This is a genomic window from Roseibium sp. Sym1 (assembly GCF_027359675.1).
In the GTDB taxonomy this organism is placed as follows: Bacteria; Pseudomonadota; Alphaproteobacteria; order Rhizobiales; family Stappiaceae; genus Roseibium.
In genome coordinates this window covers 229,111-457,725 of record NZ_CP114786.1, presented here as the reverse complement: position 1 = coordinate 457,725, position 228,615 = coordinate 229,111, and the positions used below count along the sequence as shown (strand labels likewise).

Genomic DNA, 228,615 nt, shown 5'->3' with positions numbered 1-228,615 from the left:
AGGCCCGCTCCGTAAATGGTCAGATCGACCATGGCTTCGATGCTGTTTACGGTGAGGTTTCCAGCTTGCTCGATCTGGATTTTCGTTCCGTTTGGTGCGTAAAGTGTTCGCTGGTTTTCCATGCTGGCAAATCTGATCCACGTAACACCACGCAGATCCTCAGGTCCTTCAAACGGGCCGTGTCTTTGAACAAATTCGGGGCTCGCAACCAGAATCCGCGGCATGTCCCATATTAGCTTGCATAGCAGACTGGAATCGCGAAGCTTTCCAATTCGGATAGCGATATCAATTCCTTCAGCAACAAGATCAGTTTCCCGATTATCAAAATGCAGATGCAGATCGACATTGGGGTGATCCAAAACAAATCCTGTGATCCGCCTGGAGATAAAGGAATGAGATAGCGCCGTAGTTAGGGTGACTTTCAAATGACCTGATAATCCTGCCCGCGAAGGCTGCGCGCTGGAAAATCCCGCTTGAGCGGCGTTCAACATGAGCTCGGCGGACTTAAAGAGCTTTTCTCCGCTCGCGGTCAGCGTGAACCGCCGAGTAGACCGGTATAACAGAGGCGTTCCGACAGCTTCTTCCAGTGTACGGATATGGTAGCTGACGGCGGAGGGGGTTATCTTCAAGCGATCAGCCGCTACACGGAACTGACCCGAATGCACGACTTCGGCAAACACCGCAATGGATTTCAAGTGCTCTATCATTATGCAATCCAGTTTAACTATTAGATTAAATACTTCAACTTGTTTGATGTCACCCGTTTGGTTATCTCCCTTTGAATAGGAGAAAGCCAAATGGAACAAACTGCTGCCATGACGCTATTTGCGCTGACGATGTCAATTTCGCCTGGCCCTGTTAACCTCATCACATTGTCGACCGGGTTGAACCACGGTGCGCGCAGCGCCCTTGGCTTCGTATTGGGCGCGACCATCGGATTTACCCTGTTGCTATTACTGATCGGGCTTGGGCTATCGGCAATAGCCACGCGTTTTGGATATGTTATTGATGCGTTAACTATTTTCGGCGCCGGTCTGATAGTATATTTTGGATACAGATTGCTGACCTCCAACGGCAATCTGGACTCGGCAGTACAGTCAAAGCCAAACTTCTGGCAAGGTGCTGCGCTACAATGGCTTAATCCCAAAGCTTGGGGCGCATGCGTTGCAGCTGTTGGCCTGTTCGAGCTCGACCAAAGCCGCCTTGCACTCTACTTTTTCGTTTGCCTCTATTGCATCATATGTTTCTTCGGTATCGGTAGTTGGGCGGTGTTTGGCAGCCAAGTGGAAGGGTTTTTTGGAACCCCCAAGCGCCGAGCATTGCTGAACAAAACACTTGGAGCAATCCTTGTGATCTTGGCATTCTTTCTGTTGTATCAGCAGTTCTTTAAAGCGGTCGGCCTTTAATCTGAGGCAAGGAGAAAGGCGAACCACTGCCGCGATCTATGGATGTTTCGCTGCGTTTCACGAAAAGCTGTGTTTGCTAGGTTTTTCGCGAAACGCGTCAGGTGATCGTCAAACGGCAGTAAAGTCCGCATTGCCGGCATCTGGCGGACAATCGTCTTCGCAGATGCAACGAATGACGGCTTTGGCGGGCTGCACCGCGGCGGTATATCAGAAGATGAATGACCGGTTTGGGCCGGAATCGACAGCGTGTCCAAGGCTGGCGAATGTCAGCTAAGCCCAGTCGCGAAGCGCAGAAGCCGGCTGTTTCCTCCCGGCTCCCTTTCCAGACCAAATTCAAACCGCAAAAAGCTTGGCTATCTGCGCGCACCGCACAACAAAACCTGAAGATCGGCGCATCTCCCGGCGCGGACATTCACAAGGAGCAACAGCCAACATGCCTGCACGCCCGCCCACACCGGTGAGCACGTCGCACCATCGCGGCAACGTCTCTTTTTCGGAAAACGGCGATTACCCGCGGCGTTTTTCGATCATGGCGCGCAGGTAGTCGATATTGGCCTTGGCCTGCTGCGGGTCGAGTTCCGCCTGGGCCACCTGGATGGCTTCGTCGTATTTGCCCTGGATGCCGAGCACAAGCGCCAGGTTCTGGCGCACGCGGCTGTCCGCGCCCGGCAGGCTGGCCGCCTTGCGCAGGGTGTATTCGGCGTCGGGCAACTCGTTGGAGAGCAGATAGGACAGGCCCAGGTTGTTCAGCAGGCTCGGATCGTTGGGGGCAATCTTGAGCGCCTGCTTGTAGAGGCTGCGCGCCCTCGCATGATTGCCGTTCTGGTCGTAGATGGCGGCTTCCGCGGACATCAGCTTCCAGTCCGGCGTGTCGGGCCGCTGTGCGCGCTGCAGCACGTTGAGCGCCTCGTCGAAGCGGCCGTTCATGGCCAGGACCTTGCCATAGGCCGAGGCGATTTCCCGGTCCTGCGGATGGGCGATCACACCGGCACGCAGAACGGCCATGGCCTGCGGCATCTGGCCGTTCTGGGTCAGGGCATTGCCGTAGGACAGGATCGCGGTGCGGTCCTTGCGGTTCTGCTCATAGGCCTTGGACCACCTGGAGACCTGCGCGATGGCCTGGGACGATCCGGGCGTGGTGTAGCCGGTAGACGGTGAGTGGGTTCCGGTGTTCGACCTGTTCGAGGCGCAGCCTGCGACAAGGACAAGCGCCGTCATGGCCATCAGCGTCGAGGCAAGTCTGGCGCGACGGAAAGCGGTTCGGGCTCTGGGCGCTTGCATTTTCAACATCCTTGTTGTCCGCAGCCTGTCAGGGCGAGGGCGTTCTGCCGTCGGGACTCGCTCTGGTTTCCCCTAGAGAAATAGATAATTAACCCTAATGCTTGGTTAAGCCGGCTTGCGATTTGCGAGAACCGGTCCGCTTATGCAGCGCGCTGTTGCGCTGCCGCCCGTGTCGGCTTACCTGTTTGAAACCGATCCCTTTCCAACGGAGTTCCCCCGTGCGCGACTGCCTCGTCCGAACAAGCGATGTTTCCAACCCGACACCCGTGATTGCCGTCACCGAAACGACCCTGCCCGGTGTTCTGGACGGGCTCGGCGGGGCCGCACGGGACTGGAGCACCCTCAACGACTTCACCGGCAAGGCGACGACGTTTCTTGTCGTGCCGGCGGCAAAGGGCAGCGGCGCGGCGGTGCTCTTCGGCGTCGAGGAGACAGGCCTGCCGCATCCGCTGGCCCTGGGAGGCCTCGTCGCCGCGCTGCCGGCGGGCGACTATCACCTTGCCGACGGCTTCCCCGACCCGGAACAGGCCGCGCTCGGCTTCGCGCTGTCGTCCTACGTGTTCGACCGCTACCGCAAGAACGGCGGCAAGACCCGGCGGCTGGCGCTGGCGGATGATGTCGATCTGGACCGGCTGGCGATCATCCTCGACGGTGTGAAACTGGCCCGGGACCTCATCAACACCCCGGCCAACGACCTTGGTCCGGGAGAACTCTCCCAGGCGGCTTCGACCCTGTTCAAGCACCATGGCGGCACCGGCCGGATCGTCATCGGCGAGGATCTGCTGGAACAGAATTTCCCGATGGTCCACGCAGTCGGCCGCGCCAGCTCGCGCGCGCCGCGCCTGGCCGATTTCTGCTGGGGGGCGGAAGACGCACCGAAGATCACGCTGGTCGGCAAGGGTGTCATCTTTGACACCGGCGGCCTCAACCTGAAGCCGGGCTCGTCCATGACCCTGATGAAAAAGGACATGGGCGGGGCAGCCAACGTTCTCGGCCTGGCCTCAATGATCATGGCGGCAAAGCTGCCGGTGCGCCTGCGCGTGATCATTCCATGTGTTGAAAACGCGGTCTCCGGCGATGCCTTCCGCCCCGGCGACATTCTTGCGAGCCGCAAGGGGCTCAGCGTCGAGATCGGCAACACCGATGCCGAGGGCCGGCTGGTCCTTGCCGACGCGCTGGCGCTGGCCGACGAGGAAAGCCCCGAGCTGCTGATCGACATGGCGACGCTCACCGGGGCGGCAAGGGTGGCGCTCGGTCCCGATCTGCCGCCCTATTACACCGATGACGAGGGGCTGGCCGAGGATATTGCGGTCATGGCCGAAGCGGCGGCGGACCCGCTTTGGCGCCTGCCGCTCTGGCAGCCCTACATGAAATATCTCGACAGCAAGGTCGCCGACATCAACCATATCAACACGGCAGGCGCCGGATTTGCCGGGTCGGTCACCGCGGCCCTGTTCCTGTCCCGCTTTGTCGACAAGGCGGAGAGCTGGGTGCATTTCGACATTTTCGGCTGGACGCCGATGGAAAAGCCCGGAAAGCCGATGGGCGGCGAGGCCCAGGGCATCCGCTGCCTGTTCGACCTGATCTCGGACCGCTACGCGGGCGCACAATAACGGCTCCGAAACGTTTTTGTGGTTCGATGACCATGGTACTGGATGGGAAACCGCTGATTCATGGCTGTCGAACTGCGCGCCTCGCAGGCGCTGAAACTGATGCATGAGGTCAATCTGGCGCTGGTTCGCGACAGCGAACAGGACCTGTCCGCGCGCCAGTTGAGCATCCTCATGACGGTCTACCTGGAACCGCCGCCCCATACGGTGCGCGGACTTGCGGCCAAGCTGAACGTCACCAAGCCCGCGATCACGCGGGCACTGGACACGCTCGGCGGCATGCGCCTGCTGTCGCGCAAGCGTGACGAGGCCGACAAGCGCAACGTGATCATCACGCGCACGGTTGAAGGTGCGCTTTACCTGGAGCAGCTTGGGGATCTCGTGGTCGAAAAGGCCATGGAGTTGCCTCGCTGACCAATCTCGGTTCCGGATCTGTTTTTGAATGACCCAGACATTTGACCGCCGCCGCCATCCTGTGCGTGCCGACCTGGCTGCAAGCGACTACGAGGGCCACGCGGACGCCGCCCGTTTCGTCGAGGGCGAAGTCTTCCAGGTGACTGCCGACCGGCTGGCAATCCGCCCCGAACCGCGCCCGGACCGGTCGATCGACACGGAAGCGCTCTGCGGTGAATGGGTGACCGTCTATGAACAGACGCCGGAAGGCTGGGCCTGGGGGCAGCTCGACACCGACGGCTATGTCGGCTGGCTGTCCTCCGACGGTCTCGGGTCCATCAAGGCCGCCACGCATCGGGTGCGGGCGCTTCGGACCTACCGCTACCCGGGTCCGGATCTGAAATTCCCGCCGCTCGGCCTGCTCTCCATGGGGGCCCAGGTAACGGTGACCGGAGAAGCCGAAACGCGCGGCCTGACCTACGCCCTCTTGAGCGATGGCTCGGCCGTGGTGGCAAAGCATCTGGTGCCGGTCGAGCATCGTGTCGAGGACTGGGTGGCTGTGGCCGAGGAGTTCCTGGGCACGCCCTATCTGTGGGGCGGACGCACCAGTCTTGGCCTTGATTGCTCGGCGCTCATTCAGCTTGCCGCCCAGGCCGGCGGCATCGATATTCCGCGCGACAGCGACATGCAGGAAGCCGAAGCTGGCGAGGAGATCCCTCACGATGATCCAGCGTCCTTTGCGCGCGGCGACCTCGTCTTTTGGAAAGGTCACGTCGGCATTGTCACCGGCCCGAACATGCTGTTGCATGCCAACGGTCACACCATGACGGTTGCCTATGAGCCGCTGGACCAGGCGATCGACCGGATCGCGGCGACGGAGTGGGGCGCGGTCACGAAGGCCCGGCGGTTGACATAAAGCACCCAGCTTTATCGGGATTGCCACACTTGAAGCGTCATCCCGAGACGGTCCTTGCGGACCTCCTCAGGATGACGCTGTATTGAATAGCAAACACGGCAGATAGAGCGATCAGCCCTTTGGCGTCAGCGCCAGCTGCGGTTCGCCGCCGCCGTCCTCGACCGATCCCTGCACGTCGCCGAGTTCCAGATCCTCGATCTTGCGGCTGCGCCTGGAGATCTTGTCGGTCGAGATCAGGATCTGGTCGATGTCCTTGTTGGCCTGGGTGAAATGCGACTGCAGCTTGCCGACCCGGTCGTTCAGGCGGCTGACATCGCTGATCAGGTGACCGACCTCGGCCTGGATCAGGTGGGCCTGCTCGCGCATCTTGGCATCCCGCAGCACCGACTGGATCACCTGGATCGACAGCATCAGCAGCGACGGTGACACGATCACCACGCGGGCGCGGTGGGACTTCTGCACCAGGTCCTCGAAATTCTCGTTCAGCTCCGCGAAGATGCTTTCCGACGGCACGAACAGGAAGGCGGTGTCCTGGGTCTCGCCGGGCAGGAGATATTTCTCGCCGATATCCTGGATGTGCTTGGTGAAGTCGCGGCGGAACTGGGCCTGGGCGTATTTCAGCTGGTCGTCGCTCTCCGCGTTGCGCAGGAGATTGTAGGCTTCCAGCGGGAACTTGGCATCGATCGCCAGCGACGGCGCGCCGTTGGGCATGTGGATCAGGCAGTCCGGGCGGCTGTTGTTGGACAGCGTCGCCTGGAAGGAATAGGTGCTCGGCGCCATCTGGTCCTGGATGATCGCTTCCATGCGCCCCTGGCCGAAGGCGCCGCGGGTCTGCTTGTTGGAGAGGATCGCCTGTAACTGGCCGACCTGGCCGGAGAGATCGGTGATCGTGCGCTGCGCCCGGTCGATGACGGCGAGACGCTCATGCAGGTGCCGGAGCCCGTCCTGGGTGCGTTTGCTGGTATCCGCCATGGAGGAGTTCAGCTTGTGGCCCATGCCGTCGAGGCGCTCGTTGACGGCGCGCATCATGTCCGACTGGCGCGAGCCGAACACCTCGGCCATGGTCTGCATGCGCCCGGTCATCTCGCCCTGGCTCTTCAGAAGCTGCGACAGGTGGCTTTCCAGTTCGTGGATGCGTTCCGCCGACGCAGTGTCGGCTTCGCTGCGCAGGCGAATCTCGCGCATGGTCTTCAGGACCAGCCAGACAATCAGCGCCAGCAGGAACAGGCCGCCGGCAATGGCCGTTTCCAGAACCGTCACGGGGCGGCCGCCAAACTCAAACAGGATCTCGTTCATGAAACAAACATAGAACGATTCGGTGCGCACGCCCATGCGGCCACAGTCAGAAGCACGTTGAAAAGCCGCCTGGAACGGGAGAATTCCGCGTTGACCGCCGCCGCGCGATTGCCTATGTGAGACGCATGACAAAACGTTCGATCATCACCATTCCCGACCCGGTCCTGCGCGAGACCTGCGCGCCGATCGAGGCCGTCAACGACGACATCCGCGCCCTGGCCGACGACATGCTGGAAACCATGTATGACGCGCCCGGCATCGGATTGGCCGCCAGCCAGATCGGCATCCTGAAGCGCATCTTCGTGCTGGATGTCGCCAAGGAGGATGCGCCCAAGGAACCGATGGTGTTCATCAACCCGGAAATCGTCTGGTCGAGCGAGGACGTGTCCGTCTACCAGGAGGGCTGCCTGTCGATCCCCGATTATTTCGAGGATGTCGAGCGCCCGGCGGAAGTGGCGGTGAAATTCCTGAACCGGGAAGGTGCCGAGCAGGAGATCAAGGCCGAGGGTCTTCTGGCGACCTGTGTCCAGCACGAGCTTGACCATCTCAACGGCAAGCTGTTCATTGATTACCTGTCGAAGCTGAAGCGCGACCGGGTGGTCAAGAAATTCACCAAGCAGGCCAAGCTGGCCGGAAAACTCTGACCCGGCGCCTGATCGGTTCAAAAAGGGGGCGGACACCATGGATCAGGCCTTGTTCCTGAAAATCTTCGCCGCGCTCTTTGCGATCATGAGCCCGATCGCCAACCTGCCCGTGTTCCTGTCGCTGACGGCGGACAAGGGCCCCGGTTTCGAGCGCAAGGTCGCCTTCACGCTGCTGATCAGCCTCAGCATCGGCGCTGTCTTCATCGGCCTGACCGGTGATGTCGTCCTGAAGATCTTCGGGATCTCCCTGGACGCGTTCCGCCTGGCGGGCGGGTTCCTGATCCTTCTGATCGCGCTGGACCTGATCCGCGGCCAGAAGACCGAAGCCCATCATGGCCATGCCTCCGAACAGGACAACATGCAATCGCAGGACAATCCGGCGATCTACCCGCTGACCGTGCCGATCCTGCTCGGTCCCGGGTCGATTTCCACGATGATCATCTTCCGGGGCCAGGTCACCGGCGTGGAACAGGAAATCGCCTATGTCGCCGGTGTTGCGGCGGCGATCGCGGTCCTGATCGGCACCTTCTTCGCCGCGCCGTTCCTGTCCCGCTTTATCGGAGAGACCGCCAACAGCGTCATGAGCCGCCTGATGGGCATGATCCTGGCGGCGATCGCCATGGAAATGATGACCGGCAGCCTCAAGGTGCTGATGCCAGGACTGGCCTGACGCGCTATTTCACCCGACACCGTCATCCTGAGGGAGCGCGTCAGCGCTGTCTCGAAGGATGGGCCACTTGTTCTGGTGCAGGCAGCTCCTCCTTCGAGACGGACCTGACGGTCCTCCTCAGGATGACGTTTGAGTTTGTTGACGCGACTTTGGCCAAACAACCGCATTCGTCCCCTTGCAAGCCGCCGCCCGAGACGCAATAAGGGGCCAACTTCCTTGAACCCTTAAGGAGCCTCATGTCTCTTCGTGTCGTCTTCATGGGCACCCCGGATTTTTCGGTGCCGACCCTGATGGAAATCGTCGGCCAGGGCCACGACGTGGTTGCCTGCTATTGCCAGCCGCCGCGGCCGGCTGGGCGCGGCATGGACGTGAAGAAATCACCGGTGCACGAGGCGGCCGAATCCTTCGGCATTCCCGTGTTCACGCCCAAAAGCCTGAAGGGCGAGGACGAGCAGGCCGCCTTCGCGGCGCTCGAAGCGGACGTGGCCGTCGTCGTCGCCTACGGTCTGTTGCTGCCGAAAGCGATCCTGGAGGCGCCGGAATATGGCTGCCTCAACCTGCATGCCTCGATGCTGCCGCGCTGGCGCGGTGCGGCGCCGATCAACCGGGCGATCATGGCCGGCGACACGGAAACCGCCGTCCAGGTGATGCGGATGGAAGAGGGACTCGACACCGGCCCGGTCTGCATGTCCGAAACGCTCGCCATCGGCGTGAACATGACCGCCGGCGAATTGCACGACCAGTTGGCCCCGCTGGGGGCCGACCTGATGGTGCGCGCCCTGGCAGCCCTGTCGCGCGGCGCGCTCGGCGAGCAGGCCCAGGGCGAAGACGGCGTCACCTATGCGGCGAAACTCTCCAAACAGGAAACCCGCATCGATTGGTCGAAACCGGCTGCCGAAGTTCACAATCACATTCGCGGCCTGTCGCCGTTTCCGGGCGCCTGGTGCGAGATGCCGCTTGGCGGCAAGGCGGAACGGGTCAAGATCCTGCGCAGCGCGCTGGCCGAAGGAACGGGCACGCCCGGCACGGTCATTGCCACGGGCGAAGCGCCGGTCGTTGCCTGCGGCGAAGGTGCCGTGCGCCTCGTGGAAGTGCAGCGGGCCGGCAAGAAGCCGATGAGCGGCGCGGACTTCCTGCGCGGCGCGTCGCTTTCTGACGGCACGGTTCTGAATTAGTCTGGAGCGACTGGAGAATTTCATGTCCGTAACCGCCATACCGAACCTGACCGTCCGTGACTTTGCGCCTGCCGACGAAACCACCGTCAGGGATCTTGTGACCGCCGCCTTCTCCTCCGACCGGGAAGCAAAGCTGGTTCACACATTGCGCCATTGCGGCGCACTGGTTCTGGAACAGGTCGCGGTGGACGAGAACGGCCGGATCGTCGGCCATGTCGCCTACAGCCGTGTCACGCCGGCGGCGATCGGCCCCGGACAGGCCATGCAGATCGCCTGCCTGGCCCCCGTCTCCGTCTGGCCGGAGATGCAGCACAAGGGCATTGGCACGACGCTGATCCGCAACTCGCTGGAAAAACTGCAGGAACATGGCGAGGATCTTGTGCTGGTGCTCGGGCCGCCGGCCTATTACCCGCGCTTCGGTTTTGACGCCGAGCTGGCGAAAAAGGTGCAGGGACCTTATGCGGGCGCGGCCTTCATGGCGCTCGCGCTGAACGACGCCTGCGTCCGCGACCTGCCGATCGAGGTCGCTTTTGCCACCCCATTTGAAGACTTCGAATAATGCCGCGCTACAAGCTGACGGTGGAATATGACGGCCGGCCCTTCTGCGGCTGGCAGCGGCAGGCCAACGGCCCGTCGGTCCAGGCCGTGATCGAACGCGCGGTCAAGGCTTTTTCCGGCGAGGAAATCACCATCGGCGGCGCGGGACGGACCGACACGGGCGTGCATGCCACGGGCCAGGTCTGCCACATCGATCTTTCAAAATCCTGGCCTGCGAACACCGTCATGGGCGCGATGAATTTCCACTGCCAGCCGGACCCGGTGGTGATCCTCGACGCGGAAGAAATGCACGAGGGCTTCGACGCCCGCTTTTCCGCGATCCGCCGCTCCTATCGTTACCGCATCCAGAACCGCCTGCCGCCGCTGACCCATCAACGCGGCCTCGCCTGGCATGTGAAGACGGATCTCGACGCCGATGCCATGCACGCGGCTGCCCAGGAATTTGTCGGCCATCACGACTTCACCACCTTCCGCCACACCCGCTGCCAGGCCAAAAGCCCGGAGAAGACCCTCGAGGAATTCCGGGTCTACCGGGACGGCGAATTCGTCATCGCCGAATGTTCCTCGCGCTCCTTCCTGCACAACCAGGTCCGCTCCATGGTCGGTACACTCAGGCTGGTCGGCGAGGGCAAGTGGGGCGAGGGCGACATCACGAAAGCTCTGGCCGCGCGCGACCGCAAGGCCTGCGGCCCGGTCGCGCCCGCCGACGGGCTTTACCTCACCCGCGTCGATTACCGGTCGGCGGAACTGGACATCGAGCTCAAGAAGGACTGGCAGGCGCGCAAGGCGGCGATGGCGGTAGAGGATGACGGCGAAATGTAGCGCGGGCAAGCCCTGCGGTCTGACTCAATTGCGCTTGTTCTCAAACAGCGCGATCAACCGCCCCTTGCGCACCTCGATGAGTTCGAAACCGTTGCCGATCAACAGATTGCAGACCTTCGGCAGGGTGCTTTCCTTGTCGAAACCCCGTTCGTAACCGCAATCGACGGTCACGAAATGCGTTTGCGCGAGCGTGTTTACCGCTCCTTCAAGCGCTTCCGGTTCCGCGCCCTCGGCTTCGATCTTCAGATACTTGATCCGGTCGATGCCGTTGGCTGCGCAATATTCGTCGACAGTTGTCGTCGCAACCCTTGTGACGGAGTTGTAGTCGCCGAATTCGATCAGAGAGGAATCCGCGCTGTCGGACTTTTCGAAGAATTGCAGAACGGTGGTTTCGTTCCAGAGCGCCTTTTTTTCGCAGGCTTTATCCGGATTGTTGACCGCACAGGCCGCGTGTTCTTCTTCGCCCGGCTCGAAAGCCAGGTAGCAAACGTTTTTGCCGGCCAGGCGCAAACCTACGCCGATCTCTCCGACATTGGCACCGCAATCCAGGACGACATCGTTTTCCTGAAGTTCATCAGGATCGATCATGTAATCGTTGAGCAGACCGAACACCCGAGGAGCGATACCGGTCTTGTAAAAGGGCAGCCTGTTCTTGTGAATGATGTCCAGCCGGTTCCCCTGTTGGTCCATGACTTGGAAGAAACGATCATTGTCCGAAACAGCGATTTTCCAGCTTTTGTTCACCTTGGTGTAAAGCGTTATAAGCTTGAGAAAAAGCGCTCTGTTTTTGATGTTGAACAGGAACTCCTGGGCAAACCTCTTCCGTTTTTTGCCACTTTCTTTTTGTCTCGAACGAAGCATGGCTTTGCCGGAACTTTAAACCTCGCAACGCTGGGGAAACACAACCGCAGACGTTGTTGCAATATTGCGCATTTTTGAAACTAAACACGAATTGGTTCCGAAGTCATTCAGACGATAGTTGAGGGGGCATGCGCGTTGGCAAACAGGTTGCAGCTGACTGATGCCAGTCAGCTTGAGCCTTCCTCCGGGATCACCACGCATTTCTTGTAGAGATGCCACGTCGTGTGGCCGAGGATCGGCAGGGTGACGATCAGGCCGAGGAAGGCAGGTGCCATCGAGACGATCAGGATGGCGGTGACGACAATCGCCCAGCCGATCATCGGCACCGGCGAGGTGACGACCGCGCGCACGCTGGTGATCATGGCGGTGATGAAGTCCCGGTCTTCTTCCAGCAGCAGCGGGAAGGAGATCACGGTCAGCGAGAACAGGATCAGCGACAGGATCGCGCCGACCACGTGGCCGACGGCCAGGAACATCAGCCCTTCCGGTGTCGACACCACCTCGGTCAGGAATTCGTCGAACGAGGCGAACGAACGGAAGCCGAGGAACAGGGCGAGCAGCAGGCGGACCTGATACATCCACATGATCTGGATGAACAGGACCACGAAGGCCATCCAGGAAAGCTCGCGGCCTTTCTGGGCCCACATGGTGCCGAGGATGGTCGACCAGGAAAGCTCCTCGCCGCTGGCAAGACGCCGGCTGACCTCGTAGAGGCCGACGGCGGCAAACGGCCCGAGCAGGACGAACCCGGCTGCGGCCGGGTAGGACAGGTAGCTCATCTTGAGCGCCGCTGCGCTCAGGATCACGAACAACCCGCCCGCGGCAAAGACCGCTCCGATGACGAGGCCGTAAATCGGTGCCCTCCGGAAATCGGCGAGACCTGCGGCCAGCGCATCGATGATGTCGTTGGCGGTGATCTTGTTGACCTTGGGCATGGGCTTCAGCCCGCCATTGGCCGGAGCCCCGGTGCCCTGAGGGGGCGATGTGTTGTCACTCATTCCGCAGCTTCCTCCCAAAAGCCCGTCTGCCTCCCGCAGACAGGCAATCTTAGGCATGGAAGGCAGCCGGGCTCAATCGGGAGAAGGGCTTATGTGGCAGGGCAGTCTTTCCCTGGATGCCATCCCCGCGAAAGCGCGGATGGTTTTCACTCCGCGGCGGGCTAGGTCCCCGAGGCGGTGGCGGCAGCGGCGGCTGCCGTGACGGCTTCCTTCTGCTTGTCGTCCAGATTGGCGCTCTCGGGAATGTTGACGCGGACTTCCTTGCGGGCGAACTGGATGCCGTTCTCGTCGAAGGCCTGCTGGACGCGCTTGTAGATTTCCTTGCGCACGCCGAACTGCTTGCCTGGCTTGGTGGTGAACTTGCCGCGCACCAGGATGCCGACATCGTCGACGCCGGTGACGCCCTGGCCCTTGAACGGCGCCAGGATGTCGTCCTTGAACTCGTCCATCTCCATGATTTCCTGGCCGATCTTCTTGAACAGCTTGCGGACCTTTTCGACATCCGTGTCGAAAGGCACCGTGAACTGGAGCTTCATGATCACCCAGTCGCGGCTGAGGTTGGTGAGTTTCGGGATCTCGCCATAGGGAACGATATGCACGGCACCGCGCGTGCCGCGCAGCTGCAGCGAGCGGATCGAGATTTTCTCGATGGTGCCCATCGTGCCGCCAGCATCGATGAATTCACCGAGCCGGAAGGCATCGTCCATCAGGAAGAAGACCCCGGAAACGACGTCACGCACCAGCGTTTGCGCCCCGAAGCCGACCGCCAGGCCGACGACACCGGCACCGGCGAGGAGCGGCGTGATGTTGACGCCGAGCTGACTGAGGGCGAGGAGCGCGGTCAGTACAAGGATGGTGATCTGCGCCACCACCCGGATCAGCGGCAGGATCGTCGCCAGGCGCGACTTGCCGGCGCCGCCCATCTCCGCGTCATCATCCTGCGATGCCGTCGGCGGGGAATCCTTGGCCAGTTGATGGGCCACCCACAGGTTGACGATCTCCCAGGCAAGATAGCCGGCGGCCAGGATCAGGAGGAAGACGACCGTGTGCCTCGCAACAGACGAGCCGTCATCGCCGCCGATGGCAAGGAGGTTCAGGCCGTAGATCCGTCCGACAGCCAGGATCAGGAAGGCGAGCAGGGTGACACGGGCAATGCGGACATAGCTGTGCCGTGTCTGCATGTGTGCGGCTTCGGCAACCGGCCCTTCGCCCTGCATCGGAGGCACGATATGCGAGACGATGCCGCGCACCATGGTGTCGAGAAACGGCGCGAACACCACCAGCGCGATCACGCCCAGCGACCGGCCCGCCGTCAGTGCCTCGATGCCCATGCTTGTGGTGACCTGCACCAGCAGCCAGTTGAACACGATGAAGGCCATGGAAAAATAGGGCCAGAACCTGGCCATGCGTTCGAGGCCGGAGGTCGGTTCCTCGTCGTCACCCAGGATGATGCTGGTCAGTCCGTGGCGCGCCTTCCAGATCACGGCAACGATCCAGGCATTGACGGCAAAGCCGATGAAAAAGCGGTAGGTTTCCGCGATGGCACTCTCGCCGGCCTCGATCATGATGTTGCGCAGGAAAAACACCACGCCGACAAAGGCGAACAGCGAGGTGAAGCTGTGATAGAGCGACCTGGCCGTTGTGTCGTCCGCCGTGACGAGGCGCAGCTCGCGCCGATGCGGAGCAAGTGCGAACCGGAGCAGCGCGGCGACGAGCCGCGGCAGGAACACGATCCAGTAGACTGCCTGGAAGGCGAAGGTCCGTGTCCCCGGATCGAAAATGGCGATACGGCCAACGGCGAAGGCGACGATGGCGAACACCACCAGGCCACCAAGGTCCATGGCCGCACGGTTGGACACCAGCTTGACCGTTTCAAACAGGCTGTCCGGCTTGCGTGCCTGGATGGACTCGCGCCTTTTGGCGAACAGCCGGTTCACCGCGAATTCCGCCGCGAAACCGGCCGCGAGGATCAGGGCCACGGCGCCGGCCAGAACATGGATGGGGCCTGCCACACTTCCGGAAAAGAGAGCGCCAAGGCTGGCAAAAAGACCCGTGAAAAGGGTTGGGAGTGCCAGAAAGTTCCCGCCGATCATGTCGCCGAATCGGCTCAGACCCGCCTGCGCCCGCTCCAGCAGCCCGGGTTCCTCCGCCGCCGGCACGCCGGAACCGTCTTTTGCGGCGGCGCCCTGCTGCAGCAGCGTCATCAGGTCGGTGAGGGCTTTGACCTGTCCCGGGTCGAGATCTGAGACCAGCTTTTCCATGGCGTCGGGCTGCAATTCCGGCGGAAGTTTCGACGCGGTTTCCTGGGCGAGGGCGGTCAGGGGAAACGACAGCGCATGGACGAGAAAAAGGGTGAGCGCACAGGCAGCTAGTCTTGTTTTCCAGGCACCGGTCATCGGCGAGCCCCCTCGTCTTCGTTGAACCTTCGAAACCAAGTTAGACACGCTGACCGTGCAATTTCCACTAAAATTACCCGGTCCCGCCGCGTCGCGGGGCCATTGCGGAAACTGCTGCATCCGGGCTCATCGTCAAACCTGTCCATGACTAGTGCATGTCAGAGCTTGATCCATTCCGCTTATGCGTCTACCTCCATGCAGGATCCATCAAACCGAGCGGGATTTATGAGCACCTCTCCTCCAAGCGCGAATATTTCCCCGGGCCCCCTGTGGGCCCTGTTAAGCCCGATCGGCCGCATCAGCCGCGAACCCTATTGGCTGTGCTTCATACTGATCTGGATCGTCTTTGGCATCGCGATCCGGATCTGGTGGTTGTCCTCCGTCGAGACACCGACTCCCGAATCCCTGATGGCCGGCGAATATCTCGGGACCAATCCGCTGTTCCCGGTTCTGTTCTTCGTGCTGCAATGGTTCGAACTGGCCCTGGTGATCAAGCGCTTGCAGGACATCGGCCAAAGCGGTTTTCTGGCGCTGCTGATTTTCGTGCCTGTCTTCAATCTGATCATGCTCATCTTCCTGGGTATCGTTCCGAGCAAGGCCGAAGCCAACCGGCACGGGCCGGTGCCGAACAGTTACTGGCGCAAGCGCTGAGCAAGCCCTGCCGCCGAGAATCCAATCAAGACAAGAGACTTCTCCATGCCCGCTTCCGCCGTATCCATCGCACAGGACCTGATCCGCTGTCCGTCGGTCACTCCGGCCGAGGGCGGCGCGCTCCAGGCTCTGGAAACCTTGCTGGACGGCGCCGGTTTCAAGGTCAGCCGTGTCACGTTCCGGGACACGGACACACCCGACGTCGAGAACCTCTTTGCCAGTATCGGCAGCGGTGCGCCTCATTTCGTCTTTGCCGGGCACACGGATGTCGTGCCCGCCGGCGCGGAGGGCGACTGGAGCCACGGCCCTTTTGACGGTGTGATTGCCGACGGCATGCTCTATGGACGCGGCGCCGTCGACATGAAGGGCGGGATTGCCGCCTTTGCGGCCGCGGCACTCGATTTCGTTCAGGAAAACGGACCGGATTTCGGTGGAACGATCTCCTTCCTGATCACCGGTGACGAGGAAGGTCCCGCCGTCAACGGCACGGTCAAGCTGCTCGACTGGGCCAGGGAGCAAGGCCAGGTATTCGACGCCTGCATTGTCGGCGAACCAACCAATCCGGAAATGCTTGGGGACGCCATCAAGGTGGGCCGGCGCGGCTCGCTGTCCGGCATCGTCAGCGTCCGGGGAGTGCAGGGACACGTTGCCTATCCGCATCTGGCCGACAATCCAGTACCCGGTCTCCTCCGGCTCCTGGCGGCGCTTGACGCCCTGAAGCTGGACGACGGCAACGACCGTTTTCAGCCGTCCAATCTGGAGATCGTTACCGTCGATACCGGCAACCCGGCGTTCAACGTCATCCCCGCGCGGACCGAGGCGCGTTTCAACATCCGCTACAACGACGAGTGGACGCTTGACAGCCTGAAGGCCAGGATCAGGCAGACGCTGGAAAGTGTCGATATCGGAAATCTTGAATTGGGTCTGGACTTCAAGCGCGATGCAAGTGAATCCTTCCTGACGAAGGACGAGGCTCTCATCAGCGCGCTCTCCGATGCGGTTGCAGCCGTAACCGGCCGCACCCCGGAGCTGTCCACCGGTGGCGGCACGTCCGATGCACGTTTTATTAAGAACTATTGTCCGGTAGTGGAATTCGGCCTTGTCGGGCAGACCATGCACAAGGTCGACGAATGTGTTGCAACCGCCGATCTCGATCGGCTCGCGGCGGTCTACAAAAGCTTCCTGGGCAGCTATTTTTCGGGAGCAGGTCGAATTTGATCAACATGGGCGAAATCCGCGCGGCACTGGACGGCTCCTGGCTGCTTTTGCGCAACCGGCCGGAGGGCATGGCGTTTTTCGATCAGTCGATCCAGGGGTTCTGGCGGTCTTTCCAGGTCATCTTTTTGCTGGTGCCCGCGTTCCTGGTCAGCGGTCTTGCCGAGAAAAGATTCTATTTCTCCGAGAACCTGTACCACCCGGATGCCTTTCCCAACGACGCCTTCTGGTTTGCCCAGACGGTCGGACTGGGAATCGACTGGCTGGCGCTGCCATTGCTGCTCGCGGTCGTGGCGGTACCCATCGGCATCTCGAACCGCTATGTCCCGTTCATTGTCGTGCGCAACTGGACCAGCCTGCTGGCATCGGTGCCGTATCTCATTACCTATCTTCTGTTCCTGCTCGGTGTCATCAGTGCGGGCATTGCGGTGCTGTTGTCGCTCACATGCCTGCTGGTCGTGATCTGGTACCGTTTTCTCGTCGCCCGGATCGCGCTGCAGGCCCCCATCGGTCTGTCGATCGGCGTTGTCGTCCTCGACGTGCTTCTGACCCTCGTGATTTCCCAGCTTGTCGGCCTGATGTGGGGGACATGAAAAACCCGCCCTCGTAAGGGCGGGTCCAAAAAGCTTTCGTCAGGTGCGGGCTGAAAACTCAGTCACGCAGCAATTCGTTGATGCCGGTCTTGGACCGGGTCTTTTCGTCGACGGTCTTCACGATCACCGCGCAATAGAGGTTCGGGGCCGGTTCGCCGTTGCCCATCTTGCTCGAAGTCGGCATGGATCCGGCGACGACCACGGAATAGGGCGGCACTTCGCCGTAGCTGATCTCGCCGGTCATGCGATTGACGATCCGGGTCGACTGGCCGATGAAGACGCCCATGCCGAGCACGGAGCCCTCGCGCACGATACAGCCCTCGACCACCTCGGAACGGGCGCCGATGAAACAATTGTCCTCGATGATCACGGGCCCCGCCTGCAGAGGCTCCAGGACGCCGCCGATGCCCACGCCGCCGGACAGGTGCACATTCTTGCCGATCTGCGCGCAGGAGCCGACGGTCGCCCATGTGTCGACCATCGTGCCTTCATCGACATAGGCGCCCAGGTTGACGAAGGACGGCATCAGCACGACACCCTTGCCGATGAAGGCGGAGCGGCGAACGGTGCAATTGGGAACGGCGCGGAAGCCCGCCCGTTCGAAATCCATGCCGCGCCAGCCTTCGAACTTCGAGGGAACCTTGTCCCACCAGGTGGCATCTCCCGGGCCGCCCTTGATGACGTCCATCGGGTTGAGACGGAAGGACAGCAGCACGGCTTTCTTGGCCCACTGGTTGACCGTCCAGTCGCCGCCGGTCTTTTCGGCAACGCGCAGCTCGCCCCGGTCCAGAAGGTTCAGGGTTTCCTCGACCGCATCCCGGACTTCACCGGTGGTGCTGGTGTCGATGGCGGCACGGTCTTCGAAAGCCGCATCGATGATCTTGGACAGGGAAGCGAGATCTTGGGTCATCTGGCAGGTGGTCTCCGAGCGTTGACTTTTCTGGCGCGGACCTAAGCCCCCCGATGCTGCGCTGTCAAGCGTGTCAGGCCCGGGGGGTGTCGCATAGCCGTCACCGCCTTGCCCTCCACGCGGGGGCATCGCGGCGGCTGCTCGTTTAAAAAGATGAGAAAAAATAAATAGTCGGATGTGATTTTGGCAGTTTTAAGTTGATCGTTGATCTGGAATCATGAGGCCAAATCAACAAAATGGAAAGAAGTGCAGTGGAGCTCTGGATCCCGATCACCATAGGCGCGGCGTTCTGCCAGAACTTGCGCACGGCCATGCAGAAACACCTGAAGGGCCAGCTGGGCACCACGGGGGCGACCTTTGTCCGCTTCGGTTACGGTGTTCCTTTCGCCATTGCCTATCTGGCGGTGCTGCATCTGGTCTTCGGCTATGCCTTGCCGAGACCGACACTGACATTGCTGGTGGCGGGTGCGCTGGGCGGTCTGGCGCAGATCCTGGCGACCTTCCTGCTGATTCACCTGTTTTCCTACCGCAACTTTGCGGTCGGAACCGCCTATTCCAAGACAGAACCGATCCAGGCAGCCCTGTTCGGCTTTCTGGTTCTGGGCGAGCAGATCACCCTGACCGCCGGCGTGTGCATCCTGATCGGCATTACCGGCGTGATCGTGATTTCACTGGCGCGGGTGCCTCTCACAGCCGCCGCCATCCGCAGCAGCCTGGTCGGCCGTCCCGCCCTGATCGGGCTGGCGTCGGCCGCCTTCTTCGGTGCTTCCGCCGTTGCCTACCGGACCGCGTCCCTGTCTCTGGAAGGGACGGGCGTACCGATGCAGGCGGCCTACGCCCTGGTTTTTGCGACCCTGTTTCAGACCATTGTCATGGCCGTTTGGATGGCGGCGCGCGAACCGGACCAGCTGCGTGCCAGCCTGACGGCCTGGCGGGCTGCCGTCTGGGTCGGCGCGTCCGGCGTGGCCGGCTCCATCGGCTGGTTCACGGCGATGACCCTGCAAAACGTGGCTTACGTGCGTGCGCTCGCCCAGGTCGAACTGGTGTTCACCTTCCTGGCCTCCTGGCTCGTGTTCAAGGAGGTGATCGTCAGGTCGGAAATCTTCGGCTGCATCCTGATCGTGGCAGCGGTGGTGGGGGTCGTGTTGCTCAGGTGAGGGGGCACGTGGCCGGCATGACGCCCAGGAAGGCAAAGTGACCTTTAGGCATTTGTTTCGTTTTTAATGATATTCTGAAACAAGATCCAAGACTCGGTCGTCATAATCGAGCGAAGTTGGAGAGTGCTCAACTTACGAAGGTGCGATGCCGAAGTCTTTTTTTTCACGATTGGACGCCAGCCTCATTCTGTCGCGGCCAAGCCTGATAGGTCTTGCCGCGGTCGCAATCGCATTCTCCGTGACGATTGTTGCCGGAATTTTCGCGGAAGTGCAGAACCGGTCGGTCCACATGCAGCGCGCCCGCGCGGATGTGGGCGAACAGCTTGGCCTGGTCCGGGCGAGGCTTGAAGGCAACATCAACAGCAACCTGCAGCTTGTCCGGGGACTGGTGGCCCTGATCGCCACCCAGCCGGACATCAGCCAGGACCAGTTTGGCCGCATTTCCCGTTCCCTGATCGGAAAGCACTCCCAGCTCCGAAATGTTGCCGGAGCGCCGGATCTTGTTGTCAGCCTGATGTATCCGATGGAAGGCAACGAAAAAGCCATCGGGCTCGATTACCGGAAAAACGAGCAGCAACGCGCAGCGGCGATGCGGGCGGTGGAGTCCGGCGAGATGATCCTGGCCGGACCCGTCAACCTGTTGCAGGGCGGTATCGGCTTCATCGGGCGATTTCCAGTCTTTACCGAGAATGACGACGGCACCCGGAGCCTGTGGGGCCTGGTGGCCGCCGTTGTCGATGCCGAGCGCCTTTACGCCGACAGCGGCCTGACCGATCCGGACCTGCCGATCGAAATAGCGATTTCGGGACGCGACGCAGACGTGTCGGACAAGAGCGTCTTTTTCGGTGACGGGCAGGTCCTGGACGAAAGTCCCGTCCTTTCGGAAATCGTCTTGCCGTCCGGGCGCTGGCAGATCGCGGCGATCCCGAAAGGCGGCTGGTCCGACATGCCCGAAAACACCTGGCAGGTCCGCTCGCTCATCGTGATCGGCGGTCTTCTGGTCATTCTGCCGATTTTCGTCGCGGGCCAGCTTTACGACCAGCGCCGCGGCCACATGCGCGAACTCAAGCGCCGCCAGAACCAGATGGAAGGTCTTTCGAAACGCCTGAAGCTTGCACTCGACACGTCGAAGATCGGCATCTGGGAACTCAATCTGGAAACCGGCGAATTGACCTGGGACGGGCGCATGCGCGAGCTCTACGACATCGAGGACGGCCGCGATACGTCGGACTACACCATCTGGTCCGAGTGCCTGCATCCGGATGATCGCGAGGCCGCGGAAAAGGAATACTGGGACGCGATCTCTGCCGGTGGCATGTATCATTCCGACTTCCGTGTGATCCTGAGGGACGGATCGACGCGCTGGATCAGGGCCATTGGTGCGGTTCATACCAACAATCGTGACCAGCGCTACATACTCGGCGTCAACTGGGATGTCTCCCGCGACATCCAGCTCAAGACGCGGCTGTTGAAGGCAAAGCAGAACGCCGAGGACAGGAACCGTGACCTGGAAGACGCGCGTGCGCTCATGGAGCATCATTCGCTGCACGACAGTCTCACCGGATTGCCGAACCGGCGTTTTCTGGATCAGCATCTCCTTGACGAACAATCGGTACGCAAGCCCACCGCATTGCTGCACATCGACCTGGACCGGTTCAAGCACATCAACGACACGCTCGGTCACGCGGCCGGCGACAGCATGCTGACGCACGCGGCGTCGGTCCTCAAGAAAAAGGCCCGCAGCACCGACTTCGTCGCCCGCATCGGCGGGGACGAATTCGTCATCGCCATTACCGAACCCACGAACGAGGAGGCGCTTGCGGCCCTGGCAGGCAGGATCATCAAGCAGATGCGTCAGCCGGTTCCCTTCGAGAACCATCAATGCCGGATCGGCGTGAGTATCGGCATTGCCATGGCCGACACCACGGTCAGCGATTACGGACGGCATCTGCTGATCGACGCCGACATCGCGCTTTACCGGGCCAAGAGCAACGGCCGCAACCGGTTCGAATTCTTCTCCGACACGCTGAAATCGGAAATCGTCCGCAACAAGAAGGTTGCCGACGACATTCTCTGTGGCCTGGAACGCCAGGAATTCCTGCCGTACTTCCAGCCCCAGTTCGATGCCCGAACCCTGCAGATCACCGGGGTGGAAGCGCTTGCCAGGTGGAATCATCCCGTCGAGGGCATCCTGACCCCGGACGTTTTCCTGAGGACCGCGGACGATCTCAACGTCGTGCCGCTGATCGACCGTGTCATCCTGGAGCAGACCCTGTGGCAATCCACGCGCTGGAAGGCCGCCGGGATCGAGATCCCCAAGATGTCGGTCAACGTGTCGGCCGGCCGGCTCAACGACGCGAACCTGATGGAGAGCCTCGATGGCCTGTCCTTTGAGCCGGGCACGCTGTCGTTCGAACTCCTGGAATCCATCTTCCTCGACGAAAAGAACGACCTCATCACCGCCAATTTCGAACGTCTGCGGGAGGTCGGAATTGACATCGAGATTGATGATTTCGGAACCGGCTACGCATCGATCGTCAGCCTCATTCACCTGCGCCCCTCGCGGTTGAAGATCGATCGGCAACTGATCCTGCCGATCACCCATTCGGAAGGCCAGCGCAGGCTGGTCGCCTCGATCATCGAAATCGGCCAGTCCCTCGGCATCAAGGTTGTCGCCGAAGGTGTCGAGACGATGGAGCATGCAAGGATCCTGGGCGATCTGGGCTGCGACGCGCTCCAGGGCTACGCCTTCGCTGCCCCGATGTCATCCGACAGGTTGATTGAATTCGTGCGCGCGGAAACGTGGCGCAAGGCGTCCTGAAACGCCTTGCGGCGGTGCGGGCGCGTCAGCCGGATCAGGCCGGCAGGCGGATGACGAAGAGTTTCCTGGTCGTTTCCAGGACTTCCCAGACCCCGGCAAAGCCCGGTTGCAGGACGAAACTGTCCCCCGGTCCGACCTCACGTGTTGCACCGTCCTTGCCGGTCAGGCGGGATCTGCCGGACAGGATCGAGCAGAACTCCCATTCGTCATAGGAAATGCGCCAGGAACCGGGCGTCGCCTCCCACACGCCGGTGAACAGCGTGTCGCTGTCCCGGGCTTCGACAAGCCAGGTCGTGAATTGAGGGTCTCCCGAAATGACCTTTTCCGGCGCTGGTGTTTCGCGTTCGGGAACAATGTCATCGAGGTCGAACGGAAGATAGGCGTGCATGTGGGGTCTCCGGCGTTGAACGGCAGTTCGACAGCGTAGAGCGGCTTGCGCGCTTTCCCAAGACAGGTAATACCAACCGCAATTAGGCTGTGAACCCATAAAAATTATGGGGCGATATGGCTTTAGCGAGGTGCCTGTTCGCTGAGTTCTCCGCCGGAATGTACCTGGAGAAACAGAGCGGCTTTCTTCGCGAGATCGGCCGATTCTGAACGGATTGCGAGCACAAGCGGCTCGTTGCCGTCGATAGGATCGACATCGACGCGCTCTTCACATTCCGGGCGGAGTGCAACGGTCAGTTCCGTCCAGCCACCGACGGGGGCTTCATCATCATTTCCATCTGAATCGAAGTCGCAGTCGTTACCCCAGAGGTGGTGTGCGACAGAGACGGATTGTGGCCGCTCACCTGGCGAGATCAGATAGTAATTGAACATGCCGCTCATTCTGTAGCGGAAGGCGCCGGACTGCAACTCCCCACCGCAAGTGGCCCCTTTCGTATCGCTCCGATTTCTGATTCAAGCTCACAATGAGCCGATATGACCTGACCGACTTCGAATGGCGCGTGATTGAGCCACTCCTGCCCAACAAGCCCCGAGGCGTGCCGCGCGTCGATGATCGACGCGTTCTAAACGGCATCTTCTGGGTACTGCGTTCCGGAACGCCATGGCGCGACTTGCCGGAGCGTTACGGTCCGCGCACCACCTGCTACAACCGCTTCGTTCGATGGCGAAAGGTTGGCGTCTGGGACCGGATGATGGATGCCATCACAGCCGCGCATGAAGGCGACATCCAGATGATCGATAGCACCTCCGTTCGCGCCCACCAGCAGGCCGCGACGGCAAAAAAGGGGGATCGAGATCATTGTCTCGGTCGTTCCCGAGGCGGCCTCACGACCAAAATCCACGCGGTTGTCGACGCGCAAGGCCTCCCAATCCGGCTGAGCCTTAACGCTGGACAAAGCCATGATGGGCAAGCCGCTTACGATCTACTTGACCATGTTGGTAGCGGAACAATCGTGCTCGCGGACAAGGCATACGATGCCGACCGTATCCGGGCGGCTCTCCGCGAAAAGGGCGCGTTCGCCAACATCCCTCCCAAGGCCAACCGGAGGTCGAAACCCTACTTCAGCACATGGCTCTACCGCGAGCGGAACCTGATCGAGCGCTTCTTCTCTAAGTTGAAGCACTTCCGCCGGGTCGCTACCCGCTACGATAAGCTGGCCGAGAACTTCCTCGCCATGGTCCAACTCGCCTCAATGCGGCTGTGGCTGCGCGTTTATGAGTCTACGACCTAATAGGAACCGATCTGATGTCGTTGTTCCGGTTTGCCGGCAAGGCGCGTTGCGCAGGACGACCTGGTTGGCCGTTCAAGCGGCGCAACGCCGTCCGGCGGGCCGGAACAGGCCTCCAAACGCGGTCAGATGGGTTCCTATTAAGTGCGGTTGGTATAACGACGTTGCCGGCAAATTCACCCTGTTCTTCCCGATGCCCCCGGGAGAACCCGATCCGATCGGCTGCATGGTGGATCGCGGCCTGTTGCAGCTGCTTGACTCCTGTTCGGATATGTTCGATATTTCTGTCATGACAGAAATTACCGACAAGAACGATCCTTCCGCGAAGGAGCAGTTCATCCTCTATTGGGGGGACATGGGCGGCCAGTGGGGCGTCAACCGTTCTGTGGCGCAGATCCATGCGCTGCTCTACCTCAGCCCAGATCCCCTCAACGCGGAGCAGATTTCGGAAGAGTTGGGAATTGCCCGCTCGAACGTCTCCAATTCCCTGAAGGAACTGGTTGGCTGGCGCCTCATCCAGAGAGTGCCGGTGGCGGGCGACAGGCGGGAACATTTTGTTGCGGAAACCGACGTCTGGGAAATGGCGTTGCTGATCGCAAAGGGCCGCAAGGAACGCGAGATCGATCCGGCAATCCGGGCGATTGACATGTGCGTCGGCCAGGCGGAAGCGGAGAAGAGCCTGCATCCGGTCACGCTCGCGCGGATGCGGGAGATGCAGGACTTCCTGGCAACGGCGGACCGTTGGTGGAACCAGATGTTCAGCGTACCGAAATCGAAACTCGCCACCCTGGTCAAGATGGGCGACAAGGTCATCGCGCTCCTCAAGATCGGCGGCAAGAAAACGGACTGACACCCGCTGCCATTCCGGTGTCGGGCCTGTCCGTGTTTTTTTGAACGGTCATTTCTCTTTATACAGAAATAACCGATAGAACAGGAAAGGGTGCAAGAATGCTGAGCGACTGCATTGCCCCGCCCAAGGCGGCTTCGGGGGACCGCCGTTTTCGCGACCTCCTGGGAGAGGCGGCCTGGTCTTCGTTGCCCGGGGCGGTGAAGCGCCGGTTCGGCAAACGCCTGAAGGGCGGCGCGAGCGTGGTTTACCAGGGCCGTGTCACCGACATGCGCTTGAACCCGGCCGGCTGGCTGCTTGCCCAGCTTGCGCGGACAATCGGCGCGCCCTTGCCCTATGACAGGACCTGCCTGCACCAGCCGGCCGTTGTCTCGGTGACCGAGGACATCGCCGGTGACGGCCAGTTCTGGCTGCGCCAATACGGCCGCGCGGCCGGGTTTCCCCAGGTCATCCATAGCTCCAAGAGATTTTCCGGTCCGACCGGCATCGAGGAATATATCGGCGCGGGTGTCGGCATTGCCTTGAGGGTCAACGCCGGGCGCGATGGTCTCACCTTCACGAGCGACCATTATTTTCTTCAGCTTTTGAATTGGCGGCTGCGGCTGCCGCGCTGGCTGCGGCCCGGCGCGCTGACCATCACCCATCGCGACCTCGGCAGCGCGCGCTTTCTGTTTTCCCTTTCCCTCAAGAGCCGCGTCCTGGGCGAACTGGTTCACCAGGACGCGATCTTTCACGACAGCGAGGACACGTATAATGGATAATCCTCTTCTCTGGAGCCTGATCTCCCTGCAGATCGTCATGGGCGCCTTCGATATGCTGGTACATCACGAAGGCAGCGAGCGCCTGGCCTGGCGCGCCTCCCAGAAAACGGAACTGCGCTTGCACGGCGTGCGCAACTTCTTCTACGCCCTGATCTTCCTCTGCTTCGGCTGGCTGGAGACCCATGGCGTCTTCGCGGTCGTTCTGGCCGTGATCCTGGCAGCCGAGGTGCTGATCACCCTGTGGGATTTCGTCGAGGAGGATCTGACACGCAAACTGCCCTGGACCGAGCGTATCAACCACACTCTGCTGGCGCTCAATTATGGTGCCATCCTGGCCCTGTTCGCCCCGACGCTCTGGGCGTGGGCCCTTCTGCCAAGCGCCTTGGTGCCTGTCAGTTACGGCTGGTTGAGCGTCCTGGCAACGGTCTCTTCGCTTGGTGTCGGTGTGTTCAGCGCCCGCGACCTGCTGGCCGCGGCGCGCAGCGACCGGCTCTCCCGGGGCGATCCCGCCGCATTGGTCGCGGACCTGCCGCCACGCCAGCATATCCTGGTCACCGGCGGCACCGGTTTCGTCGGCCGGAGGCTGGTCGAGGCGCTTGTCACGGCCGGCCATCAGGTGACGGTTCTGACCCGTGACGCGCGCAGGGCCGATGACCTGACACACCCGGTCCGGGTGATCACGAGACTGGATCAGGTCCACGGGCAGGACCGGGTCGATGCGATCGTGAACCTGGCGGGAGACCCGGTGGCGAACGGCCTGTGGACGCCGAAAAAGCGGGCGCGCATCCTCGCCAGCCGCGTCGACATGACCAACGCTGTACACGCCCTGGTGACGCGGCTGGAGCGCAAACCCCGCTGCCTGATCAACGGCTCGGCCGTTGGCTGGTACGGACTGCGCGGCGACGAGAAGCTGACGGAAGAGGCAGCCCCGAGCCCGGCTTTTGTCCACGATGTCTGTGACCGGTGGGAGCGGGCAGCCGGCAGTGTCGCAAAGGAGAAGCTGCGCGTGGTCTGCCTGCGCATCGGCCTGGTGCTCGGCGTCGAGGGCGGCATGCTGGCGAGGCTCCTGACACCGTTCGAATTCGGCGTTGGCGGCGTGATGGGGTCCGGCCGGCAATGGATGTCCTGGATCGAACGCGACGATCTGATCCGCGTCATCGTGCGGACCATGACCGACGCCAGCCTGGAAGGTCCGGTCAACGCGACTGCGCCGAACCCGGTGCGCAATGCGGACTTTACCCGGGCGCTCGCCGGAGCGCTGCACCGTCCGGCGGTCTTGCGGTTCCCGGAAGGGGTGCTGTCGAGGGTGCTTGGCGACATGGGCCGGGAAACGATGCTCGGTGGCCAGCGCGTCATGCCCCAAAAGCTGCTGTCGGCCGGCTTCGTGTTTCAGCATCCCGAGATCGGACCGATGCTGAAGGTGATCACCGGTGCAAAGTCGGGTGAACCCGAGCGGGTTCGCCGGGACAGGACCGCGACGGCCTGAAGCGGTGTCCGGCTGATGGCGGAAGCCCGCCGTCAGCCTGGTAATGCACCGGTCCGGTCAGGGATTGAGCACGATCACCTTGGTCTGGCCGCCATTGCAGGTGTAGCAGCAGCTTGAGCACCGGTTGCGGTTTTCGTAGCCGACGCCCCAATAGAGATTTGAACGATTGCGGACCCATGCGCCGTAGCAGATCTTTTCACCGCGCCGGCAGGAAATGTTGATGGTCTTCACCGAATAGTCGTCAAGCACATAGACCTCGCTGCTGTTCGGCCAGACATGCCCGCGGCGCGAGTCCGAATAGAGTTTCACACTGACGACATTTGGATGTTTGCTCTCGAAGCGCCAGAGCAAGGTGTCCGCCGAAGCGCTGCCTGTGGCCGCAAGACAATAAATCAACGAAAACATCAGAAAAACGGCGCCGAAAAGCCCCTTGCGCATATTACTTTCCCCCGAAAGCCCACCGATAACCTGCTGCGTGCCGCACAATACAGCGCTTGGCCGGCAACGTCACAACTATTGCCGATTGCTGAGGAAAAACAAGGCAAACAAAAGGGGAAGGCGAATACCAACCTCAAAAGATAGAAACCCATCTGATGGTTCTGATCCGGTTTGGCCGGCAAGGCGCGTTGCGCAGGACGGCCTGGTTGGCCGTTCAAGCAGCGCAACGCTGTCCGGCAAGCCGGAGCAGGCCACCGTAGGCCGTGTTTTGGGACTGTTCAGCTGCGTCGCAGGTTTTGAACGACAAACCATATCGCCCTGCAACCTGCTCCTTGCCGAACAGCCCCAAAACACGGTCCGATCGGTTCCTGTCTATTGAGGTTGGTATCAAGCCGCGGTCTGGAGCCAGTCGCGGAAGGCGGCAACAGGGCGCGTGAGCGTTCGCACCGGCGAGCGCACAAACCAGTACCCGGTGTCGAGTTCGACCACTTTCCAGTCCGGCATGATCAGATGCCCTGCCTCCAGCTCCTGGGAAACGAAGCGTCGGTCGATGACGATCGCACCCATGCCGGCAATGGCCGCCTGGATCGCCAGGTCCCGGCTCTGCAGCACGGTTCCGGACTTGGTGTCGGGGTGATCCAGACCGGCATCTTCGAGCCAGCGGACCCAGTCCCCGCGCCGCGAGGCGCTGTGCAGCAGGCGCAGGCCCCTCAGGGTTCCCGGTGCATTCGGATCCTTGTCCTTGAGCAGGGCGGGTGCGACAGCCACCGCGAGATGCTCTTTCCAGAGCAGGTGACTTTCCACGCTTGGCCAGTTGCCGGTGCCGAGGCGAATGGCGCAGTCGTAGTTCTCGCGGTCAAGGTCCACCATGCGGGTGGACGCCGACAGCAGCAGTTCGACATCCTGCTGGCTGGCCTGGAAATCCGGCAGGCGCGGGATCAGCCAGCGGGTGGCGAAGGTCGACACCGTGCTGATCCTGAGCTCCGTGCGCCCGCGCCGCCTGAAACTGTCGACGGCTTCCTCGATCCGGTCGAAGGCATCACCGAGACTGAGGGCCAGGCGCTGGCCTTCCTCGGTCAGTGTCAGGCCGCGCCCGTCGCGGTTGACCAGGGTTGCACCCAGCTCGCTTTCCAGCTTGCGCATGAGATGCGACAGCGCGGAGGGCGAGACGCCGAGCTTCTCGGCGGCCAGCGCTGCCCGGCCGTGGCGGGCAAGCAGGGAAAAAGCGTGAAGCGCGCGCAGGGACGCCATGGATCAGAAGTCCGCTTGTTGAGTTTTGCTCAATCTAGCGGAGTTCCAGCGCCGGGCCAACCTGTCTCGAACGAGGAGCCGTGCGGCCGGATCGGTGCTTCTGTTGCCGCAGTTCGGGCCTGATCCTTCGAGACAGCGCTGCGCGCTTCCTCAGGATGACGCCGAACGATTGGCTGGCTTTTGCCACGACAGCCTGGAACCTCGACCTGAGGCGGACTGAAGGTCCGTCTCAAAGGCCGGTCACGTGGTCCCGTTGTTAGCTGATCGCCCCGAGCACGGCTTTCAGAAACCCGGTCAGATCCTCGGTCACGAAGTCGACATGCGGATAGGGCTCGCCCTCCAGATCCCAGCTTTCCTCGAAGACGTGGCGGGACCCGGCCGGAATGATCAATGTGGTGCACATGCCGAGCGCATGGGGGACGCGCAGGTTCTTGGCAAGGTCCTCGAACATGGCGGCGCGGGCCGGGCTGATGCCGGTCCGGCCGACAAACTTGTCATAGGTTTCCCGGTTCGGCTTGGGCACGAGATCCGCCGACACGATGTCGAAGATATCCTCGAAATGGTCGGAGATTCCGAGCGCGGTCGCCGTGCGTTCCGCGTGCGGCCGGTCGCCATTGGTGAAGATAAACTTCTTGCCAGGCAGCGCGGCAATGGCCCTTCCCAGTTCCGGATTGGGATCGAGCACCGAATAGTCGATGTCATGCACGAATTGCAGATAGTCGTCCGGATCGATCTTGTGGCGGGTCATCAGGCCGCGCAGCGTCGTGCCGTATTCGTGATAGAGTTCCTTCTGATGGCTCATCGCCTCGTCATGGCCGAGGTCGAGAAGCTTCTGCACGTAGCGCGCGATCTGTTCGTTGATCTGGGAGAACAGGTCGGCTTCATGCGGGTAAAGCGTGTTGTCGAGGTCGAACACCCAGGCTTCAACGCCCTTGAACAGGCGCAGGTCACGCTTGTGGGCATGGGCCCCTTCGCGGGGCAGGGAAGGGTTTCCGGTCACGGGCGTATCAAGGTCCCCGCGCCACCATCGGTGAACAGCTCAAGCAGAACCGCGTGCGACACCTTGCCATTGAGAATGACGACGCCTTCGACGCCGCGGTCCAGCGCCTCGATGCAGGTCTCCACCTTCGGGATCATGCCACCGGAAATCGTGCCGTCCGCAATCAGTTCACGCGCCTTGGCGACGGTGAGCTGCTTGATCAGCTTGCCGTCCTTGTCGAGTACGCCGGGCACATCGGTGAGGAACAGCAGGCGCGTCGCATTGAGCGCGCCCGCGATGGCACCGGCCGCGGTGTCCGCGTTGATGTTGTAGGTCTCGCCGTCGTCGCCGGGTGCGACCGGAGCGATCACCGGGATGATGTCTTCCTTCAGAACCAGGCTGAGCACCGTCGGGTTGACCTTTGCCGGCTCGCCGACGAAACCCAGATCGACAACGCTCTCGATATTGCTGTCCGGGTCGACCACGGTGCGTTGCAGCTTGCGGGCCGTCACAAGGTTGCCGTCCTTGCCGCATAGTCCGACCGCGCGGCCGCCCTCTGCGTTGATCAGCTGGACGATTTCCTTGTTGATCGAGCCGGCCAGAACCATCTCGACAACCTCGACGGTTGCCCTGTCGGTGACCCTGAGGCCGCCCTTGAACTCGCTGACAATGTTGAGTCGCTCCAGCATCTTGCCGATCTGGGGGCCGCCACCGTGAACGACCACCGGGTTGACACCGGACTGGCGCAGCAACGTGATGTCGCGCGCAAAGGCCTGGCCCAGTTCCGGATCGCCCATGGCATGGCCGCCATATTTTACGACGACGGTCTTGTTGTCATAGCGCTGCATGTAGGGCAGGGCATGAGCGATGATTTCGGCGCGGCTGGACGTTTCGGGTGTGGTCATGGACTGGTCAAAACTCGAACTGATTGCATTCGTTACGCGAAAGGACCCCTGCTATAGCCGGTTTGCCGGGCCTTCACAATCGGCAGTGGGGTCCGGTCACTGGCTGGCCAGGAGGCAGAGCTCCGCCTTGAGTTCGTCCACGCCCCGGTTCTTTTCCGAGGAGGTGGCCAGAACGATCGGATGCGCCGCCACGCGCTTGGCCAACAGGGCCTGCGTGTCCGCGATCAGCCGCGTGAGAGCGGGCGGCTTGATCTTGTCGGCCTTGGTCAGCACCACCTGGTAGACGACGGCCGCCTTGTCGAGCAGCTCCATCGCTTCCAGGTCGTTTTTCTTGATGCCGTGCCGGCTGTCGATCAGGAGGATCACCCGGCGCAGGTTGGGCCGTCCGCGCAGGTAGGAAAACACCAGCTTCGTCCATGCCTCGACCAGTTCCTTCGGCGCTTGCGCATAGCCGTAGCCGGGCATGTCGACGATGGTCAGAGGCGTCTCCGGTGCCACGAAGAAATTCAGCATCTGCGTGCGGCCGGGTGTGGACGAGGTTCGCGCCAGTCCCTTGCGCCCGGTCAGCGCGTTGATCAGGCTGGACTTGCCGACATTGGACCGGCCGGCAAAGGCGATCTCGGTACCGGCCGCCTCCGGCAGGTTGGCCATGTCGGTGACGCTGGTCAGGAAGTCCCACGGCCGGGCGAACAACAGCCGCCCGGCTTCGAGGTCTTCCTGGGTATAGGTTTGATCTTCACTCATGCGCGCCTTCTACCCCGCCTTGCCCGCGGCGTCGAGCGGGATGTCTTGCGCGGCCGCCGCTTCCAGCGCGGCGAGGTCCGCGCCCCGGATGGCATCGAGGTGTCGGGCGATCCGCTCCACCGGCCAGTCCCACCAGGCAATCTCCAGGAGGCGTTCGATGATCCGCTCCGGAAAACGCAGTTTGACCACGCGTCCCGGATTGCCGACCACCACCGCGTAGGGCGGCACATCCGAGGCGACGACCGCATGCGCGCCGATAATGGCCCCCGAACAGATGGTCACGCCCGGCATGACAGTGGCGTTGGTGCCGAACCAGACATCGTTTTCCACCAGCGTGTCGCCCTTCAGGTGATCGAAGATCGTCGCCGGGTCGAAGCCCTGTTCCCAGCCGTCCTGAAAGATGTTGAACGGATAGGTGGAGAACCCGGTCATGGCGTGGTTGGCGCCGCTCATGATGAAGGTGGTGCCTTGCGCCAGGGCACAGAACCGGCCGATTGTCAGCCGGTCGCCGACAAAGTCGAAGTGATAGCGCACATTGCGGTTCTCGAAATCCGCGGCGTGGGCTTCGTCGTTGTAATAGGTGTAGTCGCCGATCTCGATGGTCGGACGGGTGACGACGTTTTTCAGGAAAACCGTGTGCGGTTCGCCGTTGAAGGGATGAAGTGCGTCGGGTGAGGGGCCGTGCATGGGACCTCCTTAAAGCCGGAAAACAAGGGAAGACGGAAAACGCGTTGGCACGCGGTTGACCTGCCGGTGAGCGGCTTCGCCTTGCGGAACAGGTCTCGGCTTATCGGATCATTGGTCCAGGCACTCCTTCAAAGTGGGTATCGGCCCCCATCAGGGGGGGGCAGCGGAGCCGGAATGAAGCACGGCCGGCGGCGCCGCGTCAAGGGGCCCGAAAAGACCTGTCCCGGTCTTTCGCTGTGCCTGCCGTCACAGGTGTGAAGGCGCAGGTGTCCCTACGTTAGGTGCGTGGGACAGGTCTTCTGTCGATATTCAAGGTGGAGTGACGGCAATGCTTGAATGGCGTGAATTCAAGAGGGAAATAGACGCACTGTTGACGATCTACCGCCAGGACAATGCCTGGGTCGGACAATGGAAGGGCACTTCCTGGAAACAAGAATACTACATGCACCATTATATCCGCGCGGCTTATCTCCTTTACCGGGCGACGGCCCGGAACGAGCTGAGATATGTTCTGCTCGGGGGGACGGGCATACGCAAGTCCCGCGAGTATATCCTGCATTTCGGCGTGACCGCGGCCAACGGCATACAGGACGCCGAGACAGTGGAGGGGGTCGGTCATGCCGACCGGTTCCGCGCGGCGGAAGCCGGGCTGCCGCGTGCGCAGGCCGCCGTCAATCCGGACGACCGGGTCATCCCGGCGCAGGGTTTCGGCAGCATTCTCAGCGAACAGCGCTGGACACCGATCCTCAACGACGCGCTGATCATCGGTTCCGCAACCGCCCGGCATGAATTCATGCTCGCCTTCGAACCCCATGAACTCGGGATCCTCAGGGAATGCCAGTTTTCCATTCAGGACCAGTTGCGCAAACGGACTCCGAATCCGACTCAAGATGACGCCTACTGGCCGATGGTCTGGAACAGGTTCTTCAGGTTCAACAAGAACATGTTCTGGGATGCCAGGTGGAACATTCCGCGTGTTCTGGCCCGTGAACTGATCGGCCTGGCGCGGTTCGGCTACCAGGTCAGACTGACACCCCTGGGCGTTGGCTTCAGACCGCCTGTCAACGAGATGCCGGATCCGACTTTTGCAGCCTATGTCCGGGGCTTGCGAAACATCCGCTTTCACGAGCCGGGAGGGCGTGCACGGATCATGGAGGAGCTGTCGACATTCCTCCTGGGTGATTCCCATGCCCTGTGTTTTCGCGAAGACGAGCACCTGCTGGCCGGGCGGCCGAATGTGGGGCATCCCACGCAGTTCATGTGACAAACAAAAGGCCCCGCCATCCGGCGGGGCCTTTGTCATTGAGCGCGGTTGCCGCGTCAGCTCTTGTCTTCGGGCGCCGGTTTCTTGCGCTTGAACAGGGCTCCCAGGTTGTCCCAGAGCTCCACCTTGGCACCCTGGCGGCGCATGATGACATATTGCTGGGTCACCGAAAGGGTGTTGTTCCAGGCCCAGTAGATCACCAGACCGGCCGGGAAGGAGGCCAGCATGAAGGTGAACACGACGGGCATCCAGGTGAAGATCATCTGCTGGGTCGGGTCGGGCGGAGCGGGGTTCATCTTCATCTGGATGAACATGGTGATCCCCATGATCAGGGGCCACACGCCCAGCATCAGCATCTGCGGCGGGTCCCAGGGGATCAGGCCGAACAGGTTGAACAGGGTCGTCGGATCCGGAGCAGACAGGTCCTGGATCCAGCCGAAGAACGGCGCGTGGCGCATTTCGATGGTGACGTACAGCACCTTGTAGAGCGAGAAGAACACCGGGATCTGGATCAGGATCGGCAGACAGCCGGCCAGCGGGTTGATCTTCTCCTTCTTGTAGAGTTCCATCAGCGCCTGTTGCTGCTTCTGCTTGTCGTCGCCGTATTTCTCGCGGATCTCCGTCATCTGGGGCTGCACGAGCTTCATCTTGCTCATGGAGACGTAGGACTTGTTGGCGAGCGGGAAGAAGATCAGCTTGACGATCACCGTCACGACCAGGATCGCGACGCCGAAATTGCCAATGAGGTGGAAGAAATAGTCGATCGTGAAGAACATCGGCTTGGTCAGGAAATAGAACCAGCCCCAGTCGATCAGCAGCTCGAAACGCTGGATACCGAGCGCTTCCTCGTAGCCATCCAGCAGCTTGGTTTCCTTGGCGCCGGCAAACAGATACGAACTTGTCTCGCCGGTCGACCCGGCGGCAACATTGACCGCATTGCCGAGATAATCCGCCTGGAAGTTTCCGGAAGTGGTGGAATGGCTGAAACTCGGCTGGAATTCCTCGCCCGGTGTCGGGATCAGGGTCGCGGCCCAGTACTTGTCGGTGATACCGAGCCAACCCTGGTCGACCTGGGCCGGACGGATGGTGCCTTCCTCTTCCAGATCCGAATAGTCGATTTCCTGCAGGCCTTCCTCGCCAAACACGCCGAGCAGACCTTCATGGAGAATGTAGATGCTGCTGGTTTCCGGCGTGCCGTTGCGGGCGATCAGGCCATAGGGATATAGCGTGACGTCATCGGAGCCCGTGTTCTCGACCGATTGCGCCACGGTGAACATGTAGTTCTCGTCCACCGAGTAGGTGCGCTTGAAGGTCAGGCCCGCGCCGTTGTCCCAGGTCAGGGTCAGCGGTGTGTCCTGTGTCAGTGTTGCTTCGCCTTCGATGGACCAGACGGTGTCCGGTGCCGGAAGCGCGATGTCGGAACCCGGATCGGCGACCCAGCCGTAATCGGTGTAGTACGGCTTCGGGCTGCCCGAGGGCGAAAACAGCACGATGGTCGGGCTGCTCTTGTCGACGGTCTCGTGATAATTCTTCAGGCGCAGGTCGTCGAGCCGACCGCCTTTCAGATTGACCGAGCCTTCGAGGCTGGGCGTATCGATGGTGACACGGGCGCTTGCGGCGAGTGCCTGCTCGCGGGTGGCAAAGGACCCCTGCTGCCCGGCAACGGGCGCTGCGGCATCGCTTCCCTGCGCGGTGCTCGGCTTTGGCGCGTCCGGGTTGGCACTGTCGCCGGCGGCCTTTTGCGCGGCCTCCTGCTGGGCAAGAAGTTCGGCCTGCTGGCGTTCCAGCTGGGGACTGGCAACAAAATACTGCCAGCCGAGCAGAACAATCAGGGACAGAACGATTGCGAGAATCGTGTTGCGGTTTTCAGAAATCAACTGGAGTTACCCCTGTTTCCTGCGCTGTGTCGTTTCAGCCTGCCGGGCCGGCCGGCGCGGTTTCCCCCGCCCGCGCGGCGTACGCGGATCCAGCACCTGGTGTAGGCCAGACTTAAGGTCTTCAACAAGCTTTTGAAAGGGAAGAGTGAGTGCACTGTCGCGTGCGACCAGGACAAAATCGGCCTGAGCCGGGATATCGTCCGGTGGAAGCGCGGCCACAGCCGATCGCAGCCGCCGCTTGATGCGGCTGCGCATGACCGAATTGCCGGTCTTCTTGGTAACCGTGTAGCCAACCCGCGACGCGTCGCCGCTGTCGCGTTTCAGTCCCTGAACGACAAAAGCGCGCCGGCCCAGCCGGCCGCCTTTGGCGACCGCCAGGAATTCGGAGCGCTTTTTCAAAGTGTCCATGGCGGCGGATTGGTGTTGGCAGACGCCGCCAACCCGGCGCACTGCGGGCTGGTCGCCGATCAGGCGCTGAGGCTCTTGCGGCCCTTTGCACGGCGGCGAGCAAGCACCTGACGGCCATTCTTGGTGGCCATACGTGCGCGGAAGCCGTGGCGGCGCTTGCGGACAAGACGGCTCGGTTGATACGTACGCTTCATTGTTCTTCCCCGCGCGGCTTAAACGCGGCCCTTGTTCATTTTTCAAATTCTTTGGAGGAAGCACTCGAAGCGCTTCAAAGAGCGCGGCTCCTTCAGCCTTGGGTCCGAATGCGTGTCCCGATCGGCGCGCTTATAAGCGCCATGCTGCGCCAAGTCAACTTTATGGGACCAAGATTCTGCGTTTTCCTTCCGATCACGCGCAGGTGAACCGCAAACCCTCAAGCGTCACTTATCAGTGAAGCACGGTTCTTTTTACAAGGTTTAAGGTACATCTGGCTATCACAAGGAGATGCGGGCGCAGAACCGACGCACTTTGGGAGCTGATGGAAACGCCGATGCTGGGTGAAGAGGCCAAGACGATGATGCCGGAAGACAGGGACGCCGCTGACGGCAAGGTGCAGCCGCGCTCCAGGTACGCGGCCATTCGCAAATGGCTTCCGCTGGCTGTTCTGGCGGCACTGATGGTGCTGGCGTTTTCGCAGGGACTGCACAGGGAACTGACCCTGTCCAACCTGATCATGCAGCGCCAGGATCTGGCCGGATTTGTCGAACAGAACCTGTTGCTGTCGATCGGCGTCTATTTCCTGGTCTACGCGGTCGCGGTCGCACTGTCCTTTCCGGGGGCATCGCTGCTGACCATCGCGGGCGGCTTCCTGTTTGGCTGGGTGATCGGCGGCTTCGCCACGATCTTCGGTGCGACCCTCGGCGCCTGTGCCGTTTTCCTGGTGGCCCGCTCCTCCTTCGGGGAGCTCCTGACCCACCGTGCGGGCCCGTTTCTCTCAAGGCTTGCGGCAGGGTTTCGCGAGGACGCCTTTCACTATCTTCTGTTCTTGCGCCTGACCCCGGTCTTTCCGTTCTGGCTGGTGAACATCGCGCCGGCCATTTTCAAGATGCCGCTGCCGTCCTACGCACTGGCCACCTTTGTCGGCATCGTTCCGGGCACGTTCGCCTTCACCTTCATCGGATCCGGGCTCGACAGCGTCATCGCCGCCCAGGAGGCCGCCAGCCCCGGTTGCGCGGCTGCCGGGAGCTGCCATGTCGATGTCTCGGCGCTGGTCACGCCCCAGCTGCTGGTGGCGTTTTTCGCGCTCGGCATTGTCAGCCTCATTCCCGTCGTGCTGAAAAAACTGCGTGCCCGCAAGTCCTGATTCCCTACCGATTTCTGACTGGAGCTCCTCATGGCCAAGCTGCTGACCCCGGATATTTGCGTGATCGGCGCCGGTTCGGCGGGCCTGTCCGTCGCCGCGGCGGCCGCCGCCTTCGGGGTTGACGTTGTGCTGATCGAAAAGGGCCTGATGGGCGGAGACTGCCTGAACTACGGCTGCGTTCCCTCCAAGGCATTGCTCGCCGCCGCCAAGGCCGCGGCCAGCATCCGCAAGGCCACCGACTACGGTGTCCGCGCAGGGCAGCCCAAAGTCGATTTTGCCGGTGCCAACGACCATGTCCGCCGGGTGATCGCGGCCATCGAGCCGCACGATTCGCAGGAGCGCTTCGAAGGGCTCGGCGTGACCGTCCTGCGCAGCCCGGCCCGGTTCACGGGTCCGGACAGCGTGATGGCGGGCGACACCGAAATCCGCGCGAGGCGGTTTGTCATCGCCACGGGCTCCTCGGCGCTGGTGCCGCCGATCCCCGGCCTCGACCAGGTCTCTTACCTTACCAACGAATCCCTTTTCGACCTGCGCGCCCTGCCGGAGCATCTGGCGATCATCGGCGGCGGCCCGATCGGGTTGGAAATGGCCCAGGCCCATCGCCGTCTCGGGGCGAAGGTCACCGTGTTCGAGGCCCGGAAGGCGCTCGCAAAGGACGATCCGGAGCTGTCCGCCATGGTCCTTGAAAAGCTCAGGGCCGAAGGCGTCGAGATCCTGGAGGAGACCGCCGTCGAAAAGGTTGAGCGCACCGGTGAGGGCGTGACCGTCACCGCCCGTACCGGTGACGGCACCACGGTCAGGACCGAGGCAACCCATTTGCTGGTTGCGGCGGGCCGCGCGCCGAATGTTGCCGATTTGGGTCTCGAGGCCGCCGGCGTTGCTCACGACCGCAAAGGAATCACGGTCGACAACGGCCTTCGGACGTCGAATCGGAAGATCTACGCCATTGGCGATGTGGCGGGCGGTTTGCAATTCACCCATGTCGCCGGCTACCAGGCCGGCCTGGTGATCCGCTCGATCCTGTTCCGCCTGCCCATTGGAATGAACGACAGCATCGTGCCCTGGGTGACCTATACCGCGCCCGAACTCGGTCATGTCGGGCTCACGGAGGCGGAGGCGCGCGCACGCCACGGCGGCAAGGTCAAGGTGCTGACCACCGACTATGCCGGCAACGACCGGGCCCGGGCGGAAGGCCTGACCACGGGCAGGCTCAAGCTGATCGCCGGGCGGGGCGGCAGGCTGCTCGGTGCGGATATCGTCGGAGAGCAGGCCGGGGAGGTGCTCAACCTGCTTTCCCTGGCACTTTCCAGGAACATGACCATGAAAGACCTTGCAGGTTTCATTGCGCCCTATCCCACATTGGGGGAGCTGGTGCGCCGCGCGGCAATTTCTTACTATGCGGAAGCGCCCAAAAATGTTTGGGTGCGCCGTGTAATCGCCATCTTGCGCAAGTTTGGATAATCGATTGCCGCACAGGCCCGCCGCTTTCTTCGAAAGTGCGCAAGGATTTTGGGAAGACATGACATGAAACATGAGGGCGCGCCGCAAGGATCGGCAGTCCCGCAGGAAGCCGCAAACGAACCGCCCGGACCCGGCGGCAGATTCGGTCACTACAGATTCGGCGGCTTGTCCGGCAAGCTGCTTCTGCTGACGGTCCTGTTTGTGATGCTCGCCGAAGTTTTCATCTATGTGCCGTCGATTGCCAATTTCCGCAACACCTGGCTGATGGACAGGCTGACGACCGCGGGCGTCGCGGCGTCCGTGCTGGCCGAGACCAACACCATTGCCCCGCGCCTTCAGGAAGAGCTGCTCAGCACCACCGGCGCGCTGGCGATCGCGCTGGACCAGGGCTCGCAGCGCAGCCTGATCGCCATGAGCGACGTGCCTGCGGAGGTCGATTTCGTGATCGACATGGCCAAGGTTTCGCCGTGGTCGTCAATCCTGGGAAGTTTCGAGATCCTGACCTATCGCGGCGGCGGTGCGATGCGCGTGATCGGCGCGGGCCAGATGGGGCATACCGAACGGGTCGACGTGGTTCTGCCGGTCGCCCTTCTGCAGCAGGACATGCTGGCCTTTTCCGGACGCATTCTGGCGCTGTCCCTGGTGATCTCGATCATCACGGCGAGCCTGGTCTACATCACCCTGCGGGCGCTGTTCATCCGTCCCTTGCGCCGCCTGACACGGTCGATGGAGCGGTTCGCGGAAAGCCCGGAGGATGCCTCGCGGATCATGCTGGTCTCCGGCCGGCGCGACGAGCTCGGCGACGCGGAGATCCGCCTCGCCACCATGGAGGAAGCCCTGTCCCGGGCGTTGCACCAGAAGCAGCGCCTGGCCGATCTCGGGCTGGCCGTTTCCAAGATCAATCACGACCTGCGCAACCTGCTGGCCTCCGCCCAGCTGTTCCTTGAGCGGCTGGAACATGTGCCGGACCCGACCGTCAGCCGGCTGGCACCGAAGATCCTGGCAACGCTCGACCGGGCGGTCGGCTACACCCAGGCGGTCATGTCCTACGGCAAGGCGCAGGAACGGGCCCCCCAGCGCCGTCTGCTGGCCCTTCACCGCGTCGGTGACGACGTTGCCGACGTCCTGGGCCTCGCCGACCATGACAGCGTCCGGTTCGAAAACAGGGTGCCGGAAGACATCGAGATCGACGCCGATCCGGAACAGATCTTCCGGGTTCTGCTCAATCTGGTGCGCAATGCGCTGCAGGCGCTGGAAGCGGAGAAGGACGAGACGCTGGTGCGCCGGATCACGCTGGACGCGGAGCGGGACGGTCCTTGCGTCCGCGTGCGCGTCGCCGACACCGGACCTGGCATTCCCGAAAACATCAGGAAGGCTCTCTTCAAGGCCTTTCACTCGGGCTCCAAGCACGGCGGCATCGGGCTTGGCCTCGCCATCGTTGCCGAATTGCTGAAGGCCCACGGCGGAACCATCCGCCTGGAAGAGGGCACGCAGGGAACCTGCTTCTGTTTCGAGGTGCCCGACAGGACGTCCTGACACGCAGGCCCTCCGCCTCCCGCGCGCTTCTTCACCGCAAAGTTTCCGGGAATTCGGCATGTTTCGGGACCGCGTGGCGGATCGTTCGAAAAAAGTTCAAAAAGGTCCTTGCATTCCCTGCCGGACCGCAGTAGGTAAGCGCCCTGTCCGGGGCACACGAGACGCCCCGAACCGAGCAAGACTGTCATCCTCCAGGCCTTGGCCCGATGACCAGATCTTCGCCCTGAATGCACCGGTAGCTCAGCTGGATAGAGCACCAGACTACGAATCTGGGGGTCGGGGGTTCGAATCCTCCCCGGTGCGCCATTTCTCCAAAGGTCCATTCTTGTCACATGGTTTACATTTGATACCGGAGAGAGAGTTTACACTTTCTCCGGAGTGAATGGGTTTTTTGCCGGTTCGACGCGGTTCTCATTGTTGTCGAAATATCCCAGATCATAATCGAGGAACGAGACGAGCCATATATCTTGGTCGACTTCTCGTAGTCCCAGGATTTGGCCGGCGAAGACCTGGCTGAGATTGATCTTGCGTTTTCCGATACAGATACGTCCGCATCGTGTCACGCGCACAGTGCGGTCATGGAAAGGGTATTCCGGTTCAGGCGGCGGTTCGTAGACGCGGGACGAAGGTGTATAGAGTTCACCGGGATAGGCTCCTGCGAGGCCCTGATGGGGCCGTTCATTGTTGTAAACAGCCATGAAGCGGTCGAACTTTTCCTGCTGCTGGAGGAAGTTGAAGGCAGCAGGCTTTGCCGTTTCGCTTTTCAGCGTCAGATGCATGCGCTCGTGGCGGCCGTTCTGCTGGGGATGGCCTGGCTTGATGCGCTCGATGCCGATGCCAAGACGCAGCCACCACACCGACAGCTTGCTCAATCCGAACAGCGCATTCGGGCTGGCGAAGGGGAGGCCGTTGTCGGTGCGAATGGCGGCAGGAAGGCCGAACTCCTTGAAGACGCGTTCAAAAACAGAGAAGGCAAAGTCGGATTTGGTGCAGGTCAAGCCTTCGCAGGCCAGCAAATAGCGCGATCTGTAGTCAGTGATCGTCAGCGGATAGCAGTACTGCCGGTTGCCCAGCTTGAACTCTCCCTTGTAGTCGGCGCACCAGAGCCCGTTCACGTCCTGTGCGTCATGAATCTCGGTTCCACGGGCCTTGTAGCGACGGCGTTTGCGGTGCTGGACCAGACCGTGACGGTCCAGCACCGCATGGACCGTGCTGATCGCCGGAGCCTTGACCATCGGGTATTGCCGGACCAGCTTGTCGCGGATCTTCGGCGCGCCCCAGGTTGGATGCTCTCGCTTGAGACACAGGATGCAGCGTTCGATCTGGAAGGGAAGCTTGTTGGCCTGACGATAGGGACGCCGGCTTCGGTCATTGAGGCCTTCAACGGCCGATTCAGGGCGGAGTGCCTGAATGCACACTGGTTCCTGAGCCTTGCGGATGCGACCGAAAAGTTGGAGGATTGGCGCAAGGACTACAATGAACACAGACCTCACGGTGCCATCGGCAACAAAGTGCCGGTGGATCTCATGAAATCAGAACACGCAGCCAGCCCGTGTTCCTGATTTGGTCCGGAAAACTCTAGCCCTTCCTGGGGGCACGTTGGGTAGCACTCCAGGGGGAAACCAAAATCTTGACCACGGCGTAACTGCCGTTCCATACACATAAGGCGGGTCAATTCTCGGTGGAAATACCGCGTCAGTTCTCGGTGAAAATCAACAGTGACAGGTCCATAGGCGTGAATTTTCTAATTTGATGGGGACCATTTGCCTGTTGCCGTAGCCTACGTCTTGATCCCGATCATGGTGCGTAGCCAAGAAATTCTTCATGTTCATGTTCATGTTCATGTTCATGGCGCTCGGCGGTCCAGCGTGTGGGGCTCTTCGGGCGTTCACGGTACCGGCACGTGGTCAGCAAGAGCCGTTGTTTTACACGGGAGATCCCGACAAAATAAGCTGCGCGTTCCGCTGATGGCTCTCCCCAGAACGTCTCGTTCCACTAGGGGCTGACTACACTGCAGAGATGAGCGCCTGACATCCGGTTAATGAAACACCCTGCAGACCAACCAGCATAAGTTGGCAATGCCGACCACACTGCTTTGAGTATTAGACCATTTTCAGGATTGGCATTGCGTTTCTGAGTGCCATCAAGTCAGGTTTTGGCACCGCGAAAGTGTCGTCTCCGGCAAAGACGGCTTCGATTTCGGCGGCAACGGCCAGAACGCCGAGATCGTCGTTGCGTTTGCCGATGATCTGCAGGCCGAAGGGCATCCCGAGGTCGTCGCGGCCCATCGGGATGGTGATGGAGGGATGCCCGGCTATGGTCGATGCGTAGGCGAGCGCCAGCCACTGGTAATAGCTTTCCGTGGCCTTCCCGTCGATTTCCGCCGGGTAGAGCTCGTGCCAGTCGCGCGGACTGATCGTTACCGCTGGTGAGAGAACATAGTCGGTGTCCTCGAAAAAGCCCTGCCAGTTCCTGTAATAGGCTCCTTGCCTGGTCATCGCGTCGGCAACGTCCAGCGCGGAATAGGAAAGGCCTTCTTCGACATTCGCCATGATGTTCGGCCCGTAGCGGCCGGGGTATTTCAGGGTGTTGGCGTGGTGGTTCCCCAGCATCATCACGGCCCGAAGCACGGCGAAGATCCGGTCGGCGTCTGTGCAGTCAGGGCAGGTTTCCTCTGCGCTTGCAAAAAGTGGGCTGAGGGCTTCCATGCGCTTCCGGAAGGCGCGGCGGACAATCTGCTCCGTCAGCGCAAAGCCGAAGTCTTCCGTGAAGCCGATCTTCAGCGACGCAAGGTTCTTGCGCGGCAGGGTCTTGAAATCCTCCGGGTTCCAGAACGTCTTTCCGTTCATGACGGCCGTGAAGGGATCGAGACGGTCGGGCCGTGCCATGACCGAGAGCATCAGCGCGGTATCGGCGACCGTGCGCGCCATCGGACCGGAGGTCGACAGGTGCATCAGGGCCATGCCGCGCGTGTCGCCGGGAACGACACCCGGAGAGGGGCGAAAGCCGACGACGCCGCAAAAGGCTGCCGGGTTGCGCAGGCTCCCGCCGGTATCCGACCCGGTGCAGAGCGGCGCCATGCCCACCGCGAGCGCCGCCGCCGAACCTCCGGAAGAACCTGCTGCGCTTTTCGCCGGGTCATGTGGATTGCCCGTCGGACCATAGACTGTATTGACCGTGTTGGCTCCGGCGGAAAATTCCGGGCAATTGGTCTTGCCGAGTATGATCGCGCCCGCCTTCCGCATTACGGCAACAATAGCATCGTCCTTGACCGCGATGTTGTCCCTGAAGAGTTCCGATCCGAAGGTGGTTGGCAGGCCTTCCACGCCTATCATGTCCTTGACGCCGAATGGAAGACCGTGCAGCGGACCCAGCGGTTCATCCTTCGAGAGCGCTGTTTCCGCCTCACGCGCTTGCACGCGCATTGCGTCAAAGTCGCTTGCCACGACTGCGTTGATCGCCGGGTTGATGGCCTCTGTCCGTGCAATGCAGGCCTCGGTCAGTTCCACGGGCGAGAGCTTGCGGGCAGCGATAAGCCTTCCGGCTTCGATAGCTGTGAGATCGGCGGGGTCTGACGTCATGAAAGCAAAGTCCTGTTGGAAGGCGAGAGTTCAGGCACCGGTGCCCGGCCCGTTGTCATTTCCTCGGCAAGAAGGGCGGCGGTCGTGGGACCAAGTGTGAAGCCCTGGTGGCCGTGTCCGAAATGAAACCACAGTCCTTCGTGTCTCGGGGCCTTGCCTGCCAGAGGCAGCATGTCGGGCATGCAGGGCCTGTTGCCGACCCAGGGCTCGGCTTCGACCGGTTTGCCGAGATCGATGATCTGTGATGCTGCTCTTGTTCCACGTGACAGCTGGCACGGAGTGGGGGGAGCATCGAACCGCGACAGTTCGGCGCCGCTCAGCACACGCAGCCCGGTCAGCATCGGGGAGAGGACAGTTGCGCTTGCCGCGTCGAGCATGGGGGCGTTCAGCGTGCCGCCGCCGGTGAAATGGCGGTGATACCCGCGCTTGCGCAAGAGGGGAATATCGTAGCCGAAGCGTTTCAGGAGAAGCGGCGACCAGGGACCGAGGGCGACGACCGCCTCCCTTGCCGAGATCGGACCTTCGGGTCCTTCGACCGTCCAGCCGCCGTTCTGGGCATAAAGGCTCGCGGCATCGGCTGTGACCATGCAGCCGCCGCGCGACAGGAAGAGGTCGGCATAGGCCTTGGTCAGGCCTCCCGGATCCGCGCAGCTCCAGGACTGGGGCCAGTGGATAGCCCCCGCAAGGCCCGGTCGCAGGTGCGGTTCGGAGGCCGCGAGTTCAGCTGAGGATTCGACCGAGACCTCGATGCCGTATTCACGCGCGATACGCTCAGAGTCCCGCACCGAGGCCTCTAAAGGAGCCTCGGACCTGTAGACGAAGCGGAGGCCCGTCTTGCGGATGATGTTGTCCGCGCCGGCTTCAGTTATCAGGGGCGCGTGATCCGCCGTCGCCCGCTTGATCAGCCCGGCATAGGTTTTTGAAATCTGCTTGTGCCGCGCGGGCAGCGAAGACTGAAAATAAAGCCAGATCGGGCGCAACAGCGAGGGCAGGGCACTCAGGTGGTAGTTGACGTCGTTGCCGCGTTTTGCCGCGATACTAAGGAGCGTTTTCAGAGACAGGGGCAGGGGATAAGGTTCGACAGCTTCCGCCTGGATGACGCCCGCGTTGCCGTAGCTCGTTTCCTCGCCGGCCCCCCGCCTGTCGATCAGAACGACATCCCGTCCGGCTTCCTGCAGCGCCAGCGCGGTGGAGACACCGACCATGCCGGCGCCGAGAACCAGAACATCGGTCATCGTGGATCTCCTGTTCGAATGGCGGACTGTCTCAAGCGGCTTTCTGTGCGCCGATATCCCAGAACAGTCCCGTCATCATGCGTAAGGCTTCGCGGCTGGAAGACAGGAGCAGGTGTTCGTCCGGCGCATGTTGTGAACAGCCCGGGTAGGAGTGCGGCAGCCAGACCGTGGGTAGGCCGAGCGTTTCGGAAAAACTCTCGTTCGGAATGGATCCCGCGAGATTGGGCAGCAGAACGGGCTTCTTGCCGGTCGTCTCGGCGACGGATGCCGCAACGCGGCTCACCCAGGGATGGGTGGGGTCGAGACGGGTGGCATGAAATGTGCCACGTTCCGCCGGTATGATCTGAACGTCCTCGAAGCCTTCGCGGTCGAGATGTCGGCGAAGCGCGGGAAGAATGTCGTCCGGGTCCGTGCCGACGACATAGCGCAACTGGCAATGGGCACCGGCCCATCCAGAAATGGCGTTGACCGGCGCTTCCGGAACGCCGCTCTTCTGGGCAAGGATGGCAAAGGAGTTCCAGCCGAAAACCCGTTCGGAAGGCGTGAGGCTTTCCTCGCCCCAGTCGGTATCGATCGCCGGGCCTTCGAAGCCGCCGACAGGGCACTCTTCAAGCGCTTTGCGGATCTCCGGCGTCAGGCTGTCCGGGCGCCATTCCGGCACCTTGATCTGACCGCGCCGGTCGGCGATGGTGGCAATCGCATGGGCAAGAACGATGGCCGGGTCCTTCAGGAGCCCGCCCCAGTTGCCCGAGTGATGTGCGCCCTCGCGGTATTCGACCCGAAGATCGAAATTCACCGCTCCGCGCGAGCCCATGAAGAGGGTTGGCTTTTCAGGGTGAAGACGCGGGCCGTCGGACGCGATGAGGACGTCGGATTTCAGCAGATCTTTGTGAGCGGAAAAAAGCGCATCGAGCCCGGGTGAGCCGCATTCCTCGGCCATCTCCAGAATGATCTTGGCGTTGAAACCGAGCGACCCGCGTGCCGCGATCACGGCTCTGAGCGCAGCAAGGTTGATGAGGTGCTGGCCCTTGTTGTCCGCCGTGCCCCGACCATAGGCCTTGTCGCCTTCGACCACCACTTTGAAGGGCGCCAGGCCCTGCCGCCACTGATCCGCCTGGGCGCGGATCACATCGCCGTGGCCATAGATGAGGACGGTCTCGAAGCCGGGATTCTCTATCCGCTCGGCAAAAAGAAACGGATAGTCGGCGTCGGCAGGGTTTTCCAGCACCCGGCAGCTGAACCCCATTTGCGAGAGCATGGGAATTGCTGCCTCGTCGAGATACCGCTCCAGTTCCGGCCGGTTGCCGGGTTCCTGGCTTTCGGTGGGAAAGGCAACCAATCCGGCAAGCTCTTCAAGGAAGCCTCCCTGATCCGCATAGGCCTCGATGTCGTTCAGTGCAGAAGAGCGGGACGTCATTTCAATTCTTCATTTCCTTTTCGGCCACGGCATCGCCCCAGGGGGACATGATTTCCGTGCAGCCGGTGTTCATTCCGTTTTCCCGCATAACGCCCGCCGGGCAGGCGAAGGCATAGGGGTAGACCGTGCGCTTGGCCGTCACCACGGGCTGGATGTCCCGGAGCGAGGCAAGGATTTCAGGTTCGAGGTCCTCGTCGGCGACAGTCGTGTCTCCACCCGAGTTGTCGACCCGCGGCTGATGAAAGGCTCCTTGCAGATCCATTCCGAAATCCATCATGAATGAGGAGAGGTTGAGCACCGCCGGCAGGATCTTCCGTCCTCCGGAAGCCCCGATGGCAAACCGCCTGCCGTCCTTCTCGCCCAGTGTCGGACAGACGTTCATCAGGCAGCCCTTGTCGGGTGCCAGCGAGTTGGGCTTGCCCGGTTCCGGGTCGAACCACATGATGCCGTTGTTCATCAGGAGCCCCGTCGAGGGCGAGATCACCCGCGAACCGAAGATCGAAAGCAGCGTCTGTGTGACGGCAACCATGTTGCCGTCCCGGTCGACGACGGAAAAATGAGTGGTGCAGGACGGCGCATGCGGGGCATCCTGATCGCCCATGGTCTTCAGGCGGTTCCGGTAAGTGATGCCGAGTGCCTCGACCATCGAGCTGTAGCTTTTACCGTCCGGAGTTGCCCCCGGTTCAAAACCTTCTTCCATCATGGCCAGGCATTCGGCGAGGTTCGGTCCGGCAGTCAGGCCTTTCGATGCATGAACATGCCCGCCCCGGTAGGGGACCGTGATGGCGTCCCGCAGCTCGGCCCTGTAGGCCGCAAGATCCTCCAGGCCGAGCGAGCCGCCCTTGGCCTGAACGTCAGACACCATGGCGCGGGCGATCGCGCCCTCATAGAAATCCCGGGCACCTTCGTCCGCCAGCTGTTGCAGTGTTTCGGCAAGGCGGCTCTGATCGAGCCGGTTTTCCACCAGCGCCGTCCATCCGGCAATCGTCGGCCATTGCCCGTCTTCCAGAAACATCCGCGCCGCATCGGGATCCTGCGCCAGCGCGCGGGTGCTGGAGGCAATGATGAGCGAGGCGTACCAGTCGACCAGCAGGCCTTCCTTCGCCAACGCTACGGCAGGCGCCAGGAGATCCTTCCAGCTTTTGCGCCCGAAAAGCTGATGCGCCAGTTCCATGCCTGCAACGGTTCCGGGGACCGCGATCGATGTTGCGCCCTGGACGTTGCGGTCGTCCTTGACGGAGAGCCAGGGAAAGAGATCCGAGGACCGGCCGGAACCGTCGAGCGGATAGTCCGCCGGATCAAGGGCCTTCGGCGAGCGCATGCCGAAGAACAGCGTATGGGCCTTCTGTTCCGCCTCGCGCCAGATCATCATGCATCCGCCGCCGGCCGGGCCGCTCATCCACGGCTCGACCACGCCGACTGCAAAAGACGTGGCAACGGCCGCATCTATCGCGTCGCCGCCCGCTTCCAGGACGGCAGCTCCTGCCTCCGCCGCTTTCCTGTGCTGAGAGGCAACGATGCCGCCGCGGGTCGGCACGACCGTCTTGCGTACGGTCTGGGTCGTTGAAAAATTGCTCATGGCTCCACCAGTTCTTTTGGCTGGAGCCTAAGCCCGTCCGTGCTGTCGCGGAAGAGGTGGCAATCCACGTGGGACGCGCCGGAAGTCAGATGCGGCGGTGCTTCGCGCGAGCAAATATCCTTTGCGACCGCGCAGCGGGGGTGGAAGTGGCAGCCTGATGGAGGGGAAATCGGATTGGGATATTGCGCGCCCAGATGAATGTCGGGAACGGAGAGGGAGGGATCGGGTGTCAGCACCGAGTCCAGGAGCGCCTGCGAATAGGGATGCTTCGGGCCGGCGAAAAGATCGCTTGCCGGAGATTCCTCGACGATCCGTCCCAAATACATGACCGCGACCCGCGTCGCCAGGTGTTCCACCACCGCCAGATTGTGGCTGATGAAGAGATAGGTGAGCCCGAGTTCCTCGCGCAGGTCTGCAAGCAGGTTCAGGATCTGCGACTGGATCGACACGTCGAGCGCAGACGTCGGCTCGTCGCAGATGACGATTTCAGGATTGATCACCAGAGCACGTGCGATGGCGACACGCTGGCGCTGACCACCCGAGAGCTGTCCGGGATAGCCGCGCCGGGATCGTTCCGGCAGACCGACGAGATCGAGCATCTTCGTCACCGCCTTCTGGCGCGAGGCGCTGTCGCCGATCTTGTGAACGACGAGCGGCAGCGACACGATCTCCTCGATAGACTTTCTCGGGTTGAGCGAGGAGTAGGGATCCTGGAAAATCGGCTGGATGCGGCGGGCAAGAAGCTGGCGGTCGGCCGGGCCGATCTGTTTGCCGTCGACAAGGACTTCGCCGGTCGTCGGGTTTTCAAGCCCGAGGAGGATCTTCGCCAGGGTCGATTTCCCGCAGCCGGATTCTCCGACCAGCCCCAGGACGTCCTTCTTGTGGAGGCGCAGGGAAACACCACCGAGCGCCTTGAGCGGCTTCGGTTTGGAAAACATGCCCTGCTTGACCTGATAGGTCTTGGTGATGCCAGTAAGTTCCAGCACCGGTTCGTGTCCGTTCGTGCCTGACATCATGCCACCTCGCTGACCAGCGGCTCTTCAACACAGCGGTACCTGTGTCCGCCGCCGGCGCTGCGCTCCGGAACCGCTCCAGCGCAGGCTTCGCCTGCCAGGCTGCAGCGGCTGCGGAAGGCACAGCCGGAAACGTCGCCGATCAGAGACGGAACGATGCCTGGAATGGAGCCGAGCGGTTCGCCCGGCTTGGTCTTGCCGGGCACCGGAATGCAGTCAAGCAGCCCGCGCGTATAGGGATGGGAAGGCGCATCGAAGATTTCCTGCGCCGTACCGCTTTCCACGATCTCGCCCGCGTACATGACCGCGACCTTGTCGGCGATGCGGGCGACGACGCCCAGATCATGTGTGACGAGGATCAGAGCCAGGTTCATCTCCCGTTTCAGATCCGCGAGCAGGCGCAGGATCTGGGCCTGGATCGTCACGTCGAGCGCTGTCGTCGGCTCGTCGGCGATGATCAGATCCGGTTCGCACATCAGTGCCATCGCAATCATCACCCGCTGGCGAAGGCCGCCGGAAAGCTGATGCGGATATTGTCTCAGTCGGCTTTCGGCGGCGGTGATCCCGACCTTGCCGAGGAGCTCGACCGCCCGGGCCATAGCCTCCGCCTTCGACACCTTGCGGTGAAGGCGCAGAGCTTCGCCGAGCTGGTCGCCGATGGTGTAGGCGGGATTGAGCGAGGTCATGGGCTCCTGGAAGATCATGGCCATGCGGTCGCCGCGGAGCGTCTGCATCTGCTTGGGCGTCATTGACCTGAGGTCCCTGCCCTCGAACTCAAGTTTCGAGGCGCCGACCTTCAGTTTCTCGCCGAGAAGGCCCATGACGGCGAGCGAGGTCAGTGACTTGCCGGACCCGGACTCGCCGACGATGCAGAGCGTTTCGCCGCGTTTCAGGTCAAAATCGATGCCGCGCACGGCGTGCAGCGTTCCGGAGCTCAGCGAAATGTCGACTGTCAGGTCCTTGACGTTGAGGATTGTCTCGCTCATCCCTTGGCCTCCGGTGCGGTGACATCGCGCAATCCGTCGCCTAGGAGATTGATCGCAAGCACGAGCAGGAACAGGGCAATGCCCGGAATCGTGATCAGCCACGGCTGGAACAGCATCATTTCCTTGCCTTCTGAAATCATCAGGCCCCAGGACGGGGTGGGCGGCTGAACGCCGAGGCCGAGGAACGACAGGGCCGCTTCCAGCAGAATGGCGTGGGCCATTTCCAGGGTCATGACTACAATCAGGTTGTTGGCGACGTTCGGCATGATTTCGGACAACAGGATCCGGGTCGTCGAACAGCCGATCGCCTTGGCCGCGTTGACATATTCAAGCCCGCGGATCTGCATGACCGAGGAGCGCATCACCACCGCGAAGCGGTCCCACAGCAGCAGGCCGAGCACCAGGATGACGATCTGAAGCGAGCCACCGAAGAGTGCGACGATCGCCAGGGCGACGAGTACCACGGGCATGGCAAGGCGCACGTTGATGAGGAACGTCACCACGAGGTCGACCTTGCCGCCGAAATAGCCTGCCGCGACTCCAAGTGCCGTGCCGATGAGGCCGGAAATCAAGGCGGCGACGATCCCGATCAGCAATGAGATGCGGGCGCCGTAGAGAAGCCTGGCGAGGTAATCGCGACCAAGCTGGTCCGTTCCCAGCAAATGGGCGGGATCGCTGCCGGCCATCCAGAAGGGAGGCTTCATCCGGGCGAAGAGATCCTGTGCATAGGGGCTCTGGTCGGTCAGGAACGGGGCGAAGAGGGCCACCGCCACGACAAGCGCCAGGATCGTCATGCCGAACAACAGGCCGTAGTGGCCGAAGACGCGGCGGCGCAGCTGGCTGCCCGGCGTGACGGGGACGATGTTTTCTGTGGTCTGCGAGGGTGCACTTGCCATGTCAGCCTACCCTGATGCGCGGGTCGAGCCAGGCGTTCGCAAGGTCCGACAGGAGGGTGAAAAGGATGTAGAAGCAGGAGAAGATCAGGATCAGCGCCTGAACGGTCGGTAGGTCGTGCCGGCTGATTGACTCCCAGGCAAGGTAACCGGCCCCGTGCAGGGCGAAAATCGCTTCCACGACAATGGACCCGCCGAGCATGAAGCCCATCTGCACGGCGGAAAGCGACACAACCGGCACGATGGCGTTACGAAGCGCATGCTTGAAGAGGATCCGTCCGGCACCGGCGCCCTTGGCTCTTGCCGTGCGGATGTAGTCGGCATTCAGCACTTCCAGCATTCCGGCGCGCGTCAGTCTCATGATGGCCGGCATTGCGTAGTATCCGAGCACGACCGTCGGCATGATGAAATGCCGCCATGTTTCCGATCCGGACGGCGGCAACAGGCGGAACTTGATCGAGAAGAGGACGATCAGGATCAGGCCGAACCAGAAGCTGGGCATGGCCTGCCCGGCGACGGACAGGAAAAGTGCGGTGCGGTCGATCAGGGAATTCGGGCGCACTGCGGCCGCGACACCAAGGGGGACGGCCGTCAGAAGCGCGAAGGAGATGGCGCACAGGCCAAGCGTCATGGTGACGGAAAGCCTGTCGGCGATCAGGTCCGCGACGGGCAGCCTGAAATAATAGCTTTGACCGAAGTCGCCATGCACGGCTTTCCACAACCAGTCGGAATATTGTTCAACGAGCGGGCGGTCGAAACCGTAGAGCTCCGTGATCGCGGCAATGTCGGCTTCACTTGCTCCTTCTCCGGCGATGGCCGTTGCTGGATCGCCTGAAAGGTGAAGAAGCGAAAAGCTGATGACCGAAACGGTGAGTGTCACCAGAATAGCCAGGCCGAACCGCTTGAGAGCGAAGGCAAGCATGGATTGAATAACTCCGGAAAAGGGGAGGAGGATCCCGCTGATATCAGCGGGACCGGGACGGCGTAACCCGTCTTATTTCCAGGACATCGTGAAGAAACGAACGATTTCATCCGGCGTCGGCGTAAACTCGACGTCCTTCGAGAAGACGTAGTTGGAGTTATAAGAGAAGAGCGGAATCCAGTAGGCTTCATCCGCGATCTTCTTGAGCGCCTTTGAGTAGTTTTCCTTGCGAACCTCGTCGTCCACCGACTTATCGCCCGTGTCGAGCCAGGTCTTGACTTCCTCGTCGCGTGCAAAATCCTGGCCACCGAACTTGAAGAACTGGCTGGTGATGGCCGAGACGTCGTTGATAGAGTTCGATCCCCAGGTCAGGAAGCCGAAGCCTGCGCCGCCTTTTTTCTGCAGATCGCGCAGGGCGGAGTACTTCAGGTAGTTCAGGTTTGCCTTGATGCCGACTTCTGCCAGATACGCCATCATGGCCTCTGCGTAGGGCCGGTTGCGGTAGGCGTAGAATTCCACTTCGAAACCATCCGGATAACCTGCGGCGGCAAGCAGCTCCTTGGCCTTCGCGGGGTCGTAGTCGTAGACCGTTACATCCTGTTCGCAGCCGAACTGGCTCGGGTAGCATGCGGAGTTGACGACCTTGGAACTTCCCTTGAGCAGGTTGTCGACGATCGCCTGCCGGTCGATGGCATGGCCGACGGCCTGGCGGACTTCCTTTTTCTGGAACGGGCTTTCGCCGCCGCGGGCCGCTGCATCCATGGTGACGTAGCCGATGCGCATGGTGCTTTCGTTCGCGACCGTGAACTGGTTCATCGCGGCGATCTGTTCGGCCTGGTCGGCCGGAACGTTCCAGATGAGGTCGATCCCGCCGGAGAAGAGCTCGGCCAGCTGGGTGTTCACGTCCGGAATGGTGCGGATGTCGATTGTGCCGATGGACGCCTTGCCCTTGGGGCTGTCGTGGTAGCCGTCGAATTTCTTCAGGACGAAATGCGTGCCGGGCTCAACGCTTTCCACCATGTAGGGACCTGTTCCGACCGGCTTGAGCGCCATGCCGGACGGACCGACCTCGGCATAGTATTCGTTCGGATAAATGGCCACGAGACCGGAGAGATATTCGAGTGCCGCCGGGAAAGGGCCGTCCGTGAGGATGCGGACCGTGTACTTGTCGATTTTCTCGGCACTTTTCATCCAGTTGACATTGCCGGGCACGACGACGTGACTGTCGGGATTGACGACGTAGTTGATCGTATAAACCACGTCATCGGCGTCGAATTCCTCTCCATTGTGGAAGGTGATGCCCTCGCGCAGCCTGAACTCCAGGGTGGTGTCGTCGATCCACTCCCAGGAGGAGGCGAGGTTGCCGACATATTCACCCGTTTGCTGGTCGCGGTAGACAAGGCCGTCCCAGACCTGGCGGGAGAACATGACGCCTTCACGTGCCGAGTTGAAGTAGAAGTCGACCGATTCCAGTTCCTTCGAAAAGGCCGTGTGAAGCGTGTCGTCCGATTTGCCCGCAAACGCCTGGCCGCTGCAGAGCGCGGCGGTGAGCGCGATAACACCTGTCGCTATGATTGGTTTCATCTGTTCAAAACCGGCCTGTAGCCGACCCTCTGGTTGATTTTTCTTGTATTATTATATGATACTTCTTATTTTATACTCATGTACTTTATTTTGTGCGCTGGTATTGTCAAGCGCGTGTAGGTTACTGATTGGGCATGGCTAAAGAAGTGGCGGAAAAAACTAGGAAAAAGCAGGACACGCTGTTCGTCAGTTCGTTTGAAAAGGGGCTGAGGATCATGGGCGCCTTCAATGCGCACCGGACCGAACTGGGCCTGACCGAGCTGTCGGAAATTGTGGGACTGGACAAAAGCGCCGCGCAGCGCTTCACCAACACGCTTCACAAGACCGGCTATCTGGAAAAGGATCCGGAAAGCCGGCGCTTCCGGCCGTCACTTAAGTTCCTGGAGCTCGCGGCCGCCTATCTGTGGTCCGATCCCTTTGTCCAACTCGCGATGCCCAAGCTGATCGATTTCAGCCGTGATATCGGCGAGCGTGTCAACGCGGCAAGGCCGGACGGCACCGACATCATCTATGTCATCCGAATCCCGACCCAACTCACCAGTTTCTCGGCCATGCTGATCGGCAACAAGGTTCAGGCGCTGAGTTCTTCTTCAGGCCGCATCATGCTGGCTCATTTGAGTGAAGAAGAGCGTCGGACGGCGCTTGAAACCTGGCCCATTGATCAGATCACGCCGCGCACGATCACGGACCGGACCGTGCTCGCCCGGGAAGTGGAGGAGGCCAGGCAGCTGGGATACGGGATTACGATAAGCCAGAACATCATCAATGAAATCGGCATCGCCGCACCGGTATTCAACCGCGTCGGCAAAGTGGCCGGAACGGTGCAGTGTTCTGTTTCGTCCCTGAAATGGTCGCTTGAACGCGTTCACACTGAAATTGCTCCGAGGCTCATGGAAGTCGCTAATTCAATCAATTTGCCGCGCTAATCCGCAGGTGCACGGAAGGCATCGCCAACATGTTGATCGGGTTTTGGCTTGGTAGATCACCGTGATGTTTCAGAGCTCGGATTTCCTCGCCTCAAGGGCTTTCGCTTTCCCAAGTCGATCATCTCTTATGCGGTTTGGGCCTATCTCCCCTTTGCGCTGCATACGACAGACGTTGAAGATCTCCTTGTGGAGCGGGGTATTGGTGTCAGCCGGGAAACGATCCGCCAATGGGCGAACCGGTTTGGCCGGCATTTTGTGCGTTGCATTCGCCGGGACCGGCCAAAACCCAACTGAAGTGGCCCCAGTTTGCAGGACAGGTCAGCGGCTGATTTAAGGTATGTCCGGGTTTGTTTTCATGCCGCCAAATTCAGGTCTCTTTCAGCCCAGTGTGCCTCCCTCGGGGAAACACCGCACGCCTTCTGTTCAATTGCATTCATGCAGCACAATCGGCTTCCGCTCCTCAGGTCATCATGAGGAGCCTTTGCGAGGCTTGCCGGCTGACGTGGTATCCATCGGACCCGAGCGTCCAGCAATCTTAAATCGGCGCAAAACAAGCGGAGCGGCAACAACGAGGACGGTGACAGCATAAAGGACGATGCTGTCAGCAGAGGAGAACAGGATCCACCAGTCACCCGCGGAAATTGACAACGCACGACGCAGATTGTCCTCGAACAACCCACCCAGCACGAATCCCAGGATGACAGGGGCGAGCGAGAATCCCAGCTTCCTCAAAAACCAGCCGAATATTCCGAGAATGATGACCATGTAGAGGTCGTGCGGATTGGAGACGACGGAATAGACTCCGATGAACGCCAGCACCGCGATCATCGGCGTCATATATTGCTGCGGGATCGTCAGCATGCGCGCGAAGAGCCCGACCAGCGGCAGGTTGATCACCAACAATGCAATATTGCCGATATACATGGAGGCGATTAGCCCCCAGGCGATTTCCGGCTGCTGGGTAAACATCATCGGTCCAGGAGTGACGTTGAAGAGCAGCAGCGCTCCGAGCAGGATTGCCGTCGTGCCTGATCCCGGAATGCCGAGGGTCAGCATTGGCACCATGGCGCCGCCGGCAGCCGCGTTGTTTGCCGCTTCTGGTGCCGCGAGGCCGCGAGTGTCCCCGGTGCCAAATGCTTCGCTGTCTTTTGCCACACGCTTTTCGGTGCCATAGGCGACTGCCGAAGCGACGGAAGCACCAGTGCCAGGAAGAATGCCGATGAAAAAGCCGATGATTGCGCCACGCAGGATGGTCCAGCGCACCTTCATCAAGTCCTTCAGAGTGACGAAGCTCCGGTCGATCTTGAGAGCCTTCAGCGTACCGGCGGACTGCTGTTCGACAAGATGGATGAGTTCCGCCATGCCAAACAGACCGATCACCACGACCAGAAAGTCGATGCCTCCAAGGACGTCCGGAATACCGAACGTGAAGCGTGGAACGCCGGTATTTGCATCAATGCCAACAGAGGCGAGCATCAGCCCGATCAGCGCGCCGAGGAGGGTCTTGACCGGGTTCTTGCCCACCAGAGAAGCCAGTGTGACGAAAGCAAAGACCATCAGCGCCACGTAGTCGGAAGGCGAAAATGTCACGGCATAGGCTGCCAGCATCGGCCCGAACAGGCTCATCAGCACCACAGCAAAGGTTCCCCCGAAAAAGGAGGAGACCGCGGAAAGGGACAGGGCGCGTCCCGCTTCCCCCTTGCGCGCCATCGGATTGCCGTCCAGCGTTGTCATTACCGCGCCAGCATCGCCGGGGACATTCAAAAGGATAGACGAGATGCGGCCGCCGTACTCGGCACCGTAATAAACACCTGCAAGAACTATGAGGGCGGATTCCGGCGGAAAGCCGAGCCCGTAGGCAATCGGCAGCAGGATGGCGACCCCATTGATGGGGCCGATGCCCGGAAGAGCGCCGATCAGCGTACCCGCGAAACAGCCCGTCAGAACTAGGAATATATTGAAAGGCTGCAGCGCAACACCGAAGCCCTGGGTCAGACCGTTGATGACCGTATCCATGAGAGTCTCACAAGATTGCAGACAGGATGCCCGCCGGAAGATTGAGTTCCAGGAGATCCGTGCAGAGAAAGTAACCCGCGACACCTGCGATCGCGCCGAAGACAACCGCTGCGATGAGCCGGCCGCCAAGCTGAAGACAGAGGGCTGCGCAGAACAGCCAGGTCGAGGGAATGAAGCCGAAAGGCCGGTAGAGCGCGGCGTAAGCCGACAGAAGAATGATCAGGCTTGCAATGCGCAAAGCTGTTTTCTTCGAGATGCCCAGACTGGTGACGTCCGGCCGGACCAGGATATAGGCGCTGCAGGTTACGGCAAGCACACCGATGAGGCGCGGCCATGTTTCCGGTCCAAGTGGATCATACTGAAAAGGCGCTCTGATCACCGTAAAGGCGATAGCGGTATAACCGATGGCGGCGAGCAGGAGCAGGCCCGCGAATATCCGGTCGGCCATGAATACCTCCCAAGGAAAACCAGCCCGGCAGATGCCGGGCCAGAATGTTGAACAAAGGCTGCGGTGAGGTGGCGCTACTCGATAAGGCCCGCGTCGATCGCAATGGCCCGCATCTTCTCGACCCTGGCCTTCACGTCGGCATCAAGCTCTTCGCCGGCAATGTTCAGCGGCAACAAGCCCTTTTCCTTCTGGATGGTCGCGAATTCCTCGGTCTTATAGGCGGCGTTGAATGCATTGACCCAGGTATTGTACGCTTCGTCGGAAACGTTCTTGCCCATGTAATATCCGCGCATGATCGTCCATTCGGCGTCGTAGCCGAGCTCGATCGCGGTCGGAAACTGCGCGAAGGGTTCCGGCAGGCGCTCTGGCGACAGCACGGCGAGGATACGCATGTCACCGCTGTCGAGATGGGAGACCATCTCGCCGACATCACCGAGATAGACTTCGATAAAGCCGCCCAGCAGCCCGGCGATGGCCTCGCCGCCGCCGTCCATCGCAACGTAGCGCATCTGTTTCGGATCGAGGTCGCGGGACTTGAGCAGCAGTGCTGCCTTCATCCAGTCCTGCGATCCGACCGAACCACCCGCGCCGAAGATGATCGAACCAGGTTCGGCCTGAGCCTTGGCCATGATGTCGTCAAGGCTCTGGAAGGGGCTGTCCGACTTGACGATGACCGCACCGAAATCGGCGCCGGCCGTCGCCAGAAAGCGGACATCGTTGGCGCCCCATTCACCGTATTTGCCGGTTGCCATGTTCAGGAGAGAGCCGGAGGAAAAGGCAACGATCGCGCCGGGATCGTCGGTACGGATCGTGTTGAAGACGTTAATGGCGACCGCGCCGATGCCACCCGGCATGAAGCTCACCTGCATGGGTTCGGCAATCTGGTCCTTCAAACCCGACTGTGCGACCCGGCAGGTCAGATCAAAGCCGCCACCCGGTTTTGCCGGCGCGACACATTCGGGTTTCTCGATACCGGCCGCGGTTGCCGGTCCGGCAATCGAGCAAAAAACAGACGCAGCCGCAACAGCGGCTTTCAGATAGTTGTACATTTCGTCCTCCCAAGAATGCTTCCGGTCTTGTCGGGCAAGGCATTTCCTCCGTGTCCGTTGCCGGCTGCAGGAAGGACCTTATTGCGGGCGGCTGACCTCCATCTGACCCGAAACTGACCGGATCCTGACCCGAAGCTGACACCAGACTGACATTAGGGTCGATCTGCATGTTTTCTGGGCAGAATTCATTTCCAAAGACCGTTTATTGATCTAATTCTCGAGGATGAGAATTCTTCTGGTCGAGGACAACATCGAGCTGGCGGACTTGCTTGTCGAACGGTTCCGGCAAGAAGGACACGCGATTGATTGCGAGCATGACGGCAGGCTGGCGGACGGCCTGCTGGCCCACGCCCGGTTCGATATCGTCATCCTCGATATCAACCTTCCGAACAGAGACGGTTTCGATGTGCTTCGCGCCATGCGACGGCGCGACGACAAGACACCGGTCCTCGTACTCACCGCCAGATCGGAAATCGACGAGAGAATCACGGGTCTCGACAGCGGTGCTGACGACTACATGGTCAAGCCCTGCGACTTCCGTGAGCTGTCGGCACGGTGCCGGGCGCTGCTCCGGCGCCGTTCGGGTGAAGCGCATAATCTTTTCCAGTGCGGCAGTTTTAGCTTTGATCGCGGAGCCAAGCGCGCCTCGATTGACGGTCGGGATCTGGAACTCCGGCACCGCGAGGTACAGCTTCTGGAGGCGTTCATCGGCAATCTCGGCCGCGTCCTGCCCAAGGAACAGGTCGCCGACAAGATTTATTCTTTCGAAGAAGCGCCAAGTTTGAATGCCATAGAACAGGCAGTCACACGGCTTCGGCGGAAGCTGGAAGGCTCGCCATTGGTCATCCGCACTATTCGCGGCCTCGGGTACATTGCGAATGCTAAGGAAGACTGAGGATCGTGGGCCCTATTCGCTGCGCCGCAGGCTTTCCGCGGCGATGCTGGTCGGCTTTTTCTTTATTCTCTGTGTGATCGCGATCGGCATGTGGAACTATGCGCGCGACACAGCCAATCGCACCTATGACCTGCTGCTGGACGGTTCCGTCATCGCGATCCTCGAGCGGATCAAGGCTACCGAAAAAGGGATAATTGTCGATTTCCCGCCGAGTGCGCTGGAAATCCTCGCCCTTGCGGCCGATGACCGGGTTTTCTACCGGATCTTCGATGTAGCAGGCAACACGATCACCGGCGAGGACGGTCTGCCGCTTCCCGAAAACTTTGAACCCAAGGAGTTTCATCAGTTCTTTGACGAGGAGTTTTCAGGCGCAGCCTTCCGCTTCGTCGTCCAAGCGAAGGAGCTCGTCGGGCCCGCCGGTCCGGTTCAGGTTAACGTTCAGGTTGGGCACACCAAACAGGCACGCAATTTCATTCACAACGACCTCTTCAGCAAAGGCATGATCGGGCTCGGCGTTCTGGCGGTGGCCGGGATGATCTTCGTGCGCCTAGGCATCAATCTTGCCATGCGGCCGCTGGCCGGTATAGAGGAAGATATTTCGCGACGTGCGCCGACTGATCTGGAGCCCCTGTCTTCGGAACCGCCGCGGGAAATTGCAGGATTGATCTCCGCGATCAACGGTTTTATGCGTCGCCTCGACACCAGTCGCGATAATGCGCAGACATTTATCGCCGATGTGGCGCACCAGGTCCGTACGTCTCTGACCGCTGTCAGTGGACAGTTGGAACGCACACTGAACCGTAGCGACCCCCACGCTGTTCGCCAGGGTCTTGAGAAGGCTTCCAGCCAGACTGCCCGGACTATCCATTTAACCAACCAGCTCCTCTCGCATGCAATGATCGTCCACCGCGCGGACGTGCGTCCAAACGAGACGATCGATCTGGTTTCGCTTGCTACGTCCATCCTTGAGGAAGTGGTCCGGCCGGACAAGAACGAAGGTATCGACTTCGAGTTCGAGTTCTCCGGATGCCGCATTGGACGCAAAATCACAGGAGACCGGATTTCCTTGCGCGAGGCACTGCGCAACTTGGTCGACAACGCAGTGACCTATTCCCGTCCGAATGCACATATATGCTTGGAACTGCGAGATGCGTCATTTCAGGGAAAACCGGTGGTTGCACTTTGCGTCAACGACGACGGCCCCGGCATACCGGAGGAAAGCAGAGGCAAGGTCGTCGAGCGGTTCTACACGCTTGGAAACCATCACGGATCCGGCCTCGGGCTTGCCATCGCAGACGCGGTGGCGAAGGTCCATGGCGGCGTGCTAGAACTTAGCGAAAGCCCCTTCGGAGGTCTGCGGGCTGCGCTCATCCTTCCGATCGATCAGGGAGCCAACCATGACAATGGGGAGTGACATCACGGCGTCGCAGCGTTGGTTCGGCAACGCCTGGATTGTCAGGCGATGCTTGTTTGTGATGAGCACACTTGTCTTTGCTCTCAGCGCGGGACCTTCTCAGGCGGGCGACATAACGGTCTACAGCGCAACGGATATCAGCGCTTTCCAGCCACTCATCGACAGCTTCGAGCGGATTCATCCCGGGCAGAAAATCCTTTACCGGGAGTTTGACACCAGGGACCTCTTTGAGATCGTGGCGGCCGATGAGGCCGGAGACGCCGATGTCGTGATCAGTTCGGCGACCGACCTGCAAGTGGCCTTGGTCAATCAGGGACGAGCTCTCCCTTTCCGCCTTGACGGAGAAGACGCACTGCCCGCATGGGCCCGATGGCGCAACGAACTTTATGGCTTCACCTTCGAACCTGTTGCAGTCATCTACAACAAAGCCGCCTTTGACGGACGGGCATTACCGAGAAACCGTTCAGATCTTGCAAGTTCCATTCGCGACAATCCGGATTTTTTCGCGGGCCGGATCGGATCCTATGACATCGGGCAATCTGGCGTCGGCTATATGTTTGCGACGCAGGACCTTCAGCGCGGGTACGAATTCTGGCGGCTGGTGGAGACATTCGGCCGCGCGGGCCTGAGGACCTTTTGCTGCACATCCAGGATATTTGATGCGGTCGCTTCAGGCGATCTCGTTTATGCCTATAACGTGATCGGACCATATGCGCTTGCCAGCGCGCGCAAGACCAGCACCGTCGGGGTCTATACGCTCGACGACTATACCTTCGTTTCGACACGAACCGCCTTTGTCCGAAAGGAGGCGCCCAACAAGGCAGGCGGTATCGATTTCGTCAGCTACCTATTATCGCCGGAGGGCCAGTCGGAACTGGCTGCCTCGTCGCCTTTCCTGCCGGTATCGGTCGATATAGGCAAGCCATTGGACAAAGTCATCGCCTTCGGCAATCCGGAGGCGATGGCCCCCATAAAGGTTGGGCCCGGCCTGATCGCCTACCTGGATAGGATGAAGCGCGAAAAACTGCTGGCCGATTGGCTGACGGCTATTGATCCGTCTGCCAAGATTCTTCAATAAGTCGCTTCGAAGACGAACTTCACCAAGTTTCACAGCATTGGTTGGAGTGTGGAAACGCCGTCGTATGTCTATAACCGGCCATTCCCGTGTCGCCTCATACCAGCATGCAAGGGCAGATGCCTTCGGCCGGTATTGCCAACTTGTTTTGTTTAGTCAGCAAGGTGTCTGTTATTGGACGGATTTCAGGTGTTCATCTCGCCGGTGTAGTCCTGCCATAGGCTGAACGCATCTGCCCTTGCATGCCGGTATGAGGCAACGGACAGTTTGTATCGGCGCGGCCGGAAGATCGTGTTTATCTGATCGTGGGCGGACAGAAACCGTTGAGCATGCCGGGCCGATTTGAACCGGCCAAAGATCTTCTCCCGCTTGCGTGTCGGACGATGGGAAATCTCAATCCTGTTGTTCAGTCCCTTGTGAGCGCGATGATCGGCATCTGGTGCAAGGGCCTGGACGGGCTTGGTGTAGCTGCGCAGCTTGTCAGTCACCACGACCCTGGGCTCCCCGAATTGCGTCACCAGCGCGCCAAAGAAACGCCTGGCTGCCTTGGCATTCCGGCGGGATTGAACCAGGATGTCGAGTACGTCTCCATCGCCGTCAATCGCCCACCAGAGCCAGTATTTCATACCGCCAATGATGATTACGGCCTCATCCAGATGCCATTTGCTGTTTGGCTTTGGCCGGTCCCGGCGAATGCAGCGCGCGAAGTGCCGGCAAACCGCTTCACCCATTTGCGGATCGTTTCCCGGCTGACAACAACACCGCGTTCAGCCAGAAGGTCCTCAACGTCTGCCGAGCTCAGAGCAAACCGGTGATACGCCCAAACCGCATAGGATATGATCGACAGGGGAAAACGGAAGCACTTAAGGCGCGGGAAATCAAGACGTTCAAACATCAAAACGATCTACCAAGCCCAAGCGTGAGCAACAAGTTGGCAATACCGGTCAACCTTTGTGAGGCGCAGCGCTAACCTTCAAACCGTGCATGCTGAAGAGAGTTTGCTTGCACCTCGTCCGAAGTCGAGCCGATGAAGGAGTTGTGCTGCATGCAGATCATTGGCTGCAACACCGCACCATCGGTTGCAGTATGGATCGTCTTGCAGATCTTTCCCGGGCGCGCTGTTAAAGAGAATGTCGCCAGGTTGTACGCAGTCAATCTTGATGCCTTTCACCCCCTCCAATCACGAACCGTATCTATTTTCCATCGCGGTCGCTCAAGATATGAGAGATTTGGTTTTCGAACCCGGCTTTACCGAGCAGTTCTTAAGCCGAAACGCCCAGCTCCCTGCCACCTCCTGCGTCGGCTTGTCCCCCTACCGGTGCGACGAGTTCTTCACACACGAGCTCCTTTAACGGTATCGTCTCCCTCCCGGTTAACGACTGAACACACGCCCGATTTGTTTTTCGACGTCAGTGTCCGGTGTGAAGCATTTTCGACATTGGTGATTGATTTTCAATTCCAGGACTGTAAGTCTCTTTCGACAGATGGGCCATGTATGATCGCCTTTCGACCGTCGTGAAAGGAAACCGACATGAAGCTGGACATCGGGAAACTCGCCTATTTTCAGAACGAGCCTATTCCGGAGGACACACGGCTCGCGGGTTGGGCCGCTCTCGTCCATACGCTCGATGTGAAGGCGCCGGTGAGGAATCGCGCCTGCATTTCCGAACGGCACGTGCGCGGCAATCGACGGCAGGAGGGTATCTGGGACGTCTATGACAAACGGTATCGGCCGGAGGATACCCTGGATGGGCATCTCGGTTTTGCCCTGCGCAATGAGCCGATCGATCTTCTGGTGCTCAAACGCATCCTTGATGCGCTGCCGGAACAGGATCTCATAGACTTCATCCAGCGGACACCGACCGGCGCGGTGACACGCCGGGTATGGTTCTTTTACGAAACTCTTACCGGCAAGCGGCTCGATATCGACGATGCCCCTACGGTTACGGCCGTCGAGGCACTCGATCCCGTAGCTTATTTCACTGGTCCTGCGTCTCTGTCCCTGCGCCATCGGGTGCGCAACAATCTGCTTGGCACGGGCGCGTTCTGTCCGATCATAAGGCGCACAGAAAAGCTGGAAGCATTTCTGGCCCTCGACCTATCGCACAAGGCGCAGGAGACGATAGGGCGAACGGGCGCCCAGATTGTTTCCCGGGCTGCAAGCTTTCTGCTGCTTGCAGACAGCCGCGCGAGCTTCGAGATCGAAGGGGAACGCGCGCCTGCCAATCGGCTCGAGCGCTGGGGACGCGCTGTTCTGGAGGCCGGCAAGCGTCCACTCAACAGAGAAGAGATCTATCGCTTGCATCGCATCCTGATCGGCGACGACCGGTTCACCGAGATCGGATACCGCAGCGAGGGTGTGTTTCTGGGGGAGCGGGATCACAACCATGACCCACTGCCCGAGTTCATCGGAGCCCTTCCCCAGGATATTCCTGACATCATGACTGGTCTCAATGAATGCAACAACAGGCTGCGGACCTCAGACCTCGATCCAGTTCTGCAGGCCGCTGCGATCGCATTCGGCTTTGTCTATGTGCACCCGCTGGCTGACGGCAACGGACGTTTGCACCGCTGTCTCATCCACCACGTGCTCGCGGAGCGAAAATACACCCCGCCCGGCATGGTGTTTCCCGTCTCGGCCGTCATGCTGGACCGCATCGACGACTATGCCACGACCCTGAAGCGGCACTCCGGCGCCTTGATGGATTGCATCGACTGGCGCGTGCTGCCCAATCGCAATGTCGAAGTCACAAACGACACGGCGGACCTCTATCGCTATTTCGACTGCACCGAAGAGGCGGAGTTCCTCTTTAGCTGCGTGCATCGAACTGTCGAAACCGATCTGCCGCGCGAGATCGACTACCTCAAATGCCGCGATCAGGCTTTGAATGCCATCATGAACCTGGTCGAAATGCCCGACCGCATGGCGCAGGATCTCGTCATGCACATCCGTCAGAACGGTGGCTCACTCAGCAAACGCCGCCGCACCGGCGAGTTTGAAAAACTCCGAGACGATGAGGTTCCTCAGATCGAGACGATTGTGGCTGAATCCTTTGAAGATTTCGACGACAAATATGGGACGGAATCTTGAGTTTCAGTCAGTGTGTTGTTCGTGACTGAACTTCGGTGCGAGCAGATAGAATTCGGCTGCGACATGGTATGGCGGACGGGAGCTTCGGCAAAAAACAGGCACATTTGTGTTGTCAGCAAGATTCACGAGCAGGACCGGCACTGGCGTCGGGTACCGACTTTTCCGCTGATTGGAAGTGAACGGCCCGCCAATTGGAACTATGCGGATCGCGATCCGCATCCCAGGAGGGGAAAGTCTTCCCCCGCGGCCGCGCCTGTAGTCTCGGCCGGCCCCTTCCAGCGGGGAGACCCCGCAACGCCCCCTTAGAGTGAGAGTTTGGAGGGGTTTTCCGAGACGGGTTGGAAGTTGGGGGAGAGGCCTCTAGCGCCCGTCATGGAGTTTGATCCCACGACCATGCAGGTTCTCGATGACCACCGCGCTGCTCGACCGGCTCACGCACCACTGCCATATCCTTGAAACCGGAAACGAAAGCTTCCGCTTCAAAAACAGCACCGCAAATCAGGCCGACAACGTAGGGGGAAACCAAAATCTTGACCACGGCGTAACTGCCGTTCCATACACATAAGGCGGGTCAATTCTCGGTGGAAATACCGGGTCAGTTCTCGGTGAAAATCAACATCCCGAGTTTCTGACCGGCCAGAACGGTCGAGACGTTGATCTTCTTGCGATGCAGGCAGATCCGTCCGCATGCGGTGACCAGGGCGTCCCTGTCATGGAAAGGGTAGTCCAGGTCCGGCAGGCCCTGATATTGCCTTGATGAGGCTGTGTAGACTTCCGCCGGTGTCTTCATTCTGAGCGCTTCATGAGGTCGTTCCTCGTTGAATTCCTTCATGAAGGCATCGAACTTGGCCTGCTGCTGAAGGCTGTTCATGCCTGGCGGTCGGGTGGCCTCCTTCTTCAAGGTCAGATGCATGCGTTCGTGCCGGCCGTTTTGCTGCGGGTGGCCTGGCTTGATACGCTCGATGCCGATCCCCAGACGCAGCCACCACACCGACAGCTTTGACAAGTTGTAGAGCCCGTTTGGCGATGCGAACGGCAAGCCGTTGTCCGTGCGAATGGCGGCAGGAAGGCCGAACTCCTTGAAGACGCGTTCAAAAACAGAGAAGGCAAAGTCGGATTTGGTGCAGGTCAAGCCTTCGCAGGCCAGCAAATAGCGCGATCTGTAGTCAGTGATCGTCAGCGGATAGCAGTACTGCCGGTTGCCGAGCTTGAACTCGCCCTTGTAGTCGGCGCACCAGAGCCCGTTCACGTCCTGTGCGTCATGAAGCTCGGTTCCGCGGGCCTTGTAGCGACGGCGTTTGCGGTGCTGGACCAGACCGTGACGGTCCAGCACCGCATGGACCGTGCTGATCGCCGGAGCCTTGACCATCGGGTATTGCCGGACCAGCTTGTCGCGGATCTTCGGCGCGCCCCAGGTTGGATGCTCTCGCTTGAGACACAGGATGCAGCGTTCGATCTGGAAGGGAAGCTTGTTGGCCTGACGATAGGGACGCCGGCTTCGGTCATTGAGGCCGTCCAGGCCACATTCCTTGTACCGTTCAAAAATCTTGTAGCCCGTAACCCGTGATATACCGAACTCCCGGCACAGCGGCGCCATCTTCTCGCCTTCAAGCAGCCGCGCAACAAAACGAAGTCGTTCATCCATAGGCCTACACTCTTTCCAAGGCATTCAGGGATCCCCCAAATGCGAAATGTGTAAACCATCTGATCGGAATGAACTGTCAGCTATCTCTCGATAAGCTCAAATGTCCGATCCGCGCATCAAGTCTGCAGCATGCACTGCGGTCATGTGCAAGGTTACCTGGATTGCGGTTTCACCAAGGCCGTTATCAGGTACGCCGCCGTCACAACATGGCCGCCGAGACCACGTTGTAGCGGATGTGGCCGCGTGGCAAGGAACGGAAACATATTGCCCTCTTCCCGCCCTTTGCCATTTCCAGGTTCCAGACATGGAAGCCGGTTTGTACGTGGCGCGGTGTAGGCAGTTCGCCAGATGGGCAAAATCGCGGTACATGACGGATTTTCCGACCGCACATCGCTTGCGGTCTTGTCCGGCCGCGACTTTGGCCCGGTTCGGAACACATGCGCGCCTAAATAATTCCTTGAAATGATTTTCGTTTATTTGTGAAACAAAAAACAGTTCAATGAAAAATATTCACGTTTTCAATTGAAATTATTTGAATTGCGGAGTATGTTTTAGTTCTATTCTTTCTTTGCTGCGCAGAAATATTTTGGGAGGAGCCATGTGGGCAGTCTCCCGTTTCCTAGTGTGCGTTGTCAGGGAAAACAACGGTTTTCGAAACAAAGAGCTGTCAAGGCACCGCGTCAACCGATCAATCACTGCATCCGCATTTTCGGCGAATCGATCCGAGAAAGCGCCTTCCCTGGACGGGGCCTCTCCGAAAGCAGCGATGCAGAAAAATTCAAGCAAACCCAACTCATCTGAAAATGAAAGGACTCCCGTTATCATGAACAGCAAAAGTGGCTACGGCCGCGGACAGGGTCATTCCGGTACGACACCGGCACATCACTTCGAAATCGGCCAGGCGGTTTATTTGCGTGACGGCTTCGGCAGAAACAACCTGTCGAGCGACACGTTTCATATCACCGGTCGGTTGCCTTCGAAGGACGGATTGCCTCAGTACCGCATTCGCGGTGACAAGGAAGCGCACGAGCGTATGGTCACCCAGGATCGGCTGGAAGCCGTCGGTGGCCCGTCAACCGACGCGAACAAGTCGCTTATCGAGAAAACCTTCGGATTGAACGGCTGAGGCACCTGCTGCCGTTTCTCCGGGGCACGAACCCGGTCTGACGCAACGCGGCGGTCGGAGCCCGGTTGGCCCCGTCAGGACCGGAAGCAGTTTCTTGGGCGCCGGTGGCAATCCGGCGACGCGCCTGCCGTCTCCGTTACCGCGTAGCCCGTTCTTCCCGGAAGGAAATGAGACGGCGTGTGTGTTCGTCCCAGAGAACCAGCTTGACGCATTTCAGGCTTTCCAGGAGCGTGATCCGGCTCATGTTTTTCAGCTCGGGATAATCCTTCAGCACTTCCGGCAGGCGGTAGAACGGGATCTTGGCGGCCAGGTGATGCACGTGGTGAATGCCGATATTGCCGGTGAGCCAGCGGAGCGGGCGGGGCAGGTCGTAATGCGAACTGCCGTGAAGGGCGGCATGCTGGAAATTCCACTCGTCGTCGCCGGACCAGTGGGTTTCCTCGAACTGGTGCTGGACATAGAAAAGCCAGACACCGGCCGACGCCGCCATCAGCGTGATCGGGATCTGCACGATCAGGAACGGGCCGAGGCCGACCAGCCAGATCATGACGGCGATCGGCAGAATGATGCCGACATTGGTGGCAAGCGTCGAGGCCCAGGGCTGGACGCCCGCGCGCATCAGGCCCAGCGGGAGGCGGTACTGGCAGACAAAGAGCCAGACGGGACCAAGTCCGAACATCACCAGGGGATGCCGGTACAGGCGGTAGCGCAGGCGCTGCCAGCGGGACTGGTCCCGGTATTCACGCACGGTGAGCGTGTCGATGTCACCTATGCCCCGCCGGTCCAGGTTGCCCGCCGACGCGTGATGAACGGCGTGCGTCCGGCGCCAGTAGTCATAGGGTGTCAGCGTGAAGACACCGATCAAACGGCCGATCCAGTTGTTGAGACGGCTGTTGGCGAACAGTGTCCCGTGGCCGCAATCGTGCTGGAGAATGAAAAGGCGGACCAGGAAACCGGCCGCGGGGATCGTCAGGACGATCCCCCACCAGAGGTCCTGCTGAATGGCGAGCACGGCGGATGCCCACAGAAGAACGAACGGAACGACCGTTGCCACGATTTCAAGGACGCTGCGGAGAGGCCGCGGTTGCCTGTAGCGCGCCAGGGCCTTGGTCCAGGACTGACCTTCCGTCTTGGCTGCGGCATCTACAGGCGCAAGGGTCATTGTTTCAGTGACATTGTCTGGTGTATTGGGGCGCATCTTGCTTCCGTCTTCCGCGTCAGGCCTTGGATCTTTTTGCGGCCACCGGCTTTCGCGCTCGGCCCTTTGATGGTGACGAAACCGGTTGTTTCTTTTGCATCGCGAGGCGCGCGGCCCTCAGCCTCTCCGTCTTTGCAATGCGGACCTGGTCCTCGGTCTGCTGGATTTCCTGCGAAATGCGTTTGGTTATTTCAGCCTTGGATTCCGAACGCGTCCGCTTCGGCTGGCTGCCGGCGTCGCCTGTCTTGTCAGGTGTCATCGTTCAGGTCCCTATTAAAAAGCTGAAATACAAAAAAGGCCGGGCAATACCCGACCTTTCGTTTCATCCATGAGGTCCGTGCCAGTACATCCGTGGTCAGGGACCTGGACGAAGCTTTAAGCAGCCTGCAGGTTGTCTGCGCTGGACTTGCCGGTGCGGCGGTCCTGGACAACTTCAAAGCTGACCTTCTGGCCTTCAACCAGCGGCGGCATGCCTGCGCGCTCGACAGCGGTGATGTGAACGAAGACGTCTGCAGCGCCATCTTCCGGCTGAATGAAGCCGAAGCCTTTGGTGCTGTTGAAAAACTTGACGGTTCCGATGGTCATAACGATTTCCTTTCAATCGATCATGAGAGTAGTGCCGCCACGCGGCATGCGCGACGGTGCAAAAAGTCGAGATTGATAGGGAAGATCGTTCAGGCCGCGGCACGCCGCGCAGTCACAAAGTTCATCAAGCAATATCGATGAACGTCATGTAGGTGAAAACGGTGTCAGAAACAAGGCTGACTCGAAAAGAATATTATTTTTACATTTAAAAATTTGGAGTGCTCTTAATAGAACGTGCCGATTTGGAAGTGAAAACTCAACAAATCCCACGGTTCGTGACAGGTGATGGACAGTTTGGGGCCATGTCTGTGAGGCCTGCCGGTTGGTGCCATCGCGGCACAAGGGGCGGGTCGGGCGCGTCCTGAGTTACCATGCGGGAGAAAGGACTAGGTGCTGAAAAGTGATTTAATCGGTAACTCAGGACGCGAGATAACCTTAGGGAATGTGCGTCAAGGCTTCGGAAAGGCAGCGTTAAAGTTTCGTAAGAAATGACAATTGGCAGCTGTTTTTTCGCGCTGATCGGGATTTCGATCGAATTTGGCGGATCGCTGGGTCACAAGACAAAAAAGAAAGCGGCCGGGGGCCGCTTTCAATGGGCTTTTGTGCACGTGTTATCAGAGTATGGTTCCGATGGCCGCTTTTGCGTCGACAAGGCCACCGCCAAAGAACGTCGAGAACGGGGCCACGTCTTCCTGGTCCGCGTTCATCGCGTCCGTGTTCAGTTGCTTGTGCTGGTTGTCGATGAGGATGTCCTTGCGGGCCGTCTTGATCAGCAGGGCTTTCACATCGCGGCCGTCGCGCACCTTGGAAGACTTGTTGGCGATCCGTTCGGCGCGGCGGATCAAGGCGATGACACCGCCAACAAGGGCGCAGGCGCCGGACGTGCCGCCAAACTGGGTGTAATAACCGCTCTGTGCCGAGCCGGTGCCGAGTTCTTCCGTCTCGGCATCTCCCGTATCGTAACCGAACCGACCGGGGATATCCGTGCTCAACAGCCATCTGGGGCTGAACGGGTATTCCTTTGCCCCCTTGGGCAGCAGATAACCCAGTTCTTCCGAGCTTTTCTCCGTGCTTCGCAGCTGATGCCGGTTGAAGACGACCATGTCGTCCGAGGGAGCGACAACGGTCAGACCCTCGCCATAGTTGGAATACCCGGAGCGATAGCCCTGTCCGGACACCGCGCCGACAGCGATGATGCCGTTTTCACGGTCCGCCAGGTTCGCGGGAAACAGCAACTGGCTCTCGCCCTCATTGCCTGCCGCACAGACGATCGGTACATGGTTGCTGATCGCCTTGAACAGCGAGGTGACGACGCGCCAGAGCCTGCGTCCCGATATTGGCAACTGGGGCCTTTTTGTATCGATCGTGTCAGCGCCGGCCTCAAGGGTCTGCAGCCGCTCGATCAGGTCCGCAGCATCCCGGTTCTCCCATTTTTCGAGGTCCGCCTTGAAGTCTTCCTTGAAGGCAGGGGCCTGGTCGGGATCCGGGAAACCGCGCGGCATGACGATGACATCCGGGTTCTGGTGCCAGGCATAGAGCAGCGCGGCGACGAACTGCAGGGGATCGTTGTCGAAACCGGTGCGGATCGATATCAGCCGGGAAAACGGGTCGACCCCGAAATAGGGAATGACGCCTTCGGTCGGCTTGATGCCTTGCGGGCAATTTTCCGGACCGCCGACGATCAGGCCGCTGACGGCGGTGCCGTGAGACGCGAACGGGGCTTCGACGTCTCCGAATGCACGCACGTGCCCGCTTGAGCCTTCCAGCTGCTGGACGATATCCGTAAAGATCTCGGCCTCGACCTGTGACAGATCCTGCAGCTTGAGGAGACTTGTATCCAGTCCGGCGAAATTGTGTTGGCACGTGTTGCCGGCATGTTTCTTCGACCTGGTGCCATACGGCGAGGTGGTGAAATCGATCGACCGTTCCGGGTCGACCCGGCCCTGGAGGTTGGGGTGGTCGAAATGGCAGCCCACGTCGATCATGGCAACGCGCGCGGGCTGAACATCCCCTTCGTCACTCAGCTTGTCCCACAGGGTTGTCTCTATGCCGTCTCCCGTCCCGTCGGGAACGATCACGCCGAGGGCCATGAGATGCCAGAGATAATGGTATTCGCTGGTCGGCTGCGCTTTTTGGGTCACTGTCTGGTCCATGTTCTCTGCCCCTCTCCTAGAGCCATTCCTGTTGAACGGCCTGATAGCGATCGGCGAAAGCTTCGGCGAAGCGCGGCGCGAATTTCTTGGCCAGTTCCCGGCCGGCGGCAGTGTCGCTCGGATAGTGCAGGCCGGCCCATTCCCGGTTCTGAGCGACATTCAGGGCCACTTCGGACAAGGCCTGGGTTGCCGGATGCTCGGGCAGGATCGCGTTGAAGGCAAAGGCAATGGTGTGGCACTGAAAGGAATGATTGCTCGGATAGGCCTCATGCGCCGGATTGGCGAGCAACGGACGCAGGCGGGGCTCGACCTGGTTTGGCCGCAACCGTGAAAACACTTGCTTGTAATAGAGGCCGACATATTCGGTGACCGTCAGCAGCTCGAGGAAGAGGGTTTCGGTTGCTTCGAAGCCCGCGAGGCCGTCAATTCCAAGCGGTCGGGTAAACGCGCTCAGATCCAGCGTCGCTTCCTGCTGGATATCGGGCAGTCGAAGCTGGCGCTCCCTGACGTTTTTCTGCATTCCCAGCAGGAGCTGGGTCTCCAGCCTGCTGAAATCCGGGCCGGGAGGCGGCGTCAAGGTGATGTCGGTCCATTCCGCCGGCATGCGCATGTCCGGATTGCCTGTCCCGGCACGGTGAAGGCGCAGCAGGGCCTCGGTCGGCATCAAGGCGCCTGTTGACCCTTGCGTGCTGGCGACCTTCAGCTTGTTTTTGTTCTTGTTCTTGTTCTTGTTTTTATTCTTATTTTTGTTCTTGTTCTTATTGAGGACGGACTTGTTCAGTACTGACTTGTTCAGAACCATGCGAACAGCGCTGACGCCACCGGCCCCCTGTGCGCCGAGAGGAGCCTTGACGGAGATCTCGCTCGGCGTGTCGGATATTGCATCGAACTGGAGGCCTTCCGGCCCGACTGTAATCCGGCTTTGGTTGAGAAATTCGGCGATGGAGCCACAGTGGTGCAAATTTGTATCGACTTTATTCATGGTTTCCCCCGTTCAAACGGACTTGCTGAAATTCCACGTCAATCAAGCCCGGCCTTGCGCAGGCCCTGCAGGAAATGCAGCCCGCCTTCGGTTCCAAGACCCGGGTAACCGCTTCCTCGAAGAATCTCGGTGCTGAAGTCGGGTTCAACGTCATTCAGGCGCTGGCGCAGGCTTTCAAGCATCTGCACATTGCCCAGATGGGCATGGCTGGAAATCAGGTAGCGCAGGATGGAGTTGAACTTGGGGCGCTGCACAAGCGCCCTTTCGCCTGCGGCAATCGCGCTCCTGTGATCGCCCGCGAGCGTCGCCGCGATGCATTTTGTTGTGTCGAAATAATAACTGATGGGCGTGTTCGCACCGAGCTGCTGTGCCCAGGACGCCATGGCAAGCGCCTTGCTGTTGCGGCCGGAATAGGCGTTCAGCGTGGCATAAAGGTCCCAGCCAAGGGTCTGCTCGGGATCGAGCTTGAGCGCGCGCTCGTAAAGGGACGCCGCGAGGTCGAATTCACTGAACAGGTAGGAATGGATATGCGCAGCGAGGGACAGGACAAGCGGGTCGTATTCGTCTTCCTCCAATGCCCTGGTCGCGAAATACTGGGCCTCCGAAATCTGTGCGGCCGCATCGGCTGAAAACCGTTGCCCGACCTGGAAGGACTTGGAAAAGGCCATCCAGGCATAGGTCTGCGCATTCGGCTGGTGCTTCAGCAGCATCTCCAGCTTCTTGTCGGCACTGTAAAGGTGGTCCTCGGACAGACCGAAGATCTGGTAGATGCATTCGATCAGGACACCTGCCCTGGCGATGTCCGGGTTGATCGCCGTCGTTTGCAGAAGGCGTCCGATCTGAATGACCGTCTGGGACACAATAGCGTTGAGGTTCGACTGGGACGGCTCGAGGAAGCTGGATTGCGTGAAGGTCTGGCTCGAGGTCCAAAGCGTGATGCCGTTTTCCGTCGACACCAGCTCGACGGTCAGCCTGACGTTCTCGCCGAGAGATGTTTCCGTCACCCGAACGGCAAGCGGCAGCGTGACCTGCCGCAGACCCTTGGACAGCATCGGCTCATTTGTCCGCAGAACGGGAATGCGGCCCATTTCATGGAGGTTGCGCATCAGTTTCTGCTGGAGCGCGTTCGCGCATGGCTGGGTCGGCGGCACGTCCTGAAGTCCGATGGCCCAGGTGCCATCTGCCGAAGGGGTGGCCCTGGATGCCTCGTTCGGGCCCGGTGCGGGCGTGTTCAGGGCAGGCTTGTACTCCGCAGGGTCTTCGCTCAGATGCTCAACGTCCGGAACGCTGCCGTATCCGTCTCCGCCTGCCGCGGTGTGCGTTTTTTCAAATCGTTGATCCCAGATCTGCCGTTCGAGCGTCAGCCAGCTTTCGAATTCCGGATCGCAGATGTCAAAGCCTTCCAGGAAATGCTCCGAAAAATCATGCTGCTCGTCGGACAGGTGCAGCAGGCCTTTGTCCGCTTGTTCGCTGATTTGCTTGGCATCCACCTGGACCCGGGACAGATCGAGGGTCACCGAATACTTGTCGGCGATCAGGATGTCCTTGTAGTCCGCGCCGAAGCTTTTCCGAATATCCAACAGGGCCTGCCGGAGGCTGGCGGAGGCCTGATCCTCGCTGCGGTCGCTCCAGAGCTTGTCACGCAGCCAGACGCGCGAGCGGGATCCGCGGGGCGCAAGCGCCAGCATGGCCACGACGGCCTTGGATTTCTGGTTTTTCGGTGTCAGCTGATTGCCGCTTCGGTCCATGACCGTGGGCGGGCCCAGCAGGAAGATTTCCAGGTCATGATCACTACGCGGGCTGAAATTCATGTTTGCCCCCAGCGGATTGGCATCATTGCCACCGACAAAAAGTGCAGGAATGATACGCAAATTCGCGCAGCTCTGCAAAAGATGCGTGTGGGGCATTCTGAAATCCCAGATAGCATTCGGATCTCTTGCAGGGTAAACCGCGTGACGTAATCGCTGCGTCAATGTTGCGTAAATTCGCTGTCATTTGTGCGGATGACACGATAAATCCAACGGCGTAGCTGTTCGGCGATGGACAAGGGCGCTCGCCACCCGGCCGGAACGCTCTGCATCGGGCACTGTCCAGGCGGGCAGGACCGTGACCGGAACCGGAACGCTCGCTCGTCCGGATTTTACGGAAATTCTTGAACCACCGATTGCCCGCGCCTCATTGCGGGATTAGCGTGTGCGCCATGCTCCGTGGAGTCGTTCTTCCGCGAGACCCTTCCAGAACCTTTCTAGACGAGGCCCTCGATGGCACAGCTGCCCAATTCGCTCGAAGCCCGCGACAGCGCGGTCCAGCTCCACTCCTATGCCGATGCCCGCCGCCAGGAGGAGACCGGCGCGCTCGTGATCGACAAGGGCGAGGGCATCTATGTCGAGGACATCAACGGCAAGCGCTATATCGAGGGCATGGCCGGTTTGTGGAGCGTCGCCGTCGGCTTCGGCGAAAAGCGCCTCGTGGAGGCCGCCACAAGGCAGATAGAGAAGCTGCCCTATTATCACACCTTCACCTACAAGACCCACGGTCCGTCGATCGAGCTCGCCGAGAAGCTGATCGAGATGGCACCGGTGCCGATGTCTAAGGTCTATTTCACCAATTCAGGCTCGGAAGCCAATGACACGGCGGTCAAGCTGATCTGGTACCGCTCCAACGCGCTGGGCCAGCCGGAGCGCAAGAAGATCATTTCACGGGTGCGCGGCTACCACGGCGTCACCGTCGCCTCCGCCAGCCTGACCGGCCTGCCCAACAATCACAGGTCCTTCGACCTGCCGATCCCGCAGGTGCTGCACACCACCTGTCCGCACTACCGCACCATGAAACGGGACGGCGAGAGCGAGGCGGACTTCGCGAAACGCTGCGCGCGGGATCTGGAGGATCTGATCCTCGCCGAAGGCCCGGAGACCATTGCCGCCTTTTTCGCCGAACCGGTGATGGGCGCCGGAGGCGTGGTCGTGCCGCCGGACGGCTATTGGGAAGCGGTGCAGCCGATCCTGAAAAAATACGGCATCCTGTTTGTCGCCGACGAGGTCATCTGCGGCTTCGGCCGCACCGGCAACATGTTCGGGACCGAGACTTATTCTCTCCAGCCGGACATCATGACGCTGTCAAAGGCGCTGTCGTCGTCCTATCAGCCGATCTCCGCGCTGCTGATCAATGATGACGTCTATCAGCCGATTGCCGACGAGAGCCACAAGATCGGCGTGCTCGGCCATGGTTACACGGGCAGCGGCCATCCGGTCGCCGCCGCCGTCGCGCTGGAAAACCTGAAGATCATCGAGGAGCGGGACCTGGTCGGCCACGTCAAGGCGATCGCGCCGACGTTCCAGAAGCGACTTGCCGCGCTGGCTGACAACCCGCTGGTGATCGAGACACGCGGCATCGGCCTGATCGGCGCGGCGGAACTGCATCACGAAGCGCTTGCCGAAACACCGGGGGCGCTTGGCGCCAGGACCAACGCGGTCTTTCACGAAAACGGCCTGATCTCGCGCAACATGCTCGACGCCATGGCCTTCTGTCCGCCGCTGATCATCACCGAGGCGCAGGTCCACGAGATGTTCGACATCGCCGAGGCCAGCCTCAAGTCGATCCGGGAAAGCCTGTGACAAACTGGTCGATCATAGGCACCATCAGCGGCACCTCGGCCGATGGCATCGACCTGGCCGAGATCACGACGGACGGCGAGCGGGTGACCCGTTTCGGTCCGGCGGAAACGGCAGACTATCGGCCGGAGACGAAGCGCCGTGTTCTCGAAGCGGCTGCCCGGAAGGGAACGGGCCGCGATGCCTGGCCGGAGATTGCCGCCGCCGTCACGCGGGATCATGCCGAAGCCATAGGCGCGTTCCTGGAAACCCATGGTCTTCTGCCCGATGCCGTCGTCTTTCACGGCCAGACGGTCTGGCACGACCCCGGCGCGGGCGAGACGGTGCAGCTCGGGGATCCGCAGACGCTTGCGGACGCACTTGGCCTGCCGGTGATCGGCGATGTCCGCCTGGCTGACATGGCAGCGGGCGGTGAGGGCGCCCCTCTGGTGCCGGTCTACCACCGCGCTCTTGCCAAGACGCTTGTCGGCGAGCAGCGGGAGCCGCTCTGTTTCCTGAATATCGGCGGGGTTTCCAACCTGACCTTTATCGACGGCGACCGGTTGCTGGCTTTCGACATCGGTCCCGGCAACGCGCTGCTGGACGACTGGATCCGCCGGCATGGAGGCGGTGACTATGACGCGGGCGGCGCACTGTCCGCCAGGGGGCAGGTGGACGAAGCTCGGTTGACCCAGGCGCTGTCCCATCCATTTCTTTCAGAACCCGGTCCGAAATCCCTCGACCGCTACAGTTTTTCCGGCGCGTTCGTCGAAGGCCTGGACCTGGAAGATGGTGCGGCCACCTTGCTGGCCTTCACCGCGGAAGCCATCGCCAAGGCCGAGCTGCTGGTGCCACAGCGCCCGAAGCTCTGGCTTGTCTGCGGCGGCGGCCGGCACAACCCGGTGCTGATGAAGGCGCTCGACGATCGGCTCGGCGGCGAGGTGGTGTCCGCCGACAGTTTCGGGATCGACGGCGATGCGCTGGAGGCCCAGGCGATGGCGTTTCTGGGCGCACGTTTGAAGGCGGGCCTGCCGACGACCTACCCGGAAACCACCGGCGTCGCTGAACCGGTCACCGGTGGCAAGCTCTATCAACCCGCAGGCTGATCCAACGGCCTCGCGGTTGGCGACAGGCAGGGAAGGTGGACGGGCCGGATTGGCCGGTTTCCGCGCTGGCCGGTCAGTTCGTCCCCTGAACGAGATCGAATTGCACCCAGCCGTCACGGACCAGTGGCGGGTAATCCACAAAGGGATATTTGCCGCAGCCACCGTCCTTGAACCAGACATTGATGCCACGATACCGGCCGTCAAACAGACCGTCCTCCAGGGTCGCTTCCAGTTCCGGCCACTGCGAAGGATCGTTCAGCAGGCTTGTGCGCAGGCCGGCGCAGCCTTCGCGGCCGGGCGGCTGCCGGCGGGGGGAGGCAATGCCCAGAATGGTTTTGCCCCTCACGGAGGTGCCGGCGCGTGTTCCGGAGAAGACAACATCGCCGATTTCAAGAACGGTCCATTGTCGGACATAGGCCTCCAGTGAGGCCGGAACCTTTTCAAGTGTACCCGTCAGCGCGCCGTTCTGGTCTCTCAGGCGCAGGGTTGCGCCCTTGAGACTGCCGAAATCGACGGTCCACCAACTTTCGGAAGGGCTGACACTGCCTGTGTTTTTCAAGGCGGGTTCACTGCTTTCGGGACGCGTGTCGGTGGGAACCAGGGATGGTTCTACCGGCGCGGGCGGCACAGGTGGGCGTGTTGCGTTTGCGGCTGCCGCGCCCTGCCTGTCGGCGGTCTGCGGCGGTTCCGAGGCTACGCAAAAGACCGTGCCGTTGAGTTCGCTGTAGAACGGAGCGCCGGTCATGCGTCCGCAGGCCTGTGCAAGATCGACCGGCTGGAGCGAAAAGCCGCCTGTCGCCCCAGGCTGGCGGCAGTAATGCGGATTGTCCGGCTGTTCCGCGACAAATTGATAGGAACCGTTGGCGAAGCTGTCACGGCAGTAGCTGACGAAGTCGTCGGGATTCAAAGGTTGGCCGGCTGCCTGTCGAGGCCCAGGGCCTGCCGCGCAAATGATCCGGTCGCCCAGCTGGCGGTAGCCGGCGGAACCGGTTGTCAGCTCGCAGGCGCGATCAAGGTCGATCCCCTGCAAGACCCCGGCCTGGCTGCAGTAGTGCCCCGCTCCCCAGCTTTGGGTCCGTTTTACATAGGCACTGCCGGGAAATGCCTCCCGGCAAAAGGCGCCGAAGTCGGCATCCTGTTCGGGCAGGCCGGTCTGCGCTTTTGCAGGTGCGGCGGCTGCCAGCACGGTAACCAGGGCGCAAAGAAAAGGAGCCGGGCGTTGCATGCGGTATTCTCCGGTTGGATCCGCCACGCGAGACATGCATGACGGATCTCGTGTATCCCGCAAGCAGGGTGAGGGCAAAACGCACCGTCTGATGTGCCCGATATCACGACAGAGGCGGTTGCACGTCACAATCCGGTCGATCGTTACAAGCCGTCGGCACGCCGGGAAAGCCAGTTCGGAAAGGTCCGTTTCAACTCGGCTGTCCTTTCGGCAGTCTCCGGAAAACAGTCCGCGCCGCCGTCATAGGGCGCGAAGATCGCCCCGGTCTTTTCCGATATCCAGGTCACCCCGAAAACCTCGTCCTGCGCTATGGCGCCGAGAAGGTCGTCCGCGCTCCCGCTGTTCCAGCGGGTCTCTCCGGCATAGACAGACCAGCACTCGTCCGGCCCGAACAGGTCTGGATCTTCGAAGGCGGTCACAAAGGAAAGGGTCCTGTCTCCGGTCTGTATTTTGCGTTCGAGCGGAGATTCCCTGGCGGCAAATTTGCAATGCACCAGCCAGACCGGTTCGGTGTCTTCCAGCAGCCAGGACGCAAGCGCATTCATACGCTCAAGAACCGTCTCCGTTTCATCCGGCTTTTCCGGATAGCGTTTGGCTTGCGGCAAGGAATGAAATCGGACCCAGCGGTCCTTGAACGCATTGCGCAGAAGAAACCCCAGGGGAAGCGTCCCGTGAAGGACCTGCGACAGAACACGTTCGAAACGGTGCATGCGAAGCCTCGGGTTCCGGTTTTTCGCAAGGATACCGTCAATCCGGCAATTCTCAATCCACGCTCTTCAGGCACCGCGCCACCTTGCGCCGAACCCCGCTTGCGGCTAACCAGATTGCATGAACGGATCTGAAATCTATCAACGGCTGATCGGGCTGATCGAGGAACGGGTGCTGAAACCGGGAGACCGGCTGCGGGAAGCCGATCTCGCCGAGGAGTTCGGCGTATCCCGAACCCCGATCCGCGAAGGGCTGAAAAGGCTGGAGGCCCAGGGACTGGCGGTGCACGAGCCCAACAGGGGCATGGTGGTGCCGACCCTCGACCATGGCCAGATCAACGAGGTCTATTTCATGCGCGAGGTGCTGGAAGGCACGGCGGCGGGCCTTGCCGCAAAACATGCCTCCAAACCCGAGATCGAGATCCTGCAGGACCTGGTCGTTGCCGACCGCAAGCGCATCGCCGACAAGGACAGCCTGGTGCGCTCCAACCGCGAGTTTCACCGGCGCCTGTGCCTGGCGTCCCACAACCGCTATCTCGTCGACCAGATCGACCATCTGCGCCTGTCGCTGATCCTGATGGCCGGCACCACGCTGGACACGCCCGAGCGGCGCGAGACAGCGGTCGAGGAACACGCGGCCATCGTCGACGCCATCGCCAGGGGAGATTCGAAGGCGGCCGAATCCGCCGCCCGCCTTCATATTTCCCATGCGCACAAGACGCGGTTGCAACAGGTCTAGGGAATCTGCTCAGCCCGCCTTGCCGGAATATTGCTCAAAATATTCCGTGATCACCTGACGCGCGAACGCACCGATGCTGGCATAATCGGCTTCCGTCAGGTTGGCCAGCGAGACCCGGGCCGAAGCGTCGACCACTTCGAAGCCCTTGCCGGGCAGGAGCACGACACCGGTTTCCTCCGCGAGGCGGAACAGGAAGTCGTAGCCCTTCTTGTTGGCGACGAACCAGTCGGCGAAGGCGTCGCCGTAAAGCCGGCCGCTCAGGTGCTGCAGATTGATCAGCGTGTAGTAGTTGACGTCATTGGGTTCGCGATGCGGCTTGACGCCCATGTTGAGTTCCAGGGTGCAGAAGCGCTTTCGGATCAGGCTCTTCGCCGCGTTCTTGTAGCGGTTGTCCCGGTCGAGCAGGCCTGAAAACGCAAACAGCATCATCTGGATCTGCTGCGGCGTGGAAGCGCCGGCGGTATGGTTGAGCGCCACCGCGCGGCTGTCGGCGACCAGCCGGTCGATCATCCTGATGTCGCGCGGCGTGGTGGTGAGCGAAGAATAACGCCTGTCGAGAACGGCCTTGGTGTCTTCGGGCAGCGCGGCCAGGGCCTCGTCGAAGACATTGTCCTCATGCAGCGCGATGACGCCGAGCCGCCAGCCGGTGGCACCGAAATATTTCGAAAAGGAATAGACGCACAGGGTGTTGCGCGGAGCCTTGGCGAACAGCGAGACGAACTCGTCTGCGAAGGTGCCGTAGACATCGTCGGTCACCACGAAAAGGTCCGGGCGCTTGTCGTTGATGACCGCGGCCACCCGGTCGAGATCTTCCGGCGACAACTTGACGGAGGGCGGATTGCTCGGATTGACGATACAGAACACCTTGATCGCCGGATCTTCCAGCTTGGCAAGCTCCGCGTCGGAGAACTGCCAGTCGGCGCCTTCCTCCATGCGGATGTCGACCACCGGCATGTCGTAGTCCGGCAGGGGCGGGATTTCGAGATAAGGCGAGAAGATCGGCGTTCCGAGCGCGATCTTGTCGCCTTTCCGGACGAGGCCGTTGGCTTTCAGCGTCTGGAAGATATAGGTCATCGCCGCCGTGCCGCCTTCCGTTGCGAAGACGGAAAAGGGGCCCTGCCGCGGCTCGCCGTTGAACATTTCCTGGGCCAGGTAGGCGCCGACAATCTTCTCTGCGTGGGTCAGCATGCGCGGCGGGACCGGGTAATTGCATCCCAGAAATCCGGCGACCATTTCATGGATCAGCTCGTGCCGGTGAATGCCGAGCTGGTCCTTGGCATAGGCGAGAGCCGCCTTGAGAAAGGTCGTGCCGTCCAGGTCTTCATGACGGTGCAGAAAGTTTTCGAAGCGCTGCAGCAGGCCCTGTTTCTCCGGCAGCCCGCCGAAGCCGCTGTCGAGGTAGGAATAGGAGCGTTCGGCTTCCTCGACAGCGAAATCTCCGAGCCGAAGGAAAGCGCGTCGTGGATGGGTCGCGAGGAAATTCGGATTGCCGCGGCCGGCATTCAGCATCATCCGGTCCGCCGAGGACGACGCGATCTCGATGAGCTTGTCCTTCAGTTCGAACGGGCTGAGATTTTCGAATTCGGAATAGTCGCGATCACTCATGAAACTCTCCAGATCTCTCACGGAGCGGGATTGGTGGAAACGAGACCGACAATCAGCGGCCCCCACAGGGTGAGCAGCACGTTGGCAACCGCATAGGTCACGGTGAAGGTGACGACCGGCGTGGCGTTTTCGGCCTTGCCCAGGAGGGCCGCGAAACCCGGATTGGCGCTGCGTCCGCCCGCGACGCAGGCGAGCGCCTCGATCGGGTTTTGAATGCGCAGCACGTAGTAGGAAAAGAAGAAGCCGATCAGTTGCGGTATGAGCGTCACGCCGATGCCGAACAGGAACAGGCTCATCCCCTGCTCCTGCAAGGTGGTCAGGACCTGGGGGCCGGCGCTGATGCCGACGACACCGACAAAGACCGCCAGGCCGAAATCACGCAGGAAATTGACGGCCCCGGTCGGCAGGGCGGCATAGCGCGGGTGGGTGCCGCGCAGCCAGCCGAACAAAAGGCCCGACAACAGGCAGCCGCCGCCGCTGCCGATGGAGACCGGAACGCCGCCCAGCCGGAACTCGATCAGCCCCAGCAGCAGGCCAAGCGTCATGCCGATCCCGAAAAAGATGAAATCGGTCACGGCCGCCGCGCTGATCGGGTAACCGATGGCTTTCTGGACCGCGTTCAGGTCGCGCGGGTTGCCGGTCACCTGTAATTCGTCACCCTTGTGGAGCTCGAGGTCGGGCAGAAGCGGCAGGTCCCGCCCCATGCGTTTGACACCGGTGAGGAATACGTCGCGCATCGCCCGGGACTGCGTGAGGTCGTGAATGTCCTGCAGGGTGTGGTCCGCAAAGTCCGGGCTGGTCAGAACGATATGACGGTTTTCCAGAACCAGCCGGTAGCTGGCGGGTGCGGGGACTTCCCTGGCAAAGTCTTGCGGCGTCGTCTCCAGGGCGTCCACCATTCCGGTGAGCGCCAGAACATCGCCTTCCTGAAGGCTGGTCACCGTGTCGATATCAATCTCCTGTCCGGCGCGCAGCACCGCTTCCACTGCGAAGTCCTTGTAGAAGACGTCCATTTCCTGTGCCGGGTGGCCAATCCAGTCCGTGCCAGGTTGGAGTTGATAGAACCTTGTGTCGATCCGCTGCGCGGCGTCGAATTGTCCGGGCTCCAGGGTTGCCGCGCCGCCGGACATCTTCTCGGCCAGCTTGATCGCCTCGGTGCGGATGTCCCAGCGCATGATCGTCGGGAAAAACCAGGTGATCATGAGGATCGGCCCGATCGAACCGAAGATGTAGCAGACGGCATAGCCGACCGCGATGTTGGTCTCCATCACCGACTTGAGGTCGGCGGAAACAGTCAGCTTCTGGATGGTTTCTCCGGCCGTGCCGATGATCGCCGACTGGGTCAGCCCCCCGGCCGCCAGCCCCGCGGCCGTGCCGCGATCCAGTCCGAAACCCCAGGCGAAGGCGAGAACCGTGAGAAGGCCGAGCACGCACATCACGCCCGCCGACAGCAGCTGGGTCAGGGACTTGAGCGACAGCGCCCGGAAGAATTGCGGTCCGCCCTGGTAGCCGACCGCGTAGATGAACAGGGCAAAGAAGATGTCCTTGATGGCCGTGTCGATGGTTACGCCGGCCTGACCGAGGATGACGCCGACAACCAGCGTCCCGGCGATGCCTCCGAGCACGAAATTGCCGATCTTGAGCTTGCCCGCGAAATAGCCGAGGGCGACGGCTGCGAACAGGAACACCAGTGGAGCATGCGCCGCCAGCCAGTTCAGAACCTCCATCCGTGGCCTCCCGATCCCTCGTGAAGTTGCCGTGCAACCGACACTCGAACGCAAAAACTATTGCGTCTTATCGTTTGTCAGACAAGCGGGGTCGGGTTTCTACGGATGGTGGGCATGTGTCGGCGCAAGCGGCCGATCCTTCGAGACGGCGCGAGCGCGCCTCCTCAGGATGACGCTGTTGGGGGGGCAAGGCCGTGGGACAGCCCTGAAATGCACCGGCGTTGGATGTATTCCGTTGGCCGGCCTGTCTCACCAAAGGGCGAAATTCAACACTCAGCTTCCCAAAATATCCGCACCGAACAGCGTCATCCTGAGGAGCCGCGAAGCGGCGTCTCGAAGGATCGGCCGCATGCTCATGAACAGCTTACCGGTTGCGAGGAAGCACCATCTCTTTACGCGAACACCCCGCTCAGCACTCGACGACGTTGACCGCGAGACCGCCCTTCGAGGTCTCCTTGTACTGTTCCATCATGTCCATGCCTGTCTGGCGCATGGTTTCGATGCAGCCGTCGAGGGGGACGAAGTGGGAACCGTCGCCGCGTAGCGCCAGCGAGGCCGCGGTCACCGCCTTGACCGCTCCAAGGGCGTTGCGTTCGATGCAGGGCACCTGGACGAGACCGGCGATCGGATCGCAGGTCATGCCGAGGTGATGTTCCAGCGCGATCTCGGCCGCATTCTCGATCTGCTCGTTGGTGCCGCCAAGCGCGGCGCACAGGCCGGCGGCCGCCATGGCCGAGGCCGAGCCGACCTCGCCCTGGCAACCGACCTCGGCGCCGGAGATCGAGGCATTGGCCTTGATGATGCCGCCGACCGCCGCCGCGGTCAGAAGGAAGGTGCGGATACCTGTCTGGTCAGCGCCCGGGCAATGATCGAGATAATAGCGGGTCACCGCCGGAATGACGCCGGCCGCACCGTTGGTCGGGGCCGTGACCACGCGCCCGCCGGCCGCGTTTTCCTCGTTGACCGCCATCGCGTAGACGCCGAGCCAGTCGACCACATTGTGTTCGAAGGGCGGATTGGTGCGGCCCTCGCGGATCAGTTTCTGGTAGATGTCGGCGGCACGCCGTTTCACCTTGAGTCCGCCGGGAAGTATGCCGGTCTGGCTGATGCCGCGGTTGATGCAACTGTCCATGGCCGACCAAAGCCGGTCGATGCCCGCCTCGACTTCTTCCCTCGTCTGCTCGGCACATTCGTTTTGCAGCTTCATTTCGGCAATCGAAAGCTCCGCCTCCCGGCCCATTTCCAGCATCTGCCTGGCGCTCGCGAATGGAAACGGCACATCCTGCTTGGCAAGCTCGTTGACGGGTTCGTTGGAGGTCTTGCGCAACTCGGATTCGCTGACGACGAAGCCGCCGCCGATCGAATAGTAGACGAAGGTGTCGATCAGCGATCCCGACGCGTCCAAAAGATGGAAGGTCATGCCATTGGCGTGGAGCGGCAGCGGCGGGCCGTAATCGAAAATGACGTCCTTGTCCGGGGTGAATGTCAGCTCGGGCAGGCCGTCGATCTTCAGTTTCTGCGACTGATTCAGGGCGTCCAGCATCGGCTCGACCTGGTCCGGATCGAGCGTGTCGGGCCGGGCACCCAGAAGGCCGAGACAGACAGCCTTGTCGGTCGCATGTCCCTTGCCGGTGAAGGCGAGCGAGCCGTGCAGGGTGACGGTGAGGCGTGCGGCGCGCTGTTCCGCGCCGGCCAGGCCACGCAGCCGGTCGAGATAACGGTGCACGGCCACCATGGGGCCGACCGTATGCGAGCTGGACGGGCCGATGCCGATCTTGAATATGTCGAAGACGCTGATGAACATCTCTACTGGACCATATGTCATTGCCGCGCTGACGCTGTCAGCGATTTGCTGCCAAGCTAACAGATAGCGCTGCCCATACTTCCGTTCAAACGCGCAATAATATGCCATTTGCGACATGGCCGCGATTTGCCTTTCCACCGGCGGTTCGAGGAGAGGGCGGGGCGTCGCTGGAAACAGTTGTTCGGGGCAGGCCGCTTTGATAGCGTGCGCCTTCCTTTCAAATGCAACTATCTTCAAATCGAGCCAAGAATGTCTTCCCAGCACCCGTCCGACCTGACCGACGTCCTCAAGTCCAAAAAGGATGCGTTCCAGATACCGGATGGCGTCATTTACCTGGATGGCAATTCGCTTGGCGTTCTGCCGAAAAACGTGCCCGACCGGATCGCCGAGGTGGTTCGCGAGGAATGGGGCACCAGCCTCATCCGGGCCTGGAACACCCACTCCTGGATCGATTTGCCCGGTCGCACAGGTGACCGGATCGCCCGCCTGATCGGGGCCGGCAAAGGCACCGTGGTCGCCTGCGACAGCACCTCGGTGAATGTCTTCAAGGTCCTGTCCGCGGCCCTGTCATTGCGGCCGGAACGCAAGGTGATCCTGTCGGACAACGGCAACTTTCCGACCGATCTCTATGTCGCCTCCGGCCTGAAACAGCTGCTCGACAAGGGGCATGAACTGAGGATCGTCGATCCGGAGGGCGTGCGTGCGGCCATCACCGACGACGTCGCAGCGGTCATGCTGACCCAGGTCGACTACCGCACCGGCCGCGTTCACGACATGGCGGATCTGACGCGTGTGGCTCACTCGGCGGGCGCCCTGGCGATCTGGGATCTGGCGCATTCCGCCGGGGCCATTCCGGTCGATCTTGCGGGCGCGAAGGCGGATTTCGCGGTCGGCTGCGGCTATAAATATCTCAATGGAGGCCCCGGGGCGCCGGCCTTTCTCTATGTGGCGCCGGAGCATCAGGACAAGGTAACCTCGCCGCTGACCGGCTGGATGGGGCACGAGGCGCCGTTTGCGTTCGATCTCGACTACCGTCCTGTCACGGGCATCAATCGCATGACCGTCGGTACGCCGGCGATCCTGGCCCTTTCGAGCCTGCACGCGGCTCTGGAGGTTTTCGAGGATGTCGACATGACCGATATCCGCCGCAAATCGATTTCCCTCAGCGAGCTGTTCATTGCCGAGGTCGAGGCCAGGTGTCCGCAGCTGGAACTGGCCAGCCCGCGCAACCCCGAAGCGCGCGGCAGCCAGGTGTCGTTCCGGTTCGCGGAGGGCTACGCGGTCATGCAGGCATTGATAGCGCGCGGGGTCATTGGCGATTTCCGGGCGCCCGACGTGATGCGCTTCGGCTTCACACCGCTCTACCTGTCTCACCAGGACATTGTCGACGCGGTCGGGATCCTGCAGGAGATCCTGGACACGCAAAGCTGGAACCGGCCGGAATTCAAGACCCGCGCCAAGGTCACATAGCCGCGATGCGCACCTGGCTTGAAAGCATGGCGACGAACCGCTCTTCCGGAACGGGTCTGGAATAGAGAAAGCCCTGGAACCGGTTGCAGCCGTTCTCCGACAGCCAGGTCCGCTGCTCGAGCGTTTCGACACCTTCGGCGACGATATCTGCATCCAGCGCCGATGCCAGTGACAGGATCAGTTTGACGATGGCACCGCCTGAGGCGATGTCGTTCATGAACATCCGGTCGATCTTGATGCCGTCAATCGGGTAATTGTGCAGATAGGCCAGGTTCGAATACCCGGTGCCGAAGTCGTCAATGACGATCCGGTAGCCGGCCTGCTTGAGCACCGACAAGGTTTCGAAGGCGTTTGGAATATCACCCAGAAGCACACTTTCCGTGATCTCCAGGGAGATCCTGCCGGGCTGACAGCCGGTTTGGCTTGCAAGAGAGGTCATGCGCGAGATGAAAAGCGGATCTGACATCTGCCGGGGCGAGACATTCATGGAAAGAGGCACGTCCAGGTTCTGATCTGAAAGGGCAGCCTGCATCCTGCCGACCTGGCGGCTGACCCACATGCCGATTTCGTTGATCAAGCCGGTCTCTTCCGCGATGGGCACGAATTCGTCCGGAGCCACCAGGCCCTTGTCCGGGTGCTGCCACCGGATCAAGGCTTCGCCGCCAACCACGCGCTCGGTCCGCGTACAGGCGATCGGCTGGTAGTACAGGACGAACTGGTCATCGCGGATGGCGCGTTCCAGGTCCTTCTTGATGGTCTGGTGTTCGTCGCGCAGGAGACGCATGCGTTCGCGAAAGCGTACGCATTTTTGCTTCACATCCGTTTTGGCCTGATAGAGCGCCAGATCCGCATGGCGCATCAACTGGTCGATGCCGGTGCCATCCTCCGGAAAATGCACGTAGCCGATGCTGAGGCCAACCTGGCGCGGTTTGCCCTCGATGAGCTGCGGGCTTGCAAAGGCGTTGAGCAGGGCCTGGCCGAACCAGTCCGGACTGTCGTGTTTGGCCCCTTCGAGATGGCAGATCAGGAATTCGTCGCCGCCCAGCCGCGCGACGATGTCATCCGGCCCTGCCAGCTCTCTCAGCTTCTGCGCGACCAGTTGCAGCAGCCCGTCGCCGGCGGCATGTCCAAGCGAATCGTTGACCATCTTGAAATCGTCGAGATCAACCAGATAGAGCGTGGCCAGTTGGGTATTGTCCCGAGCCGTCTGCAGGACCTGTGTCAGCCGCTCCTTCAGGTAGGTGCGGTTGGACAGTCCTGTCAGGGTGTCGTGGCTGGCAAGATATTGGGCCCGCTCCTTGGTTTCATGCAGTTCCGTCACGTCGATTTCGCTGACCAGATAGGCCGGTTGCCCCGTGACGGCGTCGTGACAGGCGCGGATCGTCAATTCGTGCCAGCGTTTGCCGGCGCTTGTCTGCATGTTGGCAACCAGACGGGAGGTGCGTTCGCGGGCGACAAGGTCGATCAGCCGTCGAGCGTCCGCGGGATCGACGAACTGGTCTTCGAACGATGTTTCCAGGCCGTTGCAGGCTGCCCGGGAAGCCGTGTTGCGATAGAGCGGTCTGCCATCTTCGGAATACAGCGAGATCATCACGGTTGTATGCATCAGCGCTTCGGCGCTTCGGAGCGTTTCCGGCTGCTGTTCGTGATGTGGCCGGCCCTCGCACAAGAGCGCCATGCGGCCGTCGGTCAGGCGGATCCCGCTCATCACCACCTGGAGAACCTGCGCCTTGCCCTGTGGATAGAGCGTCCAGATTTCGGAAAAGCTTACATCATGCTTGCAGAAGTCCTGCTGGTACTGTCGCAGCCGCTGCTCGACGGAATGGGACATGTCCGCAGCCATGTCGCGGGCCTGCAGTTCTTCAAGCGTTGCCGACCCCGTGATTTCCAATGCCTTTTGATTGGCCCAGAGAATGTGCTTGTGGTCGAAATCGAAGATCCAGACACCGGTGTCGAGGCGGTCGAAAATTGAAAAGATCAGGTCCTGATCGATTTTGCCGCCGGCAAATTGGAGCGGTTGGGCCGAGGTCTTTTCGTTGGGGGCGCTTAGGGTGTCCGGATTGTCTGGCATGTTGTCAGGTGCGTTCTCCACGATGAGCGCAATCGGCCCTTAAACGAAATACCAGTTCCAAATCGCTGATATTACGGCACTCTCGAAATGTAGACACAGCAAGTGTAATGAGAGGATATTTATCAATCAATTTAAAAGGGGGAAAAACTCCGGGAAACTTAATAAAGGAAACCGATTTGATTGATTTCGAGACAGTGAAAAATTGGTATTGATAAAATTTACATGGAATTCTACGATTTTGACGATCGTCTCGTGCGGCTGTCAAAGAAGTTGCAAACCCTGCAGATTTCCGACTGTCCCGGAGCGCACGAACCGGTGACCTTCTGGAGACGACATCCCGTCCGTCACGCGGGAAACCTCCGTAAATCTGCCGAAATTTGAGATCACGCGTTCCCGGGAATTGCAAATTCTGGAAAATCTTGCCCTTTCTGCGGTGGAACCCGGAGATTATGAGTTGATTGCGCTGTCAATGAAGTTAGAAGGACTGGACGCCGCGCCGTTGCGGGCCGTTAAGCGCCCGCTCGAACAATCCTGAACAATGGGAAGGGCGCGGCCAAAGGCAAGAAGAACGACCGTGGGGCGGCGAGGAGCGTGAATGCTGGAGCTTGATGAGCTCGTAATGGACTTTGGCGGGTTCAGGGCGGTGAATGGCTGCTCGTTCCGCGTCGAGGAAGGCAGTATTACGGGGTTGATTGGCCCCAACGGAGCCGGGAAGACAACCCTTTTCAACCTGATTGCAGGGGCGTTGCAACCGACCAGCGGCAGGATCCGGTTTCTCGGCGAGGACGTCACGCCGCTGGCCAGCCACCAGCTGTTCCACAAGGGGCTGGTGCGGACGTTTCAGATCCCGCATGAGTTTCATAAGCTGACCACCCTGGAAAACCTGATGATGGTGCCGCCGGCCCAGCCCGGTGAGCGCCTGTTTTCCAACTGGTTCACCTGGAGCAAGGTGAAAACGGCGGAAGCGGACGTCGAACGCAAGGCCTACGAGACGCTCGAGTTCCTCGAATTGACCCATGTTGCGCATGAACGGGCAGGAAACCTGTCCGGCGGCCAGAAGAAACTTCTGGAACTCGGCCGCACCATGATGACCAAGGCGAAGCTGGTGCTGCTCGACGAGCCTGCCGCGGGCGTCAACCGCACGCTGTTGCGCAAGCTCGAGGCCAAGATCGAGATCCTCAACAAGGAGCGCGGCTACACCTTCATCCTGATCGAGCACGACATGGAAATGATCGAGAAGCTGTGCGATCCGGTCGTCTGCATGGCCGAGGGCCGTGTGCTGATCGAGGGAGATTTCCAGACGGTTCGCTCCAACCCGCAGGTTCTGGAAGCCTATCTGGGCGAAACCACGGGAGATGCCGCATGAGCGCACTCCTGTCGATGGAAAACATCACCGGCGGCTACGGCGACGCGGACATCCTGCAGGATGTCTCCATGCATGTGGCCCCGGACGAGATCGTCGCCATTGTCGGTCCCAACGGCGCCGGCAAGTCCACGGCGATGAAATCCGTCTTCGGCATGCTGACCATCCGCGGCGGCAAAATGCTTTTCGATGGCGACGACATCACCAAATGGACACCGAACCGGATCGTCCAGCGCGGCATCTGCTACGTGCCGCAGGTCGACAACATCTTCCGGGAAATGTCGATCCACGAGAATCTCGAGATGGGCGGCTTCCTGAAAAAGGGCGATCTGACCGCCGCCTGTGACCGGGTCTACGATCTGTTTCCGGATCTCAAGGAGCGGCACAAGACACTGGCGGGCAGCCTGTCGGGCGGTCAGCGCCAGATGGTCGCCATGGGCCGGGCGCTGATGCTCGACCCGAAACTCCTGCTGCTCGACGAGCCGACCGCCGGGCTGTCGCCGAAATACATGGAACAGATCTTCCAGATCTGCCGGGATGTGCGGGACACTGGCGTGGCCATTCTGCTGGTGGAGCAGCATGCCAAGCAGGCCCTGGCCTTTGCCGACCGGGGCTATGTGCTGGCCGCCGGCAAGAACCGGCACGAGGGCACCGGCGCCGAACTGCTTGCCGACCGTGAAGTCGCCGAAATGTTCCTGGGGGGCTGACCGGTATGGAACTCTTTGACCTTCTGAATTTCTATGTCATTCCGGGCATCGTGCTCGGCTCCATCTATGCGCTCGGCGCCGTCGGCATCACGCTGATCTTTGCCATCCTGCGTTACGCGCACCTGGCCCACGGCGATCTTGCGACACTTGGTGCCTTCATCGCGCTCGCGGTTGTCACCGGCCTTGGCGTGTCGCCGCTCGTCGCCCTGCCGATCGCGATCCTCGGCACGGCGGCTGTCGCCGTCGGCATCGACAAGCTTTTCTACGAGCATCTGCGCGAGCGGCCCAAGATCGTCACCGTGATGGCCTCGCTCGGCATTGCCCTGATGGTGCGCTCGGTGATCCAGGTCGTCTGGGGTGTCGACACGGAAACCTACACGCGCGGAATCGTCCGGCCGGAAAACTATTTCGGCCTGCGCATCCGCGACCGCGAGATCTACACCGTCCTGGCGCTGATCGTGCTGGTCGGCGGCCTGCAGCTGTTCCTGACCCGCTCGAAATGGGGCAAGGCCATGCGGGCGATGTCCGACAACCCGAACCTGGCGCTGCTCTCGGGCATCGACAACAAGAAGGTCGTCATGCTGACCTGGATGATCGCGGGCGGGCTCTGCGCGGCCTCCGGTTTCTTCCTGGGGCTGAACACCGAGCTGAAATCGATGATGGGCTGGCACATGCTGCTGCCCATGTTCGCCGCCGCCATTCTGGGCGGTGTCGGCCGGGTCGAGGGGGCTGTCCTCGGCGGGCTGATCGTCGGCATTGCCGAGGAATTGTCGGTGCTCGTGATCCCGAGTGAATACAAGGCCGCCATGGCCTTCGCCATTTTGCTGTTCATGCTGCTTGTGCGCCCGACCGGGTTGCTCAAGGGCAAGGTACTCTAAGGGGGAGGACGGACATGGAACTTCTCGGTCTCGTCAACTACGCCCTCTTCATGGCGATCTTCATCTGCATCTACGCGCTGCTGGCGCTGGGGCTGAACATCCAGTGGGGCTTTGCCGGCCTCTTCAATGCGGGCATCGCCGGTTTCTTCGCCGTCGGCGCCTATACGTCCGCGATCCTGACGACAGCCATGGAAGCGGACCGCATTGGCGGGTTCGACCTGCATTTTGTCATCGGCTGGATCGGGGCGATGCTGGCGGCGGCCCTGGTCGCCTGGCCGATCGGCAAGATCTGTCTGCGCTTCCGTTCCGACTACCTGGCGATTGCCTCCATCGGCATCGCCGAGATCATCCGTCTGGTGATCAAGTCGGAACCGGCACTGACCAACGGCGCGCGCGGCATTTCCAGCATCCCGCGGCCCATGGGCGATATCGGCTACATGGAATCGCAAGTCGCCTATCTGGTGATCGTGCTTGCGGTCCTGATCGCCGCCTATGTGCTGGTCGAACGCCAGTTCAATGCCCCCTGGGGCCGCATGATGCGCGCGATCCGCGACAACGAGGGTGCCGCCAAGGCGATGGGCAAGGACGTCGAGTTCCGCCGCCTGGAAGCCTTCATCTTCGGCGCGGCCCTGATGGGGCTCGGCGGGGCGCTGTTCGCCCATTTCAACCGCTCGATCACGCCGGAAGCCATCGATCCCATGGTGGCGACCTTCCTTGTCTGGATCATGCTGATCCTTGGCGGGTCCGGCAACAACCGGGGCGCGATCCTCGGCGCGGCCGTGGTTTGGATCATTTGGTCCGTATCAGAGATTGCAACGGATCGCCTTCCGCATGAATATGCGGTTCAGGCAAAATACATCCGCCTGTTCCTGATTGGCCTGATGCTGCAGCTCGTGCTGCGGTTTCGGCCGGAAGGGCTCCTGCCGGAGCCCCTCAGAGGAGACCTGCGGAGTACAAAATCCGGGACGGACCACTAGGCCCGTTCCTTCTGGGCGGTACTCGCCATATGAGTGTGTTGCCCTGAAAATTCAAAGACCCGGCAAAGACCGGATAATTGAGGAGGTACTTATTATGAAAACCAAGATTCTCGCGCTCGCGGCAGGCCTGATGACGGCAACCGCGCTGGCATCCGTCCCGGCACATGCCGATGTCAAGATCGGCCTGCTCGGCGGCGTTTCCGGCCCGATCGCCGCCATGGCTCCGGCCATGATCGACGCGGCCCAGCTGGCGGTCCAGCAGGTCAACGAGCAGGGCGGTATCGGTGACGGTGAAAAGCTGGTAGGCGTGGTCGGCGACAGTGCCTGCAACCCGCAGAACGGCACGGACGCCGCCACCAAGGCGGTCAATATCGAAGGCGTTGTCGGCGTCGTCGGTCCGCATTGCTCGGGCGCCGTTCTGGCTGCTGCCGGCTCCGTCACCATTCCGGCCGGCATCACCATGATCACGCCGTCCGGCACGTCTCCGGAAATCACCAACCTGGAAGACAAGGGCACCGTGTTCCGCACCGTGCCGTCCGATGACTACCAGGGCCGTGCGCTCGCCCGTACCCTGAAGGACCAGGGCTACGGCAAGGTCGCGGTTGCCTATCTCAACAACGACTACGGCACCGGTCTCGCCAACGCGTTCAAGGCGGAATATGTCGACGAGCTTGGCGGTGAAATCACCGCGTTTGCGGCCCATGAAGAAGGCAAGGCGTCCTACCGTTCCAACCTGGCCGAGCTGGCCAAGGGCGGCGCCGACACGCTGGTCATCTTCGACTACGGCGACGGCACCGGCCTGACCATCCTGCGCCAGGCCCTGGAAAACGGCTTCTTCGAGAAGTTCGTCGGCGGCGACGGCATGAAGTCCGACGCGGTGATCAACGAACTGGGTGCGGAAAACCTCTCCACCTTCGTGTCGTCTTCCCCGGTCGGTGAAAAGTCCGAGTCGCTCGACCTTTTCAACGAAGCCTTCAAGGGTGTCGGCGGCGATCCGGATGCGATCTTCGCCAACACGTCCTACGACGCCGCCTTCCTGCTGGCGCTGGCCATTGAAAAGGCCGGTGGCGACAAGGCCGGCGTTGCGGCGGCCATGGTCGAGGTTTCCAACGGCGAAGGTGAAACCATCCGGCCGGGCGAGTGGCAGAAGGCGAAAGAGCTGATCGCAGCCGGTACCGCCATCGACTACAAGGGTGCCGCAGGCGACCACAACTTCGACGCCAAGGGCGACGTTCCGGGCACCTATGCCCTGTGGGAAGTCGGCTCCGACGGCTTCGAGGTCGTCACTGAAATGAAGTAAGTTTCTTCATCTGAAGAGATTTTGCGGGACCGGCGGCTCGAAAGGGCCGCCGGTTTTGTTTTGGGGAAGGGAACGCCTTCCTCTCCATCGTCAATCCGGATCGGCGCGCAGCCGCGCTGCACTTGTCCGGATTGACGGCCGTGAATGCTTTCCTCCCTTACCCCGTCCCCAAATACCCGCTATACACGCCGCCATGCGTGATCTGGATGTTCTTGTGCTCGGCGGCGGTGCTGCCGGTCTGATGTGTGCGATTGAGGCGGCAAAACGCGGGCGCAAGGTGCTGGTGATCGACCATGCCAGAAAGCCCGCCGAAAAGATCCGCATATCGGGTGGCGGGCGCTGCAACTTCACCAATATTCACTGCGCGCCGGCGAATTTCCTGTCTGAAAACCCGCGTTTCTGCGTCTCGGCGCTGAAGCGCTATACCCAGCACGATTTCCTGTCCCTGGTCGAGAAGCACCGTATCCCCTGGCACGAGAAAACCCTCGGCCAGCTCTTTTGCGACGACAGCGCCAAGGACATCATCCGCATGTTGCTGGACGAGCTGGACGCCGCCGGCGGCGCGCTGCAGCTTGAAACGGAGATCAAGGCGGTCGAGAAGCCTGACGACCGCTTTTCCGTGTCGACGTCCAAGGGACCTCTGCGCGCCAGGTCGCTGGTGGTCGCCACCGGCGGGCCGTCGATCCCCAAAATGGGCGCGACCGGGTTTGGTTATGACCTCGCGAAGCAATTCGGTCTTGATGTCATCCGGCCGCGCGCGGCGCTGGTGCCGTTGACCTTTTCCGATGCCAACAGGGAACTGTGCGGCCGCCTTTCGGGTGTCTCGGTGGACGCGAAAGTGTCGTTCGGCAAGACCACCTTTCGCGAAGGCCTGCTCTTCACCCACCGGGGGCTGTCCGGGCCGTCGATCCTGCAGATCTCGTCCTATTGGAAGGAGGGCCAGCCGATCTCGGTCAACCTGGTTCCCGAGGCGGATGTTTTCGAGACCCTGCGCCGGGCACGCCAGGAAACACCGAAACAGGATCTGAAGACCGCGCTTGGCCTGCTGCTGCCAAACCGGCTGGCGGAGGAGCTTTCCGGCACCTTCTCTTTGAAGGGGCGTCTCGCCGACCAGTCCGACAAGGTCTTGCGCCGGGCAGCGGACCAGCTCGGGCGCTGGCAGCTGACCCCGGTCGGCACGGAAGGCTACCGCACGGCGGAGGTCACGCTCGGCGGCGTCGACACGAAGGAACTCTCTTCCAAGACGATGGAAAGCACGAAGGTGCCAGGACTCTATTTCATTGGCGAGGTGGTCGATGTCACCGGCCATCTCGGAGGCTTCAATTTCCAGTGGGCCTGGTCGTCCGGGCACGCGGCAGGGCAGTTCGTCTGAATTCGGAATCCCTCAGACCTCGTCACGGTTTAGACCATGAACATTTTCTGATGACCGTTCCTCATTCGCCGTTATACTGTCGCCAAACGGGGGAATGAATGAAGCGTGTAACGATCCATGATGTGGCCGCGGCGGCAGGGGTCAGCCTGGCGACGGTCGACCGTGTGCTGAATGGCCGGCCGGGCGTGCGCAAGGTTACCATCGAGAAGGTCAACCAGGCGGTCGACACGCTGAACTACAAGCCGGATGTCTTTGCCGCGGGCCTTGCGAAGAAGCGGCTCTACCGGTTCCACTTCCTCATCCCCAACGGCCCCAACGCGTTCATGGAGGACCTGACCCGCGAGGCCCTGTCCCACGCGGAAACGCTGAGCGGCGACCGTATGCATGTTCATGTCGAACCGATCGACGCCTTTGACGGCCATCGTGTCGCCGGAACGCTTGCGGTGCTCGACCGCTCCCAATGCGATGGCGTTGCCGTCGTCGCGCCTGCCTTTCCGGAAGTGCGCGCGGCGATCGACCGGCTGCAGGATCGCGGCGTGCCGGTGGTGACCCTGGTCTCCGATCACCCGTCTTCCACCCGGCAGCATTTTGTCGGTATCGACAACCTGGCGGCGGGCCGGACCGCGGGGCGCCTGCTCGGCCGCTTCCTGCCGCGGGCCCCGGGAAAGATCGCCCTGATCGCCGGATCTCTTGGCCTGCGTGACCACGCGGACCGCTATGCCGGTTGCCGGGAAGTGATCGAGGCCGACTTTCCGCATCTGAAGCTTCTGAAAGTGCGCGAGGGCCGGGACGACAATCTCCGCAACGAGGATCTTGTCGGCAAACTCCTCACCGAACATCCGGATCTTGCCGGGCTCTACAACATAGGTGCGGGCAACAGGGGGACCATTGCCGCGCTGTCGGCCTCGGGACGGGCCGCGGATCTCGTCTTTGTCGGCCACGAACTGACACCCTACACATTTGACGCGCTTCGGAACGACGTGCTCGATGCGGTCATTGCCCAGGACCCGGGCCACGAGATCCGCAGCGCCATCCGTGTCCTGAAGGCACTGTGCGACAAGGCTCCAATCATCGAGGGCCAGGAGCGGATCGGGATCGACGTTTTCCTGAAAGACAACCTGCCGGAGACTTTTGTGCCGGCTGACACACAGCCAGACAACTAGAAGAAACGGGATCGGTGAGGAACCCCTTGGGAGGCCTGGAATGAGTAACGCACCTCAAAAAATTGAGAACCCCATTCTTCCGGGGTTCAATCCGGATCCGTCGATCTGCCGCGTCGGCGACGACTATTACATCGCAACCTCCACCTTCGAATGGTTTCCCGGGGTTCAGATCCACCATTCGAAGGATCTGAAACACTGGAGGCTGGTGACGCGGCCGCTGACCCGTCCGGAGCAGCTGGACATGCGCGGCAACCCGGATTCCTGCGGCATCTGGGCACCGTGCCTGACCTACGCGGACGGCCTGTTCTGGCTGGTCTACACGGACGTCAAACGCAAGGACGGTTCGTTCAAGGACGCGCACAACTACATCGTCACGGCGCCAAACATCGAGGGGCCCTGGTCGGATCCGGTCTATACCAACTCCTCCGGGTTCGATCCTTCGCTGTTTCATGACGACGACGGCCGCAAGTGGCATCTCAACATGATCTGGGATCATCGGGTCGGGACCAACTCCTTCGCCGGCATCGCCCTGCAGGAATTCGATCCGGCGGCGGGAAAACTCACCGGACCGATCCGGAATATCTTCAAGGGAACCCCGCTCGGTCTTGTCGAGGGCCCGCATCTCTACAAGCGCGACGGCTGGTATTACCTGCTGACCGCCGAAGGCGGCACGGGCTACGACCACGCGGTGACACTGGCCCGGTCGCGGCACATCGAGGGGCCGTACGAGGTTCATCCGGATACCCATGTGGTCACGTCCCGCCTTGACCCGGACAATCCCATCCAGCGGTCGGGGCACGGCGATATTGTCGAGACCCAGTCCGGCGAGACCTATCTGGTGCATTTGATGGGCCGCCCCAGGCTCGGTCAGAACCGTTGCCAGATGGGACGGGAAACATCGATCCAGAAATGTGTCTGGGGCGAGGACGGCTGGCTGCGGCTGGAAGCCGGCGGTGTTGCGCCCGAACGGCAGGTGAAGGCGCCGGACCTGCCCGCCCATCCCTTTCCGGAAGAGCCGGACCGGCACGACTTCGACGCTCCGGACCTGCCGATGGTGTTCCAGTGGTTGCGCACGCCCTGTCCGGACCGGATCTTTTCCCTGAATGCGCGGCCCGGCCACCTGCGACTCTTCGGGCGCGAATCCGTCGGCAGCTGGTTCGAGCAGGCGCTGGTTGCCCGCCGGCAGACCGGCTACGACTACGAGGCTGAGACGCTGGTCGATTTCCAGCCGGAAAATGCCCAGCAGACGGCCGGCCTGATCGCCTATTACGGTCGCAGCCAGTTCTTCTGCCTGGCCATCACCGAGGACCATGATCTCGGCCGCGTCCTGACGCTGCTGACCTGCCCGGGAGACGCAGCGGACGGGACCCTCCGGACACCGCTGGACACTCCCGTGCTGCTGCCCGAGAACGGCTCTGTCGGCATGAAAGTGACGGTTGAAGGCATGGCGCTCCGGTTCTGGTACAGGACCGGCGAAGCGGACTGGCAGCGCGTCGGTCCGGCCTTCGACGCGACCCTCCTGGCGGACGAAGCCGCCGGTCGTGGCGCGCATGGCAACTTCACGGGGGCCTTTGTCGGCATGCACGCCATGGATACGTCCGGTCAGGGCAAGGCCGCGGATTTCGACTATTTCAGCTACCGGAACCTGGAATAGCGGGCGAATTTCAGCAGAATTCAGGCCGGTATTTGCGAAAACTGGCCTGAAATACTCAAATTTTGAATTGACGTTTCGGGTCACGCACCGCATATCTAGTGCATGCGTTTGACACAACAGACAAACTACGCCGTGCGCGCGCTCATGTACTGCGCCGTCAATCCGGACAAGCCAAGCAAGGTCGCCGACATCGCGGCCAGCTTCGACATGTCCGAAACCCACCTGTTCAAGATCATGAAGGTCCTGGTCGACGCCAACCTGATCAAGACCATCCGTGGCCGCAACGGCGGCGTCATGCTGGCCCGGCCGGCGGAGCAGATCACTGTGGGTGAAGTTGTGCGTGCGGCGGAAGAGAGCTTCCTTCTGGCCGAGTGTTTCGACAGTGGCCGCAAGGACTGTCCGCTGATCATGTCCTGCGGCTTCAACGGCCTGCTGCACGAGGCGCTCGAAGCCTTCATGGAAGTGCTCGACACCAAGTCCATCGCGGATCTTTCCGAAGACCGTTTCGGCATGCGCGATCTCCTGAAGATCGACGTCGCGGAGGCGCCGATCGCGGCCAACGCGTAAACCACGCTCCCGAACCGATATCCGGGAGGCGCCACCGTCAGGCCGGCGCCTTTTTTGCGCAATTTTTCCCCATCCTCAGTCGCGATTCCTGACGGCATAAACCTCGGTCGTCATTGCCGGACTGGATCCGGCAATCCATGCCGTGACCGTGCCGCAAAGCGTGGCCCGCCGTGTGGCAAGGCCACGGCATGGATGCCATGGTCGAGCCATGGCATGGCGAAGTCGGGGGAAAGCTCTTATCGCAGGATAGCCGACGTTTCCACCGGGAAGGGCCATCGCGTAATCGCCCGTTTGAAATGAATGTGAAGAGGCGTCACAACTCGGTCGGCGCCCTTTTTGCGTTTGGGTCTGCTGTCCTGAGTCCCCAAAATCCGAACCTCTCCATTCGTCCTTGCCGGACTTGATCCGGCAATCCATGCCGTGACCGTGCCGCAAGGCGTGGCCCGTCGTGTGGCTGGGCAAAGGCATGGATGCCATGGCATGACGAGGTCGGGGGAAGCTTCTGAGGGGGATCGCTCGCGTCCGTCACCGGAAAAGGCCGGGCTGGCTGGCCGCTGAGGGAGAGGAGAGGGCGGTTGGCTGGCCTGGCATTTTTCACCTCCGGTTGCCCGGAAGGTCCTGTCTTTCCAGAACCAGAGGACGCGATTTCCGGTTCCGTTTCGATCAGGCATTGCCTTGATAGGAAAACTTGAGTATGAGTGTCAAGTATAAACTTGAGTTTGAAACTCATCTTTATATTCCAGTGTTCACGCGTTCTCTCGCCGGCTCGAATTTAAGCCGTTTCGGGAGCCGAATAACAAAGGCCAAGGACCGATTGCGCGCCATGACTTTGACTGCCAACAGCCAGAAGCACCGCCTGTCCCTGGGAGCTGACAGCGGCACCCGCCGGGCATTTACAGGCAAGCCCGTGCATGACCTCAAATCGGACTACAACACCCGCGACCTGTTTCGCGGCCAGCGGCAGATCGAGATCCATCACAACGACGAGACCTACCGTCTGTCGATCACCAAGCAGGGCAAACTGATCTTGACGAAGTGAGGGCGGGCGGTGCCGCCCTGTTCCCGCCCTTCAAGAGGCGGACACGAACAGGAGTGAACGGGCGGCAGCCCGTCATTCCTGCTCCCCATCCTCCATCCCACTGGGGGATGGGGACCTGGATCCGGCGGTGTCGCAAGGCTTGCGTCGTGGACCGAGGCAATCAGGCCGCAAAGATCGCGACCGGCTTGCCGACACCGCGCAGGGCGTGTTCACCCATCGCCGTGAGGTCGGTTCGCAATTCGGCCGACAGGGCGTCACGCACAGGTTCTGTCAGCAGAAGCTCGCGGCCAAGCGGCTTGCACAGGGATTCCACACGGCTGGTCTCGTTGACCGCGCGGCCGATGACGGTGAAGTCGAGTCGTTCCTCGCCACCGACATTGCCGAAGAAGACCTCGCCGCGGTGCAGTCCGATACCGATCTTGAGCGGATGCCACAGGGCCGGATCCGGCAGGTCTGCCGGCGGCGACCGGTTGAGATCCGCGATTGCAGAAAGGGCGGCCCTGGCCGCCTTGAACGCCGAATCGGCGGCCGCATTTTCCCCAAGAGCTTTCTGGTCGAAAACGGCCAGGATGCCATCGCCCATGAATTTCAGAATGTCGCCGCCATGGCTGAGAACGGCCTCCGAGACCCGGTCGAAATAGACGTTGAGGATGGCCGTGACGTCCGGTCCGCTCAACTGGTCGGCCAGACGGGTGAAGTCCCGCATGTCCGCCATGAAGACGACGGCGTCGATGGCTTCGCCGTCGCCGCGCTTGATTTCCCCGTCGAGCACCCGCTGTCCCGCAATCGGACCGAGATAGGTGTCGGCGACATTGCGGGCAATGCGCTGCAGGACGTGCCGTTCGACATGCAGCGCAAGCAGGTCGATCAGGCCGCGGATGTGTTTCTTTTCCTTGTCTGGAAAGCCGCCCGGCCGTTTGGTCGCAAATGTCATGGCGTTGTAGGTCTCGCCGGATGCGCTGAGCGGCAGCAGGACATAAGACGTGTACCCTGCATCGGCCAGTTCGCGCGTCAGGGGCGAGGAATTGGCGCCTTCTTCCGTCTTCAGGTCGATCCTGATCGTCTCGCCATGCATGATGACCCTGGAAAGCGGGTTGAGCGTGAACGCCGTCTCATGAAACACGCGCTCGTCTGCGGCGATCTCGTCGCAAATCTGGTCCTCGGCGCTCCACACCCACGAGAAGCCGATTACCCGCGGATGCAATGTGCCGATGCGCAGCATGCACCGGTCGATGGAAAGACCGGCCGCCTGGCAGCGCCACATGAATTCCTCGAACATCAGCATGACGCTGCCGTTCCGCGTCGCCTCGTGCAGCAGCCAATCCTTGATATCGGCGATCGTCTGCTTTTCCGGCGCACAGCCAGGACCGCGGCGTGAGCGCTGAAGCAGTTGTACATGCTGGGCGTAGCTGCGCGGCGAGGGATCAAGCGCGGTTCTGGTCATGCGGGCTCCGGCGGACTGTCTTGCGGCATTATCTCGGCGTATTGCTCCGAAGTTCAATCTGAAAAGGAAGAATGCGGGAAGAAAGGCGCCTAGCTGTTTGCCGGGCCAAGCGGCCCGTCCTTCGAGAGGCCGCTGAAACGGCTCCTCGGGAAGAGGTCAGTGGGGAGTTGCCACAATCCTACCTCATGCTGAGGCGCGTGCACGCACGCGTCTCAGCGGATCCGCAAAACAAAAGGAAGCAGCCAAACAGCCTAGAATGCCGCCTCGACGCCGCCCATCTCCACGTAGACGCTTTTCGTCTGGCTGTAATACTCGATCGCGGCATGGCCGTTTTCCCGGCCGATACCGGATTTCTTGTAGCCGCCGAAAGGCATTTCGATCGGCGTGAGATTGTAGGTGTTGATCCAGCAGGTGCCGGCCTGCAGACCGTCGATCACCCGGTGTGCGCGCTGGATATCCTTCGTGAAAACACCCGCGGCGAGGCCGAATTCCGTATCGTTGGCCCGCGCAATCACCTCGTCTTCGCCGGTAAAGTCGAGCACGCTCAGCACCGGCCCGAAGATCTCCTCGCGGGCGATGGTCATGTCGTCCGTGACATCGGCAAAGACGGTCGGTTGCACGAAATAGCCGTCCGGGAAGCTGTCGACACTTGCCGAGCCGCCACCGCACACCAGCCGGGCGCCTTCGCGCGCGCCGACCTGCATGTAGTGCATCACCTTGTCGAATTGCTGCCGGGAGATCAGGGGCCCGATATTGGTGGCCTCGTCCAGCGGGTCGCCGAGCACGGCGTTGGCGGTGCGCTCGGCCAGGCGCGCCAGGAAGGCTTCCTTGATACCCGTGTGAACGAAGACCCGCGTGCCGTTGGAACAGATCTGCCCGGTGGAATAGAAGTTGGCGTTGATGGCTGCGGAAACCGCGTTGTCGATATCCGCGTCGTCAAAGACGATCAGCGGCGACTTGCCGCCGAGTTCAAGCGTGGTCTTCTTGAGGTGCTCTCCGGCCAGCGCCGCGACCTTGGCGCCGGTCGGCACGGAGCCGGTCAGGGACACCTTGGCGACAGCCGGATGGGCGACCATCTTCGCGCCGACATCGCCGAAACCCTGGATGACGTTGAAGACACCCTCGGGCAGGCCGGCTTCGGTGAGCGCCTCGGCCAGTTTCAGCGCGCTCAGCGGCGTGACTTCCGACGGCTTGAAGATCATGGCATTGCCGCACACGAGGGCGGGTGCCGCCTTCCAGCAGGCGATCTGGATCGGGTAATTCCACGCGCCGATGCCGAAGCAGATGCCGAGCGGTTCACGCTTGGTATAGGCAAAGGAGCCGCCCAAATCGATGTGTTCGCCCGTGAGCGTGGCGGCCAGGCCGCCGAAATATTCCAGGCAGTCTGCACCGGAAGCGGCATCGGCAACCAGCGTTTCCTGCAGCGGCTTGCCGGTGTCGAGCGTTTCCAGGACCGACAGCTCGTGGTTCTTTGCGCGCAGGATTTCCGCCGCGCGGCGCAGCACCCGGCCACGCTCGACGGGCGGCGTGGCCGCCCAGATCTTCTGACCGGCTATAGCGGTCTGGATGGCGGCCTCGACGACGGCGTCGTCCGCGGCCTTGATCTGTGCGATCACCTCGCCGGTGGCGGGGTAGAGGCTGTCGAAAGGGGTGCCGTTCTGGCTTTCCAGATAGGACCCGCCGACATAGTGTGACGCTTGCGGTTGGGCGCGCATGGAAGAGCTCCTTGACGTTTGCTACGACCGGTACTTTGCCGGCTAAATTTAGCGCTGACTGGTGTCCCAGTCCGGATGGATCCACGGCTCCTGGTTGGACGCCGGCAGCGGTTCCTTGCCGAGAATATGGTCCGAGGCCTTTTCACCAACCATAATCGATGGTGCGTTGAGATTGCCATTGGTGATTTGCGGGAAAATCGAGCTGTCGGCAACGCGCAGGCCGTCGACGCCGATCACCCGGCACTGCGGATCGACCACGGCCATCGGGTCGTCCTTGGCGCCCATCCGGCAGGTGCCGCAGGGATGATAGGCGCTCTCGACATGCTCGCGGATGAAATCGTTGAGATCCTCGTCGCTTTGCACCTGGTCACCCGGCTGGATCTCCTTGCCGCGATAGTCGGCAAAGGCGTCCTGACTGAAGATTTCCCGCGTGAGACGGATGCAGGTGCGGAAGTCTTCCCAGTCTTCCTCGTGGGACATGTAGTTGAACAGGATCGACGGCTTGTCCTTCGGGTCGCTGGATGTCAGCCTGATCCGGCCGCGGGACTTCGAGCGCATGGGTCCGACATGGGCCTGGAAACCATGACCTTCCGCCGCCGCCTGACCGTCATAGCGCACGGCGAAGGGCAGGAAGTGATACTGGATATCAGGGTATTTGACGCCGGCCTTCGAGCGGATGAAGGCAGCGCTCTCGAACTGGTTGGACGCGCCGAGCCCCTGCTTGAAGAACAGCCACTGGGCGCCGATCAGGGCCTTGGAAATGAGGTTCCAGTGCTTGTAGAGCGTGATCGGCTGGGTGCAGGCCTGCTGCAGGTAGAGTTCCAGATGGTCCTGCAGGTTGGCGCCGACGCCGGGCCGGTCGGCGACGACATCGATGCCGAGAGCACCGAGATCGGCTGCCGGGCCGATGCCGGACTGCATCAGGATCTTCGGCGAGTTGATCGAGGAGGCGGCCAGAACGACTTCGCGCGCAGCGCGCACCTGGCGGATCTCGCCGCCGGTCTCGTATTCGACGCCGGTGGCGCGCTTGTCCTCGATCAGGATCCGGCGTGCCAAAGCGCCCTTGATCAGGGTCAGGTTGCCGCGCTTGAGGGCCGGTTTCAGATAGGCATTTGCGGCGGACCAGCGGCGGCCCCGGTGGACCGTCATTTCCATGTCGCCGAAGCCTTCCTGGCGCTCGCCATTGTAGTCTTCGGTCACGCCGTAACCCGCCTGGGCACCGGCATCGCGGAAAGCGTGGAACAGCGGGTTCCACTTGGTGCCGCGCTGGACATGCAGCGGTCCGTTGGTGCCGCGCCAGCCGGTCTGGCCACCATGGCTGTGTTCCAGGCGTTTGTAATAGGGCAGCACGTGACGGTAGCCCCAGCCCGAAGCCCCCATGTCTTCCCAGGTGTCGAAGTCGCAGGCATGACCGCGCACATAGACCATGCCGTTGATGGACGAGGAGCCGCCGATCACCTTGCCGCGCGGGGTGGCGAGGCGGCGGCCGCCGAGATGCGGTTCCGGTTCGCTCTGGAAGCCCCAGTCATAGAGCGGCATGTTCATCGGGTAGGAGAGGGCGGCCGGCATCTGGATCAGCGGGCCGATATCGGTGCCGCCGAATTCCAGCAGCAGCACCTTGTTGGCGGGATCTTCGGAAAGCCGGTAGGCGAGGGCGCAACCGGCGGAACCTGCGCCCACGATGATGAAGTCGAACTGGTCGCTCATTGGGGGTCTCCGCGCCGGTCAGCGTTTCGCTTCACGCGCGAGATGCGCGGCAATCTGGGTTTCGACATAGTCCTCGACCATGGCGATGGCGGCGTCCCGGTCGGTCTTGGCATCCGAGAGCGCCTGGCGGATCCACACGCCGTCGATCATCGACGCGGTGCCTTCGGCCACGCGCCGGGCTTCAGGCTGCGGCATGAATGCCCTGAGGTTGTGGGTCAGGTTGGAGGCCAGTCTGGCAGAGTAGATCCCGAGCAGACGCTTGTTGCTTTCAGTGGTGCGCGACTGAACGTAAAAGGCCAGCCAGGCGGCGATGACGGCAGGCTTGAACTGGTCGACGGCAAAGTTGCCGGAGATGATCGCGGTGATGCGCTCGCGCGGGGTTTCAGCCCTGGAAAGGCTGTCGCGGATCGCCCGTCCGAGTTCGGTCAGGAGGTGCCGCATGGTCGCCGCCAGCAATTGGTCCTTTGACCCGAAATAGTGATGCACCAGGCCGCCGGACACGCCGGCGCGCTTGGCAATCTGCGCCATGGTCACGTCGCTGTAGCCGCGCTCATGGATCGCATCGACCGTCGCATCAATCAGGCTGCGCCGCCGCTCCGCTTCCATTCCGACCTTGGGCATGTCGACCTCCAAATCATGAAGTGAGATGGTCTTTCTGGTCTTGATCTCACCCTTTGGTCTTATTTTTAATTGATCAATCAATCAATGAAAACTTGCAAATTTTTCCCGTGGATGTTTGGATCGGGATTAGGCAAGTTGTTGGTGGAACGGGCCGGGGGCAGAATTATCTGGCGGACATCCACCCCCTGCATCTTAACAAGAATGAACATTCCTGAAGGAGGTATCTACATGAATATCACAGCGAAACTCGCTGGAGGTCTGGCGCTTGGTCTGATGCTCACGGGAACGGCACTGGCCAACGACCCTGAATCCTGCAAGGCCGTGCGTTTCTCCGACGTCGGCTGGACCGATATTACCGCTACCACCGCTGCAACTTCGGTTGTGCTGGAAGCACTCGGCTATGAGCCGGACGTCAAGATCCTGTCCGTGCCGGTGACCTACGCGTCCCTGAAGAACAAGGACATCGACATCTTCCTCGGCAACTGGATGCCGACCATGGAAGGCGACATCAAGGCCTACCGGGAAGACGGTTCCGTGGAAACGGTCCGGGCGAACCTGGAAGGGGCCAAATACACCCTGGCCGTACCGAAATACACCTATGACAAGGGCCTCAAGAGCTTCCAGGACATCGCCAAGTTCAAGGACGATCTCGACGGCAAGATCTACGGCATCGAGCCGGGCAATGACGGCAACCGCCTCATCATCGGCATGATCGACGAGAACCTCTTCGGCCTCGAAGGCTTCGAGGTGGTCGAGTCCTCCGAGCAGGGCATGCTGGCCCAGGTGGCCCGCGCCAACCGCCGCGAGAACGACATCGTCTTCCTCGGCTGGGAACCGCATCCGATGAACGCCAATTTCGAGATGGCCTATCTCGACGGCGGCGACGACATTTTCGGCCCGAATTACGGCGGTGCCACGGTCTATACCAACGTGCGCGCGGGCTACGCCAAGGAGTGCCCCAATGTCGGCAAGCTCTTGGAGAACCTGGAATTCTCGCTGGCCATGGAAAACGAGATCATGGGTGCGATCCTGATCGACGGCGAGGACCCGAACAAGGCGGCTGCCGCCTGGCTGAAGGAGCACCCGGCAACCTTCGAAAACTGGCTGGTCGGCGTGAAGACCTTTGATGGCGGCGACAGCTTCGCGGCCGTCAAGGGAGCCCTCGGCCTCTGATTGCTGAAAAATCCGGCGCCGGTGCGGGTCTCCCGCCCGGCGCAAACTTTTTGCAACGACAATTAGAATCCGGAGCGGCAGATTGGATTGGCTGACAGACAACAAGCTGCCGATCGGCCCGTGGGCACGGTCCCTGGTCGATTGGCTCACCGACAATGCCCTTTGGGTATTTGACGGCATTTCATATTTCCTGGAAACGCTGATCGACAGCATCCTGTGGCTGCTCCAGACGCCGCATCCGCTGGTCATCGTGGCGATTGCGGTGGGCCTCGGCTATGCGGTGCATCGCACGATCGCATTCGCTGTGTTTGTGGCGCTTTCGCTGCTGCTCATCATCAACCAGGGATACTGGGAAGAAACCACCGAAACCCTGGCCCTGGTGATCGCGGCCTCCGTGGTCTGCATGGCCGTCGGCGTGCCGGTTGGCGTGTTGGGCGCGCATCATCCGCGCTTTTACGCGGCCATTCGTCCGGTGCTCGACCTGATGCAGACGATCCCGACCTTCGTTTATCTGATCCCGGCGCTGATCCTGTTCGGCCTCGGCATGGTGCCCGGTCTGATCGCAACGGTGATCTTCGCCATTCCAGCGCCGATCCGCCTGACCCAGCTCGGCGTGTCCTCGACGCCAACGGCGCTGATCGAGGCGGGCCAGGCCTTCGGCGCCACCAGGCGCCAGCTCTTGTGGAAGATCGAGTTGCCCTATGCCCTGCCGCAGATCATGGCGGGCCTGACCCAGACCATCATGCTGTCGCTTTCCATGGTCGTTATCGCGGCGCTGGTCGGTGCCGACGGCCTTGGCGTGCCGACCCTTCGGGCGTTGAACACGGTCAACATCGCGCAGGGCTTTGAAGTCGGCGTCTGCATCGTCCTGATCGCCATCGTTCTCGACCGGTTCTTCCGGGCGCAGGAAGGAGGCAAGCGATGAGTGCTTCCAATGCCATGCCCGTGGTTACCTTCAAGGATGTCGACATCGTCTTCGGCGAAAAGCCGGAAACCGCGTTGCCCCTGATCGATGCGGGCAGGACCCGTCAGGAGATCCAGGCGGAAACCGGCCAGATCCTCGGCGTTGCCGGCGCCACATTCGATATCCACGAAGGCGAGGTGATCGTGCTGATGGGCCTGTCGGGCTCGGGCAAGTCGACGCTCCTGCGCGCGGTCAACGGCCTCAACCCGGTCATCCGGGGCGAGGTCCAGGTTCATGACGGCAGCAATTACGTGAACCCGGAAACCTGTTCGGAAAACGATCTCAGGGAATTGCGCCGCCATCGCATCGGCATGGTATTCCAGCAATTCGGGCTTTTGCCGTGGCGCACGGTGGCGGAAAATGTCGGCTTCGGCCTGGAACTGGCGGGCATGCCTCAAAAGGAGCGGGCCTCGAAGGTGGAGGCGCAGCTCAAGCTGGTCGGCCTGACCGGCTGGGGCGAGAAATACGTCCACGAGCTCTCCGGCGGCATGCAGCAGCGTGTCGGCCTGGCCCGGGCCTTTGCCACGGATGCACCGCTGCTCCTGATGGACGAGCCGTTCTCCGCGCTGGATCCGCTGATCCGCGACAAGCTGCAGGACGAGTTGCTCGACCTGCAGAAGGAGCTCAACCGGACCATCATCTTCGTCAGCCATGATCTCGACGAGGCCGCCAAGATCGGTTCGCGCATCGCGATCATGGAAGGCGGCCGGGTGATCCAGCTCGGCACGCCGCAGGAGATCGTCAAGGCGCCGGCGACCGAGTATGTCGCCGATTTCGTCAGCCACATGAACCCGCTCAACGTGCTGCGCGCCCGTGACATCATGGTGCCGCCCGGCAGTCTCTCGGGATCGCTGGCAAACGGCCTCAATTGCGATGCCAACACGCCGATCCGCGAGGTCGCCAGGCTGAAGAAATCCAGTTCGGAGCCGGTGGTCGTGCAAAAGGACGGCGCCATTGTCGGAATGATCGGCGAAAAGGAACTGCTGGACTGCATGCTTTGAGCGGATTTGCGCTCTTTAAGGAAAAACAGACCTGATCCTGAGGAACCGCGTGAGCGGCGTCTCGAAGGATTTGCCGCTTGTCCTGGAACAAGTTGCCGGTCTTTCGAGACGGACCTTCGGTCCTCCTCAGGATGAGGCTATTGTTCCCGGCAGACAAAAAAACGGGGCCGCGAGGCCCCGTTTTCCGTTTTCTTGTCCGCGCCGGCCGTCAGGCGGCGGCGGTCCGAAACTTAGACCAGCTCGAGCTGAGCAGCCTGCTTGCCGCGGCCGCGACGGTCGTCTTCGGCGACGAAGGAGATTTTCGCGCCTTCGACCGGCGTTCCGATCCCGGCCTGCTCGAAAGCAGTCACGTGAACAAAGACATCCTTGCCGCCATTGTCCGGGGTGATGAAGCCGAAGCCACGGTCGTGGTTGAAGAATTTGATGGTGCCGTTCTCACGCATGGAGAAACCTTTCCGCTGGTAGAATGCGCCGTCCCGTTTCCGGCAAGGCGCGGATAAACGAGAAGTCAATAAGAAACGGAAAGCTTGGAATTTCAGAGCAACGCTTGATGGAGCAGCCGCCGAAGTCAGTCTTACCGGGTCTTTCTTCAGTCCCGTACGGCACAACGCGTACCGATGGCCGATAATGTAGGTGCCTCAGCGTCTTCCGGCAAGTGAAACTTGTATTATGGGTGAATTCGCCCGGATTTCCGCGCTTTGGAACCGGCAAAATGTCACTCTTTGGCCCGCCTTTCTTCATCCTTCGGCCAAGACATTGCGCACAATGGCTGTCAGGCGGAGGAGACGTGATGATCAAGAGACTGGCATTGGGAGTGGTTCTGGCCGGTGTTATGACCCCGGCGATGGCGGGCATTCCGGTCGAGGCGGAAAGGACCTGTCCGGTTGGCGGCGAAACCTTCACCATCGTGGAGACGCTGTCCTGCACGACCTTCGGCCGCACAATGTCGTTCAGGAGCCTGTCCTCCTGTGATTTCGTGACGCGCCTGCCGGTCTGTCCCGGCAACGGGCTGCCGCTCTACAAAGAATTCTCTCCGGATGAAGTGACGCGGCTTGAAACACTCCTGGCGACTAGCGCCTTTGCGGATCTCGGCGACCTGGAGCCCTGGCAGAGAGCTTACCGGATAGCGGGCGAGCTTGGCGACACGGGCTCCAAGCAAGGGTTTCTTCTGCTTCTGCAGGCGCTTTGGTATGAAAGCGACAGCTTTCTCAAGAACGCCACGGCTCTTGAGGCCTTCGTGAGAGAAGCCGAGGGCGAGCTGGAGCGTGTCGAAAAACGGGAAAAACCCTTTGTAGCGGCGATCGTGTCCTACACGCTTGCCGCGGCTGGCCAGCCGGACAGGGCGGAAGACTGGTTCGGCAGGGCAACGGCGCTGACGGAGGCCCTTGCCAGTGAGAACGGGGATGTCACCTACTTGCGCGCCTACCTGGAAAAAGTGTCGGCCTGCAGGGCGGACATGTCCGCGGAGAGCTGCTCGCCGAATGCACCCTTCCGGCCGGAATGACGGCTTTCCGGCAAACCGCATGCTTGTGACCCCGGTCACAGCAGCACCACGAGCAGCTTCCTATGTTGGTCTCATGAACAGAGGCGGGCAGGACGCGCCTCTTGAAACCGAAGGGAAACCGTGATGTTCAAGAAAGTCGCTACCACCTCCATCGCGCTGGCTCTTGTTGCCGGTGCAGCCCTGACCACCCAGACCCAATCCGCCAAAGCCGCCGAAGGCTGGCAGGTCGGCGTGGGCATTGCCGGCGGTCTTGCCGCAGGCGCGATCCTGGGCTCCGCCCTGTCACAGCCGCGCTACGTCGGTCCCCCGCCGGCCTATTATCCGGCACCGGCGCCGGTGGTTGTCTACCGCCCGGCACCGTGGTCCCCGGCCTGGTACGATTACTGCAGCCGCAAGTACCGGTCCTTCAACCCGAACACCGGCTACTTCCTGGCCTATTCCGGCCAGTACAAGTTCTGCCGCTAACAGGCATTCCGCTTGAGAGCCGGGGCGCAATCCCCTGACAAAGGGTATCCGGCCACACTCCCTGCAAGGTGCTCCTCCCCGCCTTGCGGGGAGTTTTTTGTTTGCAGTCAGCTGGTGCCTGACAGTCTCTTGGCCGCCCGCATGATGGTCTCGAGCTGGTTGAGAAAACGGGACCGGTCCTGTTTGGTGAAGGATGGACCGCCTTCCTTGATCTCTCCGATCTCGCGCAGATGGGTTTTCAGATCGCGCATGGCGAGGCGCATGCCGATGGCTTCCTCGCTGAACGGCTTGCCGGTAGGACCGAGCACCAGGGCGCCGGCCTTGACGCAGCGCGAGGCCAGCGGCACGTCCGCGGTGATCACGACATCACCGGTCTGCGCCCGTTCCGCGATCCAGTTGTCCGCCTCGTCCGGGCCTTCGGGCACGATCACCCGTTCGATCAGATCGCCTTCGGGCAGGCGCATCCAGCTGTTGGAAACGAATTTGATCGCCACCTTGTGCCGTTCCCCGACCCGGATGGCTTCGTCTTTCACCGGACAGGCGTCGGCGTCCACGTAAAGCACGGTCACGTCAGTTTTCTCCCGTCGTTTTCAGATAGGCCTCAATGCCGTCGGCGGCCCGGGCGCCCATGGCAAAACAGGCTTGCAGCAGATAGCCACCGGTCGGGGCTTCCCAGTCGAGCATCTCGCCGGCGGCGAAAACGCCGGGGCATTTTTTCAGCATCAGTGCCTCATCCAGCTCCTCGAGCGCGACGCCGCCGGCCGAGGAAATCGCCCGGTCGATGGGGTAAGCGGCCTGGCAGGTAACGGAAACGGCCTTGATCCGCTGCGCCAGATCGGTCGGCGCGGACGGCAGGTCGCCGGCTTCACGCACCAGGGCCAGTTCCTCCGGTTTCAGCCTCAGGGCCTTTTTCAGGAAGGTTGCAGCGGATTGCTTGCCGCGCGGTTTCGACAGCTTGCGGGCGAGATCCTCGGCGCTCATCCCGGGACGCAGGTCGATCTCCAGCGTGGCGCTTCCCTCCTGGTTGAGGGTCTCGCGCAGCTCCGCCGAAAGCGCGTAGACGGCACCGCCTTCAAGGCCCTTGCCGGACAGCACGGCTTCGCCGGCCTTGCAGGTGCCTTTGTGGCTCAGCGCAATGCGCTTGAGCGGGCTGCCGGCAAACCGGTTCTTCAGGTGGTCGCTCCAGGCGATCCGGAACCCGCAATTGGACGGCTGGAACCGGTTTATACGGATGCCGCGTGCCTCGAGCAGCGGCACCCAGGCGGCACTGGAGCCGAGTTTCGGCCAGCTGGCGCCGCCCAGGGCAAGCAGGCAGGCACGCGCCGGGAACGGCAGTATCTCGCCGGCCTCGTTTTCAAGCTCCACCGTGCCGTCCCTGCCAAATCCGGTCCAGGCATGCCGGGTCAGGAGCCGGACACCGTTCCGGTCCAGCCGGTGCAGCCAGGCGCGCAGCAGGGGCGAGGCTTTCATGGCTTTCGGGAACACCCGGCCGCTGCTGCCGACAAACGTCTCCTGTCCAAGGCCGTGGCACCAGTCCCGGAGCGCTTGTGGCGGGAAAGCCCGGATGAGCGGAGCCACAAACGGTGCGGCCTCGCGGTACCGCGTTACAAAGCGGTCCGGGTCTTCGCTGTGGGTCAGGTTGAGGCCGCCGCGGCCCGCCATCAGGAATTTGCGCGCAGGCGACGGCATCCGGTCCGCTATCGTGACCGAAACCCCGTTGGCGGACAGACGGTCCGCTGCGAACAAGCCGGTCGGGCCGGCACCGATAATCAGGACATCGCGCATGCGGCCTTATAGTTCAGCCAGGCTGTAAAAGACCACCCTGATGAGACGACCATAATCTCGACGGTTTCTTCAAGTATTTGTTATATCTCTCGTGAGACGATCAAACTGAAGTTGAGTGTCCGGGTATGTTCACGGCGCCTATTCTTCAGAAAGGAGCCGTGAATGGAGAAAACCACGGACCTGATTGTTGTCGCAGATCCGGACAAGGACGTTCAGGCTGGATTTCAGCGCCTGTTTGGCGTGCATATGAAGGTGGCCTGTTTCTCCGAATCCGAAGCGGCTCTTGTTTTTCTGAAGCAGAACCATGGCACGGCGGTGGTCTGTTCCAGCTTCAATCTGCCGGGACGGGGCGGCACGGCCTTTCTTCGTGCGGCGGAATCCATCGTGCCGCAGGCCGCGCGGGTGATGCTGACGCGGGAACAATCCGCCGATTCCGTCAAGAAGGCTCTCAACGAAGGCCACGCCTTCATGTATCTGGAAAAGCCCTGCAAGCCGGCCGATCTGACATCGGCCATGGAACTGGCGCTTGCCCATCACGGACAGCTGTCCAAGGACCGGGCCTTGCTGGAGCGCACCCTTGCGGGATCAATCAAGCTCCTGATCGACATGCTGGCGCTGTTTCACCCGGAGGCCTTCCGGCGCACCGCGACCGTGCGCAAGCAGGCGCTGAAACTGGCCAAAACACTGGGCATGAAGAAGACCTGGGAGCTGGAAATGGCGGTGATGCTGTCGCCGCTCGGCGAGGCACTCCTGCCCAAGGATATCCTGGCCCGCTATCGTGCGGCCCGCAGCCTGACGGAACAGGAGCGGGACGTTCTTGACCGGGCACCGGCACAGTCCCGGGATCTCCTGAAGAACATTCCCCAGCTTGAAAAGGTCTCCGATTACCTGTTCCTGTCGGCACGCGGCTATGACGGTTCTGGGTTTCCCAAGGACGGTCCGGTCGGCGAGGACATTCCGCTTGTCTCCCGCATCCTGAAGCTCTTGACGGACCTGTGGTATGCCAGCCCGGAGAGCGGGCCGGATGCGGCCGCGCTCGAGGCGCTGACCATTAACCAGCGCAAATACGATCCGAAACTGCTCGAACTTGCCAAGACCCTCCTCCTGGACGAGCTGCCCGAGGAGACGCAAAAACATGTTGCGCAGTGCTATATCCGTTCGCTGCGCCCGGGCGACATCCTGATCGACGACGCCCGCACCGAGAGCAGCCACGAGCTGGTGCTGTCGCGCGGCCACATGCTGACCCCCACCACGATCCGGCGGCTCGAGCATTTCCATCAGACCGCCGGCGTGCGCCAGCCGATCCGTGTCGAACGGCACGAAGTGCCCGAAGGCGCCATGAGCGATACGGCTTGAGGGTTTGTTCATGACGGCTGCGCCGTCGCGCCCCCCGCCCTGACCCATCCCACCAGGGGGAGAGAAATTGCATTTTCAATTCCTCGCCTGAGTCGAGGTCAAGGACGTCACCTTCGGTGTCATCAACTCTGTTGTGTGGATCGTCCCTGATGCTTGCCCAGAAGATGACGTTGGAGAGTAGAAACCCCTCCGATTGTCATTCCGGCCAAGCGCAGCGCGAGCCGGGACCCACACGCAGTTCCGCTTGTAAAAGCGTAGGGTGTTGTGTCTTCAAAGAGTGCCTTCACTCATGCTCTCTGCAAACGAGTGGGCCCCGGGTCTCACTTTGTTCGCCCGGGGTGACACCAATATAGGCGGCGTGTTTTCCTTAAATGCGATTGCCCTGCCTTGTGAGCAAGGTGCAAGATGGCAGGTCCCAGCCGGCTCAGCGCTTGTCCGTTTTCTCCAGGAGCTCCGCCTCGTAGACCTTGGCGACGCGCAGGAAGCGGGCATGGGCGTAGTTCATGGACAGGATGACCCCCCACCAGCCGTATTTGCGGTATTTGCGCACGAAATAGGCCTTGAGAAAGCTGACCGGAAACTCGCTCAGGAGGCGGCTTTTCGGCAGCTTGCGGCCTCGGGAGCGCATGTCTTCGACCTGCATGTCCGAATAGCGGTTGTACTTGCCGACCTGGAATTCAAGCGAGCGGATCGAACGGTGCGCCATGATCCCGGCAAGGTCGGCGATCTTCGCGCCGGGCTCCGGCCGGACCGTGTCATGAACGATGGAAGCGGAGAACCGGCCCTTGCGCCGGTCGTAAAGCCGGATCTGGTGATAGCCGTAGGCCCAGGGCGCCGGCGCCGTTTCATGGGCATACATGTCGCGGATCATGATGCGCCAGCCATCGGCCTGCCGGTAGCTGTCATCTGCAAAACGCGCCCGGATTTCCTCGGCAAGTTCCGGCGTGACCTCTTCATCGGCATCGAGATTGAGCAGCCAGTCGTTGCGGCACTGGTCCTCACCGAAGCGTTTCTGCGGACCGTAGCCGGGCCAGTCATTGCCGACCACGCGCGCGCCGAGGCTCTCGGCAACGGCGATCGTGTCATCGCTCGATCCGCTGTCGATGACGATGACCTCGTCCACCCAGCCGATGACGCTTTCGATCGGCCGGGCAATACGGTCGGCCTCGTCCTTGGCGATGATGAAGGCGGAAAGCGGAAGGCGGTCGGTCATTCGATGTCCGGTCTGAAGGTCTTGCCGGAACGGGCCCGGCGCGGCTGATACCAGTTGGTATTAGAGCGTTTCCCGGTTGGATTGAAGCATTCTGTTTGTCGACCGGCGAGACGAATGCGCGGAGTGTCGTGAAACCCATAGCGGGTTATGGGTGAGCGGCACGACAAAGCAGTCGTCCGCCGGACGCGAACCCGGAGGGCCGGGCCGGTTTGGTCCAATGCCGTCGGTCTTCGTCTCGACCGTGCAGCCAGCACGGCCTTCGACAAAGTCCTCGACCTTGAACCAAACCGACCTCGGCAGAATGCTTCAATCCAACCGGGAAACGCTCTAACCGCGCCGGGCCGTGATTTGAAGAAAAGAAATCAGGATTTCACGCGCGCGAAGACCGCGTCGAGGCCCGGGAGCAGGATCGTTGAGCCCTCGACCGTTCCCTTGAAGCCGGGGGCGTTCAAGACTTCCAGCGGCAGGTCGGGCACGGTCACGGTTGCCGGGTCGCTCGCGAGATTGAACGCGCACAGGACGGTTTCACCCTTGTGGCTTCGGGTGAAGACCAGAGTTTCGCCGTCGCTGTCGAGGAAGGTCATGTCGCCCTTTTTCAGCGGCTCGTGTTGCTGCCGCCAGGTGTAGAAGGCCCGGTTGCGGTTGAGGATCGAGCCCTTGTCGGTCTCCTGTTCGGCGGCCGCCATGGCAAGGTGCTCTTCGGCCACCGGGAGCCACGGTTCGGCCGCCGAAAACCCGCCGTGCGGCGCATCACCGGTCCAGGGCATCGGCGTGCGGCAGCCGTCACGGCCCTTGTATTCCGGCCAGAAGCGGATGCCGTAGGGGTCCTGAATCTTTTCGAAAGGCACGTCGGCCTGGGTCAGGCCGAGTTCCTCGCCCTGGTAGAGGCAGGGGGTGCCGCGCAGGGAGGCGCACAGCGCGGTCTCGAGCGGCGCAAATTTCCGAATGTCCTTGCCCTCGCCCCAGCGGCTGCCGACCCGCTTGACGTCGTGGTTGGACAGGGCCCAGCTGGCCCAGCCCGAGCCGATGCCGGCGTTCATTTCCTCGACGATGCGGCGGATGTGGGCGGCAGAATGCTGGGGAGTCAACAGGTCGAAACTGTAGGCCATGTGGATGCGCCTGCCTGCTTCCGTATAGGAATTTGTCAGCTCCACAGCGAGGCCGTCATGGCCGATTTCTCCGACAGAGGTCGTGCCGGGATACCGGTCGAGCAGGCCGCGCAGCTTTTCCAGGAAGACAAGGTTTTCCGGCTGGGTCTTGTCATGGATGTGATCCTGGTAGCCATAGGGGTTGGTCGGATCGACCGTCGACGGCATCTCGTCGGCGCTGAGCGGCGGGTTGTCCCGGAGCTGCTTGTCGTGAACATAGAAATTCACGGTGTCGAGGCGGAAGCCGTCGACGCCCCGGTCGAGCCAGAACCTGGCGGCGCCCAGGACGGCGTCCTGAACCTCTTCGTTGTGGAAGTTGAGATCCGGCTGGCTGGCCAGGAAATTGTGCATGTAATACTGGCAGCGGCGGCTGTCCCACTCCCAGGCCGCGCCGCCGAAGATCGACAGCCAGTTGTTCGGCACGGTGCCGTCCGGCCTGGCATCGGCCCAGACGAACCAGTCGGCTTTCGCGTTGTCTTTGGAGGACCTGCTCTCGGCGAACCAGGGATGCTGGTCGGACGTGTGCGAGATCACGAGGTCGATGATCACCTTCAGTCCGCGGCCATGGGCTGCGGCCAGCATGCGGTCGAAATCGGCGAGCGAGCCGAACATCGGGTCGACATCCTCGTAGTCGGAGACGTCATAACCGAAATCGTCCATGGGCGAGGTGAAGAAGGGCGACAGCCAGATCGCGTCGACGCCGAGCGCGGCGATATAGTCCATGCGTTCGGTGACGCCGTTCAGGTCACCGATGCCGTCATCGTTGCTGTCGTTGAAGGAGCGCGGATAGATCTGGTAGATCACCGCTCCCTTCCACCAGTCCGGGTCTTTGATCGGGTTTGCTGGCACATCAGCCTCCAGGCCCGTTTCGGCTTCTTCGAACATTGCCGGTCTCCGTCCGCTTCTGTGGCGGTGTGATGGGTTTCAAAGCGCTTTGAATGGCTATATCCCGCGCCCCTTCAGGTCAAGAGAGTTGTCTTGAAAAAGTCGTGTGAAGCGTGGATTGCGTCAACGAAACCTGAACTTCGGCCAGGTGGGCCGGCAAACAAAAACCGGCCCCGCATGAGCTGGGCCGGTGGAGCAACTGAAAAGTTTCGAAACAGTATTTTGTCCGGAACAGGTGCTATAATACTCGGCGGGCGTGACAAATATGTGAACGAAACATTAACGAGCGTGAAAAGCGGCCAAGGGGTGCGCCTGAAGGCAGCCGGAACGGCGAACCCGGTGCGATTATGTCATGAGATAAATAAAGTTAAATAATTGAATTTTTTGACAAAAAAATAAAGTTATGACGTAAAGGTCAATTTCTTCTTGCAAAGCAGCATGGAAGCTGGAACTGTCTCGTCACGCAGAAATGTCGGCAAGATGAGATCCCGGTGAATATCACGGGCTGGAAAAGCTGCACGTGGACACCAGCTTGCCGGGTAAACTTGGAGGAAATGTCATGACGGCAGCCATGGTGGGATGGGCGCATATGCCCTTCGGCAAACATTCGGAAGAAACCGTTGAAAGCATGATCGTCAAGGTCGCGGTCGACGCGATCCGCGATGCCGGCATCGCGCCGGAAGATGTCGACGAAATCCTGCTCGGCCATTTCAATGCCGGCTTCTCCGCCCAGGATTTCACGGCCTCGCTGGTGCTTCAGGCCGATCCCGGCCTGCGCTTCAAGCCGGCCACGCGCGTCGAAAACGCCTGCGCCACCGGTTCCGCCGCCGTGCACCAGGGTGTGCGGGCCATTGCCTCGGGTGATGCCCGTTTCGTGCTGGTTGTCGGCGTCGAGCAGATGACGACCACCCCGGGACCGGAGATCGGCAAGAACCTTTTGAAGGCGTCCTACCTGAAGGAAGAAGGCGACACGCCGGCCGGGTTTGCCGGTGTCTTCGGCAAGATCGCCGACGCCTATTTCCAGAAGCATGGCGACCAGTCCGATGCCCTGGCGAAGATTGCAGCCAAGAACCACAAGAACGGCGTCGGCAATCCTTACGCCCAGATGCGCAAGGATCTCGGCTTCGAGTTCTGCCGCGCGGAAAGCGAAAAGAACCCGTTCGTCGCCGGTCCGCTGAAACGCACCGACTGCTCGCTGGTCTCCGACGGTGCCGCGGCCCTGGTCCTCACCGATCCGGCCACCGCGCTCGGCATGAAGAAGGCGGTCGCCTTCCGCGGCCTGGCCCATGTGCAGGACTTCCTGCCCATGTCGAAACGCGACATCCTCAAGTTCGAGGGTTGCTCCAAGGCCTGGGGCGAAGCGCTCGGCGACGCCAACCTGGCGCTGGAGGACCTGTCCTTCGTCGAGACCCATGACTGCTTCACCATTGCCGAGCTGATCGAATACGAGGCGATGGGCCTGACAAAGGAAGGCGAGGGCGCCCGCGCCGTGCTGGAAGGCTGGACCGAGATGGGCGGCAAACTGCCGGTCAACCCGTCCGGCGGCCTGAAAGCCAAGGGCCACCCGATCGGCGCCACCGGCGTTTCCATGCACGTCCTGACCGCCATGCAGCTCACCGGCACCGCCGGCGACATCCAGGTGAAGAACGCCGAGATCGGCGGCATCTTCAACATGGGCGGCGCCGCGGTGGCGAATTTCGTCTCGGTGATGCAGGCGATGCGGTAAGCTTGTAGCCCGCAGGAAATGCAATTAGCTTGCGATGGACGGATCGGCTTTGGCTGATCCGTCCACTTTTTGTCGCTGACCCCTTCTAGAAACAATGACAAACGATTTTTTCATTGGCTTGATTTATGTATCTTCCATGTATTTTTTGGGAGCTTTTTCAATAAAGGAGGGGTTTCCTCCGATTTACAAAGAATCCAAATCAATTCTTGATTTAATCATGACGAAAAGAGGTGAAGTGTTTGATGATATGCGGTGGATATTCGTTGCATTTGGGGTGCTCGTGTCAGCGTTTTTTCTCACGTCGTTCACTGGTTTTGATGAATTTCTTTTGCTTCCACCAGCTGGTTTCTTTTGTGCAGGCTGGTCCATTCGCACCAAGTTGAAACGGACGAGCGGAGGTCCCTTGCCATGGGTCACGGTCTATACGGCATCGCCGCTGCTGTTCCCGCTATTTGATCGCAGGCCGATGCTGCTGTTCGACATCTGGACACTGGCCGCCACGGGCATTTTCGGTTTGCCCCTCGTCGCGATTGCGTTCCTGAAGGGATGAGGCGGGCAAAGAGCTATTGCTCCTTCCGGAGTGTCACCTCCTCCGCTTCGTCATTGCAGGGCTTGACCCACTACTGTCCGGTTTAATGCGGCTCGGTTTCTACAGGTCATTGATTCATTGTCGATAGTTGCGCTTCTCCCGATCCTGGACACGCAGTGCCTTGCCGCTTGCGCCCCTCTCCCCCCTTGCGGGCTGGGCAATCGCAATTGAAGAAAACACCCCACAGACATCGGTGTCACCCCGGGCGAACAAAGTGAGACCCGGGGCCCACTCGTTTGCAGAGTGGAGAAGCAAAGGCACCTTTCGAATACGCACCGTACGCTTGGGTATGCGGATCTGCGAGTGGGTCCCGGCTCGCGCTGCGCTTGGCCGGGATGACTCCAAAGGTAACGTATTTGCCAAGGGCTTTGACGAGGAATTGCAAATGCGATTGCCCTGCCCTTGGAGGGAGAGACTGGAACAAGTGGGAAAGCCTGTTTGCGCACAGAGGCTGCTGCTTAACCGGACAGCAGTGGGTCAAGCCATGGGATGACGTGTGGAGGGGCGGGCAACTGAAAGACACGCTTTGTCATCCTGTGCGGAACGCGGTCTGGAGACGGGAACCGATTGTTGAGCGGGACAGCCGCCGATGTAGCTTCCTGGGTCCCCGCGTGCGTGGATAAGACAACAGTGGGGCATTCCAAATAGCGCGAGTTAACTAGGCAATTGAGGCCACCTCACTGCAAAGATAGCTCGCCAATTTTCTGGACGAATCCAAGTCTCTGATTTAAATCGAAGTTATGGAACTTTCCTTTGCTATTTATTTTGCTTCAGCGATCTACTTTTCCATCGCGTTCCTCATGGCCATGGGCATCTTGCCTTTCTATCGAGCATTTGGATGCTGGCGAAAAGGCGAAGGGATAACGATCCTTGCTCTGTTCGCGTGGTTTTTTCTTTCATTGTTCCTGTTCATAGGGGCCGTTGTCTTTTTCGTCTCAAGCGGGTGGGCCATCGTATCGCCACTTGCGAGTGCAGCTATTTCCATGATCCTACTCCGCTCTGGCTGGACACTTCGGCAGCAACTTAGGCTGAGTGAAAAGGGGCCGCTTTCCTGGATGTTTTTCCGGTTCCCTCAGCTAACGCATAGATGGGTGGTCGCGAGACCGATGTTTGTCTTTGACTTTATTTCGGTCGGTGCGGCGGCCTTTTGGCTCGCCATAATGCTGGCAGCAGCAATGGATTGATTTTTTCTCGCTACTAAGAATTCCAAAAATGGGATGTCGTCTCTTCGTGCCAAAACCAGGAAACGAAACGAGCTGTCATCCCGGACGCAGCGCAGGGCGATCCGGAATCCAGGACTCCCGGGAACCGATTGCTGAACAGAACCGTGACCGATGAAGGCTCCTGGGTCCGCGGGGATGACAAACGAGAAAACGCGTTGGCTATGCCAACTTTGTGGCCTTACTGCGCCGCGCCGGCCGCTGCGGCAAAGAAGTCCGGGTCCGTCAGCTCCGGCGGGCTGACCGGAGCGCCGCCGCCTTCGCCCACGTAAGTGTCTGCGACGCCATAGACGAAGACACCGCCGGCGTTTCGTTTCAGGATCGCAATGCGCTCGATCAGCTGGTGGTCGCCCGTCTCGCAATTGGCGTAGCTGGTGTAGAGCTCCCGTCCGCCTTCGGTGATCCGTTCGGTGCCGGAGGAGAAACTGCCCTGGTTGCAGGATTTCTGGCTATCGGCGACGGCCAGCGACATCAGCTCCTCTTCGGACGTGTAGCTGCCTGCCGGGAAGATATGGGCAACGAGCGTGCGCGGACCATTGGCCGCGACCGCGTGTAGCCCGTTCATGTTTTCCTCGCGCTGGCCGTCGGGGATCAGCTTCAGCCCGGTGAGACCGGCGCTGCCCATCAGGTTGAACAGGGCCTGGGTGGCCTCGACGGCAAGTTGCGGATCGTTCGCGGCGACAGACGGTGTGGTGGTGGACGGCGTGGTGGTGTTCGCTGGAGCGCTGTTGCCGAGCCCTCCTTGCGCGGGGGCGGCAGCAACATCGCCCATGCCCGGCGCCGCGCCGTAGCGCGCCGTGTTTCGCTCGACGCATTTGGCAAGGCGGGCCATCAGCCGCGAGGTGCCGGTGAGGCGGAACTGGTAGTTGTTTGCGCCGTCATAGACGTACAGCGTCCGGCCCCGGCGGAAACGGGTGATGATATAGCCGCCCTGGGGCATTTCCATACGCGCCAGGTCCTTTGACGTCGCCTTGGCGACACCGCTCTGCCAGCCGCCCCGGTCGATGCGGTATTGCAGGGGGAAATCGGACCCGACTTTCATGTTCCAGTGCGGGGCGGAAAAGCCGATTGCCCAATTGTAGGTCGTATCGACCTGGACATAGAGCGTGATGCCGCTCTTGTAGCTGGCCGAGGCGACGCAGGTCGAGAACCGGCCGCTTTGGTCGTCCGTGAAGGCGCTGCCGTTCCAGCCGCCAAGGCGGAAACTTTCGACAACTGCCGCATTGGACGACAGTCCGCTGAACAGCAGGAAAATGCCGGCCACCGCCAGCAAAGGAACAAGGCGCATCGCTCCCCCCGGATGCCGCGACGGACAAGCCGCCAGTCAGTTGGAAAGGCTAAGCGAATTCCATTGCGGCATCAAGAAGGCATGGCGGTGAGGGGGCCATCTACTGGATGGCTTCCATGGCCCGTGTGAAGCCTGTCAGGGGCACATCGATCGACTGGCGCTTGTTTTCAGCAGGGGCAAAGTCGATCTGCAATGTGGTGCCCGCCTTCATGGCCGCGATCAGCTCCGGCTTCGCTTCGGCGGAAAGAAAACAGCCGCGCTGATCGCACTTGCCGATTTCAAGTTCGGTGAGAGGCGTTCCGTCGACGCCAAGCTTGATCCTGCCCGGCAGGTAAAACCCCAGCGGTGCCTGCATCTGGAAAACAGGCTTGCCCTTTTGGGCGGGATAGATGATGTCGATCTTGAACAGAAGCTGGCCGCTTTCCTTCACCAGGATTGCCTGGCTTGCTTCGCAGACAAGGGTGTCCACAGCGCGCGCCGGACCGGCGCAGCGTGTCTTCCATAACTGATCCGGGGGGGCCTGTTGAGCCTGGGCAGCGCCGGTCAGGGAAAGCGCCGCGATTGCGGCCGCGAGAAGAAGGCGTTTTCCGGTGTCTTGCATGATCGCTCGTTGGTTTCGTGTTGCCCGTCGAATGCAAGGCTTACCGGTTCAGGGCCGGTTCGTCACCCGGTGTTCCCGGCTTGCGGAGGCCGGAATACATGCAAAATCCGGGTGGAAGGTCGAAACAGGGGGCGCCCGGGAATTGGAATTGGTCAAAGCCGCCTTTCAGAAAAATCTATTCCGCTTGGCGTCACAGCTTTGAAAAGCGGTGCCCGGCGCTTCCACCGGCACGCCACTAAATTAAGTCCATCACACTGGGATTGGAGACCCTTGAGATGGCACCCCGCCGTGGCGACACGCAAAAAACACTGAAACGGCCTCAGGACCGGCTCGACGTGTTTCCGGCCTTCATGAAGGTGGCCGGCGAGCGTGTCCTGGTTGTCGGCCATGGCGGCGAGGCGGCTGCCAAGGTGCGCCTTCTGGGGGAGACCAACGCAAAAATCGTCGTTGTCGCTGAAACTGTCGAGGCCGATCTGGCCGAAGCCATCGCGCTTTTCGAGGCCGAACATGTTGCCGAGGATTTCCGCCCGGCGCATCTGAACGGGGCCGCGCTGGTGTTCTCCGCGCGCGAGGACCGGGATCTCGACAAGGCTGTGGTCGATGCCGCCCGGATTTTGGGCGTGCCGGTCAACGCGGTCGACAAACCGGAACTTTGCGATTTTTACACCGGCGCTCTTGTGAACCGCGCCCCGATCGCTGTGGCCATCACCTCCACCGGTGTCGGGCCGGTGCTGTCGCGCCACATCCGCGCCCGCATCGAGGCGATGCTGCCGCGCGCAACCGGCGAACTGGCGCGCCTGGCCGAGAGCTTTCGCGATGCCGCCACCAGGGTGATCCGCGACGGCACCTTGCGCCGCACCTTCTGGGCCCGGTTCTTCTCCGGTTCCGTGGCTTCCAATCTCTATGCCGGCAAGACGGGCACCGCCCGCGCCGAAGCGCAGCGGTTGCTCAACTCGATGGCGGACGAGCCGGGCTTTGTCTGGCTCGTCGGTGCCGGTCCGGGCGCGGAAGACCTTTTGACCCTGCGCGCCCAACGCCTGCTGCAGGAAGCCGACGTGATCGTGCATGACGCCCTCGTGCCGGCCGGTGTCGTTGCCATGGGCCGGCGCGATGCCGAACGGATCTCCGTCGGCAAGCGCAAGGGCGCCCATTCGGTGCGGCAGTCCGAGATCTGCGAACTGCTGGTCGACCTGGGCCGCAAGGGGCGGAAGGTCGTGCGCCTCAAGGCGGGAGATCCGATGATCTTCGGCCGGGCGGCGGAAGAAATGGAGGCGCTCCGCGGCGGCGGGGTCGGTTTCGAGGTTGTCCCCGGCGTTACTGCAGCCTTCGCCGCGGCCGCTTCGGCCCAGATTCCGCTGACGCTTCGCGGCGTCGCCTCCAACCTCGTTTTCGCGACCGGACACAATGCAAGGTCCGAAACCCTGCCGGACTGGGCCGGCCTGGCGCTGAAGGGCGCAACCGTTGCCGTCTATATGGGCCGCACGGTCGCCGCCGCCGTTGCCGAAAAGATGATCGGCGCCGGCCTGAGTTCCGAAACTCCGGTGGCCGTCATTGAAAACGCCGCCCACCCGGACGAACGCCAGTTTGCCGGAACGCTTTCGGAACTCGCGGTGCTGTCGAACCGCGAGGAGATCGACGGTCCGGTCCTGATTGTGATCGGCGAGGCCGTCGGCCACGCCGCAATGGAACACGCCGAACCCCTGGTGCCGCTTGCCGCGGCACGGGTTGTGGCGGCCTGACTTGTAAGAGAGTGGACGCAATGAAAGTCATTACCGCCAACCGCCTGCTGAACGGCGATGTTGTCTGGCTCGCAAAAGGCGGTGCCTGGGTCGAACGCATCACGCTGGCAAGGACCTTCGAAGGCAAGGAAGCCGTCGCCGAAGGCCTGGCCGAGGGGGCGGAGGCCGAAAAGAACCAGGAAGTCGTCGGGGTCTACGAGATGGACATCACCGTCGAGGACGGGGTCATCGTGCCGGTGCGCCTGCGCGAGAAGATCCGCGCCAAGGGGCCAACCACCCATCCGCAATTCGGCAAGCAGGCCCAGGCCGTTTCGGCCTGATCGAGACAGAAAGGTCAGGGCAGCGCCCAAGACGCAGAAATGCGCATGGCAGCGCCCGGCAAGGAGCAGAACATGTACCGTTACGATGAATTCGACGCCAGTTTCGTCAACCAGCGCACCGAGCAGTTCAAGGATCAGGTCCGCCGGCGCCTCGCCGGGGAATTGTCCGAGGACGAATTCAAGCCGCTGCGGCTGATGAACGGGCTCTACCTGCAGCTCCATGCCTACATGCTGCGCGTCGCCATTCCCTATGGCACGCTCAACGGCCGTCAGATGCGCAAGCTGGCCCATATCGCCCGCACCTACGACAAGGGCTACGGTCATTTCACCACGCGCCAGAACATCCAGTTCAACTGGCCGAAGCTGGAAGACACGCCGAAGATCCTTGAAGAGCTGGCGGAAGTGGAAATGCACGCCATCCAGACCTCGGGCAACTGCATCCGCAACGTGACCGCGGACCATTTCGCCGGTGCCGCCGCCGACGAGATCGCCGACCCGCGCCCCTATGCGGAAATCCTGCGCCAGTGGTCGTCGCTGCATCCGGAGTTCTCGTTCCTGCCGCGCAAGTTCAAGATTGCCATCACCGGCGCGCCGAACGACCGCGCCGCCGTCCAGGTGCATGACATCGGCCTGCAGCTGATCCGCAACGATGCCGGTGAAATCGGCTTCGAGGTCTTTGTCGGTGGTGGTCTCGGCCGCACGCCGATGATCGGCCGCAAGGTGCGCGACTTCCTGCCCGAAGAGGACCTCCTGGCCTATTCGGAAGCGATCCTGCGCGTCTACAACCGCTATGGCCGCCGCGACAACAAGTACAAGGCCCGTATCAAGATTCTGGTGCACGAGACCGGCCTGGACGAGCTGAAGGCGGATATCGAGGCCGAATTCGAGAAGATCCGTTTCGGCGTCCTGCGCCTGCCGGATGAGGAAGTCCGCCGCATCGAGGCCTATTTCGCGCCGCCGCCGCTGGAAGTCGGATCGGCGTCGTCGCAGGCCGTGGAAGAGCGCAAGGCATCCGATGCCGCCTTCGCCCAGTTCGTGGCCCACAATCTCAACCCGCACCGGGTGCCGGGCTATACGTCCGTGACCCTGTCGATGAAGCCGATCGGCGGCATTCCGGGCGATGCGTCCGATCACCAGATGGACGTGATCGCGGAGCTGGCCGAAACATTCGGGCATGACGAGCTGCGCATCAGCCACGAGCAGAACGTCATCCTGCCGCATGTGAAGCTGGATGACCTTCCGGCGCTGTTCGACCGGCTGGTCGCCGCCGAGATCGCCGAAGGCAATGCCGGTCTCATCACCGACATCATCGCCTGCCCGGGCATGGATTACTGCGCGCTCGCGACGGCCCGGTCGATTCCGGTGGCACAGCGGATTTCCGAGCGCTTCGGTACGGCCGAGCGTCAGGCGGAAATCGGTGAGCTGAAGATCAAGATCTCGGGCTGCATCAATGCCTGTGGCCACCACCATGTCGGTCACATCGGCATTCTCGGCCTGGAAAAGAAGGGCGAGGAATTCTACCAGGTGACGCTTGGCGGTTCGGCCAATGAAAACGCGTCCATCGGCGAAATCATCGGCCGCGGCTTCTCCTCGGAAGAAGTGATCGATGCAATCGAGAAGCTGGTCGATACCTATCTCGGCCTGCGTGTCGGAAAAGAAGAGACCTTCCTGGAAGCCTATCGGCGGATCGGGGAGGCGCCCTTCAAGGAGGCCCTTTATGGCGCTGCATGAGACATTCAGCCTAGGCGTTGACCCGGAACTGGGACTGCAGGCGGAAGTCGCCGCGCACAATGCCCAGTTCGAACACATGACCGCACAGGAAATCCTGATGGCGGCCATCCGCCATCAGTTCGCGGACGACATCGCGATGGTGTCGAGTTTCGGCGCGGATTCCGCCGTGCTTCTGCACATGGTCGCCCAGATCGATCCGTCGACGCCGGTGTTGTTTATCGACACCGTCAAGCTGTTTCCGGCAACGCTCCTCTACCGCGACGAACTGATCGAGAAGCTGGGCCTGACCGACGTGCGTACGTTCAAGCCGGAAAAGGAAGATCTGGCCGAGGCGGATCCTGCCGGCATGCTCTGGATGAGCGACACCGACGCCTGCTGCCATATCCGCAAGGTGGTGCCGCTGGAACGGGCGCTGAGCGGTTTCGAGGCCTGGATCTCCGGCCGCAAACGCCATCAGAGTTCGACACGCGCCGACCTTGAGGTCTTCGAGATCGACGAGGGCCGGGTGAAGGTCAATCCGCTGGCGGATTGGACGGCTACGGAAATCCTGGACTATGCCAAGGCACATGATCTGCCGCCGCATCCGCTGGTCGCGCAAGGGTATCCGTCCATCGGCTGCATGCCCTGCACCAGCAAGGTGGCGCCGGGCGAGGACCCGCGCGCCGGTCGCTGGCGCGGCCAGGACAAGACGGAATGCGGCATTCACTGGCCGACCCATGGCAAGGAATTTGACGGCAGCGGCATTTGACCGCTGACCGTATTGAAGTTTGAGGACGCGAAGAATGGCAACGATTTACACGGACGGCGAATTCGTCGAGGAAAACTGGGAAACGGCCGATGCCGAAACGGGGGCCTCCGTTCCCGGGGATGCGCTGGTGCCGTTGACGCTGTTTCTGGCGGATCCCGATGCCTACCTTTCACGCGGCGGCAAGACGGCGGTGATCGTCGAGGCCGGTGATGATGTCGAGCCGGTCGAACCCTATCTGGACCGTCTGGCACTGGTGGCGGTCGATTTTCCGAGTTTCGCCGACGGCCGCGGTTTTTCCGCCGCACGCGTCCTGCGCGAGCAGATCGGCTACAAGGGCGATATCCGCGCCGTGGGCAAATACATCCTCGACCAGGTGCCGCTCGCCCGCCGCTGCGGGGTGACGACGTTCGACATCACCAAGCCGGAAGTGCTGAAGGCGCTGAAGGCCGGCGAGTGGCCTGAGGTCACCAAATACCTGCAGCCTGTCGGTACGGTCGACGAAATCCCGGAAGGCACGCGCCCCTGGGCACGCCGGTCCCAGCGTGATATCGCCGTCGCCGCCGAATAACGCCGGTCGCCGACCCGCGGGATGAAGAGGCGGTACGGGCGGTCTCAGTCCTTTTTCTGCTCGCAAATCTCGACGATCGCATCGATATTTGCGAGCAGAATGTCGACCAGTTCCGGTTGGAAGTGGCGGCCACGTTCCTTGCGCAACAGCTCAAGAATGTCTTCGAGCGGCCAGGCCTTCTTGTAGCAACGCTCGCTGCCGAGCGCGTCGAAAACATCGGCGATCGCTGTAATCCGCCCATAAAGATGAATGTCTGCGCCGGTCCTGTTGGCCGGGTAACCACCGCCGGCCCATTTCTCGTGATGATCACGGGCGATGACCGCGCCGGCCTGCAAGACCTTCCGGCTTGACGATTTCAGAAGGTCGTATCCGAGCATGCTGTGGGTCTTCATGACTGACCATTCGGCGTCGGTCAGCTTGCCGGGCTTGTTGAGGATGGCATCGGGTACTCCGATCTTGCCGATATCGTGAAGCGGCGATGCCAGGCGGATGATTTCCGCTTCGTCTTCCGGCAAACCGTATTCCAGGGCGATCAACTTGCTGATTTCCGCGACTCTCTGGACATGGTGCCCGGTTTCCAGGGACCGGGTTTCGATGGTTTCGCCAAGAATATCGACCATTTCGATCTGGGTTTGCTCGGACTCGTGGACAAGGTCCATGTTTTCGCAGGCGATGGCGACATTGCGCTCAAAGAGCTTCAGCAATGACCTGGTCAGATCAGTGGGCTCATCGAAAGGCGCTTTCACGTGCAGCAACCGCTTGATCCCGTCGCGGCACTTGATGACGGCGGTATAGTGACCCGAAGCGATCTCGCTCCGGCTGCAAGACAGTGCGGCCTTGAAGTCCTGCAATGCCGGGACGTCCCGGATACGGGTCGGATCACTGCCCACATGTGGCGCGTAGCAACCCGTGGCGGCGACGATCGTCGCGGATTGCTCACAGCCCTGGGCCGCAAAGGCACTGGTGTCGTCGACCGACAGGTCACATTGTTCGTGCAGCAAGTTACTGAGTTGCTCCAGAACGACTTCCGCCAGGTTCTCCTTCGTTTGCAGCTCGAACACCTGCGCCGAGGCCTCAATGACGGCTTCCAGGCCGCGCTTGTTTTTTTCCAGCTCGACGATGTCCCGATACGAGCGCAGCGACGCATACATCAGCGTCGACAGCTTGCGGGAGGTCAGTTCGGTCTTTTCCTTGTAGTCGTTGATGTCGTAGCGCGCGATGACATCCCGCTCCGGCGCCTGACCGGGCTGGCCGGTGCGCAGTACGATGCGTACGGCGGAATTGCCGGCTTCCTCGCGGATGAATTGCGCCACGTCCAGTCCGGCGGTTTCGCTCTCCATCACCACGTCCAGCAGGATCAGCGCCGTGTCGGGGTGGTCCAGGATGGTTTTCCGGGCTTCCTCACCGGAATAGACCGAGACGAACTCGAGGGGCCGGTTGTCAAAGGAAAAACCCGACAGGGCGAGGCGGGTCACGTCATGAATGGACTGCTCGTCATCGACCAGCATGATTTTCCAGGGCCTGCCGAAATCTTCCACAAGGCCCGGATCTTCCGAATACAGGATCTTTTCGTTCCGACTGTTCATTTGCTGTCCTGAGGCTGCGCCTGGCTCAGGGGGACCGTGAGATGTACCGAGATCCCCTGTCCGGGCGTGCTTTCGCAAACGACGGTGCCGCCCAGTTTCCTTGTTGCCAGATTGTAGACGATATGCATGCCAAGGCCGCTGCCGCCGCTGCCGCGCCTGGTCGTGTAAAAGGGGTCAAAAATCCGGTTCAGAACGTCCGGAGCAACACCCTTGCCGGTGTCGCTGTAATGAATGTGGGCACTTTGACCGGACAGTGAGGAGACAATCCTGATCTCACCGCTCTCGCCGTCGTCAAAGGCGTGGGTCAGCGAATTCATGACAAGGTTGGTGATAATCTGCGACAGGGCGCCCGGAAAACTTGTCATGACAATGTCCCGGTCGCCGGCCACGGCGATCGTGTGCGGCGTCTTCTTGGTCTGGGGCAGAAGGCTGAGCATGACTTCATCGAGATAGTCGACAAGCTTGAAGGTGCGCAGTTCGTCGCTGGACTGGTCGACGGCAACCTGTTTGAAACTCCGCACCAGATCCGAGGCGCGGTGGAGATTGGCGACAATGATCTTTGAGGACTGGCCCGCCAGATCGAGAAACTCGTCGAGGCCGCGCCGTGTCAGGCTCTCCTGCTCGACCTGCGTGCCGATGTCCGCCACCTTCTCCTCCATGAAGGTTGCCGCTGTCAGTCCCACGCCGATCGGCGTGTTGACCTCGTGAGCCAGCCCGGCAACGAGACCTCCGAGCGAAGCCAGTTTCTCTGTCTGCACAAGTTCCTTTTCCGCCAGTTTCTGGTCTGTGATGTCATAGTGCCAGACAATGGTGGCGGGCGCGTCCTCGAATTCGATGGGAATGGCATCATGCAGTCCCCACCAGGTGGTGTCATCCACCCTGCGCCGTTCCATGACGAAACGTTGAAAACCTTCTCCGCTTTCAACGCAGGCCCCCGCGGTTTCCAGGTCCTTGGCAAGCACAAAGGTGTTTTCAAAGCCGTATGCGTCCAGGTGCTCAGGGGTGTCCGCATGGAAGAACTCGAGAAAACGCTGGTTGGCGTAGATGCGCCGGATCGGGTTCATGCGCAGGATCGAGATGCCCGCCGATGAACTGTCCAGGATTTGACGCAATCTGGTTTCGCTCTTGCGCAGGTCCTCCTGGACCTTGCGCCGGTCGCTGATCTCCTTTTCCAGGTCGCGCGTGCGCTCCTCGACCAGGTTCTCCAGTTGGTCACGGTAGTGCTCGAGCTCAAGCTGATGGCTTCGAAGTTCGGTGATGTCGGTCGTCGTGCCGACCATGCGGACCGGTTGCTCGGCCTCATCCAGCTCGACCTGTCCATGTTGCTCGAGATATCTCGTGCCTTCCGGAGTATTCACCCTGTGCACGACCCGAAACGGCGTCTTCTCCTGCCCCGGTTTCACCGACCGTTGCATTTCCTGGTAAACACTGTCCCGGTCTTCCGGATGTACGACTTTAATGAAGGTCTTGGCGGTCGGTTTCACTTCCCCGGGCTCGTATCCGAGCAGCCGGTATTCTTCTTCTGACCAGTGCGCTGCAAAGGTTTTCATGTCGACGGTCCAATTGCCGAGCCGGGCCATGGACTGGGCCTCCCGCAATTGCCGTTCGCTTTCCCTCAAGCCGGCATCACTTTCGCGCAGTTCCCGGTTCAGGCTGCGTTGGCGGAAAAAAACGGCCAGCAGGATCAGCGAGACGACAACGGCGGCCACGATCATGATCTGGTATTGAATGCGGAGCCGCGTTTCGTTCGTCTGGAACTCGATAAACTCCCTCTGGAACGTTACCCAGATGTCTTCTTCGATCTGTTCCGCCGCCTTGTAGACCTCGCGGGTGTTGGCCCGGAGGGTTTCCAGGACATCCGGAGATGGATCCAGACCCGCAGTCTGCATCAACGACAGGTTCTGCCGCAGCAGGGGGACCGCCTTTTCGACAAGGTTTTCCTTGTCGGCAAAGTCGTTGAAGACAAAGCCGATCGATGCTTTTGCAAGGTTCTGTGCGTCTTGAAGAAGGTCACTGTCGCCAGTCTGGACCGCAAGAAGATATGCCTCTGCGCTACGTTGAGACAACAGGGCGACCTTGAAGCTCAGGCGCATCGAATCCGTCATGCGCATGGTCTTGCTGGATTCCGCAATTCGCGCCGGAGCCCGATAGATGGAATAAACCAGATAGGCCCCGTAGAGGCTGGCTGCCACGACGAGCAATCCTGAAACGAAGGCGATGAACCTCGTGACCAAGTTCTACTCCATAGCGATTTCAGTGATCATCCAGGTCCATTTGGGAAGATTGATCCGGTGGGCCTCCAGGTTCTCGTCGAAATCCGGAAAGATGATGCGCATGGGGCCCTTCCCGTCGAAATCGATGTATTCGCCGTTGACCCGCGTTGCGATCAGAATGCGCAGGTTCTGCCATTCTTCCTTGCCGAAGGTGATCTCGTAGTCGTCAATCGCCCTGGTGATCAGGGTCGAGGTGTCCACCGTCCCGAACGCGGCGACGAAGTCCTGCATCCAGACGCCCGTGTAGGTGTCGCTGCGCTTTTCATACGGGTTGAAGGCCTCGATTTCGTGGAGACCCGCCTTTTCGATGGCCGCGACGGACACCTCCCTTTGGGTCTCTGTCCTGCCGGACGCAGAAACGAGGATTTGCATGCTGCCATCGGCCGAATGGGAGGTATGGGAGCTGCCGAGCACGAGACCCAGAAAAACGATTGCCTGTCTGATCATCGGAGCATTCGCCCTGTTGTTATTGGTTCACCTGATGCTGGCGCGTAGTGATCCGGTCAATATTCTTCAATATAACGAGTTAAAGAGAAATGTTTAAATAAGGGGGATTAGGAAAAAGCTCGGATTACTATAGGTAGTTTTAACGATTTTTCTGCCGTGGAGGGGGAATTCCTTGCGGAAAGAGGTGGCTTGACCTGAAAAAGGCAATCGGTCGATCCGCGCGCTTGAAATGGGAATCCCGCTCGGTCTCATGGTCCTGCCGGGGTTCCTGTCTGCGGTGGTAACTCGCCGGTCGGCGGAGACAATACTGGTTGGTGCAGTCCGGCGAACCCGGCCGGCGCCATGTGAGCCGGCCGGGATCCGGTTACGAAAACGACTCGATCAAGACAAATATCGGGCAGACCAGCAGCGGCACGAATGTCAGGATCATGCCAAGGGCACGGCCGTTTCCCCAGCCGGAGGTCACCAGGACACTGTAGTGCAAGACCCTGCCCAGAAGGAAACCGCCACCGACGATCCACAACAACAGGTTTGGTGCACCGCTCAATTCGGCAGCTGCCATGGACAGCAACACCATCGGCACTGTCTCGGTGAAATTCATCTGCGCGCGCATGCGCTGGATCAGCGTCTGGTCACCTCCGTCCAGGAACTGGATGCCGGTCTTAAGCCGGCGATAACCGACAAACACTGTCATAGGTACCTGCATCAGGGCGCACACGGACACAAAGACAATGGTGACCGGCAACGCGGGAATCGTTTCCATAGGGGACTCCAAATCTGGTCTGTGAAAAACGGCGGACGGCCCCGGCCTGTCCGCCGAGGCCATTTACTAGGCAGCCGGAGCTTCATAGGTGATGAGGGCAATGACACCGCCGACCGGGTCGACGATCGTCGCCATGCGGCCGACGCTCGGGACGCTGAAGGGTTCCATCGCGATGGTGGCGCCGAGCGATCTTGCCTTTTCGACACGGGCATCGACGTCGTCGACGGTGACATAGGGCAGCCAGCGCGGTGTGTCGGATGCTTCTGGGGGGAAACCGCCGATCTTGTCCTCGCCATTGACGATCACGGAATAGGTCATGCCCGGCATTTCCATGTCTTCCGTTCCCCAGTCAAGAAGACTGGAATAGAAGGTCTTTGCCTTGCCGCCGTCGCCGCTGTGCAGTTCCATCCAGCTGAAAGCGCCATGGGTTTGCATAGGATTGCTCATTTCTAATGTCCTTGTGCTCGAAACAGTCGCCTGGGTCGGTCCAGGTGATCAAAGGACGATGCGCAGTTTGCAGATCCGACAGGGTCGGGAAAATTTTCAGAATTTTTTTGAAAGGGGGTCAGGCAGGCGCTTGTCCTGCGGAGAGGTTGTCCAGTTTTTGTCGGATGTGGTTGCGCTCGACATCTGTGCCGGCAAGCGCGAGAGCGTGGCGGTACGCATGGCGTGCCTCGTCATATTGGCCGAGTTCTGACAGGAGAGAGGCCTTGACCGTGTGAAAGCCGGGATAGCGCTCCAGCGGTGCCGCCAGAGGCTGTAATCGTTCGAGGCCTTCTTCCGGTCCCATGAGTTTCGCGAGAACGACGGCCCGGTTCAGCGCGACCACCGGTGAGGGACGAAGGATTTCCAGCGCCCGGTACAGCCGTTCGATCTCGTGCCAGTCGGTCTGGTCATAACTGGCGGCGCGCGCATGGGTCGCGGCGATGGCCGCCTCGATCTGGAACGGTCCGGGGCGGGGCCGGCGCAGCGCCGCCTCCAGGAGGACGCTTCCCTCGGCGATCGGCTTGCGGTCCCAGAGCGATCTGTCCTGATCCTCCAGCGTCACGGCTTGGCCGTCCGGGCCGAGACGCGCATGACGCCGGGAATGCTGGATCAGGCAGAGCGCCAGCAGCCCCCGCAATTCCGGCACTTCCGGGAACAGGCGCACCAGCAGGCGGGCAAGGCGGATCGCCTCCTCGCACAGGGTTTCGCGGATCAGCGCGGGTCCTTGCGAAGCCGAATAGCCTTCGTTGAAGACAAGATAGATGGCGTTGGCGACGGCCGAGAGCCTTTCGGCGCGGCCCGATGCGTCCGGCACTTCATAGGCCAGCCGCGCTGCCTGCAGCTTCTTCTTGGCGCGGGTGATGCGCTGTTCCATGGTCTTTGGCTGCACCAGGAAGGCCCGGGCGACTTCCTCGACCGTCAGGCCGGCAACCACCTTGAGCGACAGCGCGATCTGCTGGTCCTTGCGCAGGACCGGGTGACAGCAGGTGAAGAAAAGCCGCAGGACATCGTCCCGGTAGATGGCGTGATCGATATCCTCGCTCAAACTGTCTTCCGGATGGGCACCGTCGAAGGCCGGTTCCAGGTCTTCCGGCGCCGCGAGGGTTTCTCGACGGCGCTTGCGCAAGGCGTCGATACCGGCATTGCGTCCGGCGACGATCAGCCAGGCGACCGTGTCGGCCGGCAGTTGATCGGGCGACCAGGATTTCAAGGCCTTGAGCGAGGCTTCCTGAAACGCGTCCTCGGCGAGATCGATATCCCCGAACACGCGGTTCAGCGCGGCCAGGGCGCGCGGGCGGGCTGCCTTAAGATGCGTTGATAACCAGGCGCTCGGCATTCTTGAAGTCGGCTCCTTCGAAGAATTCCACCGGCCGGATTTCGACGCGGCCATGATCAAGTGGCAGGATTTTCACGGCGTCGATCGCCTCTTCCAGATTGGCGCAATCGAGCAGATAAAAACCCATGAACTGCTCCTTGGTCTCCGCGAAGGGACCGTCGGTGACGACAAATTCGTCTCTGTCCCGGCTGATCGTGATGGATGTCCCGGTCGACATCAGCTTCGTCGCCGCGGCGAAATTGCCGTTGGTCTTGGTGTGTTCGTGAAAGGCGCCGTGTTTTTCCAAAAGCGCGTCGTGTTCTTCCGGCGAGAGAGCGTCGATGAAGTCTTCATTGGCGTAGATCAGGACGGAAAAAAGCATCTGGGGTCCTCCGGTTCCAAAGGGGCGTTGCCCAAGGAACGTCCACGAGGGAGCTTAGCCGACAGGCGCGGCGAAGAAAAACGAATTGCCTGTATATTTTGCCGAGGCGCATGAGGGGACGAGACGGCCCGGCACATACGCTCTCAGGCGTTTCCGATCAGAACGCCGGCAGCAAACACGAGGGAGCCTCCCAGAACGACCTGGAAGGCGGCGCGCAGGAACGGTGTGTCCATGAACCGGTTCTGGATCCAGGCAATGGCCCACAATTCCACAAACACGATCAGGGCCGCCACGGTGGTCGCCGTCCAGAAATGCGGGATGAGATAGGGCAGCGCGTGTCCCAGGCCACCAAGCGCCGTCATGATGCCGGAGGCGAAGCCACGCTTGACCGGCGAGCCGCGTCCGGAAAGGACACCGTCGTCATGGGCGGCTTCCGTGAAGCCCATGGAGATCCCGGCACCCACCGACGCCGACAGGCCGACCAGAAATGTCTGCCAGGTGTCCTGGGTCGCAAAGGCGGCAGCGAAGATCGGGGCAAGGGTGGAGACGGAACCGTCCATCAACCCGGCAAGCCCAGGCTGCACATAGGTCAGAATGAACTGGCGGCGCTCGGTCTGCCTTTCCTCGTCTCGAACGCCTTCCGGCGTGTGTTCGAGGCCAAGGCGTTGCGCCAGGCTTTCATGACCCTTTTCAGCCATGGCCAGGTCACCCAGCAGCTTGCGGGTGCCTGCGTCGGAGGTGCGTTTGGCGGCCTCGATGTAAAACCGGTAGGCCTGCGCCTCCATGTCCTCGGCCATCGTCCGGACCTTGTCCAGCCCGAGCGGGCGCACGAGCCAGTCCGGTTTGCGCTCGTAATAGCCGCGGACATGTTCGCGGCGGATCAGCGGAATCGTGTCGCCGAAGCGGGCGCGGTGCTGGTCGATCAGCTGCTGCCGGTGCTGGTTCTCCTCGTCCGCCATGTCTTCGAAGACCCTGGCGGATTGCGGGAACTGATCGCGCAGGCCGTCGGCATAGGCCTTGTAGATCCGCGCGTCGTCCTCTTCCGAAGATATCGCGAGGGCGAGTATTTCCTGTTCGGTGAGGGAGGAAAAATCCCGCTTTCCAAACCCGAAAACCCGCCTGAGCATCCCGCCTCGCCTAACAGCTGTCGATCAAACCGCCTGCGTCGCCTTCCCTTTGCTGAAACCCGGAAGGGGACAGCGTTGATTTACGCCTCCGGAGGAGGACGTTGGCAAGTGCCAAATGACGGCAAACGGGAAACCGGCCCGGCTACATGTTGACGCATCTGGCGTGCACGCGGCCGGCCCGTTTCCGTTTTCAGCCGAGCCAGCCGTCCCGTTTCAGGACCCGGTAGGTGTCGTTGAGTGTCTTTTCGGCCGTCGCCACCAGGTGGTCGGCCTCCTCGTGGGAAAGCACCAGCGGCGGCGAGATGATCATGCTGTCGCGCACCGCGCGCATCACCATGCCGTGTTCGAAGGAGATGTCCCGGCACAGCAGTCCCGGTACGCCGACATCCTTGAATGTCTTGCGCAGGTCGGACTTGTCCGGAACCAGTTCCAGCGCGCCGACCAGGCCGGTCATGCGGGCTTCGCCGACCAGCGGATGGTCGCCCAGCTTCAGCCAGCGTTCCTTCAGGTAGGGGCCGATGTCGGTCTTGACGCGGTCGACCAGGCTTTCGCGCTCGATGATCTCCAGGTTGGCAAGGGCTGCGGCCGCGCACACCGGATGACCGGAATAGGTATAGCCGTGATTGAAATCCTCGCCGGCCAGCATCAGTCCCTCGGCGACACGGTCGGACACCAGAACGCCGCCCATCGGCAGGTAGCCGGAGGTCAGGCCCTTGGCGATCGGCATCAGGTCCGGTTCCATGCCGTAATAGTCCGCGCCGAACCATTCACCGAGCCGGCCAAAACCGCAGATCACTTCGTCGGAAACGAAAAGAATGTCACGCTCCTTCAGGATGCGGCGGATTTCCGGCCAGTAGGTGTCCGGCGGGATGATCACGCCACCGGCGCCCTGGATCGGTTCCGCGATGAAGGCGGCGACCTTGTCCTCGCCGATCTGGTCGATGGCTTCTTCCAGCTTGCGGGCCATCGCGACACCGAAATCGTCCGGGCTCATGTCCTGGCCTTCTCCGAACCAGTAGGGCTGGTCGATGTGATGCACACCGGCCACCGGCAGGTCGCCCTGTTTGTGCATCGCCTTCATGCCGCCGAGGCTGGTGCCGGCGAGGGTCGAGCCGTGATAACCGTTCCAGCGCCCGATGATCACTTTCTTGTCCGGCTTGCCGACCTTGTCCCAATAGGTGCGCACCATGCGGAACACGGTGTCGTTGGCCTCCGAACCGGAGGAGCAGTAGAACACCCGGTTCATGTGGGCGGGCGCCAGGCTTGCCAGCTTTTCCGACAGGGCGATCGCCGGCGGATGGGTCGTCTTGAAGAACGTGTTGTAATAGGCCAGCTCGTTCATCTGCTTGTAGACCGCGTCGGCGATTTCCTTGCGGCCGTGACCCACCTGCACGCACCACAGCCCGGCCATGCCGTCGAGGATCCTCTTGCCGTCCGAATCCGTCAGCCAGACGCCGTCGGCATGGGTGATCACCCGGCTGCCCTCGTCGTTGAGGCTTTTCATGTCCGAGAACGGATGCCAGTGATGGGCCGCGTCAAGCTCTTGCAGCGCCTTGGTCGGATAGATGTTGGAATGGGCCGTCATGGCAATTGCTCCAGGAAAATACGCTCGATAATTCAGACATTGAGCAGGAGATATTCCCGCTCCCAGGGGCTGATCACGGACATGAAGGTTTCGAATTCCTCGTATTTGATGGCCCGGTAGGTGGCGACGAAGGTTTCGCCGAAGACCTCGACCATTTCTTCGGATTTCTCGAACCTGGCCAGAGCCTCCGGCAGGCCGCGGGGCAGGGACTTTGCCCGTTCCGAGCAATCGTCCGCCTTGGGGCTGTCCGGTTTCAGGCCCTTGACCATGCCGAGATAGCCGCAGGCGAGGCTGGCGGCGATGGCGAGATAGGGATTGGCGTCGGAGCCCGGGACACGGTTTTCCAGGCGCCGTGCCTGGGGGTTGGAATAGGGCACACGCAGTCCGACCGTGCGGTTGTCATAGCCCCAGTAGACATTCACCGGTGATGTCGAGGCCTTGGAAAAGCGCCGGTAGGAGTTCACGAACGGCGCCATCACGGCGGTGACATGCGGCAGGAATTTCTGGTGACCGGCGATGAACGAGAGGAATTCGGGCGTCTCCTCGCCGTTGTCGCCGGAAAAGATGTTCTTGCCCGTCTCCCTGTCGACCACCGACTGGTGGATGTGCATGGCCGAACCGGGCTGGTTGGACATCGGCTTGGACATGAAGGTGGCGTACATTTCATGCCGGAGCGCGGCTTCGCGGATGGTGCGCTTGAACATGAACACCTGGTCTGCAAGGACCAGCGGATTGCCGTGGCGCAGGTTGATCTCCATCTGCGCCGCGCCTTCCTCGTGGATCATGGTGTCGATTTCGAGGCCCTGCTGTTCCGACAGGTCGTAGATGTCGTCGATCAGGTCGTCGAACTCGTTCAGCGCGGAGATCGAATAGGACTGGCGGCCGACCTCCGGGCGTCCGGAGCGGCCCCTGGGCGGTTCCAGCGGGTAATCCGGGTCGGTGTTCGGACGGACCAGGTAGAACTCGATTTCCGGTGCGACGACCGGTTCCCAGCCCTTGTCTTCATAGAGCTTCAGGATCCGCTTCAGGACGTTGCGCGGCGCGGTCTCAAGCGGTTCGCCCTTTCTGGTATAGGCGTCATGGATGAGCTGCGCGGTCGGATCGCTTTCCCACGGAACGGTGGTCAGCGTGCTGTAGTCCGCCCTGAAATAGAGATCGCCGTCGATGGGATTGTGCTGGAACCGGTCATCGTCCTCGGGATAGTCGCCGGAGATCGTCTGGGCGAAGATCGAGGCGGGCATGGTCATCACCGGGCCCGAAAAGAACTTTCCGGTCGGCATCATCTTGCCGCGTGCCACGCCGGCGATGTCCGGCACGATGCACTCGATGTCCTGGATGTTGCGCGCGTTGAGCCAGTCCTTCGCGGCCTCTTCGTTCGGCACGCCGCGCAGGCTGTCGATCGGGGTGGCGCCGTCACTGGCTGGCGTTTCGGAAGTCACGAGTAGCTCCAAAGGGTTGGCGGGGGCTGGTTGCCTCTTGCGGGAACCGGGCATGCCGCGAAACTGGAAAATCAATTTGTGATCACAAAATGGCACGGCTTGCGCATGGGATCAACAGCCTCATGCGTCGGCGAGGATTTCCTTGCCAAGAAGACCCATGCCATCGGTGATGTCGGCGGAGATCGCGGCGCGCAGCGTGGTGGTGTCGGACTGCTCGATCGCCCTGATGGCTTCCTTGTGCTGGTCGACCAGGCTCGCCGTGCCGACGCGGCCGTAGACGGTGCGCATGAAGGGCGCGAATTGCAGCCACAGACTGTCGATCAACGGCAGCAGGACCTTCGAGCCGGAGGCCCTGTAAATGCGGAAATGAAAGGCGTGGTTCAGCCGCATATAGGCTTCCGCGTCGCCGTCGGTCAGGCGGGCGTCGATGTCGTCGTCGATCGCCTTGAGATCCGCCGCGTCCTTTGCGGTCAGGTGCGGCAAGGCCAGCGCGGCAAGTTCCGGCTCCAGCAGCAACCGTGCCTTCATGACCTCGTCGAAGCGCGCCGGCGTCATGTCGGGCACCTGGACGCGGCCATTCGGCTTGACCTCGAGCGCGTTTTCCGCGGCCAGCCGTTGCAGCACTTCGCGCACGGGCATGGGGCTGACGCCGAGTTCGGCGGCAAGCCCCCTGATCGTGACGGCTTTTCCGGGAATGAAGCGCCCGGTCAACAGGCCGGAGCGAACCGCGTTGTCGACCTGTTCGCGGGTTGCTCCCCGGGAGGAGGCGGGGGCCGCGTCAACCTTGGCCGGGCCGGATTGCAATGCGGAGCGCAGGACGGGCAAGAAAGAATGTCCTCCTTCTGTGTCGGGAGATCGAATTTCGTGATCCCGCTTGACAGTGTTTCTGGAAAGTGATCACATTTTTGGAAAGGACGCAAACAAAAGCTTATGCCCGGTTCGCTACAGCGTGAAGGGCATGATCGGCAGTCGCAGGGGCGAGTAAAAAACCAAAATGAACGAATTACCCCACCAGATCCTGGAACACCCGGCCGAGGCCGGCTGGGAGGTTGATTTCGATGCCTTCATGGCCGCCCACCCGGACCTGGACACGCTGGAAGTGATCCTGCCGGACACCAACGGCGTCCTGCGCGGCAAGTGGCTGCCGGGCAAGGCCCTGCCCAAGGTGTTCGAGGGTGGCGTCGCCTTTCCCTATTCCCTGTACGGACTGGATGTCTGGGGCCGCGAGGTCGAGGCGACCGGCATGCATCTGGAGACCGGCGACAAGGATGGCGTCTGCTGGCCGATCCCCGAATCCCTGAAGCTGGTGCCGTGGACGGACCGCAAGACAGCCCAGGTGCTCTTGTCCATGTATGACCGCGACGGCGCACCATTCCTGGCCGATCCGCGCCACGTGCTGGAAAACATGGTGGCGCGCCTGAAGGACGAGTACGGCGTTACCGCCACCTGCGCCTTCGAGCTGGAATTCTACCTCTTCGAGGAAAGCGACGGCGACTGGACCGAGCAGCCCAAGCCGCTGTTTTCCACCCATCTCGGCCCGGCGCGCCAGAACATGTATGCCCTGTCCGACCTGGAGGCCCTGCTGCCCGTCGTCGACGACCTGCGCAAGGCCTGCGAGGCCCAGGGCATTCCGGCGGATGCCGCCGTTTCCGAAGCCGCCCCCGGCCAGTTCGAACTGAACCTGCACCACCGCAACAATCCGCTGCTGGCCGCCGATGACGTCGTCCTGCTGCGCCGCCTCGTGGCCGGTGTTGCCCGCAAGCACGAGCTGAAGGCCTCCTTCATGGCCAAGCCCTTCGTGGAATGGCCGGGCAACGGCATGCATGTCCATGTCTCCATGGAAGACGGGAACGGCAACCTGTTCGCGGATCCTGAAAAGGGCCCCGAGCGGCTGGGATATGCCATCAACGGTCTCCTGAAGACCATGCCCGAGGCGCTGCTCCTGTTCATCTCGACCTTCAACGGATTCCGCCGCATGCAGCCGGGGTCTTATGCGCCGGCCTCGATCTGCTGGGGCTATGACAACCGGTCGGTGGCGCTCCGCGTGCCGGCCTCCAGTCCGGATGCCGCACGGGTGGAACACCGCATCGCCGGGGCGGATGCCAATCCGTATCTGGTGCTCACCGGCATCCTGGCCGGCATGATGGAAGGGCTGAAGCAGAAAAAGGATCCTCCGGCGCCGGTCACGGGCAATGCCTATGAAAAGCGCAAGAAACGGCTGACGCCGTGGATGGACGAGGCCATCGACGCCTTCGAGGCATCGAAGCTGATGAAACAGGCCGTCGGCAAGGAGATGCACAAGGTTCTGACGGAGATCAAGCGGGAGGAACTGAACGAATTTGGGCGCGAGATTTCGTCCCTGGAACGCCAGACCTATTTGTGATCTGGAGGCGCCCAAAATCGATGCTGGACAAAGTTCGGCACCATAGCCAATCTGCGGGACAGACAAGACGCACAACAGCGCGAATGTCCATTTGTAATCAGGGACTAGGCCCAAAAAGGGGCTGCGAAACAAACTCTGAGGGGAGTTCTCAAATGACGTTTAAATCCATGTTGACCGGTGTCGCCGTTCTCAGCCTGATGAGCGGCGCGGCACTTGCCCAGGACCGGGTCGTCAATGTCTACAACTGGTCGGACTATATCGACGAATCCATCCTGGAAGACTTCACCAAGGAAACCGGCATCAAGGTCGTCTATGACGTCTTCGACAGCAACGAGGTGCTGGAAACCAAGCTTCTGGCCGGCGGTACCGGCTACGATGTCGTCGTGCCGACCGGCACGTTCCTGGCGCGGCAGATCCAGGCCGGCGTGTTCGCGCCGCTGGACAAGTCCAAGCTGACCAACCTCGACAACATGTGGAAGGACATCGAGGCACGGGTCGAAAAATACGATCCGGACAACGCCCACTCGATCAACTACATGTGGGGCACCACCGGCATCGGCTATAATGTCGAGAAGGTGAAGGAAGTGCTCGGCGAGGATGCACCTGTCAACAGCTGGGACCTGATCTTCAAGCCGGAGAACATCGAAAAGCTGGCCGAGTGCGGCGTTCACATGCTCGACGCGCCGGCCGAAATGATCCCGGCGGCCCTGAAATATTCCGGCTTCGACCCGGACAGCAAGGACCCGGCGGAAATCGAGAAGGCGGGTGAGCTGCTCAAGACGATCCGTCCGAGCATCCAGAAATTCCACTCCTCGGAATACATCAACGCCCTTGCCAACGGCGACATCTGCGTGGCCATCGGCTGGTCCGGCGACGTGCTCCAGGCGCGCGACCGTGCCGCGGAAGCCGACAACGGCGTGACGGTGGAATACACCATTCCGAAGGAAGGTGCCCAGATGTGGTTCGACCAGATGGCGATCCCGGCCGACGCGCCGCACATGGAAGAAGCGCATGAGTTCCTCAACTACATCATGCGTCCGGAAGTCATGGCCAAGGCGTCCAACTACGTCTACTACGCCAACGGCAACAAGGCGTCCCAGGAATTCCTCAATGAGGATGTCATCGGCGATGCGGCGATCTATCCGGACGAGGAAACGGTCGCCAATCTCTACACGACCACCCCGTATCCGCCGAAGGTCCAGCGCATCGTGACGCGCACCTGGACCGGTGTGAAGAGCGGTCAGTAAGCTTGGAAGCGCCGGGTCCGTGACGGACCCGGCGTTTCTGCTTTGGATGAATCTCTTAGGGGTGGGGGATTGTTTTGGCGAAGAAATCGATCGGACCGGTGCGCAAGGAATTCATGCCCTGGGAGGATCCCGGCCAGGTGCCCTTCATCGAGTTCCGCAATGTCACCAAGAAATTCGGTGATTTCACTGCGGTCAGGAACCTGTCCCTGAAAATCTACGAACGCGAGTTCTTCGCGCTGCTCGGCGGGTCCGGCTGCGGCAAGACCACCCTGATGCGCATGCTCGCCGGCTTCGAGACGCCGACCTCCGGACAGATCTTCCTGGACGGTCAGGATCTCGCCGGCATTCCGCCCTATCGCCGCCCGTCCAACATGATGTTCCAGTCCTACGCGCTGTTCCCGCATATGAGCGTGGAAAAGAACATCGCCTTCGGTTTGCAGCAGGACAGGATGCCGGCCTCGGAGATCGCCGACCGGGTCGCGGAAATGCTGCGCCTGACCAAGCTGGAACAGTTTGCCAAGCGCAAGCCGCACCAGCTTTCGGGCGGGCAGCGCCAGCGCGTTGCGCTGGCACGCTCGCTCGCCAAGCGGCCCAAGGTTCTTTTGCTCGACGAACCGCTCGGTGCGCTTGACCGCAAGCTGCGCGAGGAAACCCAGTTCGAACTGATGAACCTTCAGCAAGAGCTCAAGATGACCTTCCTGATCGTGACCCACGACCAGGAAGAGGCCATGACGGTCGCCGACCGGATCGCGGTGATGGACAAGGGCGAGCTGGTCCAGGTGGCGACGCCCGGCGAAATCTACGAGGCGCCGAACTCGAAATTCGTTGCCGACTTCATCGGCGACATCAACCTCATCGAGGCGACGGTCACCGAAAAATCGGACGCCGGCACGAAGCTGCGCTCCGTTGCCGACAATTTCTCCATCGACAGCGATCAGGTCACCGATGTCGGTGTCGGCGAGCGGGTCTGGTATGCGATCCGGCCGGAAAAGGTCCGGATCGCCCAGGGCCGGCGGGAAAAGGGTGTGCCCAACCGGATCGACGGCGTGGTCTGGGACATTGCTTATCTCGGCGACGTCTCCATCATCCATGCCAAGGTCGGTGAAGGCGACCACGACACGCTGCGCGCCACCTTTGCCAATGTTTCGCGCATGGTCGAGAACCCGATCACCTGGGATGACGAGGTGGTGCTGTCCTTCGACCGCGACGCCGGCGTCATCCTGACGGGCTAGGAGGGGACATGGCCGAAGAACACGTCGTATCCCCGCCCAAACGAACGCTTGGCGGCTGGCTGCTGATCGCGGTCCCGTACCTGTGGCTGCTGGTGTTCTTCCTGGCGCCGTTCCTGATCGTCTTCAAGATTTCCCTGTCGCAGGTAGCGATCGCCATTCCGCCCTATACGCCGACCTTCGATCCGGGCGAGGGCTGGCAGGCTTTCCGGGATGGCGTTTCGGAGTTCTCGGCCGAGAACTATCTCTGGCTGACCCAGGATGATCTCTACTGGAAGTCCTACCTTTCCTCGGTGATCATCGCCGCCATCTCGACATTCCTGACCCTGCTGATCGGCTACCCGATTGCCTATGGCATGGCCCGCAGCCCGCAGTCGCTGCGCCCGACCCTCCTGATGCTGGTGATCCTGCCTTTCTGGACAAGCTTCCTGATCCGCGTCTATGCCTGGATCGGCATCCTGAAGAACGAGGGGCTCCTCAACCAGCTGCTGCTCTCGCTCGGCCTCATCAGCGAGCCGCTGACCATCCTGAACACCAACATCGCCGTCTATATCGGCATCGTCTATTCCTACCTGCCGTTCCTGGTGCTGCCGCTTTACGCCAGCCTTGAACGGCTCGACGGCAGTCTGCTGGAGGCGGCCGAGGATCTGGGCTGCCCGCCCTGGAAGGCGTTCTGGAAAATCACCCTGCCGCTGTCGCTGCCCGGTGTCATCGCCGGCTGTTTCCTGGTCTTCATTCCGGCGGTCGGCGAGTTCGTCATTCCGGACCTGCTCGGCGGATCGGACACGCTGATGATCGGCAAGACACTCTGGAGCGAGTTCTTCAACAACCGCGACTGGCCGGTGTCCTCTGCGGTGGCCGTGATCCTTCTCATGATCCTGGTGATCCCGATCGTGCTCTTCCAGAACCAGCAGCAGAAAATGTCGGAGAAGAACGGATGACGCGCGGCCCGACCTGGTTCAACATCACCTCGCTGGTCCTGGGGTTCTCGTTCCTCTACCTGCCGATCGTGCTGCTGGTGATCTATTCCTTCAATGAAAGCCGCCTGGTGACCGTGTGGGGCGGGTTCTCCACCAAGTGGTACGCCTCGCTCCTTGAGAACGACCAGTTGCTCGACGCCGCCTGGGTCACGCTGCGCGTGGCCTTCGCCTCGGCAACGATCGCGACGGTCTTCGGCACGATCGCGGCTCTGGTGCTGGTGCGGTCGGGGCGCTTTGTCGGACGCTCGCTGTTCTCCGGCATGATTTTCGCGCCGCTGGTGATGCCGGAAGTCATTCTCGGCCTGTCGCTGCTGCTTCTGTTCGTGGCCATGGACACGGCCCGCGGCTTCTGGACGGTGATGCTGGCGCACACCACCTTTGCCATGTGTTACGTGGCGGTGGTCGTCCAGTCGCGGCTGGTCGGCTTCGACAAGTCCATCGAGGAGGCGGCCGAGGATCTCGGCTGTCCGCCGGTGAAGACCTTCTTCCTGATCACCCTGCCGATCATCCTGCCCGGCGTGATCGCGGGCTGGATGCTGGCCTTCACCCTGTCGCTCGACGACCTTGTGATTGCCAGTTTCACCACCGGTCCGGGGGCGACGACGCTGCCGATGAAGATCTATTCCCAGGTGCGCCTCGGGGTCACGCCGGAAATCAATGCGGTCTGCACCATCCTGGTAGGCCTGGTGACCGTCGGCGTCATCGCGGCCTCCATCGTGACTAAGCGCCAGCAGGTGCAACGCGAACGCGACGAACGGGCAGCCTTCGGGGCGGAAGGCTGACCGCCACAAGGGGAGCCGGTACGCCTTTCTTTGCCATGCGCAACAGATTTTTTAACACTACCATGCGAATTTGAATCAGGGGATACTGCACTTAATGGGTGTATACCCCTGTAGGATTTGTCAGTGGAATGGTGTTCGATGGTTTGGCTCGGGTCAGAGCAGCGGTTGTCTTTGGACAAAGACCCCCGGTCTTCCATTTTTTTCCGTGCGCTTGAGGCGCCCACGCTTCGGGAAATGCGCGGCCTGTGGGAATCGCTGCGCGGGAAGAGCGTATCGACGCCTTTCCAGACACCGGAATTCCTCTTTGCCTTTCAGGACACGCAGTGCAATCCGGGGGAAACGGATTTGTCCGTTATCAGTTTCAGCGACCGGGAAGGCTGTGACGCGCCGTTCATGCTGCTGCCGCTGGTGAGATACAGGCGCGGGCCGTTGCGGGTCGTCGGGCTGGCGGATTTCGGCCTTGCCGACCAGAACGCCCCTGTTCTTGCCGCCGGAATGCCTGCGCCCCCGACCCCTCTTGCCGAAGCCGTCGGAGCCTATCTGGCAGGTCTCGACGGCGTCGACCTGGTCGACATGCCCAAACTGCATTCCCACATCGGAGAGCGGAACAATCCGTTGTTTTCGCAACCGGACACGATCTCCGAAAGCAACACGCTTCGGCTGGAACTTGCAGCAGGGGGCGACACCAGCGCCTGGCGCAGGAAATCGATCTACAAGAAAGCCAGGTCCAAGTTCCGCAGGCTGACGGAAGAAGGGGTTCGTCTGGTCGAGGCCGCAACACCCGCGGAGCGGCTAGCACTTTTCAGAACCCTGGCGGAACAGCGCAACGACCGGTTCAGCCAGCTGGGCCGCGAGGACAGCCTGACGCGACAGGAGAGGCTGAATTTCTACGAGTGCCTTGCTGCCCTGGAAACATCTGAATGTCCCTTCACGGTTCTGGCGCTCGAGCGCGGTGATGAAATCGTGGCCACCCTGGTCCTGTTGAAGAACGATCTCCAGGCCACCGCGGTGCTTGTCTCCATAGGCGATGCCAGGTGGCACGGGTATTCCCCGGGCATGGTGCTCTTCGCCAAGGCGATCGAGTGGGCATCGGAAAATGGCGTCAGGTGGTTCAGTTTCGGAACCGGCCAGCAGGACTACAAACAGAGATTTGGCGGCCAGCCGCAGGAAACCCGCCGCCTTCTGATGCCGCTCAATTCCCGCGGGCGCCTGTTCCTGCGGGCGAGGGAAGCGCACAGGACAGCGCAGGAGTTGCTGCAGATTGCGATCGGCAAAAACGGACTGAGGACATGATTGCGGATTCGTCAGGCAAGGCGGCTGTGACGTCAGGTTCTTGTGAAGGGGGGCGTGAAGATGGGGCCATCCGCGTCACCAGGCACGAACAGCCGTCGCTGGACAGTCTCAAGGCGCTCTGGAGCAGTCTGCCGGGAGGAGCGTTGCATACGCCGTTTCAGTCACCCGGGTTTGTCGATGCATTTCAACGTCATGTCGCTCCTGCGGCCGGCGCACGGTCCTGGATCCTTTCGGCTTCCATGCCGGACACACATGAACTTGGCGCACTGCTGCCTGTCATTGCGTATCAGAGAGGGCCGGTAAGCGTGCTGACTATGCCCGACCTCGGGCTCGCGGATCAAAATGGCCCTGTCCTGAGCCGTGAACTGGCAGCTCGTCCGCATTTGGCGAAGCGTCTGTGTGACGCGCTCGTGGCGGCCCTCGGCACCGCTGATCTTGTCGATGTTCAAAAAATTGGCCCCCTGATTGGCGAAGTGGACAACCCGCTCTTTCACCTGGCGAGCACGGTTGAAGCCGGCGGGATACTGGTTTTTGAAGCCGAGGATCTGGCGACGATCGAAACGCGATTTGGCAAATCCGTCTACAAGGAGGCGCGGACCAAGTTTCGCAAGCTTCAGCAGGCCGGCGTCAATCTCGTGGAAGTCAAGGAACCCGCGGAGCGCCTCGCCAACCTGGGCATGCTTTTGAGACAGCGTGCGGACCGGTTCGCTTCGCTCGGGCGGGAAGATTCGCTCCAGGATGAAGGCCGTGTCGCGTTCTATCGTGCGCTTGCAGCAAGTCATGACCCTGACAATCCTTTGAAGATCCTGGCCCTGAAGAAGGAACAGGAGGTCGTCGCGACGGTTGCGCTCATGGCGCATGGCGACATCGCAAATGGCGTGCTTGTCTCGATGGGAGATCCGTCCTGGCGTCGTCTGTCTCCGGGAACCGTCCTCCTGGTCCAGTCGATCCTCTGGGCGCGTGACAGGGGGATCCGGAGTTTCAGTTTCGGGACGGGGCTGCAGGCCTACAAGCAAAGGTTCGGCGCAGTCCAGCGTCCGTGCCGGCGGCTGCTTCTGCCGACCAGCCTGAAAGGCAATGCCTTCGTGAAGGCCCTGCGGGCGAAACAGGCCGCCAGGGCAATCCTGGAAACCATCCAGAAGACAGGCCAGGCCCCGAGGGCCAGTTGACCGTGGAGGCACTTGCGGAGAGATACGTCTCCGGTCCGGGTCAGCTCGAGCGCGGCGGCTGGAACAGATAGACCAGCAACCAGACCGGCACGACGATGAAAGCGCCCAGGATCATGTTCGGAATGGCCCAGTCCCGGAACTGGATCATGTAGATCCAGAGCTGGATCGGGCTGAGGCCGACCGAGCCCAGAATGTCTTCCGCGCCGATGTTGACGAAAGACAGACCCGCGCCGACGAGCAGGGAAAACACTGCGATCTTCAGGACTGTCGACAGGAACGGGTACACAGCGGGCGATATCTTTCAAACTGTTGGCCTGGCCGCGAAGCCTGCAAGTCTCGCATCGCAATATCCGCGCACCTACCCCCGGATTCTTGGTCTTAAGAATTTACAAACCATAAACATCTTGGCAGAAATCCGGGAACTGGTGGTTTTTGGAGCCCTCGAACGGCCGGTGCGGCAGGCAAATCGATTAAGTGACGCCGCACTCATGTTTTTCGCTGCAATGCGGCAAAGAGAACTTGACCGCGTCGGACCGAGCGGCGAATGTGCGCCTCACGCATCTAGCGGTCTAAACTGGGAGTGAAACATGAACAAAATTTATCCGGACGCGAAGGCTGCCCTGGAGGGGCTGACCTTTGACGGCATGACGGTCATGGCCGGCGGGTTCGGCCTGTGCGGCATTCCGGAAAATCTGATCGTGGCGCTCCGGGATTCCGGAGCCAAGGACATCACCGCCATTTCCAACAATGCCGGTGTCGATGACTTTGGTCTGGGCCTTCTGCTGCAGACCCGCCAGATCAAGAAGATGGTGTCGTCCTATGTCGGCGAGAACGCCACGTTCGAAAAACAGTACCTGAACGGCGAGCTGGAACTCGAGTTCAACCCGCAGGGCACGCTGGCCGAGCGCATCCGCGCCGGGGGTGCCGGTATTCCGGGCTTCTACACCAAGACCGGTGTCGGCACGCTGATCGCCGAGGGCAAGGAACACAAGGATTTCAACGGCGAGACCTACATCATGGAGACCGGCCTGGTCGCCGATGTGTCCCTGGTCAAGGCCTGGAAGGCCGACAAGGAAGGCAATCTGGTCTACCGGAAGACCGCCCGCAACTTCAATCCGATGATGGCGACCGCGGGCAAGACCTGCGTGGTCGAGGTCGAGCAGCTTGTCGAGGTTGGCGAACTGGATCCGGACAACATCCACACCGCCGGGATCTTTGTCGACCGGATCATTGTCGGCAGCCACGAAAAACGCATTGAAAAGCGCACAACGCGCGCAGCCTGAGGGAGAAAACATCATGGCCTGGACACGTGATGACATGGCAAAGCGCGCAGCGCAGGAACTGGAAGACGGCTTTTATGTGAACCTCGGCATCGGCATTCCGACGCTCGTCTCCAACTACATTCCCGAAGGCGTTCATGTGACCCTTCAGTCGGAAAACGGCATGCTCGGCATGGGGCCGTTCCCGACGGACGACGAGGTCGATGCCGACCTGATCAATGCCGGCAAACAGACCATCACCGAACTGCCCCAGACGAGCTATTTCTCGTCCGCCGACAGCTTCGGCATGATCCGTGGCGGTCATATCGACCTGTCGATCCTCGGCGCCATGGAAGTGTCCGAGGAAGGCGATCTCGCCAACTGGATGATCCCGGGCAAGATGGTCAAGGGCATGGGCGGCGCCATGGACCTGGTTGCCGGCGTCAAGCGCGTCGTGGTGATCATGGACCACACCTCCAAGGCAGGCGACCCGAAGCTCCTCAAGGGCTGCTCGCTGCCGCTGACGGGCGTGAAATGCGTCGACCGCGTGATCACCAATTTCGGCGTCTTCGACGTGGTCGAAGGTGGTCTGAAGGTCGTCGAACTGGCGCCGGACGTGACCCTGGAAGAGGTCAGGGAAAAGACGGAAGCCACCGTTCTGTCCTGATCGTCTTGCACCAGTCGTGACGAATGAGCGCGAGGGCGTCCGCAGGCAATGCGGGCGCCCTTTTCTTTTGCGGGCCCCATCCTTTTGCGGGGGCCATGTCCTTGCCCTGCCGGTGCAGCCCGGGAACAGGGCGCGAGAGCTATTCGGCGGCGGCGCTGTCCCGGCGTTCGGCGGCAGGCCGGATGGCGGGGAAGTCCTGGTCGGTAAGCGTTTCCTTCGACAATAGCAGCTCTGCGCCGGCGTCGAGATCCTTGCGATGGGCCTCCAGCAGTTGCCTGGCACGCGAAAAGGCGGCCTCGACCCGTGTCTTGATCGCCAGATCGATTTCGCGCTGCGTCTGGTCGGACACTTCGACAAGGTCGCCGGCGGGCTGGCCGAGAAAGTTCTGCCGCTGCGCGGAGTAGACGCGATTGCCGAGATCGGCCTCCATGCCGTAGCGCATGACGATGTCACGGGCGACCTCGGTGACTTTCTGCAGGTCGTCCGAGGCGCCGGTGGAGATCTCGCCGAAGATGATCTGTTCGGCGGCGCGGCCTCCCATCAGAACGGCCATCCGGTTTTCCAGGTCCTGTGTCGACAGGAGAAACCGGTCCTCGGTCGGCCGCTGCATCGTGTAGCCAAGGGCGCCGACACCGCGCGGGATGATGGAGATCTTGTGCACGGGATCGCAGCCTTCCAGGTTGGCGGCGACCAGGGCATGGCCCATCTCGTGAAAGGCGACGGTCCTGCGTTCCTTGTCGGAAAGGATGCGGCTGCGCTTTTCAAGGCCGGCAATCACCCGTTCGACGGCCTCGTTGAAGTCCTTGAGCGTGACGGCGTCTGCCTTCCGGCGTGTCGCCAGCAGGGCGGCCTCGTTCACAAGGGTGGCAAGGTCGGCACCGGAAAAGCCGGCGGTCAGCTGGGCGATCTGGTCGAGATCGGTTTCGGCCGCAAGCTTGATCTTCTTCACATGCACGTCGAGGATCGCGCGCCGGCCGATCTTGTCGGGACGGTCGACCAGCACCTGGCGGTCGAAACGCCCGGCCCGGAGCAGTGCCGGATCAAGAATTTCCGGCCGGTTGGTGGCCGCCAGAAGGATGATGCCGCTGGAAGGATCGAAGCCGTCCAGCTCGGTCAGCAGCTGATTGAGGGTCTGTTCCTTCTCGTCGTTTGTGCCCATCGCGCCGCTTGCGCGGGCCCGGCCAAGGGCATCCAGCTCGTCGATGAAGATGATGGCCGGGGCCGCCTTGCGGGCCTGTTCGAAGAGATCGCGCACGCGTGCGGCGCCGACACCGACGAACATTTCGACGAATTCGGAGCCCGAAATGGAGAAGAACGGCACACCGGCCTCGCCGGCCACGGCCCGCGCCAGCAGTGTCTTGCCCGTCCCGGGAGGACCGACCAGCAGGATGCCCTTGGGCACATGCGCCCCCAGCCGGCCATAGGACTTCGGGTCCTGAAGGAAGTCGACCACCTCCTTCAGCTCCAGCTTGGCCTCATCGACACCGGCGACATCTTCGAAGCGGACATTGACGTCTTTTTCAACGAAGACCTTCGCCTTGGACTTGCCGACCGTCATCATGCCGCCGAGGCCCTGCTTTTCCGCGAACTTGCGGATGAAGAACATCCACAGCCCGAACAGCAGCAGCACCGGCAGGACCCATGAGAGAATGTCGCGGATGATGGTGTTCTGGACGACGCCGGTGAATTTCACGTCGTACTTGCTGAGTTCCTCGGCGAGGGGGACTTCGACACGGGTGGTGATGAAATATTGTTTGCCGTCCTTGAGCGGTTCCCTGAACTTGCCCTCGATCACGTTCTCCTTGACCGCGATCTCCTCGATCTTCTTGTCCTTGAGATACTGCTCGAACTGGCTGTAGGGGATCTGCTCGACGGTCTTGTAGGCCGTCCACCAGCTCTGGAACATCAGCACCAGCATCATGGCGATGAAGGCGTACCAAAGATTGATCTGGTGTTTCTTTTCCATTCGCGGTGTCCCGGCAATGATCAGAAGAATTGGGCCATTGGGAAGGCTTGGCTGCGTGCTGTCAAGCCGTCAGCCGGACGGTGACGGTTGTTGTCCGGGAAATCAGACCGCCGGTCCCGGCTGGCGCTTGGAGAGCCGCGTGCGGAACGAGGATGCGCTGGTGCGGGCCAGGTAGATCACCGGGATCAGGCCGACCAGGACGATGGCCAGCGAGGGCAGGGCGGCCTCCTCGAAGGCTTCTCGTGAGGCAGCCTCGAACACGGTCGTGGCCAGTGTTTCGAAATTGAACGGCCGCAGCAGGATCGTGGCCGGAAGTTCCTTCATGCAATCGACAAAGCTGAGCAGGGCGGCGCTGAGCAAAACGGGTTTGAGGATCGGCAGATGGATCTGGGTCAGCGTCTGGCCGCTGTTGCGGCCGAGCGTGCGCGCCGCCATGTCCAGATGCGGGCTGATCCGGCCGAAGCCGCCCTCCACCTGGCCGTAGGACACTGCCAGGAAGCGGACCACATAGGCATAGACAAGGCCCGTGCCGCTGCCGAGCAGCAAGAGACCGGTGTCGATGCCGAACCAGGCTTCCATGCGGGCATCCAGGAAATTGTCGAAAGCCGCCAGCGGGATCAGGATGCCGATCGCCAGAACGGTTCCAGGAATGGCATAGCCGATCGAGGCCAGCCGGACCGCCCCCTTGAGCGGCCCCTTGGCATTGAGGCGCAAGGCATAGGCCAGCGAAACGGAAATCAGCACCGTCAGCAGTGCCGCAACGGCTGCCAGGCTGAAGCTGTTCCAGATGGTGGCCAGGAACCCTTCGGACAGCGCATCCTCGAGCCGGCGGCTGGCCCGGTCCGCCAGCAACAGACCCGGCACGACAAAGCCGACGAAAATGGGCGCCAGGCAGAGCAGGAGGGCGAGGCCCGCCTGCGGCGGGGCCAAGTCGAAGCGCGTTGGCGGGCGTTGCTTGGCGTTGCCGCTGTCAAAGCGCTGTTTGCGGCGCCCGAACCGTTCCAGCCACAAGAGCAGGAACACCATCAGGAGCATGGCCAGCGCCAACTGGGCCGCGCCGCCGAGGCTCGACCGGTTCAGCCAGGTGTCGTAGACGGAAAAGGTCAGGGTCTTGACGCCGAAGAACGTCACCGCGCCGATGTCGTTGAGACATTCCATCAGCGCCAGGGAAATGCCGATGGCAATCGCCGGGCGTGCCAGCGGCAGGGCGATGCGGAAGAACAGGCCATAAGGCGACGCGCCAAGCGTGCGCGACACGTCCAGTGTCGAGGCCGACTGAATCAGGAAACTCGCCCGGGTTGTCAGGTAGACATAAGGGTAGAGAACCGCCCCCATGACGAAGATGGCGCCGCCAAGCGAGCGGATCTCCGGAAACCAGTAGTCCCGCGAGGTCTTGAAGCCGAACAGATCGCGAATGAGGCTCTGGACCGGACCGGTATAGTCCAGCACCTCGACATAGGCGAAGGCGACGATATAGGTCGGCACGGCAAGCGGCACGAGCAGCGCCCAGTCCAGCAGGCGCCGGCCGGGAAAGTTGCACATCGTCACCAGCCAGGCGGTGGTCACGCCGGTGACACCGGTCGTCAGGCCGACGCCGAGCATCAGGAGCAGGGTGGTCTGAACGGAGCCCGGCAGAACGGTTGCCAGCATGTGCCTCCACACGTCGCCGGCCGGTGTCAGGGCAATCCACAGGATTGCGCCAAGCGGCAGCAGCACCAGCGCGGCGATTGCGATGGCGGTGGCCTGCCAGAAACGGTCGACAATGGATTGGGTGGGCGTGCGCAGCAAGGGCGGACTTTTCTTTGAGAACGGTTCGCAGGAAGCTCTACCGGCAATTTCGGAAAAATGCAAAAAGCGCCGCTGGAGAAGCGGCGCTTTTCAAGGTGCTGATAAGAGGCCTTGCCTCAGGAGGCGGGGCCGTCGTCGAAACCGACCTTGTCGACCAGTTCGCTGGCGGTCTTGCGGTTCTTGGCAACCTCATCGAGCGGAAGGGCGTCCGGGGTCAGCTCACCCCAGCTTTTGACACGCTCGGAGACATCCACGCCCGGGGTCACCGGGTATTCGAAATTGCTGTCTGCGTAGATCTTCTGGGCTTCCGGCGACGACAGGAATTCGATCAGCTTGACCGCGTTGTCCTTGTGCGGTGCATGCTTGGTCAGGACGACGCCGGCCAGGTTGACATGGCTGCCCCGGTCTTCCGAATTCGGGAACAGGATGCGCACGCTGTCGGCCCATTCCTTCTGTTCCGGCTCTTTGTCGTTGGTCTGCATCTTGCCCATGTAATAGGTGTTGCCGAGCGAGATATCGCATTCCCCGGCATAGATGGCCTTGACCTGGGCGCGGTCGTTGCCGGCTGGCTTGCGGGCCAGGTTGTCACGCACTCCGGCAAGCCATTCCTCGGTTTCCTCGGCGCCGTGATGGGCCACCATGGAAGCGATCAGGCCGATCGTGTAGACATGCTGGCCGGACCGGGTGCACAGGCGGCCTTTCCATTTCGGATCGGCCAGCTCCTCATAGGTGATGCTGTCCTGCTCGACGCGGTCCTTTGAGGCATAGATGACACGTGCGCGGTTGGTCAGGCCGACCCAGTGGCCTTCCGGATCACGGTACTGCGCGGGGATGTTCCCGTTCACGATGTCGGAAACGACCGGCTGGGTGATGCCTAGCTGCTTGGCGCCGTCCAGGCGGCCGATGTCGACGGTCAGGAGCACGTCTGCCGGAGAGTTGTTACCTTCCGCCGCGATACGCTCTCCCAGGCCCTTGGAGGCAAAGACGACGTTGGTTTTGATACCGGTCTCGGCCGTAAAGGCATCCAGAAGCGGCTGGATCAGGAACGGCTGCCGGTAGGAATAGATGTTCACTTCGCCGTCGGCATGGGCCGGTACGGCGATGGACGCTGACGTCAGTGCAAGGGCACCCGCAAGGGCGCGGAGTGTGGCACGCATGAAATTCTCCCAGTCATCTGGTTGTTCTTGCCTTGAGGCAGTGGTTCAAGGCTTGGCCGGGAATATGTCGTGAAGGCCGGATGAAGTCAATAAATCAAACAAAATCAATAGTTTAGAATGATTCAAAACTAACTGGAGATTGATACTCCACATTTTATCGAAAAAGTGGAAGAAAAACAGGAGTTTAAAACTCGACTTTAGATCACGTGGAAGCGGGGAAAGGTCGGAGCAGCCTGATCACGAACGTGTTACCACTCGACGGACAAGGCGTCACACCCAGGCGAACGCCTTTTCCAGATAGGCCTTGCCGCCCGTCGGCTGCCATTCTCCATGGGCCATGATGACCCTGTCCGGGTTCCAGGCAAGGATCCTGTCCCTGTTGGCGCGGGCCTTGCCGCGATGGAAGAAACTGAGCCGCCACTCGAGGGAGGCGTAGCCCTTGCCTTCGACAATCCCCCAGAGGCCTGCAATCCAGCGCTGCCACGGCTTCCAGTGGCGCATCAGGAAACCTTGGGAAAAATGCTCGCTGAGATCGGCCAGGATGACGGTCGCGGAGGGGCGATGAAAGAAGACGACTTCGTCCATCACCGGAGAACCGTCGAAGCGGACCATGTCCAGCGCATCCTGCCAGTCCGGTGGCTCCGTGTCGTCGAGGGCGGCTTCGAAGACAAGGTCGGTGCGCTTGTCGACCGTGCTTTGCGGTCCCCAGAGCCTCGCCTCCGGCCAGGCCGCCTTCCAGTCCTGCAGGTAAAGATGATGGATCTTGTTGGGGCTGACCAGGTGTTCCGGCGTGCCGAGCGCGTCCACCTGGCGCCTGACGTCCGGTGTCAGCGCAATCGGCGACCACACCCAGAGGCCGCCTGCAGGAAGGCGGACGATGACGCAGCGGGTCGGATAGGCAAAGCCGTAGAAGGAGACATTGCCTCCTTCCAGGATCCAGATGCCGTCATCGACCGGAACCGGCGCCCCGCACATTATTCGGACAACACCCGCTGGGTCGGAAAGACGATTTCCACCAGGGTGCCCTGATCGGGCGTGGAATCGATGCGGAAGCTTGCCCGGTTGGCCTCGACCAGCGCCTTGGTCAGGGGCAGGCCAAGGCCGGTGCCGCCACCGCGGCTGGCCGTGTGCAGCTGGCGGAAGGGCTCAAGCGCGGCCGTGAGCTGCTTGGCAGTCATGCCGGTGCCCGTGTCGCGCACCCTGAGGGCGACCTCGCCATTGCCTTCCAGCGCCGTCGACAGGATCACCTGGCCGCCCGACCGGTTGTACTTGATGGCGTTCGACAGGAGGTTGAGCACGATCTGGCGCAGGGACCGCGGATCGGCGACGACATCGGGCACGGAATCGGGCAGGCTGGCCCGGATGATCACGCGCTCGCGGTTCGCCTGCGGCTGCATCAGTGCGACACATTCATTGATGACATCGTTGGTCGACACCGCGGAAAACTTCAGGTCCAGCTTGCCGGCCTCGATCTTGGACAGGTCGAGAAGATCGTTGATCAGGCTCATGATATGCGAGCCGGAGGTGCGGATGTCCTTCAGGTATTCCTTGTAGCGGTCATTGCCGATCGGGCCGAAACGTTCCTCCATCATGACCTCGGAGAAGCCGATGATGGCGTTCAGCGGCGTGCGGATTTCGTGGCTGATCTTGGCCAGGAAATCCGACTTCGCCGAGCTTGCGTTTTCCGCCTGGCGCTTGGCCTGGGTCAGTTCTTCCTCGGCCGTCTTCCACTGGGTGATGTCGCGCAGCACGGCGCAATATTTGGCTTCGTCCTGGTTGCCGCTGATCCGGCCCATGGTCATGAACAGCGGAATCAGGCCTCCGGTGGGCACCTTGCCCAGCACCTCGCGGCCGTCATTGAGGATGCTGGCGACGCCGTTCCGGGACAATCCGTCAAGGTAGTCGGCGGCCGCGCGGTGGCTTTCCGGTGCCAGGAAGTCGGTGAAAGGCGCGCCGATCATGTCGGACCGGTTGGCACTGAACAGCGCTTCGGCGGATCCGTTGACCTTCAGGATCGTGCCGTGCTGATCGAGCACCAGGACGCCATCGGTCGCCGTTTCCAGGATCGTGTCCATCTCGGCGATCTGGCCGCGGGCGCTGTCCAGCTCCGAGCGCACTTCCGCAAAGAAATTCGGGGAGGCCGGCGCGGCCGGCGCCGCGGCAGCCGGCTTGGGCTGGCGCTCGGTGATGGAGATCATCAGGCCCTGGCTGCCGTTCCAGGGCACCGAATGCATGTGCGCGTCCACATTGAGCACGCCGCCGTCGGCCAGGCGCAGCTTCATCGCCTCGTCGACTTCGCCGTCCATTCCCTCGGCGTCGGGCAATTCCTCGGCGTCGTCGATGAAGAGGGCTTCAAGCCCGCCGACCTGGCAGAGCTTGGCGACCGAATTGTAGCCGATCATGGCAAGAAGCGCCTTGTTGGCATAAAGCACTTCCCGGTCGTGCACGATGGCGATCCCGATCGGCAAACGATCGAGAAGGCTGGGATCGATCGGCCCCGCCTCCGGAACCTCAACCGGCAGTTCGTCCTCCGGTTCCGGGGCCGGATCCGGCGCATCCCAATCCGCCAGGTCGCCTTCGAGGCGCGCACCGAGCGCCTCGGCGATCTTGCGGAATGCCTGGCGTTCGGGCCGGGACAGTCCGGACGTGTCGACCGGGACGACCCGGGGCCTGGCGGTTGCCAGCGGAATGACCTCGCCGGTCTTGCGAGGTTCGTCCGCATCACCGTCGGCGGCGACCTCCGCCGCCCTGTCCGCGGTCTCGAAGGCACCTGTCTCCTGGAAAAATTCCTGTTCCTCGGTATCCGTTCCGTCTTTTCCGTCGGCTTCGGCCCGGCTTTCGGTCGCATCAATGTCCTCTGCGGTGGCCTCGATCGCACGGGTGTCCTCGTCGACAACATCGAAATGCGCGTCTTCCAGAGACTGTTCCGTATCTTCGGAGTTATCTGCCGGATGTTGGGCAAGCTCCTCCGGAAGAGCCCGGTCTGCGACGTGTTCGTCCGCCGTATCTGAAGGTTCCTCGCGCATGTCCTCGAACAGGTCGCGCGGCTTCTTTTCCGCGGCCTTGTAGGTCTTCGCCAGCGACTTGACGGCGCTTTCGATCTCGTCGGGCTTGAGCGCTGCCGGACCGGAAATGCCGGCAGGTTCGTCGTGTGAATCCGCTGTCGCTGCAGTGGTTCGGGAGGTGCCGGGTGTCTCGTCAGCGGCGTCGACCGGGCTTTCATCCCCGGTGTCGCGGGTCTCATCGGTGCTGCCGGCAAGCGCGTCTTCCTCGCGCGGCTCCGGTTTCACCGTCCCGGTCGGCGCCTCGTCCGAGCTTCCTTCGCCGGAGTGGCTGTCCAGACCCTGTGCCGCGTCTTCTTCCTGCTCCGCAACCGCGGTGTCGTCTTGGGCAAGGCCGGCTTCGAGCGGGGTGGCGGCTGCCTCGGCGAGTTCTTCTGCCTCTGCCTCTGCCTCTGCCTCAGCCTCAGCGTCTGCTTCTGGCGTATCGTCCGTCTCGACGGGCTCGATCGATTGGCCGGTCTGAAGAGCCGCCAGCCGGGAATCCAGCGCGGCGCCCGGAAGGTCGTCGGCATCTGCATCGATCCCGGCGGTGACCTCCTCGGAAGAGACGGCTTTGTCGTCATCCGAAACGGTATCGCCCACCGGCGGGGGTGCGGCTGCTTCGCGCGTTTCAGCCGGTGCCGGAGTGTCGGCGGCGCTCTGGCCGGACTTCCCGGTGAAGCGTGCCAGCGAGCCGACCAGCGCGGCCGCGCTCGCGCCGAGGAAGGTCTTGCCGGCAAAGCTGTCGGGCTGGGCCGGTTTCAGATCCTGTAGCTGGGAAGCGGCTTCCGCCGGCGCGGCGTCCCCGGCCGCTGCAGGCCTGTCTTCATCGGCGGCAACGGCATCCGGCGGCGCTGTATCGGCGGCGGGCGTGTCGTCTTCCTGCAGAGCGGCCTGCTCTGCCGCGTCCGTGACCTCGTCCGCAGCGTCGGCGACCGGGGCGACGGCCCCGGCAAGATCGGGCGCGCCGGTATCCTGCACCGCGTCCGCTGTGCGGCAGACACCGAAACCGCGATAGCCTTCGAATTTCCGGTTGCGGTCAAAGGCGGGCAGCGCTGCCATGTCGACCGGAACGCGCAAGGCGGTGCCGCTGACCGGCCAGTTGACCGTTTTGCCGCTCCAGGTGTCCCGCCGGTCGAGTGCCCGCGAGATCTGGCCGCGCGGGTCGAGGTCGAAACGGTCCGAAACCTCTTCCCAGGTCAGGCCGATAATGTCGGCCGCCACGGGGCCGAGCACTTCGGCGAATTCGTCGGACAGGAAGGTAAAGCGCTGGCCGATGTCCATTTTCCAGGCGAAACGGACGGGCCGGCGGCGTGGCTTGAACACGAAGCCATCCTCTGCCTCGCCGTCTTCCCGGGAGACGGTGTCATCGCTCTCCCGGTCGGGCGCGTCGGTCGTCTCCATGTCCGAAGAGGAGCTGTCTGCGAGGGCGGCTGGTTCATCGCCATCGTCTTCGTCCGAAATCCCGTCTGCGGATGCGGCAACGTCAGGCGTGCCGGCCGGCGCGTCTTCAGCGGAAGGCGCGTCCTCATCGCCGGCGGTGTCCCCGGAAGCGGTAGATCCGGGCTCGCCAGTGTCGCCGGTCCCGGATTCCAGCTCGTCTTCGTCCGCCCGGACCCAGACGGCGTCATCGTCCGCCGCCGTGTCTGCCGCCAGGCGGGTTTGTTCCTCGCCGGGAAGAGGGGGCGCGGGAAATACGGTGTCGGTGGCCGCGTTTTCTGCGGGCACGTCAGCGCCGGCCGTTGCCGCTCCGCCATCCGCGTCGTCCGCCAGGGGGGCATCCTCCAGGACGACCACTTTCTGCGTGTCTGAAATCCTGACGACAGCGCCTTCGTGATAGGTGTCTTTCAGTTCGACCGGGCCGAACAGGGCGTTCTGGCCGGGAGGCAGGTCCAGATCCTCGGGGCTGCCCGAAAGAGCGCCGTAACACGCCTCGACCGTACCGCCGGATGTGACGAACACGGTGGTGGTGTCCGTCCCGAGCATATGGGCGAACGCCTCGACGGGATCCTTGGTCGTCACAAGACCCTTGTCACCACACACGATCAGCGCGGCGGCCTCGCCCGAGTCCAGCACAAGGCGCTTGCACTGGCAGGTCAGCAGCATGACCCGGAGGCCGCGATAGAAACGCAGCCGGTCGATGCTGAATTTTTCCGTGGAACCGGATTCGGCGATCCTGGCGATATGCGGGCGCGCCGGCGAGCGTTCAAGCGCGGAAAGACGGGAAAGATCCTGGACGGATTGAGCGGCGAAAAAAGCCGCACCGGCGGTGTTCGCCCACAGGATGCGCGCGCCATCCGCCGACCAGAGCCACGCGGCTCTCGTGTCGGCAACAAGCTGAACCAGATCATTCTTGGCGGTCAGTTCCAGGAATGATTGGGTCTGTTCGTCCATGGCTCTGCTCCAAACGGGTCCATGACCCCAGTTGCTCAGGTGCGCGGCGCCGGATTTGCCTGCATTGGTAAACACTCCGTTAATACAAGCAATCGCCCGCGTCGTCCACGTAAAGCAAGGTTGCTAAAGGGGTTACGTGAAGGCGTGGTTAATCCGACCGGACAAGTTTGCCGTACTGCAATCAGCGTGTTACGAATTTTTGGCATGGAAGGAATTCAGGAGAACAGCCGTTCCCTGTGGTCGACCTGAGGAGCGCCGACATGAGCACAGACAAGACTGGTTTCGAAGTCCCCGATCAGATGCGCGATTTCGCGGAGAAAAGCGTTGATCAGGCCCGCAAGGCCTTCGACGATTTCATGGGGGCCACCCAAAAGGCGGTCAGCAACGCCGAAGACAGCGCAACGGCAGTCCAGGCCGGTGCGGCGGATGTCAACAAGAAGGCGCTGACCTATGCCGAAGAGCACGTCAATGCGGCCTTCAAGTTCGCGCAGCAACTGGTCAAGGCCGACAATGTCGAGGACATGATGAAACTGCAGCAGGACTATCTGCGCGGCCAGATGGAGTCGCTTGGCGAGCAGGCCCGCGAATTCTCCAACTCGGCCACCAAGGCCGTCCAGGACGCCACCAAGGCTGCTCAGAAGAAGTGAGCCCTGATATCCGGCGCGGGGCCGTTCCGCCCCGCGCCGGCGCATGTTGCATTGCATTGCAATATGCCTGTTTTGGTTGTATTTTATGGCCGTGCTTCCGCAGACCGGTCCGGCTGGCCCAGCACATATCACGGCAGCCGTTCCCGCATCCGACGGGCCTGGCGTGACTGAAGTCATGCATCGGAAACGGCCGGACATCAGCATTCCCCTCCGGAAAGTTTGTTGTGCACTGCAAAAAAATGTTGCAATGCAGCACGACCTGCATTATGTAGGGGATGCGGATGACGACAGGGTCCGCCGGCAGACATCCGGCGGAAACGAAACACACCAATGATCGCATCCGAACTCAAGGAGATGAGATCATGACTGACACAACCACTGCATCGGCCAAAACGGCATCGAAATCCCGCACCACCAAGGCGAAAGCCGCCCCTGCTGGCGTTGCTTTCCCGGATTTCGAGGCATTCGCAATGCCCAAGATGGAAGTTCCGGCTGCGTTCCGTGAAGCCACGGAAAAAGGCATCGAGAACGCCCGTGAAGCTTATTCCAAGGTCAAGACCGCTGCTGAAGATGCGACCGACCTGATGGAAGACACGTTCGAAACTTCCCGCCAGGGCGTTGTCGAGTTCAACCACAAGGCCGTCGACGCTGCCAAGGCAAATGCCGACGCAACCTTCACCTTCATCAAGGACATCATGTCCGTGAAGAGCCTGGCCGAAGCCATCGAGCTGCAGTCCACTTTCGCACGCAGCCAGTTCGACGCGCTCAGCGCCCAGACCAAGGAAATGCAGGACCTGGCCACCAAGCTCGGCACCGACGTTTCCGCTCCGGTCAAGGAAGCTGTCGAGAAGTCCTTCAAGGACCTCAAGGTCAACTGATCCGGCTTTTCCCGCGCGAAAGCTGCGGCAATCAGATGAAATGCCCGGGGCATGGCCCCGGGCATTTGCTTTTCAACAAGTCGGAATTTTCCGAAAATTCGCGCTTGCCGGTTTGGAAAAACGGCGTTAGAAGACGCCCTTGAAACAGGCGGTCCGGACAGGTAATGTCCTCGCCTTGTTGACGACCTTAGCAGACGTAGCTCAGTTGGTTAGAGCGTCGGATTGTGGCTCCGAAGGTCGGTGGTTCGAATCCACTCGTCTGTACCACTCCCTGAAATATTAGAAGTTGATGCGCGGCATTTTCTGTCGCCGTGGAGTTGAGCGTTTGTCCGGACTCAGGCTGAATGGCTGCATGGTCTTCAAAGGAGCGCGCGATGTCCTCTTACGAGTCTCCGGGTCTTGGCGGACGGTTGTTGCGGCTGCCGGGCCAGTTGCTGCTGGCGCTGGTCAACGCCACCGCCTTGCTGGTCATCACCGCCTGCGTTCTGTCGCTGATCGTGCTGAACCGTGTGGAAATAGCCGGTGACCGGATTGCCGGTACCGTGACCGACGCGGCGCTTGCCCGCCTTGACGTGTCGCCCACGGAGTTCAGGACACGGTTGGAAGCTCTCGACGGACGCATCGAGTCCCTCTCGGCGCAACTATCCGATCCGGATCTCCAGGATCATTGGGAGGTAGCCCGTCAGCTCAAGGAACTGAACGCGAACCTTGCCGATATCAAGCTCGCCGCAGCGGGCCTGGCCAATGCCGGATCCGATGTGACCGGAGCGGCCTTCGATGAGGCCGGTGAGCTGCTCACCAATGCTCTTTATACAGTCCGCGGCTGCGAGGCAGGCGCCAGGTCGGACGAACCGGCGAGCTGATCGTTCGGGCGTACCGGTGCCCAGTCCTATCCCTGGAACACGTCCGCCCAGTCGGGATGTTTCTGATATTGCGCTTTGACGTAAGGACAGAGCGGGATGATCTTCACCTGCTTCTTGCGGGCATCCGCCACCAGACGCTCCACCAGCAGCTTGCCGACACCCATGCCGCGCATAGAGTCAGGCACACCTGTGTGATCGGCGATGATCAGGTGATCGTTGACGATGGAGAACGTCAACTCGGCTGGCACGTCGATGCCGTCGACAATGGCGGCATAACGCCCCTTGGTGCCGTCCTGTTCTAGGGTGATGACGGGGGACATCGTGTGGTTCCTCATGACACTGCGGGGAGCGATGTTGTTCTGCGGGCACAAAGCGTGCCCAGACCAAAGTCGTCATCCTGAGGAAGCGCGATAGCGCTGTCTCGAAGGAGCGGCAGCTTGTTCCCGAGCATGTGGCCGATCCTTCGAGACGGACCTCGCGGTCCTCCTCAGGATGAGTTTTTTATGTGGCGCGGCAGGGTGACCGCGCCTTTGTGTCTTACGCTGCCAGGTCGAACAACAGGAATTCCGCGGTTTCGGTCGCTGCCAGCGAAATGGCGCCCGCGTCGAGCAGTCCGAGGCCGTCACCGGCGGTCAGCTGCTGGCCGTTTACCGAGAGCCCACCCTTGACCAGTTGCAGCCAGACCTTGCGGCCGGGTTTGATGTCGAACGCGAGCGTCCGGTCAGCGCCGAGCAGCGAAGCATAGAGGTCGACATCCTGGTGGATCGTGAGCGAACCGTCACGGCCGTCCCGCGAGCCGATCAGGCGCAGGGTGTTTTCCCTTTCAGGCGCCGGAAAGGCCTTCTGCTCATAGCCCGGCTCAAGGCCGTCCTCTTCGGGCACGATCCAGATCTGCAGGAAGTGGACCGGATCCGTGTCGGACTGATTGTACTCGCTGTGGCGCACGCCGGTGCCGGCGCTCATGCGCTGCAGGTCCCCGGGGCGGATCACCGACCCGGTGCCGAGCGAATCCTTGTGTTCCAGTCCACCCGAAACGACATAGGAGATGATTTCCATGTTCTGGTGCGGGTGGGTCGGGAACCCGGCTCCCGGCGCGACCCGGTCCTCGTTGATGACGCGCAGGGCGCCGAAGCCGATATGGTTCGGATCGAAGTAGGATCCGAAGGAGAAGGTGTGCTTGCTCTTCAGCCAGCCGAAATCGGCATCGCCGCGCGCCTCGGACGGACGCAGTATCTGGTTCATGGGTCAATCCTTTCCCAAATGTGTCGGCACGGAGAGGTCCGTGCGTTGTTGGGTCTAAGATTGGCTTGGCCAAACCGCTTTACAATTCCGAAGAAGTTTGACGATTAGTCATCAATTCTTGAACAATGGCTACTGCACCGCCTTGGGGGCTTCCGCGCGCAGGCGGTTGCGTTCCGCGATCTGCCGGGCGAGGTCGCTGTTCGCGGTGACCGGCTTGCCGGCAGGGTCGAACGCGGCCTTGAAGCTGAAGGCCTCGGGGGAGGGGCCTGTGTCGCCCAGAAGCTCGAACCGTTCGACGGCTTCCTCCCAGTCCGGCTGATGGGTGTCCGGCACCCACCACAGCACATAGGCGGGATAGTCGGTGTCTTCCTGCATGAATTTGGGGCCTTCGCGCAGGATCTCCGCATGCGGCCCGCGATAGACCGCGGCCATGGCGGTTTCCAGGTCCTGCCAGATCGAGATGATCGACGGGGCCCAGCCGTCGCCGTTGTCCTGCCAGTAGCGCGGATAGACCTGCTCGCCCCAGCTGTCGGGGCCCGGCTCGTCGTCATAACCGGAGCGGGCGATGAAGCCTTCGGCGCGTTCCATCGCCGCCCAGACCCTGGGTTCCTCTGCGTGGAAGATGTCGACATCCGGATGATCCGCCCGGGTGCGGAACTGCCCGAATGTGTAAAGTGCAAGCCGGTATCCGGTCATTCTCCCTCCCGCGCGCAAGCTGTTGCAGCAACTTTGTCCATATTCGCAGCCGACTTCAAGATGGCGGCAAGCCTCCGTGAAAACAGATTGTCCATGGGCATGGCTGGCATTTTGCGCCGGCCTGGTCTAAGCGCAAGGGGCCGCGCAAGTGCGGGCGTGGCGGCAACGAGGAGACAGACGTGGAAGATCTCAGCCTTTTCTCGCTCGGCATTCTGGCCGCAGCACTGCTGGCAACGGGCGTGGTCGCGGGAATCGTCGCCGGACTGCTCGGCGTCGGGGGCGGCATCGTCATCGTGCCGGTGCTCTACTACATGTTCACGGCCCTGAAGATCGATCCCGCTGTCCTGATGCATGTCGCGGTCGGCACGTCGCTGGCGACGATCCTGGCCACAGGGACCTCTTCCGCGCGCTCGCACTACAAGCGCGGCAGCGTCGACATGGATCTCCTGAAGCGCTGGTGGTGGGCGATCGCGCTCGGCGTGATCGCGGGCGCGACACTTGCCGGCAACATTTCCGGCGGCGCTCTGACCCTTGTGTTCGGCTTTGTCGCGCTGGCGGTTTCCGCCAACATGATGTTCCGCAAGGACGGGGCCAACCTGGCAGACAAGCTGCCAGGTTCACCGGTCAAGGAAGTGCTCGGGTTCCTGATCGGCGGCATCTCCGTGATGATGGGCATTGGTGGCGGGACGCTGGGCGTGCCGACCTTGACGCTGTTCAACTATCCGATCCGCAAGGCGGTCGGCACCGCCGCCGCCATCGGCCTGATCATCGCGGTGCCCGGCACCGCGATGTCGATCTGGTTCGGCCTCGGCGCCGACAACCTGCCGCCGCTGTCCCTCGGCTACGTCAATCTTGTCGGCTTTCTGCTGATCATTCCGGCCTCGACCCTTTCTGCGCCGCTCGGGGCGAAGATCGCCCACACCATCGATCCGTCAAAGCTCAAGCTGGTATTTGCCCTGTTCCTCGGCTTTACCGGCCTGCGCATGATCTACGGTGTCCTGTTCTGACGGGCTCAAGCAGTATCGGTGATGAGTGGATCAAAAGGTTTTATTGGTACCTAGAGGTTCAATCAGGGATACTGGTCCTTTCCGATGCCGCCCGGGCGTCGCCCCGAATACCCTTGGCCTGATACCCTTGGAATGAAATGCTGAAGAAGAATGTCACCATCAGCCTTGATGGCTGTGTGCGGGGAGCGACGCTGTGCTTTCCGGCAACACCGGGCATTATCGCGCTTGGCCTCGTGTTCGGCACGGTCGCAGCCCAGAAGGGCCTGAGTTTCCTCGAAACGGTCATGATGAACTCCCTGGTCTTTGCCGGTGCCAGCCAGTTCGTGGCCATGGAAGTCTATGGCAGTCCGCTCACCTGGGGGCTGGTGATCGCCATGATCGGCGTGACGGCGGCGGTCAACATGCGCATGCTCCTGATCGGTGCCAGCCTCAGGCCGTGGCTCGGCCAGGTGCCCGCGTGGCAGACCTATCCGGCGCTGTTCTTCCTCACCGATCTCAACTGGCTGCTGGCGATTACCGAATATGACAAGGGCACACGCGACTGGGGGGTCTATCTCGGCGGCGGCCTGTTCTGCTGGGCAATCTGGTCGCTGGCGGTGGTGCCGGGCTATTTCACGGGAAGCCTGATCTCCGATCCGAAGGCCTTCGGCCTGGATGTTGTCCTGCCGGCCTTTTTCGCGGCGCTGCTGGTGCCGCTCTGGAAAGGCAAGCGCCAGACGGTCAGCTGGATGGTGGCAGGGGGCGTCGCCGGTCTGACCTGGTATCTGGTCGGCGGGTACTGGAGCATTTTCACCGGTGCCATCGCCGGTGCGTTCGCGGGGGCCTATCTAGATGATTGAGGGGCTCGATGACTGAGGGACTTTTTTCCGCGGACATGATGTTCGTCACCGCCGTTTTCGGCATGGTGGCCGTCACCTACTCGCTCAGGGCCGGGGGCTACTGGATCATGGGCCGGCTGCCGATCACGGACAGGGTGCGGCGCGGGCTGGAGGCGCTGCCGGGAGCGATCATCGTCTCCACCATATTCCCGATCGTGCTCAAGGGCGGCGTTGCCGTCGCCTTGTGTCTCGTCGTTGCCGCAGTTGCCCAGATCAAGCTGCGCAAGGAATATGTCGCCGTGTTTTTTGCAGTCGGCGCCGCCGCGGCGCTGAGGGCGGCGGGCCTATAGGCCAAGCGCCTTTCGGGCGCGGTCGGCTGTTTCTTCCTTGCCCGCGCCCGCATCGACCTCCGCCCAGGACATCTCGCCGATGTCGTAGCCGAGCTGGGTGTCGACCACTTCGGTGGTGGCATCCGAAGCGTCTCCGGCACGTTGGCCAACGCGTTCCTTAAGGACCTCCGCCGGCGCTGTCAGCCACAGGCCCGAAAACCCCGCCTCGACGCGTCTTGCGATTCCTTCAATGCGGTCGCGCTCGTTTTCGTCTGCGAACACGGCGTCGAAAATGGCCGAATGCCCGGCAGCCAGAACACCCTGGATGGTGTCGTCCAGAGCATGGTAGACCCGTTGCGAGGCTTCCTTGGTGTAGGCTTCCGGCGGCGCCTTGTCAGTTTCTGCAATACCGAGCAGGCGCTTGCGCATCACGTCGGTGCGCAGGACACGCGCACCGGGTGCTCGCCCGATGCCGGACGCGATGTCATAGGCCAGCGTGGTCTTGCCCGTGCCGGACAGCCCGCCGATTGCCACCAGTCCGGGGCGCGACGGCTCGAGAAAGGCGAGCGCATAGCGGAAATAGGCTTTTGCCTGGTTCTGCTGCTGCTGTTTCTCCGTCTCGTCCGACTGGGTCAGGGCGGCGCTGGCGGCGATCTTGGACCGGATCGCCGCGCGCATCATCAGGTAGAACGGCAAGGCGGCGAGCCCTTCCGGATGCGTGTCCAGCCGGCTCTTGTCCAAGTAGCGGTTGAACACCCGGTTGGCGGCACGCGGCTGGTCGCGCTCCCACAGATCCATCAGCAGGAAGGCAAGGTCGTAGAGAACGTCCCCGGTGGCTATGGCGTCGGAGAATTCGACCGCGTCGAACAGGACAGGGACCTGGTCGATCAGGACGATGTTGCGCAAATGCGCGTCGCCATGGCAGCGCCGCACCAGGCCCTGGTCGCCCCGCCGCAGGATCAGCTCGTGAAGGCTTGCGAGAACCGTGCGCGCGGTATCGCTCAGATGGCGCACCTCCCCGGCCGGGAAAAGCTCGGGGTGTTCATGAAAGGCGGCTTCGTTCTGCTCCACGTAAGCGGCCAGCTCGGCTTGAAAACCGGCGCCGTCACGGAGGGGAGCGGCGTCGTGGGCCGCCACCATCATGTCGGCCAGCCGGTCGGACAGGTCATCCGCGAACGGTCCCCTTTGCGCCATCACGTCAAGCTCGTTGCGGCGCTCGAAACGGTTCATTTCGACCACCCATTCAACCGTGTCGCCGCCACCGTCCAGGGCCAGGCCGCCATTGGCCTCGCGGGTGACCGGCAGCGCGCGGCGGTAGATCTGCGGGGCATTCAGACCATTGCAGGTGATTTCCGCCTTGCAGGCTTCCTCGCGCAGAGGCAGTGTCGAATAATCGAGGAACGGGTAGCGTATTGCGCGCTTGACCTTGTAGGCCCGGGTGCCGACCAGGAAGACAATGTTGGCATGGGTGTCGATCCGCTTGACCTCCGGCCGGTTCGGGTCGTCGGATGGCAGGTTGCCCAGAAACGCAAGAGCTTCATCTTGGGATTGAGCCTGGTCCATATTCGGTCCTTCAGTGCAAGCGTTGCCACAATGCCCCACCCGGCGAGGGATCAGTTTGATCCTTCTCAATGTGAGACCATGCCGATGTGGCACAAATAACGTGGATTGTCAGTAAAGGAGGGCACCATGAACGACCATCCGGGTTTGAAGAAGATCAGGCTGAACCTGGCCAGGACGAAAGAATATCCGCAAGGCTCGGCACGTCATGGCTATGAGTTCACCGCACCGCTCGACGGCACCGGCCACATCGACGCTGCAGCCTGGAAAAAGGAACGCGCGCATTGCCGCGTGCGCCGCTTCTGGGGCAGCGAGGAAGAGGAAATCGGCCACCTGATCCACCGGCCGGGCGGGTCCTGGGCTTTCCATTACGACATCGATGGAGAAGATGACGACGAAGCCGGTTACCGGTTCGGGTCGCATGCCTTCAATCCGGGCGAGTATGTCTCCATCAAGGACGAGGACGGTGACCTCCACACATTCCAGGTGGTGACGGTGCAGTCGGTCTGAGAAAAGCAAGACAATGCAACGGCCGGAAAGGGCGCCGGGAGACCGGCGCCTTTTCTTTTTGGGTGTTTGAGTTGAAGCGATGAAAGGAATGCGTGGCCAAATCCTTCGAGACGCCGCTGTCGCGGCTCCTCAGGATGACGCTTGGGGGGCGGCAGGCACTTGGATTATCTGAGCTAACAGACGCATCAGCACCCACCAGCGTCATCCTGAGGAGCGAGCTTGCTCGCGTCTCGAAGGATCGGTCACAATCCCCAAGATATCTGTCAATCCTTCCATTTCGGAATGATCTCATTGCCAATTAATCTGATTTTCGCCTCTGACAGGCCGCTGTTTCATACGCTATAGAATGATCAGGCATTTTTGAGCAGGAAACGGATCATGGCTGAAAAGACCGGCGGCGCATTGCTTGTGGAGGCGCTGGAGCGCCATGGCGCGGAGCGGGTGTTCTGCGTGCCCGGGGAAAGCTACCTGGCCGTTCTGGATGCGCTTTACGACGCGAATATCCCCGTCACCGTCTGCCGCCAGGAGGGCGGTGCCGCGATGATGGCCGACGCCCACGGCAAGCTGACGGGCAGACCGGGCATCTGCATGGTCACCCGCGGTCCCGGGGCCACCAACGCCTCGGCCGGCGTTCATGTCGCCGCCCAGGATTCCACGCCGATGATCCTGTTCATCGGCCAGATCGAACGCGGCATGCGCGAGCGCGAGGCGTTCCAGGAAGTCGACTACCGCCAGATGTTCGGCGGCATCGCCAAGTGGGTTGCCGAGATCGACCACGCCGGGCGCGTGCCGGAATTCATCTCAAGGGCCTATCATGTGGCGACGTCCGGCCGTCCGGGCCCGGTGGTGCTGGCCCTGCCGGAAGACATGCTTGTCGAAATGGCCGACGTGCCGCAGCCTCCCGCCTGGTCCCAGGTCGAGACCCATCCCGGACTGACCCAGATGGCGGATCTGCAAAAGCGTCTCTGGGCGGCGGAACGGCCGATCGCGATCCTCGGCGGCAGCCGCTGGTCGGAAGAGGCCGTGGCCGGTTTCACCCGTTTCGCCGAACGCTTCGATCTTCCTGTTGCCTGTTCCTTCCGCCGCCAGATGCTGTTCGACAACCTGCACGCCAACTATGCCGGCGACGTCGGTATCGGCATCAATCCGAAGCTGCTTGCCCGGATCAAGGCGTCCGACCTGATCTTGCTGGTCGGCGGCCGTCTCTCCGAAATGCCGAGCCAGTCCTATTCCCTCTTGGATATTCCGAGCCCCAGCCAGCAGCTGGTGCACATCCATCCGGATGCGGAGGAGCTGGGACGGGTCTACCGGCCGTCGCTCGCGATCCATGCCAGCCCGACCGCCTTCTGCAAGGCCGCGGAGGGTCTGCAGCCGCCATCCGAACTGAAAGGCGCGGGGGAAGCGTCAAAGGCGCATCGGGACTATCTGGACTGGTCCGGCGCGCGCCCCGAAATCCCGGGTGCGCTTCAGATGGCCGGCGTGATGGACTGGCTGGAGGCCAATCTGGGCGAAGATGCAATCTGCACCAATGGCGCGGGCAACTACGCCACCTGGCTGCACCGGTTCCACCGTTTCCGCCGCTTTGCCACCCAGGCCGCCCCGACCTCCGGATCCATGGGCTACGGCCTGCCGGCGGCGGTTGCGGCGAAACTGGCCTTCCCGGAACGCGAGGTCGTCTGTTTCGCCGGCGACGGCTGCCTGCAGATGACCATGCAGGAATTCGGCACCGCCTGCCAGGACGGCGCCAACATCATCGTGCTGGTGATCGACAACGGCATGTACGGCACCATCCGCATGCACCAGGAACGTCACTATCCGGGCCGGCCGTCGGCAACGAAACTGGTCAATCCGGATTTCGCCGCCCTTGCCAGAAGCTACGGCGCTTTCGGCGAGACGGTCGAGACCACCGAAGCGTTCGGCCCGGCCTTCGAGCGGGCCCGTGCCTCCGGCACGCCCGCGGTCCTGCATCTGAAACTCGATCCGGAGGCGATCACCCCCGCTGCAAGCCTGAGCCAGATCCGCGCCGCGGCGGAGGGGAAATAGGGGCGGGAGCTCAACAGACTGCGCTCACGCTGATGCGCCGATTTCCGGATCTGCATGCAGCTTGCGCTGCACTTGTCCGGAATGACGGTGGGGTGGGGAAGGCGTGTATCCCCTCACATCTCCTCCGGCATCTCGGCCACCGGCAATGTCACCAGAGCGATGCCCGGATCGTCGGGCGACGTGCCGACGGTAAAGCCGAGGGCATGGCACATGGAGATCATCGAGGTGTTTTCCTTCAGCACCTCGCCCTTGATCACTTCGATGCCGTCCGCCCTTGCGTAGCGGATGATCAGTTTCATCAGGGCCCAGCCAAGACCGAGGCCCTTCAGGTCGGAACGCACCATCACCGCATATTCGCCGGTCTGGTGATCGGGATCCGCATGCAGGCGGACAACGCCGAGCAGACTGCCGTTGTCCGGATCGATCGCGGTGAAGGCAATGGCGCGGGCATAGTCCAGCTGGGTCAGACGGGACAGGAACCTGTGACTGAAGTCCCGAACGGGCGCGAAGAAGCGCAGGCGCAGGTCTTCCGGGGTCACGGCTTCGAAAAACGCCTTGAACATGTCTTCGTCCTCCGGACGGACGGGACGCACGAAGACGGTCCGGTCGCCCTTCAGGGTGAGGGTCTGCTCCCACTCCTGCGGATAGGGCGTGATCGCCAGGCGGGAGCTTCCGGTGCGGCCGGGCCGTTGCTCCGGGTGGCAAAGGGTCATGCGGGCATCGAGCGCAATCAGGCCGGAAGGCAGCGCCACGATGGGGTTGATGTCGAGTTCCTGGATCTCCGGAATGTCGATGGTGATCTGGGAGAGTTTCACCAGCGCCTGGCCGAGCGCGGCCCGGTCGAGCGCGGGCCGGGACGGGCCGCCGTCGAGCAGGCGCGCAATGCGCGTGCGCCCGATCATCGCCTCTGCAAGGTTCAGGTCCAGCGGTGGCAGTTCGAGGGCGATATCGACACTTTCCTCGATCGAGGTGCCGCCGTGACCGAACACCAGAACAGGCCCGAACTCCGGTGTCTCCGCCAGTCCCAGATAAAGTTCCAGTCCGTGCCGGTCCTCCAGCATCGGGTGAATGGAGATCCCCGCGATCCGGGCGTCCGGGTAATTGAGCTTCGTTTTCGCGATCAGCTCTTGCGCCGCATGCCGGACGGCCTCGGCGCTGTCCAGTCCGAGGCGCACGCCGTCGATACGCGACTTGAACGGCAGATCCGGAGAGATCAGCTTGACGACACAATGCGCGTGCTCCTCGAGAAACGGCCGCGACAGGGCGGCAGCCTCTTCCGGGGTTTCCGCCATCTGCGTGGCCATGATCGGCAAGTCATAGGCCCTGAGCACCGCGACAACTTCAGGAGGGCTGAGCCAGGTCCGGTCTTGCGCCAGCGCGGCCGTGACGATCCCGCGCGCAGTCGCCACATCCGGAGTGAAGCTGCTCGGCAGGCTGGGAGGAACCGCCATCAGAAATTCCCGGGCCTGCGCATCGTGCGCCAGGTGCATGAGGCTGCGCGCCGCTTCCGCCGGGCTGGCATAGTTCGGGATCTTTGCCTCTGACAGGGACGCGCGCACCGCGCCGTCACCGCCGATGAGACCCGCGACAAGGGCCTTGCGCCGGCCCGTGCGCCGCCGGTCGGCCAGTCCGGCGTCGACCACCGCCTTTGCGATCGCCGGCAGGGGCTGGAACGCGCTGGCTGCCTGCAGGACAATGGCCCCGTCAACTTCCGGATCCTTCAGGACCGTGGTGATGGCGCCGGTGATGTCCTCCGGTGAGACGCTCTCCTTCAGGATCACCGAGCCGGCCGCCGCGGGCGTATCGTCCAGGTCTGCATGGGTCCGGCTGATGCCCGCAAGGGCCGTGCGTGTCTCCGGACCAAGATTGGCGAAATCGGCACCCAGGTCCGACAACCGGTCGACCGCCAGGCTTGCCAGGCTGCGGCCATTGGCCAGAACGGCCAGTTTCTCGCAGCGGGGGACGCGGATGTGGGAGAGCGTTTCAAGTGCTTCGAACATTTCATCAAGGTCATGAACGCGCAAAAGCCCGGTCCGGCGGAACACGGTCTCGTATACCAGGTCCGTGCGCGCCAGGCGGCCGGCATGGGTCCGGCCGGTTCCGCCCGTGTCGCGGCTCTTGCCGGAACGGATCACGATCACCGGCTTGCTGCGCGCGGCGGCCCGGGCCGCGGAAATGAACTTGCGCGGAACAGCGATGCCTTCAAGGTGCAAGACGATGGCGCGGGTCCGGTAATCCTGGGCGAAATAGTCGATCAGGTCGCCGATATCGACATCCATGCGCGCACCGAGTGAAACGACCGCGGAAAAACCCGTCCGGTGCGCTTTCGCCCAGGACAGTGTCGCGTTGAGGACGGCGCCCGAGCGCGAGATAAAGGCGACTTCGCCCTTCTCCGGAGGCTCGGCGCTCAAAAGGGCGTTGAGGCCGCTTGCGGGAACCGCCAGCCCAAGCGTTCCCGGGCCGATTAGGCGCAGATTGGTCGATTGCGCGGCCTCCCGGCAGGCCTGAAGCAGGTCTTCCGGCCAGATTTCGTAGCCGGGGGAGGGGATCAGGACAGCTTTCGTGCCACCGGCGCCAAGTTTCGTGATCGTGCCGGGCAGGACCTCGGGTGCGGCCAGATAGATCGCCAGGTCCGGCATGGTCTCCAGGTCTTCCAGCCGGTCGACCTTCCTGCCGTGAAAGGGGACGTCCTCGTCGATGCCGATCAGCGTGACGGGATGGCCGGCCTCGATATCATGCAGGCAGGCGATCAGTTTTTGCGTCAGGACCCCGGGGTGCCGGCAGGGGCCAAAGACCGCGATCGAGCGCGGCGCGAAAAAGCCATCCAGATTTCGAATGGTCACCTGCGCAATCCTTTCCCGCCGCCGAAATCGGCGCCGGTTTCAAAGAACATCCAAACAAAATGCCCGCGGCCCCGATTGTGTCAGGTCCGCGGGCATTTTGCATTGCAAAAAATTCGCTCAGTGCGCCATCAGCACCGGCACGGTCATGGCTTCCAGGATTTCCCGGGTCGCGCCGCCGAACAGGAATTCGCGCATCCGGCTGTGGCCGTATCCGCCCATGACAACAAGGTCGTTGCCGTTGTCGCTGACGTGGTTGAGCACGGTGTCGGCAATGCCTGCCTGCGGGTTGGTGATCACCTCCACGGTGACATCCATGTTGTGGCGGGCGAGATAGTTGGCGACATCGGCACCCGGCTGTCCCTGGGCCGTCGTTGCCTTTTTCTCGATCACCAGGAGCGTGATCTTGTCGGCCTTTTCAAGCACCGGCAGAGCGGCGTGAATGGCCCGGGTCGCGGTGGAACTGCCGTCCCAGCCGACCAGGACATTTTTCGGCTGGAACGCCTTGCTGCCGATATAGGGCACCAGCAGGACAGGCACGCCGCTTTCGAACAGGATGGTTTCGATCAGCAATTCGCGCATGGGCTCCGGCTGGTCGGGATTGGCCTGGCCGACCACGACGAGATCTGTCGGCCGGCAATGTACCAGGACGTTTTCCAGCGGTCCGCCGGTCAGGATTTCGGCAACCCGGCTTTCGCTGTTGACCGCCGCAAGGCGGGCGAGTTCGTCAAACTCCTTCTTGGCTTCATTGGCGGCCGCAATCGCCTGTTCATGCGCGGCCTGGAGATAGTCGACCGGCATCGGCGCTGCGGCAAAGGCCGGCACCACAGGCTCGAACGACACGGCCAGGCCGGTCACGTGAGCATCGTGCGTGCGGCCGAATTCCAGCGCATACTTGGCGGCCGGCTGATCGCCCGCGAGATCCAGAACAGTCAAAATATCTTTGATCGGCATTTAACCCTCCTATGGCCGGTACATGCGTATCGAACCGGCCTTGCCAGAAAATTACAGGAGCGATGGTGCAACCGTCCTTGACGCGTATCAAACGGAAATCCGCTCCCGCTGGCCGAAACGGAAAAAATGCGCAATATGGACCCATGTCGAAACGCTGGCTCTATCTGGCCCTGCCGCCGTTCCTGCTCGTGGTGGCCGCCTTCGTGCTGGTTCAGCTCTTTCTGGAGCTGGACAGGGACAGCATTGACCGCAAGGCGGCCGAACGCCTGACGCTGTACCGCCAGACGATCCTCGGCGAATACCAGAAATACCGTTACCTGCCCTACATGATCGCACGCGATCCGCGTGCGACCTCCGCGCTGGGCCTCGGCCAGCCGGTTGAGAGCGCCAACCGTTTCCTCGAGGAAATGGCGGAAAATTCCGGCGTCGAGCTGCTCTACGTGATGAATGCGGAGGGCACGACGCTGGCCGCCAGCAACTGGCAGGACAGCCTGTCGCTGGTCGGCCGGAACTATGGTTTCAGGCCCTATTTCAAGTCGGCGTACCAGGGCCGGGAGGGCCAGTTTTTTGCCATCGGCGCAACCTCGGACGAACCGGGCCTGTTTCTGGCAAGACCGACCCCGGTTACCGGCAAGCCGGTCGGGGTTGCCGTCGTCAAGGTGGATATGGGGCCGCTGGAAGAAGCCTGGGCCGAAGGCGGGGAAACCGTGTTTGCCTCCGACGCAAACGGCGTGATTTTTCTCTCCAGCCAGCCCGAATGGCGTTACCGCACGCTCGCCGCCCTGCCCGAGGAAGTGCGCCGGACGATCGAGGCCACCCGTCAGTATGCCGGCCGGGATCTGACACCGGTCAGCGACCGGCCGGTGCAGGCCAAGCAGCAGCTCGTGATTGACGGCAGGGCCTTCCGTCACAATTCGGCGGATGTCGGCCTGCTCGGCTGGACGCTGCATTTCCTGGTACCGGTCGAGGAAACCCGCAAGAGCGTGCTGCCGATCTGGGCGGCTGCGATCACCTTGTGTCTCATCTATGCGGTTATCGTGCTGGTCCTGCGTGGACGGCGCCTGCGCAAGGCATCGGCGCTGCTGCGCCAGGAATCGGCCGGTCTCAAGGAACTGAACACGCGCCTTGTCGAGGAGATTCAGGAGCGTCGGCGCGTGGAGCGCGAGCTTCTGGAAGCGCAGCGCGGTCTTGCCCGGTCGAACCGCCTAGCGGCTGTCGGCGAAATGTCCGCCGCCGTCGTCCATGAACTCAGCCAGCCGCTCGCCGCCCTCAGGATGTTCGTGGCGGGCACCCGCAAGTTCCTTGAAAAGGGAGATACCGACACGGCTGCGGAAAACCTGGACGAGATCGACTCCCTGCAGATGCGCATGGCCCACCTCACACAGGAGCTGAAACGCTTCGCCCGGCCGGGTGAAAGCCGGATCGAGAAGATCGACCTGAGGGAAAGCGTCCGTGTCGCGGAAAAGATCGTGCGGCCGCGTTTCGAGGAGACAGGCGTCACCCTGGATCTGGACCTTCCCGACGCGCCGCTGGAGGCCGAGACGGCGCCGCTGAGGATCGAACAGATCCTGGTCAACCTGTTGCGCAACGGCGCCGATGCGGCCGCAAGCGAGGAGCAGGGCAAGGTGACGCTCCGGGCCGACCAGCAGGAAGGGCAGGTGATCCTGCGGATCTCGGACAATGGCCCGGGCATTCCGGAGGATCTGCGTGAACGGATTTTCGATCCATTCTTCTCGACCAAGGCCAGTTCGGGCGGCATGGGGCTGGGACTCGCCATTTCGATCCGTCTTGCGGAAGATCTCGGCGGCGGCTTGTCAGTGACGGCGAACACCCCTAAAGGAGCCGTGTTCGAACTCCGGCTGCCGGGCCTCGGCGAAGGGCATGCCGACAATGATCCCCTACCGGATCTGAAATCCGAAGCGGCCGAATGACAGACCAGCATATCAAGATCCCCGTCCTGATCGTTGACGACGATCCCTCCATGCGCGCCGCCCTCAGGCAGTGGATCCGCCTGGCCGGCTACGAAACCCAGGAAGTGGCCACTGTCGATCAGGCCCTGGCGAAGCTGTCGCCGGGCTATGAGGGCTGCGTGGTGTCCGACGTGATGCTCGACGGCGAGGACGGCATGATGCTGCTCCGCCGGGTCAAGGATCTGGATGCCGACCTGCCGGTGGTGCTGATCACCGGGCACGGTGACGTCCCCATGGCCGTGGAAGCCATGCGCGCGGGCGCCTATGACTTCGTCGAGAAGCCCTTCGATCCGGACCTGATCGCGGATGTGGTACGGCGCGCCTGTGACAGGCGTGCACTGGTGCTTGAAAACCGTGCTCTCAAGATGCAACTGACCGACAGCGCCGGCCTGGAAAGCCGCTTGATCGGATCGAGCCCGGCGATGCAGGCGCTGCGCCGGCAGATCCTGCATTTTGCCGGGACCGATGCCGCGGTGCTGATCACTGGAGAAACCGGAACCGGCAAGGAAGTCATCGCCCAGGCGCTGCATGATTTCAGCCCGCGCAAGGACGGGCCGTTCATGGCGATCAACGCCGCGGCGCTGCCCGAGGCGATGGTCGAGGCGGAACTGTTCGGTCACGAGGCGGGCGCCTTTACCGGTGCGGATCGCCTGCGCATCGGGCGGATCGAGGCGGCCGGTGGCGGCGTCCTCTTCCTCGACGAGATCGTCTCCATGCCGATGGCCTTGCAGCCGAAACTGCTGAGGGTGCTTCAGGAAAAGAAAATCGACCGGATTGGCGGCACCAAACCCGTCGATGTGGATATCCGCCTGATCAGCGCCGCAAATATCGAACCGGGCGAGGCGGTCCAGTCCGGCCGCCTGCGCGAGGACCTTCTGTTCCGCCTGAACACGATCGAGTTGCGCGTGCCGCCGCTGCGCGAACGCGGCCGCGACGCGCTGCTGCTGTTCGACACATTCCTGAACCGGTTTGCGGTCCAGTACGGCCTGGAGCCGCCTGTGACAAGCGCGCGGGACGAGGCCTTCCTGCAGACCTATGCCTGGCCAGGGAATGTGCGCGAGCTGCGCAATGCCGCCGAACGCTTCGTGCTCAACGCGCCGGTTAGCCCGCAGCCGCTCGAGGCGCTCGTGACCGGGCAGCGTGATCAGGGAGAAATGCCGGCCGGTGGCGGACTGAAGGACCTCATGGATGCTTATGAGCGCAACCTGATCGAAGGTGCCCTGCGCCGCCATGGCGGACGCATTGCCGATGTCATGCGCGAACTCAACCTCCCAAGGCGAACGCTGAACGAAAAGATGACGCGGCTGGGCCTGAGCCGTGAACAGGTCGGCCAGGCGGACGCCTCGGAAAGCTGAAACCTGTCACCGGACAGTCGTGTTTCGGCGGAATTCCGCCGATGGCAAACGGGGATCGGCAAGATCTTGCCGAGCTGCACCGCAGCATCCGCGGCTCGTCGCCACGAAACCGCAGAAATTCCCTCAAACAGGTGTTGTCAACGCCACTTGGCACGGGTCATGCTACGGCACCATCGACTTGGTGCGGGCCTGCAGCGCAGAGCGTGCAGGCTGAGCCGCCAAGGAAATGAGCAAAATATCTTGGGAGGATTTCATGCTCTTTTCACTCAAGTCCGCTACCGCGGTATCCGCGCTTGCGCTCGCCACTGTCTTTGCCACCGAAACCTTTGCCCAGGACGTGACCTGGAACGTCTCGCTCTGGGGCAAGCGCCGCGCCTTTACCGAACATGTCGAAAAGCTGGCGGAAGAAGTTGCCGCGAAGACTGACGGCAAGTTCGTGATCAATCTGCATTATGGCGGTGCGCTGTCCAAGTCCCGCGAGAACCTTGACGGTATCTCCTTCGGTGCATTCGAGATGGCCCAGTTCTGCGCTTCCTACCACGCCGACAAGAACCCGACCCTGACGGTTCTGGAACTGCCGTTCCTTGGTGTGTCCGACCTGGAAACCGAAGTGAAGGTCTCCAAGGCACTCTATGAGCATCCGGCCGTGCAGAAGGATCTCGCACGCTGGAACGCCAAGCTGCTGATGCCGTCGCCGATGCCGCAGTACAACTTCGCCGGCAAGGGCGATGTACCGACCTCCGTCGCCGACTTTGACGGCATGCGCGTGCGCGCGCTGGGCGGTCTCGGCAAACTGATGGAAGCCGCCGGCGCGGTGCCGACCTCGGTGACCGCCTCGGAAACCTACCAGGCCATCGACAGCGGCACGGTCCAGGCGGCCGGCTTCGCTCCGCATGCGCATCTGGCCTTCAAGGTCATCGAGGTTGCCAACTGGTGGACCAAGAACCTCAACCCGGGCACCGTGCATTGCCCGGTCGTGGTCAATGTCGACGCCTACAACGCCCTGCCGGACGATTTCAAGGCAGCGCTTGACGAGTCGGTCGATCCGGCGATCGCGCATTACCTCGACACCTACGCCAAGGTCTATGACAAGTGGTGGCCGGAACTGGAAGAGCGCGGCATCACGCAGGTCGAGTTCTCGGACGAGGAACTTGCCGCCTTTGCCGAAAAGGCGGGCCCGATCCACGCCGCCTGGGTGGAAGAGCAGACTGCAAACGGCCTGCCCGCGCAGGAACTGCTCGACATGGTCAAGAAGACCATCGCCGAATAAACCGGCACTCCTGACTTGACCCTCATGCTTTCCGGCGCGCGATCACGATGCGGGCGCCGGAAAGCCCTGCTCGGGGCTTTTACTCATGATGACGACTGATCCCGGTGGACGTTCCTCTTCGGAACGCCCGGTTACGTATATCCGTTTCGACGGCTGGCTCGGCCATGTCGAAAACGCCTTCAACATGTTCGCGGCTTTCTCGATTCTCGCCTTGATGCTGCTGGCCGTCGCCCAGGTACTGGGGCGTCTGGCCTTCAACACGCCGATCCCCGGCTTTATCGACATCACGGAACAGGCCATGGCGATCTTCGCCTTTGCGGGCGTCGCCTACTGTCAGCGTGTCGGCGGCCATATCCGGATGGAGATCGTGCTCGGCAGGCTCAGTGGCCGAACGCTCTACATCTGCGAGATGGTCGGCGTCATCCTGATCGCCTTCACCGTTGCGTTGCTGATCTGGGGGTCGCTGTTTCACTTCGAACGCGCCCTGAACATTGGCGACAGCACCATGGACATCCGGCTGCCGACCTGGCCGTCCAAGTTCATGATCCCCCTGGCACTGAGCCTCCTGTTTCTGCGTTTGCTGATGCAGGTCTACGGCTATGCCCGACTGGTCGCGAACCCTGCGCGCGAACCGATTGCCGTGCCGGTGATTGAAGACGTCGAGGAGCACGCCAAACATGAAATCGAAGAAGCCTTTGGTGACGACCTCGACGAAGGAGAGGCCAAATGACGCCGTTTGAAGTTGGCCTTTTGATGACCGGTGTGCTGCTGGTCCTGGTGGTCATCGGGGTCCGGGTGGCCTTTGCCGCCGCATTCACCGGGCTTGTCGGACTGATCATCCACTTCTCCATGAAGATGGGCTTCGAGCGCGGCTTCTTTGTCGCCCTGCAGATGGCCGGCACCATCCCGCATTCGAAATCCGTCACCTATGCGCTGTCGGTGCTGCCGACCTTCATCCTGATCGGCTTCCTGGCGTTTTACGCCGGCTTTACCAAGCAACTGTTCGAGGCCGCCAAGCGCTGGCTCGGCTGGCTGCCGGGCGGAATGGCCGTCGGCACGGTGTTTTCGACCGCCGGCTTTGCCGCGGTGTCCGGGGCGTCCGTTGCCACGGCGGCGGTGTTCGCCCGTGTCGCCATTCCGGAGATGCTGGAGGCGGGGTACTCCAAGCGCCTGTCCGCCGCGGTTGTGGCAGCCGGCGGCACGCTGGCCTCGCTGATCCCACCCTCGGCGATCCTGGTGATCTACGCCATTTTGGTGGAGCAGTCGGTCGGCAAGCTGCTGATCGCCGGCTTCCTGCCGGGGGTCTTTTCGGCGCTGATCTATGTCGGCATCATCGTCGCCGTCGCCGCCTGGCGTGGCGACGCTCCGGCAATTAAGGGCTTTACCTGGAGCGAACGGTTGGAGAGCGTCCCGGGGACGCTGCCGATCATTGCCGTGGTGGCGATCATCTTCTGCTCGTTCTTCTTCGGTCTGGCAACGCCGACCGAAGCGGGCTCCCTCGGTGCCTTCGTGGTGCTGGTGGTGGCCTTTGCCAAGGGCATGAAGACCAGGCAACTCGGCCAGGCCCTGCACGAAACGGCCAAACTCACCGTGATGATCTTCACCCTGATCTGGGGCGTGCTGGTCTATGTGCGCTTCCTGGGCTTCGCGGGTCTTCCCGAGGCCTTCAGGGACTTCATCGTCGCGCTGGAGTTCTCGCCCTGGATGGTGATGATCTGCATTCTTCTGGGCTATGCGGTGCTCGGCATGTTCATGGACGCGATCGGCATGCTGATCCTGACCCTTCCGGTGGTCTATCCGGCAGTGATGGCCCTGAACGGCGGCGAGGGCGTCTCGGCGGCCGACAGCGCCTTCGGCATGTCGGGCGAAGCCTGCGCGATCTGGTTCGGCATCCTGGTGGTGAAGATGGCGGAGCTCTGTCTGATAACCCCGCCGATCGGCCTGAACTGTTTCGTGGTCTCGGGGGTTCGTCCCGACATCCCGGTGCAGGAAGTCTTCCGTGGCTGTGTGCCGTTCTTCGTTGCGGACGTGCTGACCATCGCCGGCTTGCTTGCCTTCCCGTCGATCATCACGATCCTGCCGGAACTGATGGGCTGACGCAGCTGTCGGCAGCACACGGCAAAAAAGCGCCGCTGCGGTTCCTCGCAGCGGCGCTTTTGTTTTTGCGTCAGCTCGGAGATCCGGACCAGGCGTGACAATCTCCCGGCCGGCCGCGGCAACCGGTTCAGTCGAAAACGTTCGCCTGGCTCTGTACCGTGTCGAAACGGTTCGCGCCCGCTGTACCGGGAAAGAAGCCGTTGGCGATGAAGAGCCAGAGGCCGTAGAAGCCGCCAATGAACGGGACAAACAGGAGCAGGACCCACAGTCCTGACTTATCCCGGTCGTGCAGGCGCCTCACCTCCAGCGAAAACAGGCATACCGTAAGGGCCAGGAACAGCAGGAGGAACAACAGACCGCCGGTCGTGTCGACGAACCCGCGCATGACCGCCACGGCGTCGACTTCGCCCTGAACCGGCGGGAGCGTGGACGCGTAGGCCATGATGGCCATCATGAAGATGATGAAGCGCACAATGCCGATGGTCCAGTATTCCATTCGGCCGATACGTCCCTCGAAGCTGAACAGCATCCCCACCAGAAACCCGAATGCCTTGAAAATCGAAAAGCCTGACCCGCCTTCGTCTGAAACCGCTGCATAGCCAGGCGAAGGATAGGCCTGGGAGGCAGCCGCACCGCCGTGCTGGGTCTTCTGATCCGCCCAGCCCTGGGCAGGCTGCTGCGGCAATCCGCGTCTTCCAAATTGCTTGCGTTGCGCCGCCATCGGTGCCCCCGTTCGAAAATCAATAGATTGAACGCCGGTTACGCTACGCCAGGCAACTTAAGATTGACGTAAGGGACATGGTTAAAACTGCATGAAATGACAGGGGTCTATTTGGATAACTGAACCGGACCTCCGGGGCGGTGGAGGAAACGCCGGAGCCGGTGCCCTAGAACAGGCTTCCCTGGTCCACCGGGCCCTTTCCGGTCGCCGGTTTCTTCGGTTTGCTCCTGGCCGGTTTGGAGGCGGCGCTGTCACTCATGGCGACCGCGTCGATCGTACCGTCGGCCAGTTCGATGGACAGCGCGGCACCGGACGCGACGCCGGCCGCGGAGCGCACCGGATGACCGCTGTCGTCACGGACCACCGCGTAGCCGCGCGCCAGCACATCCTTGTAGGAAAGCGATTTCAGGAGTTTCTGCAGGCCGTCCAGCCGGGCCTTTTCCTGCGTTACGCGGGCGAGATAGGCCCGGTCGAGCCGGTCGCCGAGGCCGGTGAGCCGTTCCTGGCCGAGCACGGTCTGCTGGGCCAGACGCGTCGGCGTCAGCCGCACGGCAAGGGTATCGAAGGCGTGCCGCTTCTGGCTGACCGCCACCTTCAGGGCGCGTTGTTGCCGGTCGCTGGCCTGCGCCAGATCCTGCCGCGCCTTGGTGCTGAGGCGTGACAGCAGCAGCGGCGACAGGCGGCCGGCGAAATTCTGGAAATGGGTCCGGTGCGTCCGCGTGCTGACGATCAGGGCCCGTTCCAGGCCATTTGCCAGATTGTCGAATTTCTGGCGCGGCAGGGCCAGAAGGTCCTGGGGTGCGGGCAGGGCGGCACTGGCGGCCCTCAGCTCCGTGCGCCGGCCGGTGACAAAGCGCACGAGCCCGGAATTGAGCCGCCGGGACCGGTCGTCGACCATCGCCATGAGTTCGGCCTTCACCGGCACGGCGATTTCGGCGGCGCCCGTCGGCGTCGGTGCGCGCAGGTCGGCGGCGAGATCGATCAGCGTCCAGTCGGTTTCGTGGCCGACGGCGGAAATGAGCGGGATGTCGCTGGCCGCGGCCGCACGCACGACGGCTTCCTCGTTGAAGCCCCAAAGGTCCTCGATGCTGCCACCGCCGCGGGCAACGATCAGGAGATCGGGCCGCGGGATCGGCCCGCCGGGCTGAAGCGCGTTGAAACCGCGGATGCCGTTGGCGACTTCCGCCCCCGAGGTTTCGCCCTGGACACGGACGGGCCAGACCAGCACATGGACGGGAAACCGGTCGTCGATGCGGTGCAGGATGTCGCGGATGACGGCTCCGGTGGGCGAGGTCACCACGCCGATCACCTTGGGCAGCGGCGGCAGCTTGCGCTTGCGCTCCTCCGCGAACAGGCCCTCGGCGGCAAGCTTCTTCTTGCGTTCCTCCAGGAGGGCCATCAGGGCGCCGGCGCCGGCCGGCTCCAGCGCGTCGATCACCATCTGGTATTTCGACTGGCCCGGGAAGGTGGTGATCTTGCCGGTGGCGATCACTTCGAGGCCCTGTTCCGGCTGGATCTTCAGCTTCGAGGCAACGCCGCGCCAGATCACGCCGGACAGGACCGCGCGGTCGTCCTTCAGGTCGAGGTAGATGTGACCGGAACCGGGCCGCGATATCCGCCCCAGTTCGCCGCGCACCCGCACGTAGCCGAAGGCGTCCTCCATCGTGCGCTTGATGGAAAAGGAAATCTCGGAAACGGAGAATTCGGCGACGTTGGAAGATTGCTCGGCCACAGGTGATTCCTTCTGGTTTCCCGAAAGTGGCCGCTCGCGGTGAGAGGGTCAAGGGGAGGCCCGCCGATGCACGGGACTATCCCCTTCCGCGCAAGGAATACGCGACATGATTGGCCGGAGACGGACAGAATCGAATAGGCTTGGATGACGCGTGTGGTTGACGCTATCCGCCTTGAAACCCACACAATCGGGCGTAGGGTCTGGTCATGGCCAAATACGAGTTCAACATGCAACGACTGTTTTTGCGACACATTCTTGCCGATGGCGCGCGCATCGAAGCGGACCGCGGCCAGGCGAACTATCTCCTCAACGTGCTGCGCCTCAAGGACGGCGACTATGTGCAGGTCTTCAACGGCAGCGACGGCGAATGGCTGGCCAAGATCGCCGCCAGCGGCCGGCGTGAATGCGCACTGCAGCTCATGGAGCGGACGCGGGACCAGACGGTGCCCAACGACCTGATGTACATGTTCGCCCCGCTCAAGCACGCAAGGCTGGACTACATGGTGCAGAAGGCCGTGGAAATGGGAGCCGGCAGCCTGAAGCCCGTGATGACGCAGCATACCCAGGCAAGCCGGGTCAATCTGGAGCGCATGGAAGCCAACGTGATCGAGGCTGCCGAACAATGCGGGGTGCTGTCCGTGCCGGAAGTGCTAGCGCCCCAGCCTTTGAACGACGTCCTGGACGTGTGGTCCGAAGCCCAGCCCGGACGGCGGCTGCTGTTTTGCGACGAAAGCGAAGGCACCAACAACCCGCTTCTCACCCTGGCACAGCTCAAGGAAGCCGGGCCACAGCCTCTCGCGGTCCTGATCGGGCCGGAAGGCGGTTTTTCCGAAGAGGAACGCGCGCGGCTGCGCAGCCTCGATTTTGTGTCGCCGATTCCGCTTGGACCACGTATCCTCAGGGCCGATACCGCGGCCGTCGCGGCCCTGACGGTCATTCAGGCGACCGTCGGCGACTGGAGGTGAGTTGATGTCCCAGCAGATCCTGCCGCCGGACCAGCCGATGCGGGATGTTTCCGCCGGCCACGGCAATGCGGCGGGGCCGGGATCGCCTCAAAAGGACGGCAGGCGCCTGCGACTTCCCGTCGGTGTCGCGCTCGGTCTGGTCTTTTCCGTCCTGCTGGTGGTGATCTGCGGGATTATCATAACCTACATGGCGACATCCGACCGGCGCATTGCCGGACGGCTGCTCGATGAACAGGGGCTCGCCGTCCTCAAAGGCAACGAAGCCGTTCTGGACAGGTTCTTCCGGCAGCAGGAAATGTTGCTGCGCACGGTGGCGGTCGAAGTGTCCCGGTCGGCTGAGCAGCTGTCCGACGCCGACCTGGAACCCTATTACCGCCTGCTGCCGGAAGGGGCCGAACTCGAGCTTGGCCGGGCGGTGCTGACGGAAACCCCCACCGATGAACTGCCGCAGGTGGCCTGGTCGGATTTCCAGTACCGGCAGGGCATGGCCACCGGGGTCAAGGTCGCGGAAATCGATCTTGGCAACGGCCAGTCGTTGAGGGCGCTCTATCCGCAGCCGGTGTTCGCGCGGGTCGCCAGGGACATGGAATGGGAGGGCCGGCAACAGGTGTTCCTGCTGTCGGGGCGGGACAGGGCCATCGTGGTGTCTGACGCGCCCGCGGCCGCTTTCGCCGCTTCGCCCGAACAGCCTCTGCCCGCGCTTGCCGGCCTGACCGCCTCGCCCCTTCATCTCATCTGGGTCGAGACTGAAAACGCCCACACCATGGGCGGTTCGATCGAGGGACGGGTCTTTCCCGGGACCAAGGGCATGTTCACGGCAATCTTCACCGAGGTGTCGTCCGGGCCGGCAAAGGGATGGATCCTGGGCACGCTCTACCGCGCGGAGGAATTCGGCGCGGCGCTCGACCAGACCCGGATTGTGCTCTATGCGGCGCTGGTCGCCCTCGTGGTAGGCGCCTTTCTGTCCTTTGTTGTCGGACGCCTTCTCGGCCGGCCGCTGAACCGTCTGGCGCATGCCGCGGCCAGCCTGAGACAGCTCGATTTCGACGCTTCGGAACGGCTGCCGCGCTCGCGGCTGGCGGAACTGGACGACGTCAACCAGGCCTTCAACGGCTCCATCGGCGCCCTGAATGCCTTTGCCAAATATGTACCTCGCCAGCTCGTTTCGCGGCTGATCGAGGAAGGCATGACGAGCACGCGCAACATCGAGATCAAGGAGATGACGATCGTCTTCACGGATCTTGCCGGATTTACCGACCTGGCCTCGCACATGAGCGCGCAGGAGACCGCTTCCTACCTCAACGGCTATTTCGAGACGGTGTCGGATGCCATTGCCGAGCAGCACGGCACGATCGACAAGTTTCTCGGCGACGGCGTGATGGCGTTCTGGGGAGCGCCGTCCGACCAGCCGGATCATGCGACGCTGGCAATCTCCGCGGTCAAGGCGCTTGCGGACAAGATCGCGCAGATGCCGCTGGACACGATGCGTGTGCGCATCGGCGTGCATACCGGCAAGGTCGTGGTGGGTGATATCGGTTCGTCGGCCCGGATGAACTACACCGTCATCGGCGATGCGGTGAATGTGGCCGCGCGCCTTCAGGAACACGGCAAGACGGTGGATCCGGACGCCAAGGTGATCGCGCTGGTCAGCGGTGAGACGATGGCGCACCTGCCGGAAGGCACCAGCGCGACCAGCCTCGGCTCGGTCCATCTGCGCGGTCGCACGGAGCCTTTATCCGTCTTCAGGATTGCGTGACGGACGGGGCTTCGGGACCTTGGAAACGGCTTTGGATTGGATGCAAATCTCCGTGACCGACGCCCCGGCATCGTCGGGACCCGCGCGCCCCGTGTCGTTTCCACGCTTGCATTATTGTTTCAGGAATCCTAAATCACCCAAGCTTTAAGGCGTTTCTCTTTGAAACGCGTCGGATCATTGCGGTAGGCAGGGGGCAACCTGGCGGGCCGCGCAAGCACTAGGACGCTTTCATGGCCCGCGACACGGTCGATTCCACCCCGATTGCAACGGTCGCGGACCTGGCGGCGACGCTCGAAGCGGGCAACAAGCCGGAGGACCAGTTCCGAATCGGCACCGAACACGAGAAGTTCGGTTTCTGCCTGAATGAACTGACCCCGATCCCCTATGAAGGCGCGCATGGCGTCGAGGCCGTGCTCACGGGCATGGAGAAGCTAACCGGCTGGGAGCGGATCGAGGATGCGGGCAAGATCATCGGCCTGGCCGACGACCACGGTGGCGGCGCCATTTCCATCGAACCCGGCGGGCAGTTCGAACTCTCCGGAGCGCCGCTCGACAACCTGCACCTGACCTGCCGCGAGGCCAACCAGCACCTTGCGCAGGTGCGCCAGGTCGCCGAACCGCTCGGCGTCGGCTTCCTCGGCATCGGCATGACCCCGACCTGGTCGCGTGCGGATGTGCCCCGCATGCCGAAATCCCGCTACGACATCATGACCAACTACATGCCGAAGGTCGGTTCGCTCGGCCTCGACATGATGTACCGGACCTCGACCATCCAGGTGAACCTGGATTTCTCGTCCGAAGCGGACATGGTCAAGAAGATGCGCATCGGTCTTGCCCTGCAGCCGGTCGCGACGGCAATCTTCGCCAATTCCCCCTTCACCGAAGGCAAGCCGAACGGCTTCAAGTCGTTCCGGGCGCAGATCTGGACCGACACGGACGCGGACCGCACCGGCGACATGCCCTTTGCCTTTGAAGACGGGTTCGGTTTCGAGCGCTATGTCGACTGGGCGCTGGACGTGCCGATGTATTTCGTCAAGCGCGGCGAAACCTATTACGACGTCACGGGAACCACCTTCCGCCAGTTCATGAACGGTGCGCTGGAAGGCAAGGTGCCGGATGCGACACCGTCGATCGGCGACTGGAACAACCACCTGTCGACGCTGTTCCCGGATGTGCGGCTGAAGAAGTATATCGAGATGCGCGGCGCCGACGGTGGCCCGTGGCGGCGCATCTGTGCCCTGCCGGCGCTGTGGGTGGGTCTTCTCTACGACACCGGCGTGATGGACCAGGCCTATGAACTGATCAGGGACTGGACGCAGGAAGAACGCGCTGCCTTGCGCCGGGACGTGCCGAAACACGCGCTGCAGACGCCGTTCCGGGGCGGCACGCTCCTGGACGTCGCCAAGGACGTGCTGGCGTTGTCCCAGGAAGGCCTGAAGCGCCGCAACCGACTCAGCGACGGCGATCTGGACGAGCGCGTCCATTTGGCGCCGATCGAGGAAGGCCTTGCTTCCGGCATGTGCCCGGCCGATGTGCTGTTGCAGCGTTACAACGGCTCGTGGGGCGGCGACATCACCAAGGTGTTCAAGGAATACGCCTACTGACCGGTCCTGCCGGGCCCCGCGGGGCCGGTTTGTACGGGAAAGGCACGCCGTGTTCTCAGGCGCGAATTGACGTAACGCCCGGGAGAGGTCACTCTGTTCAAGGTTGGTCTTGTTTCTCAAGACCTTGCAACAGCGTGACCGGAGCAGTGCGATGACTGGCAGCGAGACGTCAGCTCCCCCTTTCGACATTTTTTCCCTGTCGGAAGATGTCCGGAACCGTTTTGGCTGGTCGAACGGGGACCTCAACCGGGTCATGGAGCAGTTGCTGCCGGCGGCGCTGAACGGCTTTCGCTACTTCGGCAACACCGTTCCGGGCTTTACCGAGTTCCTGGGCCAGGCATCGCCCCTGACCAGCGCCACACAAATCCCCTTTGCCGGCTTTTCCAGCCTGTTTCAGACACCATCGGAAGCCGCCCTGGCCCCGTTTTTCGGACCGGAGGCGGTGCAACAGGCCCTGGCCGCCCAGATCTCCGTCCTGACCGGACTGCAACGGGATGCCATCCAGGAAATGATGCCGGTGGCGGCGACACTCGCCATGGGCCAGATCGCGCGTCCCTTCGTTCACGGTGAGGCGCGCAATCTCCTGGATGCCTATTTGCGCGGCTTTGCCAGGGGCCGGCCAAAGCCGCAGCCCACACCGGTGGATTACCTCCAGGGATACACCGATGCCATGCAGGCCTTCTGGGGAGCGTTCCTGCAGCCGGCACGTGTCGTCGAGGCTCCGGCCGAGCCGGAGCCGGAAGAAGACGAAGAGGAAGAGCTGCCACCGGATCCGGAAGAGCACGTGAACCAGGAGGCTTCGGAATTCGACGAAATGGTGAACAGCTGGATGGCTGCCGGTCGCGATTTTCAGTCCAGCCAGTTCAAGGCCTTCGACAGTTTCTTCGAAAAGGCCTCGAAGGATTTCCGTCCGGGGTGACGCCCGGAAATGCGATCTGAAAAAGGCCCCCCCCAAAAAAAAGACCCGCCGGAGGGGGCGGGTCAGTTGCGTCAGCAAGGCTATGCCGACAGGGGCTGCTAATGGGGTTGCCGAACCGGAGGATGGCCGCGGGGATCAGGCGGCCAGTTGTCCGGGACGGCTTGTTTCGGTCTCCACGAGGCGGACATCCGGCGCCGCATTGGCAGCGCGCACACCCTGCCAGGTGCGCTGCATGCTGGCCGCGCTCACCACAGATGTCGGATCGGTATAGAATGGTCCGGCCAGGGCCCGTCGAACGTCGCTCCGGGTCAGGCCGATGTCTTCCAGCTGCTCGTCGGACCAGTGTTTCAGTTCCGCGAATTGGCGCCGGTTGTTGAATACGCGCCATGCACGGGCAATCATCTGCCCGAGAAGAGCGAAGGCCGGGGTGCTTGCAGAATGTGTCATGGCAAAAATCTCCTGTGAGCGGCCGGAGGAATTTCCGGCAGCCTGTTCCGCGCCAGCGTTGGCGGTCCTTGTTGTTGGAACATGCTCAACATGGAGACTTTCCTGCTATAAATCCAACGAATGTTTGTGATTGAAACAATCACTTCCTGTGATGTCAGGATTTTTGGGGCAGATCGCTGCCGGCATTCGGCGGCCGTTCCGAAAACATTTTCCGAACGAATGAATGTCGTGCTAAACATGAGCAACCCTGATAATTGAGGCGCCCATGCTCGACCTGGATCAGCTCCGAACTTTCGTGGCCATTGCCGAAAGCGGCAGCTTCACGCGTGCCGCTGAAAATGTGCACAAGACCCAGTCGGCGGTGTCCATGCAGATGCGCCGGCTGGAGGAACGGATCGGCAAGCCGCTGTTCGTACGCGTCGGGCGGCAATCGCGGCTGACCGAACATGGCGAACGGCTTCTGCACTACGCCCGAAGGCTGGTTCAGCTGAACGACGAAACCCTGGCGGCCTTCGACGACACGGAACTGGCGGGCCTGGTCAGGCTCGGGACGCCGGACGACTATGCCGACCGCTTCCTGCCGGAGATCCTGGCCCGGTTTTCAAGATCCAACCCCAAGGCGGAGGTCAGCGTGGTCTGCGCGCCGACACCGAACCTTGCCGACATGATCGCCGAGGGGGAGCTGGATGTCGCCATCATCACCCACGTTCAGAAGAAGGGGCGCAAGAACGTCGACGTCGTGCGCCGCGAACCGCTGCTCTGGGTCGTCTCCGCCCGTCACGCGGTGGAAAATGAATCGCCGCTGCCCCTTGCGCTCGGCCGGGCAACCTGTGACTGGCGCAAGGCGGCCATCAATGCGCTGGGGGACCAGATGCGCGAGCATCGGCTTTTGTATTCCAGCTGGAACTCGACGGCGGTCGGCGCCGCAGTGCTTGCGGGTCTTGCCATTTCGGTACTTCCGGAATCCGCGCTTCGACCGGGTATGCGGGTGCTGACGGAAACCGACGGATTTCCGAGACTGCCCGAATGCGAAATCGGCATCATGCGTTCCTGGCACAACTCGTCCCGGGTCACGGACGCCCTTGTGGAACATATCGTGTCGTCGCTGGACAACCTTTCCGTTCCGCAGGCTGCTGAATAGTCTGAAATTTTTCAATTCCTGCCATAAGTTCAGACGGTTAAAGTCCGGACCGGTTTTGCCGCTGGCGAATTACACATTGAAGTGTTAGAGACTGTGATGTATCTTTGATCAATCAATTCGAATCTCGAATTTCCGGCTGACCTGCGGGTCATCTAAAGGTTCCTCATGCAAGTCGCTCTAGATATCGATCAGTTGCGGACCTTCCTGGCGATCGCGGAACTTGGCAGCTTCACCAAGGCGGGTGAGGCCGTGCACAAGACCCAGTCGGCCGTCTCCATGCAGATGCGCCGTCTGGAAGAGCGCGTCGGTCAGTCGATCTTCATCAAGGATGGCCGTCAGTCGCGGCTCACCGAAGACGGCCTCAGGCTGGTCGAGTTCGCCCGGCGCATGATCTTGCTGAATGACGAGACCCTGTCGGCCTTCAATGGCCAGAAGGAAGTCGGTCATGTCAAACTGGGTGTGCCGGACGATTATGCGGACCGGCTGCTGCCTCAGGTCCTTGCGGCTTTCAACCGTCTCAATCCGTCCATCGAGGTGCAGGTGGAGTGCTGCTCCAGCGCGAAGCTGACACAGGCGATCCGCGAAGGGGTTCTGGATGTCGCCATCACGACGTCCGGCGACACGATGGATTTGCGCGGCGAGATCATCCGGCGCGAACCGCTCTACTGGGTCACGTCGACCCAGCATTGCGCCCACACCCAGGACGTGATCCGCCTGGCGCTCGGCCCGGCGTCCTGCGGCTGGCGGCGGCTTTCGATGGATGCCCTGGACCGGTCGGGACGGCAGTACCGCGTCTCCTACACCAGTTCCAGCGCCACCGCGCTTGTCGGCGCCGTACAGGCCGGACTGGCCGTCAGCGTCTTTCCGGAAAGCGCAATTCGCGACGGCCTGCGCATCCTGGACGAAAAGGACGGCTTCCCGCCGCTGCCTTTCTGCGACATCGCGCTGCTGCGATCCGACAGCGCCCGCGAGACCATGCACGACACGCTTTGCAATCACCTGATAGCCGCCATCGGCAATGTCGGCACCAGCGGTGCCCAGGTCGCCGCCGAATAGGCTGCGCACCTTCATTTCAATTCAACGGATTGGTTGAAGCGCTGTGCCGCGGCAATCAGCGTGCCCGCAGCATCATCAGGTTGCCGCCGAGCACACAGACCAGACCCACCGCGGCCAGCGGCGTCCACTGATACCCTTCAAAGATCGTCGACAACGTCAGGGCCACCACCGGGAACATCACCGTGGCGTAGCCGGCGCGTGCCGAGCCTATTCGGCCCAGCAGGGTCAGGTAGGACGCGAACGCGATCACCGAGGCGACAACCGCGAGATAGACCAGGCTGCCGAGATACTGGACCGAGATCTCGATGGCGAAGCTCTGCCCGCGCAGGGCCGAAAACAGCCCCAGAAAGACCATGCCGTAGACCATGCCCCAGGCGGTTGCCGGTGTAACGCCGATACCGCGCCGCTGGGTGACGGCGGACAGCATGTTGCCGAGACAGAAGGACAGCGTACCGCCGACACAAAGAGCCAGGCCGAAGGCGGCCTCGGTGTTGAATTCCGCGCCCGCCAGGTTCGGCCAGAACATCAGGCCGATGCCGGCGAAGCCGAGAACGCCCGCGAGGAGTGCAATCGGATTGGGGCGCTGCCCGAACAGAACCGCGCCCAGGAACAGGTTGAAGATCGAGGCCGTCGAGAAGGTCACCGCCAGCAGGCCGGACGGAAGAATGGCAGCGCCATAGTAGAACAGCGTGAAATTGGTCGAGAAGATGAGGGCACCGAGCCCGGCGAAACGCAGGTGATCGGCGACCGGAAAGGCGAGGCTGTGGCCCCGGTAGCGCGCCCAGGCCATCATGATCGCCGAGGCCAGCACGAAGCGCCAGAACACCGAGACTTCCGGAGCGACGGTTGCGACCTGTCCCTTCATGGCGATCCAGCTGAAGCCCCAGGCCAGAACGGTGGCGGCATAAAGCCCGTAATCCGTGGCACTGAAACCGGCGGAGCCTGGACGAAGGGCGGGGGAGGCGACACTCATGACGGAACCGTTTTTTCGGGGACTTGGCCAACAATGTGCGACCCGGCACACTTCAGCGCAAATGATTGTTTTTGATGTTTCCATCAAGCGGGGCGATGGATAAGCTTCGGGCGGCAAAACTGACGGTGCCGTGTTCGATCCGCCCGGGGGGCTGCATGCACTTTCTCGTCATCGAAAACTATCCGCATACCGAGATTGGTGTGCTGGGCCGGGTCGCTGCAGCGGAAGGGCATTCCTGGCAGACCATCAAGGCCTATGCGGGTGAGGCCCTGCCTTGGGAAATCGAAGCCTTTGCCGGCCTCGTCGTGCTGGGTGGGGCGCAGAACGCTCTGGCGGACGAGGACTATCCCCATCTGCCAAAGGTCTGCGACCTGATCCTCAGGTTCCACCAGGTGGAAAGACCCGTGCTTGGCATCTGTCTCGGATCACAGCTGGTCGCGCGGGCCTTTGGCGGGCGCAATCTTCTGGACCTGCCGGTGGAATTCGGCTGGCGCGAAGTGATCCCCACGAGGGACGGCCGGGAAGATCCGGTGCTGAAGGAGCTGCGGACCGGCCGGCCCCAGTTTCACTGGCACGCCGACACGGTGACGATGCCCGAAGGGGCCGTGCATCTGGCGACCAGCGCGATGACACCCGTTCAGGCTTTCCGCATGGGCCGGACGACCTATGCCGTCCAGTTCCATTTCGAAACGGGCCTGACGGAAGTGCGCCACTGGTCGGAACAATTCGCGGACGACGTTGCCGCCCATGCTCCGGACTGGCCCGAGCGTTTCGAGGCCGAAGCCGCGCGCCATGCGCCTGCGGCAGAGGAGACCGGCGAAGCGCTGTCACGGGCCTGGCTGAAGCTGCTGTAGATTGAAAAGGCACCTGACTGGTTCGGCGGACATACCTCCCTGACTTGTCGTTCCTGCCGCCGGCGCCGGTTGTTGGATCACAGAGCTGATGGAGTGTCCTGGATCCCGCTTTCGCGGGAAGGACAACGTCTTTGGGGCGCCGCCTGTACCGCCAAAACAAGGCTGGCCCCAACACCCAACTTCATCCTGAGGAAGCGCGGCAGCGCTGTCTTGAAAGATCGGCTGCTTGCTCCCGAACCGCGGGGTTCTCCCAAGAGGAGGCTGCTATCAAACCACCGGCGTGCCACCCCCCAGAACCGTCTGCATCATGGCTTCGTCCAGATTGCCGCCGGAGAGAATGATGCCGGCTGTCTTGCCTTTGAGCCGTGCCCTGTCCTTGGCGAGTGCGGCAAGTGCCGCCGCGCCGGCGCCTTCGGCAAGGTTGTGCGTGTCGGCGAAGAGGACCCTGATGGCCTCGGCGATCTCGTCAACCGAGACGGTCACGATCCGGTCCGCGCCTGCTGTCAGGATGTCCAGGGCCTCCTGAAGAGGTTCCCGGCAGGCCATGCCGTCGGCGAATGTCTTTGCCGTCTCGGTGGTGACGACTTTGCCGGCGCTGAAGGAGAGGGCGTATGCGGGGGCATTTTCGGTGACCACAGGAACGATCTCGGTCTTCAGGCCGAGCAGGTCGCGGACCGTGATCAGGCCGCAGACGCCGGAACCCATTCCGACCGGCGCATAGACAACATCGAGATCCGGATGCGCGCGGAAGAATTCAAGCGCATAGGTTCCGACCCCGAGCACAATGTTCTTGTGAAAACTCGGAACCATCAGCAGACCGCGTTCTTCGGCAAGCCGCTGGGCGGTGCGCCGTGAGATGTCGAAGTCGCGACCGTCGATCACAAGCTCCGCGCCAAAGGCCTGCATTGCCCGGTTCTTGCCTTCCGCGTTGCCCTCGGGCACGACGATCGTCGCGGGCAGGCCCAGGGTTCGGGCGGCAAGTGCCATCGACTGGCCGTGATTGCCGCGTGTGGCCGTGACGACGCCGGCAGGCCGGCCGTTTTCGTCGATGTGTTTCTGGATGAAGACGATCGAACTGCGCGCCTTGAAGGCGCCTATCGGCGTGTGGTTCTCGTGCTTGACCGCGATATCGACGCCGAAGCGTTCCTTCAGCAGCGGCCAGGCATAGGCCGGTGTTTCGGGAACCAGGCGGCGGACAATCGGCAGGGCGGCGTCGAGGTCATCCAGCGTGAAGAGAGGGGTCATGGTCAGGCTCTGTTGGTGCGGCGTTTGTTCAGCCCCGGTGATAGCCCGGCTGCCGGACGATTGTCTTTCAAAATCCTGAACCGGAACGCGCTTGCCTCCGGGGACCGGCTCCGTCAGGGTGTGGCCATGACACCGGATCCCGAACAGGGCAATGCTGCGCTCCGGCCGCGAAGGCTGACGGTCGCGGGCCATCGGCTCACGCTGTTGCCCGCGGCTGCCTATGACATCGGCTTTGTCGCCCCGGACGACACGGTCGGGTTTGCCTTCGACCTGCAGCGCGGCAGCCATGCCATCGGAGCGGACAGGCGCGTGCCGTTCTGCCGCCTGCCGAATTCGCTCGCGCTGACGCCGGGGGGCTGCGATGTCCGGTCCGGTTCCGGCACGGGTGGGGAATATCTCCAGATCAGCGGGCGCGGGATCAGTCTGGAAACGCGGGCGTACCGGACAAACATCCAGGTGCCCGGCGCTCTCCGCGCTGCAAGCGAAATCCGCAAGTGGCTGCTGGCAGGCAAGACGCCGGAGGCTCTGGACGCGGAGACCTGGATCGCCCGTCTGACTGGCGCGGTTGAAATGCGAAACAGCCAGGCGAAAGCGGCCCGCTGGATGACACCGTCCCGCTTCCGCCGTGTCACGGACCTGATCGAGGCCAACCTGGAAACGGGGCTGACCGTGGCCGGTATCGCGCGCGACATCGGCGTGTCGGCGAGTTTCCTGAGCCGCGCCTTCGCCGCCTGTTGCGGCCAGTCGCCCTATGATTTCATCCTGAGCCGCCGGCTGCAGCGGGCGCGCCGGCTGATCGCGGACACCCGGCTGCCGCTGGCGGAAGTCGCAGCGGCAGCGGGATTTTCGTCACAAGGTCACATGGCGACCTGCTTCAAGAACCGCCTCGGGATCGTTCCGTCCGATCTGGCGAGGGTCAAAGCACCAGGTTGTGCCGGCCGACCTTGGTGATGTCGGTCTCGCCGCACAGGCCCATGGTGACATCCAGTTCCTTGCGCATGATTTCCAGAACCTTGGTCACGCCCGCCTTGCCCATGGCGCCGAGGCCGTAGATGAAGGCACGGCCGATATAGGTGCTGTGCGCACCCGTGGCGACGGCCTTGAAGATGTCCTGGCCCGAACGGATGCCGCCGTCGAAATGCACTTCGATCTTGTCGCCGACCGCATCGACGATGTCGGCCAGCACGTCATAGGAGGCAAGCGCCCCGTCGAGCTGGCGGCCGCCATGGTTGGAGACGACGATGGCGTCGGCGCCGAGTTCCGCGGCGATCTTCGCATCCTCGACATCGTTGATGCCCTTGAGGATCAGCTTGCGGTCCCAGTGTTTCTTGACCCATTCGACGGACGACCAGTCGAGCGTCGGGTCGAACTGGCTGTTGGTCCATTCCGCCAGCGACGTCATGTCGTCGACGCCGGAGACATGGCCGTGGATGTTACCGAACTGGTGACGCCTGGTCTGCAGCATGTTCCAGCACCAGCGCGGCTTGAAGGCGAGGTCGATAAGGACGTCCAGCTTCGGCTTGGGCGGGGTCGACAGACCGTTCTTGATGTCCTGGTGACGCTGGCCGAGCACCTGCAGGTCGAGCGTCAGCACCAGCGCCGAGCAACCGGCAGCGGTCGCCCGCTGCATCAGGTTTTCCGAAAAGCCGCGGTCGCGCATGACATAGAGCTGGAACCAGAACGGGTTCTTGGTGTTCTCCGCAACATCCTCGATGGAACAGACGCTCATGGTCGACAGGGTGAACGGCACGCCGAATTCCTCGGCGGCCTGGGCAGCGAGGATCTCGCCGTCGGCATGCTGCATGCCGGTCAGGCCGACCGGTGCGAGGGCGACCGGCATCGACACGTCCTGGCCGATCATGGTCGTCTTGAGCGAGCGGTTGTCGATGTTGCGCGCCACCCGCTGGCGCAGCTTCTGGCGCTGCAGGGCCGCCTCGTTGTCGCGGTAGGTGCTCTGGGTCCAGGATCCGGTATCGGCATATTGGTAGAACATTCGCGGCACCCGCCGCCGGGCGAGGGCCTGCAAGTCGGCTACGTCGGTAACAACAGTCATCGGAGTTCCTCCCGAATATCAGGAACGAGGGGTTGGTTTTTCGGTCTTGGGGCGCCGGAGTCCGGCAAGCTTTTCGCGCTGGTCAAGGTCTTCGGCCTCGTTCAGCGTGTTCTGCACATAGTCGATATGGTCTTCGGAGGCCTGCCGCGCGGCTTCGGCGTCGCCTGCCCGGATGGCCCCGGCAATGGCGATGTGCTGCGCAAGCAGCTCTATCCGGGCCGTCGGATGATGATACAGCCGGCCGCGATTGTAGAAGACGCCGTTCTCCAGAAGGCGGTAGCAGGAGCGCAGCGTGTGCAACAGGACCACATTGTGCGCGGCTTCGCCGACCGCGTGGTGGAAAGCCACGTCCAGCCGGCTCTCCGTGGCCAGCTCGCCCATCTCGTGCGCCACCTTCATCTGGTCGACGATATCATCCAGCCGGTCGAGATCGGATGGAGCCGCGCGCCGGGCCGCCAGCGCCGCCGCCTGGCCTTCGATCCCCCTGCGAAATTCGAAATAGTCGGTCTTGGCGGAGGGGTGCCGGGCGATCAGCTGAACGATCGCCTCGGAAAAGATCGGGCCGATCAGGTCGGCAACGAAGGTCCCGCCGCCCCGGCGGGCCTCGACGAGTTGCCGTTCCTCCAGGATCTTCAGGGCATCACGCAGGACCGGCCGCGAGACCGTCATCTGTTCGGCCAGGTCCCGCTCGGCCGGAAGGCGGTCGCCGGACTTCAGAACGCCCTTCAGGATCAGATCCTCGATCTGCTCGACCGCTGCGAGGGCGGTTTTCTGATGGTCGACGGGCCGGAACATGGCGCTTTTCATCTCCTTGACGGCAGGATCCTAGCCACAAAATCGAAATTGGTCAATTTTTTTATCCAATTCTTGTTGCGGAAATGTCGCGCCGCACAGTCATTTCGCCACAACCTCGAAAATCCCGGTTGGTTTCCGGGGTTCCTTCAGGGAATGTGAGGAGAGAGATGCACTACTTTCGTCGAGGATCGCATATTGGAACAGGGGTCAGAAAACGGGTCGTCCTTTCCGACCTTTCGGACGTCTCCCTTGAGGGAAAAGGTCCTGGGAGAGGTCCATGCGCGTCCGTTCCGGGCAATCGGCTGTCCGCGCACATTGCTGCACTACGCCTTTCTGACCGACGCCGATGAAGCTGCGCGCGATCATGCCTGGCTGACCGAATTCTGCGTGTCCAGAGGCGGACACGGCCCGGCCCCGGGGGCGCGCCATCATACGATCCCCTTTGGCGGCGGCACACTGAGCTGGGAACAGCACGCCGAATTCACGACCTATACCTGGGACGGGGCCGCTCATACGCAGACCATCTTCGGACGCGTGCCGATCAACCATCCTTTCGGCGCGGCCTTCCATGCGCCGGGCGACCTGCTCGTGGCTGTGCGCCTCGAGGTGCGGGGCGGCGACGACACGATCGAGTGGCGCAGCCAATTCGACGAGAGCAGCATGACTGTCTCGACGCTGGAGGACGGAGCCGCCATGGCCGCCACCGACTTCCGCCAGGACGGTGACGGCATGACGCGGATCCTGGTCTGCAACCGGACCATGAGCGAAGTCCAGACCGGCGCGATCGTGCAACGTCTTCTGGAGGTGGAGACCTACCGCACCCTGGCCATGCTCGGCCTGTTCGAGGCCACCAGTCTTCAACCCGAAATCAGGCGCTTTGAACTCGAGCTGGCGGAGCTGACCGGTCAGATGAAGGACACGTCGGCGCTTGGGGCGAACCAGGATCTGCTCGACAAGCTGAGCGCCCTGGCGGCGGCACTTGAGGCAGGCGCGACCGCCAGCACGTTCCGCTTCGGTGCCAGCCGCGCCTATGACCAGATCGTCAGGGCGCGCCTTGAGGCTCTGCGGGAAGAAGCGGCCCCGGGCGAATTGTCGATGGCGTCGTTCCTGGTCCGCCGGCTTGCTCCGGCCATGCGCACCTGCCAGGCGATCGAGGACCGCCAGGCGATGCTGTCCAGAAAACTGGCCCGGGCAACGACCCTGCTGCGCACGCGCGTCGATGTGGAGCTGGAGGACCAGAACCGGTCCCTGCTGGAATCCATGAACCGCCGTGCGCAACTGCAACTGCGCCTGCAGCAGACGGTCGAGGGCCTCTCGGTCGCGGCCGTCAGCTATTATGTCGTCGGACTGATTTCCTATCTGGCCAAGGCGGCCAAGGGAACCGGGCTTCGATTGCCGGATGCCAATATCATGACCGGACTGGCGGTGCCGGTGGTCGTCCTGGTGATCTGGTGGACCGTCAAGCGCATCCGCCAGCAGCACGGCGAGCACTGACTTGCCGGTCTGGCGGGCTCCGGACAAACAAAAGGCCGGGACGTGCCGGCCTGATGTTGTCCGCAGATTTCCGTGGTCCTACTCGGTCCCACCCTCGGCATTGAACTGGGCCAGGTAGGCGATCACATCGGCCCGGTCGTCTTCCTTGCGCAGACCGGCAAAGGCCATCTTGCCCTTGGGGATCATGTCCTTCGGCTTGGTCAGATAGGCGTCGAGCGTTTCGACGTCCCAGACCTTGCCGTCGCTCATTTCAAGGAGGTCGTTTGAATATTTGTAGCCTTCGACCGCACCCCAGTCGCGACCGACAATGCCGTTCAGTTCAGGGCCGACCTTGTTCTTGGCGTCGGGGCCAACGGCATGGCACGCCTTGCACTTGCGGAATACTTTTTCGCCCTTGGCGGCATCGCCGTCGGCGCTCGCCTGGACGGTCAGGGCCAGAAGCGCGGTTCCGGCGATAATCAGCAGTCGCTGCATATGTTTCTCCCTCGGTTCGGGCGATTGCACCCGCGGACAACAGAACAGGATGCCCGGTGCGGATGCAAGCGACGCACCGTCGCAGCCGCTCCGGGCCTGTCGGCCGGTGGCACTATAAAGTTTGATTTCAGGAGTAATCAACCCGCCTGCGCGTTGCTGGGCAACCTCAGCCATTCTTCAAGTCCGGCATCCCAGTAGGGAGACGAACCGTAGAGGCCCGCGAGGAAGTCGATGAACACGCGAACCTTTGCGGGGAGGAACTGGCGGCTCGGATAGACCGCGTAAAGCCCGACATCCTTGGAAGCCCGGTACTGGGGCAGAAGGATCTGCAGTTTTCCCTCGCGCAATTCCGGGCCGACATCCCAGGTGGAACGCAGCGCGATGCCGACACCCGCCATCACGCACTCGCGCACGACTTCGTTGGAATTGGTTTTGACGGGAGCCTGCGTTCGAACCGTCTCGATGCCGTTCGGGCCGGCCAGGCGCCAGGGATCCTGGTTGGTTGCCGCGATCGTGACATGGTTGGTCAACAGATCGTCGATACTTTCCGGTGTGCCATGCCTGGCGACATAGTCCGGGCTGGCGCACAGGACCCGGTGAACGGGCGCAAGGCGGCGGGCGACGAGGCTGCTGTCGGACAGTTCCGCAATGCGGATGGCAAGGTCATAGCCGTCGCCGACGATGTCGACAAAGTCGTCGGACAGATCCAGATTGACGGACAGGTCCGGATTTTCCATCAGGAAGGTTCCCAGATGCGGCGCGATATGCAGCCGGCCGAACGACGTTGGAACGGCCACCTTGAGATTGCCCCGTGCTTTCGCGGATCCGCGGGAAACAAAGGACTCGGCCTCCTCAACCGAAGCCAGAATGGCAACGACCCTTTCATAAAAGCCCTGGCCGGCCTCGGTCATGGCAATCTGGCGGGTGGTGCGTTGCAGAAGCCGCGTGCCGAGTTTTTCCTCAAGACGGCGGATGCGTTTGGAGACCACGGCCGGCGACAGTCCCATTTCGCGGCCGGCGGCCGACATGCTGCCGGCGCTGACCACTCTTGCGAAAATCTCCATGTCCGTCAGATTGCTCATTTTCAATCTCTCAGAAAGACAATTAGTATTTCCAGAACGTTTCCCCGGACAAAGAAGCTTGCCACACTCGCGGAAACGCGTTGCACTACACGACTATCATACGTCAGACCTAGCTTGTTGGATCAATGGGCTAAAAAGTAGAAGGATCATTATTCGTGACCGCCATTGCGATGCCTCCCCCCGATCAGGCCGTAATCGCCCGCCGCAAGGAAATCCTGAGCGCGCTGCAGGCCATCGTGCCCGGGGAAGGTGTTATCCATGACGAGCGCGAAATGCGGGCCTACGAAACGGATGCCCTGACGGCCTACCGGCAACTGCCGCTGATTGTCGTGCTGCCCGAGACGGTCGAACAGGTCTCCAAGGTGCTGAAATACTGTCATGAGCATGACGTCAAGGTGGTGCCGCGCGGAGCGGGGACATCCTTGTCGGGTGGGGCTCTTCCTTTGGAAGACGGTGTGCTGCTTTCGATGATGAAATTCAATCGCGTGCTCGACATCGATTATGCCAACCGGGCGGTGGTGGTTCAGCCGGGTGTGACCAATCTCGGCATTACCAGGGCCGTCGAACACGAAGGCTTCTACTACGCGCCGGACCCGTCCTCCCAGATCGCCTGTTCCATCGGCGGCAACATTGCCGAGAATTCGGGCGGCGTGCATTGCCTGAAATACGGTCTGACCACCAACAACGTGCTCGGCCTGGAAATGGTTCTGATCAACGGCGAGGTGATCCGGCTGGGCGGCAAGCATCTGGACAGTGAAGGTTACGACCTCCTGGCCCTGATGACCGGGTCGGAAGGGTTGCTTGGTGTCGTCACCGAGGTGACCGTGCGCATCCTGCAGAAACCGGAAACGGCGCGCGCCCTGCTGATCGGATTTCCCACCAGCGAAGACGGCGGCCGCTGCGTGGCCGACATCATCGCGGCGGGCATCATTCCCGGCGGCATGGAAATGATGGACAAGCCGGCCATTCATGCCGCGGAAGATTTCGTCAATGCCGGTTACCCGCGCGACGTGGAAGCCCTGCTGATCGTCGAACTGGACGGACCGGAAGGCGAAGTGGACTACCTGATCGGACGGGTCGAGGAAATCGCCAGGGCCAACAAGGCCAGTCACCTGCGCGTCTCGGAAAACGAGGAAGAGCGCATGACGTTCTGGGCGGGGCGCAAGGCAGCCTTTCCGGCGGTCGGCCGGATCTCGCCGGACTATCTGTGCATGGACGGTACGATCCCGCGGCGCGAATTGCCGAAGGTCCTGGCCCGCATGCGCGAACTGGGAGACAAGCACGGCCTTGGCGTTGCCAATGTCTTTCACGCGGGCGACGGCAACCTGCATCCGCTGATCCTGTATGACGCCAACAAGCCGGGGGAACTTGACGCCGCCGAAGCCTTCGGCGCGGACATCCTGCGCCTGTGCGTCGAGGTCGGCGGGGTTCTGACCGGTGAACACGGGGTCGGCATCGAGAAGCGCGACCTGATGACGGACATGTTCTCCGAGGCCGACCTGAAACAGCAACAACGGGTCAAGTGCGCCTTTGACGAGAAACACCTGCTCAATCCGGGCAAGGTGTTTCCGGTGCTGCATCGTTGCGCCGAACTCGGCAAGATGCATGTGCACAAGGGCCAGTTGCCTTTTCCTGATATCCCGCGGTTCTGAGAGGGCAACATGGACGCAACCTTGAAACCGCGCGGCGCAACAGACGTCGAAGATGTGATCAAATGGGCCGCCGGCGAGACCCAGCCCCTGGAAATCGTGGGACAGGGGTCGAAGCGGGCCCTCGGGCGCCCGGTTCAGGCGGCCCATGTTCTCGACCTGTCGGATCTGGCTGGTGTTGAAAGTTACGAACCGGCTGAGCTGGTGCTGACGGTCAAGGCCGGGACACCGATTGGCGAAGTCGAAAAACTCGTCGACGACAACGGACAGGAACTCTCCTTCGAACCGATGGACTACGGGCCATTGTTCGGAGAGGAACCGGGACGGGGGACGATCGGCGGCGTGCTTGCGGCCAACCTGTCCGGGCCCAGGCGCATCAAGGCCGGGGCCGCACGCGATCACGTCCTCGGCATGGAAGCGGTGTCGGGACGGGGCGAAATCTTCAGGTCCGGTGGCAAGGTGGTCAAGAATGTCACCGGCTATGACCTGCCGCGCGCATTGTGCGGATCTTTCGGCACCCTTGCCGTGACGACGACGGTGTCCTTGAAGGTCAATCCCAAGCCCGAGACATCGGCGACCTTCTACCTCGCGGGGCTGGACGACCAGGACGGTGTTCAGGCCTTGTGCGATGCCATGGGGTCGTCGGCCGAGGTGTCCGGCGCGGCCCACTTGCCGGACTGGGTCGATGGCGGCAAGAGCAGAACCCTTTTGAGGCTGGAAGGTTTCAAGTCCTCCGTCGACTATCGAATGAAAACCCTCCAGGAGAGGCTGGCCGGTTTCGGCAAGCCCCAGATCCTGGAAGAACAGGGATCGAAGGAAATCTGGCAAAAGGTACGGAACGTGGAACCGTTCGCCGCGCGGGATACCCCGGTGTGGCGGATATCCGTCGCACCGACCGCCGGGCCGCAGCTGGTGGCGCGTCTGAAGACCGTTTTTGAACTGGACGCCTTTTATGACTGGAGCGGCGGGCTCGTCTGGCTGTCGTGCACGGATGGCGAGATCCATCAGGCGAAGATCCGCACGGCTGTCGAGGCCGTCGGCGGCGGCCACGCCACCCTGGTGCGTGCGGATCCTTCCGTGCGTTCCGACACAGCCGTGTTTCAACCGCAGCCGGGCCCCCTTGCTGCGCTGTCCCGGCGTCTCAAGGAACAATTCGATCCCAAGGGCATTCTAAACCCTGGACGAATGGTCTCCGGCATGTAGTCTGAAAGCGTTTGTGTCAAAGGGCCATTTGAAGCGGAGTTCAGTTATGGAACAGCAATCCGATGTCGCAGGTTACATGGAGCCGGGCGGCAAGAACGCCACGCTCATCTATATTCTTTATCTGGCAAACATCATTGTCCCCTTCACCGCCATTGTCGGTGTCATTTTCGCCTATTTGAACCGCGGGCAAAGCACGGCCTGGGTCGACAGTCACTACACCTACCAGATCCGGACCTTCTGGATCGGATTGCTGTTCGGGATCATCAGCGGCCTGCTCACCATCATCCTGATCGGCTTCCTTCTGATCATCCTCGTTCTGATCTGGATGATCGTCCGCTGCATCAAGGGCATTCAGCTGGCCGGCCGGGGGGAACCGATCCCGAACCCGCAGACCTGGATGTTCTGAGGACACCGACGCCTGCCAGGGGCGCGCCGGTCTTGCAAAGGCGGCGCGCCTGGCGCGGCGGATTTCCTTTCCGTTCGGTTGAAAGCCGCGATTCCGGTGGGACAGATTGTCCCTGAGAGCAAAACCATTGTGCCCGAAAGGTGCCTTGTGCGGCCCCGCGCCAGACCGTACGATCCGCGGCGCTTCATGAGGAGATCGCCGCAGGAGAGCGGACGCCCGGCCGGTTTGGGCCGGTCGTCCGGGAGCCGATCTGGAAACGGGCAGGGGGACGCAGGCCGAAATGCAGACCAATTTCACCGCAGAGCAGTTGAAGGACAGCCATGTCGCGGCTTCGGAACAGATCCTGCGCAAATGCGTGCATTGCGGGTTTTGCACCGCGACCTGCCCGACCTTCACCTTGCTTGGCGATGAACTCGACAGCCCGCGTGGCCGCATCTACCTGATCAAGGACATGCTGGAAAACGATCGTCCGGCCGATGAAAAGATCGTCAAGCATGTCGACCGCTGTCTGTCGTGCCTCGCCTGCATGACCACGTGCCCTTCGGGCGTGCATTACATGCACCTGGTCGACCATGCCCGCATTCACATCGAAAAAACCTACAAGCGCCCGCTGTCGGACCGGCTGATGCGTTCGGTGCTGGCCTTCGTGCTGCCCTATCCGAAGCGTTTCCGCCTGGCGCTCATCGGCGCGTTTTTCGGCCGCCCGCTTGCCGGCGCGTTCAAGTTGCTGGGCGGCCCGCTGGCCAAGATGGGAGCCATGCTGGAACTGGCCCCCGCCCGCGCGCCGATGCGTGGCCAGCTGGAAGGCCCGGGCGTATTCAGGGCCGAGGCATCGGCCCGCAAGGGCCGCGTGGCGCTATTGAGCGGCTGCGCCCAGCCGGTGCTCAATCCCGGCATCAATGATGCCACCATCCGCCTGCTGCGGCGGGCCGGCTACGAGATCGTGCTGCCGAAGGGCGAGGTCTGCTGCGGCGCGCTGGTCCATCACATGGGCAAGGAAGAAGCGTCGCTGGAAAACGCCCGCCGCAATGTCGATGTCTGGACGGCGGAAGCGGACGGCGAGGGCATTGACGCGATCCTGATCACGGCATCCGGCTGCGGCACCACGATAAAGGACTACGGCTACATGCTGAAGGACGACCCGGCCTATGCCGAGAAAGCGGCAAGGGTGTCCGCGCTGGCGAGGGACGTCACCGAATTCCTGACCGGTATCGAGCTTGGCGAGCCCGCCATCAATCCGGGCCTGACCGTCGCCTATCATTCCGCCTGTTCCATGCAGCACGGCCAGAAGATCACCCGTCAGCCCAAGGACCTTCTCAAGGCGGCGGGGTTTGCCGTCAAGGATGTTCCCGAAGGCCACCTGTGCTGCGGTTCGGCGGGCACCTACAACATTCTCCAGCCCGAGATCGCGCGCCGCCTGCGCGACCGCAAGGTGGCCAATATCGAGAAAACCCGGCCGGACGTAATTGCCACGGGCAATATCGGCTGCATGACCCAGATCGGCCTCGGCACCGGGATACCGATCCTGCACACGGCCGAACTGCTCGACTGGGTCTATGGCGGCCCGGAACCGGACGGACTGTCTCCGGTCCTGCGCGCGCGCGACGCCTCGGAATAGCCGCCGCGGCCTGGCGATACGTCAGCCGTCCCGCGTGCCCAGTTGCACCGGGGTCTTGTCCGGTCCCGCGTCCGCCTTCTCGCCCGCAAGCCGGAGCGTGCGTTCCAGAAGTTCCTCGTAGATGGGCCGGCCGCCCAGGTGATGAGCGGTCAGCGACGCCGTGGTGCAGGTGACCAGCACCGGCATGATCAGCGCATAGGCGCCGGTCAGTTCCATGACAAGGACAACGCCGACCATGGGCGCACGCACGGAGGCTGCGAAGAAACCGCCCATGGCGGCGACGGCACAGGCGGCGCGGAAATCGTCCTCGATCGGCAAAAGCCCCACGGCGGCCACGCCGAAGGCAAGCCCGGCGCAGGTGGCGATCGACAGCATCGGTGCAAAGATGCCGCCGGGCACTCCGGAGGCATAGGAAAACAGCACTCCGCTGAAGCGCAGGACGGTCATCAGCAACAGCGCAAGGACACCGTATTTGCTTGCGATCAGGCCATGCACAAGATCCTCGCCGCCACCGGTGGCATCCGGAAAGGCATTGAGAAGAATGCCCGTGGCGGCACCGACCGCCAGTGCCGGCAGCCAACGCAGTCCCGAGGGGATTTTCAGGAACAGGTCCATGACGGTGATCAGGGCTCGGTTGAAGAACACGCCGAGCCCGCCGAGAAAGATCCCGAGCACGGCCAGCAGGGCGAAGCTCCAGACCGGTACATAGCTGACCTCGACGAGAAGGGGCGGCCCGATGCCCGTCAGCTCCTCGGTGACCGCCGCACTCAGGATCGAGGCAATGATGACGGCCATGTAGGTCCGGAAGCCGAAGGGAAACTGCCGCCGTGTCTCCTCGACGATGAAGAGGATCGCGGCCAGGGGGGCGTTGAAGGCCGCCGCCAGGCCCGCAGCCGCACCGGCAGCGAGCAGTCCCTTGTGATCGTCGGGTGACAGGGGACGCGAGCGGGACACGGCTTCCGCGGCCATGGAGCCCATGTGGATCGTGGGGCCCTCGCGTCCGAGAACCAGCCCGGACCCGAGCGCGAGCAGTCCGCCGAAGAACTTGGCGACCAGAACGGACGCCGGACGAAGCGGCCGCTTGTCTTCCATCGCGCCTTCGATTTCCTGGATGCCGCTGCCGGCGGCTTCCGGCGCGACCCGCTGGACAAGCAGGAACGCGCCTGTCACGCACAGGGCGGAAATCGCGGCCGATACGGCATAGGGCAGAAGGCCCGTACCGAGCGCGGCCCGCAAGGCCGCATATTGGGCAAACAGGAACTCAAGCCCCGTGTGAAACCCGGTCGCCAGCGCGCCGACCAGCAAGCCGACCAGCGCGGCCTTGAGGCAATAGGCTGCATCCGATCGTGTGGAAAAGGACTTGGAAGGGTCTGGCATGCGGCTGGCCGGATGAACTCGGATGAAGGACTGCGCAGACCGCTGATTCGGCCCGCGCGCAGGAAAAGCCTGCCGGGAAAACAGGGAATTCGCAAGAGAGCGGCAGAACTGGAAAACGCGCGGCTTGCCGCGCGTTTTCAAACTAGACCAACGACACCAATCGTTAATTGGTCACGACAGCCTGGAACGCTAGATGACGTGGACCGTGGTGCCGACACCCACGCGTTCATAAAGATCGGTGACATCCTGGTTGCGCATCCGGATGCAGCCGGACGAAACGGCGTGGCCGATGGTCCAGGGCTGGTTCGAGCCGTGGATGCGGTAGAGCGTCGAGCCGAGATAAAGGGCCCGTGCACCAAGCGGGTTTTCCGGTCCGCCGGCCATGTAGGTCGGCAGGTCGGGGCGGCGCTTGCGCATTTCTGCAGGCGGGCGCCAATCCGGCCATTCGGCCTTGCGGGTGATCTTGTGCGTGCCGGCCCATTCAAAGCCCGGTTTGCCGACGCCGACCCCATAGCGGCGCGCGGTGCCGTCATTTTGCACCAGATAGAGATAGCGGGCATTGGTGTCGATCACGATCGTGCCGGCCTTGTGGGGACCGTCATAATCGACCACGGTCGGCAGGAATTGCGGCGCGATCTGCCGGCTTTGCGGTTGCTGTGCCTGGCGTTGCCGTTGCGGCTGCTGGCGCACCGGCTGCTGCCGGGGAGACCACCAGTTCGTGCGGCGCACCCGGGGTTGCTGCTGCTGCGGCACCTGCCGGAACTGGTATCGGTTTGCCGTGGACCTTCGCTGGACGCGCGGTTTCAGCTGCAGCATCCAGGGCTCGGTCAGATTCGGACTGAGGACGAGCGGAGGCGGGGCGACCTGACCGGCGGACGCCGGAGCGCCGGCAAGGCCCGCGCAGGCAATCAGGACACCCGCAAGGGCTCCAAGGGAAATCGGACGTAAAAGGAACATGGCAGCACTCGCAAACTTGTCATCGACCACGTTCAGCGGCTTCGGGCTGGGCCAAAGCTGCCGGTTAACGGATTGGCAAGGATGATAAGCTGCGGCTCTCAGCCAAAAGTGAATCCGGCCTGGAGAATTCAGGTAATCTTTTCTTATGGTTATTCTTTTCTTGAAGAACAGGCTTAACGAAAACACACCAGGCGGGAAGTCGTTTGGTTAACGAATTCAAAGCGGATTGAATCCACTCCGCTTTCCCCGATTCCTTGGTTAACGGACACTGCGGCGCGCATCCCGGGCGACGAGCGGCAGGATCTGCCGTGTCTGCTTCATCGACATGCCTGGCTTGATGCGCGGGTCGTAAAGCATGTTCAGGATGATCTGGTCGAACACCGTGAACCGGCTGTGGCGTGAGGAATCGTTAAAGACGGAATGAATGAGCGCCTCGTCGTCGTTCATGGGGCCGAGACCCTGCAGCAGTTCCTCGACAAGACAGCGCTTGAAAAGAAATTCGCCCTCGTCGGAAACGATCACGGCGGCCGACCGCTTGATGCCGCCCCGGCCGGACACCACGCGCACGAGACAGCGGCCCGGAACCCGGGCACGGTCGCTCTTGTAGATATCTTTCCTCACCACCTGTTCATATTGCGCCCGATCGACGACATAGACCTCGAAATTCGCGGTCGAGGGGTCGCTGGCGATGCTCGTGGTCAGCCCGCCGACGCGGTTGCCGATTTCCTTCACGAACCGGTAGACCGTTCTCGTACGGTCGCGCGAGGACAGGTTGTGAACGAAAAAGTTCACCGGCCGGGTGAACTTCTTGACCAGGTAGGGCCGCCAGCTCCAGCTGCGATATTCAAGTCCGAAAACGGTTTTCTCGAATCCCTCCAGGAGTTCCTCGGTCGAAAAGGAATCGCTTGCGGCCCGTGCAGGCGGCATTTGAGTGGAGGCGCCAAGAAGCAGGAGACAGGCCAGGAAAAAACGCATGAAGGTCATAGAGGTCAAGGCACCGTTTGCAACGACATTGGCCCGGAAATCATGGCCTGGACAGGCGCCTGACGGGTTTGTTGATCTGGGTGTCCGGAGGATAACCAAAGGACCGGGAAGAGGAAAGCCAAGAAACCGTTACCAAAGCGCAAATCCTCCCGGGAGGCACATCAAGTTTTGAAAAAACATTTCCTTAAACTTCCACTGATATAGCTGGCTCGTATTGCGAATTAAGAAAGCCTGCAGGGCTGGGGACGGGAGTAGGCATGGCCGCGGTGAAAAGATCCTTCCGAGCGGAAAGTTTGATACGTATGAATTCCGGGGCCAATGAGGATCCGGCTTTTGCAGAAGAACGCCGCCACCGGGAGGTGATGGCTGAAATCGCCAGCCTGAAGTCCATGGTCAAAAGTGGCGGGGAGCAGCAGCAGTCCGCCGTGGATCCGCAAGCCATGAGCGAAAAGTTCATGGCCGAGTTCCGCAAGGAATTGTCCGAGGCCGCCAAGCTCAAGGTCGAACTGGATGCCATTTACGAGGCGATTGCCCAGACCAAGAGGGAAATCGCCACGCTGCACCAGACCACCGGGGCCGAGGGTGAGGAAATGACCCGCGTCACCAACGAACTCGACGCGGTTGTCATCGGAACGGAAGGGGCCACGGAAACGATCCTGTCCGCCGCCGAATTCATTGACGAGACCGCAAACACCCTGTCGGCCCGCGTCGACAAGGAAGACGCCGAACTCGCCGGAGACATCCAGGACAAGGTCATCCAGATTTTCGAGGCCTGCAACTTTCAGGACCTGACCGGCCAGCGCATCACCAAAGTCGTGGCGACGCTGCGCTTCGTGGAGGACCGGATCATCCAGATGATGGACATCTGGGGCGGCATCGAGACCTTCAAGGACATCGAGGTTGAAGCCCGCGACCTCAAGGAAGGTGACGCGGCGCTGCTCAACGGCCCGGCCCTGGAAAGCGACATCGACGTCGCGACCCAGGACGACATCGACGCCCTGTTCGCCTGATCCCTCGCAATTCCCGTTTCAAGAGCCCGGCCATTCGGCCGGGTTTTTCCGTAGTCGGCCATTCGGTCGGGCTTTTCCGTTGCGGGCCTGAACTTCCAGTTTGAACTTGCCTCGGTTGGCTCTTCCCGCTACCAAGACGAGAACAAAGAGTGAATATCGGGATGGCCATGGCTGACGACAAGATGACGGTGAAAGCGGAGCGCGATCCGGAAACCGGGTTGCTGACGGGACATGACGGCAAGGCGCGCTGCTGGTGGCACGGCGGGCTGGAGGACTACCAGCGCTATCATGACACAGAATGGGGCTGGCCGGTCGACGAGGACCGGCGCCTGTTCGAAAAGGTCTGCCTAGAAGGCTTCCAGTCGGGCCTGTCCTGGCTGACCATCCTGCGCAAGCGCGAGGCCTTTCGCGCCGCCTTCGCCAATTTCGAGTTCGGCAAGGTTGCGCAGTTCACGGAAGCCGATGTCGAACGCTGTCTCCAGGATGCCGGCATTGTCCGCCACCGCAAGAAGATCGAGTCGACCATCAACAACGCCCGGCGGGCGTTGGAGCTGCGCGCCGAATTCGGTTCGCTCGCCGCCTATTTCTGGTCCTTCGAGCCGAAGCCGGAAGACCGCCCGCAGACAATCGATTTCGCCACCGCGCGCACGCTTGGCAAGACCGCGGAAAGCACCGCCCTGTCGAAGGACCTGAAAAAACGCGGCTGGAGCTTCGTCGGTCCGACCACCGTCTACGCGTTCATGCAGTCGATGGGCATGGTCAACGACCACCTGGAGGGCTGTTGCTGCCGTCAAAGCGTCGAGGCGGCGCGGGACGCGTTCACGCGGCCGGTGACGGCGTAGAGTTTGAATAAAGCTGCATTGATCTCGGCCGGTATGGCGTTGGCCGTGGTCCACCAGAAACGATTTTGCCCTTCAGACTTGCACCCCAGCCCTCGCCGCAAAGGGGAGGAGGCCTGAGGTCGCGTGCCCAAAATACAGGTGTCATCTCAGCGAAAGCGGAGACCCAGGAAGCTTCATCGGCATCCTTTTTCTTGCGCAAAAGCCGTCTGCCGGAAAATCCCTAACCGCCCACCTTTGCCTTCAGCGGCGCGAACAGCCGGTTCTCCCTCGAGAACACGTAGTCCAGTGTTTCCACCGTGACCGTTTCGGCGCCTTCGCCGATCAGGAGTTGCGCGCAGTCGGCGACGGCCTCCTTCGGGCAGAGCACGCTGACATGATGCGCGTCGTCATTGTCCGAAAAGCGCTGCTGGGCGCCGATCTTGCTGACCGACCTGAGCGCCTGGGTCCGGTCGTCGACGACGGCTTTCACCAGCTTGACGTTGCGCGCGGCTTCTTCCGCCGCCACCCGATCCAGGATCGCCCGCGCCGCGGTCAGGGCGGTTGCCGACCAGTTCGCATTGAGCGAGGCGACAAGGTTCGCCTGGCTTTTCAGCATGACGCCGTCGGCCAGGATCTTCAGGTTGTTGGCCTGGAGGGTCGAGCCCGTGGTGGTGATGTCGACGATGAGTTCGGCCGAGCCTGCCGCCGGTGCACCTTCGGTCGCTCCGGCGCTTTCGACGATCCGGTAGTCGGCGATGCCGTTTGCGGCGAAGAAGGACCGGGTCAGGTTCACGTATTTGGTCGCGACGCGCAGGCGGCGGCCATGGCGGTTGCGGAAATCGGAGGCGACATCGGAAAGGTCCGCCATGGTTTCCACGTCGATCCAGGCCTTGGGCACGGCAACAACCACATCCGCCGGGCCGAAGCCGAGCGGCGTGACGATGTGAACCGTGCTGTCCGGGTCGGTGATGTTCTCATGAACCAGGTCGAGGCCCGTAATGCCGAAATGGACGTCACCGTCGGACAGTGCCCGCGCGATTTCGGACGCCGACAGGAAGGCGATCTCGACGTTGTGCAGTCCCTTGATCGCGCCCCGGTAATTGCGGGCCCCTCCCGGCTGCAGCACCTTGAGCCCGGCCTGGCCGAAGAACTCGTTGGTGTTCTCCTGCAGGCGTCCCTTGGACGGAATGGCGATGATCAGTTTGCTCATGCGTCTACACTCGCTGCAATCCGGTCCTGCCACATGGAAAAGCCGATCGCCGGGACGTCGTCCCGCGCGCCCAGCAGGGTAACCAGCTTGTCGTACCGGCCACCGCCGACCAGGGGGCCTTCCACCTGTGTGCCCGCGGCATGAATCTCGAAGACGAAACCGGAGTAGTAATCGAGGCGGCGGCCGAATTCCGCCGTGAAACTTAGCCGTGACGGGTCAATGCCCCTGGCGTCGAGGGCGGCCAGACGCTGCTCGAACGCGGCCAGCGGCGTGTCCAGGCCAAGGCCGAATTCCGTGGAGAAATCCCGCAGGGCCTTCGGCGCGGCGGCGCCGTCGGCCTTCAGGGACAGATAGGCGGACAGCGTTTCGGCGGCCTTGTCATGGCCGCGGGCACCGCTGGCCAGCGCCGCCTGTTCCAGGAACCGGTCGGCGATTTCGCTCGGTGTGCGCCCGCCGACCGCGGAAATGCCGGCAATCGACAAGAGGTCCTCGACCACCGCGTGGGCGGCTTCCGGATCGGCGCCTTCCAGCGCGGACAGGAACCCGAGGCGGACGTCGCGGCTGTCGTCGTCCGAGGAGGCACCGCCGGCCATCCGGCCGATGGCGGCGTTCAGGCGGTCGGTCTCGCCGAAGAGATCGCGCAGCCGCCGGCGCCAGACCGTCGGCAGGTCGAGGCCTTCCAGAATTGCGGCAAAGATCGTCTCGTCGCCGATGCGGATCAGGCAGTCATTCAGGCCGAAAACTTCGAGAGCCTTGACGGAGAGCGCCAGCAGGTCGGCGTCGGCTTCGGCGGTGTCCGCGCGGCCGAGGCTTTCCGCGCCCAGCTGCGGGATTTCGCCGAGACCGTCCGGCCGCTGGCGAAACACCGGGCCGCTGTAGCAATAGGCGGCCGGCAGCTTCGCCCCCGCTGCCGCCAGGTGATGGCGGCACACCGGAATGGTGAAGTCGGGCCGCAGGCACAGGTCTGCGCCATCCGTGCCGCTGGTCAGGAACAGGCGGCGGCGAATGTCCTCGCCGGTGAGGTCGAGAAAGACGTCCGCCGGCTGCAGGATCGGCGGGCTCACATGGGTGTGGCCGGCAGCCTTGAACAGCTCCAGAACTGCTTCGATCTTCGCCGTGTCCAGCCCGCTCATCTGCGCCGCTCCCATGTCTCAGGCCTCGCTTGCCCGTTTGCGGTCGTCCGCCTGGCCGTCCAGGATGGACCGCACCGTCCCGACCAGGTCGGCCTCCTTGACGGTGATCTGCGCCGGGCGGCTTTCCCGCCAGGTGATGTTGTCGGTGATCTCTTCCGACAGGCGCTTGCCCTCGATCAGGTCCTTCACCTGGATCTCGCCAGCCTCGCGCTCGTCGGACCCCTGGATGATTGCCACCGGGCAATTGCGCCGGTCTGCGTATTTCAGCTGGTTGCCGAATTTCTTCCAGTTGCCCTGGTACATCTCCGCGCGGATGCCCGCCTGGCGCAGGTCCTGGACCATCTTCTGGTAACGGCCGAGCGCGGCGACATCGCCGTCCATGACGGTGACGAGAACCGGCGCAACCACGTCGGCGGTGCCGAGCTTGCCGAGGTTCTTCAGGGCAGTCATCAGGCGGGAGACACCGATGGAAAAGCCGGTCGCCGGCACATCGCGGCCGGTGAAGCGCTTGACGAGACCGTCGTAACGACCGCCACCGCCGACGGATCCGAACTGGACGACCTCGCCTTTCTCGTTGGTGACGTCGAACAGGAGCTCGGCCTCGAAGACGCAGCCGGTGTAATATTCAAGGCCGCGCACGACGGAGGGATCGATCTTGATCCGGTCCTCGCCATAGCCGCAGGCGCGTACGATTTCGCGAATCGTGTCCAAATCAGCGAAGCCGTCAGTGAAGCCAGCAGTTTGCTTTGCTGCTTCGTTGAATTCCATTTCGTCGACACCATCGACAAATCGCTCGTTAGTGACGACCTTTACGACGAAACTTGCCTGTCGTTCGCCTAAACCTGCTCCTTTTGTGAAATCGCCACTCTCGTCCTTTCGTCCTACTCCAAGGAGCTGCAACACACCCTCGGAACCGAACTTGTCGAGCTTGTCGATGGCCCTGAGCACCGTCAGGCGGCGCTCCTCGTGTTCCTCGCCACCAAGACCGATGGCTTCGAGAACACCGTCAAGAACCTTGCGGTTGTTGACACGGATGACGTAGTCGCCGCGCGGGATGCCGAGGGCTTCCATCGTGTCGGCCATCATCATGCACATCTCGGCATCCGCCTGGACACCCGGCGCGCCAACCGTGTCGGCGTCGAACTGCATGAACTGGCGGAACCGGCCGGGACCGGGCTTTTCGTTGCGGAACACCCAGCCTGCCCGGTAGGTGCGGTAGGGCATCTGGATCTCGTTGATCAATTCCGAAACATGCCGGGCGAGCGGCGCGGTCAGGTCGTAGCGCAGGCTCATCCACTGCTCGTCTTCATCCTGTACGGAAAAGACACCGGCGTTCGGCCGGTCGGTGTCCGGCAGGAACTTTCCGAGGCAGTCGGTATATTCGAAGGCCGGCGTTTCGACGGGGTCGAAGCCGTATTGCTCGTAGACGGCACGGATCTTTGCGAGCATCTCGTCGGTGGCGCGGATGTCCCCGGCAGAGCGGTCGACAAAGCCGCGCGGCAGGCGGGCCTTCAGTTTGTTCGGTTTTTTGGCCATGAAAATCTTAGGTCGTGGTTCGGCGCCCTGAAAACCTCAGGCGTCCAGCGTGATGATGGTGCCGATGTCCTAGACGAAACAGACCGCTAGGGCAAGGACGGGACGCATTGCGCAAGCCTTGTCCTTGGTCGACGACAATCGGCACCGGGTACAGTCGGGCTGCAAATGCGCGAGTACACCCTGATTGATGAGCCGCCACCGTGCCAAAGTCACCTCTCCCGCTGGGAGAGGTCGGAGCGCAGCTCCGGGTGAGGGGGCAAACCTGTCCGCATGACCGCCAGTGTTTGACCCCTCACCCCAGCCCTCTCCCCACAGGAGAGGGAGCGAGGTCCTGCTGTAGGCGATCTTCAAGCCAAACACGATTTAGGTGGCAACTCCGGAATTCAGCCCCCCGGTGTCACCCCGGACAAGCGGAGCGCAGATCCGGGGCCTACTCGCAGGACAACTCGCTGAAGCGACGGGGAATTCTCCCAAGCGCAGCAAAACCCACCGGTTCTCTGGAAACGAGTGGGCCCCGGCTCTCCCTGTGGTCGGCCGCGGTGACATCGTTTTTGACGAGAGAGTGAGGGCTCCGGGAGAGGCGTTTGCAGCTCGAATTCAGGACATCGCCTTGTTTGCATCACAGTTCGGGTTAAAAGGCCCTTGAATAAAGGCAGAGGTCGGTGCAGATGCACCGGGGCAACGGTCGGGCCGTTCCGACGGAATTCCGCGCTGTCTTTTCTTGTATTTAATCTCTGGCGGGCTATGGTCCGCGCGACTTGCGGCCAAGCGGCCGGCCGGACGCGGTATCCGGCGCAGACGGACAGAATGGGTTGACGATGGACAGTGCGGTGCGCATGGCAGAAGACAATGCCGGCGAAAGCGGAGCCGGGGCTCGGGAAAATATCGCGGCACAGGCCGCGGAACTGAGCGTGATCCTGCCGAGCTTCAACGAAGCCGCCAACATCCCGATCCTCGTGAAGCTGCTTGACGAGACCCTGGCCGGCATCGCCTGGGAGGCGATTGTCGTCGATGACAATTCTCCAGACGGAACGACCGAGGTCGCCCGCAAGATCGCGCTCCGCGATCCCCGTATCCGCGTCATTCGCCGCATAGGCCGCCGGGGACTGTCCGGTGCCTGCATCGAGGGCATCCTGGCGTCCTCCGCACCCTATGTGGCGGTGATGGACGCCGATCTTCAGCACGACGAGACCCTGCTGCCGAAGATGCTGACAGAACTCAGGACCGGCGATGTCGATCTGGTGGTCGCCAGCCGCAAGGTCGATGGCGGAACCACCGGCGAAGGGCTTTCAAAGATCCGCGCCTGGGGCTCCGACATCGCCAATTCGCTTGCACAGAAGCTGCTGAATGTGACCTTGAAGGATCCGATGAGCGGGTTCTTCATGGTCCGCAGGGAAAAAGCGGAAGCCCTGGCGCCGAAACTGTCCCCCCAGGGGTTCAAGATCCTGCTCGACCTGGTCTCCAGTGCCAATGGCGCCCTCAGGATCCGCGAACTGCCTTTCACCTTCCGCGAGCGCCAGCACGGCGAAAGCAAGCTGGATACGCTGGTCACCTTCGATTATTTCGGCCTGCTTCTGGCGAAATATTTCGGCGACATCGTTTCCGTCCGGTTCCTGATGTTCGGCCTGGTCGGTGCCAGCGGCCTGGTGGTTCACCTGGTCGCGCTGCGCCTGTTCCTGCTTGGCGGACTGGAATTCAACATGGGCCAGACGGCGGCCTCCTTCGTCGCCATGACCTCGAACTTTTTCCTGAACAACCAGCTGACCTATCGCGACCGGCGCCTGCACGGTCTCCAGGCGATCATCGGCCTGCTGACCTTTTATGCGGTCTGTTCGGTCGGCGTGCTCGCCAATGTCGGTGTCGCCAACCTGATCTATGCCGACCCGTCCTACTGGTGGTTCGCCGGCACGGCCGGGGCGATCATGGGCGCAGTCTGGAACTATGCGGCAAGCTCGGCGCTGACCTGGCGCAAGTCCTGAAGGCACGGCGTGACCACGACAGGCCTCAAAGACAACACCCCGTTTTTCCTGCGTCCGGCCGGATTGATCCTGCTGGTCGCATTGCTGACGGCGCTGAAGCTGTTTGCCGCCGCCAACGCGCATTTCGTCGAGGACGAGGCCTATTACCGGATCTGGGGGCTCAATCCCGCGCTGAGCTATTACGACCACCCGCCGATGATCGGCTGGTGGATCACGGCGGGGCAGGCACTCTTCGGCGACACCGTGTTCGCCGTGCGGGCGCTGGTGGTTTTCTCCGGCGTTCTCGGCTCCCTCGCGCTGTGGCGCACCGCCGGCCTGCTGTTCGACAGGCGGGTGGCCGGCTGGGCGGTGCTGTTCCTGAACACCTCCCTGCTGGTCGGTATCGGCGGCATCCTGGCGACGCCGGACGCGCCTTCGGTCCTGTTCTGGGGACTGAGCCTGTGGGCGCTGGCGGAACTCTCCCATTCGAAAAATGCCAATTGGTGGCTGGTCGTCGGGCTGATGGCCGGGCTGGGGCTGCTCGCCAAATATTCCGTGCTGTTCCTGGGGGCAGGGATCGTGCTCTGGCTGCTTTGGGTGCCGGAGGCGCGGCGCTGGTGGGGGCGCTGGCAATTATGGGCCGGCGGCGCGATCGCGCTGTTGTGCTTTGCCCCCGTCCTCTACTGGAACCACCTGCATGACTGGGTCAGTTTCTACAAGCAGTTCGGCCGGGCCGGCTCCGGCGGCTTCACCTTGAAATACATCTTCGAGTTTCTGGGCGCGCTGATCGGGCTGATGAACCCGCTGATCGCGGTCCTGGCGGTGCCGGGCGCGGTGATCCTGGCAAGGCGCTTGCGAAACCGGGACAAGGCTGCCTCTCTGCTGCTGCTGACCGTGCTGCCGTTTCTCCTCTATCTTCTCTATCACTCGCTGCATGCCCGCGTTCAGGCCAATTGGCCCGCTCCCCTGTTTCCGGCCTTCGCCATGATGGCAGGGGTGTTCGCGGCCGGTCTTCCCTCGGGAAAATGGACCTGGCTGCCGCGCACGGGTGTCGGCCTGGGATTGGTGGTTGCCATCGTGGTACAGCTGCATGCGGTGTGGCCGCTGACGGGAAGCCTTGCCCGCAAGGACCCCACTTTCCAGCTGCGCGGCTGGCCCGAAATCGGCAACGCGGTGCGGGCGATCGCACACCGCGAAGGCGCCGCCTTTGTCGCGACGACCAGCTATGGCCTCAACGGCCAGCTTGATTTCCTTTTGAAGGACGATGTCCCGGTGGTGCAGCTGACAGAACGCATCCGCTACATCATGACCGGCGATCCTGACCTGTCCCTTTTCGATGGACCGGGTCTTTATGTCGCCGAAAAGCGCCGCGACAAGGCCGACAACCTGGAAGACAGTTTCCGGACGGTCGAGCCGCTGGCGGAGCTGACACGAACGGTCAGGGGCGTGCCGCTGGAGACGCTGGTGGTCTACAAGCTGGACGAGCGGTCCGGCACCGTATTCGAGCCGATCGCGGAAAGATGACCGGCAGCTGACGTCTCCTGCCGCAAAGAACTGGCTTGCAAAGAGCCCCCGAATGCCGCAGGGATTATGACCAATTAGTCAGTTTGTCCGGTCCGCCCGCGGAATTGTATGAAGCGAATTACACTTGGTGCCCTTGATTACGGCCTGGCCTTCGGGGTCGACCGTGCCTTGCGCGATCTCGTCGAGCAGGGGCGGCTGAGTGCGCTTGGCGCCCTGGTCACGACCGACCTTTGGCCGCGTGAGTTCCGCCCACTGCAGGAAACGGTCCAGAAGGTCGGCAAGCGCGCGATGTTCGGGGTGACACTGGCCTTCAGCGGCGACAGGGTATCTCCCGTCAGCGGCCGCATGCAGGAAGTCTATGGCGACCGCATGTTCACGCGCGAGCAGCTTCAGCGCCGCGCCCTGTTCCGGTTGTTGCCGGACGAACTTCTTCTCGAGGAAGCCCAGGCACAACTCGCCCGCTACAGCGTCCTGATGAAACGGCCGCCCGATTTCGTGGCGGTGCGCGAGGGGCTGCTTGCCAGAACCTCGCTGGCCCGTCTTGTGTTCAAGGCGATCGTCCATGCGGATTACGAAACACCGCCGCTGGTGATTTCTCCGGTGCGGTCGGGCCTGAAACCGGTTCGCCTGGCGCGGCTTGCAAGGTCCTATGGATTGAAGCTGCTGCCCAAGGCCGACCCGTTGCCGGAAACCGATGACCAGGAAGAGCTGCAATGTCTCCTGCACAATCACTTTGACGGCATGACGGACCTGAGTTTTGTTGCCGCCATTCCCGGCCGTTCGGACGACCGGTTGAGACGCGACGAGCCGCGCCGGAAGGTGGCGATCCGTGAATGCCAGTATGACGTGCTTGCCAGCGACAGATTCTTCCATACGCTGGAGAAGAAGGACGTCTTCCTGAATTGAAACGAAAAAACGGTCCTGCGGGGAACAGGACCGTTTTTCGTGGAGGTCTGGAAGGGGGGAGGGGCAACCCCGCTTCCATGTCTTTAGATATAGGGTTATTTTGCTCCGATGCACGTGATGTGGATCACATGTTTTCATTTGATCTTCTTTTTTGCAGGCGGCGCTATTGGCAGGGGGTCGAAGTGGCTGAAATTAAAGACTTTTTAAAAAACAGCTTTTCGCTGGAAGGGCTGGAATCGGAACTGGCGGTCGGATTGTCCCGCCTGGCGCGGCCCATGAAGATTGGGGCGGGCACGATCCTGTTCGAAAATGGCGACCCGGGCAACGGCTGTTACGCGGTTCTTGAAGGCTCGCTCAAGGTGGCGCTGCTGTCCGTTGAGGGCGACGAACAGCTTCTGGCGGTCCTGGGCCCTGGCGATCTCGTCGGCGAACTGGCCCTGCTCGACGGCCGCCCGCGCTCCGCCACAGTCAGCGCCCTGAAGGACGCCCAGCTCGCCTTTATCGACAAGGCGGCGTTCCAGCGGTTCGCCGATGAAAACCCTGCTGTCTACCGACACATGCTGTCGATTGTCGGCAAGCGCCTGCGCCATGCCAATGACGTGCTGGCGGCGCGCTCCTTCCTGCCGCTGCCGGGCCGGGTCGCGCAGACCTTGCTGCAATTGTCAGAGACCTTCGGCAAGCAGCTCGACGACGGGCGCATGCTGATCCACTACAAGCTCAGCCAAGCCGACATTGCCAACATGGCCGGCGCCGCGCGCGAGAATGTCAGCCGTGTCCTCAACGACTGGAAACGTGCCGGCACCATCAGCCGCATTTCCGGATATTACTGCATCGAGCAGATCGAATTCCTGGAACAGGCCTCGACGCTCTAGGGGCTGCCGCGGCGCTTTCCCTGTCAGCCTTCGTCATGCCATGGCTTGACCCACTGCTGTCCGGTTTAAGTTGGATTGAGGTTTAAGGTCATCTGCCTTGTGTCAGTTTGCGGTGGCGGTTTGTGAATGTTCAGTGCGTTGATTGTGCGTCGATGCATGAGGTTGAGGCGCACGAGGCGTGCGAAGGCGAGTGGTTGCTTGACTGCTGTCTGGGTCGCCTGAGCGGCCCTGAGCAGGATATAGGCGATCAAGGCGATGAAGATCTGGATGCGTACGGCATTCTCGGACGTTCCGAGGAAATGCCGGATCTTCAGGTTCTGCTTGATCCACTTGAAGAACAGCTCGATTTGCCAGCGTTGTTTGTAGAGATCGGCGATTTCGTCGGCCGGTGCATCCAGGTCGTTGGTGACCAGCCGGATGGTTTTGCCAGTTGAGATCCGTACGGTGATCTCACGGACGGGATCGTCGAAGGGGTTGCGGCGCGACCGGGCCATGCGCTGGGGGAGCAATCCGATGCGGTCGGAAAGGATGTTGCCGCTTTCGGACACATCCCGTTCTGCGCAGACCTGAAGGTTTGTGTTGGTCTTCAACCGGGAAACGAACCTGCATCCATTCGCGTCGAGCTTCTTCCACCAGGCGTAATCATAATAGCCAAGGTCGAAAACGTAAGTCATCCCCGGCTCGATTGTCGTGTCCTTGGCAGGGATCACGTCGTGAACCTTCTGGCCGGTTACAGAGGTCTCCAGCGCGGTATCAGCATACGGATCGTAGGTGACATGCAGCTTGATGGCCCGATGGCCGCTCACTGTATCGGCCCAACCTGTTCCGGCCGACGACAACCGGATCCGCGTGGCATCGAGGATGCGCACGGCATCTGCCAGATGCCTGCGTGTTCGTCGGCTGGCGGCGGCTGCCATAAAAGAAAAGAGCTCGGCATAAAGTGCGGCCGGCCGCCGGGCATTGGCGTCGGCCAGCGTGGTTCGGGCCACGCAGCTCCCGCCCGCATGATAAAGCCGGGCGGATTGGCTCATCAGCCCCGTCTCAATCTCCCGCAAGCTCTGAGCGCCAGCGAGCTGACCGAACAACAACGCCAGAAACTGGGTCTTCGTTGTCAAACGGCGGACACGGTGATCCGCCTTGTGCTCATCCACAAGCCGATTGAACTCGCCCCAAGGAACATGCTTCAGCACTTGATGAAAAACGCTATTGTGATGGCGCATGGCATTGTTCCTCTGTTCGTGTCTCAAACGCGGCCAAACGTCTGAAACCGAGTAGAATCAATGTCATGCGCATAGTCCACTAAATTAAACCGGACAGTAGTGGGCTTGACCATGGCATCCATGCCGTTTCCTTGCTTTTTCACGAGGCAGGTGACACTGGCGAGATCACGGCATGGATTGCCGGATCAAGTCCGGCAATGACGGAGGAAGTTGGGGGACTAGGGGCGATCGACGCGAGATGGAAGCTGGTCTTGATCGATCGGCGCTAACTAACTCTCCACAGCGACCGCCGTCTGCGTCCCCGCCAGGATCGACGCCAGAGACTGTGTGTTGAGGCTGTCCAGGAACGCCTCGGCTGCGCGGGCCATGGCCCCTTTCAGCGCGCAGCGCGGCAGGAAGGCGCAGATTGCGTCACCGTCCGGTTTCAAACAGGCAACCACGCCGAGATCCGGCTCGATCAGGCGAACCACGTCGCCGAGCCTGATCTCGTCGGGTGCCTGTGCCAGGCGAATGCCGCCGCCGCGGCCACGTGTTGTTTCCAGGTAGCCGCCCTTGGCCAGATGGGCGACGATTTTCATGACATGGGATTTTGCCAGACCGAGCTGCGTCGCCAGCTTGTCGACGGTTTGCGGGTCGTCGGTCTGGCCTGTGGCCATCAAGATTCTCAAGGCAAAATCGCTGGCCTGACTGAGGCGCATGACAGCATCCCATAAAACATTCATCTCAGATGTTGATTTTAGCGAAAGCCTGTGGCATTTAAAAGATGCATCTTAAATGAATGTTTGGAGGCGGCCATGGAAGCCCGCGAAACGTCACAGCATCGCTACAAGCTGCAGCGGCGGGAAACGCCTGTCACGGGCGACCGGCTGCGGCGCTACGAGGAGGTCGACGAACAGGCGATCCACGTCATGGTGCATACGTTCTACGGCTGCATCCGTGAACATCCGCGTCTCGGGGAAATCTTCGGGCGGCGGCTCGCGGGCCGCTGGGAAGAACACCTGCCGAAGATGGAAGCCTTCTGGCAGTCGGTCCTGATGAAGAACGGCGCCTACAAGGGCAAGCCGGTACCGGCCCATCTGAAACAGAAGGAACTGGTCAGCGCCGACTATGCCGCCTGGCTGGGCGTGTTCCGCCCGGTCATTCGCGAATTGTTCGTGCCGGATCTTGCCGACGAGATCATCGCGGTCGCCGAGCGCATCGCGCAAAGCTTGTGGCTTGCCACTTTCGGCATGCCCGGAGCGACCCCGCCTGCCGAACTCGCCTCGAAGCCGTCTGACTGGAGCGGATCATGCTGGTAACGATTGTCCTCGTCGCGGAGGCCCTGGTGGCCGTCTGGTTCACCGTGTTCTCGCTCATGCTTCTGTCCATGTACCTGGACAGCCGGACCATGCCCCTGCCGAAGCTCGACCTCGCGGGCCGCACGCTGATCGGCAGCGCCAAGCTCGCCTTCGTCACCGGCATGGTGGCGCTCGCAGCGATGACCATTTTCGAAATCAATGCGATCAGCTGATCACGATACTCAAGGAACCCTGGACTATGTTCACACCCAACATGCTCAGCCGCGCATTGCCGATCCTGCTGATCTGGGTCGCCGCGCCCCTGCCGCTCTGGATCATGGTCGTGTTGATGATGCTTGTCTGATCAATGAAGGACTTGTGCTTGTCATGCTTGCGGGTAGTCTTTTCGTCTGAATCGGAAAGAGGGGATCAGGCGTGAACGAAGAAACACCGCAGGGCGAGCTGACATTGCGCACCATGGCCATGCCGGCCGACACCAACGCGTCCGGAGACATTTTCGGCGGCTGGGTGCTGTCGCAGATGGACCTTGCCGGGGGCATCGCCTCCGGCCAGCGCGCGGAAGGCCGTGTGGTGACCATCGCGGTCGACAAGATGAAGTTCATCCGCCCGGTCCATGTCGGCGACGTCCTGTGCGTCTATACCAGCGTCGGTCGCGTCGGCACGTCCTCGATGGAGATCAGGATCGAGGCCTGGGCGCTGCGCCACCGCTACGGCCACCGCGAAAAGGTCACCGAGGCGATCTTCACCATGGTCGCCGTCGACGACAGCGGCAAGCCGAGGCCCGTGCCCACGCAGCACTGAGGTGGCAACGCCAGGCCCCTGTCATCACAGCTTGGCCTCACCCAATGACGTCATCCTGAGGAGGACCGTCAGGTCCGTCTCGAAGGATCCGCCACTTGCTCCGGTATGTGCAGCCGCTCCTTCGAGACGCGCGCAAGCGCGCTCCTCAGGATGACGCCGAATGGTTGGTTGGTACCTGCAATTCGAGGGGCGAGCCTGCTTCGAAAACCCTATGAAAGCCGTCCCGTCCGTTGCCGGTTGAGGATGTCGGCGAACAGGTCCTCGTCGACGGCGCAGGTGCAGCCATTGGCCCACAGCTGCAACAGGCCCTTCAGCCGGTCGATCCTTGCCTGCGCGGACAAGGGGGCCTTGTGGCAGGGCAGGCCGCCCAGAATGCGCAGCGTGCGGATCCGGGACAGGACGCAGTCTTCCGCTGCTGCCCGCCAGACATCGTCATCTGCAATCTGCGACTGGACGGCCAGCCGGTTCTCGATCAGTTCTGCCGCGCGTCCGGCAAAAGGGTCCTGAGTCAATTAATCCTCCATCGGTTGCCCGAGGAGGACTGGCGCATTTGAGAAAACCGCTTGATTGCCGGAGTGCCCCAAAAGGATCGATCCGGCCGCATCCCTGTTGCGGAAACCACCTTGCCCGGTCGGCAGGTTGGCGAGGGCGCCAGCCCTTCTCTTGATGATGGCGCGCTTATGCCACGGCACATGGTGCTTGGCAAGTCCCCCGGCGCATGTCACATCTTCCCCAAACGCATGTTTGGAGACCTTCCTTGCTGGACAGATCCGCTCTGCATCACAGCCGTCCGCTTGTGCCGGTTCTGCTGGCCTTTTGCGCCTGTTTTGTCGATGTCGTCTGCATTCTAGGACTGTTCCATACCTTCACCGCCTTTATCACCGGCACCCTGGTCGTCCTGTGCACCGAAGTCTTCCACAAGGGGGACAATGCCGCGCTGAAGGTGTTCGTTCTGGCAATGTTCTTTGTCTCCACCCTGTTCTGGTTCACTGCCGTGACCCGGCTAATCCGGGCGGGAAGGGTCACCGTCGGCCAGCTGTTTGCGCTCGAGGCGGCGCTGGTCGCCGCATTCATGCTGGTGGCGGGGCTCGGGGATCCTTCGGTGTCGGGCCCGCTGGGCGCCGTCACGCTTGTCGCCGTCGGCCTGTCGACAGTCGCCATGGCACTGCAGAACGTGATCATGCTGACCCTGCTGCACCGTCACGTGCCGACCACCATGATGACAGGCAACTCCCTCAAGCTGGTGCTCGGGATCGCCGACTATTTCCAGCATCCTGAAAACCGGGAGGACAGCCGTTCCAGGATCGTTCACCAGGCTCTTGTGATTGCGGCATTCGCAGCCGGCGGCCTGCTGGCCAGTCTGCTGATGACGCTCTTCGGGTTCTGGGCGCTGGCGGTGCCGGTCGCAGTTCTCCTGCTTCTGGCCGCGGTACAGCCGTCATCGGAAGGGGAATTGGCGGAAACAGGAGCTCAGGCGCGCCGGTCGTAGTCCACGCGGCCATCGACCAGATGAATGCGCCGCTGCATCCTGGCCGCCAGGTCCAGGTCGTGGGTGACGGCAATAACCGTCGTCCGTTCCTTGTCGACGATCTTCTGAAGGCTCTCGAACACCTGTTCGGTGGCGGCGGAATCCAGGCTGCCGGTCGGTTCGTCCGCCAGGATCAGGTCGGGTGAATTCGCCAGGGCCCGGGCCACCGCGACGCGCTGGCGCTGGCCGCCCGACAGCTGTTCGGGTCGCCGGTGCAGGAACTCTTCCAGGCCGAGACCCGCCAGCAGTCCGGTGGCATGGTCCAGTTGCGCCTTGTGCGACAGCCTGCCAAGCCGCTGCATCGGGATCATGACATTGTCGAGGGCACTGAATTCCGGCAGCAGGAAGTGGAACTGGAAGACGAAGCCCAGTTTTTCGAGCCTGAGCTGGGCCATTTCGGCGGAGGTGAGATCATGGGTCGGCCGGCCGCCGATCCGCACTTCTCCGTCGGTCGGCCGGTCGAGCAGGCCGAGCAGGTAGAGCAGGGAAGACTTGCCGGATCCCGACGGGCCCGTAATCGCGACGAACTCGCTCTCGCCGACGCTGAACGTCACATCCTCGACCAGTGTCACCGGCACCACGGCGGGCAGGATGCGCGTAAGGCCGCTGACTTCCAGCAGCGGGGAGGACGGGGTCGCCTCCGGGGCCAGGCTCATGTCGCCCCCCGGATGATGTCGACCGGATTGAGCCGGGCGGCCTTGCGTGCCGGCAGCAATCCGGCAATGGCGGAGGAAAAAAGCGCCAGCAGGCAGGCTATGACATAGTGATAGAAGGCGAAATGGATCGGCAGGCGAGTCATCTCCACGTCGGTGGTCACCTCGAACTTGACCGTGGCGAGATAACTCGACAGGGCGAACCCGAGCGCGGACCCGGCGACGGCGCCGAGCACGCCGATCACGAGGCCTTCCAGCACGAAGATCCGCTGGATGTCGCCTTCCGGAAAGCCGAGCGATTTCAGGATGGCGATGTCCCTGGCCTTTTCGTGCACGATCGTGGAGACGATGTTGTAGATGCCGAAGCCCGCGACGACCAGAATGGCGCCGACCACGGTGTACATGATCACATTGCGCACGAAGAAGGCCTCCATCAGGCCCTCGTTGGCTTCTTCCCAAGACACCGCCTTGTAGCCGAGCTGCCGTTCCGCGCGGGCCGCGACCTCGTTGGCGTCCTTGATCCGGTTCAGGTGGATGGAGATGGAATTGATGATGTCCGGTTTTTCCAGAAGGATCTGGACCGCCTTGAGGGGCGCATAGGCGAGGCCCTCGTCGCTGGTGGTGATGCCGGTGTGAAACAGTCCGACAATCTTGAAGCGCTTGGCGACGCCGTTGGCCGAGGTCAGCGTGACCGTGTCTCCAAGCTCCGCGCCCAGCCGGTTGGCCGCCTTGTCGCCGATCACAAGGCCGTTCGCGGTGGTGTCCAGATCTTCGAAGGAGCCCTGACGCATGTCCTCGCTGATCTTGGAGACGGCCAGTTCCCGTCGAGGAACCACGCCGATCAGCGTCAGTCCGATGTCCTGCCCGCTGTAGCGCAACACGGCCTGTCCGCTCAGCCGCGGAGCCATCGTGCCGTTCACCCAGTCGCGCAGCGAGGCAAGGGCCTCGGTCGGGTTGCGGATGCCGCGCAGATCCTCCTTCGGCCGGAGTCCGTGAAAGGCCACGGCGTCATATTTGCGGCTGGCCGGCTGTTCCCGGGGCGCGCGCTGGTCGTCGAGGATCTCCACATGGGGAATGGCCTCGATCAGCGTTGCCATGAAATCGCGCTGCGAGCCTTCCATGAGGCTGGCCATGGCGACGGAAAAGCCGACGCCAAGCGCGACACCGAGCGTCGACACGACTGTTTGCCTCAGCCGGGTGCGCACATGGGTTGCCGCGATCCGAAGCAGGAGCATCATGGGCGATCCCCGGTGACCGGCTGAACCGTCTCTCCCTCGATGAGCTCCGCGTTGAACGGAAAGACGACCTTGGCATCAGCGTCCAATCCTCCCAGAACCTCGACGGCGCGGGTGCCGCGGATACCGATCTCGAGCGTGACGAGGCTGATCCGGTTGTCCTCGCCGACGCTCTGTACTTTCGAGCCGTCAAACGCGGCCAGGGGCAGCAACAGCGCGCCGGATTTTTCGCGGGTGACGATGTTGATTTCCGCCGTCATGCCGATCTGGAGCGGCGTCTTGTCCGGCAGGTCGAGATAGACCCGGTAATTCTTCAACACCGGATCGCCCTTGGGCGTGATCCGCGAGACCTCCGCCGTCAGGTCCCTGCCCGGAAAGGCATCCGCCTTGATCAGGGCGGTCTGTCCGCGCGCGACCTTCGGTATGTCCTCTTCGTTGACCTCGGCGACCAGCTGCAGCGGCGTCGGCTGGCCGATCCAGAACAGGATTTCGCCGGGCTCGGCGACTTCGCCGACCGATCCGTCCTGGCGCAGCACGACACCGTCCATCGGCGCGACGATGCGGTAGTCCCGCAGCCGTTCCTTCTGGGCGGCGATCATGGCGTTGACGCGGATGAGCTCGCTTTGCGCCTTGTCGTAGACCTGCTGGCTGACGACCCTGCGTTCCAGAAGCTGCTGGGCCCGTTCACGGTCGGACTGGGCCAGAACCTGCCGGGCTTCCAGCTCCGCCAGCGTCGCGCGGGCATCGCCGCTGTCGAGTTCCGCAAGCTGGTCGCCCTTGGTGACTTCCATGCCCTCGCAGTTGCACAGGGTCACGATCCGCTCGCGGATGATGCTGGTTACCTTGGCCCACCTGACCGGTTCCACCACGGCGGTTGCATAAACGACCTCGGCGGCCCGGCCCCTGTACGGGGCGACGACGTCGACCTTGCCGGGTCGGGCTGTCCACCAGGACCAGCCGCCAATGGCGGCGACCAGTACCAGCACCAGAACCAGATATTTCAACAACCGCATGATGCACCTTCATCGGACAGGGCTAAAGCTTAGCCTTTCAGGGAAGGGATTCCATGGCCTGGATCAAATCCGCAAAATTGCGAAGGGCAATAGCTCAGTAATGCGGCGGCTTTTCGTTCTGGTGGCCGGGCAGGACGTTTTCCATCAGCTCTTCGACCTGGTCCGTCATGTTGGCGAGCAAGCGGGTCATCCGTTCAATCTGGCGGCCCTGTTCCACGACCACGGTATTGAGGTCCTCGATCGTGTTGGTGGCGTGCGCGAGATCGATTTCGAGTTTCTCCAGACGGGCTTCGGTATCGTCTGCCATGCTGGTCTCCTGGAACCCGGCGAGAAGTTGATTGTGAAGAGCGCACATATAGGCGGGTTCATGCGAAAGCACAATTCCGCGTGACCATGCTGTCCGTGGCTTTCAATGGGCGTGGCGCATCGCTAGTGTCTCCGGAAAATTGACAGGTTCATTTATCCCGACCGGAGACCGTTTCATGTCCAGCCTGACCGATTTCGACATCACCCGGAAATGGCCACCACGCCATCCGGACCGGATCCAGCTCTATTCCCTGCCGACGCCGAACGGCATCAAGGTCTCCGCCATGCTGGAGGAAACCGGACTGCCCTACGAGGCGCACAAGGTCGATTTCGGAACGAACGACCAGATGAGCGAGGAATTCCTGTCGCTCAATCCCAACAACAAGATCCCGGCGATCATCGATCCGTACGGTCCGGACGGCAAGCCGCTGCCGCTCTGGGAGACCGGGGCGATCCTGATCTATCTTGCGGAGAAATCCGGCAGTTTCCTGCCTGCGGATCCGGCCGCGAAACACCAGGCCATCCAGTGGCTGATGTGGCAGATGGGCGGGTTTGGGCCGATGACCGGCCAGCTCGGTTTCTTTCACAAGTTCGCGGGCAGGGAATATGAGGACCGCCGTCCGTTCGAGCGCTACCGCGACGAGGTCAAGCGCCTGCTCGGTGTGCTCGACCGCCAACTGGAGGGACGCGAATTCATCCTTGGAGCAGACTATACCATTGCCGACATGGCCTGCTGGCCCTGGGCGCGCAACATCAATGGCTTTTACGAGGCCGGCGAAGTCACCGGGTATCAGGGCTACACCAACGTGGTGCGCTGGGTCGAGACCTGCCTGGCCCGTCCGGCCAGCCAGAAGGCGATCAACATTCCACCGCGCGATTGAGCAGGAGGCTGCTTAGCCGAAACAGTCGTGGCTCCAGACGTGCCGGGTCTCCACTTCCTTCGGCTGACCCGGCGGCTGCGAGACCTCGATCTGGAAATAGATGACGAAGGTGGCAAGCGCCGGCATGTCCGGATGGGCTTCGGGCCAGCGCCGGCACAGGTAGCGGGCATAGTTCAGCGCCAGCGTCTGCGGGCGGTCTTCGTAGCTTTGGTCTTCCAGTTGCGACAGGAACTTCCGCCAACGGTAATTGGCGTATTCCGCGGAGACGACCTCGGGCTTGTCGAAATCCGCCAGGCCCGGACGGTCGTGATAGACATCCACGACCGAGCCGTCGGTCAATTCGCCCTCGATCACCGGCCAGGGGCTGGTCATCTCGGGATAGGGGGCGAACATGGTCCAGTTCTGGTAAAGGCCAAGGGCCTGGCGCACCATCCGGAAAGCATCCGGCAAGGGAGACAGGCCGCTCCACGGCAGCGTGGAGACGTTCTGCACCGTGATGAAGACCAGGAACAGGCCGGCAAGGCCCTGGGTCACCGCGCCAAAGCGCGCCGGGGTCTCGCGCCAGGCGAGCCAGCGGGCAGAAAACCGCGAGAAGGCACCCCGGTTTCGGCCGACCCAGGCATAGAAACGGGCTCCGGGTTTCCGGAACAGGCCGCGCCGCATCAGCCAGCCGAGCGGAAAGAATACCGGCGACAGGCTGACCAGCCTGGCGAGGGCATCGAACTCGTAGGTCCGGTCGTTGCCGAAGGTCACGATCCAGGAATTGCGCTGTTCAAGATCCGGACCGAGCTCGGGATCGTCCTGCGCGGGCCGGACGGGCGTGTCGCCCAGGAACAGGAACACCCGTAAGAGCCGGCAGGTCTTTTCGCAAAAGTCGCAGCCGCGATCGAACCAGATCGCAACCGGCGCGTTTGACCTCACAGGCAGCCAGGCGGCGAGCCTGTC

General features: G+C 61.8%; 201 protein-coding genes, 2 tRNA genes, 7 pseudogenes and 1 riboswitch (2 of these 211 cut by a window edge). Of the genes and pseudogenes, 109 read left to right on the top strand and 101 right to left on the bottom strand.

Going from position 1 to position 228,615, the window contains the following annotated elements:
- A protein-coding gene (locus tag O6760_RS02090) for a LysR family transcriptional regulator (protein WP_269583832.1) crosses the window boundary here: on the bottom strand, positions 1–707 show its 5' portion. Its footprint begins 193 nt before the window's first position; the window shows 707 of its 900 coding nt (coding positions 1–707); it begins with the start codon at positions 705–707; its stop codon lies off the left edge, out of view.
- A 90-nt stretch (positions 708–797) separates the two neighbouring features.
- Between O6760_RS02090 and O6760_RS02085 the strand changes: the two genes are divergently transcribed.
- Entirely contained in the window at positions 798–1,406 is a 609-nt protein-coding gene (locus tag O6760_RS02085; protein WP_269583831.1) for a LysE family translocator, read from the top strand.
- A gap of 507 nt (positions 1,407–1,913) precedes the next feature.
- On the opposite strand, the gene O6760_RS02080 is transcribed toward O6760_RS02085, so the two are convergent.
- Entirely contained in the window at positions 1,914–2,687 is a 774-nt protein-coding gene (locus O6760_RS02080; RefSeq protein WP_269583830.1) for a tetratricopeptide repeat protein, read from the bottom strand.
- Positions 2,688–2,905: 218 nt separating this feature from the next.
- Here O6760_RS02080 and O6760_RS02075 point away from each other — a divergent pair, with 218 nt between their 5' ends.
- Genes O6760_RS02075 through O6760_RS02065 form a run of 3 tightly spaced genes read left to right on the top strand, consistent with a single transcriptional unit; the run spans position 2,906 to position 5,606 of the window.
- A complete protein-coding gene (locus tag O6760_RS02075) occupies positions 2,906–4,300 on the top strand; it encodes a leucyl aminopeptidase family protein (RefSeq protein ID WP_269583829.1) in 1,395 nt (464 codons plus the stop codon).
- 60 nt (positions 4,301–4,360) lie between these two features.
- A complete protein-coding gene (locus O6760_RS02070) occupies positions 4,361–4,711 on the top strand; it encodes a MarR family transcriptional regulator (RefSeq protein WP_269583828.1) in 351 nt (116 codons plus the stop codon).
- A 28-nt stretch (positions 4,712–4,739) separates the two neighbouring features.
- On the top strand, positions 4,740–5,606 hold the full coding sequence (locus O6760_RS02065; protein ID WP_269583827.1) for a C40 family peptidase: 867 nt from the start codon (positions 4,740–4,742) through the stop codon (positions 5,604–5,606).
- Positions 5,607–5,717: 111 nt separating this feature from the next.
- Here the strand turns inward: O6760_RS02065 and O6760_RS02060 are convergent, their stop codons facing one another.
- A complete protein-coding gene (locus O6760_RS02060; protein ID WP_269583826.1) occupies positions 5,718–6,902 on the bottom strand; it encodes a DNA recombination protein RmuC in 1,185 nt (394 codons plus the stop codon).
- 125 nt (positions 6,903–7,027) lie between these two features.
- Between O6760_RS02060 and def the strand changes: the two genes are divergently transcribed.
- The 5 genes from def to truA all read left to right on the top strand — a co-directional run bounded on the left by def (position 7,028) and on the right by truA (position 10,771).
- Positions 7,028–7,546 (top strand): peptide deformylase, encoded by a 519-nt coding sequence (def, locus tag O6760_RS02055; RefSeq protein WP_269583825.1) that lies wholly within the window; start codon positions 7,028–7,030, stop codon positions 7,544–7,546.
- A 37-nt stretch (positions 7,547–7,583) separates the two neighbouring features.
- A complete protein-coding gene (locus tag O6760_RS02050) occupies positions 7,584–8,216 on the top strand; it encodes a MarC family protein (protein ID WP_269583824.1) in 633 nt (210 codons plus the stop codon).
- 236 nt (positions 8,217–8,452) lie between these two features.
- Complete coding sequence (gene fmt, locus O6760_RS02045; RefSeq protein ID WP_269583823.1) at positions 8,453–9,391, top strand: methionyl-tRNA formyltransferase; 939 nt, start codon at positions 8,453–8,455, stop codon at positions 9,389–9,391.
- 22 nt (positions 9,392–9,413) lie between these two features.
- A complete protein-coding gene (locus O6760_RS02040) occupies positions 9,414–9,950 on the top strand; it encodes a GNAT family N-acetyltransferase (RefSeq protein ID WP_269583822.1) in 537 nt (178 codons plus the stop codon).
- Positions 9,950–10,771, top strand: a complete 822-nt coding sequence (truA, locus tag O6760_RS02035; protein WP_269583821.1) for a tRNA pseudouridine(38-40) synthase TruA — start codon at positions 9,950–9,952, stop codon at positions 10,769–10,771. The genes O6760_RS02040 and truA overlap by 1 nt, the downstream gene beginning before the upstream one ends.
- Positions 10,772–10,795: 24 nt before the next feature.
- Here the strand turns inward: truA and O6760_RS02030 are convergent, their stop codons facing one another.
- A complete protein-coding gene (locus O6760_RS02030; RefSeq protein WP_269583820.1) occupies positions 10,796–11,461 on the bottom strand; it encodes an FkbM family methyltransferase in 666 nt (221 codons plus the stop codon).
- Between the two features lie 3 nt (positions 11,462–11,464).
- Here O6760_RS02030 and O6760_RS02025 point away from each other — a divergent pair, with 3 nt between their 5' ends.
- Positions 11,465–11,710, top strand: a complete 246-nt coding sequence (locus O6760_RS02025) for a hypothetical protein (RefSeq protein ID WP_269583819.1) — start codon at positions 11,465–11,467, stop codon at positions 11,708–11,710.
- An 89-nt stretch (positions 11,711–11,799) separates the two neighbouring features.
- Here O6760_RS02025 and O6760_RS02020 read toward each other — a convergent pair whose 3' ends face one another.
- Together O6760_RS02020 and O6760_RS02015 are read right to left on the bottom strand one after the other, a co-directional pair.
- Positions 11,800–12,567: a DUF2189 domain-containing protein gene (locus tag O6760_RS02020; RefSeq protein ID WP_442969910.1), complete on the bottom strand. Its 768-nt coding sequence runs from the start codon at positions 12,565–12,567 to the stop codon at positions 11,800–11,802.
- 224 nt (positions 12,568–12,791) lie between these two features.
- On the bottom strand, positions 12,792–15,026 hold the full coding sequence (locus O6760_RS02015; protein WP_269583817.1) for a mechanosensitive ion channel family protein: 2,235 nt from the start codon (positions 15,024–15,026) through the stop codon (positions 12,792–12,794).
- A 225-nt stretch (positions 15,027–15,251) separates the two neighbouring features.
- Between O6760_RS02015 and O6760_RS02010 the strand changes: the two genes are divergently transcribed.
- From O6760_RS02010 to O6760_RS02000, 3 genes are read left to right on the top strand one after another with little or no spacing between them, the layout of a single operon-like run.
- The gene (locus O6760_RS02010; protein ID WP_269583816.1) at positions 15,252–15,677 is read left to right on the top strand and encodes a DUF805 domain-containing protein; all 426 of its coding nucleotides are present in this window, start codon (positions 15,252–15,254) and stop codon (positions 15,675–15,677) included.
- A 45-nt stretch (positions 15,678–15,722) separates the two neighbouring features.
- Positions 15,723–16,895 (top strand): succinyl-diaminopimelate desuccinylase, encoded by a 1,173-nt coding sequence (dapE, locus tag O6760_RS02005; RefSeq protein ID WP_269583815.1) that lies wholly within the window; start codon positions 15,723–15,725, stop codon positions 16,893–16,895.
- 5 nt (positions 16,896–16,900) lie between these two features.
- Positions 16,901–17,485, top strand: a complete 585-nt coding sequence (locus tag O6760_RS02000; protein ID WP_269586201.1) for a hypothetical protein — start codon at positions 16,901–16,903, stop codon at positions 17,483–17,485.
- Positions 17,486–17,543: 58 nt separating this feature from the next.
- Here O6760_RS02000 and dapD read toward each other — a convergent pair whose 3' ends face one another.
- A complete protein-coding gene (gene dapD, locus O6760_RS01995) occupies positions 17,544–18,395 on the bottom strand; it encodes a 2,3,4,5-tetrahydropyridine-2,6-dicarboxylate N-succinyltransferase (protein ID WP_269583814.1) in 852 nt (283 codons plus the stop codon).
- Positions 18,396–18,646: 251 nt separating this feature from the next.
- Here dapD and O6760_RS01990 point away from each other — a divergent pair, with 251 nt between their 5' ends.
- A complete protein-coding gene (locus O6760_RS01990) occupies positions 18,647–19,552 on the top strand; it encodes an EamA family transporter (protein WP_269586200.1) in 906 nt (301 codons plus the stop codon).
- A 145-nt stretch (positions 19,553–19,697) separates the two neighbouring features.
- Positions 19,698–22,373: a bifunctional diguanylate cyclase/phosphodiesterase gene (locus O6760_RS01985; RefSeq protein ID WP_269583813.1), complete on the top strand. Its 2,676-nt coding sequence runs from the start codon at positions 19,698–19,700 to the stop codon at positions 22,371–22,373.
- A gap of 34 nt (positions 22,374–22,407) precedes the next feature.
- Here the strand turns inward: O6760_RS01985 and O6760_RS01980 are convergent, their stop codons facing one another.
- A complete protein-coding gene (locus tag O6760_RS01980) occupies positions 22,408–22,761 on the bottom strand; it encodes a cupin domain-containing protein (protein WP_269583812.1) in 354 nt (117 codons plus the stop codon).
- A 122-nt stretch (positions 22,762–22,883) separates the two neighbouring features.
- The gene (locus tag O6760_RS01975) at positions 22,884–23,192 is read right to left on the bottom strand and encodes a hypothetical protein (RefSeq protein WP_269583811.1); all 309 of its coding nucleotides are present in this window, start codon (positions 23,190–23,192) and stop codon (positions 22,884–22,886) included.
- Between the two features lie 92 nt (positions 23,193–23,284).
- Between O6760_RS01975 and O6760_RS01970 the strand changes: the two genes are divergently transcribed.
- The 4 genes from O6760_RS01970 to O6760_RS01955 all read left to right on the top strand — a co-directional run bounded on the left by O6760_RS01970 (position 23,285) and on the right by O6760_RS01955 (position 27,143).
- Positions 23,285–24,052 (top strand): IS5 family transposase, encoded by a 768-nt coding sequence (locus tag O6760_RS01970; protein WP_269583810.1) that lies wholly within the window; start codon positions 23,285–23,287, stop codon positions 24,050–24,052.
- A 286-nt stretch (positions 24,053–24,338) separates the two neighbouring features.
- The gene (locus O6760_RS01965) at positions 24,339–24,899 is read left to right on the top strand and encodes a GbsR/MarR family transcriptional regulator (RefSeq protein ID WP_269583809.1); all 561 of its coding nucleotides are present in this window, start codon (positions 24,339–24,341) and stop codon (positions 24,897–24,899) included.
- 98 nt (positions 24,900–24,997) lie between these two features.
- Positions 24,998–25,657 carry a DUF4166 domain-containing protein gene (locus tag O6760_RS01960; RefSeq protein WP_269583808.1) on the top strand — a complete coding sequence of 220 codons (660 nt, stop codon included), beginning with the start codon at positions 24,998–25,000 and terminating at the stop codon, positions 25,655–25,657.
- The gene (locus O6760_RS01955) at positions 25,650–27,143 is read left to right on the top strand and encodes a TIGR01777 family oxidoreductase (RefSeq protein ID WP_269583807.1); all 1,494 of its coding nucleotides are present in this window, start codon (positions 25,650–25,652) and stop codon (positions 27,141–27,143) included. The genes O6760_RS01960 and O6760_RS01955 overlap by 8 nt, the downstream gene beginning before the upstream one ends.
- Before the next feature lie 57 nt (positions 27,144–27,200).
- Here O6760_RS01955 and O6760_RS01950 read toward each other — a convergent pair whose 3' ends face one another.
- The 6 genes from O6760_RS01950 to O6760_RS01925 all read right to left on the bottom strand — a co-directional run bounded on the left by O6760_RS01950 (position 27,201) and on the right by O6760_RS01925 (position 32,147).
- On the bottom strand, positions 27,201–27,581 hold the full coding sequence (locus O6760_RS01950) for a hypothetical protein (RefSeq protein ID WP_269583806.1): 381 nt from the start codon (positions 27,579–27,581) through the stop codon (positions 27,201–27,203).
- Between the two features lie 387 nt (positions 27,582–27,968).
- Positions 27,969–28,832, bottom strand: a complete 864-nt coding sequence (locus O6760_RS01945) for a LysR substrate-binding domain-containing protein (RefSeq protein WP_269583805.1) — start codon at positions 28,830–28,832, stop codon at positions 27,969–27,971.
- A 256-nt stretch (positions 28,833–29,088) separates the two neighbouring features.
- Positions 29,089–29,832 (bottom strand): pyrimidine 5'-nucleotidase, encoded by a 744-nt coding sequence (locus O6760_RS01940; protein WP_269583804.1) that lies wholly within the window; start codon positions 29,830–29,832, stop codon positions 29,089–29,091.
- Positions 29,829–30,716, bottom strand: coding sequence for an acetylglutamate kinase (gene argB, locus O6760_RS01935; RefSeq protein ID WP_269583803.1), 888 nt, complete (start codon positions 30,714–30,716; stop codon positions 29,829–29,831). Before argB ends, O6760_RS01940 begins: the two co-directional genes overlap by 4 nt.
- Positions 30,717–30,812: 96 nt before the next feature.
- Positions 30,813–31,460, bottom strand: a complete 648-nt coding sequence (gene yihA, locus O6760_RS01930; protein ID WP_269583802.1) for a ribosome biogenesis GTP-binding protein YihA/YsxC — start codon at positions 31,458–31,460, stop codon at positions 30,813–30,815.
- A gap of 9 nt (positions 31,461–31,469) precedes the next feature.
- Positions 31,470–32,147 (bottom strand): CatB-related O-acetyltransferase, encoded by a 678-nt coding sequence (locus O6760_RS01925; RefSeq protein WP_269583801.1) that lies wholly within the window; start codon positions 32,145–32,147, stop codon positions 31,470–31,472.
- A gap of 328 nt (positions 32,148–32,475) precedes the next feature.
- On the opposite strand from O6760_RS01925, the gene O6760_RS01920 reads away from it, so the two are divergent.
- Complete coding sequence (locus O6760_RS01920) at positions 32,476–33,411, top strand: hypothetical protein (protein ID WP_269583800.1); 936 nt, start codon at positions 32,476–32,478, stop codon at positions 33,409–33,411.
- Between the two features lie 56 nt (positions 33,412–33,467).
- On the opposite strand, the gene yidC is transcribed toward O6760_RS01920, so the two are convergent.
- From yidC to rpmH, 3 genes are read right to left on the bottom strand one after another with little or no spacing between them, the layout of a single operon-like run.
- A complete protein-coding gene (gene yidC / locus O6760_RS01915) occupies positions 33,468–35,288 on the bottom strand; it encodes a membrane protein insertase YidC (protein WP_269583799.1) in 1,821 nt (606 codons plus the stop codon).
- A gap of 6 nt (positions 35,289–35,294) precedes the next feature.
- Positions 35,295–35,696, bottom strand: coding sequence for a ribonuclease P protein component (rnpA, locus tag O6760_RS01910; RefSeq protein WP_269583798.1), 402 nt, complete (start codon positions 35,694–35,696; stop codon positions 35,295–35,297).
- Between the two features lie 59 nt (positions 35,697–35,755).
- On the bottom strand, positions 35,756–35,890 hold the full coding sequence (gene rpmH, locus O6760_RS01905) for a 50S ribosomal protein L34 (protein ID WP_006934271.1): 135 nt from the start codon (positions 35,888–35,890) through the stop codon (positions 35,756–35,758).
- A 323-nt stretch (positions 35,891–36,213) separates the two neighbouring features.
- Here rpmH and O6760_RS01900 point away from each other — a divergent pair, with 323 nt between their 5' ends.
- From O6760_RS01900 to O6760_RS01885, 4 genes are all read left to right on the top strand, one after another.
- Entirely contained in the window at positions 36,214–37,038 is an 825-nt protein-coding gene (locus O6760_RS01900) for a TVP38/TMEM64 family protein (RefSeq protein WP_269583797.1), read from the top strand.
- 30 nt (positions 37,039–37,068) lie between these two features.
- Positions 37,069–38,499 carry a dihydrolipoyl dehydrogenase family protein gene (locus O6760_RS01895; protein WP_269583796.1) on the top strand — a complete coding sequence of 477 codons (1,431 nt, stop codon included), beginning with the start codon at positions 37,069–37,071 and terminating at the stop codon, positions 38,497–38,499.
- 63 nt (positions 38,500–38,562) lie between these two features.
- Positions 38,563–40,035, top strand: coding sequence for an ATP-binding protein (locus O6760_RS01890; RefSeq protein WP_269583795.1), 1,473 nt, complete (start codon positions 38,563–38,565; stop codon positions 40,033–40,035).
- A 229-nt stretch (positions 40,036–40,264) separates the two neighbouring features.
- Positions 40,265–40,341, top strand: a tRNA-Arg gene (locus O6760_RS01885).
- Positions 40,342–40,397: 56 nt separating this feature from the next.
- Here the strand turns inward: O6760_RS01885 and O6760_RS01880 are convergent.
- Positions 40,398–41,429 (bottom strand): annotated as a pseudogene (locus tag O6760_RS01880) (integrase core domain-containing protein); the annotation flags it as partial.
- On the opposite strand from O6760_RS01880, the pseudogene O6760_RS01875 reads away from it, so the two are divergent.
- Positions 41,391–41,597 (top strand): annotated as a pseudogene (locus O6760_RS01875) (integrase core domain-containing protein); the annotation flags it as partial. The pseudogenes O6760_RS01880 and O6760_RS01875 sit on opposite strands and share 39 nt — an antisense overlap.
- Before the next feature lie 540 nt (positions 41,598–42,137).
- Here O6760_RS01875 and O6760_RS01870 read toward each other — a convergent pair.
- The 9 genes from O6760_RS01870 to O6760_RS01830 form a co-directional block, all read right to left on the bottom strand.
- A complete protein-coding gene (locus O6760_RS01870; protein WP_269583794.1) occupies positions 42,138–43,616 on the bottom strand; it encodes an amidase in 1,479 nt (492 codons plus the stop codon).
- On the bottom strand, positions 43,613–44,851 hold the full coding sequence (locus tag O6760_RS01865) for an NAD(P)/FAD-dependent oxidoreductase (protein ID WP_269583793.1): 1,239 nt from the start codon (positions 44,849–44,851) through the stop codon (positions 43,613–43,615). The genes O6760_RS01870 and O6760_RS01865 overlap by 4 nt, the downstream gene beginning before the upstream one ends.
- A gap of 31 nt (positions 44,852–44,882) precedes the next feature.
- Positions 44,883–46,268, bottom strand: a complete 1,386-nt coding sequence (locus tag O6760_RS01860) for a M20 family metallopeptidase (RefSeq protein ID WP_269583792.1) — start codon at positions 46,266–46,268, stop codon at positions 44,883–44,885.
- A 1-nt stretch (position 46,269) separates the two neighbouring features.
- The gene (locus tag O6760_RS01855) at positions 46,270–47,847 is read right to left on the bottom strand and encodes a gamma-glutamyltransferase family protein (RefSeq protein WP_269583791.1); all 1,578 of its coding nucleotides are present in this window, start codon (positions 47,845–47,847) and stop codon (positions 46,270–46,272) included.
- Positions 47,844–48,860 (bottom strand): ABC transporter ATP-binding protein, encoded by a 1,017-nt coding sequence (locus O6760_RS01850; RefSeq protein ID WP_269586198.1) that lies wholly within the window; start codon positions 48,858–48,860, stop codon positions 47,844–47,846. Before O6760_RS01850 ends, O6760_RS01855 begins: the two co-directional genes overlap by 4 nt.
- Positions 48,860–49,846, bottom strand: coding sequence for an ABC transporter ATP-binding protein (locus O6760_RS01845; RefSeq protein WP_269583790.1), 987 nt, complete (start codon positions 49,844–49,846; stop codon positions 48,860–48,862). Before O6760_RS01845 ends, O6760_RS01850 begins: the two co-directional genes overlap by 1 nt.
- Positions 49,843–50,742: an ABC transporter permease gene (locus O6760_RS01840; RefSeq protein WP_269583789.1), complete on the bottom strand. Its 900-nt coding sequence runs from the start codon at positions 50,740–50,742 to the stop codon at positions 49,843–49,845. The genes O6760_RS01845 and O6760_RS01840 overlap by 4 nt, the downstream gene beginning before the upstream one ends.
- A 1-nt stretch (position 50,743) precedes the next feature.
- On the bottom strand, positions 50,744–51,661 hold the full coding sequence (locus O6760_RS01835; RefSeq protein ID WP_269583788.1) for an ABC transporter permease: 918 nt from the start codon (positions 51,659–51,661) through the stop codon (positions 50,744–50,746).
- A 72-nt stretch (positions 51,662–51,733) separates the two neighbouring features.
- Entirely contained in the window at positions 51,734–53,245 is a 1,512-nt protein-coding gene (locus O6760_RS01830; protein WP_269583787.1) for an ABC transporter substrate-binding protein, read from the bottom strand.
- A gap of 134 nt (positions 53,246–53,379) precedes the next feature.
- On the opposite strand from O6760_RS01830, the gene O6760_RS01825 reads away from it, so the two are divergent.
- Positions 53,380–54,171 (top strand): IclR family transcriptional regulator, encoded by a 792-nt coding sequence (locus tag O6760_RS01825; protein WP_269583786.1) that lies wholly within the window; start codon positions 53,380–53,382, stop codon positions 54,169–54,171.
- A gap of 48 nt (positions 54,172–54,219) precedes the next feature.
- Positions 54,220–54,462, top strand: a pseudogene (locus O6760_RS01820) (IS6 family transposase); the annotation flags it as partial.
- 177 nt (positions 54,463–54,639) lie between these two features.
- Here O6760_RS01820 and O6760_RS01815 read toward each other — a convergent pair.
- From O6760_RS01815 to O6760_RS01805, 3 genes are all read right to left on the bottom strand, one after another.
- Positions 54,640–56,187, bottom strand: a complete 1,548-nt coding sequence (locus tag O6760_RS01815) for a tripartite tricarboxylate transporter permease (protein WP_269583785.1) — start codon at positions 56,185–56,187, stop codon at positions 54,640–54,642.
- A gap of 7 nt (positions 56,188–56,194) precedes the next feature.
- Positions 56,195–56,635 (bottom strand): tripartite tricarboxylate transporter TctB family protein, encoded by a 441-nt coding sequence (locus O6760_RS01810; protein ID WP_269583784.1) that lies wholly within the window; start codon positions 56,633–56,635, stop codon positions 56,195–56,197.
- Positions 56,636–56,709: 74 nt separating this feature from the next.
- Entirely contained in the window at positions 56,710–57,684 is a 975-nt protein-coding gene (locus O6760_RS01805) for a Bug family tripartite tricarboxylate transporter substrate binding protein (protein ID WP_269583783.1), read from the bottom strand.
- Positions 57,685–57,907: 223 nt separating this feature from the next.
- On the opposite strand from O6760_RS01805, the gene O6760_RS01800 reads away from it, so the two are divergent.
- The 3 genes from O6760_RS01800 to O6760_RS01790 are packed head-to-tail and all read left to right on the top strand — an operon-like array spanning position 57,908 to position 61,071.
- Complete coding sequence (locus O6760_RS01800) at positions 57,908–58,579, top strand: response regulator transcription factor (protein WP_269583782.1); 672 nt, start codon at positions 57,908–57,910, stop codon at positions 58,577–58,579.
- Positions 58,563–59,993 carry a sensor histidine kinase gene (locus tag O6760_RS01795; protein WP_269583781.1) on the top strand — a complete coding sequence of 477 codons (1,431 nt, stop codon included), beginning with the start codon at positions 58,563–58,565 and terminating at the stop codon, positions 59,991–59,993. The genes O6760_RS01800 and O6760_RS01795 overlap by 17 nt, the downstream gene beginning before the upstream one ends.
- Complete coding sequence (locus tag O6760_RS01790; RefSeq protein ID WP_269583780.1) at positions 59,983–61,071, top strand: ABC transporter substrate-binding protein; 1,089 nt, start codon at positions 59,983–59,985, stop codon at positions 61,069–61,071. The genes O6760_RS01795 and O6760_RS01790 overlap by 11 nt, the downstream gene beginning before the upstream one ends.
- Positions 61,072–61,253: 182 nt before the next feature.
- Here O6760_RS01790 and O6760_RS01785 read toward each other — a convergent pair.
- A pseudogene (locus O6760_RS01785) lies at positions 61,254–61,963 on the bottom strand (IS6 family transposase).
- A gap of 636 nt (positions 61,964–62,599) precedes the next feature.
- Here O6760_RS01785 and O6760_RS01780 point away from each other — a divergent pair.
- Positions 62,600–64,159 (top strand): Fic family protein, encoded by a 1,560-nt coding sequence (locus tag O6760_RS01780; RefSeq protein WP_269583779.1) that lies wholly within the window; start codon positions 62,600–62,602, stop codon positions 64,157–64,159.
- Between the two features lie 406 nt (positions 64,160–64,565).
- Positions 64,566–64,724, top strand: a pseudogene (locus O6760_RS01775) (ATP-binding protein); the annotation flags it as partial.
- 51 nt (positions 64,725–64,775) lie between these two features.
- Here the strand turns inward: O6760_RS01775 and O6760_RS01770 are convergent.
- Positions 64,776–65,828 (bottom strand): annotated as a pseudogene (locus O6760_RS01770) (integrase core domain-containing protein); the annotation flags it as partial.
- A gap of 799 nt (positions 65,829–66,627) precedes the next feature.
- On the opposite strand from O6760_RS01770, the gene O6760_RS01765 reads away from it, so the two are divergent.
- Positions 66,628–66,930, top strand: a complete 303-nt coding sequence (locus tag O6760_RS01765) for a hypothetical protein (protein ID WP_269583777.1) — start codon at positions 66,628–66,630, stop codon at positions 66,928–66,930.
- Between the two features lie 136 nt (positions 66,931–67,066).
- Here O6760_RS01765 and O6760_RS01760 read toward each other — a convergent pair whose 3' ends face one another.
- Entirely contained in the window at positions 67,067–68,092 is a 1,026-nt protein-coding gene (locus tag O6760_RS01760) for a fatty acid desaturase (protein WP_269583776.1), read from the bottom strand.
- Positions 68,093–68,154: 62 nt separating this feature from the next.
- Between O6760_RS01760 and O6760_RS01755 the strand changes: the two genes are divergently transcribed.
- Positions 68,155–68,460, top strand: coding sequence for a hypothetical protein (locus O6760_RS01755; protein ID WP_269583775.1), 306 nt, complete (start codon positions 68,155–68,157; stop codon positions 68,458–68,460).
- 43 nt (positions 68,461–68,503) lie between these two features.
- Here the strand turns inward: O6760_RS01755 and O6760_RS01750 are convergent, their stop codons facing one another.
- The 4 genes from O6760_RS01750 to O6760_RS01735 form a co-directional block, all read right to left on the bottom strand.
- Positions 68,504–68,713 (bottom strand): cold-shock protein, encoded by a 210-nt coding sequence (locus tag O6760_RS01750; RefSeq protein WP_248149151.1) that lies wholly within the window; start codon positions 68,711–68,713, stop codon positions 68,504–68,506.
- 614 nt (positions 68,714–69,327) lie between these two features.
- A complete protein-coding gene (locus tag O6760_RS01745) occupies positions 69,328–70,866 on the bottom strand; it encodes a S8/S53 family peptidase (protein WP_269583774.1) in 1,539 nt (512 codons plus the stop codon).
- Between the two features lie 16 nt (positions 70,867–70,882).
- On the bottom strand, positions 70,883–71,848 hold the full coding sequence (locus tag O6760_RS01740) for a phosphatase PAP2 family protein (RefSeq protein ID WP_269583773.1): 966 nt from the start codon (positions 71,846–71,848) through the stop codon (positions 70,883–70,885).
- 38 nt (positions 71,849–71,886) lie between these two features.
- Entirely contained in the window at positions 71,887–73,659 is a 1,773-nt protein-coding gene (locus O6760_RS01735) for an SARP family transcriptional regulator (protein ID WP_269583772.1), read from the bottom strand.
- Between the two features lie 450 nt (positions 73,660–74,109).
- Between O6760_RS01735 and O6760_RS01730 the strand changes: the two genes are divergently transcribed.
- The gene (locus tag O6760_RS01730) at positions 74,110–75,462 is read left to right on the top strand and encodes an aspartate aminotransferase family protein (RefSeq protein ID WP_269583771.1); all 1,353 of its coding nucleotides are present in this window, start codon (positions 74,110–74,112) and stop codon (positions 75,460–75,462) included.
- Positions 75,459–76,544 carry an anhydro-N-acetylmuramic acid kinase gene (locus O6760_RS01725; RefSeq protein ID WP_269583770.1) on the top strand — a complete coding sequence of 362 codons (1,086 nt, stop codon included), beginning with the start codon at positions 75,459–75,461 and terminating at the stop codon, positions 76,542–76,544. The genes O6760_RS01730 and O6760_RS01725 overlap by 4 nt, the downstream gene beginning before the upstream one ends.
- 73 nt (positions 76,545–76,617) lie before the next feature.
- Here the strand turns inward: O6760_RS01725 and O6760_RS01720 are convergent, their stop codons facing one another.
- Both O6760_RS01720 and O6760_RS01715 read right to left on the bottom strand, forming a co-directional pair.
- Entirely contained in the window at positions 76,618–77,769 is a 1,152-nt protein-coding gene (locus O6760_RS01720) for a hypothetical protein (protein WP_269583769.1), read from the bottom strand.
- A 143-nt stretch (positions 77,770–77,912) separates the two neighbouring features.
- On the bottom strand, positions 77,913–78,479 hold the full coding sequence (locus O6760_RS01715; RefSeq protein WP_269583768.1) for a DUF3885 domain-containing protein: 567 nt from the start codon (positions 78,477–78,479) through the stop codon (positions 77,913–77,915).
- A 118-nt stretch (positions 78,480–78,597) separates the two neighbouring features.
- Between O6760_RS01715 and O6760_RS01710 the strand changes: the two genes are divergently transcribed.
- Complete coding sequence (locus O6760_RS01710) at positions 78,598–79,215, top strand: GntR family transcriptional regulator (RefSeq protein ID WP_269583767.1); 618 nt, start codon at positions 78,598–78,600, stop codon at positions 79,213–79,215.
- A 9-nt stretch (positions 79,216–79,224) separates the two neighbouring features.
- Here the strand turns inward: O6760_RS01710 and O6760_RS01705 are convergent, their stop codons facing one another.
- The 3 genes from O6760_RS01705 to O6760_RS01695 all read right to left on the bottom strand — a co-directional run bounded on the left by O6760_RS01705 (position 79,225) and on the right by O6760_RS01695 (position 84,351).
- Positions 79,225–80,820, bottom strand: a complete 1,596-nt coding sequence (locus tag O6760_RS01705) for a bifunctional aspartate transaminase/aspartate 4-decarboxylase (RefSeq protein WP_269583766.1) — start codon at positions 80,818–80,820, stop codon at positions 79,225–79,227.
- Between the two features lie 17 nt (positions 80,821–80,837).
- Positions 80,838–82,547: an aspartate-alanine antiporter gene (gene aspT, locus O6760_RS01700; RefSeq protein ID WP_269583765.1), complete on the bottom strand. Its 1,710-nt coding sequence runs from the start codon at positions 82,545–82,547 to the stop codon at positions 80,838–80,840.
- Between the two features lie 409 nt (positions 82,548–82,956).
- A complete protein-coding gene (locus tag O6760_RS01695) occupies positions 82,957–84,351 on the bottom strand; it encodes an L-serine ammonia-lyase (protein ID WP_269583764.1) in 1,395 nt (464 codons plus the stop codon).
- Positions 84,352–84,600: 249 nt separating this feature from the next.
- Between O6760_RS01695 and kynU the strand changes: the two genes are divergently transcribed.
- A complete protein-coding gene (gene kynU, locus O6760_RS01690; RefSeq protein ID WP_269583763.1) occupies positions 84,601–85,821 on the top strand; it encodes a kynureninase in 1,221 nt (406 codons plus the stop codon).
- Here the strand turns inward: kynU and O6760_RS01685 are convergent.
- The gene (locus O6760_RS01685; RefSeq protein WP_269583762.1) at positions 85,814–87,892 is read right to left on the bottom strand and encodes a putative bifunctional diguanylate cyclase/phosphodiesterase; all 2,079 of its coding nucleotides are present in this window, start codon (positions 87,890–87,892) and stop codon (positions 85,814–85,816) included. The genes kynU and O6760_RS01685 overlap by 8 nt on opposite strands.
- A 595-nt stretch (positions 87,893–88,487) precedes the next feature.
- Between O6760_RS01685 and O6760_RS01680 the strand changes: the two genes are divergently transcribed.
- The 10 genes from O6760_RS01680 (at position 88,488) to hemP (ending at position 98,912) form a co-directional block, all read left to right on the top strand.
- Positions 88,488–89,258, top strand: coding sequence for an ABC transporter ATP-binding protein (locus O6760_RS01680; RefSeq protein ID WP_269583761.1), 771 nt, complete (start codon positions 88,488–88,490; stop codon positions 89,256–89,258).
- Positions 89,255–89,962 carry an ABC transporter ATP-binding protein gene (locus tag O6760_RS01675; protein ID WP_269583760.1) on the top strand — a complete coding sequence of 236 codons (708 nt, stop codon included), beginning with the start codon at positions 89,255–89,257 and terminating at the stop codon, positions 89,960–89,962. Before O6760_RS01680 ends, O6760_RS01675 begins: the two co-directional genes overlap by 4 nt.
- 5 nt (positions 89,963–89,967) lie before the next feature.
- A complete protein-coding gene (locus tag O6760_RS01670) occupies positions 89,968–90,840 on the top strand; it encodes a branched-chain amino acid ABC transporter permease (RefSeq protein WP_269583759.1) in 873 nt (290 codons plus the stop codon).
- 14 nt (positions 90,841–90,854) lie between these two features.
- A complete protein-coding gene (locus tag O6760_RS01665) occupies positions 90,855–91,817 on the top strand; it encodes a branched-chain amino acid ABC transporter permease (protein ID WP_269583758.1) in 963 nt (320 codons plus the stop codon).
- A gap of 94 nt (positions 91,818–91,911) precedes the next feature.
- Positions 91,912–93,117, top strand: a complete 1,206-nt coding sequence (locus O6760_RS01660) for an ABC transporter substrate-binding protein (RefSeq protein ID WP_269583757.1) — start codon at positions 91,912–91,914, stop codon at positions 93,115–93,117.
- A gap of 193 nt (positions 93,118–93,310) precedes the next feature.
- A complete protein-coding gene (locus O6760_RS01655; RefSeq protein ID WP_269583756.1) occupies positions 93,311–94,489 on the top strand; it encodes an NAD(P)/FAD-dependent oxidoreductase in 1,179 nt (392 codons plus the stop codon).
- 98 nt (positions 94,490–94,587) lie between these two features.
- On the top strand, positions 94,588–95,652 hold the full coding sequence (locus O6760_RS01650) for a LacI family DNA-binding transcriptional regulator (protein WP_269583755.1): 1,065 nt from the start codon (positions 94,588–94,590) through the stop codon (positions 95,650–95,652).
- Positions 95,653–95,692: 40 nt separating this feature from the next.
- The gene (locus tag O6760_RS01645) at positions 95,693–97,306 is read left to right on the top strand and encodes a glycoside hydrolase family 43 protein (protein WP_269583754.1); all 1,614 of its coding nucleotides are present in this window, start codon (positions 95,693–95,695) and stop codon (positions 97,304–97,306) included.
- A gap of 102 nt (positions 97,307–97,408) precedes the next feature.
- Positions 97,409–97,873 (top strand): iron-responsive transcriptional regulator RirA, encoded by a 465-nt coding sequence (rirA, locus tag O6760_RS01640; protein ID WP_094073963.1) that lies wholly within the window; start codon positions 97,409–97,411, stop codon positions 97,871–97,873.
- A gap of 823 nt (positions 97,874–98,696) precedes the next feature.
- Positions 98,697–98,912, top strand: coding sequence for a hemin uptake protein HemP (gene hemP, locus O6760_RS01635; RefSeq protein ID WP_269583753.1), 216 nt, complete (start codon positions 98,697–98,699; stop codon positions 98,910–98,912).
- A gap of 160 nt (positions 98,913–99,072) precedes the next feature.
- Here hemP and O6760_RS01630 read toward each other — a convergent pair whose 3' ends face one another.
- From O6760_RS01630 to betI, 4 genes are all read right to left on the bottom strand, one after another.
- The gene (locus O6760_RS01630) at positions 99,073–100,356 is read right to left on the bottom strand and encodes an adenylate/guanylate cyclase domain-containing protein (RefSeq protein WP_269583752.1); all 1,284 of its coding nucleotides are present in this window, start codon (positions 100,354–100,356) and stop codon (positions 99,073–99,075) included.
- 251 nt (positions 100,357–100,607) lie between these two features.
- Complete coding sequence (gene betB / locus O6760_RS01625) at positions 100,608–102,071, bottom strand: betaine-aldehyde dehydrogenase (RefSeq protein ID WP_269583751.1); 1,464 nt, start codon at positions 102,069–102,071, stop codon at positions 100,608–100,610.
- A gap of 48 nt (positions 102,072–102,119) precedes the next feature.
- A complete protein-coding gene (betA, locus tag O6760_RS01620) occupies positions 102,120–103,778 on the bottom strand; it encodes a choline dehydrogenase (RefSeq protein ID WP_269583750.1) in 1,659 nt (552 codons plus the stop codon).
- A gap of 18 nt (positions 103,779–103,796) precedes the next feature.
- Complete coding sequence (gene betI, locus O6760_RS01615; RefSeq protein WP_269583749.1) at positions 103,797–104,399, bottom strand: transcriptional regulator BetI; 603 nt, start codon at positions 104,397–104,399, stop codon at positions 103,797–103,799.
- A gap of 228 nt (positions 104,400–104,627) precedes the next feature.
- On the opposite strand from betI, the gene O6760_RS01610 reads away from it, so the two are divergent.
- The 3 genes from O6760_RS01610 (at position 104,628) to choV (ending at position 107,537) form a co-directional block, all read left to right on the top strand.
- Positions 104,628–105,572 (top strand): choline ABC transporter substrate-binding protein, encoded by a 945-nt coding sequence (locus O6760_RS01610; RefSeq protein ID WP_269583748.1) that lies wholly within the window; start codon positions 104,628–104,630, stop codon positions 105,570–105,572.
- A gap of 82 nt (positions 105,573–105,654) precedes the next feature.
- Positions 105,655–106,497: a choline ABC transporter permease subunit gene (choW, locus tag O6760_RS01605; RefSeq protein ID WP_269583747.1), complete on the top strand. Its 843-nt coding sequence runs from the start codon at positions 105,655–105,657 to the stop codon at positions 106,495–106,497.
- A gap of 14 nt (positions 106,498–106,511) precedes the next feature.
- The gene (choV, locus tag O6760_RS01600; protein WP_269586197.1) at positions 106,512–107,537 is read left to right on the top strand and encodes a choline ABC transporter ATP-binding protein; all 1,026 of its coding nucleotides are present in this window, start codon (positions 106,512–106,514) and stop codon (positions 107,535–107,537) included.
- Between the two features lie 230 nt (positions 107,538–107,767).
- Here the strand turns inward: choV and O6760_RS01595 are convergent, their stop codons facing one another.
- Positions 107,768–107,980 carry a cold-shock protein gene (locus tag O6760_RS01595; RefSeq protein WP_207138371.1) on the bottom strand — a complete coding sequence of 71 codons (213 nt, stop codon included), beginning with the start codon at positions 107,978–107,980 and terminating at the stop codon, positions 107,768–107,770.
- A gap of 347 nt (positions 107,981–108,327) precedes the next feature.
- Here O6760_RS01595 and O6760_RS01590 point away from each other — a divergent pair, with 347 nt between their 5' ends.
- A complete protein-coding gene (locus O6760_RS01590) occupies positions 108,328–109,041 on the top strand; it encodes a hypothetical protein (protein WP_269583746.1) in 714 nt (237 codons plus the stop codon).
- A gap of 246 nt (positions 109,042–109,287) precedes the next feature.
- Positions 109,288–109,506, top strand: a pseudogene (locus tag O6760_RS33405) (BA14K family protein); the annotation flags it as partial.
- Between the two features lie 107 nt (positions 109,507–109,613).
- Here the strand turns inward: O6760_RS33405 and O6760_RS01580 are convergent.
- A complete protein-coding gene (locus tag O6760_RS01580; RefSeq protein WP_269583744.1) occupies positions 109,614–110,075 on the bottom strand; it encodes a YaiI/YqxD family protein in 462 nt (153 codons plus the stop codon).
- 1 nt (position 110,076) lies between these two features.
- Entirely contained in the window at positions 110,077–111,291 is a 1,215-nt protein-coding gene (locus tag O6760_RS01575) for an NAD(P)/FAD-dependent oxidoreductase (RefSeq protein ID WP_269583743.1), read from the bottom strand.
- A 162-nt stretch (positions 111,292–111,453) separates the two neighbouring features.
- Between O6760_RS01575 and O6760_RS01570 the strand changes: the two genes are divergently transcribed.
- On the top strand, positions 111,454–112,647 hold the full coding sequence (locus O6760_RS01570; protein WP_269583742.1) for an HD domain-containing phosphohydrolase: 1,194 nt from the start codon (positions 111,454–111,456) through the stop codon (positions 112,645–112,647).
- 424 nt (positions 112,648–113,071) lie between these two features.
- On the opposite strand, the gene O6760_RS01565 is transcribed toward O6760_RS01570, so the two are convergent.
- Positions 113,072–113,860: a glycosyltransferase family 2 protein gene (locus tag O6760_RS01565; protein WP_269583741.1), complete on the bottom strand. Its 789-nt coding sequence runs from the start codon at positions 113,858–113,860 to the stop codon at positions 113,072–113,074.
- A 362-nt stretch (positions 113,861–114,222) separates the two neighbouring features.
- Entirely contained in the window at positions 114,223–115,893 is a 1,671-nt protein-coding gene (locus O6760_RS01560; RefSeq protein ID WP_269583740.1) for an alpha-glucosidase family protein, read from the bottom strand.
- A 559-nt stretch (positions 115,894–116,452) separates the two neighbouring features.
- Here O6760_RS01560 and O6760_RS01555 point away from each other — a divergent pair.
- The 3 genes from O6760_RS01555 (at position 116,453) to O6760_RS01545 (ending at position 119,392) form a co-directional block, all read left to right on the top strand.
- Entirely contained in the window at positions 116,453–117,619 is a 1,167-nt protein-coding gene (locus O6760_RS01555; RefSeq protein WP_269583739.1) for an acetyl-CoA acetyltransferase, read from the top strand.
- 94 nt (positions 117,620–117,713) lie between these two features.
- Positions 117,714–118,169, top strand: coding sequence for a hypothetical protein (locus O6760_RS01550; protein ID WP_269583738.1), 456 nt, complete (start codon positions 117,714–117,716; stop codon positions 118,167–118,169).
- Positions 118,170–118,948: 779 nt separating this feature from the next.
- Positions 118,949–119,392, top strand: a complete 444-nt coding sequence (locus tag O6760_RS01545; RefSeq protein WP_269583737.1) for a hypothetical protein — start codon at positions 118,949–118,951, stop codon at positions 119,390–119,392.
- 217 nt (positions 119,393–119,609) lie between these two features.
- On the opposite strand, the gene O6760_RS01540 is transcribed toward O6760_RS01545, so the two are convergent.
- Both O6760_RS01540 and O6760_RS01535 read right to left on the bottom strand, forming a co-directional pair.
- Positions 119,610–120,716 (bottom strand): hypothetical protein, encoded by a 1,107-nt coding sequence (locus O6760_RS01540; RefSeq protein WP_269583736.1) that lies wholly within the window; start codon positions 120,714–120,716, stop codon positions 119,610–119,612.
- 100 nt (positions 120,717–120,816) lie between these two features.
- Positions 120,817–121,317 carry an invasion associated locus B family protein gene (locus O6760_RS01535; protein WP_269583735.1) on the bottom strand — a complete coding sequence of 167 codons (501 nt, stop codon included), beginning with the start codon at positions 121,315–121,317 and terminating at the stop codon, positions 120,817–120,819.
- A 275-nt stretch (positions 121,318–121,592) separates the two neighbouring features.
- Here O6760_RS01535 and cysG point away from each other — a divergent pair, with 275 nt between their 5' ends.
- The 5 genes from cysG to O6760_RS01510 all read left to right on the top strand — a co-directional run bounded on the left by cysG (position 121,593) and on the right by O6760_RS01510 (position 126,423).
- Positions 121,593–123,056: a siroheme synthase CysG gene (gene cysG / locus O6760_RS01530; protein WP_269583734.1), complete on the top strand. Its 1,464-nt coding sequence runs from the start codon at positions 121,593–121,595 to the stop codon at positions 123,054–123,056.
- Positions 123,057–123,076: 20 nt separating this feature from the next.
- A complete protein-coding gene (locus tag O6760_RS01525; RefSeq protein ID WP_269583733.1) occupies positions 123,077–123,376 on the top strand; it encodes a DUF2849 domain-containing protein in 300 nt (99 codons plus the stop codon).
- 72 nt (positions 123,377–123,448) lie between these two features.
- Positions 123,449–125,107 carry a nitrite/sulfite reductase gene (locus O6760_RS01520; protein WP_269583732.1) on the top strand — a complete coding sequence of 553 codons (1,659 nt, stop codon included), beginning with the start codon at positions 123,449–123,451 and terminating at the stop codon, positions 125,105–125,107.
- The gene (locus tag O6760_RS01515; protein WP_269583731.1) at positions 125,094–125,855 is read left to right on the top strand and encodes a phosphoadenylyl-sulfate reductase; all 762 of its coding nucleotides are present in this window, start codon (positions 125,094–125,096) and stop codon (positions 125,853–125,855) included. Before O6760_RS01520 ends, O6760_RS01515 begins: the two co-directional genes overlap by 14 nt.
- 34 nt (positions 125,856–125,889) lie before the next feature.
- Complete coding sequence (locus tag O6760_RS01510) at positions 125,890–126,423, top strand: DUF934 domain-containing protein (protein WP_269583730.1); 534 nt, start codon at positions 125,890–125,892, stop codon at positions 126,421–126,423.
- Positions 126,424–126,467: 44 nt separating this feature from the next.
- Here O6760_RS01510 and O6760_RS01505 read toward each other — a convergent pair whose 3' ends face one another.
- From O6760_RS01505 to O6760_RS01455, 11 genes are all read right to left on the bottom strand, one after another.
- Positions 126,468–128,009 (bottom strand): DUF3369 domain-containing protein, encoded by a 1,542-nt coding sequence (locus tag O6760_RS01505; protein ID WP_269583729.1) that lies wholly within the window; start codon positions 128,007–128,009, stop codon positions 126,468–126,470.
- On the bottom strand, positions 128,006–130,243 hold the full coding sequence (locus tag O6760_RS01500; RefSeq protein ID WP_269583728.1) for a PAS domain-containing sensor histidine kinase: 2,238 nt from the start codon (positions 130,241–130,243) through the stop codon (positions 128,006–128,008). The genes O6760_RS01505 and O6760_RS01500 overlap by 4 nt, the downstream gene beginning before the upstream one ends.
- A gap of 3 nt (positions 130,244–130,246) precedes the next feature.
- On the bottom strand, positions 130,247–130,729 hold the full coding sequence (locus O6760_RS01495) for a hypothetical protein (protein ID WP_269583727.1): 483 nt from the start codon (positions 130,727–130,729) through the stop codon (positions 130,247–130,249).
- Between the two features lie 364 nt (positions 130,730–131,093).
- Positions 131,094–131,492: an MAPEG family protein gene (locus O6760_RS01490; RefSeq protein WP_269583726.1), complete on the bottom strand. Its 399-nt coding sequence runs from the start codon at positions 131,490–131,492 to the stop codon at positions 131,094–131,096.
- Positions 131,493–131,558: 66 nt separating this feature from the next.
- Positions 131,559–131,939 (bottom strand): VOC family protein, encoded by a 381-nt coding sequence (locus O6760_RS01485; RefSeq protein WP_269583725.1) that lies wholly within the window; start codon positions 131,937–131,939, stop codon positions 131,559–131,561.
- Positions 131,940–132,057: 118 nt separating this feature from the next.
- Positions 132,058–133,314 (bottom strand): RNA polymerase sigma factor, encoded by a 1,257-nt coding sequence (locus O6760_RS01480; protein WP_269583724.1) that lies wholly within the window; start codon positions 133,312–133,314, stop codon positions 132,058–132,060.
- A complete protein-coding gene (locus O6760_RS01475; RefSeq protein WP_269583723.1) occupies positions 133,283–133,675 on the bottom strand; it encodes a YciI family protein in 393 nt (130 codons plus the stop codon). Before O6760_RS01475 ends, O6760_RS01480 begins: the two co-directional genes overlap by 32 nt.
- Before the next feature lie 143 nt (positions 133,676–133,818).
- Positions 133,819–134,802: an iron exporter MbfA gene (gene mbfA / locus O6760_RS01470; protein ID WP_269583722.1), complete on the bottom strand. Its 984-nt coding sequence runs from the start codon at positions 134,800–134,802 to the stop codon at positions 133,819–133,821.
- A 190-nt stretch (positions 134,803–134,992) separates the two neighbouring features.
- A complete protein-coding gene (locus tag O6760_RS01465; RefSeq protein WP_269583721.1) occupies positions 134,993–136,387 on the bottom strand; it encodes an aspartate aminotransferase family protein in 1,395 nt (464 codons plus the stop codon).
- 32 nt (positions 136,388–136,419) lie between these two features.
- The gene (locus O6760_RS01460; RefSeq protein WP_269583720.1) at positions 136,420–137,826 is read right to left on the bottom strand and encodes a glutamine synthetase family protein; all 1,407 of its coding nucleotides are present in this window, start codon (positions 137,824–137,826) and stop codon (positions 136,420–136,422) included.
- Positions 137,827–137,946: 120 nt separating this feature from the next.
- The gene (locus O6760_RS01455) at positions 137,947–138,651 is read right to left on the bottom strand and encodes a GntR family transcriptional regulator (RefSeq protein ID WP_269583719.1); all 705 of its coding nucleotides are present in this window, start codon (positions 138,649–138,651) and stop codon (positions 137,947–137,949) included.
- Between the two features lie 169 nt (positions 138,652–138,820).
- Between O6760_RS01455 and O6760_RS01450 the strand changes: the two genes are divergently transcribed.
- The 7 genes from O6760_RS01450 to O6760_RS01420 all read left to right on the top strand — a co-directional run bounded on the left by O6760_RS01450 (position 138,821) and on the right by O6760_RS01420 (position 146,909).
- Complete coding sequence (locus tag O6760_RS01450; protein WP_269583718.1) at positions 138,821–140,209, top strand: glutamine synthetase family protein; 1,389 nt, start codon at positions 138,821–138,823, stop codon at positions 140,207–140,209.
- 152 nt (positions 140,210–140,361) lie between these two features.
- Positions 140,362–141,456, top strand: coding sequence for a polyamine ABC transporter substrate-binding protein (locus O6760_RS01445; protein WP_269583717.1), 1,095 nt, complete (start codon positions 140,362–140,364; stop codon positions 141,454–141,456).
- A 113-nt stretch (positions 141,457–141,569) separates the two neighbouring features.
- Positions 141,570–142,688 (top strand): ABC transporter ATP-binding protein, encoded by a 1,119-nt coding sequence (locus O6760_RS01440; protein ID WP_269586196.1) that lies wholly within the window; start codon positions 141,570–141,572, stop codon positions 142,686–142,688.
- Positions 142,689–142,696: 8 nt separating this feature from the next.
- Positions 142,697–143,626: an ABC transporter permease subunit gene (locus O6760_RS01435; RefSeq protein ID WP_269583716.1), complete on the top strand. Its 930-nt coding sequence runs from the start codon at positions 142,697–142,699 to the stop codon at positions 143,624–143,626.
- Positions 143,623–144,447: an ABC transporter permease gene (locus tag O6760_RS01430; protein ID WP_269583715.1), complete on the top strand. Its 825-nt coding sequence runs from the start codon at positions 143,623–143,625 to the stop codon at positions 144,445–144,447. Before O6760_RS01435 ends, O6760_RS01430 begins: the two co-directional genes overlap by 4 nt.
- A 345-nt stretch (positions 144,448–144,792) precedes the next feature.
- Positions 144,793–145,740 (top strand): GNAT family N-acetyltransferase, encoded by a 948-nt coding sequence (locus O6760_RS01425; protein ID WP_269583714.1) that lies wholly within the window; start codon positions 144,793–144,795, stop codon positions 145,738–145,740.
- Complete coding sequence (locus O6760_RS01420; protein WP_269583713.1) at positions 145,737–146,909, top strand: GNAT family N-acetyltransferase; 1,173 nt, start codon at positions 145,737–145,739, stop codon at positions 146,907–146,909. Before O6760_RS01425 ends, O6760_RS01420 begins: the two co-directional genes overlap by 4 nt.
- Before the next feature lie 40 nt (positions 146,910–146,949).
- Here the strand turns inward: O6760_RS01420 and O6760_RS01415 are convergent, their stop codons facing one another.
- Entirely contained in the window at positions 146,950–147,159 is a 210-nt protein-coding gene (locus tag O6760_RS01415) for a DUF6460 domain-containing protein (RefSeq protein ID WP_269583712.1), read from the bottom strand.
- Between the two features lie 337 nt (positions 147,160–147,496).
- On the opposite strand from O6760_RS01415, the gene O6760_RS01410 reads away from it, so the two are divergent.
- Both O6760_RS01410 and O6760_RS01405 read left to right on the top strand, forming a co-directional pair.
- The gene (locus tag O6760_RS01410; protein ID WP_269583711.1) at positions 147,497–148,192 is read left to right on the top strand and encodes a CoA transferase subunit A; all 696 of its coding nucleotides are present in this window, start codon (positions 147,497–147,499) and stop codon (positions 148,190–148,192) included.
- A gap of 13 nt (positions 148,193–148,205) precedes the next feature.
- Positions 148,206–148,835 carry a CoA transferase subunit B gene (locus O6760_RS01405; RefSeq protein WP_269583710.1) on the top strand — a complete coding sequence of 210 codons (630 nt, stop codon included), beginning with the start codon at positions 148,206–148,208 and terminating at the stop codon, positions 148,833–148,835.
- A 139-nt stretch (positions 148,836–148,974) separates the two neighbouring features.
- On the opposite strand, the gene ftsH is transcribed toward O6760_RS01405, so the two are convergent.
- The 5 genes from ftsH to O6760_RS01380 all read right to left on the bottom strand — a co-directional run bounded on the left by ftsH (position 148,975) and on the right by O6760_RS01380 (position 159,181).
- The gene (ftsH, locus tag O6760_RS01400) at positions 148,975–150,801 is read right to left on the bottom strand and encodes an ATP-dependent zinc metalloprotease FtsH (protein WP_269583709.1); all 1,827 of its coding nucleotides are present in this window, start codon (positions 150,799–150,801) and stop codon (positions 148,975–148,977) included.
- 102 nt (positions 150,802–150,903) lie between these two features.
- The gene (locus tag O6760_RS01395; protein WP_269583708.1) at positions 150,904–152,589 is read right to left on the bottom strand and encodes an ABC transporter permease; all 1,686 of its coding nucleotides are present in this window, start codon (positions 152,587–152,589) and stop codon (positions 150,904–150,906) included.
- Positions 152,590–152,705: 116 nt separating this feature from the next.
- The gene (locus O6760_RS01390) at positions 152,706–153,746 is read right to left on the bottom strand and encodes a Fe(3+) ABC transporter substrate-binding protein (protein ID WP_269583707.1); all 1,041 of its coding nucleotides are present in this window, start codon (positions 153,744–153,746) and stop codon (positions 152,706–152,708) included.
- 270 nt (positions 153,747–154,016) lie between these two features.
- Positions 154,017–154,721, bottom strand: coding sequence for a DUF4336 domain-containing protein (locus O6760_RS01385; RefSeq protein WP_269583706.1), 705 nt, complete (start codon positions 154,719–154,721; stop codon positions 154,017–154,019).
- On the bottom strand, positions 154,721–159,181 hold the full coding sequence (locus O6760_RS01380; RefSeq protein WP_269583705.1) for an ATP-binding protein: 4,461 nt from the start codon (positions 159,179–159,181) through the stop codon (positions 154,721–154,723). Before O6760_RS01380 ends, O6760_RS01385 begins: the two co-directional genes overlap by 1 nt.
- A 260-nt stretch (positions 159,182–159,441) precedes the next feature.
- Between O6760_RS01380 and O6760_RS01375 the strand changes: the two genes are divergently transcribed.
- The 4 genes from O6760_RS01375 (at position 159,442) to O6760_RS01360 (ending at position 161,569) form a co-directional block, all read left to right on the top strand.
- On the top strand, positions 159,442–159,828 hold the full coding sequence (locus O6760_RS01375; protein ID WP_269583704.1) for a phasin: 387 nt from the start codon (positions 159,442–159,444) through the stop codon (positions 159,826–159,828).
- Between the two features lie 362 nt (positions 159,829–160,190).
- Positions 160,191–160,706 carry a phasin gene (locus O6760_RS01370; protein WP_269583703.1) on the top strand — a complete coding sequence of 172 codons (516 nt, stop codon included), beginning with the start codon at positions 160,191–160,193 and terminating at the stop codon, positions 160,704–160,706.
- Between the two features lie 190 nt (positions 160,707–160,896).
- Positions 160,897–160,973 (top strand) — tRNA-His (locus tag O6760_RS01365).
- Positions 160,974–161,080: 107 nt separating this feature from the next.
- Positions 161,081–161,569 (top strand): hypothetical protein, encoded by a 489-nt coding sequence (locus tag O6760_RS01360; RefSeq protein ID WP_269583702.1) that lies wholly within the window; start codon positions 161,081–161,083, stop codon positions 161,567–161,569.
- A gap of 26 nt (positions 161,570–161,595) precedes the next feature.
- Here the strand turns inward: O6760_RS01360 and O6760_RS01355 are convergent, their stop codons facing one another.
- The 3 genes from O6760_RS01355 to O6760_RS01345 all read right to left on the bottom strand — a co-directional run bounded on the left by O6760_RS01355 (position 161,596) and on the right by O6760_RS01345 (position 163,507).
- Positions 161,596–161,889 carry a GNAT family N-acetyltransferase gene (locus tag O6760_RS01355; protein WP_269583701.1) on the bottom strand — a complete coding sequence of 98 codons (294 nt, stop codon included), beginning with the start codon at positions 161,887–161,889 and terminating at the stop codon, positions 161,596–161,598.
- Between the two features lie 217 nt (positions 161,890–162,106).
- Positions 162,107–162,811, bottom strand: coding sequence for a pirin family protein (locus O6760_RS01350; protein WP_269583700.1), 705 nt, complete (start codon positions 162,809–162,811; stop codon positions 162,107–162,109).
- Between the two features lie 129 nt (positions 162,812–162,940).
- Positions 162,941–163,507, bottom strand: coding sequence for a DUF3291 domain-containing protein (locus O6760_RS01345; RefSeq protein ID WP_269583699.1), 567 nt, complete (start codon positions 163,505–163,507; stop codon positions 162,941–162,943).
- Between the two features lie 179 nt (positions 163,508–163,686).
- Here O6760_RS01345 and O6760_RS01340 point away from each other — a divergent pair, with 179 nt between their 5' ends.
- The 3 genes from O6760_RS01340 (at position 163,687) to O6760_RS01330 (ending at position 165,682) form a co-directional block, all read left to right on the top strand.
- Complete coding sequence (locus O6760_RS01340; RefSeq protein WP_269583698.1) at positions 163,687–164,514, top strand: sulfite exporter TauE/SafE family protein; 828 nt, start codon at positions 163,687–163,689, stop codon at positions 164,512–164,514.
- A 137-nt stretch (positions 164,515–164,651) separates the two neighbouring features.
- Positions 164,652–165,353 carry an AzlC family ABC transporter permease gene (locus O6760_RS01335; protein ID WP_269583697.1) on the top strand — a complete coding sequence of 234 codons (702 nt, stop codon included), beginning with the start codon at positions 164,652–164,654 and terminating at the stop codon, positions 165,351–165,353.
- Between the two features lie 8 nt (positions 165,354–165,361).
- Positions 165,362–165,682, top strand: coding sequence for an AzlD family protein (locus O6760_RS01330; protein WP_269583696.1), 321 nt, complete (start codon positions 165,362–165,364; stop codon positions 165,680–165,682).
- Here O6760_RS01330 and O6760_RS01325 read toward each other — a convergent pair.
- On the bottom strand, positions 165,677–167,224 hold the full coding sequence (locus O6760_RS01325) for a bifunctional aminoglycoside phosphotransferase/ATP-binding protein (protein ID WP_269583695.1): 1,548 nt from the start codon (positions 167,222–167,224) through the stop codon (positions 165,677–165,679). The genes O6760_RS01330 and O6760_RS01325 overlap by 6 nt on opposite strands.
- Positions 167,225–167,350: 126 nt before the next feature.
- Between O6760_RS01325 and O6760_RS01320 the strand changes: the two genes are divergently transcribed.
- Positions 167,351–167,731, top strand: a complete 381-nt coding sequence (locus O6760_RS01320; RefSeq protein ID WP_269583694.1) for a hypothetical protein — start codon at positions 167,351–167,353, stop codon at positions 167,729–167,731.
- A 378-nt stretch (positions 167,732–168,109) separates the two neighbouring features.
- A complete protein-coding gene (locus tag O6760_RS01315) occupies positions 168,110–169,774 on the top strand; it encodes a thiamine pyrophosphate-binding protein (protein ID WP_269583693.1) in 1,665 nt (554 codons plus the stop codon).
- A 113-nt stretch (positions 169,775–169,887) separates the two neighbouring features.
- Here O6760_RS01315 and O6760_RS01310 read toward each other — a convergent pair whose 3' ends face one another.
- Positions 169,888–172,617, bottom strand: coding sequence for a bifunctional acetate--CoA ligase family protein/GNAT family N-acetyltransferase (locus O6760_RS01310; RefSeq protein ID WP_269583692.1), 2,730 nt, complete (start codon positions 172,615–172,617; stop codon positions 169,888–169,890).
- Positions 172,618–172,734: 117 nt separating this feature from the next.
- On the bottom strand, positions 172,735–173,568 hold the full coding sequence (locus O6760_RS01305; RefSeq protein WP_269583691.1) for a universal stress protein: 834 nt from the start codon (positions 173,566–173,568) through the stop codon (positions 172,735–172,737).
- Positions 173,569–173,711: 143 nt separating this feature from the next.
- Here O6760_RS01305 and O6760_RS01300 point away from each other — a divergent pair, with 143 nt between their 5' ends.
- The 5 genes from O6760_RS01300 (at position 173,712) to O6760_RS01280 (ending at position 180,260) form a co-directional block, all read left to right on the top strand.
- Positions 173,712–175,499, top strand: a complete 1,788-nt coding sequence (locus O6760_RS01300; RefSeq protein ID WP_269583690.1) for a sensor histidine kinase — start codon at positions 173,712–173,714, stop codon at positions 175,497–175,499.
- Entirely contained in the window at positions 175,496–176,893 is a 1,398-nt protein-coding gene (locus O6760_RS01295) for a sigma-54-dependent transcriptional regulator (RefSeq protein WP_269583689.1), read from the top strand. Before O6760_RS01300 ends, O6760_RS01295 begins: the two co-directional genes overlap by 4 nt.
- Before the next feature lie 253 nt (positions 176,894–177,146).
- Positions 177,147–178,163 carry a C4-dicarboxylate TRAP transporter substrate-binding protein gene (locus O6760_RS01290; protein ID WP_269583688.1) on the top strand — a complete coding sequence of 339 codons (1,017 nt, stop codon included), beginning with the start codon at positions 177,147–177,149 and terminating at the stop codon, positions 178,161–178,163.
- An 85-nt stretch (positions 178,164–178,248) separates the two neighbouring features.
- Positions 178,249–178,893: a TRAP transporter small permease subunit gene (locus tag O6760_RS01285; RefSeq protein WP_269583687.1), complete on the top strand. Its 645-nt coding sequence runs from the start codon at positions 178,249–178,251 to the stop codon at positions 178,891–178,893.
- On the top strand, positions 178,890–180,260 hold the full coding sequence (locus O6760_RS01280; RefSeq protein WP_269583686.1) for a TRAP transporter large permease: 1,371 nt from the start codon (positions 178,890–178,892) through the stop codon (positions 180,258–180,260). Before O6760_RS01285 ends, O6760_RS01280 begins: the two co-directional genes overlap by 4 nt.
- A gap of 127 nt (positions 180,261–180,387) precedes the next feature.
- Here the strand turns inward: O6760_RS01280 and O6760_RS01275 are convergent, their stop codons facing one another.
- Positions 180,388–180,945, bottom strand: a complete 558-nt coding sequence (locus O6760_RS01275) for a DUF805 domain-containing protein (protein ID WP_269583685.1) — start codon at positions 180,943–180,945, stop codon at positions 180,388–180,390.
- Positions 180,946–181,147: 202 nt separating this feature from the next.
- Positions 181,148–182,713, bottom strand: coding sequence for an exodeoxyribonuclease VII large subunit (xseA, locus tag O6760_RS01270; protein ID WP_269583684.1), 1,566 nt, complete (start codon positions 182,711–182,713; stop codon positions 181,148–181,150).
- A 206-nt stretch (positions 182,714–182,919) separates the two neighbouring features.
- Here xseA and O6760_RS01265 point away from each other — a divergent pair, with 206 nt between their 5' ends.
- The 4 genes from O6760_RS01265 (at position 182,920) to O6760_RS01250 (ending at position 187,957) form a co-directional block, all read left to right on the top strand.
- Positions 182,920–183,678, top strand: coding sequence for a 16S rRNA (uracil(1498)-N(3))-methyltransferase (locus O6760_RS01265; RefSeq protein WP_269583683.1), 759 nt, complete (start codon positions 182,920–182,922; stop codon positions 183,676–183,678).
- 4 nt (positions 183,679–183,682) lie between these two features.
- The gene (locus O6760_RS01260; protein WP_269583682.1) at positions 183,683–185,434 is read left to right on the top strand and encodes an adenylate/guanylate cyclase domain-containing protein; all 1,752 of its coding nucleotides are present in this window, start codon (positions 183,683–183,685) and stop codon (positions 185,432–185,434) included.
- A 230-nt stretch (positions 185,435–185,664) separates the two neighbouring features.
- Complete coding sequence (locus O6760_RS01255) at positions 185,665–187,038, top strand: glutamate--cysteine ligase (protein ID WP_269583681.1); 1,374 nt, start codon at positions 185,665–185,667, stop codon at positions 187,036–187,038.
- Positions 187,039–187,189: 151 nt separating this feature from the next.
- Complete coding sequence (locus tag O6760_RS01250) at positions 187,190–187,957, top strand: DUF937 domain-containing protein (RefSeq protein ID WP_269583680.1); 768 nt, start codon at positions 187,190–187,192, stop codon at positions 187,955–187,957.
- Between the two features lie 135 nt (positions 187,958–188,092).
- Here O6760_RS01250 and O6760_RS01245 read toward each other — a convergent pair whose 3' ends face one another.
- Complete coding sequence (locus O6760_RS01245) at positions 188,093–188,404, bottom strand: DUF1127 domain-containing protein (RefSeq protein WP_269583679.1); 312 nt, start codon at positions 188,402–188,404, stop codon at positions 188,093–188,095.
- A gap of 265 nt (positions 188,405–188,669) precedes the next feature.
- On the opposite strand from O6760_RS01245, the gene O6760_RS01240 reads away from it, so the two are divergent.
- On the top strand, positions 188,670–189,545 hold the full coding sequence (locus O6760_RS01240; protein ID WP_269583678.1) for a LysR substrate-binding domain-containing protein: 876 nt from the start codon (positions 188,670–188,672) through the stop codon (positions 189,543–189,545).
- 165 nt (positions 189,546–189,710) lie between these two features.
- Positions 189,711–190,601: a LysR substrate-binding domain-containing protein gene (locus O6760_RS01235; RefSeq protein WP_269583677.1), complete on the top strand. Its 891-nt coding sequence runs from the start codon at positions 189,711–189,713 to the stop codon at positions 190,599–190,601.
- Between the two features lie 55 nt (positions 190,602–190,656).
- Here O6760_RS01235 and O6760_RS01230 read toward each other — a convergent pair whose 3' ends face one another.
- Positions 190,657–191,574, bottom strand: coding sequence for a DMT family transporter (locus O6760_RS01230; protein WP_269583676.1), 918 nt, complete (start codon positions 191,572–191,574; stop codon positions 190,657–190,659).
- Between the two features lie 155 nt (positions 191,575–191,729).
- Between O6760_RS01230 and O6760_RS01225 the strand changes: the two genes are divergently transcribed.
- Entirely contained in the window at positions 191,730–192,428 is a 699-nt protein-coding gene (locus tag O6760_RS01225; protein WP_269583675.1) for a type 1 glutamine amidotransferase, read from the top strand.
- Between the two features lie 267 nt (positions 192,429–192,695).
- On the opposite strand, the gene O6760_RS01220 is transcribed toward O6760_RS01225, so the two are convergent.
- Positions 192,696–193,673 carry a threonine dehydratase gene (locus O6760_RS01220; protein ID WP_269583674.1) on the bottom strand — a complete coding sequence of 326 codons (978 nt, stop codon included), beginning with the start codon at positions 193,671–193,673 and terminating at the stop codon, positions 192,696–192,698.
- 60 nt (positions 193,674–193,733) lie between these two features.
- Here O6760_RS01220 and O6760_RS01215 point away from each other — a divergent pair, with 60 nt between their 5' ends.
- Positions 193,734–194,624, top strand: coding sequence for a helix-turn-helix domain-containing protein (locus tag O6760_RS01215; protein ID WP_269583673.1), 891 nt, complete (start codon positions 193,734–193,736; stop codon positions 194,622–194,624).
- Here O6760_RS01215 and O6760_RS01210 read toward each other — a convergent pair.
- Together O6760_RS01210 and O6760_RS01205 are read right to left on the bottom strand one after the other, a co-directional pair.
- Complete coding sequence (locus O6760_RS01210; protein WP_269583672.1) at positions 194,590–195,726, bottom strand: alpha-hydroxy acid oxidase; 1,137 nt, start codon at positions 195,724–195,726, stop codon at positions 194,590–194,592. The genes O6760_RS01215 and O6760_RS01210 overlap by 35 nt on opposite strands.
- 18 nt (positions 195,727–195,744) lie before the next feature.
- Positions 195,745–196,521, bottom strand: coding sequence for a FadR/GntR family transcriptional regulator (locus O6760_RS01205; RefSeq protein WP_269583671.1), 777 nt, complete (start codon positions 196,519–196,521; stop codon positions 195,745–195,747).
- 249 nt (positions 196,522–196,770) lie between these two features.
- Here O6760_RS01205 and O6760_RS01200 point away from each other — a divergent pair, with 249 nt between their 5' ends.
- A complete protein-coding gene (locus O6760_RS01200) occupies positions 196,771–198,015 on the top strand; it encodes a DUF3422 family protein (RefSeq protein WP_269583670.1) in 1,245 nt (414 codons plus the stop codon).
- A 78-nt stretch (positions 198,016–198,093) separates the two neighbouring features.
- Here the strand turns inward: O6760_RS01200 and O6760_RS01195 are convergent, their stop codons facing one another.
- Complete coding sequence (locus O6760_RS01195; RefSeq protein ID WP_269583669.1) at positions 198,094–198,489, bottom strand: c-type cytochrome; 396 nt, start codon at positions 198,487–198,489, stop codon at positions 198,094–198,096.
- Positions 198,490–198,626: 137 nt separating this feature from the next.
- Positions 198,627–199,571 carry a LysR family transcriptional regulator gene (locus O6760_RS01190; RefSeq protein ID WP_269583668.1) on the bottom strand — a complete coding sequence of 315 codons (945 nt, stop codon included), beginning with the start codon at positions 199,569–199,571 and terminating at the stop codon, positions 198,627–198,629.
- A 155-nt stretch (positions 199,572–199,726) separates the two neighbouring features.
- Between O6760_RS01190 and O6760_RS01185 the strand changes: the two genes are divergently transcribed.
- From O6760_RS01185 to glcF, 4 genes are all read left to right on the top strand, one after another.
- Positions 199,727–201,223: an FAD-linked oxidase C-terminal domain-containing protein gene (locus O6760_RS01185; protein ID WP_269583667.1), complete on the top strand. Its 1,497-nt coding sequence runs from the start codon at positions 199,727–199,729 to the stop codon at positions 201,221–201,223.
- Between the two features lie 9 nt (positions 201,224–201,232).
- Positions 201,233–202,423, top strand: a complete 1,191-nt coding sequence (glcE, locus tag O6760_RS01180) for a glycolate oxidase subunit GlcE (RefSeq protein ID WP_269583666.1) — start codon at positions 201,233–201,235, stop codon at positions 202,421–202,423.
- A gap of 46 nt (positions 202,424–202,469) precedes the next feature.
- Positions 202,470–202,829, top strand: a complete 360-nt coding sequence (locus O6760_RS01175) for a DUF4870 family protein (RefSeq protein WP_269583665.1) — start codon at positions 202,470–202,472, stop codon at positions 202,827–202,829.
- Positions 202,830–203,109: 280 nt separating this feature from the next.
- Positions 203,110–204,447, top strand: coding sequence for a glycolate oxidase subunit GlcF (gene glcF / locus O6760_RS01170; RefSeq protein WP_269583664.1), 1,338 nt, complete (start codon positions 203,110–203,112; stop codon positions 204,445–204,447).
- A gap of 21 nt (positions 204,448–204,468) precedes the next feature.
- Here the strand turns inward: glcF and clcA are convergent, their stop codons facing one another.
- From clcA to O6760_RS01155, 3 genes are all read right to left on the bottom strand, one after another.
- A complete protein-coding gene (gene clcA, locus O6760_RS01165) occupies positions 204,469–205,824 on the bottom strand; it encodes a H(+)/Cl(-) exchange transporter ClcA (protein ID WP_269583663.1) in 1,356 nt (451 codons plus the stop codon).
- 189 nt (positions 205,825–206,013) lie between these two features.
- Positions 206,014–206,781, bottom strand: a complete 768-nt coding sequence (locus tag O6760_RS01160; protein ID WP_269583662.1) for a L,D-transpeptidase — start codon at positions 206,779–206,781, stop codon at positions 206,014–206,016.
- Positions 206,782–207,039: 258 nt separating this feature from the next.
- On the bottom strand, positions 207,040–207,765 hold the full coding sequence (locus O6760_RS01155) for a DUF2927 domain-containing protein (RefSeq protein WP_269583661.1): 726 nt from the start codon (positions 207,763–207,765) through the stop codon (positions 207,040–207,042).
- Positions 207,766–208,127: 362 nt separating this feature from the next.
- Here O6760_RS01155 and O6760_RS01150 point away from each other — a divergent pair, with 362 nt between their 5' ends.
- Positions 208,128–208,775: a protein phosphatase CheZ gene (locus O6760_RS01150; protein ID WP_269583660.1), complete on the top strand. Its 648-nt coding sequence runs from the start codon at positions 208,128–208,130 to the stop codon at positions 208,773–208,775.
- Positions 208,776–208,942: 167 nt separating this feature from the next.
- Complete coding sequence (locus O6760_RS01145) at positions 208,943–209,617, top strand: DNA-3-methyladenine glycosylase I (protein ID WP_269583659.1); 675 nt, start codon at positions 208,943–208,945, stop codon at positions 209,615–209,617.
- 220 nt (positions 209,618–209,837) lie between these two features.
- Here O6760_RS01145 and hisG read toward each other — a convergent pair whose 3' ends face one another.
- From hisG to hisS, 3 genes are read right to left on the bottom strand one after another with little or no spacing between them, the layout of a single operon-like run.
- On the bottom strand, positions 209,838–210,806 hold the full coding sequence (gene hisG, locus O6760_RS01140) for an ATP phosphoribosyltransferase (RefSeq protein ID WP_269583658.1): 969 nt from the start codon (positions 210,804–210,806) through the stop codon (positions 209,838–209,840).
- Positions 210,803–211,939, bottom strand: a complete 1,137-nt coding sequence (locus tag O6760_RS01135; RefSeq protein ID WP_269583657.1) for an ATP phosphoribosyltransferase regulatory subunit — start codon at positions 211,937–211,939, stop codon at positions 210,803–210,805. The genes hisG and O6760_RS01135 overlap by 4 nt, the downstream gene beginning before the upstream one ends.
- Positions 211,940–211,957: 18 nt before the next feature.
- Positions 211,958–213,475: a histidine--tRNA ligase gene (gene hisS / locus O6760_RS01130; RefSeq protein ID WP_269583656.1), complete on the bottom strand. Its 1,518-nt coding sequence runs from the start codon at positions 213,473–213,475 to the stop codon at positions 211,958–211,960.
- Positions 213,476–214,311: 836 nt separating this feature from the next.
- Between hisS and O6760_RS01125 the strand changes: the two genes are divergently transcribed.
- The 4 genes from O6760_RS01125 to O6760_RS01110 all read left to right on the top strand — a co-directional run bounded on the left by O6760_RS01125 (position 214,312) and on the right by O6760_RS01110 (position 218,735).
- On the top strand, positions 214,312–215,454 hold the full coding sequence (locus O6760_RS01125; protein ID WP_269583655.1) for a glycosyltransferase: 1,143 nt from the start codon (positions 214,312–214,314) through the stop codon (positions 215,452–215,454).
- 9 nt (positions 215,455–215,463) lie between these two features.
- Complete coding sequence (locus O6760_RS01120) at positions 215,464–216,957, top strand: ArnT family glycosyltransferase (RefSeq protein WP_269583654.1); 1,494 nt, start codon at positions 215,464–215,466, stop codon at positions 216,955–216,957.
- 108 nt (positions 216,958–217,065) lie between these two features.
- Positions 217,066–217,863, top strand: a complete 798-nt coding sequence (locus O6760_RS01115; RefSeq protein ID WP_269583653.1) for a ChbG/HpnK family deacetylase — start codon at positions 217,066–217,068, stop codon at positions 217,861–217,863.
- 182 nt (positions 217,864–218,045) lie between these two features.
- A complete protein-coding gene (locus O6760_RS01110) occupies positions 218,046–218,735 on the top strand; it encodes a Crp/Fnr family transcriptional regulator (protein ID WP_269583652.1) in 690 nt (229 codons plus the stop codon).
- A 65-nt stretch (positions 218,736–218,800) separates the two neighbouring features.
- Here the strand turns inward: O6760_RS01110 and O6760_RS01105 are convergent, their stop codons facing one another.
- Together O6760_RS01105 and O6760_RS01100 are read right to left on the bottom strand one after the other, a co-directional pair.
- Positions 218,801–219,955 carry an IS4 family transposase gene (locus O6760_RS01105; protein WP_269583651.1) on the bottom strand — a complete coding sequence of 385 codons (1,155 nt, stop codon included), beginning with the start codon at positions 219,953–219,955 and terminating at the stop codon, positions 218,801–218,803.
- A 269-nt stretch (positions 219,956–220,224) separates the two neighbouring features.
- A complete protein-coding gene (locus tag O6760_RS01100) occupies positions 220,225–220,653 on the bottom strand; it encodes an RrF2 family transcriptional regulator (RefSeq protein ID WP_269583650.1) in 429 nt (142 codons plus the stop codon).
- Between the two features lie 96 nt (positions 220,654–220,749).
- On the opposite strand from O6760_RS01100, the gene O6760_RS01095 reads away from it, so the two are divergent.
- From O6760_RS01095 to O6760_RS01085, 3 genes are all read left to right on the top strand, one after another.
- The gene (locus tag O6760_RS01095; protein WP_269583649.1) at positions 220,750–221,253 is read left to right on the top strand and encodes a group III truncated hemoglobin; all 504 of its coding nucleotides are present in this window, start codon (positions 220,750–220,752) and stop codon (positions 221,251–221,253) included.
- Positions 221,244–221,465, top strand: coding sequence for a hypothetical protein (locus O6760_RS01090; RefSeq protein WP_269583648.1), 222 nt, complete (start codon positions 221,244–221,246; stop codon positions 221,463–221,465). Before O6760_RS01095 ends, O6760_RS01090 begins: the two co-directional genes overlap by 10 nt.
- 244 nt (positions 221,466–221,709) lie before the next feature.
- On the top strand, positions 221,710–222,054 hold the full coding sequence (locus O6760_RS01085) for an acyl-CoA thioesterase (protein WP_269586195.1): 345 nt from the start codon (positions 221,710–221,712) through the stop codon (positions 222,052–222,054).
- A gap of 209 nt (positions 222,055–222,263) precedes the next feature.
- On the opposite strand, the gene O6760_RS01080 is transcribed toward O6760_RS01085, so the two are convergent.
- Positions 222,264–222,566, bottom strand: coding sequence for a hypothetical protein (locus O6760_RS01080; RefSeq protein WP_269583647.1), 303 nt, complete (start codon positions 222,564–222,566; stop codon positions 222,264–222,266).
- A gap of 41 nt (positions 222,567–222,607) precedes the next feature.
- Positions 222,608–222,729: riboswitch (SAM-I-IV-variant riboswitch) on the bottom strand.
- 82 nt (positions 222,730–222,811) lie between these two features.
- Here O6760_RS01080 and O6760_RS01075 point away from each other — a divergent pair.
- Positions 222,812–223,543 (top strand): YoaK family protein, encoded by a 732-nt coding sequence (locus O6760_RS01075; RefSeq protein WP_269583646.1) that lies wholly within the window; start codon positions 222,812–222,814, stop codon positions 223,541–223,543.
- Here the strand turns inward: O6760_RS01075 and O6760_RS01070 are convergent.
- From O6760_RS01070 to O6760_RS01055, 4 genes are all read right to left on the bottom strand, one after another.
- Complete coding sequence (locus tag O6760_RS01070) at positions 223,525–224,238, bottom strand: ABC transporter ATP-binding protein (RefSeq protein WP_269583645.1); 714 nt, start codon at positions 224,236–224,238, stop codon at positions 223,525–223,527. The two genes, O6760_RS01075 and O6760_RS01070, sit on opposite strands and share 19 nt — an antisense overlap.
- On the bottom strand, positions 224,235–225,473 hold the full coding sequence (locus O6760_RS01065; protein WP_269583644.1) for an ABC transporter permease: 1,239 nt from the start codon (positions 225,471–225,473) through the stop codon (positions 224,235–224,237). The genes O6760_RS01070 and O6760_RS01065 overlap by 4 nt, the downstream gene beginning before the upstream one ends.
- A complete protein-coding gene (locus tag O6760_RS01060; RefSeq protein ID WP_269583643.1) occupies positions 225,470–226,483 on the bottom strand; it encodes an efflux RND transporter periplasmic adaptor subunit in 1,014 nt (337 codons plus the stop codon). The genes O6760_RS01065 and O6760_RS01060 overlap by 4 nt, the downstream gene beginning before the upstream one ends.
- A 94-nt stretch (positions 226,484–226,577) precedes the next feature.
- A complete protein-coding gene (locus O6760_RS01055) occupies positions 226,578–226,790 on the bottom strand; it encodes a SlyX family protein (RefSeq protein ID WP_269583642.1) in 213 nt (70 codons plus the stop codon).
- A 175-nt stretch (positions 226,791–226,965) separates the two neighbouring features.
- On the opposite strand from O6760_RS01055, the gene O6760_RS01050 reads away from it, so the two are divergent.
- The gene (locus tag O6760_RS01050) at positions 226,966–227,670 is read left to right on the top strand and encodes a glutathione S-transferase C-terminal domain-containing protein (protein WP_269583641.1); all 705 of its coding nucleotides are present in this window, start codon (positions 226,966–226,968) and stop codon (positions 227,668–227,670) included.
- 12 nt (positions 227,671–227,682) lie between these two features.
- On the opposite strand, the gene O6760_RS01045 is transcribed toward O6760_RS01050, so the two are convergent.
- Positions 227,683–228,615, bottom strand: the 3' portion of a protein-coding gene (locus tag O6760_RS01045; protein ID WP_269583640.1) for an HTTM domain-containing protein. The gene runs 858 nt beyond the window's last position; the window shows 933 of its 1,791 coding nt (coding positions 859–1,791); its start codon lies beyond the right edge, outside the window; it ends in the stop codon at positions 227,683–227,685.

Excerpts from the sequence above, each read along its gene's own strand:
- O6760_RS01290 (WP_269583688.1), top strand. The coding sequence starts at position 177,147 with ATGCTCTTTTCACTCAAGTCCGCTACCGCGGTATCCGCGCTTGCGCTC.
- O6760_RS01485 (WP_269583725.1), bottom strand. The coding sequence starts at position 131,939 with ATGAGCAATCCTATGCAAACCCATGGCGCTTTCAGCTGGATGGAACTG.
- dapE (WP_269583815.1), top strand. The coding sequence starts at position 15,723 with ATGCCCGCTTCCGCCGTATCCATCGCACAGGACCTGATCCGCTGTCCG.
- O6760_RS01975 (WP_269583811.1), bottom strand. The coding sequence starts at position 23,192 with ATGTTCAATTACTATCTGATCTCGCCAGGTGAGCGGCCACAATCCGTC.
- O6760_RS01740 (WP_269583773.1), bottom strand. The coding sequence starts at position 71,848 with ATGAATAAAGTCGATACAAATTTGCACCACTGTGGCTCCATCGCCGAA.
- O6760_RS01195 (WP_269583669.1), bottom strand. The coding sequence starts at position 198,489 with ATGCAGCGACTGCTGATTATCGCCGGAACCGCGCTTCTGGCCCTGACC.
- dapD (WP_269583814.1), bottom strand. The coding sequence starts at position 18,395 with ATGACCCAAGATCTCGCTTCCCTGTCCAAGATCATCGATGCGGCTTTC.
- O6760_RS02080 (WP_269583830.1), bottom strand. The coding sequence starts at position 2,687 with ATGCAAGCGCCCAGAGCCCGAACCGCTTTCCGTCGCGCCAGACTTGCC.
- O6760_RS01055 (WP_269583642.1), bottom strand. The coding sequence starts at position 226,790 with ATGGCAGACGATACCGAAGCCCGTCTGGAGAAACTCGAAATCGATCTC.
- def (WP_269583825.1), top strand. The coding sequence starts at position 7,028 with ATGACAAAACGTTCGATCATCACCATTCCCGACCCGGTCCTGCGCGAG.
- O6760_RS01295 (WP_269583689.1), top strand. The coding sequence starts at position 175,496 with ATGACAGACCAGCATATCAAGATCCCCGTCCTGATCGTTGACGACGAT.
- O6760_RS01300 (WP_269583690.1), top strand. The coding sequence starts at position 173,712 with ATGTCGAAACGCTGGCTCTATCTGGCCCTGCCGCCGTTCCTGCTCGTG.
- O6760_RS01545 (WP_269583737.1), top strand. The coding sequence starts at position 118,949 with ATGGAACTTTCCTTTGCTATTTATTTTGCTTCAGCGATCTACTTTTCC.
- O6760_RS01735 (WP_269583772.1), bottom strand. The coding sequence starts at position 73,659 with ATGAATTTCAGCCCGCGTAGTGATCATGACCTGGAAATCTTCCTGCTG.
- O6760_RS02030 (WP_269583820.1), bottom strand. The coding sequence starts at position 11,461 with ATGGACCAACAGGGGAACCGGCTGGACATCATTCACAAGAACAGGCTG.
- O6760_RS01190 (WP_269583668.1), bottom strand. The coding sequence starts at position 199,571 with ATGAGCAATCTGACGGACATGGAGATTTTCGCAAGAGTGGTCAGCGCC.
- O6760_RS01520 (WP_269583732.1), top strand. The coding sequence starts at position 123,449 with ATGTACCGTTACGATGAATTCGACGCCAGTTTCGTCAACCAGCGCACC.
- O6760_RS01815 (WP_269583785.1), bottom strand. The coding sequence starts at position 56,187 with ATGGATACGGTCATCAACGGTCTGACCCAGGGCTTCGGTGTTGCGCTG.
- O6760_RS02040 (WP_269583822.1), top strand. The coding sequence starts at position 9,414 with ATGTCCGTAACCGCCATACCGAACCTGACCGTCCGTGACTTTGCGCCT.
- O6760_RS01100 (WP_269583650.1), bottom strand. The coding sequence starts at position 220,653 with ATGCGCCTCAGTCAGGCCAGCGATTTTGCCTTGAGAATCTTGATGGCC.
- O6760_RS01575 (WP_269583743.1), bottom strand. The coding sequence starts at position 111,291 with ATGCGCGATGTCCTGATTATCGGTGCCGGCCCGACCGGCTTGTTCGCA.
- truA (WP_269583821.1), top strand. The coding sequence starts at position 9,950 with ATGCCGCGCTACAAGCTGACGGTGGAATATGACGGCCGGCCCTTCTGC.
- O6760_RS01370 (WP_269583703.1), top strand. The coding sequence starts at position 160,191 with ATGACTGACACAACCACTGCATCGGCCAAAACGGCATCGAAATCCCGC.
- O6760_RS01670 (WP_269583759.1), top strand. The coding sequence starts at position 89,968 with ATGGAACTCTTTGACCTTCTGAATTTCTATGTCATTCCGGGCATCGTG.
- O6760_RS01780 (WP_269583779.1), top strand. The coding sequence starts at position 62,600 with ATGAAGCTGGACATCGGGAAACTCGCCTATTTTCAGAACGAGCCTATT.
- O6760_RS01350 (WP_269583700.1), bottom strand. The coding sequence starts at position 162,811 with ATGAACCAGATACTGCGTCCGTCCGAGGCGCGCGGCGATGCCGATTTC.
- betA (WP_269583750.1), bottom strand. The coding sequence starts at position 103,778 with ATGAGCGACCAGTTCGACTTCATCATCGTGGGCGCAGGTTCCGCCGGT.
- O6760_RS01790 (WP_269583780.1), top strand. The coding sequence starts at position 59,983 with ATGGGGAGTGACATCACGGCGTCGCAGCGTTGGTTCGGCAACGCCTGG.
- O6760_RS02020 (WP_442969910.1), bottom strand. The coding sequence starts at position 12,567 with ATGCCCAAGGTCAACAAGATCACCGCCAACGACATCATCGATGCGCTG.
- O6760_RS01890 (WP_269583795.1), top strand. The coding sequence starts at position 38,563 with ATGAAACATGAGGGCGCGCCGCAAGGATCGGCAGTCCCGCAGGAAGCC.
- O6760_RS01205 (WP_269583671.1), bottom strand. The coding sequence starts at position 196,521 with ATGTTCCGGCCCGTCGACCATCAGAAAACCGCCCTCGCAGCGGTCGAG.
- O6760_RS01105 (WP_269583651.1), bottom strand. The coding sequence starts at position 219,955 with ATGCGCCATCACAATAGCGTTTTTCATCAAGTGCTGAAGCATGTTCCT.
- O6760_RS01305 (WP_269583691.1), bottom strand. The coding sequence starts at position 173,568 with ATGCCGATCAAAGATATTTTGACTGTTCTGGATCTCGCGGGCGATCAG.
- O6760_RS01705 (WP_269583766.1), bottom strand. The coding sequence starts at position 80,820 with ATGAGTGATCGCGACTATTCCGAATTCGAAAATCTCAGCCCGTTCGAA.
- O6760_RS01980 (WP_269583812.1), bottom strand. The coding sequence starts at position 22,761 with ATGCACGCCTATCTTCCGTTCGACCTCGATGACATTGTTCCCGAACGC.
- O6760_RS01515 (WP_269583731.1), top strand. The coding sequence starts at position 125,094 with ATGGCGCTGCATGAGACATTCAGCCTAGGCGTTGACCCGGAACTGGGA.
- O6760_RS01465 (WP_269583721.1), bottom strand. The coding sequence starts at position 136,387 with ATGACGGCCCATTCCAACATCTATCCGACCAAGGCGCTGCAAGAGCTT.
- O6760_RS01645 (WP_269583754.1), top strand. The coding sequence starts at position 95,693 with ATGAGTAACGCACCTCAAAAAATTGAGAACCCCATTCTTCCGGGGTTC.
- O6760_RS02070 (WP_269583828.1), top strand. The coding sequence starts at position 4,361 with ATGGCTGTCGAACTGCGCGCCTCGCAGGCGCTGAAACTGATGCATGAG.
- O6760_RS01985 (WP_269583813.1), top strand. The coding sequence starts at position 19,698 with ATGCCGAAGTCTTTTTTTTCACGATTGGACGCCAGCCTCATTCTGTCG.
- O6760_RS01155 (WP_269583661.1), bottom strand. The coding sequence starts at position 207,765 with ATGACCTTCATGCGTTTTTTCCTGGCCTGTCTCCTGCTTCTTGGCGCC.
- O6760_RS01245 (WP_269583679.1), bottom strand. The coding sequence starts at position 188,404 with ATGACACATTCTGCAAGCACCCCGGCCTTCGCTCTTCTCGGGCAGATG.
- O6760_RS01090 (WP_269583648.1), top strand. The coding sequence starts at position 221,244 with ATGCTGGTAACGATTGTCCTCGTCGCGGAGGCCCTGGTGGCCGTCTGG.
- O6760_RS01825 (WP_269583786.1), top strand. The coding sequence starts at position 53,380 with ATGGCTAAAGAAGTGGCGGAAAAAACTAGGAAAAAGCAGGACACGCTG.
- O6760_RS01570 (WP_269583742.1), top strand. The coding sequence starts at position 111,454 with ATGGAGAAAACCACGGACCTGATTGTTGTCGCAGATCCGGACAAGGAC.
- O6760_RS01525 (WP_269583733.1), top strand. The coding sequence starts at position 123,077 with ATGAAAGTCATTACCGCCAACCGCCTGCTGAACGGCGATGTTGTCTGG.
- O6760_RS01970 (WP_269583810.1), top strand. The coding sequence starts at position 23,285 with ATGAGCCGATATGACCTGACCGACTTCGAATGGCGCGTGATTGAGCCA.
- O6760_RS01355 (WP_269583701.1), bottom strand. The coding sequence starts at position 161,889 with ATGTCCCCCGTCATCACCCTAGAACAGGACGGCACCAAGGGGCGTTAT.
- O6760_RS01405 (WP_269583710.1), top strand. The coding sequence starts at position 148,206 with ATGGCCTGGACACGTGATGACATGGCAAAGCGCGCAGCGCAGGAACTG.
- clcA (WP_269583663.1), bottom strand. The coding sequence starts at position 205,824 with ATGCCAGACCCTTCCAAGTCCTTTTCCACACGATCGGATGCAGCCTAT.
- O6760_RS01895 (WP_269583796.1), top strand. The coding sequence starts at position 37,069 with ATGGCCAAGCTGCTGACCCCGGATATTTGCGTGATCGGCGCCGGTTCG.
- O6760_RS01925 (WP_269583801.1), bottom strand. The coding sequence starts at position 32,147 with ATGCACGGCCCCTCACCCGACGCACTTCATCCCTTCAACGGCGAACCG.
- O6760_RS01330 (WP_269583696.1), top strand. The coding sequence starts at position 165,362 with ATGACTGAGGGACTTTTTTCCGCGGACATGATGTTCGTCACCGCCGTT.
- O6760_RS01695 (WP_269583764.1), bottom strand. The coding sequence starts at position 84,351 with ATGTTCATCAGCGTCTTCGACATATTCAAGATCGGCATCGGCCCGTCC.
- O6760_RS01855 (WP_269583791.1), bottom strand. The coding sequence starts at position 47,847 with ATGAGCAATTTTTCAACGACCCAGACCGTACGCAAGACGGTCGTGCCG.
- O6760_RS01565 (WP_269583741.1), bottom strand. The coding sequence starts at position 113,860 with ATGACCGACCGCCTTCCGCTTTCCGCCTTCATCATCGCCAAGGACGAG.
- O6760_RS01835 (WP_269583788.1), bottom strand. The coding sequence starts at position 51,661 with ATGCTTGCCTTCGCTCTCAAGCGGTTCGGCCTGGCTATTCTGGTGACA.
- O6760_RS01230 (WP_269583676.1), bottom strand. The coding sequence starts at position 191,574 with ATGAGTGTCGCCTCCCCCGCCCTTCGTCCAGGCTCCGCCGGTTTCAGT.
- O6760_RS01255 (WP_269583681.1), top strand. The coding sequence starts at position 185,665 with ATGGCCCGCGACACGGTCGATTCCACCCCGATTGCAACGGTCGCGGAC.
- O6760_RS01655 (WP_269583756.1), top strand. The coding sequence starts at position 93,311 with ATGCGTGATCTGGATGTTCTTGTGCTCGGCGGCGGTGCTGCCGGTCTG.
- O6760_RS01760 (WP_269583776.1), bottom strand. The coding sequence starts at position 68,092 with ATGACCCTTGCGCCTGTAGATGCCGCAGCCAAGACGGAAGGTCAGTCC.
- O6760_RS01810 (WP_269583784.1), bottom strand. The coding sequence starts at position 56,635 with ATGGCCGACCGGATATTCGCGGGCCTGCTCCTGCTCGCCGCCATCGGT.
- cysG (WP_269583734.1), top strand. The coding sequence starts at position 121,593 with ATGGCACCCCGCCGTGGCGACACGCAAAAAACACTGAAACGGCCTCAG.
- O6760_RS01065 (WP_269583644.1), bottom strand. The coding sequence starts at position 225,473 with ATGATGCTCCTGCTTCGGATCGCGGCAACCCATGTGCGCACCCGGCTG.
- O6760_RS01410 (WP_269583711.1), top strand. The coding sequence starts at position 147,497 with ATGAACAAAATTTATCCGGACGCGAAGGCTGCCCTGGAGGGGCTGACC.
- betB (WP_269583751.1), bottom strand. The coding sequence starts at position 102,071 with ATGCGCGCCCAACCGCAAGCGTCACACTATGTCGGCGGGTCCTATCTG.
- O6760_RS02065 (WP_269583827.1), top strand. The coding sequence starts at position 4,740 with ATGACCCAGACATTTGACCGCCGCCGCCATCCTGTGCGTGCCGACCTG.
- O6760_RS01840 (WP_269583789.1), bottom strand. The coding sequence starts at position 50,742 with ATGGCAAGTGCACCCTCGCAGACCACAGAAAACATCGTCCCCGTCACG.
- O6760_RS01265 (WP_269583683.1), top strand. The coding sequence starts at position 182,920 with ATGGCCAAATACGAGTTCAACATGCAACGACTGTTTTTGCGACACATT.
- O6760_RS01385 (WP_269583706.1), bottom strand. The coding sequence starts at position 154,721 with ATGTGCGGGGCGCCGGTTCCGGTCGATGACGGCATCTGGATCCTGGAA.
- O6760_RS01955 (WP_269583807.1), top strand. The coding sequence starts at position 25,650 with ATGGATAATCCTCTTCTCTGGAGCCTGATCTCCCTGCAGATCGTCATG.
- O6760_RS01795 (WP_269583781.1), top strand. The coding sequence starts at position 58,563 with ATGCTAAGGAAGACTGAGGATCGTGGGCCCTATTCGCTGCGCCGCAGG.
- O6760_RS01720 (WP_269583769.1), bottom strand. The coding sequence starts at position 77,769 with ATGCAACGCCCGGCTCCTTTTCTTTGCGCCCTGGTTACCGTGCTGGCA.
- O6760_RS02015 (WP_269583817.1), bottom strand. The coding sequence starts at position 15,026 with ATGACCGGTGCCTGGAAAACAAGACTAGCTGCCTGTGCGCTCACCCTT.
- mbfA (WP_269583722.1), bottom strand. The coding sequence starts at position 134,802 with ATGCTCAGGCGGGTTTTCGGGTTTGGAAAGCGGGATTTTTCCTCCCTC.
- O6760_RS01675 (WP_269583760.1), top strand. The coding sequence starts at position 89,255 with ATGAGCGCACTCCTGTCGATGGAAAACATCACCGGCGGCTACGGCGAC.
- rpmH (WP_006934271.1), bottom strand. The coding sequence starts at position 35,890 with ATGAAGCGTACGTATCAACCGAGCCGTCTTGTCCGCAAGCGCCGCCAC.
- O6760_RS01085 (WP_269586195.1), top strand. The coding sequence starts at position 221,710 with ATGGCCATGCCGGCCGACACCAACGCGTCCGGAGACATTTTCGGCGGC.
- hisG (WP_269583658.1), bottom strand. The coding sequence starts at position 210,806 with ATGAGCAAACTGATCATCGCCATTCCGTCCAAGGGACGCCTGCAGGAG.
- O6760_RS01050 (WP_269583641.1), top strand. The coding sequence starts at position 226,966 with ATGTCCAGCCTGACCGATTTCGACATCACCCGGAAATGGCCACCACGC.
- rirA (WP_094073963.1), top strand. The coding sequence starts at position 97,409 with ATGCGTTTGACACAACAGACAAACTACGCCGTGCGCGCGCTCATGTAC.
- O6760_RS01900 (WP_269583797.1), top strand. The coding sequence starts at position 36,214 with ATGGAAACGCCGATGCTGGGTGAAGAGGCCAAGACGATGATGCCGGAA.
- O6760_RS01145 (WP_269583659.1), top strand. The coding sequence starts at position 208,943 with ATGGCTGACGACAAGATGACGGTGAAAGCGGAGCGCGATCCGGAAACC.
- O6760_RS01445 (WP_269583717.1), top strand. The coding sequence starts at position 140,362 with ATGACGTTTAAATCCATGTTGACCGGTGTCGCCGTTCTCAGCCTGATG.
- betI (WP_269583749.1), bottom strand. The coding sequence starts at position 104,399 with ATGCCCAAGGTCGGAATGGAAGCGGAGCGGCGGCGCAGCCTGATTGAT.
- O6760_RS01285 (WP_269583687.1), top strand. The coding sequence starts at position 178,249 with ATGATGACGACTGATCCCGGTGGACGTTCCTCTTCGGAACGCCCGGTT.
- hemP (WP_269583753.1), top strand. The coding sequence starts at position 98,697 with ATGACTTTGACTGCCAACAGCCAGAAGCACCGCCTGTCCCTGGGAGCT.
- O6760_RS01665 (WP_269583758.1), top strand. The coding sequence starts at position 90,855 with ATGGAACTTCTCGGTCTCGTCAACTACGCCCTCTTCATGGCGATCTTC.
- O6760_RS01345 (WP_269583699.1), bottom strand. The coding sequence starts at position 163,507 with ATGACCGGATACCGGCTTGCACTTTACACATTCGGGCAGTTCCGCACC.
- O6760_RS01710 (WP_269583767.1), top strand. The coding sequence starts at position 78,598 with ATGAACGGATCTGAAATCTATCAACGGCTGATCGGGCTGATCGAGGAA.
- rnpA (WP_269583798.1), bottom strand. The coding sequence starts at position 35,696 with ATGGACACTTTGAAAAAGCGCTCCGAATTCCTGGCGGTCGCCAAAGGC.
- O6760_RS01490 (WP_269583726.1), bottom strand. The coding sequence starts at position 131,492 with ATGGAAACGATTCCCGCGTTGCCGGTCACCATTGTCTTTGTGTCCGTG.
- O6760_RS01610 (WP_269583748.1), top strand. The coding sequence starts at position 104,628 with ATGAATATCACAGCGAAACTCGCTGGAGGTCTGGCGCTTGGTCTGATG.
- O6760_RS01745 (WP_269583774.1), bottom strand. The coding sequence starts at position 70,866 with ATGGACCAGACAGTGACCCAAAAAGCGCAGCCGACCAGCGAATACCAT.
- glcF (WP_269583664.1), top strand. The coding sequence starts at position 203,110 with ATGCAGACCAATTTCACCGCAGAGCAGTTGAAGGACAGCCATGTCGCG.
- O6760_RS02000 (WP_269586201.1), top strand. The coding sequence starts at position 16,901 with ATGGGCGAAATCCGCGCGGCACTGGACGGCTCCTGGCTGCTTTTGCGC.
- O6760_RS01325 (WP_269583695.1), bottom strand. The coding sequence starts at position 167,224 with ATGGACCAGGCTCAATCCCAAGATGAAGCTCTTGCGTTTCTGGGCAAC.
- O6760_RS01860 (WP_269583792.1), bottom strand. The coding sequence starts at position 46,268 with ATGACGTCCCGCTCTTCTGCACTGAACGACATCGAGGCCTATGCGGAT.
- O6760_RS01320 (WP_269583694.1), top strand. The coding sequence starts at position 167,351 with ATGAACGACCATCCGGGTTTGAAGAAGATCAGGCTGAACCTGGCCAGG.
- O6760_RS01800 (WP_269583782.1), top strand. The coding sequence starts at position 57,908 with ATGAGAATTCTTCTGGTCGAGGACAACATCGAGCTGGCGGACTTGCTT.
- O6760_RS01260 (WP_269583682.1), top strand. The coding sequence starts at position 183,683 with ATGTCCCAGCAGATCCTGCCGCCGGACCAGCCGATGCGGGATGTTTCC.
- O6760_RS01965 (WP_269583809.1), top strand. The coding sequence starts at position 24,339 with ATGACAGAAATTACCGACAAGAACGATCCTTCCGCGAAGGAGCAGTTC.
- hisS (WP_269583656.1), bottom strand. The coding sequence starts at position 213,475 with ATGGCCAAAAAACCGAACAAACTGAAGGCCCGCCTGCCGCGCGGCTTT.
- O6760_RS01560 (WP_269583740.1), bottom strand. The coding sequence starts at position 115,893 with ATGTTCGAAGAAGCCGAAACGGGCCTGGAGGCTGATGTGCCAGCAAAC.
- O6760_RS01805 (WP_269583783.1), bottom strand. The coding sequence starts at position 57,684 with ATGTACAACTATCTGAAAGCCGCTGTTGCGGCTGCGTCTGTTTTTTGC.
- O6760_RS01115 (WP_269583653.1), top strand. The coding sequence starts at position 217,066 with ATGAAGCGAATTACACTTGGTGCCCTTGATTACGGCCTGGCCTTCGGG.
- O6760_RS01070 (WP_269583645.1), bottom strand. The coding sequence starts at position 224,238 with ATGAGCCTGGCCCCGGAGGCGACCCCGTCCTCCCCGCTGCTGGAAGTC.
- O6760_RS01660 (WP_269583757.1), top strand. The coding sequence starts at position 91,912 with ATGAAAACCAAGATTCTCGCGCTCGCGGCAGGCCTGATGACGGCAACC.
- O6760_RS01435 (WP_269583716.1), top strand. The coding sequence starts at position 142,697 with ATGGCCGAAGAACACGTCGTATCCCCGCCCAAACGAACGCTTGGCGGC.
- O6760_RS01235 (WP_269583677.1), top strand. The coding sequence starts at position 189,711 with ATGCAAGTCGCTCTAGATATCGATCAGTTGCGGACCTTCCTGGCGATC.
- O6760_RS01250 (WP_269583680.1), top strand. The coding sequence starts at position 187,190 with ATGACTGGCAGCGAGACGTCAGCTCCCCCTTTCGACATTTTTTCCCTG.
- fmt (WP_269583823.1), top strand. The coding sequence starts at position 8,453 with ATGTCTCTTCGTGTCGTCTTCATGGGCACCCCGGATTTTTCGGTGCCG.
- O6760_RS02050 (WP_269583824.1), top strand. The coding sequence starts at position 7,584 with ATGGATCAGGCCTTGTTCCTGAAAATCTTCGCCGCGCTCTTTGCGATC.
- O6760_RS01845 (WP_269583790.1), bottom strand. The coding sequence starts at position 49,846 with ATGAGCGAGACAATCCTCAACGTCAAGGACCTGACAGTCGACATTTCG.
- O6760_RS01125 (WP_269583655.1), top strand. The coding sequence starts at position 214,312 with ATGGCAGAAGACAATGCCGGCGAAAGCGGAGCCGGGGCTCGGGAAAAT.
- O6760_RS02060 (WP_269583826.1), bottom strand. The coding sequence starts at position 6,902 with ATGAACGAGATCCTGTTTGAGTTTGGCGGCCGCCCCGTGACGGTTCTG.
- O6760_RS01850 (WP_269586198.1), bottom strand. The coding sequence starts at position 48,860 with ATGTCAGGCACGAACGGACACGAACCGGTGCTGGAACTTACTGGCATC.
- O6760_RS02010 (WP_269583816.1), top strand. The coding sequence starts at position 15,252 with ATGAGCACCTCTCCTCCAAGCGCGAATATTTCCCCGGGCCCCCTGTGG.
- O6760_RS01630 (WP_269583752.1), bottom strand. The coding sequence starts at position 100,356 with ATGACCAGAACCGCGCTTGATCCCTCGCCGCGCAGCTACGCCCAGCAT.
- O6760_RS01870 (WP_269583794.1), bottom strand. The coding sequence starts at position 43,616 with ATGACGTCAGACCCCGCCGATCTCACAGCTATCGAAGCCGGAAGGCTT.
- O6760_RS01960 (WP_269583808.1), top strand. The coding sequence starts at position 24,998 with ATGCTGAGCGACTGCATTGCCCCGCCCAAGGCGGCTTCGGGGGACCGC.
- O6760_RS01420 (WP_269583713.1), top strand. The coding sequence starts at position 145,737 with ATGATTGCGGATTCGTCAGGCAAGGCGGCTGTGACGTCAGGTTCTTGT.
- O6760_RS01380 (WP_269583705.1), bottom strand. The coding sequence starts at position 159,181 with ATGGACGAACAGACCCAATCATTCCTGGAACTGACCGCCAAGAATGAT.
- O6760_RS01920 (WP_269583800.1), top strand. The coding sequence starts at position 32,476 with ATGCTTGAATGGCGTGAATTCAAGAGGGAAATAGACGCACTGTTGACG.
- O6760_RS01375 (WP_269583704.1), top strand. The coding sequence starts at position 159,442 with ATGAGCACAGACAAGACTGGTTTCGAAGTCCCCGATCAGATGCGCGAT.
- O6760_RS01225 (WP_269583675.1), top strand. The coding sequence starts at position 191,730 with ATGCACTTTCTCGTCATCGAAAACTATCCGCATACCGAGATTGGTGTG.
- O6760_RS01210 (WP_269583672.1), bottom strand. The coding sequence starts at position 195,726 with ATGACTGTTGTTACCGACGTAGCCGACTTGCAGGCCCTCGCCCGGCGG.
- O6760_RS01220 (WP_269583674.1), bottom strand. The coding sequence starts at position 193,673 with ATGACCCCTCTCTTCACGCTGGATGACCTCGACGCCGCCCTGCCGATT.
- O6760_RS01175 (WP_269583665.1), top strand. The coding sequence starts at position 202,470 with ATGGAACAGCAATCCGATGTCGCAGGTTACATGGAGCCGGGCGGCAAG.
- O6760_RS01495 (WP_269583727.1), bottom strand. The coding sequence starts at position 130,729 with ATGATCAGACAGGCAATCGTTTTTCTGGGTCTCGTGCTCGGCAGCTCC.
- O6760_RS01945 (WP_269583805.1), bottom strand. The coding sequence starts at position 28,832 with ATGGCGTCCCTGCGCGCGCTTCACGCTTTTTCCCTGCTTGCCCGCCAC.
- O6760_RS01280 (WP_269583686.1), top strand. The coding sequence starts at position 178,890 with ATGACGCCGTTTGAAGTTGGCCTTTTGATGACCGGTGTGCTGCTGGTC.
- O6760_RS01685 (WP_269583762.1), bottom strand. The coding sequence starts at position 87,892 with ATGCCAGACAATCCGGACACCCTAAGCGCCCCCAACGAAAAGACCTCG.
- O6760_RS01590 (WP_269583746.1), top strand. The coding sequence starts at position 108,328 with ATGATCAAGAGACTGGCATTGGGAGTGGTTCTGGCCGGTGTTATGACC.
- O6760_RS01550 (WP_269583738.1), top strand. The coding sequence starts at position 117,714 with ATGACAAACGATTTTTTCATTGGCTTGATTTATGTATCTTCCATGTAT.
- kynU (WP_269583763.1), top strand. The coding sequence starts at position 84,601 with ATGTCTTCCCAGCACCCGTCCGACCTGACCGACGTCCTCAAGTCCAAA.
- O6760_RS01555 (WP_269583739.1), top strand. The coding sequence starts at position 116,453 with ATGACGGCAGCCATGGTGGGATGGGCGCATATGCCCTTCGGCAAACAT.
- O6760_RS01715 (WP_269583768.1), bottom strand. The coding sequence starts at position 78,479 with ATGCACCGTTTCGAACGTGTTCTGTCGCAGGTCCTTCACGGGACGCTT.
- O6760_RS01335 (WP_269583697.1), top strand. The coding sequence starts at position 164,652 with ATGCTGAAGAAGAATGTCACCATCAGCCTTGATGGCTGTGTGCGGGGA.
- argB (WP_269583803.1), bottom strand. The coding sequence starts at position 30,716 with ATGACCACACCCGAAACGTCCAGCCGCGCCGAAATCATCGCTCATGCC.
- O6760_RS01830 (WP_269583787.1), bottom strand. The coding sequence starts at position 53,245 with ATGAAACCAATCATAGCGACAGGTGTTATCGCGCTCACCGCCGCGCTC.
- O6760_RS01095 (WP_269583649.1), top strand. The coding sequence starts at position 220,750 with ATGGAAGCCCGCGAAACGTCACAGCATCGCTACAAGCTGCAGCGGCGG.
- glcE (WP_269583666.1), top strand. The coding sequence starts at position 201,233 with ATGGACGCAACCTTGAAACCGCGCGGCGCAACAGACGTCGAAGATGTG.
- yihA (WP_269583802.1), bottom strand. The coding sequence starts at position 31,460 with ATGAGTGAAGATCAAACCTATACCCAGGAAGACCTCGAAGCCGGGCGG.
- O6760_RS01680 (WP_269583761.1), top strand. The coding sequence starts at position 88,488 with ATGCTGGAGCTTGATGAGCTCGTAATGGACTTTGGCGGGTTCAGGGCG.
- O6760_RS01950 (WP_269583806.1), bottom strand. The coding sequence starts at position 27,581 with ATGCGCAAGGGGCTTTTCGGCGCCGTTTTTCTGATGTTTTCGTTGATT.
- O6760_RS01240 (WP_269583678.1), top strand. The coding sequence starts at position 188,670 with ATGCTCGACCTGGATCAGCTCCGAACTTTCGTGGCCATTGCCGAAAGC.
- O6760_RS02085 (WP_269583831.1), top strand. The coding sequence starts at position 798 with ATGGAACAAACTGCTGCCATGACGCTATTTGCGCTGACGATGTCAATT.
- O6760_RS01475 (WP_269583723.1), bottom strand. The coding sequence starts at position 133,675 with ATGCTTTTTTCCGTCCTGATCTACGCCAATGAAGACTTCATCGACGCT.
- O6760_RS01390 (WP_269583707.1), bottom strand. The coding sequence starts at position 153,746 with ATGCGTGCCACACTCCGCGCCCTTGCGGGTGCCCTTGCACTGACGTCA.
- O6760_RS01360 (WP_269583702.1), top strand. The coding sequence starts at position 161,081 with ATGTCCTCTTACGAGTCTCCGGGTCTTGGCGGACGGTTGTTGCGGCTG.
- O6760_RS01510 (WP_269583730.1), top strand. The coding sequence starts at position 125,890 with ATGGCAACGATTTACACGGACGGCGAATTCGTCGAGGAAAACTGGGAA.
- O6760_RS01160 (WP_269583662.1), bottom strand. The coding sequence starts at position 206,781 with ATGTTCCTTTTACGTCCGATTTCCCTTGGAGCCCTTGCGGGTGTCCTG.
- aspT (WP_269583765.1), bottom strand. The coding sequence starts at position 82,547 with ATGGAGGTTCTGAACTGGCTGGCGGCGCATGCTCCACTGGTGTTCCTG.
- O6760_RS01535 (WP_269583735.1), bottom strand. The coding sequence starts at position 121,317 with ATGCAAGACACCGGAAAACGCCTTCTTCTCGCGGCCGCAATCGCGGCG.
- O6760_RS01750 (WP_248149151.1), bottom strand. The coding sequence starts at position 68,713 with ATGACCATCGGAACCGTCAAGTTTTTCAACAGCACCAAAGGCTTCGGC.
- O6760_RS01315 (WP_269583693.1), top strand. The coding sequence starts at position 168,110 with ATGGCTGAAAAGACCGGCGGCGCATTGCTTGTGGAGGCGCTGGAGCGC.
- O6760_RS01540 (WP_269583736.1), bottom strand. The coding sequence starts at position 120,716 with ATGCGCCTTGTTCCTTTGCTGGCGGTGGCCGGCATTTTCCTGCTGTTC.
- O6760_RS01650 (WP_269583755.1), top strand. The coding sequence starts at position 94,588 with ATGAAGCGTGTAACGATCCATGATGTGGCCGCGGCGGCAGGGGTCAGC.
- O6760_RS01730 (WP_269583771.1), top strand. The coding sequence starts at position 74,110 with ATGGCACAGCTGCCCAATTCGCTCGAAGCCCGCGACAGCGCGGTCCAG.
- O6760_RS01865 (WP_269583793.1), bottom strand. The coding sequence starts at position 44,851 with ATGACCGATGTTCTGGTTCTCGGCGCCGGCATGGTCGGTGTCTCCACC.
- O6760_RS01150 (WP_269583660.1), top strand. The coding sequence starts at position 208,128 with ATGGCTGAAATCGCCAGCCTGAAGTCCATGGTCAAAAGTGGCGGGGAG.
- O6760_RS01505 (WP_269583729.1), bottom strand. The coding sequence starts at position 128,009 with ATGAACAGTCGGAACGAAAAGATCCTGTATTCGGAAGATCCGGGCCTT.
- O6760_RS01060 (WP_269583643.1), bottom strand. The coding sequence starts at position 226,483 with ATGCGGTTGTTGAAATATCTGGTTCTGGTGCTGGTACTGGTCGCCGCC.
- O6760_RS01440 (WP_269586196.1), top strand. The coding sequence starts at position 141,570 with ATGCCCTGGGAGGATCCCGGCCAGGTGCCCTTCATCGAGTTCCGCAAT.
- O6760_RS01595 (WP_207138371.1), bottom strand. The coding sequence starts at position 107,980 with ATGCGTGAGAACGGCACCATCAAATTCTTCAACCACGACCGTGGCTTC.
- ftsH (WP_269583709.1), bottom strand. The coding sequence starts at position 150,801 with ATGGAAAAGAAACACCAGATCAATCTTTGGTACGCCTTCATCGCCATG.
- O6760_RS01135 (WP_269583657.1), bottom strand. The coding sequence starts at position 211,939 with ATGAGCGGGCTGGACACGGCGAAGATCGAAGCAGTTCTGGAGCTGTTC.
- O6760_RS01480 (WP_269583724.1), bottom strand. The coding sequence starts at position 133,314 with ATGCCGAGCGCCTGGTTATCAACGCATCTTAAGGCAGCCCGCCCGCGC.
- choV (WP_269586197.1), top strand. The coding sequence starts at position 106,512 with ATGCCCGTGGTTACCTTCAAGGATGTCGACATCGTCTTCGGCGAAAAG.
- O6760_RS01450 (WP_269583718.1), top strand. The coding sequence starts at position 138,821 with ATGAACGAATTACCCCACCAGATCCTGGAACACCCGGCCGAGGCCGGC.
- O6760_RS01430 (WP_269583715.1), top strand. The coding sequence starts at position 143,623 with ATGACGCGCGGCCCGACCTGGTTCAACATCACCTCGCTGGTCCTGGGG.
- O6760_RS01765 (WP_269583777.1), top strand. The coding sequence starts at position 66,628 with ATGAACAGCAAAAGTGGCTACGGCCGCGGACAGGGTCATTCCGGTACG.